Source organism: Klebsiella sp. Lac1 (genome assembly GCF_009825425.1).
GTDB classification, from domain to species: Bacteria; Pseudomonadota; Gammaproteobacteria; order Enterobacterales; family Enterobacteriaceae; genus Klebsiella; species Klebsiella electrica.
On sequence record NZ_VJZJ01000002.1, the window covers coordinates 284,523 to 515,208 of the forward strand.

The 230,686-nt window shown below is 54.8% G+C and carries 211 protein-coding genes, 5 tRNA genes, 3 rRNA genes, 12 pseudogenes and 1 other annotated feature (2 of these 232 only partly in view); of the genes and pseudogenes, 117 read left to right on the plus strand and 114 right to left on the minus strand.

The annotated features are described in order from the left end of the window. Positions 1–383 carry the 3' portion of a YhcH/YjgK/YiaL family protein gene (locus FNY10_RS16770; RefSeq protein ID WP_160702447.1) on the plus strand. 70 nt of this gene lie to the left of the window's left edge, so only the last 383 of its 453 coding nucleotides appear in the window; its start codon lies off the left edge, out of view; the stop codon is at positions 381–383. Positions 384–475: 92 nt separating this feature from the next. Here FNY10_RS16770 and argF read toward each other — a convergent pair whose 3' ends face one another. Next, positions 476–1,480 (minus strand): ornithine carbamoyltransferase, encoded by a 1,005-nt coding sequence (gene argF, locus FNY10_RS16775; RefSeq protein ID WP_100685364.1) that lies wholly within the window; start codon positions 1,478–1,480, stop codon positions 476–478. 163 nt (positions 1,481–1,643) lie between these two features. Here argF and rraB point away from each other — a divergent pair, with 163 nt between their 5' ends. Together rraB and miaE are read left to right on the plus strand one after the other, a co-directional pair. Continuing rightward, positions 1,644–2,069 (plus strand): ribonuclease E inhibitor RraB, encoded by a 426-nt coding sequence (gene rraB, locus FNY10_RS16780; RefSeq protein WP_100685363.1) that lies wholly within the window; start codon positions 1,644–1,646, stop codon positions 2,067–2,069. A gap of 175 nt (positions 2,070–2,244) precedes the next feature. Next, positions 2,245–3,009, plus strand: coding sequence for a tRNA isopentenyl-2-thiomethyl-A-37 hydroxylase MiaE (gene miaE, locus FNY10_RS16785; RefSeq protein WP_131049441.1), 765 nt, complete (start codon positions 2,245–2,247; stop codon positions 3,007–3,009). Positions 3,010–3,129: 120 nt separating this feature from the next. Here the strand turns inward: miaE and FNY10_RS16790 are convergent, their stop codons facing one another. From FNY10_RS16790 to pepA, 4 genes are all read right to left on the minus strand, one after another. Next, positions 3,130–3,633 (minus strand): GNAT family N-acetyltransferase, encoded by a 504-nt coding sequence (locus FNY10_RS16790; RefSeq protein ID WP_100685361.1) that lies wholly within the window; start codon positions 3,631–3,633, stop codon positions 3,130–3,132. 117 nt (positions 3,634–3,750) lie between these two features. Further along, a complete protein-coding gene (locus FNY10_RS16795) occupies positions 3,751–6,606 on the minus strand; it encodes a valine--tRNA ligase (RefSeq protein WP_131049442.1) in 2,856 nt (951 codons plus the stop codon). Further along, entirely contained in the window at positions 6,606–7,049 is a 444-nt protein-coding gene (gene holC / locus FNY10_RS16800) for a DNA polymerase III subunit chi (RefSeq protein ID WP_100685359.1), read from the minus strand. Before holC ends, FNY10_RS16795 begins: the two co-directional genes overlap by 1 nt. 122 nt (positions 7,050–7,171) lie before the next feature. Further along, positions 7,172–8,683 carry a leucyl aminopeptidase gene (gene pepA, locus FNY10_RS16805; protein WP_100685358.1) on the minus strand — a complete coding sequence of 504 codons (1,512 nt, stop codon included), beginning with the start codon at positions 8,681–8,683 and terminating at the stop codon, positions 7,172–7,174. A 391-nt stretch (positions 8,684–9,074) separates the two neighbouring features. On the opposite strand from pepA, the gene lptF reads away from it, so the two are divergent. Both lptF and lptG read left to right on the plus strand, forming a co-directional pair. Continuing rightward, positions 9,075–10,172: an LPS export ABC transporter permease LptF gene (lptF, locus tag FNY10_RS16810; protein WP_131049444.1), complete on the plus strand. Its 1,098-nt coding sequence runs from the start codon at positions 9,075–9,077 to the stop codon at positions 10,170–10,172. Continuing rightward, a complete protein-coding gene (lptG, locus tag FNY10_RS16815; RefSeq protein WP_100685356.1) occupies positions 10,172–11,254 on the plus strand; it encodes an LPS export ABC transporter permease LptG in 1,083 nt (360 codons plus the stop codon). The genes lptF and lptG overlap by 1 nt, the downstream gene beginning before the upstream one ends. 144 nt (positions 11,255–11,398) lie before the next feature. Here lptG and FNY10_RS16820 read toward each other — a convergent pair whose 3' ends face one another. Together FNY10_RS16820 and FNY10_RS16825 are read right to left on the minus strand one after the other, a co-directional pair. Further along, the gene (locus tag FNY10_RS16820; protein WP_100685355.1) at positions 11,399–12,901 is read right to left on the minus strand and encodes a helicase HerA-like C-terminal domain-containing protein; all 1,503 of its coding nucleotides are present in this window, start codon (positions 12,899–12,901) and stop codon (positions 11,399–11,401) included. A gap of 98 nt (positions 12,902–12,999) precedes the next feature. Further along, positions 13,000–13,821 (minus strand): TIM barrel protein, encoded by an 822-nt coding sequence (locus FNY10_RS16825; protein WP_131049446.1) that lies wholly within the window; start codon positions 13,819–13,821, stop codon positions 13,000–13,002. A 351-nt stretch (positions 13,822–14,172) separates the two neighbouring features. Between FNY10_RS16825 and FNY10_RS16830 the strand changes: the two genes are divergently transcribed. Both FNY10_RS16830 and iolB read left to right on the plus strand, forming a co-directional pair. Further along, on the plus strand, positions 14,173–15,678 hold the full coding sequence (locus FNY10_RS16830; RefSeq protein ID WP_131049447.1) for a CoA-acylating methylmalonate-semialdehyde dehydrogenase: 1,506 nt from the start codon (positions 14,173–14,175) through the stop codon (positions 15,676–15,678). 18 nt (positions 15,679–15,696) lie between these two features. Further along, positions 15,697–16,506 (plus strand): 5-deoxy-glucuronate isomerase, encoded by an 810-nt coding sequence (gene iolB / locus FNY10_RS16835; protein WP_160702445.1) that lies wholly within the window; start codon positions 15,697–15,699, stop codon positions 16,504–16,506. Positions 16,507–16,990: 484 nt separating this feature from the next. Here the strand turns inward: iolB and FNY10_RS16840 are convergent, their stop codons facing one another. Continuing rightward, on the minus strand, positions 16,991–17,851 hold the full coding sequence (locus tag FNY10_RS16840; protein ID WP_131049449.1) for a MurR/RpiR family transcriptional regulator: 861 nt from the start codon (positions 17,849–17,851) through the stop codon (positions 16,991–16,993). A 149-nt stretch (positions 17,852–18,000) separates the two neighbouring features. Next, positions 18,001–19,914: a bifunctional 5-dehydro-2-deoxygluconokinase/5-dehydro-2-deoxyphosphogluconate aldolase gene (locus tag FNY10_RS16845; RefSeq protein ID WP_160702443.1), complete on the minus strand. Its 1,914-nt coding sequence runs from the start codon at positions 19,912–19,914 to the stop codon at positions 18,001–18,003. Positions 19,915–20,441: 527 nt separating this feature from the next. Here FNY10_RS16845 and iolD point away from each other — a divergent pair. The 7 genes from iolD (at position 20,442) to FNY10_RS16880 (ending at position 31,354) form a co-directional block, all read left to right on the plus strand. Beyond that, positions 20,442–22,382, plus strand: a complete 1,941-nt coding sequence (gene iolD / locus FNY10_RS16850; protein ID WP_160702441.1) for a 3D-(3,5/4)-trihydroxycyclohexane-1,2-dione acylhydrolase (decyclizing) — start codon at positions 20,442–20,444, stop codon at positions 22,380–22,382. Positions 22,383–22,429: 47 nt separating this feature from the next. Next, positions 22,430–23,443, plus strand: coding sequence for a Gfo/Idh/MocA family protein (locus FNY10_RS16855; RefSeq protein ID WP_100685347.1), 1,014 nt, complete (start codon positions 22,430–22,432; stop codon positions 23,441–23,443). Between the two features lie 126 nt (positions 23,444–23,569). Next, on the plus strand, positions 23,570–24,469 hold the full coding sequence (gene iolE / locus FNY10_RS16860; protein ID WP_141965448.1) for a myo-inosose-2 dehydratase: 900 nt from the start codon (positions 23,570–23,572) through the stop codon (positions 24,467–24,469). Between the two features lie 623 nt (positions 24,470–25,092). Next, positions 25,093–26,001: a dihydrodipicolinate synthase family protein gene (locus tag FNY10_RS16865; protein WP_160702439.1), complete on the plus strand. Its 909-nt coding sequence runs from the start codon at positions 25,093–25,095 to the stop codon at positions 25,999–26,001. A gap of 14 nt (positions 26,002–26,015) precedes the next feature. After that, the gene (locus tag FNY10_RS16870) at positions 26,016–27,983 is read left to right on the plus strand and encodes a YjhG/YagF family D-xylonate dehydratase (RefSeq protein ID WP_160702437.1); all 1,968 of its coding nucleotides are present in this window, start codon (positions 26,016–26,018) and stop codon (positions 27,981–27,983) included. Positions 27,984–28,342: 359 nt separating this feature from the next. Next, positions 28,343–29,722, plus strand: coding sequence for a glycoside-pentoside-hexuronide (GPH):cation symporter (locus FNY10_RS16875; protein ID WP_100685343.1), 1,380 nt, complete (start codon positions 28,343–28,345; stop codon positions 29,720–29,722). Positions 29,723–29,734: 12 nt separating this feature from the next. Then, positions 29,735–31,354, plus strand: a complete 1,620-nt coding sequence (locus tag FNY10_RS16880; protein ID WP_160702435.1) for a glycoside hydrolase family 43 protein — start codon at positions 29,735–29,737, stop codon at positions 31,352–31,354. A 4-nt stretch (positions 31,355–31,358) separates the two neighbouring features. On the opposite strand, the gene FNY10_RS16885 is transcribed toward FNY10_RS16880, so the two are convergent. From FNY10_RS16885 to ahr, 7 genes are all read right to left on the minus strand, one after another. Further along, a complete protein-coding gene (locus tag FNY10_RS16885) occupies positions 31,359–32,117 on the minus strand; it encodes an IclR family transcriptional regulator (protein ID WP_100685341.1) in 759 nt (252 codons plus the stop codon). Positions 32,118–32,964: 847 nt separating this feature from the next. Further along, complete coding sequence (locus tag FNY10_RS16890; RefSeq protein WP_160702433.1) at positions 32,965–34,269, minus strand: ABC transporter substrate-binding protein; 1,305 nt, start codon at positions 34,267–34,269, stop codon at positions 32,965–32,967. Then, complete coding sequence (locus tag FNY10_RS16895) at positions 34,262–35,335, minus strand: ABC transporter ATP-binding protein (RefSeq protein ID WP_131050792.1); 1,074 nt, start codon at positions 35,333–35,335, stop codon at positions 34,262–34,264. Before FNY10_RS16895 ends, FNY10_RS16890 begins: the two co-directional genes overlap by 8 nt. A gap of 5 nt (positions 35,336–35,340) precedes the next feature. After that, the gene (locus FNY10_RS16900) at positions 35,341–36,165 is read right to left on the minus strand and encodes a phosphodiesterase (RefSeq protein WP_160702431.1); all 825 of its coding nucleotides are present in this window, start codon (positions 36,163–36,165) and stop codon (positions 35,341–35,343) included. Between the two features lie 10 nt (positions 36,166–36,175). Continuing rightward, entirely contained in the window at positions 36,176–37,063 is an 888-nt protein-coding gene (locus FNY10_RS16905; RefSeq protein ID WP_160702429.1) for a carbohydrate ABC transporter permease, read from the minus strand. Continuing rightward, on the minus strand, positions 37,053–37,925 hold the full coding sequence (locus FNY10_RS16910; RefSeq protein WP_131050795.1) for a carbohydrate ABC transporter permease: 873 nt from the start codon (positions 37,923–37,925) through the stop codon (positions 37,053–37,055). The genes FNY10_RS16905 and FNY10_RS16910 overlap by 11 nt, the downstream gene beginning before the upstream one ends. Positions 37,926–38,082: 157 nt before the next feature. After that, complete coding sequence (gene ahr / locus FNY10_RS16915) at positions 38,083–39,102, minus strand: NADPH-dependent aldehyde reductase Ahr (RefSeq protein WP_160702427.1); 1,020 nt, start codon at positions 39,100–39,102, stop codon at positions 38,083–38,085. A gap of 278 nt (positions 39,103–39,380) precedes the next feature. On the opposite strand from ahr, the gene FNY10_RS16920 reads away from it, so the two are divergent. The 5 genes from FNY10_RS16920 (at position 39,381) to FNY10_RS16935 (ending at position 43,232) form a co-directional block, all read left to right on the plus strand. Further along, positions 39,381–39,465: transfer RNA gene (locus FNY10_RS16920), tRNA-Leu, on the plus strand. A 658-nt stretch (positions 39,466–40,123) separates the two neighbouring features. Then, a complete protein-coding gene (locus FNY10_RS26640) occupies positions 40,124–40,276 on the plus strand; it encodes a hypothetical protein (protein WP_009652349.1) in 153 nt (50 codons plus the stop codon). 169 nt (positions 40,277–40,445) lie between these two features. Further along, positions 40,446–41,057 carry a hypothetical protein gene (locus FNY10_RS16925; protein WP_042927208.1) on the plus strand — a complete coding sequence of 204 codons (612 nt, stop codon included), beginning with the start codon at positions 40,446–40,448 and terminating at the stop codon, positions 41,055–41,057. Next, on the plus strand, positions 41,054–42,196 hold the full coding sequence (locus FNY10_RS16930; protein WP_047694118.1) for a helix-turn-helix domain-containing protein: 1,143 nt from the start codon (positions 41,054–41,056) through the stop codon (positions 42,194–42,196). The genes FNY10_RS16925 and FNY10_RS16930 overlap by 4 nt, the downstream gene beginning before the upstream one ends. A 91-nt stretch (positions 42,197–42,287) precedes the next feature. After that, positions 42,288–43,232, plus strand: coding sequence for a hypothetical protein (locus FNY10_RS16935; RefSeq protein ID WP_072032778.1), 945 nt, complete (start codon positions 42,288–42,290; stop codon positions 43,230–43,232). Between the two features lie 80 nt (positions 43,233–43,312). On the opposite strand, the gene FNY10_RS16940 is transcribed toward FNY10_RS16935, so the two are convergent. Then, a complete protein-coding gene (locus FNY10_RS16940) occupies positions 43,313–43,864 on the minus strand; it encodes a tyrosine-type recombinase/integrase (protein WP_160702588.1) in 552 nt (183 codons plus the stop codon). Between the two features lie 1,946 nt (positions 43,865–45,810). Between FNY10_RS16940 and FNY10_RS16945 the strand changes: the two genes are divergently transcribed. The 7 genes from FNY10_RS16945 (at position 45,811) to FNY10_RS16975 (ending at position 50,837) form a co-directional block, all read left to right on the plus strand. Next, positions 45,811–46,257: a hypothetical protein gene (locus FNY10_RS16945; protein ID WP_108978842.1), complete on the plus strand. Its 447-nt coding sequence runs from the start codon at positions 45,811–45,813 to the stop codon at positions 46,255–46,257. A gap of 282 nt (positions 46,258–46,539) precedes the next feature. After that, on the plus strand, positions 46,540–47,451 hold the full coding sequence (locus tag FNY10_RS16950) for a hypothetical protein (RefSeq protein WP_160702425.1): 912 nt from the start codon (positions 46,540–46,542) through the stop codon (positions 47,449–47,451). A 250-nt stretch (positions 47,452–47,701) separates the two neighbouring features. Beyond that, entirely contained in the window at positions 47,702–48,058 is a 357-nt protein-coding gene (locus tag FNY10_RS16955; protein WP_108978844.1) for a hypothetical protein, read from the plus strand. A 77-nt stretch (positions 48,059–48,135) separates the two neighbouring features. Continuing rightward, entirely contained in the window at positions 48,136–48,432 is a 297-nt protein-coding gene (locus FNY10_RS16960) for a hypothetical protein (RefSeq protein ID WP_047665926.1), read from the plus strand. Between the two features lie 693 nt (positions 48,433–49,125). Beyond that, positions 49,126–49,470, plus strand: a complete 345-nt coding sequence (locus FNY10_RS16965) for a hypothetical protein (RefSeq protein ID WP_160702423.1) — start codon at positions 49,126–49,128, stop codon at positions 49,468–49,470. A gap of 24 nt (positions 49,471–49,494) precedes the next feature. Then, positions 49,495–50,532 carry a major capsid protein gene (locus FNY10_RS16970; protein WP_160702421.1) on the plus strand — a complete coding sequence of 346 codons (1,038 nt, stop codon included), beginning with the start codon at positions 49,495–49,497 and terminating at the stop codon, positions 50,530–50,532. A 95-nt stretch (positions 50,533–50,627) separates the two neighbouring features. Continuing rightward, entirely contained in the window at positions 50,628–50,837 is a 210-nt protein-coding gene (locus tag FNY10_RS16975; protein ID WP_115660902.1) for a hypothetical protein, read from the plus strand. Between the two features lie 37 nt (positions 50,838–50,874). On the opposite strand, the gene FNY10_RS26645 is transcribed toward FNY10_RS16975, so the two are convergent. Both FNY10_RS26645 and FNY10_RS16980 read right to left on the minus strand, forming a co-directional pair. Then, positions 50,875–51,132, minus strand: a complete 258-nt coding sequence (locus tag FNY10_RS26645) for a hypothetical protein (RefSeq protein ID WP_074416330.1) — start codon at positions 51,130–51,132, stop codon at positions 50,875–50,877. A 100-nt stretch (positions 51,133–51,232) separates the two neighbouring features. Next, positions 51,233–52,483, minus strand: coding sequence for a site-specific integrase (locus FNY10_RS16980; protein ID WP_160702419.1), 1,251 nt, complete (start codon positions 52,481–52,483; stop codon positions 51,233–51,235). A 351-nt stretch (positions 52,484–52,834) separates the two neighbouring features. Between FNY10_RS16980 and FNY10_RS16985 the strand changes: the two genes are divergently transcribed. The 5 genes and pseudogenes from FNY10_RS16985 to FNY10_RS17005 all read left to right on the plus strand — a co-directional run. Continuing rightward, complete coding sequence (locus FNY10_RS16985; protein WP_160702417.1) at positions 52,835–54,088, plus strand: integrase arm-type DNA-binding domain-containing protein; 1,254 nt, start codon at positions 52,835–52,837, stop codon at positions 54,086–54,088. 142 nt (positions 54,089–54,230) lie between these two features. After that, positions 54,231–55,493, plus strand: coding sequence for a hypothetical protein (locus FNY10_RS16990; protein ID WP_202395186.1), 1,263 nt, complete (start codon positions 54,231–54,233; stop codon positions 55,491–55,493). Between the two features lie 3 nt (positions 55,494–55,496). Next, complete coding sequence (locus FNY10_RS16995; RefSeq protein WP_202395183.1) at positions 55,497–56,372, plus strand: hypothetical protein; 876 nt, start codon at positions 55,497–55,499, stop codon at positions 56,370–56,372. A 775-nt stretch (positions 56,373–57,147) separates the two neighbouring features. After that, positions 57,148–57,876: a hypothetical protein gene (locus tag FNY10_RS17000; protein ID WP_160702415.1), complete on the plus strand. Its 729-nt coding sequence runs from the start codon at positions 57,148–57,150 to the stop codon at positions 57,874–57,876. 382 nt (positions 57,877–58,258) lie between these two features. After that, positions 58,259–58,516 (plus strand): annotated as a pseudogene (locus FNY10_RS17005) (transposase); the annotation flags it as partial. A 236-nt stretch (positions 58,517–58,752) separates the two neighbouring features. Here the strand turns inward: FNY10_RS17005 and FNY10_RS17010 are convergent. After that, the gene (locus tag FNY10_RS17010; RefSeq protein ID WP_160702413.1) at positions 58,753–59,799 is read right to left on the minus strand and encodes an IS110 family transposase; all 1,047 of its coding nucleotides are present in this window, start codon (positions 59,797–59,799) and stop codon (positions 58,753–58,755) included. A 73-nt stretch (positions 59,800–59,872) separates the two neighbouring features. Between FNY10_RS17010 and FNY10_RS17015 the strand changes: the two are divergent. From FNY10_RS17015 to FNY10_RS17025, 3 genes and pseudogenes are all read left to right on the plus strand, one after another. Beyond that, positions 59,873–60,724, plus strand: a pseudogene (locus FNY10_RS17015) (IS3 family transposase); the annotation flags it as partial. A 598-nt stretch (positions 60,725–61,322) separates the two neighbouring features. Then, a pseudogene (locus FNY10_RS17020) lies at positions 61,323–61,809 on the plus strand (DUF2778 domain-containing protein). After that, complete coding sequence (locus tag FNY10_RS17025) at positions 61,790–62,059, plus strand: hypothetical protein (protein WP_227699446.1); 270 nt, start codon at positions 61,790–61,792, stop codon at positions 62,057–62,059. Before FNY10_RS17020 ends, FNY10_RS17025 begins: the two are co-directional and overlap by 20 nt. Here the strand turns inward: FNY10_RS17025 and FNY10_RS17030 are convergent. Continuing rightward, positions 62,051–63,249 (minus strand): IS3 family transposase gene (locus tag FNY10_RS17030; protein ID WP_160702411.1). Its coding sequence is split into 2 segments (ribosomal slippage): positions 62,051–62,931 and positions 62,931–63,249, totalling 1,200 coding nucleotides; the frame shifts between segments, so codons are not numbered across the junction. The genes FNY10_RS17025 and FNY10_RS17030 overlap by 9 nt on opposite strands. Positions 63,250–63,364: 115 nt before the next feature. Here FNY10_RS17030 and FNY10_RS17035 point away from each other — a divergent pair. From FNY10_RS17035 to FNY10_RS17050, 4 genes are all read left to right on the plus strand, one after another. Then, entirely contained in the window at positions 63,365–63,661 is a 297-nt protein-coding gene (locus FNY10_RS17035; protein ID WP_202395181.1) for a hypothetical protein, read from the plus strand. 132 nt (positions 63,662–63,793) lie between these two features. Further along, on the plus strand, positions 63,794–64,243 hold the full coding sequence (locus FNY10_RS17040; RefSeq protein ID WP_160702409.1) for an STM2901 family protein: 450 nt from the start codon (positions 63,794–63,796) through the stop codon (positions 64,241–64,243). Further along, positions 64,237–64,563, plus strand: a complete 327-nt coding sequence (locus tag FNY10_RS17045) for a DUF1493 family protein (RefSeq protein ID WP_160702407.1) — start codon at positions 64,237–64,239, stop codon at positions 64,561–64,563. Before FNY10_RS17040 ends, FNY10_RS17045 begins: the two co-directional genes overlap by 7 nt. 17 nt (positions 64,564–64,580) lie before the next feature. After that, entirely contained in the window at positions 64,581–65,066 is a 486-nt protein-coding gene (locus FNY10_RS17050; protein WP_032689686.1) for an Hcp family type VI secretion system effector, read from the plus strand. Positions 65,067–65,267: 201 nt separating this feature from the next. Here FNY10_RS17050 and symE read toward each other — a convergent pair whose 3' ends face one another. The 5 genes and pseudogenes from symE to FNY10_RS17075 all read right to left on the minus strand — a co-directional run bounded on the left by symE (position 65,268) and on the right by FNY10_RS17075 (position 68,933). Further along, positions 65,268–65,600 carry an endoribonuclease SymE gene (gene symE, locus FNY10_RS17055; protein WP_160702405.1) on the minus strand — a complete coding sequence of 111 codons (333 nt, stop codon included), beginning with the start codon at positions 65,598–65,600 and terminating at the stop codon, positions 65,268–65,270. Between the two features lie 421 nt (positions 65,601–66,021). After that, positions 66,022–67,038 (minus strand): annotated as a pseudogene (locus FNY10_RS17060) (Gfo/Idh/MocA family protein). 22 nt (positions 67,039–67,060) lie between these two features. Further along, complete coding sequence (locus FNY10_RS17065; protein WP_160702403.1) at positions 67,061–68,041, minus strand: PTS glucitol/sorbitol transporter subunit IIB; 981 nt, start codon at positions 68,039–68,041, stop codon at positions 67,061–67,063. Further along, positions 68,038–68,409 (minus strand): PTS glucitol/sorbitol transporter subunit IIA, encoded by a 372-nt coding sequence (locus tag FNY10_RS17070; RefSeq protein ID WP_160702401.1) that lies wholly within the window; start codon positions 68,407–68,409, stop codon positions 68,038–68,040. Before FNY10_RS17070 ends, FNY10_RS17065 begins: the two co-directional genes overlap by 4 nt. Further along, the gene (locus FNY10_RS17075; RefSeq protein WP_100684806.1) at positions 68,406–68,933 is read right to left on the minus strand and encodes a PTS glucitol/sorbitol transporter subunit IIC; all 528 of its coding nucleotides are present in this window, start codon (positions 68,931–68,933) and stop codon (positions 68,406–68,408) included. The genes FNY10_RS17070 and FNY10_RS17075 overlap by 4 nt, the downstream gene beginning before the upstream one ends. Positions 68,934–69,298: 365 nt before the next feature. On the opposite strand from FNY10_RS17075, the gene FNY10_RS17080 reads away from it, so the two are divergent. Then, the gene (locus FNY10_RS17080; RefSeq protein WP_160702399.1) at positions 69,299–69,538 is read left to right on the plus strand and encodes a helix-turn-helix domain-containing protein; all 240 of its coding nucleotides are present in this window, start codon (positions 69,299–69,301) and stop codon (positions 69,536–69,538) included. Positions 69,539–69,825: 287 nt separating this feature from the next. On the opposite strand, the gene FNY10_RS17085 is transcribed toward FNY10_RS17080, so the two are convergent. After that, complete coding sequence (locus tag FNY10_RS17085; protein ID WP_160702397.1) at positions 69,826–70,899, minus strand: FUSC family protein; 1,074 nt, start codon at positions 70,897–70,899, stop codon at positions 69,826–69,828. 265 nt (positions 70,900–71,164) lie between these two features. On the opposite strand from FNY10_RS17085, the pseudogene FNY10_RS17090 reads away from it, so the two are divergent. From FNY10_RS17090 to FNY10_RS17105, 4 genes and pseudogenes are all read left to right on the plus strand, one after another. After that, positions 71,165–71,661: pseudogene (locus FNY10_RS17090) on the plus strand (tlde1 domain-containing protein). Further along, positions 71,642–72,178, plus strand: coding sequence for a hypothetical protein (locus FNY10_RS17095; protein WP_160702395.1), 537 nt, complete (start codon positions 71,642–71,644; stop codon positions 72,176–72,178). The pseudogene FNY10_RS17090 and the gene FNY10_RS17095 overlap by 20 nt, the downstream one beginning before the upstream one ends. Before the next feature lie 474 nt (positions 72,179–72,652). Further along, positions 72,653–73,012 (plus strand): type II toxin-antitoxin system RelE/ParE family toxin, encoded by a 360-nt coding sequence (locus FNY10_RS17100; RefSeq protein WP_160702393.1) that lies wholly within the window; start codon positions 72,653–72,655, stop codon positions 73,010–73,012. Continuing rightward, on the plus strand, positions 72,996–73,319 hold the full coding sequence (locus FNY10_RS17105) for a helix-turn-helix domain-containing protein (protein ID WP_160702391.1): 324 nt from the start codon (positions 72,996–72,998) through the stop codon (positions 73,317–73,319). Before FNY10_RS17100 ends, FNY10_RS17105 begins: the two co-directional genes overlap by 17 nt. Positions 73,320–73,533: 214 nt before the next feature. Here FNY10_RS17105 and FNY10_RS17110 read toward each other — a convergent pair. After that, positions 73,534–73,782 (minus strand): annotated as a pseudogene (locus FNY10_RS17110) (SymE family type I addiction module toxin); the annotation flags it as partial. Between the two features lie 549 nt (positions 73,783–74,331). On the opposite strand from FNY10_RS17110, the gene FNY10_RS17115 reads away from it, so the two are divergent. The 7 genes from FNY10_RS17115 to FNY10_RS17145 all read left to right on the plus strand — a co-directional run bounded on the left by FNY10_RS17115 (position 74,332) and on the right by FNY10_RS17145 (position 82,144). Further along, positions 74,332–74,574, plus strand: coding sequence for a hypothetical protein (locus FNY10_RS17115; RefSeq protein ID WP_160702387.1), 243 nt, complete (start codon positions 74,332–74,334; stop codon positions 74,572–74,574). 1,664 nt (positions 74,575–76,238) lie between these two features. Then, positions 76,239–76,655, plus strand: a complete 417-nt coding sequence (locus tag FNY10_RS17120; protein WP_160726289.1) for a hypothetical protein — start codon at positions 76,239–76,241, stop codon at positions 76,653–76,655. Between the two features lie 111 nt (positions 76,656–76,766). After that, positions 76,767–77,399 carry a fimbria/pilus periplasmic chaperone gene (locus FNY10_RS17125; protein WP_227521307.1) on the plus strand — a complete coding sequence of 211 codons (633 nt, stop codon included), beginning with the start codon at positions 76,767–76,769 and terminating at the stop codon, positions 77,397–77,399. Positions 77,400–77,407: 8 nt separating this feature from the next. Continuing rightward, on the plus strand, positions 77,408–79,978 hold the full coding sequence (locus tag FNY10_RS17130; RefSeq protein WP_227699447.1) for a fimbria/pilus outer membrane usher protein: 2,571 nt from the start codon (positions 77,408–77,410) through the stop codon (positions 79,976–79,978). A gap of 64 nt (positions 79,979–80,042) precedes the next feature. Next, positions 80,043–80,594: a fimbrial protein gene (locus FNY10_RS17135; protein WP_131050622.1), complete on the plus strand. Its 552-nt coding sequence runs from the start codon at positions 80,043–80,045 to the stop codon at positions 80,592–80,594. A gap of 146 nt (positions 80,595–80,740) precedes the next feature. Next, complete coding sequence (locus FNY10_RS17140; RefSeq protein WP_160702380.1) at positions 80,741–81,541, plus strand: hypothetical protein; 801 nt, start codon at positions 80,741–80,743, stop codon at positions 81,539–81,541. Positions 81,542–81,757: 216 nt separating this feature from the next. Further along, positions 81,758–82,144: a hypothetical protein gene (locus FNY10_RS17145; protein ID WP_100684790.1), complete on the plus strand. Its 387-nt coding sequence runs from the start codon at positions 81,758–81,760 to the stop codon at positions 82,142–82,144. A gap of 93 nt (positions 82,145–82,237) precedes the next feature. On the opposite strand, the gene FNY10_RS17150 is transcribed toward FNY10_RS17145, so the two are convergent. The 4 genes from FNY10_RS17150 to FNY10_RS17165 form a co-directional block, all read right to left on the minus strand. Next, entirely contained in the window at positions 82,238–82,564 is a 327-nt protein-coding gene (locus tag FNY10_RS17150) for an NIPSNAP family protein (protein WP_160702378.1), read from the minus strand. 169 nt (positions 82,565–82,733) lie between these two features. Next, positions 82,734–83,249: a DUF6622 family protein gene (locus tag FNY10_RS17155; protein ID WP_160702376.1), complete on the minus strand. Its 516-nt coding sequence runs from the start codon at positions 83,247–83,249 to the stop codon at positions 82,734–82,736. A 577-nt stretch (positions 83,250–83,826) separates the two neighbouring features. Further along, on the minus strand, positions 83,827–85,506 hold the full coding sequence (locus FNY10_RS17160; RefSeq protein ID WP_100684786.1) for a glycoside hydrolase family 43 protein: 1,680 nt from the start codon (positions 85,504–85,506) through the stop codon (positions 83,827–83,829). Positions 85,507–85,567: 61 nt separating this feature from the next. Next, positions 85,568–87,007 carry an MFS transporter gene (locus FNY10_RS17165; RefSeq protein ID WP_160702580.1) on the minus strand — a complete coding sequence of 480 codons (1,440 nt, stop codon included), beginning with the start codon at positions 87,005–87,007 and terminating at the stop codon, positions 85,568–85,570. Between the two features lie 444 nt (positions 87,008–87,451). Between FNY10_RS17165 and xylA the strand changes: the two genes are divergently transcribed. Further along, entirely contained in the window at positions 87,452–88,771 is a 1,320-nt protein-coding gene (xylA, locus tag FNY10_RS17170) for a xylose isomerase (protein WP_160702374.1), read from the plus strand. Positions 88,772–89,298: 527 nt separating this feature from the next. Continuing rightward, positions 89,299–90,681 (plus strand): carbohydrate porin, encoded by a 1,383-nt coding sequence (locus FNY10_RS17175; protein ID WP_160702372.1) that lies wholly within the window; start codon positions 89,299–89,301, stop codon positions 90,679–90,681. Positions 90,682–90,791: 110 nt separating this feature from the next. Here FNY10_RS17175 and FNY10_RS27375 read toward each other — a convergent pair. Both FNY10_RS27375 and FNY10_RS17180 read right to left on the minus strand, forming a co-directional pair. After that, positions 90,792–90,944: pseudogene (locus FNY10_RS27375) on the minus strand (hypothetical protein); the annotation flags it as partial. Continuing rightward, the gene (locus FNY10_RS17180; protein WP_032689680.1) at positions 90,941–91,186 is read right to left on the minus strand and encodes a helix-turn-helix transcriptional regulator; all 246 of its coding nucleotides are present in this window, start codon (positions 91,184–91,186) and stop codon (positions 90,941–90,943) included. The pseudogene FNY10_RS27375 and the gene FNY10_RS17180, both read right to left, overlap by 4 nt. Positions 91,187–91,311: 125 nt before the next feature. On the opposite strand from FNY10_RS17180, the gene FNY10_RS17185 reads away from it, so the two are divergent. After that, positions 91,312–91,572 carry a helix-turn-helix domain-containing protein gene (locus tag FNY10_RS17185; protein WP_100684783.1) on the plus strand — a complete coding sequence of 87 codons (261 nt, stop codon included), beginning with the start codon at positions 91,312–91,314 and terminating at the stop codon, positions 91,570–91,572. Positions 91,573–92,047: 475 nt separating this feature from the next. Beyond that, positions 92,048–92,260: an RNA chaperone/antiterminator CspA gene (gene cspA, locus FNY10_RS17190; RefSeq protein ID WP_031520308.1), complete on the plus strand. Its 213-nt coding sequence runs from the start codon at positions 92,048–92,050 to the stop codon at positions 92,258–92,260. A 236-nt stretch (positions 92,261–92,496) separates the two neighbouring features. On the opposite strand, the gene FNY10_RS17195 is transcribed toward cspA, so the two are convergent. Continuing rightward, complete coding sequence (locus FNY10_RS17195) at positions 92,497–92,655, minus strand: YqaE/Pmp3 family membrane protein (RefSeq protein WP_015585265.1); 159 nt, start codon at positions 92,653–92,655, stop codon at positions 92,497–92,499. A gap of 239 nt (positions 92,656–92,894) precedes the next feature. Here FNY10_RS17195 and pspE point away from each other — a divergent pair, with 239 nt between their 5' ends. Then, positions 92,895–93,212: a thiosulfate sulfurtransferase PspE gene (pspE, locus tag FNY10_RS17200; protein ID WP_227699450.1), complete on the plus strand. Its 318-nt coding sequence runs from the start codon at positions 92,895–92,897 to the stop codon at positions 93,210–93,212. 109 nt (positions 93,213–93,321) lie between these two features. On the opposite strand, the gene FNY10_RS17205 is transcribed toward pspE, so the two are convergent. Together FNY10_RS17205 and uxaC are read right to left on the minus strand one after the other, a co-directional pair. Continuing rightward, entirely contained in the window at positions 93,322–94,866 is a 1,545-nt protein-coding gene (locus tag FNY10_RS17205; RefSeq protein ID WP_131050714.1) for an MFS transporter, read from the minus strand. A gap of 23 nt (positions 94,867–94,889) precedes the next feature. Beyond that, the gene (gene uxaC, locus FNY10_RS17210) at positions 94,890–96,296 is read right to left on the minus strand and encodes a glucuronate isomerase (RefSeq protein ID WP_131050715.1); all 1,407 of its coding nucleotides are present in this window, start codon (positions 96,294–96,296) and stop codon (positions 94,890–94,892) included. Positions 96,297–96,760: 464 nt separating this feature from the next. Here uxaC and uxuA point away from each other — a divergent pair, with 464 nt between their 5' ends. Continuing rightward, positions 96,761–97,831, plus strand: coding sequence for a mannonate dehydratase (uxuA, locus tag FNY10_RS17215; RefSeq protein WP_131050716.1), 1,071 nt, complete (start codon positions 96,761–96,763; stop codon positions 97,829–97,831). Positions 97,832–97,944: 113 nt separating this feature from the next. Here uxuA and FNY10_RS17220 read toward each other — a convergent pair whose 3' ends face one another. Beyond that, on the minus strand, positions 97,945–98,838 hold the full coding sequence (locus tag FNY10_RS17220; protein ID WP_160702368.1) for a LysR family transcriptional regulator: 894 nt from the start codon (positions 98,836–98,838) through the stop codon (positions 97,945–97,947). 74 nt (positions 98,839–98,912) lie between these two features. Here FNY10_RS17220 and FNY10_RS17225 point away from each other — a divergent pair, with 74 nt between their 5' ends. Together FNY10_RS17225 and FNY10_RS17230 are read left to right on the plus strand one after the other, a co-directional pair. Beyond that, complete coding sequence (locus FNY10_RS17225) at positions 98,913–99,137, plus strand: 4-oxalocrotonate tautomerase (protein ID WP_304528740.1); 225 nt, start codon at positions 98,913–98,915, stop codon at positions 99,135–99,137. 145 nt (positions 99,138–99,282) lie between these two features. After that, complete coding sequence (locus FNY10_RS17230; RefSeq protein ID WP_131050718.1) at positions 99,283–100,263, plus strand: DMT family transporter; 981 nt, start codon at positions 99,283–99,285, stop codon at positions 100,261–100,263. Positions 100,264–100,312: 49 nt separating this feature from the next. Here FNY10_RS17230 and FNY10_RS17235 read toward each other — a convergent pair whose 3' ends face one another. From FNY10_RS17235 to FNY10_RS17245, 3 genes are all read right to left on the minus strand, one after another. Further along, the gene (locus FNY10_RS17235; protein WP_160702366.1) at positions 100,313–100,834 is read right to left on the minus strand and encodes a DUF2867 domain-containing protein; all 522 of its coding nucleotides are present in this window, start codon (positions 100,832–100,834) and stop codon (positions 100,313–100,315) included. Positions 100,835–101,031: 197 nt separating this feature from the next. Next, the gene (locus FNY10_RS17240; protein ID WP_141965405.1) at positions 101,032–102,360 is read right to left on the minus strand and encodes an OprD family outer membrane porin; all 1,329 of its coding nucleotides are present in this window, start codon (positions 102,358–102,360) and stop codon (positions 101,032–101,034) included. 77 nt (positions 102,361–102,437) lie between these two features. Further along, entirely contained in the window at positions 102,438–103,220 is a 783-nt protein-coding gene (locus tag FNY10_RS17245; protein WP_160702364.1) for a histidine phosphatase family protein, read from the minus strand. Positions 103,221–103,764: 544 nt separating this feature from the next. Here FNY10_RS17245 and surE point away from each other — a divergent pair. Further along, positions 103,765–104,640, plus strand: a complete 876-nt coding sequence (gene surE / locus FNY10_RS17250) for a 5'/3'-nucleotidase SurE (protein ID WP_131050722.1) — start codon at positions 103,765–103,767, stop codon at positions 104,638–104,640. A 50-nt stretch (positions 104,641–104,690) separates the two neighbouring features. Here surE and FNY10_RS17255 read toward each other — a convergent pair whose 3' ends face one another. Genes FNY10_RS17255 through FNY10_RS17270 form a run of 4 tightly spaced genes read right to left on the minus strand, consistent with a single transcriptional unit; the run spans position 104,691 to position 110,927 of the window. Next, positions 104,691–107,849 carry a CusA/CzcA family heavy metal efflux RND transporter gene (locus FNY10_RS17255; RefSeq protein ID WP_160702362.1) on the minus strand — a complete coding sequence of 1,053 codons (3,159 nt, stop codon included), beginning with the start codon at positions 107,847–107,849 and terminating at the stop codon, positions 104,691–104,693. Positions 107,850–107,859: 10 nt separating this feature from the next. Further along, positions 107,860–109,119, minus strand: coding sequence for an efflux RND transporter periplasmic adaptor subunit (locus tag FNY10_RS17260; RefSeq protein WP_160702360.1), 1,260 nt, complete (start codon positions 109,117–109,119; stop codon positions 107,860–107,862). Positions 109,120–109,164: 45 nt separating this feature from the next. Beyond that, the gene (cusF, locus tag FNY10_RS17265; protein WP_100684769.1) at positions 109,165–109,512 is read right to left on the minus strand and encodes a cation efflux system protein CusF; all 348 of its coding nucleotides are present in this window, start codon (positions 109,510–109,512) and stop codon (positions 109,165–109,167) included. A 29-nt stretch (positions 109,513–109,541) separates the two neighbouring features. Next, entirely contained in the window at positions 109,542–110,927 is a 1,386-nt protein-coding gene (locus FNY10_RS17270) for an efflux transporter outer membrane subunit (RefSeq protein WP_160702358.1), read from the minus strand. A 173-nt stretch (positions 110,928–111,100) separates the two neighbouring features. Here FNY10_RS17270 and FNY10_RS17275 point away from each other — a divergent pair, with 173 nt between their 5' ends. Then, entirely contained in the window at positions 111,101–111,784 is a 684-nt protein-coding gene (locus FNY10_RS17275; protein WP_141965399.1) for a copper/silver response regulator transcription factor, read from the plus strand. Next, positions 111,774–113,225, plus strand: coding sequence for a Cu(+)/Ag(+) sensor histidine kinase (locus FNY10_RS17280; protein WP_160702356.1), 1,452 nt, complete (start codon positions 111,774–111,776; stop codon positions 113,223–113,225). Before FNY10_RS17275 ends, FNY10_RS17280 begins: the two co-directional genes overlap by 11 nt. A 56-nt stretch (positions 113,226–113,281) precedes the next feature. On the opposite strand, the gene FNY10_RS17285 is transcribed toward FNY10_RS17280, so the two are convergent. Continuing rightward, positions 113,282–114,403 (minus strand): cupin domain-containing protein, encoded by a 1,122-nt coding sequence (locus FNY10_RS17285; protein WP_160702354.1) that lies wholly within the window; start codon positions 114,401–114,403, stop codon positions 113,282–113,284. Positions 114,404–115,030: 627 nt separating this feature from the next. Between FNY10_RS17285 and FNY10_RS17290 the strand changes: the two genes are divergently transcribed. The 6 genes from FNY10_RS17290 (at position 115,031) to FNY10_RS17315 (ending at position 122,673) form a co-directional block, all read left to right on the plus strand. Continuing rightward, positions 115,031–116,570: ribosomal RNA gene (locus FNY10_RS17290) — 16S ribosomal RNA — on the plus strand. 85 nt (positions 116,571–116,655) lie between these two features. After that, a tRNA-Glu gene (locus FNY10_RS17295) sits at positions 116,656–116,731 on the plus strand. Between the two features lie 216 nt (positions 116,732–116,947). Further along, positions 116,948–119,853 (plus strand): 23S ribosomal RNA (locus tag FNY10_RS17300). Positions 119,854–120,051: 198 nt separating this feature from the next. Further along, positions 120,052–120,167 (plus strand): 5S ribosomal RNA (gene rrf, locus FNY10_RS17305). Together the 16S, 23S and 5S rRNA genes with 1 tRNA gene alongside form the textbook arrangement of a ribosomal RNA operon. A 605-nt stretch (positions 120,168–120,772) precedes the next feature. Further along, positions 120,773–121,090 (plus strand): hypothetical protein, encoded by a 318-nt coding sequence (locus tag FNY10_RS17310; protein ID WP_131049455.1) that lies wholly within the window; start codon positions 120,773–120,775, stop codon positions 121,088–121,090. A gap of 173 nt (positions 121,091–121,263) precedes the next feature. After that, positions 121,264–122,673 carry a diguanylate cyclase gene (locus tag FNY10_RS17315; RefSeq protein WP_160702352.1) on the plus strand — a complete coding sequence of 470 codons (1,410 nt, stop codon included), beginning with the start codon at positions 121,264–121,266 and terminating at the stop codon, positions 122,671–122,673. Between the two features lie 18 nt (positions 122,674–122,691). Here the strand turns inward: FNY10_RS17315 and trpS are convergent, their stop codons facing one another. The 25 genes from trpS to FNY10_RS17440 form a co-directional block, all read right to left on the minus strand. Then, positions 122,692–123,699, minus strand: a complete 1,008-nt coding sequence (gene trpS / locus FNY10_RS17320; RefSeq protein ID WP_131049457.1) for a tryptophan--tRNA ligase — start codon at positions 123,697–123,699, stop codon at positions 122,692–122,694. 273 nt (positions 123,700–123,972) lie between these two features. Then, positions 123,973–124,302, minus strand: coding sequence for a DMT family transporter (locus FNY10_RS17325; protein WP_004857466.1), 330 nt, complete (start codon positions 124,300–124,302; stop codon positions 123,973–123,975). 17 nt (positions 124,303–124,319) lie between these two features. Further along, entirely contained in the window at positions 124,320–124,739 is a 420-nt protein-coding gene (locus FNY10_RS17330) for a DMT family transporter (protein WP_100684704.1), read from the minus strand. 14 nt (positions 124,740–124,753) lie between these two features. Beyond that, positions 124,754–125,446: a hypothetical protein gene (locus FNY10_RS17335; protein WP_160702350.1), complete on the minus strand. Its 693-nt coding sequence runs from the start codon at positions 125,444–125,446 to the stop codon at positions 124,754–124,756. A gap of 11 nt (positions 125,447–125,457) precedes the next feature. Beyond that, positions 125,458–126,078 carry a phosphate propanoyltransferase gene (locus FNY10_RS17340; RefSeq protein ID WP_131049460.1) on the minus strand — a complete coding sequence of 207 codons (621 nt, stop codon included), beginning with the start codon at positions 126,076–126,078 and terminating at the stop codon, positions 125,458–125,460. Next, positions 126,075–126,515: a BMC domain-containing protein gene (locus FNY10_RS17345; RefSeq protein WP_160702348.1), complete on the minus strand. Its 441-nt coding sequence runs from the start codon at positions 126,513–126,515 to the stop codon at positions 126,075–126,077. Before FNY10_RS17345 ends, FNY10_RS17340 begins: the two co-directional genes overlap by 4 nt. 11 nt (positions 126,516–126,526) lie before the next feature. Beyond that, positions 126,527–127,474, minus strand: coding sequence for a choline TMA-lyase-activating enzyme (cutD, locus tag FNY10_RS17350; protein WP_100684700.1), 948 nt, complete (start codon positions 127,472–127,474; stop codon positions 126,527–126,529). Between the two features lie 54 nt (positions 127,475–127,528). Then, positions 127,529–130,921, minus strand: a complete 3,393-nt coding sequence (cutC, locus tag FNY10_RS17355; protein WP_160702346.1) for a choline trimethylamine-lyase — start codon at positions 130,919–130,921, stop codon at positions 127,529–127,531. Positions 130,922–131,044: 123 nt separating this feature from the next. Further along, positions 131,045–132,181 carry a 1-propanol dehydrogenase PduQ gene (locus FNY10_RS17360; protein ID WP_141965392.1) on the minus strand — a complete coding sequence of 379 codons (1,137 nt, stop codon included), beginning with the start codon at positions 132,179–132,181 and terminating at the stop codon, positions 131,045–131,047. Positions 132,182–132,196: 15 nt separating this feature from the next. Further along, positions 132,197–132,454, minus strand: coding sequence for a EutN/CcmL family microcompartment protein (locus tag FNY10_RS17365; protein ID WP_160702344.1), 258 nt, complete (start codon positions 132,452–132,454; stop codon positions 132,197–132,199). A gap of 26 nt (positions 132,455–132,480) precedes the next feature. Next, entirely contained in the window at positions 132,481–134,085 is a 1,605-nt protein-coding gene (locus tag FNY10_RS17370; protein WP_160702342.1) for an acetaldehyde dehydrogenase (acetylating), read from the minus strand. Between the two features lie 53 nt (positions 134,086–134,138). Then, positions 134,139–134,417 carry a BMC domain-containing protein gene (locus tag FNY10_RS17375; RefSeq protein WP_015585230.1) on the minus strand — a complete coding sequence of 93 codons (279 nt, stop codon included), beginning with the start codon at positions 134,415–134,417 and terminating at the stop codon, positions 134,139–134,141. A 14-nt stretch (positions 134,418–134,431) separates the two neighbouring features. After that, complete coding sequence (locus tag FNY10_RS17380; RefSeq protein WP_004857488.1) at positions 134,432–134,716, minus strand: BMC domain-containing protein; 285 nt, start codon at positions 134,714–134,716, stop codon at positions 134,432–134,434. A 16-nt stretch (positions 134,717–134,732) separates the two neighbouring features. Further along, a complete protein-coding gene (locus FNY10_RS17385) occupies positions 134,733–135,011 on the minus strand; it encodes a BMC domain-containing protein (protein ID WP_010634659.1) in 279 nt (92 codons plus the stop codon). A gap of 407 nt (positions 135,012–135,418) precedes the next feature. Further along, positions 135,419–135,937, minus strand: a complete 519-nt coding sequence (locus FNY10_RS17390; protein WP_141965389.1) for a FidL-like protein — start codon at positions 135,935–135,937, stop codon at positions 135,419–135,421. Continuing rightward, positions 135,934–136,746, minus strand: coding sequence for a winged helix-turn-helix domain-containing protein (locus tag FNY10_RS17395; protein ID WP_141965388.1), 813 nt, complete (start codon positions 136,744–136,746; stop codon positions 135,934–135,936). Before FNY10_RS17395 ends, FNY10_RS17390 begins: the two co-directional genes overlap by 4 nt. Positions 136,747–136,878: 132 nt before the next feature. Continuing rightward, positions 136,879–137,463, minus strand: a complete 585-nt coding sequence (locus tag FNY10_RS17400) for a TetR/AcrR family transcriptional regulator (RefSeq protein ID WP_131049465.1) — start codon at positions 137,461–137,463, stop codon at positions 136,879–136,881. A 149-nt stretch (positions 137,464–137,612) separates the two neighbouring features. Then, positions 137,613–138,359, minus strand: coding sequence for a 2-dehydro-3-deoxy-phosphogluconate aldolase (gene dagF, locus FNY10_RS17405; RefSeq protein ID WP_141965387.1), 747 nt, complete (start codon positions 138,357–138,359; stop codon positions 137,613–137,615). Then, the gene (gene dgaE, locus FNY10_RS17410; RefSeq protein ID WP_141965386.1) at positions 138,346–139,455 is read right to left on the minus strand and encodes a D-glucosaminate-6-phosphate ammonia lyase; all 1,110 of its coding nucleotides are present in this window, start codon (positions 139,453–139,455) and stop codon (positions 138,346–138,348) included. The genes dagF and dgaE overlap by 14 nt, the downstream gene beginning before the upstream one ends. Before the next feature lie 3 nt (positions 139,456–139,458). Then, complete coding sequence (locus FNY10_RS17415; protein ID WP_160702579.1) at positions 139,459–140,319, minus strand: PTS system mannose/fructose/sorbose family transporter subunit IID; 861 nt, start codon at positions 140,317–140,319, stop codon at positions 139,459–139,461. Then, positions 140,316–141,065, minus strand: coding sequence for a PTS mannose/fructose/sorbose/N-acetylgalactosamine transporter subunit IIC (locus FNY10_RS17420; protein WP_100684689.1), 750 nt, complete (start codon positions 141,063–141,065; stop codon positions 140,316–140,318). The genes FNY10_RS17415 and FNY10_RS17420 overlap by 4 nt, the downstream gene beginning before the upstream one ends. 24 nt (positions 141,066–141,089) lie before the next feature. Further along, the gene (locus FNY10_RS17425) at positions 141,090–141,575 is read right to left on the minus strand and encodes a PTS system mannose/fructose/N-acetylgalactosamine-transporter subunit IIB (RefSeq protein WP_141965385.1); all 486 of its coding nucleotides are present in this window, start codon (positions 141,573–141,575) and stop codon (positions 141,090–141,092) included. Positions 141,576–141,585: 10 nt separating this feature from the next. Beyond that, the gene (locus FNY10_RS17430; RefSeq protein WP_160702340.1) at positions 141,586–142,014 is read right to left on the minus strand and encodes a PTS sugar transporter subunit IIA; all 429 of its coding nucleotides are present in this window, start codon (positions 142,012–142,014) and stop codon (positions 141,586–141,588) included. A gap of 119 nt (positions 142,015–142,133) precedes the next feature. Beyond that, on the minus strand, positions 142,134–144,935 hold the full coding sequence (dagR, locus tag FNY10_RS17435) for a transcriptional regulator DagR (protein ID WP_160702578.1): 2,802 nt from the start codon (positions 144,933–144,935) through the stop codon (positions 142,134–142,136). A 191-nt stretch (positions 144,936–145,126) separates the two neighbouring features. Beyond that, positions 145,127–145,909, minus strand: coding sequence for an NAD(P)H-dependent oxidoreductase (locus FNY10_RS17440; RefSeq protein ID WP_141965383.1), 783 nt, complete (start codon positions 145,907–145,909; stop codon positions 145,127–145,129). Between the two features lie 87 nt (positions 145,910–145,996). Between FNY10_RS17440 and FNY10_RS17445 the strand changes: the two genes are divergently transcribed. The 4 genes from FNY10_RS17445 (at position 145,997) to FNY10_RS17460 (ending at position 148,253) form a co-directional block, all read left to right on the plus strand. Next, positions 145,997–146,905 (plus strand): LysR family transcriptional regulator, encoded by a 909-nt coding sequence (locus FNY10_RS17445; RefSeq protein ID WP_141965382.1) that lies wholly within the window; start codon positions 145,997–145,999, stop codon positions 146,903–146,905. Further along, positions 146,899–147,342 carry a FosA family fosfomycin resistance glutathione transferase gene (locus FNY10_RS17450; protein WP_141965381.1) on the plus strand — a complete coding sequence of 148 codons (444 nt, stop codon included), beginning with the start codon at positions 146,899–146,901 and terminating at the stop codon, positions 147,340–147,342. Before FNY10_RS17445 ends, FNY10_RS17450 begins: the two co-directional genes overlap by 7 nt. A 334-nt stretch (positions 147,343–147,676) precedes the next feature. Further along, positions 147,677–147,964 carry a BrnT family toxin gene (locus tag FNY10_RS17455; protein ID WP_131049471.1) on the plus strand — a complete coding sequence of 96 codons (288 nt, stop codon included), beginning with the start codon at positions 147,677–147,679 and terminating at the stop codon, positions 147,962–147,964. Then, a complete protein-coding gene (locus FNY10_RS17460) occupies positions 147,951–148,253 on the plus strand; it encodes a BrnA antitoxin family protein (protein WP_141965380.1) in 303 nt (100 codons plus the stop codon). Before FNY10_RS17455 ends, FNY10_RS17460 begins: the two co-directional genes overlap by 14 nt. Before the next feature lie 140 nt (positions 148,254–148,393). Here FNY10_RS17460 and FNY10_RS17465 read toward each other — a convergent pair whose 3' ends face one another. After that, positions 148,394–149,806 (minus strand): PLP-dependent aminotransferase family protein, encoded by a 1,413-nt coding sequence (locus FNY10_RS17465; RefSeq protein ID WP_100684676.1) that lies wholly within the window; start codon positions 149,804–149,806, stop codon positions 148,394–148,396. 177 nt (positions 149,807–149,983) lie between these two features. Here FNY10_RS17465 and FNY10_RS17470 point away from each other — a divergent pair, with 177 nt between their 5' ends. From FNY10_RS17470 to FNY10_RS17485, 4 genes are all read left to right on the plus strand, one after another. After that, on the plus strand, positions 149,984–150,148 hold the full coding sequence (locus FNY10_RS17470; RefSeq protein ID WP_100684675.1) for a DUF1127 domain-containing protein: 165 nt from the start codon (positions 149,984–149,986) through the stop codon (positions 150,146–150,148). A gap of 598 nt (positions 150,149–150,746) precedes the next feature. Further along, the gene (locus FNY10_RS17475) at positions 150,747–151,211 is read left to right on the plus strand and encodes a MarR family transcriptional regulator (protein WP_141965379.1); all 465 of its coding nucleotides are present in this window, start codon (positions 150,747–150,749) and stop codon (positions 151,209–151,211) included. Between the two features lie 3 nt (positions 151,212–151,214). Next, on the plus strand, positions 151,215–152,282 hold the full coding sequence (locus tag FNY10_RS17480; protein ID WP_141965378.1) for an HlyD family secretion protein: 1,068 nt from the start codon (positions 151,215–151,217) through the stop codon (positions 152,280–152,282). Next, positions 152,272–153,336 (plus strand): DUF2955 domain-containing protein, encoded by a 1,065-nt coding sequence (locus FNY10_RS17485; protein ID WP_141965377.1) that lies wholly within the window; start codon positions 152,272–152,274, stop codon positions 153,334–153,336. The genes FNY10_RS17480 and FNY10_RS17485 overlap by 11 nt, the downstream gene beginning before the upstream one ends. A gap of 423 nt (positions 153,337–153,759) precedes the next feature. Here the strand turns inward: FNY10_RS17485 and FNY10_RS17490 are convergent, their stop codons facing one another. The 8 genes and pseudogenes from FNY10_RS17490 to FNY10_RS17520 all read right to left on the minus strand — a co-directional run bounded on the left by FNY10_RS17490 (position 153,760) and on the right by FNY10_RS17520 (position 159,159). After that, positions 153,760–154,014 carry a DUF3343 domain-containing protein gene (locus FNY10_RS17490; protein ID WP_141965376.1) on the minus strand — a complete coding sequence of 85 codons (255 nt, stop codon included), beginning with the start codon at positions 154,012–154,014 and terminating at the stop codon, positions 153,760–153,762. Beyond that, positions 154,011–154,620 (minus strand): annotated as a pseudogene (locus FNY10_RS17495) (acyl-CoA dehydratase activase); the annotation flags it as partial. The pseudogene FNY10_RS17495 and the gene FNY10_RS17490, both read right to left, overlap by 4 nt. After that, positions 154,611–154,676, minus strand: a pseudogene (locus FNY10_RS27050) (hypothetical protein); the annotation flags it as partial. The pseudogenes FNY10_RS17495 and FNY10_RS27050, both read right to left, overlap by 10 nt. Positions 154,677–154,770: 94 nt before the next feature. Continuing rightward, a complete protein-coding gene (locus FNY10_RS17500) occupies positions 154,771–155,010 on the minus strand; it encodes a DUF2164 domain-containing protein (protein WP_141965375.1) in 240 nt (79 codons plus the stop codon). 37 nt (positions 155,011–155,047) lie between these two features. After that, positions 155,048–156,292: a multidrug efflux MFS transporter MdtM gene (mdtM, locus tag FNY10_RS17505; RefSeq protein WP_141965374.1), complete on the minus strand. Its 1,245-nt coding sequence runs from the start codon at positions 156,290–156,292 to the stop codon at positions 155,048–155,050. Between the two features lie 57 nt (positions 156,293–156,349). After that, positions 156,350–157,642 carry a DUF445 domain-containing protein gene (locus FNY10_RS17510; RefSeq protein WP_100684667.1) on the minus strand — a complete coding sequence of 431 codons (1,293 nt, stop codon included), beginning with the start codon at positions 157,640–157,642 and terminating at the stop codon, positions 156,350–156,352. Further along, the gene (locus tag FNY10_RS17515) at positions 157,635–158,297 is read right to left on the minus strand and encodes a LysE family translocator (protein ID WP_131049486.1); all 663 of its coding nucleotides are present in this window, start codon (positions 158,295–158,297) and stop codon (positions 157,635–157,637) included. The genes FNY10_RS17510 and FNY10_RS17515 overlap by 8 nt, the downstream gene beginning before the upstream one ends. A 46-nt stretch (positions 158,298–158,343) precedes the next feature. Continuing rightward, the gene (locus FNY10_RS17520; protein WP_141965373.1) at positions 158,344–159,159 is read right to left on the minus strand and encodes an AraC family transcriptional regulator; all 816 of its coding nucleotides are present in this window, start codon (positions 159,157–159,159) and stop codon (positions 158,344–158,346) included. A 216-nt stretch (positions 159,160–159,375) separates the two neighbouring features. Between FNY10_RS17520 and FNY10_RS17525 the strand changes: the two genes are divergently transcribed. From FNY10_RS17525 to FNY10_RS17545, 6 genes and pseudogenes are all read left to right on the plus strand, one after another. Continuing rightward, positions 159,376–160,293 carry an Rpn family recombination-promoting nuclease/putative transposase gene (locus tag FNY10_RS17525; RefSeq protein WP_160702338.1) on the plus strand — a complete coding sequence of 306 codons (918 nt, stop codon included), beginning with the start codon at positions 159,376–159,378 and terminating at the stop codon, positions 160,291–160,293. Positions 160,294–160,504: 211 nt separating this feature from the next. After that, positions 160,505–160,627: pseudogene (locus FNY10_RS27055) on the plus strand (hypothetical protein); the annotation flags it as partial. A 48-nt stretch (positions 160,628–160,675) separates the two neighbouring features. Beyond that, positions 160,676–160,858, plus strand: a pseudogene (locus FNY10_RS17530) (IS4 family transposase); the annotation flags it as partial. A 702-nt stretch (positions 160,859–161,560) separates the two neighbouring features. Further along, the gene (locus tag FNY10_RS17535; RefSeq protein ID WP_141965371.1) at positions 161,561–162,229 is read left to right on the plus strand and encodes a hypothetical protein; all 669 of its coding nucleotides are present in this window, start codon (positions 161,561–161,563) and stop codon (positions 162,227–162,229) included. Next, a complete protein-coding gene (locus FNY10_RS17540) occupies positions 162,216–162,455 on the plus strand; it encodes a hypothetical protein (RefSeq protein ID WP_141965370.1) in 240 nt (79 codons plus the stop codon). Before FNY10_RS17535 ends, FNY10_RS17540 begins: the two co-directional genes overlap by 14 nt. 9 nt (positions 162,456–162,464) lie before the next feature. After that, positions 162,465–162,944 (plus strand): Hcp family type VI secretion system effector, encoded by a 480-nt coding sequence (locus tag FNY10_RS17545; protein ID WP_131049492.1) that lies wholly within the window; start codon positions 162,465–162,467, stop codon positions 162,942–162,944. Positions 162,945–163,154: 210 nt separating this feature from the next. Here the strand turns inward: FNY10_RS17545 and FNY10_RS17550 are convergent, their stop codons facing one another. Further along, on the minus strand, positions 163,155–163,700 hold the full coding sequence (locus FNY10_RS17550) for a YfaZ family outer membrane protein (protein ID WP_100684660.1): 546 nt from the start codon (positions 163,698–163,700) through the stop codon (positions 163,155–163,157). Positions 163,701–164,269: 569 nt separating this feature from the next. Here FNY10_RS17550 and FNY10_RS17555 point away from each other — a divergent pair. Next, complete coding sequence (locus FNY10_RS17555) at positions 164,270–164,962, plus strand: hypothetical protein (RefSeq protein WP_131049493.1); 693 nt, start codon at positions 164,270–164,272, stop codon at positions 164,960–164,962. Positions 164,963–165,202: 240 nt separating this feature from the next. Next, positions 165,203–165,682 carry an Hcp family type VI secretion system effector gene (locus tag FNY10_RS17560; protein ID WP_141965368.1) on the plus strand — a complete coding sequence of 160 codons (480 nt, stop codon included), beginning with the start codon at positions 165,203–165,205 and terminating at the stop codon, positions 165,680–165,682. 49 nt (positions 165,683–165,731) lie between these two features. Here FNY10_RS17560 and yjiA read toward each other — a convergent pair whose 3' ends face one another. The 5 genes from yjiA to hpaB form a co-directional block, all read right to left on the minus strand. Next, on the minus strand, positions 165,732–166,688 hold the full coding sequence (gene yjiA / locus FNY10_RS17565) for a GTPase (protein WP_131049496.1): 957 nt from the start codon (positions 166,686–166,688) through the stop codon (positions 165,732–165,734). An 11-nt stretch (positions 166,689–166,699) separates the two neighbouring features. Beyond that, entirely contained in the window at positions 166,700–166,903 is a 204-nt protein-coding gene (locus tag FNY10_RS17570; protein WP_004857555.1) for a YbdD/YjiX family protein, read from the minus strand. Between the two features lie 98 nt (positions 166,904–167,001). Beyond that, entirely contained in the window at positions 167,002–169,152 is a 2,151-nt protein-coding gene (locus tag FNY10_RS17575) for a carbon starvation CstA family protein (RefSeq protein WP_131049497.1), read from the minus strand. Positions 169,153–169,485: 333 nt separating this feature from the next. After that, positions 169,486–169,998, minus strand: coding sequence for a 4-hydroxyphenylacetate 3-monooxygenase reductase subunit (locus tag FNY10_RS17580; protein ID WP_131049498.1), 513 nt, complete (start codon positions 169,996–169,998; stop codon positions 169,486–169,488). A 19-nt stretch (positions 169,999–170,017) separates the two neighbouring features. Further along, positions 170,018–171,580 carry a 4-hydroxyphenylacetate 3-monooxygenase, oxygenase component gene (gene hpaB / locus FNY10_RS17585; protein WP_141965367.1) on the minus strand — a complete coding sequence of 521 codons (1,563 nt, stop codon included), beginning with the start codon at positions 171,578–171,580 and terminating at the stop codon, positions 170,018–170,020. Between the two features lie 185 nt (positions 171,581–171,765). Here hpaB and FNY10_RS17590 point away from each other — a divergent pair, with 185 nt between their 5' ends. Further along, positions 171,766–172,581 carry a hypothetical protein gene (locus FNY10_RS17590; RefSeq protein WP_160702336.1) on the plus strand — a complete coding sequence of 272 codons (816 nt, stop codon included), beginning with the start codon at positions 171,766–171,768 and terminating at the stop codon, positions 172,579–172,581. On the opposite strand, the gene hpaA is transcribed toward FNY10_RS17590, so the two are convergent. The 8 genes and pseudogenes from hpaA to FNY10_RS27380 all read right to left on the minus strand — a co-directional run bounded on the left by hpaA (position 172,520) and on the right by FNY10_RS27380 (position 180,807). Further along, positions 172,520–173,410 (minus strand): 4-hydroxyphenylacetate catabolism regulatory protein HpaA, encoded by an 891-nt coding sequence (gene hpaA / locus FNY10_RS17595; RefSeq protein ID WP_100684652.1) that lies wholly within the window; start codon positions 173,408–173,410, stop codon positions 172,520–172,522. The genes FNY10_RS17590 and hpaA overlap by 62 nt on opposite strands. A 9-nt stretch (positions 173,411–173,419) precedes the next feature. After that, on the minus strand, positions 173,420–174,778 hold the full coding sequence (hpaX, locus tag FNY10_RS17600) for a 4-hydroxyphenylacetate permease (protein ID WP_131049501.1): 1,359 nt from the start codon (positions 174,776–174,778) through the stop codon (positions 173,420–173,422). 21 nt (positions 174,779–174,799) lie between these two features. Then, the gene (gene hpaI, locus FNY10_RS17605) at positions 174,800–175,597 is read right to left on the minus strand and encodes a 4-hydroxy-2-oxoheptanedioate aldolase (protein WP_100684650.1); all 798 of its coding nucleotides are present in this window, start codon (positions 175,595–175,597) and stop codon (positions 174,800–174,802) included. 11 nt (positions 175,598–175,608) lie between these two features. Beyond that, complete coding sequence (gene hpaH / locus FNY10_RS17610) at positions 175,609–176,412, minus strand: 2-oxo-hept-4-ene-1,7-dioate hydratase (RefSeq protein WP_100684649.1); 804 nt, start codon at positions 176,410–176,412, stop codon at positions 175,609–175,611. A gap of 219 nt (positions 176,413–176,631) precedes the next feature. Then, entirely contained in the window at positions 176,632–177,012 is a 381-nt protein-coding gene (locus FNY10_RS17615) for a 5-carboxymethyl-2-hydroxymuconate Delta-isomerase (RefSeq protein WP_141965364.1), read from the minus strand. Between the two features lie 9 nt (positions 177,013–177,021). Then, positions 177,022–177,879: a 3,4-dihydroxyphenylacetate 2,3-dioxygenase gene (gene hpaD / locus FNY10_RS17620; RefSeq protein WP_141965363.1), complete on the minus strand. Its 858-nt coding sequence runs from the start codon at positions 177,877–177,879 to the stop codon at positions 177,022–177,024. Between the two features lie 71 nt (positions 177,880–177,950). Continuing rightward, the gene (gene hpaE, locus FNY10_RS17625) at positions 177,951–179,417 is read right to left on the minus strand and encodes a 5-carboxymethyl-2-hydroxymuconate semialdehyde dehydrogenase (RefSeq protein WP_141965362.1); all 1,467 of its coding nucleotides are present in this window, start codon (positions 179,415–179,417) and stop codon (positions 177,951–177,953) included. Continuing rightward, positions 179,414–180,807 (minus strand): annotated as a pseudogene (locus FNY10_RS27380) (fumarylacetoacetate hydrolase family protein). Before FNY10_RS27380 ends, hpaE begins: the two are co-directional and overlap by 4 nt. Positions 180,808–181,096: 289 nt before the next feature. On the opposite strand from FNY10_RS27380, the gene hpaR reads away from it, so the two are divergent. After that, positions 181,097–181,588, plus strand: a complete 492-nt coding sequence (hpaR, locus tag FNY10_RS17640) for a homoprotocatechuate degradation operon regulator HpaR (protein ID WP_131049507.1) — start codon at positions 181,097–181,099, stop codon at positions 181,586–181,588. A 127-nt stretch (positions 181,589–181,715) separates the two neighbouring features. Here the strand turns inward: hpaR and FNY10_RS17645 are convergent, their stop codons facing one another. Continuing rightward, positions 181,716–182,249 (minus strand): GNAT family N-acetyltransferase, encoded by a 534-nt coding sequence (locus FNY10_RS17645; protein ID WP_131049508.1) that lies wholly within the window; start codon positions 182,247–182,249, stop codon positions 181,716–181,718. Positions 182,250–182,281: 32 nt separating this feature from the next. On the opposite strand from FNY10_RS17645, the gene FNY10_RS17650 reads away from it, so the two are divergent. Continuing rightward, positions 182,282–183,115 (plus strand): GNAT family N-acetyltransferase, encoded by an 834-nt coding sequence (locus FNY10_RS17650; protein WP_141965360.1) that lies wholly within the window; start codon positions 182,282–182,284, stop codon positions 183,113–183,115. A 41-nt stretch (positions 183,116–183,156) separates the two neighbouring features. Here the strand turns inward: FNY10_RS17650 and opgB are convergent, their stop codons facing one another. The 6 genes from opgB to FNY10_RS17680 form a co-directional block, all read right to left on the minus strand. Beyond that, positions 183,157–185,448, minus strand: a complete 2,292-nt coding sequence (opgB, locus tag FNY10_RS17655) for a phosphatidylglycerol--membrane-oligosaccharide glycerophosphotransferase (protein WP_141965359.1) — start codon at positions 185,446–185,448, stop codon at positions 183,157–183,159. Positions 185,449–185,704: 256 nt separating this feature from the next. Next, on the minus strand, positions 185,705–186,196 hold the full coding sequence (locus FNY10_RS17660) for a DUF2501 domain-containing protein (RefSeq protein ID WP_131049511.1): 492 nt from the start codon (positions 186,194–186,196) through the stop codon (positions 185,705–185,707). Between the two features lie 65 nt (positions 186,197–186,261). Further along, complete coding sequence (gene dnaC, locus FNY10_RS17665; RefSeq protein ID WP_142255929.1) at positions 186,262–186,999, minus strand: DNA replication protein DnaC; 738 nt, start codon at positions 186,997–186,999, stop codon at positions 186,262–186,264. A 2-nt stretch (positions 187,000–187,001) separates the two neighbouring features. Next, positions 187,002–187,541, minus strand: coding sequence for a primosomal protein DnaT (gene dnaT / locus FNY10_RS17670; RefSeq protein ID WP_160702334.1), 540 nt, complete (start codon positions 187,539–187,541; stop codon positions 187,002–187,004). Between the two features lie 192 nt (positions 187,542–187,733). Beyond that, positions 187,734–188,207 carry a threonine/serine exporter gene (locus FNY10_RS17675; protein WP_100684637.1) on the minus strand — a complete coding sequence of 158 codons (474 nt, stop codon included), beginning with the start codon at positions 188,205–188,207 and terminating at the stop codon, positions 187,734–187,736. Next, on the minus strand, positions 188,198–188,974 hold the full coding sequence (locus tag FNY10_RS17680; RefSeq protein ID WP_100684636.1) for a threonine/serine ThrE exporter family protein: 777 nt from the start codon (positions 188,972–188,974) through the stop codon (positions 188,198–188,200). Before FNY10_RS17680 ends, FNY10_RS17675 begins: the two co-directional genes overlap by 10 nt. A gap of 286 nt (positions 188,975–189,260) precedes the next feature. Here FNY10_RS17680 and pobA point away from each other — a divergent pair, with 286 nt between their 5' ends. From pobA to bglJ, 4 genes are all read left to right on the plus strand, one after another. Beyond that, entirely contained in the window at positions 189,261–190,445 is a 1,185-nt protein-coding gene (gene pobA, locus FNY10_RS17685; protein WP_100684635.1) for a 4-hydroxybenzoate 3-monooxygenase, read from the plus strand. A gap of 22 nt (positions 190,446–190,467) precedes the next feature. Beyond that, the gene (locus FNY10_RS17690; RefSeq protein WP_100684634.1) at positions 190,468–191,337 is read left to right on the plus strand and encodes a helix-turn-helix domain-containing protein; all 870 of its coding nucleotides are present in this window, start codon (positions 190,468–190,470) and stop codon (positions 191,335–191,337) included. Between the two features lie 260 nt (positions 191,338–191,597). Then, on the plus strand, positions 191,598–192,341 hold the full coding sequence (locus FNY10_RS17695; protein ID WP_100684633.1) for a helix-turn-helix transcriptional regulator: 744 nt from the start codon (positions 191,598–191,600) through the stop codon (positions 192,339–192,341). Next, positions 192,290–192,967 (plus strand): DNA-binding transcriptional activator BglJ, encoded by a 678-nt coding sequence (gene bglJ / locus FNY10_RS17700; protein ID WP_165457178.1) that lies wholly within the window; start codon positions 192,290–192,292, stop codon positions 192,965–192,967. Before FNY10_RS17695 ends, bglJ begins: the two co-directional genes overlap by 52 nt. 7 nt (positions 192,968–192,974) lie before the next feature. On the opposite strand, the gene FNY10_RS17705 is transcribed toward bglJ, so the two are convergent. After that, positions 192,975–193,442 carry a YbaK/EbsC family protein gene (locus FNY10_RS17705; RefSeq protein WP_160702332.1) on the minus strand — a complete coding sequence of 156 codons (468 nt, stop codon included), beginning with the start codon at positions 193,440–193,442 and terminating at the stop codon, positions 192,975–192,977. 339 nt (positions 193,443–193,781) lie between these two features. On the opposite strand from FNY10_RS17705, the gene FNY10_RS17710 reads away from it, so the two are divergent. Beyond that, positions 193,782–195,125, plus strand: a complete 1,344-nt coding sequence (locus FNY10_RS17710) for a PTS sugar transporter subunit IIC (protein ID WP_131049516.1) — start codon at positions 193,782–193,784, stop codon at positions 195,123–195,125. A 43-nt stretch (positions 195,126–195,168) separates the two neighbouring features. Here the strand turns inward: FNY10_RS17710 and fhuF are convergent, their stop codons facing one another. Further along, entirely contained in the window at positions 195,169–195,957 is a 789-nt protein-coding gene (fhuF, locus tag FNY10_RS17715) for a siderophore-iron reductase FhuF (protein WP_160702330.1), read from the minus strand. A gap of 112 nt (positions 195,958–196,069) precedes the next feature. Next, the gene (locus FNY10_RS17720; RefSeq protein ID WP_131049518.1) at positions 196,070–197,116 is read right to left on the minus strand and encodes a GGDEF domain-containing protein; all 1,047 of its coding nucleotides are present in this window, start codon (positions 197,114–197,116) and stop codon (positions 196,070–196,072) included. A gap of 264 nt (positions 197,117–197,380) precedes the next feature. Between FNY10_RS17720 and FNY10_RS17725 the strand changes: the two genes are divergently transcribed. After that, entirely contained in the window at positions 197,381–197,620 is a 240-nt protein-coding gene (locus FNY10_RS17725) for a DUF1435 domain-containing protein (RefSeq protein ID WP_160702577.1), read from the plus strand. 21 nt (positions 197,621–197,641) lie between these two features. On the opposite strand, the gene FNY10_RS17730 is transcribed toward FNY10_RS17725, so the two are convergent. From FNY10_RS17730 to rsmC, 4 genes are all read right to left on the minus strand, one after another. Next, positions 197,642–197,727: transfer RNA gene (locus FNY10_RS17730), tRNA-Leu, on the minus strand. Positions 197,728–197,758: 31 nt separating this feature from the next. After that, a tRNA-Leu gene (locus tag FNY10_RS17735) sits at positions 197,759–197,844 on the minus strand. A 28-nt stretch (positions 197,845–197,872) separates the two neighbouring features. Continuing rightward, positions 197,873–197,959: transfer RNA gene (locus FNY10_RS17740), tRNA-Leu, on the minus strand. A 166-nt stretch (positions 197,960–198,125) separates the two neighbouring features. Then, positions 198,126–199,154, minus strand: a complete 1,029-nt coding sequence (gene rsmC / locus FNY10_RS17745; RefSeq protein ID WP_100682654.1) for a 16S rRNA (guanine(1207)-N(2))-methyltransferase RsmC — start codon at positions 199,152–199,154, stop codon at positions 198,126–198,128. Positions 199,155–199,358: 204 nt separating this feature from the next. Here rsmC and FNY10_RS17750 point away from each other — a divergent pair, with 204 nt between their 5' ends. The 12 genes from FNY10_RS17750 (at position 199,359) to deoD (ending at position 210,821) form a co-directional block, all read left to right on the plus strand. Further along, positions 199,359–199,772 carry a DNA polymerase III subunit psi gene (locus FNY10_RS17750; protein WP_100682653.1) on the plus strand — a complete coding sequence of 138 codons (414 nt, stop codon included), beginning with the start codon at positions 199,359–199,361 and terminating at the stop codon, positions 199,770–199,772. Beyond that, complete coding sequence (gene rimI / locus FNY10_RS17755) at positions 199,741–200,187, plus strand: ribosomal protein S18-alanine N-acetyltransferase (protein ID WP_100682652.1); 447 nt, start codon at positions 199,741–199,743, stop codon at positions 200,185–200,187. The genes FNY10_RS17750 and rimI overlap by 32 nt, the downstream gene beginning before the upstream one ends. A 101-nt stretch (positions 200,188–200,288) precedes the next feature. Further along, positions 200,289–200,966: a pyrimidine 5'-nucleotidase gene (yjjG, locus tag FNY10_RS17760; RefSeq protein ID WP_160702329.1), complete on the plus strand. Its 678-nt coding sequence runs from the start codon at positions 200,289–200,291 to the stop codon at positions 200,964–200,966. A 91-nt stretch (positions 200,967–201,057) separates the two neighbouring features. Continuing rightward, positions 201,058–202,647 (plus strand): peptide chain release factor 3, encoded by a 1,590-nt coding sequence (prfC, locus tag FNY10_RS17765; protein WP_100682650.1) that lies wholly within the window; start codon positions 201,058–201,060, stop codon positions 202,645–202,647. Positions 202,648–202,862: 215 nt separating this feature from the next. Then, entirely contained in the window at positions 202,863–203,474 is a 612-nt protein-coding gene (gene osmY, locus FNY10_RS17770; RefSeq protein WP_160702328.1) for a molecular chaperone OsmY, read from the plus strand. A 230-nt stretch (positions 203,475–203,704) separates the two neighbouring features. After that, entirely contained in the window at positions 203,705–203,866 is a 162-nt protein-coding gene (locus FNY10_RS17775) for a DUF1328 domain-containing protein (protein ID WP_100682648.1), read from the plus strand. 251 nt (positions 203,867–204,117) lie between these two features. Beyond that, positions 204,118–205,191, plus strand: a complete 1,074-nt coding sequence (locus tag FNY10_RS17780; RefSeq protein WP_100682647.1) for a patatin-like phospholipase family protein — start codon at positions 204,118–204,120, stop codon at positions 205,189–205,191. After that, entirely contained in the window at positions 205,188–205,967 is a 780-nt protein-coding gene (locus FNY10_RS17785) for a TatD family hydrolase (RefSeq protein ID WP_100682646.1), read from the plus strand. The genes FNY10_RS17780 and FNY10_RS17785 overlap by 4 nt, the downstream gene beginning before the upstream one ends. Positions 205,968–206,461: 494 nt before the next feature. Beyond that, positions 206,462–207,241 (plus strand): deoxyribose-phosphate aldolase, encoded by a 780-nt coding sequence (deoC, locus tag FNY10_RS17790; protein WP_131049520.1) that lies wholly within the window; start codon positions 206,462–206,464, stop codon positions 207,239–207,241. Between the two features lie 156 nt (positions 207,242–207,397). Continuing rightward, complete coding sequence (deoA, locus tag FNY10_RS17795; protein WP_141965353.1) at positions 207,398–208,720, plus strand: thymidine phosphorylase; 1,323 nt, start codon at positions 207,398–207,400, stop codon at positions 208,718–208,720. Between the two features lie 52 nt (positions 208,721–208,772). Continuing rightward, complete coding sequence (gene deoB, locus FNY10_RS17800; RefSeq protein WP_131049522.1) at positions 208,773–209,996, plus strand: phosphopentomutase; 1,224 nt, start codon at positions 208,773–208,775, stop codon at positions 209,994–209,996. Positions 209,997–210,101: 105 nt separating this feature from the next. Further along, positions 210,102–210,821 carry a purine-nucleoside phosphorylase gene (gene deoD / locus FNY10_RS17805; protein ID WP_100682665.1) on the plus strand — a complete coding sequence of 240 codons (720 nt, stop codon included), beginning with the start codon at positions 210,102–210,104 and terminating at the stop codon, positions 210,819–210,821. A gap of 184 nt (positions 210,822–211,005) precedes the next feature. Here deoD and lplA read toward each other — a convergent pair whose 3' ends face one another. Together lplA and FNY10_RS17815 are read right to left on the minus strand one after the other, a co-directional pair. After that, complete coding sequence (gene lplA / locus FNY10_RS17810) at positions 211,006–212,022, minus strand: lipoate--protein ligase LplA (protein ID WP_160702327.1); 1,017 nt, start codon at positions 212,020–212,022, stop codon at positions 211,006–211,008. An 11-nt stretch (positions 212,023–212,033) separates the two neighbouring features. Then, on the minus strand, positions 212,034–212,675 hold the full coding sequence (locus tag FNY10_RS17815; RefSeq protein WP_131049524.1) for a YtjB family periplasmic protein: 642 nt from the start codon (positions 212,673–212,675) through the stop codon (positions 212,034–212,036). 103 nt (positions 212,676–212,778) lie between these two features. On the opposite strand from FNY10_RS17815, the gene serB reads away from it, so the two are divergent. From serB to nadR, 3 genes are all read left to right on the plus strand, one after another. After that, the gene (gene serB, locus FNY10_RS17820; protein ID WP_131049525.1) at positions 212,779–213,750 is read left to right on the plus strand and encodes a phosphoserine phosphatase; all 972 of its coding nucleotides are present in this window, start codon (positions 212,779–212,781) and stop codon (positions 213,748–213,750) included. A 10-nt stretch (positions 213,751–213,760) separates the two neighbouring features. After that, positions 213,761–215,143 carry a DNA repair protein RadA gene (gene radA, locus FNY10_RS17825; protein WP_004857671.1) on the plus strand — a complete coding sequence of 461 codons (1,383 nt, stop codon included), beginning with the start codon at positions 213,761–213,763 and terminating at the stop codon, positions 215,141–215,143. Between the two features lie 140 nt (positions 215,144–215,283). Continuing rightward, positions 215,284–216,516, plus strand: a complete 1,233-nt coding sequence (gene nadR, locus FNY10_RS17830) for a multifunctional transcriptional regulator/nicotinamide-nucleotide adenylyltransferase/ribosylnicotinamide kinase NadR (protein ID WP_100682638.1) — start codon at positions 215,284–215,286, stop codon at positions 216,514–216,516. Positions 216,517–216,617: 101 nt separating this feature from the next. On the opposite strand, the gene ettA is transcribed toward nadR, so the two are convergent. After that, the gene (gene ettA, locus FNY10_RS17835) at positions 216,618–218,285 is read right to left on the minus strand and encodes an energy-dependent translational throttle protein EttA (protein WP_004857675.1); all 1,668 of its coding nucleotides are present in this window, start codon (positions 218,283–218,285) and stop codon (positions 216,618–216,620) included. Between the two features lie 233 nt (positions 218,286–218,518). Between ettA and sltY the strand changes: the two genes are divergently transcribed. After that, on the plus strand, positions 218,519–220,456 hold the full coding sequence (gene sltY, locus FNY10_RS17840; RefSeq protein ID WP_160702326.1) for a murein transglycosylase: 1,938 nt from the start codon (positions 218,519–218,521) through the stop codon (positions 220,454–220,456). A gap of 153 nt (positions 220,457–220,609) precedes the next feature. Continuing rightward, complete coding sequence (gene trpR / locus FNY10_RS17845) at positions 220,610–220,936, plus strand: trp operon repressor (RefSeq protein WP_015585187.1); 327 nt, start codon at positions 220,610–220,612, stop codon at positions 220,934–220,936. Here the strand turns inward: trpR and yjjX are convergent. Next, entirely contained in the window at positions 220,923–221,438 is a 516-nt protein-coding gene (gene yjjX / locus FNY10_RS17850; RefSeq protein ID WP_131049527.1) for an inosine/xanthosine triphosphatase, read from the minus strand. The two genes, trpR and yjjX, sit on opposite strands and share 14 nt — an antisense overlap. 113 nt (positions 221,439–221,551) lie before the next feature. Here yjjX and gpmB point away from each other — a divergent pair, with 113 nt between their 5' ends. Continuing rightward, the gene (gpmB, locus tag FNY10_RS17855) at positions 221,552–222,199 is read left to right on the plus strand and encodes a 2,3-diphosphoglycerate-dependent phosphoglycerate mutase GpmB (RefSeq protein WP_100682634.1); all 648 of its coding nucleotides are present in this window, start codon (positions 221,552–221,554) and stop codon (positions 222,197–222,199) included. On the opposite strand, the gene robA is transcribed toward gpmB, so the two are convergent. Further along, complete coding sequence (robA, locus tag FNY10_RS17860) at positions 222,196–223,065, minus strand: MDR efflux pump AcrAB transcriptional activator RobA (protein WP_131049528.1); 870 nt, start codon at positions 223,063–223,065, stop codon at positions 222,196–222,198. The two genes, gpmB and robA, sit on opposite strands and share 4 nt — an antisense overlap. A 211-nt stretch (positions 223,066–223,276) precedes the next feature. Between robA and creA the strand changes: the two genes are divergently transcribed. Continuing rightward, on the plus strand, positions 223,277–223,750 hold the full coding sequence (creA, locus tag FNY10_RS17865; protein ID WP_004857687.1) for a protein CreA: 474 nt from the start codon (positions 223,277–223,279) through the stop codon (positions 223,748–223,750). 86 nt (positions 223,751–223,836) lie between these two features. Here the strand turns inward: creA and arcA are convergent, their stop codons facing one another. After that, complete coding sequence (arcA, locus tag FNY10_RS17870) at positions 223,837–224,553, minus strand: two-component system response regulator ArcA (RefSeq protein WP_100682632.1); 717 nt, start codon at positions 224,551–224,553, stop codon at positions 223,837–223,839. 95 nt (positions 224,554–224,648) lie between these two features. Between arcA and yjjY the strand changes: the two genes are divergently transcribed. From yjjY to thrC, 6 genes are all read left to right on the plus strand, one after another. Beyond that, the gene (yjjY, locus tag FNY10_RS17875) at positions 224,649–224,789 is read left to right on the plus strand and encodes a protein YjjY (protein ID WP_049268126.1); all 141 of its coding nucleotides are present in this window, start codon (positions 224,649–224,651) and stop codon (positions 224,787–224,789) included. Between the two features lie 395 nt (positions 224,790–225,184). Continuing rightward, positions 225,185–225,871 (plus strand): tRNA/rRNA methyltransferase, encoded by a 687-nt coding sequence (locus FNY10_RS17880; protein ID WP_131049529.1) that lies wholly within the window; start codon positions 225,185–225,187, stop codon positions 225,869–225,871. A 212-nt stretch (positions 225,872–226,083) separates the two neighbouring features. Further along, positions 226,084–226,152 (plus strand): thr operon leader peptide, encoded by a 69-nt coding sequence (gene thrL / locus FNY10_RS17885; protein ID WP_071824685.1) that lies wholly within the window; start codon positions 226,084–226,086, stop codon positions 226,150–226,152. Continuing rightward, positions 226,091–226,208 (plus strand) — a sequence feature (Thr leader region). It overlaps the preceding gene by 62 nt. Positions 226,209–226,233: 25 nt before the next feature. Next, positions 226,234–228,696 (plus strand): bifunctional aspartate kinase/homoserine dehydrogenase I, encoded by a 2,463-nt coding sequence (gene thrA / locus FNY10_RS17890; protein WP_100682630.1) that lies wholly within the window; start codon positions 226,234–226,236, stop codon positions 228,694–228,696. 1 nt (position 228,697) lies between these two features. Next, on the plus strand, positions 228,698–229,627 hold the full coding sequence (gene thrB / locus FNY10_RS17895) for a homoserine kinase (RefSeq protein WP_131049531.1): 930 nt from the start codon (positions 228,698–228,700) through the stop codon (positions 229,625–229,627). 3 nt (positions 229,628–229,630) lie between these two features. Next, a protein-coding gene (gene thrC, locus FNY10_RS17900) for a threonine synthase (RefSeq protein ID WP_160702325.1) crosses the window boundary here: on the plus strand, positions 229,631–230,686 show its 5' portion. Its footprint extends 231 nt past the window's final position; 1,056 of the gene's 1,287 nt are visible here — the first part of the coding sequence; it begins with the start codon at positions 229,631–229,633; the stop codon falls past the right edge of the window.

Sequence of the window (230,686 nt, forward strand, 5' to 3'; positions counted from 1 at the left end):
TTAAAGCGCACGTTAGCGAAGAGACGCCGCCCGGCAAATACGATATTGACGGTAATAACGTGTTTTATATGATTTCGGAAGATACGACCGAACCTCTTGTCGCCCGCCTCGCGGAATACCACGCGCGCTATCTGGATATCCAGATAGTGCTACGCGGTCAGGAAGCCATGACCTTCAGCACCCGACCTGCCGGCGCACCGGACATCGACTGGCTGACGGAGAAAGATATTGCGTTCCTGCCGGCCGGCGAACAGGAGAAAACCGTCATTCTGAACGAGGGTGATTTTGTGGTCTTTTATCCGGGAGAAGTGCATAAGCCGCTGTGTGCCGTGGACGAACCGGCCAAAGTGCGTAAGGCGGTAGTGAAGATGCTGATGGCGTAAAAATCCCCCGGTGGCGCGACGCTTACCGGGGCTACGGGAGAGGTAGCCCGGATAAGCGTCGCGCAATCCGGGAACATACCGCGAAAGAACGACTATTTACTCAGCGTCGCCACCATCACCGCTTTGATGGTGTGCATCCGGTTTTCCGCCTGATCGAAGACGATGCTTGCCGGCGACTCAAAGACCTCGTCAGTCACTTCCATGCCGCCATGCAGGCCGTATTCCGCCGCCATCTGCTGACCAAGGGTCGTTTGATCGTCATGGAAGGCGGGCAGGCAGTGCAGGAACTTCACCTGCGGATTGCCGGTCAGCGCCATCATGTCGCTATTCACCTGATAAGCGCGCAGCAGCGCAATACGCTCCGCCCACTTCTCTTTGGCTTCGCCCATCGACACCCACACATCGGTATAGATAAAGTCTGCCCCTTTCACGCCCGCCGCGATATCTTCGGTCAGCGTGATGTTGCCGCCGTTTTTCTGCGCCAGCGCCCGACATTCCGCCACCAGGTTCTCTTCGGGCCAGCAGGCCTCAGGAGCCACCAGGCGCAGATCCAGCCCGGTCAACGCCGCGGCTTCGAGCATCGAGTTGCCCATGTTGTTGCGGGCGTCGCCTGCATACACCAGGGTCATTTCGTTAAAGGCTTTGCCCGGCAGATGCTCCTGCATGGTCAGCAGGTCCGCCAGCAGCTGGGTGGGATGAAACTCGTTGGTCAGACCGTTCCACACCGGGACACCGGCATAGCTGGCGAGCGTCTCAACAATCTCTTGCCCATGGCCGCGGTATTGAATACCGTCATACATCCGCCCCAGCACGCGGGCGGTATCTTTAATGGATTCTTTATGGCCTATCTGGCTGCCGCTTGGCCCGAGATAGGTGACGCGGGCACCCTGATCAAATGCGGCAACTTCGAAAGAGCATCGTGTACGGGTAGAGTCTTTTTCGAAGATGAGCGCGATGTTTTTGCCAGCCAGATGCTGGATTTCAATACCGTTTTTTTTATCGGTTTTCAGTCTGGCCGCCAGCGTCAGCAGGGCGGTGATTTCTGCAGGGGTAAAATCGAGTAACTTTAAAAAATGCTTCTGATAAAACGCGGACATGATTCCCTCACATGGCTTAAGCCCTATATTGAATTAAAATTCAATTTATATGTATGAATATTCATTTGCAACCCCGTTGCACAAATCTTTCGCGCAAAGGTGGAGGCAATCACGGCGGTATGTGACAATAGAAGTATCTGCCGCACATTATGAGGAACGAGCCATGGCAAACCCGGAACTACTGGAAGAACAGCGTGAAGAAACGCGTCTGATTATCGAAGAGCTGCTCGAAGACGGCAGCGATCCGGACGCGCTGTACACCATTGAACACCATCTCTCTGCCGATGACTTCGAAACGCTGGAGAAAGTGGCTGTCGAGGCCTTCAAGCTGGGTTACGAAGTGACCGAGCCGGAAGAGCTGGAAGTGGAAGAGGGCGAAGTGGTTATCTGCTGTGACATCCTGAGCGAAAGCGCCCTGAAGGTGGAGCTGATTGATGCCCAGGTTGAGCAGCTGATGACTCTGGCGGAAAAATTCGACGTCGAATATGACGGTTGGGGCACTTACTATGAGGACCCGAACGGCGAAGAGGGCGATGAAGAAGATGACGACGATTTCGTTGATGAAGACGATGACGGCGTTCGCCACTAAATAAACCCGCACGTCATCCTTCAGGCCGCGTCTTTGCTGGCTACACACAGAAACCCCGCTGACATCGTTCGCTATGTTGTCGGGGTTTTCGTCTCGTTATACCCTGAACAATAATATTGTGTCTGTCTGGATGCGATAACGGCCGCCAGCCGTTACCGTATAGCAAGGAACCTCAATGGACTACCCGCAAATACTCGCCCCCATACGCGACTTCCTGCACTGCCCAACCCCACAGGCGTGGATTGATGAAGCCCGTAAGCCGGAAAATCTCCCGCTGCTGCTGACTGACCATATGGTCTGCGAGCTAAAAGCGGCGCAAAACGCGTTGCTGCTGGTACGTAAATATGTTGCTGATAAAGAGGGGGCCGACGAGCTGCTGGCCTGCCTGAAGCCGTATGAGGACTTTACCTACCGCTGGGGGCCCGAGCCGGATTTCGTCGCGCTGCATAAACGGATTAATAAAAGCACCATGCCGCAGACCGACGATCCGTGGGGCCGTCAGCTGGTGGACAGCATGGTGCTGCTGATTAAAGAAGAGCTGCACCATTTCTGGCAGGTGCGGGAAATGATGCTGGCCCACGATATCCCGTACGTCAAAATCACCGCCAGTCATTATGCCCGCGGGTTACGCAGAGAAGTGCGCTCCCACGAACCGGTGATGCTGATCGATAAGCTGATTTGCGGAGCCTATATTGAAGCGCGCTCCTGCGAGCGCTTTGCCGCGCTGGCGCCGTGGCTGAATGACGATCTGCAAAAGTTCTATCTGTCGCTGCTGCGCTCGGAAGCGCGGCACTATCAGGATTACCTCGATCTGGCACAGCAGATTGCCGAAGAGGATATCAGTGAACGCATACGCCAGCTTGGCGAGGCGGAAGCGGCGTTAATTAATGCTCCGGAGGCGGAGTTTCGTTTCCACAGCGGCGTGCCGGTTATCGCCTGATGCGTTGTTCCCGGATAGCGGCGCTACGCGCCTTATCCGGGCTACCAAACCGCGCGCCTTGAGCCGTAGCCCCGATAAGCATCGCGCGACCGGGGAACCGCGGCGGGTGGGGACGAGCGCTTACAGCGTTTTCAGCATCCGTACTTCGCAATCGACATGACCAGTGCGGCCAAGCGGCCCGTCGATATGTTCGAAGCCGAGGTGCTCGTATAGCCCGACGGCTTCTTTCAGGAAGGCGGTGGTTTCCAGATAGCAGCGTTTGAAACCCTGCTCGCGGGCATAATCTAACGCCAGCAGCGCCAGCTTTTTCGCCAGCCCCTGGCCACGGGCAGAGGTCATAAAATACATTTTCTGTAGTTCGCAGATATCCGGTTCGCTATGCGCCAGCGGGGCAACGCCGCCGCCACCGACCACCCGGCCATCCTGTTCAACCACCCAATAGGCGGAGCCTGGCTGGCTGTAGAGCTCAAAAAGCTCATCGAGGTTAGGGTCGGCGACCGTATAGCCTTTATCGGCCGTCAGGCCGTATTCCGCAGAAACCTGGCGGATAACGTTGGCGATAGCTGCATTATCTTCAGCGGTGATGCGGCGCAGCGACGCCGTGATGGTCGCGCTCGTATTCATACGATGACTCATAGCAAATGACGGATGGTGTTGTTAATAACATCGCGAGCGGGGGGAGCGCAAGCGGGTATCGCGGATAAAAACGCCCCTTGCCTGAGCCGGCAAGGGGCAGGAGGATTACAGCGCGGCGATGACCGCCTGCTGTTCGATCAGTTTGCTTTTCGCTTCGGCATAACCGTCCAGCTTCTCACGCTCTTTGGCGATCACCGCTTCCGGTGCGCGAGCGACAAAGCCTTCGTTGGCCAGTTTGCTTTCGATGCGGCTGATTTCCCCGTCGATCTTCGCCACTTCTTTCGCCAGACGCGCCAGCTCATCTTCTTTGTTGATGAGACCCGCCATCGGGATCAGCAGCTCGGCGCCGTCGATGATTTTGGTGACGGAAACCGGACCTTTGTCGTCGGCTGGCAGGACGGTGATGCTTTCCAGACGCGCCATGGACTGCAGGAAGCTCTGGTTGTCGGTCACGCGACGCTGAGCGTCGGCGCTGCAACCGCGCAGCAGCAGTTCGAGCGGTTTGCCCGGGGCGATGTTCATTTCCGCACGGATATTACGTACGGCGATAATCGCCTGCTTCAGCCATTCTGTATCGGCCAGCGCCGCTTCATCAACCTGTGCCGCATCGTATGCCGGGAACGGCTGCAGCATGATGGTGTCCGCATCGATACCGACGATGGTTTTCACACGCTGCCAGATGGTTTCGGTGATGAACGGAATGATCGGGTGCGCCAGACGCAGCAGACCTTCCAGCACGCTCACCAGGGTGTGGCGAGTGCCGCGCAGTTCCGCTTCAGAGCCGCCGGTCATCACCGGTTTGGTCAGCTCCAGGTACCAGTCGCAGAACTGGTTCCAGGTGAACTCATACAGGATGCCCGCGGCGATATCGAAGCGGAAATTATCCAGCGCTTCGCGGTACGCTTTGATGGTCTGGTTAAATTCAGCCAGGATCCAGCGATCGGCGAGGGAGAGCACCTGTTCGCCGCCGTTAAAGCCGCAATCCTGATCTTCGGTGTTCATCAGCACGAAACGGCTGGCGTTCCACAGCTTGTTGCAGAAGTTACGGTAACCTTCCAGACGCTTCATGTCCCAGTTGATGTCGCGGCCGGTCGAAGCCAGCGCCGCCAGGGTGAAGCGCAGGGCGTCGGTGCCGTGCGGCTCGATCCCGTTCGGGAACTGTTTCTCGGTGCGTCTGGCGATTTTCTCCGCCAGCTGCGGCTGCATCATGTTGCCGGTACGTTTTTCCAGCAGATCGGCCAAAGAAATACCGTCAACCATATCCAGCGGGTCAATCACGTTGCCCTTGGATTTGGACATCTTCTGGCCTTCGTCGTCACGAATCAGACCGGTCATGTAGACGGTATGGAACGGTACCTGCGGTTTGCCGTTTTCATCTTTGATGAAATGCATGGTCATCATGATCATGCGGGCAATCCAGAAGAAGATGATGTCGAAACCGGAGACCATCACGCTGGTCGGGTGGAACTGACGCAGCGCGTCGGTGTTTTCCGGCCAGCCGAGGGTGGAGAAGGTCCACAGCGCGGAGGAGAACCAGGTGTCGAGCACGTCTTCGTCCTGGCGCAGCGCGACGTCGGCGGAGAGGTTGTTCTCCTGACGCACTTCGTCTTCGGTGCGGCCTACGTAGACGTTGCCTTCGTTGTCATACCACGCCGGGATACGGTGACCCCACCACAGCTGACGGGAGATACACCAGTCCTGAATATCGCGCATCCAGGAGAAGTACATGTTTTCGTACTGCTTCGGCACGAACTGAATGTCGCCGTTTTCCACTGCTTCTACGGCAGGCTTCGCCAGCACGTCGGCACGCACGTACCACTGGTCGGTCAGCATCGGCTCGATCACCACACCGCCACGGTCGCCGTACGGCACGGTCAGATCGTGAGGTTTGATCTCTTCGAGCAGGCCGAGCGCATCGATGGCCGCCACCACGGCTTTACGCGCCGCGAAACGCTCCAGCTTCTGGAATTCAGCCGGGATCTCTGCGGAGTAAACGTCGGACTCTTCGCCTTTGGTGTCGTACACCTGCGCGCTTTCGCGGATGTCGCCGTCAAAGGTCAGGATATTGATCATCGGCAGGGCATGACGTTTCCCGACTTCATAGTCGTTAAAGTCGTGCGCCGGGGTGATTTTCACGCAGCCGGTACCTTTTTCCATGTCAGCGTGTTCGTCGCCGACGACTGGAATGCGGCGGTTAATCAGCGGCAGCACCACGAATTTACCGATCAGATCTTTATAACGCGGATCTTCCGGGTTAACGGCCACGCCGGTATCGCCCAGCAGAGTTTCCGGACGGGTGGTCGCCACCACCAGGTAATCTTTACCGTCGGCGGTTTTTGCGCCGTCGGCCAGCGGGTAGCGGATGTGCCACATGGAGCCTTTAGACTCGCGGTTTTCCACTTCCAGGTCAGAGATGGCGGTGCGCAGTTTCGGGTCCCAGTTGACCAGGCGCTTGCCGCGGTAAATCAGATCTTCTTTGTACAGGCGAACAAAGACTTCTTTCACGGCGTTGGAAAGACCTTCGTCCATGGTGAAGCGCTCGCGCTCCCAGTCCACAGAGTTGCCGAGGCGGCGCATCTGACGGGTAATGGTGCCGCCGGATTCCGCTTTCCACTGCCAGATTTTATCGATAAAGGCGTCGCGACCGTAGTCGTGGCGAGTTTTCCCTTCTTCTGCGGCAATCTTACGTTCAACCACCATCTGGGTCGCGATACCCGCGTGGTCGGTACCGGCCTGCCACAGGGTGTTTTTACCCTGCATGCGCTGGTAGCGAATCATGGTATCCATGATGGTTTGCTGGAAAGCATGACCCATATGCAAACTGCCGGTGACGTTCGGCGGCGGGATCATGATGCAGAAGCTCTCCTGGCTTTCATCACCATTCGGTTTGAAATAGCCCTGCTTTTCCCAGTGCTCGTAGAGCGGCTGTTCGATATCTTGTGGGTTGTATGTCTTTTCCATTATTTCCAGGTTGCCGTATTCAGGTTGAAACCAGCCATGCGATACGCTTTGTAGCGTTCGCGCGCCAGTTGTTTCAGAGAATCTTCGTAAGGGACAAAGTCTATCACTTCTGTGAAAGCGGTGGCAAAATCTGCAAAGTTTAGCCGCAGACTGATCAGAATATCCCGCGGGCTGCTGTTGCGCTTTTGCGGCCAGGCGATTTCCACCGGCGCGCCGCCTCTGGGGCCTTCTCCCGCCAGATTATGCGGGACGAAGCTTTCCGCTGGGCGGGCCCACAGCGCTTCATCCAGACGGATGGCCTGCTGTTCGTCTTCACAGGCGATAAGCACGCGTTTGCCGCTGCGCCAACGTTCTGCGGCGATGTCACACACCAGTTGCTCGACGGCGCTGAGGCCCTCAACGGTGTGGTCATTGTCCAGAAGGTAGAACGTTGCGTTTTTCATATATGGGGCTTCTTGTGGTGACTTTAAATGCTTAAGCCGGGTGGCGCTGCGCTGACCCGGCCTACAAACGGCATCTTTGCGTAGGCCCGGCAAGCGTAGCGCCGCCGGGCATCAGACGGCAATTACTCTTCGCCAGTAAACCCGGCGCGATTGAGCAGGAACTGCGACAGCAGGGCAACCGGACGGCCGGTAGCGCCTTTCGCTTTCCCGGAACGCCATGCGGTACCGGCGATATCCAGGTGCGCCCAGTTGTACTTACGGGTAAAGCGGGACAGGAAGCAGCCGGCGGTGATCGCCCCGCCAGGACGCCCGCCGATATTAGCCATATCCGCGAAGTTAGACTCCAGCTGATCCTGATATTCGTCGCCCAGCGGTAAACGCCATGCGCGGTCGCCCGCCAGTTCGGATGCGCCGATCAGCTCATGAGCCAGCGGATTGTGGTTAGACATCAGGCCGGTGATGTGATGACCGAGGGCAATCACGCACGCGCCGGTCAGCGTGGCGACGTCAATCACCGCTTCCGGTTCGAAACGCTCAACATAGGTCAGCACATCGCACAGCACCAGACGGCCTTCGGCGTCGGTATTCAGCACTTCAACGGTTTGACCGGACATGGTCGTCAGGACATCGCCCGGACGATAGGCGCGGCCGCCAGGCATGTTTTCACAGCCGGCGAGAACGCCAATCACGTTCAGCGGCAGCTGAAGTTCAGCAACCATGCGCATCACGCCGTAGACCGCCGCCGCGCCGCACATGTCGTACTTCATCTCGTCCATGCCTTCGGCAGGCTTGATGGAGATACCGCCGGAGTCAAAGGTCAGCCCTTTGCCGACCAACACAATCGGCCGCGCATCTTCCGCCGGGTTGCCTTTGTATTCAATCACCGACATCAGCGATTCATTCTGCGAACCGTTGCCGACCGCCAGGTACGAGTTCATGCCCAGCTCTTTCATCTGCTGTTCGCCGATGACGCGGGTGATCACATTCTGACTGTAGGTATCGGCCAGCTGACGGGCCTGAGAGGCCAGATAGGCGGCGTTACAGATGTTTGGCGGCATATTGCCGAGATCTTTGGCCGCTTTGATACCGGCGGCAATGGCCAGTCCGTGCTGGATGGCGCGCTCGCCGCTGGTCAGCTCGCGACGGGTTGGGACGTTGAAGACCATTTTACGCAGCGGGCGACGCGGCTCGCTTTTGTTGGTTTTCAACTGATCGAAGCTGTACAGCGTCTCTTTGGCGGTCTCAACGGCCTGGCGAACTTTCCAGTAGTTGTTACGGCCTTTCACATGCAGTTCGGTCAGGAAGCAGACGGCTTCCATTGAACCGGTATCATTCAAAGTATTAATGGTTTTCTGAATGACCTGCTTGTACTGACGCTCGTCCAGCTCACGCTCTTTGCCACAGCCAATCAGCAGAATACGTTCTGACAGAATATTGGGCACATGGTGCAGCAGCAGCGTCTGGCCAGGCTTACCTTCCAGTTCACCGCGACGCAGCAGCGCGCTGATATAGCCGTCACTGATTTTATCGAGTTGTTCGGCAATCGGGGAGAGGCGACGCGGTTCAAAGACGCCGACTACGATACAGGCACTCCGCTGTTTCTCCGGGCTACCGCTTTTTACACTGAACTCCATGCACTACGCTCCTGAATCTTAAAGACAACGACGGTGGCTACGGATAGAATTGAAAGCTTTCGTAACTCATGTCCGCTGTTGCGGTGACTTCGTGTTAATCTTAACGTTATTACGGCTTTGGTTCGTCAGAAAAAACCTGATATGCGGAACCAGTGAGTCATTTAATCTTAGCGATGATTTCGAAGACCAAAGAGAATAAATGACGTTTAAGCCATGAAACAAGCAATTTTCCAGCAACTGTGCTCTAAATTATTCGCGTTGCAGGAAGGCGGCAAGGCCGTGAACCCTCAGGAACATAGCTAACGATGTGACTGAGGTGAGCGGGTGCAGTCAACGCACCTGGAACGTGAAGAATAACGAGCAAAGACAGGTTTTAACGGGCGTATTTATAGTGATAATCATAAGATATCTGGTTCGTGAGACGCTGAAAAGCCAGTTGGCGATCCTGTTCATCCTGTTACTGATTTTCTTTTGCCAGAAACTGGTCAGGATCTTGGGCGCGGCGGTGGATGGCGATATCCCGACAAATCTGGTGCTCTCGCTGTTAGGCCTGGGCGTACCGGAAATGGCGCAGCTCATTCTGCCCCTGAGCTTATTCCTCGGGCTGCTGATGACGCTGGGCAAACTGTATACTGAAAGTGAAATCACGGTGATGCATGCCTGCGGCCTGAGCAAGGCCGTGCTGGTGAAAGCGGCGATGATCCTCGCGCTGTTTACCGGCGCGGTGGCGGCGGTCAACGTGATGTGGGCTGGCCCCTGGTCATCCCGTCATCAGGACGAAGTGCTGGCGGAAGCGAAAGCCAACCCCGGCATGGCTGCGCTGGCCCAGGGCCAGTTTCAGCAGGCCAGCGACGGCAGCGCCGTGCTGTTTATTGAAAACGTTAACGGCAAACACTTCCGTGATGTTTTCCTGGCGCAGCTGAGGCCGAAAGGTAATGCGCGACCTTCCGTCGTGGTGGCCGATTCCGGCGAGCTGACGCAGAAGAGAGACGGCTCGCAGGTGGTGACCATGAACCAGGGCACCCGCTTTGAAGGTACGGCGATGCTGCGCGATTTCCGCATCACCGATTTTAAAAATTACCAGGCCATTATTGGCCATCAGGCGGTGGCCTCGGATCCTGACGACACCGAGCAGATGGGCATGCGCACGCTGTGGCGCACCGATACCGACCGCGCCCGCGCCGAGCTGCACTGGCGCTTCACGCTGGTGGCGACGGTGTTCATTATGGCGCTGATGGTGGTTCCGCTGAGCGTGGTGAACCCGCGTCAGGGCCGCGTGCTGTCGATGCTGCCGGCGATGCTGCTGTATCTGGTCTTCTTCCTGCTGCAAACCTCGATTAAGTCAAACGGCGGTAAAGGTAAAATCGATCCGATGATCTGGATGTGGGGGATTAACCTGCTCTATTTCGCGCTGGCCGTGCTGCTGAACCTGTGGGATACGGTGCCGATGCGCCGCTTCCGTGCCCGTTTTAACAAAGGAGCGGTGTGATGCAGGCGTTTGGCGTACTCGACCGTTATATCGGTAAGACGATTTTCAACACCATCATGATGACGCTGTTCATGCTGGTGTCGCTCTCGGGCATTATCAAGTTTGTCGACCAGTTGAAAAAAGCCGGCCAGGGCAGCTACGACGCGCTGGGCGCCGGGCTGTATACCATCCTCAGCGTGCCAAAAGATGTGCAGATTTTCTTCCCGATGGCGGCGCTGCTTGGCGCCCTGCTTGGTCTGGGGATGCTGGCGCAGCGCAGCGAACTGGTGGTGATGCAGGCTTCCGGCTTCACCCGTTTGCAGGTGGCGCTGGCGGTGATGAAAACCGCGATCCCGCTGGTTCTGCTGACTATGGCGATCGGCGAATGGGTGGCGCCGCAGGGCGAGCAGATGGCGCGTAATTATCGCGCCCAGCAGATGTACGGCGGTTCGCTGCTGTCGACTCAGCAGGGGCTGTGGGCGAAAGACGGGCATAACTTCGTCTATATCGAACGGGTGAAAGGGAACGATGAACTGGGCGGCGTGAGTATTTACACGTTTAACGACCAGCGCCGTTTGCAGACCGTGCGCTACGCCGCAGCGGCGAAATTCGACAACGACAACAAAGTCTGGCGCCTGTCGCAGGTCGATGAGTCTGACCTGACCGATCCGAAACAGATAACCGGTTCGCAGATGGTCAGCGGCACCTGGAAAACCAGGCTGACGCCCGACAAGCTGGGGGTGGTGGCGCTGGACCCGGATGCGTTGTCGATCAGCGGCCTGCATAACTACGTGACCTATCTGAAATCCAGCGGACAGGACCCGGGACGCTACCAGCTCAACATGTGGAGCAAAATCTTCCAGCCGCTGTCGGTGGCGGTGATGATGCTGATGGCGCTGTCGTTTATCTTCGGCCCGCTGCGCAGCGTGGCGATGGGGGTCAGGGTCGTCACCGGGATAAGCTTTGGCTTTATCTTCTACGTGCTGGACCAGATTTTTGGCCCGCTGACGCTGGTCTACGGCATCCCGCCGATTATCGGCGCGCTGCTGCCCAGCGCCAGCTTCTTCCTGATAAGCCTCTGGCTGATGATGAGAAAAGCGTAGTCATACGGATAACCCGGCCAGGCGCAAGCAATGCCGGGTTTTTTGTGTCTGCCGTTTTATTGGATACCCTCAGCGTTTCGCCCTGTTGCCCTGTAGCCTGGGTAAGGCGCTCGCGCCGCAAGCCGGGAGCGTGCAGGGATTGTGCTAACGGCGTCTTCCTCCCAGTAGACTGCCCAGCATTCCCCGCACCAGTTGATTGGTCACCTGGCGAACCGCGCTTTTAGCGGCCGTTTGTACCAGACCATCATGCTTGCCGCCGCGCGGACCGGTGGTGCCGAACAAAATATCTTTTAGCCCGCCGAGCAACCCGTCGTCATCGCCGCTTTGCTGGCCTTTCACCGGCGGCGAAGCCTGCTGTTCCGTAGCGACCTGCACGCCTTTTTGCAACATTTCATAGGCGGACTCGCGATCGACTTCTTCTTCATATTTGCCGTACAGCGCGGAGTGGTTAATCAGGCCATTACGCTCGTCGTCCGTCACCGGCCCCATTCGTGAGCAGGGGGCGATGACCATCGCGCGCTCAACCACCGAAGGGCTGCCTTTCTCATCGAGGAAGGAGATCAGCGCTTCGCCGGTGCCCAGCTCCTGGATGGCCTGTTCGGTGCTGAAAGCCGGGTTGGCGCGCATGGTCTGCGCCGCGGTTTTTACCGCTTTCTGATCTTTCGGCGTAAAGGCGCGCAGGGCGTGCTGAACGCGGTTGCCCAACTGGCCGAGAACCGCATCGGGAATATCCGACGGGTTCTGCGACACGAAGTAAACCCCTACGGCTTTGGAGCGAATCAGGCGGATCACCTGCTCGATTTTGTCCAGCAGCACCTGAGGCGCATCGTTAAACAGCAGATGCGCTTCATCGAAGAAAAAGACCAGCTTCGGCTTCTCGAGATCGCCCGCTTCCGGCAGGCGCTCGTAGAGCTCCGAGAGCATCCACAGCAGGCTGGCGGCGTAGAGTTTCGGCATCTGATACAGCTTTTCGGCGCTGAGGATATTAATCACCCCTTTGCCGTGCTCATCGAGGCGCATCCAGTCCTGAATATCAAGCATTGGCTCGCCGAAAAAGTGTTCCGCGCCTTGCTGCTCGAGGGTCAGCAGGCCGCGCTGGATGGCGCCGACCGAGGCGCTGCTGATGTTGCCATACTGGTTTTGAAAGGTTTTCGCGTTATCGCCGATAAACTGGGTGATGGCGCGCAAATCCTTAAAGTCGAGCAGCAGCAGACCGCGATCGTCGGCGATGCGAAAGATAATATTCAGCACCCCGGACTGGACGTCGTTGAGATTGAGTAATCGCGATAGTAGCAGCGGCCCGAGGTCGGACACCGTCGCCCGGACCGGATGGCCTTTCCCGGCGAAAATATCCCACACCACCACCGGGTTAGCGTGGGGCTGCCAGTCGGTAACGCCGATTTTTTCCAGCCGCGCCTGCAGTTTCTCCGTGTTTTGGCCCGCGGCGGCAATCCCGGTCAGATCGCCTTTCACATCGGCCATAAAGACCGGCACGCCGATTTCTGAAAAGGACTCCGCCAGTTTTTGCAGGGTGACGGTTTTACCGGTGCCGGTCGCGCCGGTAATCAGGCCGTGACGGTTGGCCATTCCCGGCAGTAAATGCAGCTGTTTTTCCCGCGTGCGGGCAATCAGCAGAGGTGAGCTCATGATCGATTCCTCCATTTATCCTGCGTCGATTATAGGCAAACTGGCCGCAAACCGAGGTGAGAAATCGCTGCATTCGCCTGGCGTGGCGCTGATTTCTCTCAGGCGCAATGGTGTTGAATGAGCGCGATGCTCCGTTCCGTTTCGCGGCGGATATCCTCTTCGCTCCAGGATGCCAGCTCCGGCGCAAACGGTTCGAACGCATACACGCCCCGATAACCCCGGGCTTCGAGACGCTGGATTTGCTCACAGGTTTGCAGCCGATCTTTTGTCGTCAGCATGATACGTTCGTCGTCGGTCAGGTTTTCCCGTGGGCGGGCGTCCTCCACGCCGGAGAGGTGCACCAGACCGATGTCAGCGATATCCACCTGGCTAAGCCCGGCATCTGCCTGCGGATAGAGATAGTGGTGGAAGGTATCAATCAGTAGCTTAAACGGTACCTGCGCATCGCGGATAAGCGCCTGCGCCTGGGCGGCAGAGCGCAGTGAGCTTTGCGGGAAACCCAGCGGTTCAACCAGACCCTGCACGCCGTAAAACGAGAACCGCGGCGACAGATCGCGCAGCGCGTTCAGGGTTTCGCTGGCCGGCACCTCGCTACCATCGTTGAGCGGGCACAGGACCAGCGATTTGGCGCCAATAGCCCTGGCCTCTTGCAACAGCGCTTCGGCCAGGCCGCGCACCTGCTCCGTGCGGCGGTTAAACGGGTACACCGCATTGATGGTCAGAATCTCAATATGATAACGGTCGGCCAGCTCACGCACCTGCTGATGGCTCAGATCGTCGGTCACCTTGCCAGTGGGTAAATCATTACGCAGCTCGACCTTATTCAGGCCAAGACTGTTCACCAGACGGAAAAAGGCCTCGATGCTCAGGGATGGGGCGATCTTGCGATTAAGGCAGAAACGTTGCAGTGCGATAGCCATGCGGCTCTCCTGAATGACCATAGGTTGGGTTTATTCGACCGACTGTAAGTCAAAACATTTATTTCATAATTAGCAATGACTGAAATGGTGAATCTTTGAGCTGCTTCGCAAATAATCGTACTTTCGCTGTCGGAGTCGCATCGGGTGCAGGGGCCGTCGTATCTGAATCTTATCGGGCATGATTTCTTGACGAAGGGTGAGCGCCGCAGCCGGGAAATGCGACGGTCATCACCAAAATAGAATTTCATTCCATATCAATATTGAAATATAAGTTTCATTTTACTACGGTTATAGCACAGCAAAATCGGAAAGGGCCGCAGCGTTGGCCTTCCCACACCATGAGGCGAGAAGATGACGATCACAGGAAACTTTATTGGCGGAAAAACCGTCACCAGCAGCAGCAATGAAACGATGCCGGTGTATGACCCGGCGACGGGCAAGGTGGTGCGCGAAGTCACTTTGTCGACCGCTCAGGAAGTCTCTGATGCCATTCAGGTTGCCCGTGATGCGTTTGAAAGCTGGTCGCGCACCACGCCGTTACGCCGCGCCCGCGTCCTGTTTAACTTTAAAATGCTGCTTGAGCAACATGCTGAAGAGCTGGCGGGAATCATCGTTAGCGAGCACGGTAAGGTCTGGTCGGACGCACTGGGTGAACTGACCCGTGGTCTGGAAGTGGTTGAATTTGCTTGCGGTATTCCGCATCTGATTAAAGGCGAATACTCATCTGACGTCGGCACTGGCGTGGACAGCTATTCGCTGATGCAGCCGCTGGGCGTGGTGGCGGGGATTACGCCGTTTAACTTCCCGGCGATGGTCCCGATGTGGATGTTCCCGCTGGCGCTGGCCTGCGGCAACAGCTTCATCCTTAAACCACCGGCGCTGGCTCCGACGGCCGCAGTACGCCTGGCTGAACTGCTGAAGGAAGCGGGCCTGCCGGATGGCGTCTTTAACGTTATCCATTGCAGCAACGACGATGCCGGGCAGCTGTATACCGATCCGCGTATTGCGGCGGTCAGCTTCGTAGGCTCTTCCGGCGTTGCCGAATATATCTACAAAACCGCCAGCGCCCACGGCAAACGCGTGCAGGCTTTTGGCGCGGCGAAAAACCACGCGATTGTGATGCCGGATGCGGATCTGGATGCCACGGTGAATGCGATTATGGGCGGCGCGTTTGGTTCCGCGGGCGAGCGCTGCATGGCGCTGCCGGTGGTGGTCGCGGTGGGCGATGAAACGGCGGATAAGCTGATTGCGCGTCTGAAGCCGCTGGTGGAAGCGCTGAAAGTCGGGCCGGGATGCATGCGCGGCAACGAAGAGAACGAAATGGGGCCGGTGGTTTCCGATACCCATCAGAAAAAGGTGCTGGGCTATATCGATAAAGGCGCCAGCGAAGGGGCGAAACTGGTCGTCGACGGGCGTAAGCTGCGCGTGCCAGGCTATGATGACGGGTACTATGTCGGCGGTACGTTGTTCGACAACGTGACGCCGGATATGACCATCTGGCGGGAAGAGATTTTTGGACCGGTACTGAGCATTGTCCGCGTGGCGGACTATCGCAGTGCGCTGGAGTTGGTGAACAGCCATGAATTTGGCAACGGCAGCGCCGTTTTCACCAGCAATGGGCACACCGCCCGTGAGTTCGTGCATGATGTCCAGGCCGGGATGGTCGGGGTGAACGTGCCGGTTCCGGTACCGATGGCCTTCCACAGCTTCGGCGGCTGGAAACGCTCGGTATTCGGCGCCCTCAACGTCCATGGTCCTGACGGCGTGCGCTTCTACACCCGAATGAAAACCGCCACCGTGCGTTGGCCGGAAGGGCAGCAAACCGTATCTGAATTCAGCATGCCGACATTAGGTTAATCGGCGAAGGAGAACGCCATGTCGTTACTGGCTAAATCGGGAAAAGAGGGGCAGATCCAGCACATCACGCCGCAAAGCGCCGGCTGGCGCTATATCGGTTTTGATGTGTGGATGCTGAAAAAAGGACAGAGCATGACGCTGGAAAGCGGCGAGCGCGAGCTGTGTCTGGTGCTGGTTGCCGGGCTGGCGTCGGTCAAAACGACGAAGGCCGATTTCCCGGGGCTGGGCCAGCGAATGTCGCCGTTTGAACGTACGCCGCCGTGGGCGGTGTACGTCCCGCCGCAGGATAAGGTGCAGGTGACGGCGGATTCTGACCTTGAACTGGCGGTGTGCAGCGCGCCGGGTAAAGGGACGCTGCCGGCGCGGGTGATTCGTCCGCAGGATGTGGGGGTTGAGCATCGTGGCAAAGGGCGTAACCAGCGTCTTGTGCATAATATTCTGCCGGATAATGCGCAGGCCGACTGTCTGCTGGTGGTGGAGGTGTATACCGACGAAGGCGCCACCAGCTCCTGGCCGTCGCATAAACACGATACCCCGCAGCCGGGGAAAGAGACCCAGCTGGAAGAGACCTACTATCACCGTTTCGATCCGCCGCAGGGCTTCGCCCTCCAGCGGGTGTATACCGATGACCGCAGCCTGGATGCCTGCATGGCGCCTTATAACCACGATGTGGTGATGGTGCCGCGCGGCTATCACCCGGTCGCGGCGATTGCCGGATATGACAGCTATTATCTGAACGTGATGGCCGGGCCGGAGCGCAAGTGGTTGTTTACCTGGGAAGAAGACCACGCGTGGATCAATAGTCTTGATTATCCTCGTCACGACTGACGCATCGTAAGCGTTAACAGGGCCGCTAAGCTCGTGCTTAGCGGCCCTTTTTGTCTGCTGCTGTTCCCCGGTGGCCACCCGGTAATATTCCCCGGTGGCGCTGCGCTTACCGGGGCTACATGGGAGGGTAGCCCGGATAAGGCGCAGGCGCCGCCATCCGGGGGGTTACCCGGTGGCGGAAATGTTCCCCCGCGGGCACCGTTAATATTCTCCCGCAGGCAGCGTTAATATTCCCCGGTGGCGCTGCGCTTACCGGGGCTACGTGGGAGAGTAGCCCGGATAAGGCGCTGGCGCCGCCATCCGGGGAGTTACCCGGCGGTGGAAATGTTCCCCCGCGGGCACCGTTAATATTCTCCCGCGGGCACCGTTAATATTCTCTCGCAGGCAGCGTTAATATTCCCCGGTGGCGCTGCGCTTACCGGGGCTACGTGGGACGGTAGCCCGGATAAGGCGCTGGCGCCGCCATCCGGGAGAGGGGGCGGGGTCAGGCGTGGCTCTGCTGGACTTGCGGTTCATTGCTGCTGCTCAGCGCCAGTGAAACGGCCAGCGTCTGGGCCAGGCACAGAGAGGCCACCTGGGAGCGGAAACCGTCAACCTGCGCTTCACGAACCACAAAGCAGACATCGCTGAAGGCCGCGAGTGGACTGACCTGGCTGTCGGTAATCGCAATCTGCCGCGCTTTGCGCTGGGCGCCCAGCTCAACCAGCTCGACAACTTCACGCGCGTAGGGCGAGAAGCTCACGGCGACCACCACATCTTTCGGTCCCACCAGGCTCAGTTGTTCGGTGAACATGCCGCCGAGGCCATCGATCAGAAACGCTTTACGGTCAAGATGACGCAGCGCATAGGTCAAATAGGAGGCGACGCTAAACGAGCGGCGCAGACCAATCACATAGATATTCTCCGCCTCCGCCAGCAGAGCGACCGCGCGCTCGAGCTCATCGCCAGAAGTCTGCATCGCCAGCTGCTGCAGCGCCTGAGTATTCACCATGGTGAACATATTGAGAATTTCAGTCGGTGTTTCCGGCGGCGACGTTTCATCATTGGTGGTCTGGCGGAACAGGCGCGCGCGTTCGGTATAGTTAGCGGTCTCTTCCATCAGATGCTGTCTGAACATCTGTTTCATTTCGTTAAAGCCGCTAAAACCGAACGCATTGGCGAAACGGATCAACGTCGATGGCGGGACATCCGCCTGCTGGGCGATGGAGGCGACGGTGTCGAAAGCGACGCTATTACTGTTATCCAGAATATAGCGAGCCACCTGTTTTAAGCGTTTGCTTAATGTATCGTAGCGACGCCGGATTTCATCCTGCAGGATGGTCAGTTGGGTCGGATTATTGGCCATAGATTGCGCTCTGAGAAAATGAAAGGAATATAACTTCCAGTGTACCAAATGAAGCGAATTTTTCATTTTTTGCGATGAAATACGCGATTCATTTCACGAAGAAACAGAAAAAAACCCGCACCGGGAGATGCGGGCGGGTTTTATCGCGGTTAACCGCGGGCTTCGCGCCAGTAGTCGATGAGCGTCAGGTAGTTGCGTTTCACCTCGCCAATCAGCGCCTCATCGCTCAGCTCGCCCGCCATCCAGCGCCGTGAAGGCTGGCCAAAGATGGTGCGCCCGACGGCGAAGCCTTTGATGATCGGGTGGCTGGCGGCCTCGGCAAACCCGGCGCGCAGCCGATCTGACGGCGCATCGAGGCCGAGGAGCAGGATCCCGCGACACCAGGGATCTTCGCGCGCGATAAGGTCAGCTATCTTTTCCCAACTGGCGCCGGAGAGCGGCGGCAGTTTCCACCAGTCTGGCTGAATGCCGAGCCGGTAAAAATGTTCCAGCATCGTGTGATAGTGGCGCTCGTCTTTATCCGGGCCGTTTTCCGGCAGGATCACCTCCAGCAGCAGCTCGTGCCCGGACTTGTTGCAGGCCTGCCAGACTTCCAGCAGCAATGCATCCTGCTCCGCGCGCAGCGGCGCCGGATCTGCCGGATGATAGAAGACCAGGCATTTCACCACATGCTCCAGCGGCCAGTCGATCAGCTGAGATCCAATGTTGCCGTGCTCCAGACGCAGCGGGCGCGAACCCGGCAGCTCGACCGGACGACCAATCCACCAGCCTTTGCCAGTAATGGCGTTCAGCGCGCTCTGACCGTAGGTGCCGTCGGCGAGAATACCGCTCCGCTGTTCCAGCCCCGCCTCTTTGGCGGCGGCTTCGGCGGCGGCCAGCAGCAACAGCTTAAGGCGGGGAATAGAGGCCGGATCGCACCCGGTTTCATCGGCCAGATCGGCCAGCTGTTTACGATGATCAAAAGCGAAGATGCACAGTTCCGGCCACGGCTGGCGGCGACTGGTGACGCGGTGTAAATGGTTTAAGCGCGCGTCGATATCCGGACGCGGGACGGATTCCGCCCGCAGCAGATAATCATCCAGCTCGACTTTGGTCGGCATCGCCGGCGCACAGCCGTGACGCGAAACCACCAGCGCGCCGCAGGCATTGGCGTAGCGACAGGCCTGCTCCCAGCCTTCGTCATTCAGCCAGCCGCGCAGCAGACCGGACATAAAGGCATCCCCCGCGCCCAGCACGTTGAGTACATCGACCCGCACCCCCTGCTGGAGCGGAATGCCGTCCCAGCTATCGGGAATATCGCCTTCCAGCACCACGCAGCCCATTGGACCCCGTTTGCAGACCAGCGTCGCTTTGGTTGCATGGCGGACATTTTTCAGCGCGGTCAGCGTATCGGTGCTGCCGCCGGCGATATGGAACTCCTCTTCTGTCCCGACCACTAAATCGAACAGATGGAGCACTTCCTGAAGCTGACTGGTGACCGGACCGGATTCGATGAAACGCGTTTCACCGTCTCCCAGCGAGGTCAATCCCCACAGCACCGGGCGATAATCGATATCCAGCGCGGTGCGCAGGCCGTGACGGCGGGCGTACTCCAGCGCCTTCAATACGGCCGCACGGGTGCTGGCATGAGAAAGGTGGGTGCCCGTTACCGCCAGCGCACGGGAAGAGGCGATGTACTCCTCATTAATATCCTCAGGCACCAGCGCCATATCGGCACAATTATCACGGTAAAAAATGAGCGGGAAGGTCTCCTGATCTTTAATTCCCAGCATCACCAGCGCGGTGAGACGTTGTTTATCCGTGATCAGGTATTCGGTATCGACCCCGGCCCGGCTGAGCGTTTCGCGTAAAAAACGGCCATTATGCTCATCGCCGACGCGCGCCAGCATGGCAGATTTTAATCCCTGAATGGCGGTGCCAAAGGCGACGTTGCCGGAAGATCCGCCCAGATATTTAGAGAAACTGGCAACATCTTCTAGCCTTGCGCCAATCTGCTGGGCATAGAGGTCGACAGCCACCCGGCCAATACAGATGACGTCGAGCCGCTTTACTGCTGCATTCATAGCTAGGGTTTCCTTTTACATATCTGCTGTACGGAAGGGTCGGAATGCCGACAAGGTCTCCACACACAGCCTGAGGGTGAACGGTTATTCCTAGTTTGAGAAATAAATATTTCATTTGCAAATGAGATCGAAATTAAAAAACCAAAAGTGTGAGGGATCTACCACTCTGCCGCGCCAGGCCCCGTTCGGCAAAGGATCGGCGGCGCGGGTGACACCTGGTGCGACATGGTCCGGTGAGAGCCTGCTTTATACATGATTTTAAAAGGGATATTTAAGCGGCGATGCGCCCTGAGCGGCCGAGGGCGGGGCGGCTGACGGGCGTGAAACGGGTGAAACAGGGAGAGAGTTTGATCCCTCTCGCAAAATGAAATATTTTTTCTGTATTTATATTTAATGAAAAAAATGTTTGCCTATAATCCAGAGGTATTCCAGTGGACGTTAACGATTTCCCGCAGCTGTGACAAGCGTGTAGCACGGGGAAAACGCGCTAACCCACACACAAATACTGAAAATAAGGATTGTGCAAGATGGGCAAACTGAGACTGACAGTGGCACAGGCGCTGGTGAAGTTCCTTGATAACCAGTTTCTCGAAGTCGATGGCGAAGAGCATAAATTCGTAAAAGGTATTTTCGCCATCTTCGGCCACGGCAACGTGCTGGGGCTGGGCCAAGCGCTGGAACAAGACAGCGGCGAAATGCGGGTCTACCAGGGGCGCAACGAACAAGGTATGGCGCATGTCGCCACCGGTTTTGCCCGCCAGTCTCTGCGCCGCCAGATCATCGCCTGCACCTCCTCCGTCGGTCCGGGCGCGGCCAATATGATTACCGCCGCCGCGACGGCCACCGCCAACCGCATTCCTCTGCTGCTGCTGCCCGGCGACGTGTTTGCTACCCGTCAGCCGGACCCGGTGCTGCAACAGGTTGAACAGAGCTATGACCTGAGCATCAGCACCAACGACGCCTTCCGGGCCGTCAGCAAATACTGGGACCGCATCACGCGCCCGGAACAGCTGATGAGCGCCTGCATTAATGCGATACGCGTGCTGACCGATCCGGCGGAAACCGGCGCCGTGACCCTCTGTCTGCCGCAGGATGTGCAGGGCGAGGCCTGGGATTATCCCGCTTCCTTCTTTGCGCGCCGCGTGCATCGGCTCGATCGCCGCCCGGCCAGCGCCGCCCAGTTGGCGGATGCGGTCGCGGCCATTAAAGCCAGCCGTAAGCCGCTGATTATCTCCGGCGGCGGCGTGAAATATGCCGGTGCCGGCGAGGCGTTGTCCCGCTTCGCCGAACGTTATGGCGTGCCCTTCGCCGAAACCCAGGCCGGGAAAGGGGCGGTGGTCTCCTCGCATCCGCTGAACGTCGGCGGCGTCGGGGAAACCGGCTGCCTGGCCGCCAATCTGCTGGCGAAAGAGGCCGATTTGGTTATCGGTATCGGCACCCGCTTTAGCGATTTCACCACCTCATCAAAATGGCTGTTCCGGCACCCCGGCGTGCGCTTTCTGAACGTGAATGTCAGCAACTTCGACGCCTGGAAACTCGACGGCATCCCGCTGCTGGCCGATGCCCGCGAAGCCCTGACGTCGCTGGACAGCGCGCTGGCCGACGAAGGCTGGCAGGCGGGCTGGGGCGCGCAGATCGACAGCGCTCAGAGCCGCCAGCTGCAAGAGACTCAGCGCGTCTATCAGGCCGTCTGGCAGGAAAAGGCTTTTGTCCCTGAAATCGATGATGCCCTCGATCGCGAGTCGGTGTACCGGGAATTTCGCCAGATAACCGACTCCACGCTGACCCAGAGCAGCGTGCTGGGGGTACTCAATGAGACGCTCGCGGCGGATGCGGTGATTGTGGCGGCGGCGGGCAGCTTGCCTGGGGATCTACAGCGCGTCTGGCGCAACCGGGCGCCCAACACCTATCACGTAGAGTACGGCTACTCCTGCATGGGCTATGAAGTGAATGCCGCGCTGGGCGTGAAGCTGGCGCAGCCGCACAGCGAAGTCTATTCCCTGGTCGGAGACGGCTCTTTCATGATGCTGCACTCTGAGCTGGTGACCTCGTTGCAGGAGCAGGCGAAGATCAACGTTGTACTGCTCGACAATATGGCCAACGGCTGTATCAACAACCTGCAGATTGGTCACGGTATGGGCAGCTTCGGCACCGAGTTTCGCTATCGCTCAGCGGAGAACGGGCAGCTGCGGGGCGGCCTGATGCCGGTCGATTTCGCCACCATTGCGGCGGGCTATGGCTGTAAAACCTGGCGCGTCACTACCCTGAGTGAGCTGCGTCACGCCCTGGAGGCCGCGCGCCGCGAGACGGTCAGCACGCTGATTGATATTAAAGTGCTGCCGAAGACCATGGTGCATTCCTACGGCAGCTGGTGGAACGTCGGCGTCGCCCAAACGGCCTTGTCAGAACGTATTCGTAAAGTTGCTGAAATGATTAATGAAAAACGCGCCGAAGCGCGCGATTACTAAAACAGAATACTCACCTTGAACTCTACAGAATCACGGAGAAAACCACTATGTCACTCAAATTAGGTGTCATCGGCGCTGGCGCCATCGGTAAAGAACATATCCGTCGTTGCACCCAGGTCTTACAGGGCGCCACCGTGGTGGCGGTGTCCGATATCAATGTGGAGAGCGCGCGTGCGGCGGTGGCGCTGCCGGGCGTGCAGGCGGAAATCTACACCGACGGCCACGATGTTATCCAGTCCAGCGATGTCGACGCTATCCTTGTTACTTCGTGGGATCCGACGCACGAAGAGTATACCCTCGCGGCGATCGCCGCCGGCAAACCGGTGTTCTGCGAGAAACCGCTGGCGATGAGCGCGGAAGGCTGCCGTCGCATTGTCGATGCGGAAATGAAAGCAGGCCGTCGGCTGGTGCAGGTCGGCTTTATGCGCCCTTACGATGAAGGCTACCTGGCGCTGAAAAAAGTCATTGATGATGGCGATATCGGCGCGCCGCTGATGCTGCATTGCGCGCACCGTAACCAGTCGGTCGGTGAGAACTACACCACCGACATGGCGATCACCAACACTCTGATCCACGAGCTGGATGTGCTGCGCTGGCTGCTCAACGATGACTATCGCTCGGTACAGGTGCGCTTTCCGCGCTCCACCTCCCACACCCATCCGCGTCTGAGAGATCCGCAGATTGTCTCCTTCGAAACGCGTAAAGGCACCCTGATTGACGTCGAAGTGTTCGTCAACTGCCAGTACGGCTACGACATCCAGTGCGAAGTGGTCGGGGAAACGGGGATTGCCCGTCTGCCGGAGCCGTCGGCTATCCAGATGCGTAAAAGCGCCAACCTGTCGACCGCGATCCTCACCGACTGGAAAGATCGTTTCATCAAAGCCTACGACGTGGAGCTGCAGGCCTTTATCAATGATGTGAAAGCCGGCCAGCTGCAGGGACCGTCGGCGTGGGACGGCTATGCGGCCTCCGTCGCGGCCGATGCCTGCCTGCAGGCGCAGGAGAGCAGCGAACCGGTCGCGGTGACGCTGCCCGAGTGCCCGGCGTTCTACCAGCGCTAATCGACACTCTGCTTACGCAACGGTCAACGCTCGCGCGCCGTCCGGCAAACCGGCCGGTCGCGACGGGCATAAACCTCTCGAAGATAAATCGCCGCGTCACCAGGATGCGGCGGCAGGAGCAATCTTATGAACCAAGATAACGTCAAGCTGGCCATCGCCCCGATTGGCTGGACCAACGATGATATGCCTGAGCTGGGCTGCGAAAATACCTTTCAGCAGATTGTCAGCGAAATGGCGCTGGCGGGGTTTAGCGGCAGCGAAGTGGGCAGCAAATATCCGCGCGATCCGGCGGTGCTGAAGCCGATGCTGGATATTCGCGGCATTCAGATCTGCAATGCCTGGTTCAGCACCTTTTTTGCCAACGGGCAGCGGGAAAAGACCATCGATGAGTTCGTGAATCACATGAATTTCCTGCATGCGATGGGGGCAAAAGTGATTGGCTGCTCCGAGCAAAGCGGCAGTATTCAGGGGCTGGAAAAACCGATTATCGGCGAGGCAAAACCCTGCTTTAGCGAGGAAGAGTGGCAGCGTGTCGCCGAAGGTTACAACACGCTGGGGCGCCTGGCCGCCGGGAAGGGCATGCAGGTGTGCCTGCACCATCATATGGGGACCGGTATCCAGACCACCGCAGAGATCGACAAATTTATGTCGCTGGTCGATGACAACGTCTTCCTGCTGTTTGACACCGGACACGCCTGGTATTCCGAAGGGGGCGAAGCGCCAATGCTGGCGATCCTCCAGAAATACCTGCCGCGTATCAACCACGTGCACCTGAAAGACGTACGTCCGCCGGTGATTGAACAGGTCCGTCGCGAAGGGCTGTCGTTCCTTGATGGCGTGAAAAAGGGCACCTTCACCGTGCCTGGCGATGGCGTGATTGATTTCCGTCCGGTGTTCAAACTGCTGGATGATTTTGGCTACAAAGGCTGGATGGTGGTTGAAGCCGAACAGGATCCCGCGCTGGCTAACCCCTTCGAATATGCCCTCAAAGCGCGAAAATACATTCGGGAAACGGCAGGAATCTAATCGTTGATCCACTTTCAGGCCACACCGCGCTGTGGCCTGTTTTTTTCCGCTTTACGTGCCGCGCCATAAACGCGTCCATACCAGGCTAACACCTCGATCATTCCACTCGCCCAGCCCTTCGCCTGCCATGCGGGCCGCATCGCGAATACAGCGTCTCCTGCAATCCAGAAACCTCCCCCGGTGGCGCTGCGCTGACCGGGGCTACGTGGGAGGGTAGCCCGGATAAGGCGCTGGCGCCGCCATCCGGGGTTCCCGCCACCGGGGGGACTCGGTGGCAGTGGAAATATTTCCCGCGGGCAGCGTTAATATTCCCCGGTGGCGCTACGCTTACCGGGGCTACGTGGGAGGGTAGCCCGGATAAGGCGCTGGCGCCGCCATCCGGGGGGCCGCCATCCGGGGAGGGACCCGCCACGGTCAGTCGGTGCCGGTGCGTAACCCGGGGGAGGTGGGGGCCGGGTTGTCGCGCGGATAGGGTGTTGCAGCATTTTGTGATCCAGTCTGAAAAACGTGCACTTGCGTCCATCGCCCCATTTACCTTCTCTTTGCCGGCGGCATAGTATGGTCATTAAATAAAAGAACACTGTTCTATAATGTAGAACAAGGTAATTCAGCAAGGAGATCTCATGCCGCAAACCGTGCAGTTTTCGGGGATTATTCCGCCCGTCTCCACCATTTTTACCGCCGATGGCCAGTTCGATAAACCGGGCACCGCCGCGCTGATCGACGACATGATCGCTGCGGGCGTCGATGGCCTGTTCTTCCTCGGCAGCGGCGGGGAGTTCTCGCAGCTCAACGCCAGCGAGCGCAAAGCCATTGCCGCCTTCGCCATCGCCCACGTCGACCGCCGGGTGCCGGTGCTGATTGGCACCGGCGGCACCAACGCCCGGGAAACCATCGAACTCAGCCAGCACGCGCAACAGACCGGCGCCGACGGGATCGTGGTGATTAACCCCTATTACTGGAAAGTCTCTGAGCCCAATCTGATTCACTACTTCCAGCAGGTGGCCGACAGCGTCACGCTGCCGGTGATGCTGTATAACTTCCCGGCCTTGACCGGCCAGGATCTCACACCCGCGTTGGTCAAAACTCTCGCCGACTCGCGCAGCAATATTGTCGGCATCAAAGACACCATCGACTCGGTGGCTCATCTGCGTAGCATGATTGAGACGGTGAAACCGGCGCACCCGCGCTTTGCGGTGCTGTGCGGTTTCGATGACCACCTGTTTAACACCCTGCTGCTGGGCGGCGACGGGGCCATCTCGGCCAGCGGTAACTTTGCCCCGCAGATCTCGGTGAAGCTGCTGCAGGCCTTCCGCGACGGCAACCTGGCGGAAGCCGGGCGCTACCATCAGACGCTGCTGCAGATCCCGCAGTTGTACCAGCTGGATACGCCGTTTGTGAATGTGATTAAAGAGGCGATCGTGCTGTGCGGGCGGCCGATCTCCACGTATGTGCTGCCCCCGTCCTCTGCGCTGGATGAGGCGAAAAAGAGACAGCTCAAAACGCTGCTACAGCAGCTCAGACTCTGCTAAACCGGAAAATGAAGATGGCAATAGAGACGATTTTCACTCCCCAGGATGATGCGTTTTATGCGGTCATCACCCATGCAGCCGGTCCGCAGGGGGCGCTGCCGCTGACGCCGCAAATGCTGATGGAATCGCCGAGCGGCAATTTGTTCGGGATGACGCAAAACGCCGGCATGGGCTGGGACGCCAACAAGCTCACCGGTAAAGAGGTGTTGATTATTGGCACCCAGGGCGGGATTCGCGCCGGCGATGGCCGCCCGGTAGCGCTGGGCTACCACACCGGCCACTGGGAAATTGGCCTGCAGATGCAGGCGGCAGCCAAAGAGATTACCCGCAACGGCGGGATTCCTTTCGCCGCCTTCGTCAGCGACCCGTGCGATGGCCGCTCTCAGGGTACGCACGGCATGTTCGACTCGCTGCCGTACCGCAACGATGCGGCGATCGTGTTTCGGCGGCTGATCCGCTCGCTGCCGACGCGCCGGGCGGTGATCGGTGTCGCCACCTGTGATAAAGGCCTGCCGGCCACGATGATCGCCCTGGCGGCGATGCATGATCTGCCGACGATTCTGGTGCCCGGCGGGGCGACGCTGCCGCCGACCTTCGGCGAAGACGCCGGTAAAGTCCAGACCATCGGCGCGCGCTACGCCAACCATGAGCTGTCGTTGCAGGAGGCCGCCGAACTGGGCTGTCGCGCCTGCGCTTCGCCGGGCGGCGGCTGCCAGTTTTTAGGCACGGCGGGCACCTCGCAGGTGGTGGCGGAAGCGCTCGGCCTGGCGCTGCCGCATTCGGCGCTGGCGCCATCGGGACAGGACGTCTGGCTGGAGATCTCTCGCCAGTCGGCGCGGGCGGTGAGCGAACTGGATAATCGCGGCATTACCACGCGCGATATTCTGACCGATAAGGCTATCGAAAATGCGATGGTTATCCACGCGGCGTTCGGCGGTTCGACCAACCTTCTGCTGCACATCCCCGCCATCGCCCATGCGGCGGGGTGCACCATTCCTGATGTCGCACACTGGACGCGAGTCAACCGCAACGTCCCGCGGCTGGTCAGCGTGTTGCCGAACGGGCCGGACTACCACCCGACGGTGCGGGCTTTCCTCGCCGGCGGAGTGCCGGAAGTGATGCTGCACCTGCGCGATCTTGGCCTGCTGCATCTGGATGCGATGACGGTGACTGGGCAGACGGTGGGGGAAAACCTCGACTGGTGGCAGACTTCCGAGCGGCGTGAAAAATTCCGCCAGTGTCTGCGCCAACAGGACGGCGTCGATCCGGATGATGTGATCCTCCCGCCGGCGCGGGCGAAAGCCAAAGGCCTCACTTCCACGGTCGCCTTCCCGGTCGGCAATATTGCGCCGGAAGGATCGGTGATCAAAGCCACGGCGATCGATCCGTCGGTGGTGGGCGACGACGGCGTGTATCGCCATACCGGACGGGCGCGGGTATTTGTCTCTGAGGAGCGGGCGATCAAGGCTATCAAAAACGGCGAGATCGAGCGGGGCGATATTATGGTGGTGATCGGCGGCGGACCGTCCGGCACCGGCATGGAAGAGACCTATCAGCTGACCTCGGCGCTGAAACATGTCTCATGGGGGAAGACGGTGTCGCTGATCACCGATGCCCGTTTCTCCGGCGTGTCGACCGGCGCCTGCTTCGGCCACGTCGCCCCGGAGGCGCTGGCGGGCGGGCCCATCGGCAAGCTGCGCGATAACGATGTCATTGAGATCGTGGTCGACCGTCTGGCTTTAACCGGCAGCGTCAACTTCATCGGCACGCCACAAAAGCGGCTGACGGCGCAAGAGGGGGCGGCGGAGCTGACGGCAAGAGCGCCGCATCCCGATCTGCACGCCCATGATTTTTTACCCGACGATACCCGCCTGTGGGCGGCGCTGCAATCGGTCAGCGGCGGGACCTGGAAAGGCTGTATATACGACACAGATAAAATTATCGAGGTTATTAACGCCGGTAAAAAAGCACTCGGTATTTAATTAATTTCAGGTTCAATGTCGTCTGCGGAAATATTCCGCGGACGGCTTTTTTGTGCCTGCGTTAAATACATTTTTGGCTATGTTATATTTTTTATAACCATTTAAAAATCAAGACGAAAAAATATTATCACCTTCCCTTTTTTATAACGATGGCAATCACAAAAACCAAAAAACATAATTCATAAATTAAAAATGGCCATTGCCGTAAAAATGCACATCTTCTTACACTCTATTAACACGAAAACGTGAACAGTAAGCACACGGATCATGGGTGATTTCCTGACGTTGCAGCGGGTACGTATTCCCTTTTCAGGTCCCTGACCTTTGCGCCATTCCACTCATTGGGGTTGGGGATAAATATGCAATTAACCATGAAAGATAAAATCGGCTACGGGCTGGGCGATACCGCGTGCGGTTTCGTCTGGCAGGCGACGATGTTTCTGCTGGCCTATTTCTACACCGATGTGTTTGGCCTCTCCGCCGGTATTATGGGGACGCTGTTTTTGGTTTCCCGCGTGCTGGATGCCGTCACCGATCCGCTGATGGGGCTGCTGGTGGACCGCACCCGTACCCGCTACGGTCAGTTCCGCCCGTTCCTGCTGTGGGGCGCCATTCCGTTCGGCATCGTCTGTATGCTGACCTTCTACACGCCGGACTTTTCCGCGCAGGGCAAAATTATCTATGCCAGCGTGACCTACATTCTGCTGACGCTGGTCTACACCTTCGTTAACGTCCCCTACTGCGCGATGCCGGGGGTGATTACGGCAGATCCGAAAGAGCGCCATGCGCTGCAATCATGGCGCTTTTTCCTCGCCGCCGCCGGGTCGCTGGCGATTAGCGGGATCGCGCTGCCGCTGGTTGGCTTTATTGGCAAGGGCAACGAACAGACAGGCTATTTTGGCGCGATGTGCGTGCTGGGGCTGATTGGCGTGGTGCTGCTGTACGTGTGCTTCTTCACCACCAAAGAGCGCTACACCTTCGATGTGCAGCCGGGCGCATCGGTAACGAAAGATCTTAAGCTGCTGTTCGGCAATACCCAGTGGCGCATCATGTGTGCTTTCAAAATGATGGCGACCTGCTCCAACGTGGTTCGCGGCGGGGCCACGCTCTACTTCGTGAAATACGTGATGGACCATCCGGAGATGGCGATGCAGTTCCTGCTCTACGGCAGCATCGCCACCATGTTCGGTTCGCTGGCCTCTTCGCGCCTGCTGGGACGCTTCGATCGGGTGAAGGCCTTTAAAGCGATTATCGTGATTTACTCCCTGATTAGCCTGCTGATTTTCGTCACTCCGGCTGACTATATCGCGCTGATTTTCGCGCTCAACATCGTCTTCCTGTTCGTCTTTAACACCACCACGCCGCTGCAATGGCTGATGGCCTCAGACGTGGTGGATTACGAAGAAAGCCGCAGCGGGCGACGTCTCGACGGGCTGGTTTTTTCCACCTATCTGTTCAGCCTGAAGATTGGCCTGGCCATCGGCGGCGCGGTCGTGGGCTGGATTCTGGCCTACGTGAACTACTCCGCCAGCAGCAGCGTGCAGCCGGTTGAGGTATTAACCACCATCAAAATCCTGTTCTGCGTGGTGCCGGTGGTGCTCTATGTCGGCATGTTCATCATGCTCTCACTGTACAAACTGAGCGATGCCCGGGTGGAGGCCATCAGCCAGCAATTACGTCAACATCGCGCGGAGCAGGAAGAGGATGTTTCTGCCGCCGCTGCCGCGACATCCCATTAAGCAGGAGGCAATATGTACACGATTACTAACCCTGTTCTGACCGGGTTTAACCCGGACCCGTCAATGTGCCGCCAGGGCGAGGATTACTACATCGCGACGTCCACCTTCGAGTGGTTTCCGGGGGTGCGCATTTACCACTCGCGGGATTTGAAAAACTGGTCGCTGGTGAGTACGCCGCTGGACCGCGTATCGATGCTGGATATGAAAGGCAACCCCGACTCCGGCGGGATCTGGGCGCCGTGCCTGAGCTACGCCGACGGGCTGTTCTGGCTGCTGTATACCGACGTGAAAATCGTCGATTCGCCGTGGAAAAACGGTCGCAACTATCTGGTCACCGCCCCCTCCATTGAAGGGCCGTGGAGTGAGCCGATAGCGATGGGTAACGGCGGCTTTGACCCGTCGCTGTTTCACGATTCGGACGGACGTAAATACTATATTTACCGGCCGTGGGGGCCGCGTCACCACAGTGACCCGCACTGTACGATCGTCCTGCAGGAGTATTTCCCGCAGACGCAGACCCTGTCGAAGACGCGAAAAACCCTGTTTACCGGCACGGCGCTGCGCTATACCGAAGGGGCCCATCTGTACCATAAAGAGGGCTGGTACTATCTGCTGGTGGCCGAAGGCGGCACCAGTTATGAACATGCGGTGGTGGTACTGAGAGCGAAAAATATCGCCGGGCCGTATGAACTGCACCCGGACGGGACGCTGATGACCAGCTGGCATCTGCCGGAAAATCCGCTGCAGAAAAGCGGCCACGGTTCGCTGCTGGAGACGCACACCGGCGAATGGTATATGGCCTATCTCACCAGCCGCCCGCAGCGCTTACCCGGCGTGCCGCTGCTGGCCTCCGGCGGGCGCGGCTACTGCTCGCTGGGGCGGGAAACCGGCATCGCGCGCATCGCCTGGCACGACGGCTGGCCGTCGGTGGAAGGGGGCAAACACGCGCAACTGAACGTGCCGGGGCCGCAAATGGCCGAAAGCCGTGTCGTGGCTGATGAGCGCTGGCGAGAAGAGTTCAACGGCCCGACGCTCGACCCGGAGCTGCAAACGCTGCGTATCCCCTTCGACGAGACTTTAGGCTCGTTGCATGCCCGGCCAGGTTTTCTGCGCCTGTATGGCAACGATTCGCTCAACTCGACGTTCACCCAGTCCACCGTCGCCCGGCGCTGGCAGCACTTTGCTTTCCGCGCCGAAACGCGGATGGAGTTTGCTCCGGAGAATTTTCAGCAGAGCGCCGGCTTAACCTGCTATTACAACAGCAAAAACTGGAGCTACTGCTTCGTTGACTATGAAGAGGGGCAGGGCAGAACCATTAAGGTATTGCAGCTTGACCACAACGTGCCGTCGTGGCCGCTGCATGAACATCCGATTGCGGTCCCGGATGCCGCGCAGAGCGTGTGGTTACGGGTTGATGTCGACCATCTTGTCTATCGCTACAGCTACTCGTTTGACGGCGAGCAGTGGCACACCGTGCCGGTGGAATATGCCGCCTGGAAGCTGTCGGATGATTACATCGGCGGGCGCGGGTTCTTCACCGGCGCTTTTGTCGGCCTGCACTGCGAGGATATCAGCGGCGACGGCTGCTATGCGGATTTTGACTACTTTAGCTATGAGCCGATAGTCGGCTAAGTCTTCAGGCCGGGTAGCCCAGCGCTTTTGACAGCTGGCGCCCGGCCTCTTCCAGCAAGGCGCGGTAACGCGCGAGCTCGGCTTCATCGACGCGGGAGGTGAGCGTGGACAGGCTCAGTGCGGCAATGACCCGCGATTCATGATTCCACACCGGTACCGCCACGCAGCGCACGCCCTGCTCATTCTCTTCGCTGTCCTGCGCATAGCCCTGGGCGCGGGTTTGCGCCAGCGCCGCCAGCAGCGCCTCGCGTGAGGTCAGCGTCGCGGGGGTAAACGGCGTGTACTGATAGCCCTCCAGCAGGGTATTTTGCTCCGCCTCGCTCAGCCAGGCGATCAGCACCTTACCGATCGCCGTTGCGTGGATGGGGAGCCGGCGGCCGATGCGCGAGTAGGCGATGGCGGCGAGCCTGCCTTCGATTTTCTCGATGTAGACGCCTTCGTGGCCGTCAAGAATGCCGAGGTGGGTGGTCTGCCCGGTGCGCTGCGAGAGATCCGTCAGCCAGATTTTCGCCTGCTGGCGAATATCCATCGTCCCCACCACGAAATGACCGCGTTCGACCAGCTTCATGCCCAGGCGGTATTTATCATTTTCCGGGTTCTGATCGATATAGCCGTGCAGCTGTAAGGTTTTGAGCAGCGAATGGAGGGTGCTTTTACTCAGGCCCATCTGTTTACTGATGTCGGTTATCTTCAGTTCCGTGGCTTGTTCGTTAAACAGGTCGAGGATCGTCAGGGCTCGTTCAACAGACTGAATAATAGGCATAATGCACGACTGCTCACGCTGGGAGGGAAGGTGAAAACGTACCCTTTTTACGCTGAAAAATCAAACGGCTGGCGTGAAAAGGGCGAGCGATATCACCTCAGGGAACACGTTCCCGGATGGTGGGAACCCCGATGGCGGGAACCCCGGATGGCGGCGCGAGCGCCTTATCCGGGCTACCCGTCTCATGTCGCCCCGGTAAGCGCAGCGCGACCGGGGGGGATTTTCGGGTGCGGTGGGCCCCCGGTGGTGGGCCCCCCGGATAGCGGCGCCAGCGCCTTATCCGGGCTACCCTCCATGTAGCCCCGGTAAGCGTAGCGCCACCGGGGGAATTTCCGGGCTCGGTGAGCCCCCCGGATGGTGGGAGCCCCGGATGGCGGCGCGAGCGCCTTATCCGGGCTACCCGTCTCATGTAGCCCCGGTAAGCGCAGCGCGACCGGGGGAATATTTTCGGGTGCGGTGGGAATTCCCCGGTGGCGGGAACCCCCGGATAGCGGCGCGAGCGCCTTATCCGGGCTACCAGTCTCATGTCGCCCCGGTAAGCGCAGCGCGACTGGGGGGATATTTTCGGATGCGGTGGGGCCCCCGGTGGTGGGAGCCCCGGATGGCGGCGCGAGCGCCTTATCCGGGCTACCCGTCTCATGTAGCCCCGGTAAGCGCAGCGCGACCGGGGGATATTTTCGGGCCACGGCGGGCCCCCGATGGCGGGAACCCCCGGATGGCGGCGCGAGCGCCTTATCCGGGCTACCTTCCATGTAGCCCCGGTAAGCGCAGCGCCACCGGGGGAATATTTTCGGGTGCGGTGAGCCCCCCGGTGGCGGGGAATCCCCGGATGGTGGCAAGAGAGGGTTTACTTCACTTCGGCGAGAGCGGTTTTGTCGACGTAGGGTTTCATCAACGCATCGGCTTCCTTCTGCGCGGTTTGCACCGCCGCTTCCGGCGTCACTTTGGCGTCGTTGACTACCGCCGCCAGCTGGTTCTCCATCGCCTTACGCACGGCGACGGTCTCCCAGGTGGAGTACCACGGATGGGCGTACTTCAGCTGCTCCAGGGCAATCGCCGCACGCGGATCTTTTGCCAGATACTCTTTCATCTCCGGCGTATCGTAAGCGGCTTTGCGCGGTGAGAAGTAGCCGGTGAAGCGGCTCCAGGCGCCGTTGACCTGCGGGCTGACCAGATACGTCAGGAACTGATACGCCGCTTTCTTCTGCGCGTCGTTAATGCCTTTAAAGCTCACCAGGCTGGCGCCGCCGATTGGCACCGCGCGCTGTTCTTTCGCCGGCAGCATCGCCACCCCGAGCTCAAAGTCTTTGCTGTTCTCGCGCATAAAGCCCAGCGCTCCGGTGCTGAGCATCGCCATCCCCACCTTGCCGGAGAAGAAGCTGGCGCTGATCTGCTTCGAGTTGAGCACGCCGGAAGGCATCACTTTGTCTTTGTAGATCAGATCCTGCCAGAAACGCAGCGCCCCGATGGTGGTCGGCGTGTTGTAATAAACTTCACCCGGATAATCTTCGTTAAAGTATTTCCCGCCGTTGGCGCGCACCAGCGCCGAGAAGATCCAGCCGCCGTAGTCATCGTTGGTCGACGGCAGCATGATCCCCCACTGACCTTTGCTCTCATCGGTCAGCTTCTTAGCATCCGCCAGCAGCTCGGCCCAGGTCTGCGGCGGCTGTTTGATCCCGGCCTGATCGAACAGCGTTTTGTTGTAATAGAGGATCGGCGTTGAGTTATGGAACGGGATCGCATAGGTGGTGCCCATCACCTGGGCATTTTTCTGCATCGCCGGCCAGAACTCTTTCACCAGGAAATCGCCCGCCTTTTGATCGCCATACTGGAACAGATCGTCCATCGGCAGGATCTCATCCTTCAGCGCCAGATCGGTGGTGAAGTTGGCGGACATGATAACCAATGCCGGCGGCTGTCCGGCCTTCTGCGCCGATTCCGCTTTGATCTTGGTGGTGTCGTAGTTGCCGGTGAAGATCCCGCGCACTTCGACATCCTGCTGCGAATCGTTGAAGGCTTTGATGACGCGGGTCATCTCCATGGTCAGCTTGCCGTCTACCGGCGCCGGAAACATGAAATCGATCTTCTCTTTCGCCAGCGCCGTGCCGCAGAGGGCGAGGGAAAGCCCGACGGCTGTCAGGGTTTTAAGCATGGTCAATCTCCTGGAGTAAATTGTGCTGTTGCTCAGCATGAAAAAGATGAATATCGGCAGGCGAGAAGCCGAGGGTCAGCGTGTCGCCTTTTTCCGGCACCGCGCCGCGATGGCGGCGGCTAAAACGCAGGGTGCCGATGGGGGTGCTGACGTGGAGCAGGTAATCGGCTCCCATCAGTTCTCGTTGCAGGACGGTGGCGGACAGGCGCAGATGGGCCTCCTCCACGCGATCGCTGATATGTTCCGGACGAATGCCGAACCAGACGCGGGACTCGTCGCGGTAGCGCGGCGGCAGCGGATGGCGCAGTTCGCCAAGCTGTACCTCGCCGTCGGCGCAGGGCAGCGACAGCAGATTCATCGACGGCGAGCCGATAAACCCGGCGACAAACAGGTTGGCCGGGTGGGCGTAGAGGTACTCCGGCCGCCCGACCTGCTGGACGTGGCCGCCGTTCATCACCACGATGCGGTCGGCCATCGACATCGCCTCGGTCTGATCGTGGGTGACGTAGACGGTACTGGTTTTCAGCTGCTGGTGGAGGTCCATAATGCTGTCGCGCACTTCGCTGCGCAGGCGCGCGTCGAGGTTGGAGAGCGGTTCATCCATCAGGAACAGGCGCGGGTTGCGCACAATGGCGCGGGCCATCGCCACCCGCTGGCGCTGGCCGCCGGAGAGTTTCGCCGGCTTGCGGTCCAGCAGCGTTTCCAGCTGTAGCATCTGCGCCACTTTATCGACTCGCGGCTGCCAGCTGGCCTTATCTTCTTTTCGCACCTTCATGCCGAAGGTGATGTTGTCCTGCACCGACAGGTGCGGGAACAGGGCGTAGTTCTGGAAGATCATCGCGAAGTTGCGCTCGCGCGGCGACAGGGCGGTGATGTTCTCGTCGTGCAGCCAGATCTCCCCTTCGCTCACCGGCTCCAGCCCGGCCAGCAGGCGCAGCAGGGTGCTTTTGCCGCAGCCGGAGGGGCCGACCAGCACCACGAACTCGCCTTCATGAATATCGAGCGAGAGGGCGTCGAGGGCCGGTTTACCGTCGAAACGTTTACTGATGTTTTGCAAACTAAGCATGAGGATTAACGCTCTTCCGTTGGACAACTGATTTTTTCGTCGTACAGCCACGGCCCGGCATAGTGCGCCAGCGAGTGCTGATAGCTGACCCACTGCTCGCCGACCTGGCGATGCATCAGGCATGACGCCGGCGACAGGTCGTAGTACGGGCGGGTATCTTCGTGGCAATAGGGCACCTGATGGACGGTTCCCGGCACGGTGGAGATGATCGCCTGGCGATACTGGGTCAGGGTCAGGCTGTGGTTATGGCCGCAGAAGATGCGCGTCAGCGACGGGAAACGTTCCACCAGCGCCAGCAGGCGATGGCCGTTTTCACAGGCGATGGGGTCCATTTGCGCGTTGCCCAGCGGCAGCGGCGGGTGGTGCATAAACACCGTCGCCGGCTTGTCGCCGCCGTCGAACAGTTGCGCTTCCAGCCATTTGATGGTCTCGTCCGTCAGCCTGCCGCTGGAGGTACCGGCGCGGCTGGAGTCGATAAACAGCAGGCGGGTGGCGAAGTCGTCCACCGCGTAGTGCATATTCTGCGGGTCGTTGCCGAGCTGCGGGCACAGCGGGTGCAGATATTCGAGAAACAGGGCTTTATCGTCGTGATTGCCGGGGATCAGATACAGCGGATAGTTCAGGTTGCCGAGGATCTGGCGGGCAACCTCGTACTCCTGCGGGCGGCCGCAGTTGACGATATCGCCGCTGACCACCACCGCGTCCGGGCGCTCCTGTAGGGCGTTGAGCTGGGAGACCACGTCGGCATTGGCGGCGTTAACGTCGATAAAACCGTACAGCTTCTGCCCGTGGCTGCGGAAATGGGTATCGGAAATCTGGGCTAACAGCATAGATAACTCCTTATTTGATCCCGGAGAAGCCGAAGCTTCGCAGGAACTGTTTCTGGAAAAGGATGAACGCCAGCATCAGCGGCAGACAGACCATCAGGGTCCCGGCGCCGATGGTGCCCCACTGGCCGCCGGATTCGGCGCCCATGGCGAAGGAGACCAGCCCCACGGTCAGCACCTGTTTATCGGGATCGTTGAGCATCATCAGCGGCCACAGATACTCGTTCCAGTGGTAGGTAATGCTGACGGTGGCGAAGGCCAGCACCGACGGCCACGACATCGGCAGCAGCACGCGGAACAGCACCTGCCACCAGCGGCAGCCCTCCATCAGCGCGGCTTCTTCCAGCTCTTTGGGGATGGCGAGGAACGCCTGACGCATCAGGAACACGCCGAACGCCGAGGTGAAATAGGGCATCATCACCCCGGTGAGGGTGTTGAGCAGGCCAAAGGTCTTCAGGGTCAGCATGTTCGGCACCATCATCACTACCGGCATGATCATCAGCTGAACGAGGAACAGCAGGAACAGCGTCTGCTTGCCGCGGAACTCGTGGCAGGCGAAGACATACCCGGCGGTAGTGATGGTCAACAGCTGCACGAAGAAGGTGCCGAAGGTGAAGATAAGGGTGTTGGCGTACAGGCTCAGCCAGTCGGCGCTGGCCCAGGCGTCGCGGAAGTTATCCAGCGTCAGCGGCAGACGCGGCAGCAGCGAGGCCATATCTTCGCCGAAGGTGGTGGCGCTAAACGAGGCCGCCAGCATCCAGATAAACGGACTGACCCACAGCAGCGCCAGGCAGCACATCAGCACGGTGAGGGTGAACGGCTGCGAACGGCGCAGACGCAGCCACAGCGGATGCGACGTGCTCTGCGAACGAACAACCAGCGGAGTGGCTTCAGCGCTCATAGTGGGCTCCTTTCTCCAGCAGTTTGAGGTTAAGCAGCGAGAAGGCGAACAGCCCGGCCAGCGTCAGGAAGGTGGCGGCGGAGGCTTTGCCGAGGTCGTGGGTATCCCACGCCAGATTCTGGATGTAGTAGAGCAGCACGGTGGTGGCGTTATCCGGCCCGCCGCGGGTCATCACCGCCACGTGGTCAATCTGGGTGATGGAGTAGATCAGCGCCGTGGTGATGACGAAGCTCAGGGTCGGGCGCAGCAGCGGCAGCGTGACCTTAAAGAACACCTGGCTACGGGTGGCCCCTTCCATAATGGCCGCTTCGCGCGTTGAAGCCGGGATACTCTGTAACCCGGCGAGGAAAAACAGCATGTAGTAGCCAGCGAACTTCCACACGCCAATCAGCGCCAGTGCAAGCAGCGCGGTATTGCTGCGTCCCAGCCAGTTGTTGTTCATCGGCCCGAACAGCTTCGCCAGATAGTGGTCGAGCAGGCCGAGACCGGGCATAAAGATAAACAGCCACAGCGCGGCGGCGCTGACCATCGGGATAATCATCGGGAAGAAGAAGGCGGTGCGCAGCCAGCGGTTGACGCGGTGGTTTTCGCTCAGCGCCACCGCCAGCAGCAGGGCCAGCGTCACGCCGGGGACCACCGTCAGCAGGATGTAGAGCAGGTTGTTGAGCAGCGACTGCCAGAAGACGTTATCGGCAAACAGGCGGACGAAGTTATCCAGCCCGACGAACGGCGCGTTGTCGCTGGCCATGCGGGTATCGAACAGGCTGTCGTACACCGAACGGCCCAGCGGGAACCAGGTAAACAGCAGTAAAAACAGCAGGGAGGGTGACAGTATCAGCCAGGGGAGCCAGGTTTTTCTCATGGTGGCAGACGTCTCGTTCAGGTGTTTATGGAAGCCAGGATTGTGGGAACGAATGACTGCAAGGGGATGGCGGGGAGATGACCGTTTAATGAACCTCAGCGGGCGCCGGATGAGGGAACAGGCCGGGCAGACGGGCCGCCCGGCGGAGAAGGTGGCGTTAGAAGTCGGCTTTCAGCACCACGCGATAGCGGGCTTTACCCTCGCGCACGTGTTTCAGCGCGTCGTTAATTTGCGACATCGGGAACAGCTCGGTGGTCGGGGCCACTTTGCTGCGTCCGGCGAACTTCATCAGCTTGCGCAGCTCGGACGGGTTGCCGGTGGCCGAACCGGAGATACTGCGGTCGCCGCCAATCAGGGTAAAGGCGGGGACCTGCAGCGGCTTCATCACCGCGCCGACGGTATGGAAGTTGCCGCCGTAAGCCAGCGCTTCGAAGTACGGCTGCCATTCGAGATCCACCGCCACGGTGTTGATGATCAGATCGAACTGGCCGGCCAGTGCTTTTAAGGCTTCTGGATCGCGGCTGTTCACCACCCGATCGGCGCCCATCGCCAGCACTTCCTGCTCTTTCGCCGGGTTGGAGCTGAAGGCGGTGACTTCGGCGCCCATGGCGCGCAGCAGTTTAATGGCGATATGGCCGAGGCCGCCGATACCGATGACGCCCACGCGGCTGGTGGCGGTGACGTGGTGCATCAGCAGCGGTTTAAAGACGGTGATCCCGCCGCACAGCATCGGGCCAGCGGATTCGATATCGATGCTTTCCGGCAGCGGGATCACCCATTGCCAGTCGGCGCGCAGTTTATCGGCGAAGCCGCCGCGGTTGATGATGGTCGGCACCGAACCTTCGAGGCAGTTGATCTGGTTGCCGCCGATGCAGGCGTCGCAGTGCCCGCAGCTGCGCGCCGTCCAGCCGATGCCGACCTTCTGGCCGACTTTCAGCCCTTTATCCTGCGCCGCGCTGCCCAGCGCCGCTACGCGGCCAATCACTTCGTGGCCGGCAACCAGCGGATAGCTCGACATGCCCCATTCGTTGTCGAGCATCGACAGGTCGGAGTGGCAGATGCCGCAGTATTCGACCTGCACTTCGACATCCTGCGGCAGGAGTTCACCCGCGTCGTACTCCCACAGCGACAGATCGGCGCCCGCTTCTTTGGCGGCGTAGCTTTTAATTGTGCTCATCACGATTTCCTTGGTTTGGCGGAGATAGACAGACAGTGTAGAGCATGAGGCAGGGCGATGCCTGGCAGAATGAGGCAGACAGACGGGCAATGGAAGGGGAGGGGGAGGCGGTCGTGCAGGGAGGTTTGCCGGGCAACAGAGGAGGAAAATGTGACCTGAGACGGTCCAGAGGGGGCCTGGCGCTGTTTTTTTCGACACTTAGCGCGGCGGAGACACGCTGCTGCTTGCATGGCGGCCATCGACAGGTATAATCCACAACGTTTCCGTATCCCTTCAGTGCCGAAGTGGCGAAATCGGTAGACGCAGTTGATTCAAAATCAACCGTAGAAATACGTGCCGGTTCGAGTCCGGCCTTCGGCACCAATCAAGAAAAACCCCTTAGAAACAACGAGTTAATTAAATAACTCTGCCTTTCTTGCCTGTGTTTTTTGCTTGAATAATGTCACCAACGATTGCCGCTGTGTTTGGTAGTGGCTTTTGGGATGTTATCACGCAGCGGCAGGTAGTTTCCAGGCTCAACCCTGTACAAACGTGAACGGTCAGCACTGACGACTTAATTTTATGTCGCTGGTCTATTCGTTGCGCTTTTCCTTTGAAGCCGGAAGACGCCGCCAGCGTCTCTAATCCTTTTCCCATAACCCTTGTCGATGTGGCTCGCGCTTCGTGCGGCGCTCCATGATGCAACACGTCGAGATGACGTTGCAGCGAATAAACAGGCGTAATGTTGGGAAGACTAACCGGATCGGGAAAGAGTCCGGCTCTGCCACGGTTTCAGCCACCGGTTCACAAAGGCTACCTGATAAGAAGCCATGACAAGGCGTCATCATCTCTGTGAAGGGACAAAAGCTATCTGCGGATGTCGCTACGCTCCGCCTTTCGTTATGTGCCCAACACGGCACGTAATGGTCACCTATTGCCTTCGGCACCATTTGGTAGGGTATTTTGGCATCTGGATTTGTCACTGCGATTTTCTGTAGCCTGCCCTTATGGCCCCAGTATGAGGGCCGATCTGGAGGTAATCATGGCGAAGAATGCAGCAGCAACCAAACGCAACAACCGTAAAATTCACGCTCGTAAGTTTCTGGCGACACCAGAGGGCAAAGCATGGCTCGAACGTAAAAAGGCAGAGGAGGCGGAGTTGAAGATGGTGACGGAGGCCAAGAGATTTATCTGACTATAGCTAATTATAAAGCTGCTTATGCACTGACTATGTTTTGGTGCTTGTAGAGGCATATACACGCAGATTTGTATGTACTCATTACGGCTCAATTGATATGTGCTGGTTGACAAAATCAACGTTTTCCGTAAATATGGTTGACAACATTTCACCAGGGTAAGCCGTTATGAGCAATTATCGAACAGTACTAATGAACGCTTTTGATTTAAATCATCGTAGTTCCATGATTCGTTCCATATCTCAGGCTTACTTGATGTCTGCCGAACGTAGCCGCGAATTCGGTGTGTTCTCTCGTGAGGCACAACCCTATCTTCGCTGGTTCTATTGTGAAGCATTACTGGAAAAAGCGGCTATCAATCTTGGGTTGGATTTTCAGGCTGCACCTAATGTAGCCCGCAACTGTCGCCACTTATCGATTAAGTCTAACAACTGGACTCTTACCACTCACCATGTTAACGGGCCAGGACAATTACCGCGTAAGGCTCGCTACCGAGCTGCATATGCACAAAGTATGAATTACGATCTTTTTGAAGGGTTTGAAGACAGCGATAATGTGCTTCCAAGCGTTGGTGGTCACGTTTATCTTTTACACGATGGTGTAGGTGCTTCGCTGGAAGCGATAAGTTTGACCATTCCTACACCAGACTTGCGTGCTGTACTGTATGCTGAATCATTAGAGTTAGTTTCTTCTTATGAAGTTGAGGAAGAAGCTATTGAAGATGAACTTGATGAAAAAATCGCCCTTAGGGTCGATGAAATGCTAAGAAAACAAAAATGAACGTAAGCCCGCTTATTTCGCAAAATCGTGACAAATTAATCAATCCTGAACGTCTTACCGAGGCAAGGGAGGCTAAAGGGTTGACTATGGCTGACCTTGCTCGTTTGCTTGAAATTTCTCGGCAAGCGGTTTCTGCGTTTGAGAAAGGGCTGAAAAATCCATCCCATGAAACATTAAATCAGCTCTCAAGGGTATTGGGTTTCCCTGAGGCTTTCTTTTTAGCTCCCGAATCTTCACCCAACATTAAAGGCGCTGTTCATTTTCGTAGTCGAGCTTCCGCAAGTAAAAAGGAACGCTTAATGGGCACAACGAAGGGAAGATGGGTGACAGGTATACTCACTAATCTGCTCCAATATGCAATTTTGCCTGAATTGAAGCTACCGCCTATTGATATTGATGATTTTGAAATGCTGACGCCAGGCGATCTCGAAGATATCGCAACGCAAACCCGTAGATATTGGGGACTGGGTGATGGTCCGATTAAGAATCTAACTCAACTGCTTGAAAATAATGGTGTTGTTGTATCGAATATTCATGCGGGTGATAGGGTCGATGCCTTTTCATTTTGGTCTAATTCCGGTCCAGTCATTGTTGCTGATAAAAATTGCACGGCGGTTCGGTTGAGATTTACTATTGCACATGAATTGGGGCATCTGATACTGCACCGTTCGGTTCAAGATGATTATCTTGACGATAAAGAGCTTTTTAAGAAAGTTGAAAAACAAGCGGATTACTTTGCTTCTTGCTTCTTGCTTCCTGCTTCTACTTTTGGCAATGAGTTTTTCTCACCAAGTTTGCAGGGGCTGATAAAGCTGAAAGAACGTTGGGGTGTTTCGATTGGAGCGCTCACCATGCGAGCGTCGAGCTTGCATCTGATAAATGATAATCAGAAAGAATATGTTTTCAGGCAATTGGCCCCTTATCGGAAAAGAGAGCCATTGGACGACGTAATAAAAAGTGAAGAGCCTAAGTTAATAAATAAGCTTGCTCATTTGCTTGATGAGCATAACATAATCACTAAAAGTGAGCTTTTTGAAAGCTCTGCTTTGCCTGATGCTGATTTTATTGCTATCACCAAAATAAAAAAATCGGAAATATATTCCGAAAAAGAAAATGTTATTTCACTAAAATTGAAGTAATTGAAGCTATTTCTTCATCAGAGTAACAGAAATCGAATAGTAAGTAGAGTTGGATGTTTTTTATTCATTGATACTACACACGGAGTTCAAGATGGCTGTTAGAAGAATTATATATGCATATTATGATCCTGCTTGGGATAAAACTACGATGTCTCTTGCAGCTCTGACTCGTACTGAGGTTGGACCTTTAGAATATACCTCTGAAATGAGGGGCCACCTTCATTGCCCATCATGCTATGAGTCATTGATACGTGTCCCTAGCGATCCGTCAATCAGTATCATGGCTGACCTAAAAGAGGCCTTATTTAGACATCTACCTGATACAGATCATACAGCACCTCAATGCCTGTTAAGAAGCGGCATCATGGTTGGTAAAAAATACAATTCTGAGGAAGAAGCACTTCAAGCCGTTGAAGATGAAGATATTATAATCATTAGTGGGTTCATGCAGGAACGAGCGAATAATAATGCCAGAGATCCTGCCGAGGGTGAAGGTGAACAAGTTGAGACTGACTATGAGAGTGAAGATGGACCTGCATTGGATGTCCCAATATCTCGGCATGAGGGACAAACCTTTAATGTGCCCAGTAAAATAACCAGTGTAATGTCTCTTTGTTCCAATTTTCGGCGTAATTTCTATCGTGACATTCATATATTAGTCGATGGGGAAGTGAAACATTACGTGTTGAGTGAATGTTTAACTGACGCAGCAGAGATAGCAGAAGAAAATGACACTCCAAACTTTTATTTTGGAGAAATTGTATCAATTAGAAGATTTGATCATACCAGTCATGTATTTTTGAGACACCCACGATTAGCAGGTAATGTTGATTTCAAAATTTCAGCAAGCAATGAAGACTTGGATGCAAGAGGGATCACCGCAGCTAATGCTCAACGTAGAATCTTGGTTTTTTTTGGTAAAATAAATTCTGTTGGTGCTGGTTATTGGTCTCAAAATAAAAAATGGGGAGAAATTTCACTCCTACCAGAAAAATATGAAGATTTTTTACGTGCCAATTATGAGCGTGAAGAATAAATAATTAACGGGTGATACTATTTTGTATTACCCATCATGAATTTTAAACTGTACATTTTTATCTGCGCGCCCGCGTGTTGTTAAATGTTCAGATCGTAGGTCTGATTCACTTCGTCTTGCGTAATATCGAGGTATGTCATGGTGACCGATGGGCTGCTGTGGTTCAGCATTTTGGATATTGTCTCGATAGGTACACCACGTTCCCACAACGCACGCCCGCGACACTTGCGGGCGCTGTGTGTCCCGATGTTTTTATCCGTGACCATTTCCCCCGCCTCACTGAATGCCCTGCTGGCTGACTCTCTGGTGACTGGCCTCGCAGCCTGACTCTTCACCCGGTTTGATCGGGACTGAAACATGAAGATATCTTCGGGATATGCCGCACGGCGGCGGTTGATAATCTCCCGTGCCTTTTCGTTAATCGGGATAACCCGCGCTTTTTTCGTCTTGCCCTCTGTGATGCGGATCTCCGTCCCGGTAACGTCTTTATAGGTCAGTGCCAACAGATCGCTAATGCGCAACGCTAGGTTGAGATTGAGCGCCCAGGCGTCTGCGTAGGTCTCATTGCGATACCTCAATACCTTCTCAATTGCCGACGCTTCTTCCAGCGTGGGTGCGTTAGTTTTTGCCATGATTCGTGTCTCCGTCATCGTTTCATTGAGTGAATTATTGATCATAACATGATCATTTTGAAAGGTTTTTTTGATCATTTTTATTAGGTCACAATAAGTAGAGGATATACCCACTCCCGCCGGAGAGACACACCAACAAGGCCATGCCGAAGACTGGCAGGCTGGAAAATATCCTGCGGACTCTCAGCAGGGTTAGCATCTTTGGACTCGAAGAACGGTTAAGTGCCTGTCTGGCTGGCTTAATAAAAATGAAGCGTTATTTCAAAATATCTTGGCGGTTGAGTTATCGAGTCCTCGCCCGGTTCCTGGTCGCTTGGCTGAACTGGGTCAATCTATGCGGATTTTTGCATTTAAATTAATATTTACTGCATATATATTCACATGATGATTGCATAAAACCACGGTACTGCGGTGGCAGAGACGGCAATGCAATAAAATTACTTATAATTCAGTAAGTTGATTGTATTCTTCCTTGCTTAGGTCACAGTTTATAATAGTGTGACCTAACTCAGGGCGTCGCTTTTCCCTCTACCTGATAAGCAAGGTTTCCCCACCCATATGATGCCAAGCGCTGGCGATGTGTCCCGGTTCCGGGCCCTGGTCTTTGTCTTATCCCACAACATTTCCGGCCTCAACCCTTCCACCATCCGGCAACCCTTACCACGCTTCATCAGAAGCCCTTAGCGGCGTTTGCCGCCGCGATATGAATCTTGATTACCACAATCATAGCGCCTTCCAGAACGCGTCCTATATGCCTGAAAATCGGGCTGAAAGCTGCGCGATTCTCAACTTCTCTGGTTTTTGGTGAAGGAATTTTTATTTCAGCGAAATGGGGCGTAGTGGGCGGATTTGGTTTAGCACCGCGATGCACAGGTAAGCCACGATATTGGCAGACAGAATTGACGAACCCGCGCCACGGCTGGCGCTCAGGTTATACCGTTGTATAAATCCCACCATAGAGAAGGTCGATACTTGACCTCATCCGCACGCGGATAGCCACCTGAACGGGGCGAAATAGGGCAGGTTACGGCGAATTTAGTTCTACTTGATCATTATTAATAGGCTATTTAATGGCATTTGTTTTGAGAAAAGATCGCCGGGTGGCGTGGGTATATGGCAGGCGTAACCTAGGTGATTTTCACCGGAGTTCATCGTTGACCACTGAGGAAAGTTCAGTGGTAAATCCATATTAACCACTGAGGAAAGTTCAGCGGTGACCACTGAGGAAAGTTCAGTATACTAAGATCATTAACTAGATCAGTAAAACCTTTGACTAGATCAGTAAAACCCTATGCGGTCTTCCCTGGCCGTGAAGACCTTACGCAAGGTCAACATCCACACCTTTTTAGATCGCCATCACAATGGCTATCTGTTTGTTGGTCTCTGTTCAGTCGCCATGCTCCGCGCTACGCGCTGATCCTCCTCCTTCCGTGGCTCACCACTCGTTCACCGATCACGGTAAACGGTTCGCCTCTTTAGGAGGATGCTACGCATCCGAACTTTTTTGTGGGAAGCGATACGACAGTATCGCAATTTGTGGAACTGTGCGATGCACAGGCCGAGAGTGTAACTCGCAGGCGAACGATGGGCGCGAGGGTGGCGGGGGGGGGACAAGCAAAGATATAACAAGCAAACTTCATGCCAACCCTAGACAGACTTCACAGGAAGCCCGTGGGGCGATTTAAACGCTATTGGTAATACGATGGTAGCGGGTGTGGGGCAGAGGCCCGCAGAATCGCTTACGGCGCGTTTAAAAGACCTTGACATTGAATCCTCAATCATGTCATAGTAAGATTAGGAAAGTAATGTTATCTTGACAAATGCTTGCATTACTGATAACATGGCTCTCAACAATTAAGGTCATCACCGCCCGGTGAGAGTCCTGACTAAATGGGTTACACGATAGAACCTCCGAGAAAAATTTTAATAACTCAACGGAGAACCCAATGAACAAACCAAAATCCCAACGCATCACCCCAGCCGCCATGTCTGGCGAGCAGATCGCAGACGCGATCCTTTACGGCACGTACACCAAAACCGCGCTCTGGTCTTTCATCTCCAGAAATGGTGGTGCTGACGCTGCACACGCTAAATACCCGCAGCTAGCGGTTGCACTTCATATCCTGAAACAGGAACGGAGGAAAGCGAAAAGCGCTCGTGCGGTCAAGGCGATCCTCAAGCCGTTATCCCGCCAGTACGCTGACGGTCAGTCCCTGACTGAGATATTAGCCCCGGTACTCCAGGGTTACCGCCGCCTGTACCGTGAAAAACTCAATCTGGACATGACGCCGGAGCAGGTGATTATGTTCCTGGTCGCCACTGATGGTGTGGAGAACCTGGAACAACACGGTTACAGCGTCGCGGGAGACTTCCTGACAGCTACGACAGCGTGATCCCATCCGGCGCAACGCCGGGCCAATCAAATTGCCTAAAACAGGGCAAACCAACCAAAAATCAAGACCATGCAGGCCGATAGAGTCCTGATCGCACAACCGTGATCGCAGGAGCGAACCTGTATGCCTCAACGGAGGGGGAAAATTGAATGATTAATCTGCGATTCACACCTGAGCTGTTCGCCATCATCCGCACCAACGCTGCGGCTGAGGGGATCGGAGTCGGCCTGTACCTGGTTCGGCTAATTGAAAATACGTTAATTCCAAAAACTGGGAGAGAAAATGAGTGCAGCAGCAAAAACTAAAAATTACGACGTGGTTCCTACCAGCGTCCGCCGGATGACGAAGTTACATACCCCGGCAGGGGATATTAAATTCACGCCTCTGATGAAACTGATCTACTCGTACATATGGACATTCCAGGGGAATGAGAACAGGGGCAATGATGATCCGATTCATACCAATACTAACGTCATCGCCTGGGAAATGGGAATACCCGAAAGGGCGCTGATCGACGCGCTCAATGCGCTGGATGCTGCGAGAGTGGTGATAAAGGGAACCGTCAAGGTTCGCGGTAACGTCAACTCCAGCAATTACGTAGCGATCCCGCCTGCTTCCGTTGTTACATTGGGTGTCACTCCGCCCTCACCTGGCAAACGGAAGGTGATCAAAAAGGACAAAAATACCGATGAAAAGGCCGCAGAGGCTGCAACGCAGGCAGAACCGCAGGCAGAACAGGCACCATCAACTGCTACACCGTCCACTGATGCGCCCGCAGGCACGCCTGCTGATCAGAGTCCTGACCTGGCCTCTGAGTCTGCCACGCCTGCTGTTGGACAGCGCGATAGCGTGGCATTTGACGGCGATGCTGACACTGCTGGCACTGATGGTAATAATGCAGTGAAGCAGCCAGAGATCTTTGATGATCGCGGCGTCATCACTGAGGCGTTTATCAACAACCTAAACAGCCTGACAGGATACGACGAACCACGCCGCAACGATGACGGCACATTGCAGAGTTTCCGTTACGTCTATGGGATAGCACAGCAAACACAGGATAAGCGGGACGGTGTTACCGTTCGCCCTCTTGATGGGTACATGTCAGAGGCCCAGCCTTGGCACATTCCGCCGCATCTGTTATCGACACCGATACCGATACCAGAGACGGAATATGAAGAAGATCCAAATTTTTAACGTGAGGAATAATGACGAATGATGATCGCAACGGCGTAAGCGCCGAACCAGAAAAGATTGACCCAGAAGAACAACTCCCAGACCAACCCGACCCAGAATTACCTGACCTCACCCGCCTATATAAACGGCGTTGCCGCGATGGCGACGTTATGCAGAGGTGCAAGCACATGTTTATCGCGGGATATTCTCCAGGACGCGTGGCATTACTGCTGCGTCTGGGATGGGCTGGCCCTGTACAGGAACCATAAGAATGAAAACAACATTGCAAAAAGTAAAAGACGGAATCGCGGCCATGTTGCTGGGCAAAACTCCAGAAGAATTAGCGGATGAACAGCGCCAGACGGCTGTAAAAAATGCCGTCGATGACTACCTGACCCGCAATCCTGATTGGCAGCCATTAACGAAGCCAGCGCCGAAAGCTGCGCAAGTGACCAATTCCAAACAGAAAGCAGCCCGGATCAAAAAGAGTCTGGGTGCTGGGGCTGGTGTCTTTACACCTCATGTTATGGATGAGGAAGCGCTCCGCCGTGCGCGTGAAGCAGCACGAGCATTCCAAGCGGCTGACCCAGACCGCTACGGTGACATCATCCATCAGTTACAAAAGTAAACTTTATTATTGATCTTGTTATCATCTTATCACATTATCATCTAATCAATTTATTATGTTATCAGTGTGGTGGGATTATGATCGAGAAAACAATGACAGTAGCTGCAAGCATGACTGAGCATGCTGCTATGTTGAGGTTGAAAAGGTTTTTAAAAAAACAAGGGAAATCAATCAGGCGGAACAAAGCTAACACCGAGGCCGCTAAAAGCTCTGGACGGTTTTATATCGTTGATGAACTTAAAGGCCAGGTGGTTGCAACCGCTGAGGAGATTACCCCTTGGATGCGTGAATATGGAGCAATGGAGGATTGGGAATATGTGATCGGAGAAGAGACAATCCGGGACATCATCAGGAAACAAAATTCCAGCCTATAACACGCTGAGGTCTATCTCTTTCTGGGGCTTTCTGCCCCTCCGTCAATTCTGCTGACTGTTACGGCGATCACTGAACTAAGTACCGTCAAATCTAACGGCAAATTTGATTGCTAAAGTTATAGTTTCATGGTAAAATTATATACAAGGTGATTATTTGTCTGGCAGCAGACTGCGAACTACAGCCGATTGAACGTAATTTAATCTCCTCTCAGGCGCTGGCTCCTTGATACCTTGCACGGGCCATCTTTGCTTTCCAGCGCCGCTTATTCGCCTGCCGTGGTATTAGCCTTCCGCGATGGGGTTTGCCAGCGGTCTAACAACCGCAATAAGTCCCGGCTCTCCTCCGGGCCATCTTGCCATGATGATAACTGGCACGAGCGCACGGCGTAGGGATTCAGAGGTCTCCCGCCGTTGTCGCTCCCTTATTCCAGCCCGGTAAAGCCGGGTTAGCAGAGCTAACGCCCGTAGAGGGCGCTGCACATTCCCATCTCTCAGAAAAATAACGATAAAGATCCTCGTTGCTCCTCAGGGGCGGTATCTCCGCCGCCCGCCTTTTTTCTGATGCAGAAACAAATAAATGAAGGTCGCCACTGGGCGACCTCTTTTGTACTCGCACACCGTCAATTCTGACGATACGGCCCGAAAGGCCAAAGCCTACAGGCCAGCAAACAACAACTTTATGGAGTGACCTTTATGAAAATGGGCGAATCCCAACGCACCCTTAATGATGTCGTGACCTACCAGGCCGACGCTAATTTTGCAGTGAAAACAATCAACATCCCAAACCTGGCCGTCGAAGTGCAGCCCGGTTCGGTTATTAAGGCCGATGGCACTGCATTTACCTCCGGCAATGATGCATTACTGGTTCTAAGTCATCACCGCGCTGGTACAGATGCAAACATCATCGTTGCTGACCGTGGCGTCTACATCCGCCCGGAAACCGTCATCGCCGTTATGGGCGCGACTGTAGGCGCAGTTGCAATTGCTGCTCTGACTACATCCGGCAACATCCGCGTAGCTCAGGCTGACGCTCAATAATTTTACCGATAAGGACATCACAACATGGCTCTTACAAAAGATTTTTCATACGTCGATTACAGTTCGACCTTTGCGAACGTTCCGGCTCGAAACCGTATCTTAACCAACCTGAACATTTTCCAGCGTGACGTTACTGACCAGTTTAAAACCAGTCTGGACATTCTGAACGCTCAGGCTGACACCATCGCCCCGGCAGCGAATCGCTTTTCCAGCGAATGGGGAAGCACACCGAAGTCAAAAGCAGCTAACCATCTGATCGAGCTTCCTCTCTTCCCTACGCAGGATGTGATCACGGCGGCAGACGTCCAACCGTTTCGTAAAATCGGCTCTTCGCTACAGGCCAACGTCCTGGACGCTGTGACTGCTAAAAGCCTGGCTCACTATGAACGCTTCGCTGCTCCTCGTGAACGCATGTTTGCTGAAAGCCTGTTCCGTCATCGTGTCACCGATATGGAATACACCGCTGATGGCCCGATCCTGGATTGGTCAGAGGAATTTGGTTACGACCAGAGCACCGGAACCATCTACACGGGGGTTGCTGCTGATCCGTTAGAATCCCTGTCCGATGAGGTCAGCGCCATGAAGCGCCGCATGGGTGGTCTTGCTTCCCTGCTGAAAGGCATCTACCTGTTCGCGGGTTCCAACCTGTTCAAGAAGCTGCGTTTTAACCCATCGGTTCGCCAGCTTGTGCAGTATGGTGTGCTTGATCCTGATGGTCTGGTATTCAATAAAGAGATCAACCCGGCATTCAGCTATTACGTCCTGGATAACGTGACCGTGGTCGAGATGTCCGATACCGATTTCTACGGCATCGGGGCAGATCAGGGCTTCATGGTTCCGGTCTTCGAGAAGCCGTTAAGCGCTGATCAGGCATCACCATTTACTAACCTGGTCGGCCCAACGAGCCGCAACCTTGAGCTTGCCTTTGCTGACGTAGTGGATTTCCGCATCTATAGCAGCACCGATGCGTATAAGAACATCACTCTTTCCAGTGAGTTCAGCCTGTTGCCGATTTGCTACCGCCCGGATCTGGTAACAGCCATCACTAACGATGCTTCGTAATCAGGCAAGGTAACAGCCCAACGGGATAAAACCCCAGGGGCTAACGGTTTTGGGGCGGTGATTGCCGCCCTCCGCTATTATGGAGAGGTAAATATATGCAATTGAAGATTCTGGGCGTTGGAAACTCGCCGCTGCTGTCGATCAAGGTTAAGACGTTGGACGATGCCAACTTGCTGAACGTGTCAGAGCTTGCCAGAAAGTTGGACGTACCTCGAAGCACCTTTTTATCCCGTGTGGCGACGCATGGCCTTGAAGCCGCGATCTTGTACTACGCGACTGAACAGAAATTGAAAGACGTAAGCTAACCGGATGGGAAACCATCCGGTTTTTTTTTGGGCTGCGTTACCTTGCCCATTCCTGAGGGATACTGTTACGGTACTCAGGGTATTGTTCATAAATAGCGTGTTGCAACATTGTCACTCGATCCGTGAGTCTTCCAACTTTAGACATATGTCGCCATTCTCCCCAGATAGTTTTTTTATCACCATCAGGGAGGTTCAATGTAATCCCCATCTGGTTATCCGAGAATCTGGCTCCGTTTGTGAAAACACCTAGGCGGGATTTTACCAATTGGTGCAACTGGATTTCTTCACGAGTCATACACAACGCCCTCTATTATGAACTGGATGTATGATCATACCATCGGGTCGGTGGTGATGTCTTGAGCGTTTACCTGATTCAACAAATCCGTAATGCTCAATTACTGCACTAAAAATTCGTAGCTCACCAACTCGACATACCTTGATAGTTCCACTGGTGATGCAGCATTTTTTGAGTACGTCTTGAACGCCTCTGTTTTCCCGCGCTCATGGCCCATCAATAACGCGATCCTGTCTTCTGGAACCTGGTTCCGATCAAGCTGCTGGGCCACTTCATGACGTAGCGAGTGATAAACCTTCCGTTCCGTTTCAACTTCACCCAGAGCCTGCCGTTTAGCCCGTGTAAAACGCTGTGTATGCCACGTTGAGCGCTTGCCGTCTGCACGGTCAATGATTGACGCACGGTAGAAAAGAAAGCCGTTATGGGGCTTCTGGAGAAGGGACTCCACCAGATCGATAATGCGGCTATGAACCGGGATGATACGCGCCGCTGATTTGGTCTTGCCTTCTGTGACCTCGAAGCAAAGCACCCCCTCAATCTCGCGGATGTTCCCAACTTGCAAGGAGCAAATCTCATTCAATCTCATGCCGCTGTACATCCCGATCAGCGTCACCGCCTGCATCTCTTCATCACCCCCCAGGGCAGCGAAGACCTTCGCTAACTCGGCATGGGTGAAAACTTCGTAGCTTATCTTGCTGCTTTTAGCTTCTAGGCCATGACCACGCCAGGGGTTATCCTGTGGTGCGTCGTGATATCGGTTACGGGCTAAGTCCCAGATTTGAGCAAGGGCGCTGATGTAGTTTTGAATCGTCTGGGGCGCTCTCTCGCATTTCAGTTTATCCAGCCAGCCAGTAACTATGGTTCGGTTGATATCTTTCAATGGAATATCGCGCTTGCGAAGGTGGGACAATAAGACCTCGACGGCCTTGTTCGTCTTTGACAGGGTGGTCAGTTTACGTTTCTCACTGAATTGCAGAATGTACTGATCCCGCATCGCCAGAAGAGAAGGGCAAGCCTGCACTTGAGCGGGGAAGTTCAATTGTGTGGGCGGTGTGTCCTTTGCTTGTTTGCCAATACCTCGAAGTTCATCAAGGATCTGCTCAACCCGTGAACCTGAACGTACAGGTTTAAGCTGATCGCGCAGCTTGTACCATTCCAATGCGATGGCATCCCGGAATAGACGTGCCTGACGAATGTCGCGAGTCGCTGTTGACCTCATGAAGTATGTTTTATTGCCGAAGTATGCCGCCATGTATGCCGGGACAGCTATGCGTACCATGTACACACCACACGGATCGAGAATCAGATAACGATCGCGTTTGTCCTTCGGCTTTGCCCTCTTGTGATCCATGTAAACCCCTGCTATTTTGCTGGGGCAATCTGTTGGCGAAATTGGCTGTACGAACCGTAGGTGCGTAACAAGTTAGTGATGATAATCAATGACTTGTTAGACGCAGTTGATTCAAAATCAACCGTAGAAATACGTGCCGGTTCGAGTCCGGCCTTCGGCACCAATCAAGTCCTTTTTTTCGTCTACTAAAGTCTATTTACGTATACAAAATCAATAAGTTAGATAGTCCTTCTCTTGTTTCAAGTCTACTAAAGTCTAGTGATGTATATCAACATCTACCAACAAATGATGGTATAACTGTTGGTAGCTTTGGTTCGATTGCAATTGATACCAACACAGGGAGGGCGATCTATGGCTCTTACTGATACTAAAGTCAGAACAGTTAAGCCTGCAGACAAACCTTTCAAACTTACCGATGGTGAGGGGATGCACCTGTTGGTTAACCCCAATGGCTCAAAATACTGGCGTCTTCAATATCGTTTTAGTGGCAAACAGAAGATGCTGGCGTTAGGTGTTTATCCAATGGTTTCATTGGCAGAGGCTCGTAAGAGGCGCGATGCCGCAAAGAAACTGGTATCTAATGGTATCGATCCCTCTCAGAAGAAAAAAGAGGACAAGATTGAAGAAAGCGGAGCACTAACCTTTGAGGCTGTAGCAAGAGATTGGCATGCATCTTGTAGCAAAAAATGGTCGGAGTCCCATAGTGAGAGGGTGCTTAAAAGCTTAGTGGATAATCTTTTCTCTGCGTTAGGTAAACGTAAGATTTCGGAACTGAAGACTCGGGATCTACTCGCTCCAATTAAGGTAGTAGAGGCGAGTGGGCGATATGAAGTTGCTTCGCGTCTTCAACAGCGAACGACCGCAATCCTACGTTTTGCCGTACAAAATGGTCTACTTGATTATAATCCAGCTCAAGATATGGCTGGCGCAATAGCTGTAGCTAAACGAGAGCACCGCCCAGCGCTTGATTTCGAACGCCTTCCCGAATTGCTTGATCGTATCGAATGCTTTAAAGGTCGAAAGTTGACTAAATTGGCAGTGAAACTAACACTGTTGGTATCCATTCGTTCAAGTGAACTGCGTTTTGCAAGATGGGAAGAAATCGATTTTAAAAATACTCTTTGGACGATACCTGCAGAACGAAAACCTTTGAAGGGCGTAAAGCACTCACATCGTGGTTCTAAAATGCGTAGCCCTCATCTTGTACCTCTAAGCCGTCAGGCACTGAAAATATTAGAAGAGATAAAACAAATCAGTGGGGATTACGAGTTGGTCTTCATTGGTGATCACCAACCGGATAGACCGATGAGTGAGAACACTGTTAACAAGGCCCTGCGCTCAATGCGCTACGACACTAAAACGGAAGTTTGTGGATACGGGTTTAGGGCGATGGCCTGTAGTGCGTTGATCGAATCAGGTTTATGGTCAAGGGATGCTGTTGAGAGACAAATGAGCCATCAGGAACGCAATACCGTTCGTGCGGCTTACATCCACCTTGCTGAACATTTCGATGAGCGTAGGTTAATGCTACAGTGGTGGGCTGATTATCTAGATGCGAATTGCAATAACATGGTTAGGCCGTTTGAGTTTATCTATCGAGAATAGAAACTTAGATAAGAGTAGTAACTTAACTCTTGTAAAAACGTAACACTATGTTTTTAATATATTTTAATACTTCATTAAAAACCAAGTGCTTTAGGGTACAATCAGAGGCACTTGATAGATTGGTTTAGATTGGTAAATTACTATGCTCAAAAAAACAGCTCGTTCTGGAACATTTGCAGACAATATGAAACTGCCTGTTCATCGTTGGTTTCGATACTCAGCAGGGTTTTCTGCTGAGTGGGTCAATTCTGAGATTTTAAAATACCAAGAAGAAACCGGTAATAAAGCTATAGTACTTGAACCGTTCACAGGTTCAGGAACAACAAATATATCTTCTGACTCATTAAAAGTTAAGTCTTATGGATTTGAAGGACATCCTTTTATTGTAAGAATTGCTAAAGCAAAACAGTTATGGGATACAAATATATCAGATTTTAATGAGGCAGGAAAAGCGACCCTTAATTATGCAATGTCCATTAAATCGGACGCTAAAATTGATAGATATGAAAATGACAACCTTCTTGGAAAATGTTATTCGTTTGAATCATTCGAAAAACTGGATCGGTTGAAAAGAGCCTATGAAAAATTATCAACAACAGAACCCGTTTGGGAGCTAATTCGATTAAATATTACATCGATCCTTCGAGCTTGTAGTCATGTAGGTACTGCACAGTGGCAATATGTATTGCCAAATAAGTCTAAATCTAAGGTTCTTGATCCCTTTGAGGCTTTCTCAGGAAAACTTGAACTAATGAAGTCTGATATGTTGCATGCCGTTTCTTCTGGATGGGAAAGCTGTTCTAAAATAGAACATCAAGATGTAAGACGTCCGTTTAAAACTGAAAAATGTAATTTGCTCATATCATCACCACCATATCCAAATAATTACGATTATGCTGATGCTACGCGATTAGAAATGATGTTTTGGGGAGAGATCAATGGCTGGGGTGATCTAAAGGATGTTGTAAGGCCGTCTCTTATGAGGTCTTGTTCTCAACACTCCGCTGCTGATAAAATTGACTTAGATGAATACATTTGCAATCCATTATTATCCCCAATCAAAGATGAAATAGCTGATATTACAAAGCAATTAGATATTATTCGTCACACAAAAGGCGGAAAAAAAACATACCACACCATGATTGCTGCATATTTTTTGGACTTGGCACAAACATGGGTAAATTTACGAAAAAATATGGATAAAGGGTCAAAGGTCTGCTTCGTTATTGGTGATTCAGCACCTTACGGAATTCATGTTCCAGCAGAACGATGGCTGGGAGATTTAGCTCTTTCCGCTGGTTTCTCTGAGTATAGTTTTGAGAAATTAAGGGATAGAAACGTTAAGTGGAAAAACAGGACACATACAGTACCTTTACATGAAGGTAGACTTTGGATAAAAGGATAAAAAATGGCTACATCCCCATCACATAAATTAGGTCAGCTTTTAGGTAATATGCTTGAAAGCATTTTCATCCCTCTACTTCAGGGAGTTGCAGATAGACATGGCATGTATCTGGATGTTGTTGGGCAACCACGGGAAGGAAGAAAGGGCAAAAAAATAACTTGGGCCGATTCTTACGGAAGCACTCATGACTTGGATTTTGTGTTTGAATATGGTGGATCATCTACACAATTAGGAAGACCCGTCGCATTCATTGAATCGGCGTGGAGAAGATACACTAAACACTCCAAAAATAAAGCTCAGGAAATTCAAGGGGCTATTCTACCAATTGCAGATAAATATTATATCGAATGTCCTTTTAAAGGGGCTATACTTGCTGGAGAATTCACTGAACCTTCACTAAAGCAACTAGCAAACTGTGGGTTTCATGTGTTATATATCCCTTATTCAAATATAGTTTCGGCTTTTTCTCAATCTGGCATAGACATGTCTTTTGATGAGAGCACTTCTGAAGTTCTTCTTAGCCAAAAGGTTTCTGCGATTGAAAATATAAGCCAAGAGCAGCTTCTTTCCATTAAAAAAATTATCATTGATTCAAATAGGGATGATATAACTACTTTTATTAATATACTGGAAGGAAAAATAAGTAAGTCTTTAAAAAAGGTAGTTATAACTCCACTTTATGGAAATAACTATGAATTTAATAGTTTAAGTGATGCGAAGAATTTTATTAGTGGTTATAATATACAACATTCTGCAACAGAGAATTATGTATTCAATAATTTTTTAATATATGTTGTTTACATGAATGATGATCATATAAAAGCTGAGTTTTCATCAAGCACAGCTGCAATTAATTTTCTAAATGCAGTAATAGTATGAGAATAGGGTGTTTGTTTTTTACTCAATCATAACGCTGTCAATATTTTAGGGCCTGTTGGCCCTATGCCATCCAATTATGAGAACTAATTACATCTTTCCCCAGATGTGGGGCAACTAAATCAGTTTAATAGGCCGTAGATAACTATTCACATATTGATAAATTCGAATACTTCATTGAAGCGAGTATTTCCATTGAAAAGTTATTTAACATAGCATGGATCATTAAATATATTGATGTATTAAGTGATTCATTGCCGAATGATATTTTCATAAAATACAATCCTTAAAAAATTTAAAGAAAATATCCATTGAATATAATACATACCCCCACACTTGGGACAACCAAATCAACCCATTAAGCTGTAAACAACTCCCCATATGTTGGGCAATCAGATATTTCATGAAGTAAATCTGTATATTGTCTTGTTCATAAATAGGAATATCTTTTATTAGTGATTTTTAAATATACGGCACGGTTTCTAGCTCCCATATCTGCGCAATATGATAAATTAAGTGTCGTTGATTTATTTTACTGAAGAATATAACACCACTATATCCGTGTGATGTATGTACACCCCTAAATATTTTTTCAATCTACCTTAGTCTAGAAACAATGCTAATGAAACACTAGTGAATCTGGACTCTTATATTTAATGGAAATAATAAATTCATTATATATCAATGTTTATGTTGGGGAACAATTCATTGATAGATGTTTAATGAAAAATATTGTATAATGTAAAATATATTTCATGAAAAAATGCGTAGGTGTTGAATGTATATTAAAAATAATAAGGCTGAATATAAAAAAATAGATTTTTCCTATTTGATATTGAAATTTAAGTACGAAATAAAATATCTTGAAGGTTATTTGTCTTTTACGAAAGATTTAGTAAATGACAAAGGTACTCAATTATCTGAGGAAATGTACAATGATACTAAACTGGCTCCAGAAAATGAAAGTTTGATATTGGATATTTTTGAGAACGAGGGTAAGTCTTTATTGTGCTACTATCACCACTCTGCTGTAGTTTTGATTTATTCAGTTCTTGAGACGGTGCTGTCTGAAATCTGCTATGAAATTTTTACAAACACTAGTGCGAAATTTTCTCATGACGATTTATCAAGTGGAAGTCTAATAGGTAAAGCAAAAGACTATCTTGTCATTACTTCTGGTTTGGATTTTTCATTAATTAGTGGGGAATGGGCTGAAATAGGAAAGTATCAGAATTTACGTAATATTATTGTTCATCAGAACTCTTTTTTTACAAAAGGTAAAAAAGGGTTAAAACAAAAAACGAGTATTAAAAATAACTTCCCAGAAATTGAAATCTCTAATCTTGGAGACAAGTTTTATATAGTTAAAAGTAGCACTTTATTGAGGTTTATAAGAACAATAGAGATATTCATCTATAAAATATTAAGCTATGTGGAACAGGTTGATTTCCTCACTAAATATAATGATCATCCTATTAACTTGTTAAATGAAGATATGCCATTCTAAATTAATTTGAAAGTAATGTCCATCTCAGATTTTTTTTAGAATATCATTATCTACCAATCATCTCTGCAAGAAATATCTTTCCAAAAATCTGAAATTTTATCTTATCTTCAGCACTTACATTTTTAAAATATAATAATAGCCCAAGCGCAAACTCCTTATCGACATCTTCGAGACTGTAATTTAAATTGTGTAATTGCCTGTTTTTGATATGTTCACTCCAACAACGGAGACAGGCAAAGTATGGACGAAAAGAAACTCAAGGCCCTTGCGGCTGAACTGGCCAAAGGCCTCAAAACGGAAGCTTGTAAGCATCCCGGTAAAGCGGACCATTCACATTTAGAGATCTTCCTGCATACTGATTATGTTCCTGGAGGAGATCGTCATGCGCAAAGCCCGATTCACCGAACACCAGATCATTGCCGTTTTGAAGTCCGTCGAAGCCGGACGCACCGTCAAAGATGTCTGCCGCGAAGCAGGGATTTCTGAGGCCTCGTACTACAACTGGAAAGCGAAGTTCGGCGGTATGGAAGCCTCTGATATCAAAAAGATGAAAGACCTGGAGGATGAAAACCGCCGACTGAAGCAGATGTTTGCGGACCTGAGTCTCGAGTGCCGCGCACTGAAAGACGTTATTGAAAAAATGTATGGTTCGCCCCCGTTTTGCAAGCACACGATGATAAAAGCTGTTTGCGTTAATGTATCCGGCCTCTTGCAAGTCAGCTGCTTTTGGCAGCAAGGCCATGATGGAATAAGCGCGTCAGGTTCCCAATAAGCTTCTTCGGCTGTTAAAGCCGTTTTTTTGTCCCGGGTTTACAAGACGCCATTGCACAGTTTTGTCATCACATACCCTGCAAACTGGTAAGATTTTAAGCGAGTTCAGATTTCTCGTTGCTGTAAATAAAAAGCGCCCGGTCGTGTCATGACAGCCCAGATAATTCGGGCAATTTTGTTCGCCAGTGCGACAACAACCTTATTGCGGTGTACACCGCGCTCTTCCATAAGTTGTACCCACTGTCCCAGAAAATTTGTTGTCCTGTTCAAATGCAGAACACAGGTTCGGGCTCCATGGATAAGCAGTTTTCTCAGGTAAGCATTGCCACGTTTACTCATACCTAATAAACGTTGCTTGCCTCCTGTTGAGTATTCTCGTGGTACAAGCCCCAGCCAGGCAGCTAAATTGCGCCCTGATTTAAATTGTTGGCCATTACCTACAAACGCCGTCATTGCCGTCGCTGTCAATTTCCCTACACCGGGAATAGACGTCAGCCTTTTAGCTATTCCATCTGCATCAGCGATAGACTCAATCTGGCGACGTAAGTGCAACAGTTTTTCCTCAAGAGACCGATATTCCTCCCAGAGATCAATGAGTATATCCCTCATTGATGGACTCAGTTCGTTTTGCTCGTCAGATAACAGAGAAGGCATATCATGTGTAAATTTGGCAATTCCACTGTGGATAGTTAATCCGTATTCCAGGAGAAATGCCCTGGCCTGATTCACCACCGCTGTTTTATGAGAGACCACGCGTTCTCTGATCCTATGTAATGCCTGTAGATCGAGCTGTGCCGTTGTTTTTGGTATCACTGTCCGCATAGTAGGACGAGAAATGGCTTCGGCTATTGCTTCAGCATCAATCAGGTCATTCTTGTTTGATTTAACGAAAGGTTTTACAAATTGTGCCGGGACGATGCAGGGCGTATGTCCAAATGATTTAGCTTTTCTGGCCAGCCAATGGCAATCCGGACAGGCTTCCATTCCAATCGTTGTTTGGGGTAAGCGGGCTAGATATTCAATCAATTTAACGCGGGTAAAACATCGCCTAATCAGGATATTTCCTTTATCGTCCATTCCTACTACATGGAACGTATTTTTACCGATATCAATACCCATTCGGCTAAGGGACTGTGCTTTTGTTCGTGACATAACACACCTCCAATATAAGGGCTGACAGCAAGTGCAATTTTAGCAAGTTGAGTGGGGGCGAACCATTCCATTAGCTTTAAAACCAGCGATAAAGCGTGAGCTGGTCAGCTATCTGACCGCGCAGTTTGCCATGAGCTTACGTCAGGCATGCAGGCTATTATCGCTGAGCAGGACGGTATTTCGTTATCAGCCGGATACGCAACGTGATGAGCCAGTCATTATGGCGCTGACCGTGGCGGCTGAACGCTATCCGCGATACGGATTTAAAAAGCTTTTCCAGGTGCTGCGCAGGCAAGGCAACTGCTGGAACCATAAGCGCGTTCACCGGATTTACTACCTGCTGAAACTGAATTTTCGCCGTAAGGGAAAACAGCGCCTGCCGGTGCGTAATCCGGCTCCGCTGTCGACGCCAGAGGCGATGAACCAGAGCTGGTCCATCGATTTTATGCACGATGCGCTGGTGTGCGGCAGACGCTTCCGGACCTTCAACGTGGTGGATGATTTTAACCGCGAAGCACTGGCGATCGAAATTGACCTGAATATCCCGGCGCAGCGGGTCGTGAGAGTGCAGGACAGGATCGTGGCAAACCGCGGATATCCGCTAAAGATGCGGATGGATAACGGTCCGGAACTGGTCTCGCTGACGCTGGCACAATGGGCAGAAGAGCATGGTGTGATGCTGGAGTTTATCAGGCCCGGCAAGCCAATGCAGAATGCCTTTATCGAACGGTTCAACCGGACATACAGAACAGAAATACTGGATTTTTATCTGTTCAGAACACTGAATGAAGCACGGGAAATTACAGAGCGCTGGGTGGCTGAATATAACGGCGAGCGCCCCCACGAATCCCTGAATAATCTGACACCGGAAGAGTACCGACTGATGGCTGAAACCCCGGAAATCTCAAAAAGTGCGTGGAACTAAAACGGGTCTGCTTACACGACCACCTTTAATCGGATGGCAATTACACAGAATTATTTACAGGGTCATGCTACGGGTATAATCATTGCACCATCTTTGGGTTGGTTCATGTGTTGCATCACTCGTTGATGTTGAAAGAAAACATTTGAGTATACAACTGAGTATACATAACCAATGCAATATCTATTAATCATTTAAAATTCAGTTGATTAAACTTGAAATTCGAGTCCGGCCTTCGCACTTCTTTCATTTTTTGATTAAAAAACAATTTAACTGAAATATCTCATCTTTATTATATGCCCAATCTTCCCTGATTTTTTCTTGCACAAAAGCCGCTCTGATGGCTAGTGGCGCTGGTATGTGACTTTCCGTTGTGAGCCGTAACCAGGCTCAAACTCTGTCTGAATATCAGCCACGCTCCCGAAGGATATCTGCATATCCCGCTAAATTTCACCGTTTGCCATAATCCATATGTCACAGCCAGGCTCATACCCCAACATAAAATAAGATTATTTTAAATAAAATCATGTTTTTAATATGGCTTGTCTACTAAGCAACCTGTACCTTAATCCACATATCACAAAAGGATATTGGGTGGTTTATGGACTTATATGGAAAGTTTGTAATCAACGATGCGCACTACTCTCCGTTATCGTTTCCTGGGGCAGGAACATTTTTAGCGTTCTCTGGCGATGGTATTTATCGCAATCGGGGAGCTTGTGGCATGAAGCCAACAGTAGGCCCGGTTCCGGCGGGTAAATACTGGATTGTTGAGCGTCCTAAAGGTGGACTCCGATCGCAAGTTAATGCAGGCATTCGGGATCTTTACAACCATGTAGTGAATGGTGCGACGTTCAGGCATAACGAATGGTTTGCTCTGTGGCGGGATGATTGTTACACATGGATTGAGGGGTTAAACGCGGTAACTTGCGTTTGCATTCCGGCGCGCCATCGGAAGGCAGTATCACTCTGCCACATGATTCAGATTTTGCCATGATGCGCAATAGCTGGTAGGCGTCCCTTGTATGAGTAAACTCAAGGCATACGGCACAATTGAGGTGATCGCCAATGGCAAAACATGCCCTTAGCTTGTTCCTTAAGATAGTGCTGTTTTCTGTGGTTATGCTGATCGTCGCTAAGGTGATTCCCTACGACGGTTTAGTCAGTTCCATCATCGGTCTTTTTGATTTCCACAGCGCCAGTCGTTTTACTCGTTTCATACTGGGTGAACCCGATCTAGAAGTGTGGGAATCGTTACATTTTTACTTCGCTATTCTGATCATTATTGGATTTGACCCTTTATATCCAGACGCTTTTTCTCTCTTATGGTTACGATAACTTTCTGCGTATATATTCCCGTGGTGAGCGGTATCCCAGCGCACTGTGCGGATGATGTTCATTGTAATGGCTGAACGCCACTGCCAGATTTATCAACGCCGTCCCGCTGTCCGGTTTGGGCATGATGCTGATGTAGTCCCGCTTTATCGTCTTCACGAAGCTTTCTGCGATGCCGTTACTTTCCGGGCTACGCACTCTTGTCGTGCACGGTTCAAGCCCCAGCATCCGGGCGAACGCCCGCGTTTCATGTGCCCTGTAGGCTGAACCGTTATCCGTCAGCCATTCCAGCGGCTCTGACGGCAGATGTTGCCCAAAGCGTTTTTCCACTGCACCCAGCATCACATCCTGCACTGTTTCTTTGTCATAGCCACCTGTGCCCGCTGCCCAGTCGATGATCTCCCGGTCACAGCAGTCCTGGGCGAAGGTTACCCGCAACTTTTCGCCATTGTCACAGCGGAACTCGAAGCCGTCTGAGCACCAGCGCCGGTTGCTTTCAGCCACCGCCACGCGTCCTTTATGGGCCCGCTTCCGGTGGTGCTCAGCTGGCTTACGCTCAAGAAGAAGATGGTGAGTGCTCATAATGCGGTACACCCGCTTCGCATTCACAACAGGCTGCCCGTCCTGCTCAGACTCCCGTCGCAACAGCGCCCATACCCGGCGATAACCGTATGTGGGCAGTTCAGCCACCGCCGTATTTATCCGGGACAACACCGCGGTGTCGTCGAAGCTGGATTGTCTTCTGCGATCCTGCCAGCCAGATGGCCGGTTAACCCTGATATTCAGCTGCGCACGCGACACACCGATACTCCGGCAGACGTCAGTTATTCGTCGTCCCCGGGCAACAAGGGTGCATGCGCAATCCATTTTTTTGCCCGACCGAACTCCACAGCCTCTTTAAGTATTTCAGCTTCCATCGTCTTTTTGCCCAGAAGGCGCTGAAGCTCGCGGATTTGCTTATTGGCAGCAGCAAGTTCAGATGCGGGAACGACCTCTTCGCCTGATGCCACGGCGGTCAGAGAGCCGTCTTCATACTGCCTGCGCCATTTGAAGATCTGGTTAGCATTGATGCCATGAAGACGGGCAACATGAGACACGGTCATGCCGGGCTCCATAGTCTGCTGAATAATGGCAATTTTTTCCTGCGGTGTTCGGCGTCGTCGCCGCTCGGGTCCTGATAACACTTCAACCATCTTATTATTCTGACTGGTGTTAAACATAGGTCTAAGACTACCTCTTATTTTAAGAGAGGCGAAGTGTCCGGTGATCTATGGGGCCAGTCTAATTATCCTGATCAGTGTTTCTGTCATGAGCGCGATGATCACCACTTACAACGGCATGATGCGCAAAGTTAATCCAGCCAACCTCTTTGATGACTGGATTTTATCCACCCTGCGATGTCTTGTTAAGGTATTCGCGTTCACGTTCCTGTTCTGGACACTGTTCCGCTTCCTGCCTTACTCGTCTGTTTTTACTGATGGAGAAACATATCCGGCTTTCATTATTCCGGCTGCTGTGGCTTGCAATCTGCTGATAACGATGGTTTGTTATTGGCATATGATGAATAAAATTACCAAAGTTTATTCTTTATTTCATGCTATATGACAGTGTTGGCTGCATTATTTTTAATGCAAATTTTATGGGGGTTCTGTCATAAAAATCATACTATTACTATATTTCGGCTGAAAAATAATCGCTATAATTGTCATTTCCACATTAATCATAATGGATTGTGATATGGATTCAGTAGAAGAGCTCAATGGAACATACTTTTATAAGGCTGTCTGTAATATTTCGTCAGGAGAGCTATTTTTCTGGGTTTTCCTCGACAAAATTGATGAACAATTTGGCGGGATTACCGATCTATTAGGGATGGCTTGTATCGTTCTTGGGTTGCCGGTATTGAAAACCAGAGGTAAACCTTACGGAGCGACACCTGGTACGTCCATCGCCTCTAAATATTCTCGGGAATTCCTCAACGTGCATCTATCCGTAAGGCTCCCGACTCTGACAAATGCCAGCATCCGAACGCTAAAACCGATGATGACAAACAATTTAGGCGCATTCGTTGGACGCACGATTCCTGTTATCGGTTGGGTATTATTGGCAAGCGATGTCGCTCAGATTACTTATAAAACGGTGAATACCTACAACACCATAGCCAGAAAAGAGGATCGTGTATGGTGACAGATAGCGAAATATTAGAGTTTTTCAGGGCAGAGTTATCTCTTGCAGTGACGTTTACTTTTAAGCCTATCCCGATTGAGTTTGATACGCCATTGCAAGGCTATGCCGAATGGGATGAATTACCTTATGCCATTGATGATTTCGGGAAGAAATTTAATGTCGATGTATCAGCGATCAATTTTGATACCTACTACCCGTGGGAAAGAGAGTCTGTATATCGCAAATGGTTTAACAAAGAGCCGATCAAGCAAGTATCAAAGCCGCTAACTGTACGAATGTTCGCAGAGTCAGCTAAAGCTGGTCTCTGGTTATATGACTAATTAAAAGGAGTTTAAGAATGGCTGTTCCCGTTCACCTGTTTTTGAAAGATGATGGCGGCGCGATGATCCGCGGCGGTTCCGATGTTCAGGACCGTGAGGGGAGTGTAGAACTTCGCGGCCTGACGCATAATCTCAGCATTCCTACCGACGGCGCTACAGGGAAATTAACCGGCACACGTAAACATGCACCGTTTCTGTTCGATAAAGAGATTGATTCCTCGAGCCCATACCTTTACAAAGCCGTTGCCACTGGTCAGACGTTGCAAAGTGCTGAATTCAAGTTCTACCATATTAATAACGCTGGCCAGGAAGTGGAATACTTCAATATTCTGCTGGAAGGTGTGAAGGTTGTTTCTGTGACGCCAATTGTCCACGATACGCGAACGATAACCGGTACGGGCCATCTGGAAAGTGTGCAGCTACGCTATGAAAAAATCACCTGGCGTATTGTAGATGGAAATATCCAATATACAGATGCCTGGAACGAGCGTGCTACGGCATAAATGATGGTCCCTCGTTATACTGAACTCTATTCACTATCAGGTTCCTCTGTCGACGACCAAAGAGGATGATCGGGTGGCTCTTAAAACTGATCTGATTCAGGTTACCCTAATGAACATACGATGTTGCACAGGAAAAACCGTTATTTACCCCCGCTTGCACCTGAAAAATAACCGCTCCTGACGCATCAGGAGCGGTATTTATTAGCTTCGTACACGTTTCCCCGCAATCACCCCAATAAGCTCTCTTACCTGCTTCTGCTTCCTTGCCGACAGCTTCTCAACCCGACGCATCGCTTCTTCCAGCTCCGGTACCGGCTCTACCGCCGTCAGCACGATACAGCCTGCCATTACCCGTACTTCCACCTTTGTACCCGTCGCAAACCCTGCGGCCTCCAGCCACTGACCCTTCATCGTTAACGCCGGAATACGACTATAATCCGGAAAACGGCTCACATAGCTCACGGTTAACTGACGCTTATTTTTCGGCGACACTTCTGCAACGCATAAATCTGCAATACAATCGACTTCAGTCATAATTGCTATTCCGTATAAATAGTGATTGTGATGAGCGATGTGGACGTGCGTCAACACGTTCACATCGCGTTAAATAACAGCTGTAAATCTAACCAGTAATAAAAACAAAGTCCAGTTGATAATAAAACATAATCGGCACTTTCTGATGTATATTAAGAACTGAAGAAGAATATTTAATCTTGATTTTTATGGCGTATAAATAGAATCGATGAATGAGTTTATTTTCTTATAAACCATTAAATGACTTAACGTCATATATTATTGTCAACTATCGGAAACACACTTATTCCATCCTGCGAATAAGTTCACGGACTATAGTGCTGGCAGCTACCCGCATAGCAGGACATCCGGCCATCGGCTAACACCCGTAACCGGATGTATAACGTGACAAGGGAAGGGAACATCCTTGTTCCCGGAACCCTTAAACCAGCAGCTCTGCCTGGCCGCTCAGCAGGCTTTTATGCGCCGTTTCGCAAATCCGGCTGGCCTGTAGCCCGTCATCTGCGCTGGCGGCATACGGGGTATTGCTCTTCACCGCTTTAATAAAGTCATTAATCGGATCAATACCAAACCCGCTGGCGACGCCGTCGCGGTAGGTAATGAAGTAGCTGTTCGGGGTCTTAACCGTTTGCTGGCCGAAGATCTCCAGCCCGCGGTTTTGTGAATCGGAGCGGATCCAGGCGTTATCGCACAGCACCGCCATGCGCCCGTCGTTGTCTTTCGGGAAAGCGGCGGGCAGGACCCAGCTGTTTTCAATCACCCACGAACTGCCGTCCTCCATCAGCAGGGTGCTCTGCACGCTGTCCCACGTGTCCAGCCCTTTACTCGCCAGCAGGCGTTTCTGCCCGACCGCGTAAACCGATTTCACCTCCTGCCCGCTGATATAGCGCACCATGTCGAAGCAGTGCGAGCCGAGGAACCACACCGGCGAACTGTGCGCCGACCAGGCCAGCCATTAGCTGGGAACGGCGATCACATCATCCATATTGATATAGCCGCGCAGGATCCTGCCACTTTCCGCCTTCTGCACCTCCATGCGTACGCGGATCGCCGCCGGGTCCCAGCGCTTGTGAAAATCGACGCCGACGATTACCTCATGCTCCCTGGCGGCGGCAATAATCGCCTCGCAGTCGGCCACCGAGGTCGCCAGCGGTTTTTCAATCAGCACATGCTTACCGTGGGCAATGGCCTGCAGAGCCGGTTCCTTATGAAATGGATCGGACGTCGCCACAGAAATGATATCCACCTGCTGTTCATCCAGCAGGGTGGACAGGCTGACGTACCCGGCGATGCCCAGCTCATCCGCCGCGGCATGGCAGCGCTCGATGTTATTGTCGCAGACCGCGACCAGCTCCACGTCCGGGTTATGCAGATAGGCGTTGATATGGTGCTTCCCATAAATCCCCGCGCCGACAACGGCCACTTTTAACTTGTTCATCATGACGTTCCTTATATGTCTGTTAAAACAGTCCCAGGGAGAATGCCCAGCCAATCATCACGGCCAGCGGGCCGGTCAACTGGCGGGAAAGCAGGAAGGCCGGTACGCCGCTGGCGATAGTCTCCGGTTTGGCCTCCTGCATCGAGAGGCCGACGGGCACGAAGTCGCAGCCCACCTGTACGTTAATGGCGAACAGAGCGGGCAGGGCGAAGGCTGGTGAGATATTCCCCAGCCCAATCTGGGTGCCAATCATCACCCCTACCACCTGGGTAATCGCCGCGCCGGGCCCGAGAATAGGCGACAGAAAGGGGATGCCGCAGATCACCGACAGCAGCAGCAAGCCCCACAGCGAGTTCGCCATCGGCGTCAGGGCGTGGGCGATCACGTTACCCAACGACGTGGCCTGGACGATGGCGATCAGCACGGAGACAAAAGCCATAAACGGGATCACCGTTCGCACCGATACGTCCACCGCCTCACGGCTGGCGGCAAACAGCAGGGCGATCACGTGGCCGGTCTTATTACCCAGCGTTTCCACCGCCAGAATCAGCTGATTGCCGAAAGTGGCGGGCGGCGGCGTCTGTGCGACCGGTGAGGCAGGCTCCACAACGATCGCCTGCGGCTCATCCTGCATCGCGTCTGTCGCCACGCGGGTGATCTGCCCTTCATGCACGTCCGACACGTAGTTGCTGGCGTTAATAAACTGCGCCAGCGGCCCGGCTTGCCCGGTAGGCATCACGTTAATCGTCTTGATGCCTTTTTTCGGATACAGCCCGCAGCGCAGCGAGCCGCCACAGTTGATCACCACGCACAGCGTCTCTTCATCCGGCGGAACGGCCTGAAAGCCGTTGATCACCTCCGATTGCGTGAGTTCGCCCAGCCGACGGGCGACGGGATGGATCTCCCGCCCGGTCAGCGACACCACCTTCAGCCCGCTGCCGATCGGCAGCCTCAGCCCGGTACCGAACCCTTCGGCGCCGGGAGCAACGTTGATCAGGTTCATTGCGCACTCTCCTTAACGATCAGATAGCCCTGCAACAGCGCAAGCGCAGGGACTTTGCCGGCAAGATGTAGCGTGCCCTGATGGCGCGGCGTGCTGGCGCTATCGAACACCAGCGTCAGGTGTCCGAGCTCCAGCAGCGCCTGCAGGGCGCGGCTGCCAACGGCGGTGATGAGGTAGTCCTCGCCCCCGAGCGTGAATCGATCGCCCGCTAGTAGTCGGGCATGCTCGTGCTGAAAAACGGGCCGCAGGGCCAGGGCGTAATCCAGGCAGTCCGCCGGGACGTCGGCGCGAAAGGTAATCAGCAGGTTATCCGCCAGACCGTCCGCCACATGGGGGCCGACGCGTTCGATATGGGCCTGATAGATCATGCCGCACCTCCCGTTGCCTTATGGCGCAGGCGCAGGAACAGATATTCGGTGATCATGCCGCGCAGCAGGCCAATCACGATGGCGGCGGCGATATAGCGCAGGGCCAGTTCGGTCACCGGCAGGCCGAGGGTTTTGATCCCGGCGGCGACGCCCAGCCAGATGAACAACTCCGAGGGCACCACGTGGGGGAACAGGCTGGTCAGCGGGTGGGCGGTGGTGCCCAGTGCGTCCTCATATCCGGGTTTGCTCTTTTCCGGCAGCAGCTTGCCGAGCGTCAGTGCGCCGGGGCTGCTCATAAAGAACCAGCCGAGGATCGGCAGCAGGCCATAGGTCAGGATCCGCGAGCGACCAAACAGCGTCGCTACCCGTTCCATGCGCTGCTGGCCGACCAGCTTCATCAGAAAGTTGATGGCGAGCAGCAGGCAAATCAGCATCGGAATGATCCCGCTCATCATGTCGAGAAAGACCTTCCCGGCGAGCTGGAAAATATTGATAAAGCTTTCAGCAAGGGTAACCAGAAACATGGCGACCTCCTTGCATGGGGCGGGTTGGCAGTGCGACAGCGGTGGTGATTTTCATAAGTAAAGTTCCCTGTGTTGGTTAAGGTTACAAACGAAATTCATTGCTTTTAGTAAGGTTTTATTTGTCTGCTTCTGGAAACGAAAGGTGGTTGTCTTTGCTATATCCCTGAGGCACGAAACGACCAGAACCCCGAGGTTTCACACTAAGCAAATGACCTGGTGGCTATTTCTCTTCGGTTATGGGGCGTGAGCTATCGTGATGTGTTCTGTTTTTTCCTGGATAGCATTGGCTAATTGATTATCCTGTTTTGGGATATTTATGGAAGCGATCGATATTCGATTTTGGGATATAGATCGAGAAAAATGACATGCCTTCTATTTATTCTGATGAATATCAAATGGTTATAAAACTATTGCGTACAGCAAGGAAGGAGAAGGGGTTAACTCAGGTAACGCTGGCCCAGGCGCTGGGGCGTCCACAGTCATTTGTCGCCAAAATGGAGAGTGGTGAGAGGAGGCTAGATATCGTGGAATTCGCGCATATTGCTGCCTTGCTATCTATTGATCCGGTCAATGTATTAAATGTCATTATGTCAAAATACAAATAATAAGGTCTGCAGCGCTTTTTTAGGCTTGAATTCATGCGGGCTACATAAATTGCATACATCAGGTTTATATTCGAATTGATCCCCTTATGCGATGGGTTATCCGCGGCCTGACAGTTTATAAAGCTTATATGAATGGCTCCCTCAGATTCAGGCTCTCTTTGGGACCCATATTAAAAAGCTCAGGTTGCAATCTGGCCTCTCCCTGGAGGCAAGTGCGGACTCGTTCGCGCTGACATCAGCGGCATCGAACGCGGGGTCACAAATCCAACCTTTACGGTGCGTGTCAATTATGCGTCGCGTGAGCCTAGCAGTGCCTGTAAGGCATGCTCCAGCTGCCGTGCATTATCTTCTACCGTGAGCCATTCTGGCGGTAGTTCATGGCGCTGGTCAGCGGTGGACTGAGGTTGTGTTCCCATACAAGCCTGCGGGTCACTTTCCTTGAGCGCAACAACGGCGGATTGACGGGCGAGTACCATGCAGCTATCCGACAACCACTGGCAATACGTCATCACGACAGTTGGCGGTGGAGTATGGGTGTGTGACATGGCCCGGCTGAGACTTTCCGCTAATAAAAGGGAAGTCGCGTATACCCGGATTGCATGGCGGTCGTAACGCTGTGTGACGGTGGCAAGCCGCCCGGCGTTTAGCCGACCCCGTAGTGACCAGCGTTTACTGACCTGTGCTTCAGCTACAGCGGCGCGAAGAGCGGCCAGAGCGGCCTGAGCCTCTGAAAGCTGACTCAAAGCGGCTTCTGCTCCCTTACTGCTTTGCACCTCACAGGCTCGTAGCATTCGATCCAGTCCATTACCAATCTGACGCAGGAAGTCAGAGGTTGAACGCCCAATGTCGCTGAATGGATTAGATGTAAAGAGCACCTGGCTGAATAATAATCCGACAGAGGCTCCCAGCAGAACGTCCACTAAACGCGTACCGCCCGCGCTTTCAGGCCCCATGGCAAGAACCAGAGCCACCGATACTCCAGCCTGGATGGGGACCACCGGAGCCGGGCCGATGGCGGCGCCCAACAAAATAGCGAAGAACATACCAATGCTCATCCGCACCAGTGGATGAGTATCGGGGAGCTGCCACATCAGCTCCCCCATCACGATACCGAACGTACAGCCAATAACCAGATTTCTTGCTTGTTTCAGGTGACTGGGTACTCCCGGAGCAAGACATACCACGGCGCTGACGATGGCAAACGTAGGATGCTCATGCCCTAACAGCCATACCGCCAGTAACCATGCCAGCAGGCAGGCCAGTGCCGTAGCAAGCGCATCGCGTGCTGCCAGCCTTGCACGTGAAGGAAATCCAGTGGTGATTTGGCGCCAGGACAGGCGTAGACGAACTAACCAATGCAACAGAAAACTCCTCAGCGATGATGCGCATGATGATTCACGGTTCTGGACGACCCGCACAGATGCCCGAAATAGTAGATCACATTGCGGGAAAAGGGGGCAGGATTATGCGTTCTGATGCTTCTCTGGGCATTGAAATACCGCCGCCAGGCGCTGACTACCAACATAAAATAAGATTATTTCAAATAAAATCATATTATTAACATGGATTGTCTACTAAGCAGCCTGTACCTTAATCCACAGTTCAAAAAAGGATATTGGGTGGTGTATGACTCTGCATGGAAAGTTTGTCATCAACGATGCGCATGACTCGCCGTTATCGTTTGCTGGGGCCGGAACATTTTTAGCGTTTTCTGGCGATGGTATTTATCGCAATCGAGGGGCTTGTGACATGAAGCCGACCGCAGGCCCGGTTTCGGCGGGTAAATACTGGATTGTTAAGCGTCCTGAAGGTGGAGCCCGATCGCACGTTAATGCCGGTGTTCGGGATCGTTACAACCATGTCATGAATGGTGCGACGTTCAGGCACAGGCGAGATGATTGGGGAACCGATGATGACACATGGAATGAGGGGGTAAACGCGGTAACTTCCGTTTGCATCCTGCCGCGCTATCAGCAGGGGGGATCACTCTGCTACATGGTTCAGATTTTGCCATGTTGCACAATGCGTTACTGAAAACACCGCAGGTAGATGTTCCTTGTATGAGTAAACTCAAGGCATACGGCACAATTGAGGTGATCGCCAATGGCAAAACATGCCCTTAGCTTGTTGCTTAAAATAATGCTGTTTTATGTGGTTATGCTGATCGTCGCTAAGGCCATTCCTTCCGACGGTTTCGTCAGTTCAATCATCGGTCTTTTCGATTTCCAGAGCGCCAGTCGTGTTACTCGTTTCATACTGGGTGAACCGGATTTAGACGTGTGGGAATCGTTACATTTTTACTGCGATATCCTGATTAATACCCTGATCGGTATTCCTGTCATGAGCGCGATGATTACCGCTTACAACGGTGTGACACGCAAAGTTAATCCAACCGGCCTCTTTGGTAACTGGATTTTATCCACACTGCGACGTCTGGCTAAGGTATTTGCGTTCACGTTTCTGTTCTGGGCACTGTTCCGCTTTCTGCCTTACTCGTCTTTTTTTCCTGACGGAGAAACATATTCAGCTTTCATTACTGCGTCTGCCCTGGCTTTCAATCTGCTGCTAACCATGGCTTGTTATTGGCTCATCATGAATGAAATCACCAGCAAAATTTATTCTTTATTTAATGCGATATGACCGCGCTATCTGCTGATTTTTACTGCGAATTTTATGGGTGTTTTGTTTTAAAAATAATAATATGACTATATTGCGGCTGAAAAATAACCGCTATGATTGTCATTGCCACATTAATCATAACGGATTGTGATATGGATCCAGTAGAAGAGCTAAATTGTCCATCAGGTTCCCCACACTGACAAATGCCAGCATCCGAACACTAAAACCAATGATGACAAACAAGATAGTCAGGAAAGAGAAGCGAATATGGTGACGGATAACGACGTGTTGGCGTTTTTCAGGGGCGAGTTGACGTTTACTTTTAAGCCTGTCCCGATTGAGTTTGATGCGCCGTTGCAAGGCTACGCCGAATAGGATGATATGCGTGGTTAAAAATACGGCCAAATTATGTTGGCTTCAGGCACTTTGCATCAGTGAAAAAAAGGATTAATCTAGCACCAGGTGCTATAGTCAAGGTAACAGGATGTCAGCCTGATGCGCGTATTCAAAACCAAATGGTTCAGCAAGGCAGCCAAATCTCACGCCATCAAAGATAGTGAGTTATGTCGGGCTATAGAGGCGGTAGTGCAGGGGAAGGCTGACGATCTTGGCGGGGGAGTATACAAGAAACGGCTGAACCAGAATCGCGATCGCGCCATTATCCTGGCGAAAGGCGGGGAGCACTGGTTTTACACGTTCCTTTATGCCAAACAGGATATGACAAACATTGATAATCGCGAACTGGCCGGATTCCGCGAGTTAGCAAAGCACTACGCTGCTCTTAGCGATGAAAAGATCACGGCACTGATTAAGAGTAAAGAACTGGTGGAGATTTGCCATGACTGCAAAAAGTAAATTTAAGAGTCCTGCATTTGAGGCCATCCACAGCGCGGCTGCTGGATTATTCAGCGTCGATGCTATCCCGCAGGAAACGATGCGCAACTTTGATAAAGCGTGCCTTAATAACGTGGACGATCTGCAACCTTTTGAGATTAAAGCATTACGCGAGAAGCTGAACGTCAGCCAACCCGTTTTTGCCAGCTACCTGAATACCAGTGTGTCAACGGTGCAGAAATGGGAAAGTGGCGTAAAACGCCCCAGTGGGTTATCGCTGAAACTGCTTACCGTGGTGCAGAAGCATGGGTTGAAGGTACTGGTTTGATTTAGTTGTACTGGCTTATTTTGGATTTGGTCATTTTATGCGATAAATTTCGAGCTAATTTGATGGGGCACTTAGTGCCAAAAGCGGAAATTATTTCTGATGGCTAACGTCTGATACATTTAGCATTTGTATCTGGATAGTGACCAAACTAGCTTTTCTGATGTCAGGCGGATAGGCGAAGAACGTATTGATGTTTTCCCCGTGCGCACGCCAGCTTTTGCTTCCTCGCCGACAGCTTCTCAAACCGGCGCATCGCTTCTTCCAGCTCCGCTACCGGCTCTGCCGCCGTCAACACAATACAACCCGCCATGACCCGCACTTCCACCTTTGTACCCGTCGCAAACCCCGCCGCCTCCAGCCACTGACCCTTCATCGTTAACGCCGGAATACGACTATAATCCGGAAAACGGCTCACATAGCTCACGGTTAACTGACGCTTATTCCATCCGGCGAATACACTCACCGCCCTTAGTGCTGACGCTCATTCGCAGGGCAGTACATCCCCAGTAACCGGATGAATAACCTGAGCGACCAGAGCAGGGGAATATCCCTGTTCCCGGAACCCTTAAACCAACCGCTCTGCCTGCGATATAGCGCACCATGTCGAAGCGCTGGCGGCAGGACGATAATGAATGCCGGCCTCACTGAGCGCTGAGTTACCTGACCTGACTGGAGGTACAGGTACAGCAGGATGGCGAAATGAAAATTTCGGAGGTGGGAAAACGAAATGAATAATTCACTGTGGCATTTAATTCTGCGCCAGGTCAATATTACAAAGAAATATGACTTATAATATATTTTTATCAAGGGTGAGGTTTTTCACTTATTCCTGGTAAAATATTCGCTGCATTATCATCCTTCTGTTCGGTTTATCCTTGTGTCTTTTTATAATAAAATATAAGTAATTATAAGGACTATTTCTATGGGATTTCATTGTAACGTGTAAAAAATGGCTTATGCTTAAAAATCGACATTGTGTCGAATGGGAAAAACAAACAACAAAGGAGGTTATATGTTTGATTTTTGCCCCAAGTCCATGAAGACTAACGTAGATTTTATTGCATTTACTGTTGCAAAAATGGAGCATGAACAGCGAGGGTTGTGTGTGCATGCTGTCTCTGGAAATATGCCTTTAGAAATGTCTGAGTTATTTCATCAGCGTTTAAGATTTTACCGCGAAAAAATAAAGTATTTGGCCTCACGGCGTAGTCCGTTCCATTCCTGCGAAAAAAATGATGTTCTTGATTATAGTTGATATTTTATCTTACGCCCCAGATACATCGTTGGGGCGAATCGTCATTGACCGGCAGGAGTATGAATTATCAGGACGGTGAAAGGGATCCACTTCTGTGTACAGGATGGGGTACCGAACGCGATAATCATGCGGCTGCTCGCCATTCTCCACTCCCCCCAGCGGTATCGTTCATTGTTGTGATGCCGCTTTGCTTACCAGCCAGATTTGCGCAGAAATTTGTGGCCGCAGAGGCTGTAGCGGCTCAATGCCTGTTTGCGGTTCATTATCGTTTTCAAACCTGTATCCCCGGACAACGACTCACTTTTCCGGATAAGGCGTTTTCTATGGCTATGCCTGACGCCGGGAGACGTTGGCGACGGTTATTTCCTGATAGCGACTGTATCGCCGATGTGCTGCGCTTCTTTGCGCAGCACAAGTCACGCTTTATCAGGGATGGCTCTTATGGGCGACATCACTCGGTCCGGCTGGTGAGGATGATTTGGTGATTGAGCCGATCGCACTATCCAGACGGAATATCATTCACGAGAATTATGATTGTGACCGAAGCGCCGGGTTTAAGACCGGCCGGGTCTGGCGATTCAACACCATGTCACCATACATCCGGGGTGAAAAACAGAGTGATAAGTTCTGCTGTGAATGCTGTCGATAACCTCGATATTCAGATTTTTACCATTAATAGTGTTGTTGTCAGGGGGAAATGAATTTTCTTTTACCGATCTGAAGGCCATCAAGTAAAGAGACGACATGTAAATGGCATATTGCATGACGGAAGCAAAGAAGTGACTGAATGAGGCTAAAGAAGTGAAATTTAAGTAATGGTCGAAAGTTTTTATGAGTTCCGTATTGTTAATATTTACAACTGGTCGTTCCATGACTCATAGTTAGTTACATCAATCTTCTTCGGATTGGCTGGAGAATTATTTTCCAGGGTGATATGTGGATTGATGGCAGATCGTGTGGCAATAATCTTCAGGGAATGCAATCAAATGCCTGTATTCATAACTTGTCATCGCTGAGTCATTAGTTCACAAAAAATGATTAAGTTCTCTTTTGTGAAGTAAATATGCCCTTTGCGGCAGGTGAAATTATTCTGATGACAATGGGATGATACGTTAATCCGGGGGCTTATTTTTTTAGAAAAGCCTTTCTGTCAATCAATAAAATCTAACGGAAAATTCCTACGTAAAAATAGTGAGTAATTTAAATTTGTTTTTATTTTAATTTTTCAATTTTATTTTTTTATTTGTTTTTCATGTGGTTATGTGTTTTTTATGATTGCTTTTGTTTTGTGATGAAACAAAAGATATCTGTTTTTAATTAATGTTTCTTATGCATTTTGAATTACTATTGCCGATCAATTTTGTTGTGTTTGATAGTCAATAGCTATCATTGTTGGTGTATCAAACGTTCTAAACAATTATGAAAAAATATTTCCATGAGTTACAAATTAAAAGGTGAATAACTGACAGAGAAATCCGTTTGTCCTAAAAATAGATCTTTAATCGAATGAGTCCTTAATGCATTGTTATTTTATTTCAGACAATAAATTTATCCTGTCGGCTGTACAGGAACTGCCAAGGTATACAGAGGGTGAATATATATTTCTCTGTGCTACCAATCCGATATACAGAGAAATCCAACCGCTTTGCGAGGACATCGTTGTTGTGGCTGTTCAGGACAGGGAGCTGCGCCGCAGAATACTTCATGTCCCGGCAATGAATAGCTGCCGTGTTATTATTCTCGTGAATATAAGACGCGTATCACTGCGTGGCCTTTCCCGGACATTCCCGTGGGTGTTCAGCGAAAAAATGTCCCTGAATACATTGAGCCGCATTTTGAGGCTGGCGACACGTTTACCGGTTATCAGGAACAAAGTCACAGAACGGGAATCACTCCTTTTCGATTATCTCTGCAGGGGATATTCATTCACCAAAATGGGCCGCAAGATGAATTTGAGTGCGAAATATCTTTACTCACTTAAACGAACCACTTTAGTGAAATATGGCCTTCCGGAGTACGGCTGCACGGGCATTCAGGTCTGTCGGGATATTATCGGTATGCGTCCGGGAAAAAATCAGTAAATAACCCAACCTGCAGTATTTGACTGAAAGGAAATAGTTATGTCGTCCGTCGTCTTTTTTTTACGAAAAAGCCTCGTTATTGTCTTTATGCTCATGTTGCCCGCCGTTGCCATGGCTGAGGGCGGGATTTCAATTCAGGGAACCCGCATTATTTATCCACTGAATTCCCGGCAGGAAAGCCTCTCCATTCGGAATTCTTCCGCGGCAGACTCATTCCTTGTGCAGTCGTGGGTTGAAAATGCTGACGGAAGTAAAAGTCGGGATTTTGTGGTGACGCCTCCCCTTTATCTGAGCGGGCCGGGGAATGAAAATATTCTTCGCCTGATACGGGTTGCAGGCTCGCCTTATCAGGACAGGGAATCGCTTTATTATTTTATTGCGAAAGCGATTCCCTCCGTGACCGAGGGTGATAACAGCGGTAAAGCCGTGCTGCGCATTGCTGCGGCCAGCCGTATCAAACTGTTCATCCGTCCTGCCGGACTGAGGCCTGCGGTGGATAAAGCGCCTGCTGAAATGCGTTTTCGTCGTGCCGGTAACCGGCTGGAAATTATTAACCCGACCCCTTACTACATCACACTGACTGAGATTAAGGCCGGCGACATCTCCCTCGATGGCGTCATGGTGGCCCCCGTAAGCACCGCCACCGTCAGTCTGCCTGCGGCCTCCGGCAGCCGGATTACGTTCCGGACCATTAATGATTACGGCGCTGTTTCAGCACCTGTTATTGCCCGTTTTTCATCATAGGACCGGGTATGCTGAAATATTTACTTCGCCAGCCGCTACTGAATGCTTCAGTCATGTGCGCGGTTTCTCTGCCGGCAAACGCCAGACTGCATTTTGACCCCTCTATGCTTTCAGGCGACCCGGTTGCGGTGGCTGACTTGTCACTTTTTTCATCCGGTGGCTCACAACTCCCGGGAGTCTATCTGGTTGACGCTTATCTCAACGGTAGCCGCGTGGCAACCCGTTCGGTCCGTTTTGTTGCCGTTCAGGCGGGGGAGGCACAATCCGCGGTGCGAGATAATACAGGGCTGCAGGCTTGTCTGAGCCGTGAAGAACTGTCGGATATGGGGGTGAATGTCCCGGCATTTGCGGAATTAGCCGCCCAGCCGGATGAGCAGTGTGTGACCCCGGGGTTGTTTATTCCCCAGGCCTGGACGGCGTTTGACTTCCAGAAAATGCGCCTCGATATCAGCATTCCCCAGGCAGCCATGCGCAAACAGCCGGATGGTTGGATAGCGCCGGAACGATGGAATGAGGGCATTAATGCCGCCCTGGCGAGCTGGCGGTTCAGCGGCAGCGAAAGCCGGGGAAAATACGGTAACAGCCGCAGCCAGTTTCTCAATCTGACCAGCGGCGTCAATCTGGGGGCGTGGCGGCTGCGGGATAACAGTACGTGGAGCTATCAGGAAAATGACTATGGCCGTCGGCAACACTGGCAGCATCTGAACACCTGGTTACAGCGTGCGATCATTCCGTTGCGTAGCGAACTGACGCTCGGTGATGGCACGACCAGCGGCGATGTGTTTGATACGGTCTCTTTTCGCGGCGTACACCTTGCGACCGACGACAGTATGTATCCCGCCAGCATGCGGGGATATGCGCCGGTGATTCGCGGCACCGCAGGCAGCAGCGCTGAGGTCAGCATTCGACAGAATGGTCACGAGATATACCGGATCAATGTCGCTCCCGGCGCTTTCGTCATTGACGATTTACCGCTCCTTTCATCCGGTGGCGACCTTGAGGTCATGATAACGGAAGCGGATGGTCAGGGACGTATGTTTACCGTCCCTTACTCTTCGGTTCCTGTACTCCAGCGCGAGGGGCATCTGCGTTATGGCATTACCGCCGCTCGCTATCGCAATGTCAGCGCCAGCTATGACGACCCGCTGTTTATGCAGGCCACTCTCCTGTGGGGAATGCCGCATAACGTGACGGCATACGGCGGTACCCGACTTGCGGAGAACTACCGCGCCGCCACGCTGGGGATGGGATTCAACACCGGCGTATGGGGGGCCGTGTCGGCAGACATAACGCATGCCGACAGCATCCTGGCCGACGGTTCCCGTCACCGGGGGAAGTCCCTGCGCTTCCTCTATGGACGCTCGCTGGTATCTACCGGAACCACACTGCAACTGGCGGGATACCGCTACTCAACCCGCGGTTTCCATACGCTGGATGACACCGCGCTGAAAAGTATGGCCGGCTGGACCGGGGATTCGGAAGGGGCCGTCGATGCCGCTGGCCGCCCGGTAAAACGTGACTGGATAAATTATTACAGCCTGAACAACAACAAGCGCGAGCGTCTGCAGGTCAGTCTTTCCCAGCAGCTGGGAAACGTCGGTTCCCTCTCCCTGACGGGGAGCCGCCAGACATACTGGGACGAAGTGGCGGCCACCTCTTCATTGCAGGCGGCTTTCAGCAGCTCGCTGGGACGGGCCAGTTACAACATTTCATATGCCCATACCCGCTACAACGGACAACCCAGGGCAGATAACGTGCTGTGGTTCTCCCTGTCTCTCCCCCTCGACGGCTGGCTGAGTCAGAACGTATGGGCCACATACAGCACTCATCGGGGGACTGACGGCCAGCTCTCACATCGGGCGGGGATCAGCGGTTCACTACCCGATAGGGAAAATGTGAACTGGAGCGCGTCGCAGGGGTACGGCCGGCAGGACGGAAACAGCGGCGACGCCGCCGTGGACTACCGGGGAACCTATGGTAACGCTTTGGCGGAGTACAGCTACAGCCGTAACTACAGACAGTGGCGCTACGGCACATCGGGCAGCGTGGTGCTTCACCGGGAAGGGGCAACCTTCGGACAACCGCTGGGGACCACAAACATTCTGGTGGCAGCCCCCGGCGCCGCGGGCCTTCCCGTCGATAACGCCACCGGCGTACAGACCGACTGGCGCGGCTATACCGTGGTGCCGTGGGCCAGCCAGTACCGGGAAAGCCGGGTGGCGCTGGATGTCAGTAAGCTGGATAGCCATGCGGACATCGACAACGCCGTATCGCGCGTCGTCCCCACCCAGGGGGCGCTGGTGAGAGCTGATTTCCGGGTACGAACAGGAGTCCGGGCCCTGATAACGCTCACTCATAACGGAAAACCCGTGCCGTTCGGGACCACGGTCAGCGTGGCGGACGGCGGCGGCGGCCTGGTGGGCGATGACGGGCAGGTTTTCCTCTCCGGGTTGAAGCTGAAGGGAGAAATTAACGCGCAGTGGGGAAGTCGGCCCGACCAGCGTTGCTCCGCCCGCTACACCCTGCCGGAAGCGGCCCTGAAATCCCCTGTGACATGGAGCCAGGTTATCTGCAACTGATTAGCGGAAGTGATTATTCCGCACCCACAAGTTTTATACACACAACATAACAGGAGTTGTAAACATGACGTTGATGATTAAGAAAACTTTATTAACCGCAGCAACCGTATCCCTGCTGGCGCTTTCTCCGGGCATTCAGGCCGCATCGGATTCCGCCACCGTGAATATCACGGCGACCGTGGTGGATAATACCTGTACCCCTCAGTGGAGTACGAACGGTGTGGATGTTGCAATGGGCCGGGTTTCCCTGAAAGATTTTGGCAGCGATAAAATCGGGGCAACCGAGGCATTCACCCTTAACCTGGCTGGCTGCGGCAGCGGCGCAACCAGCGTGAAGGTCACGGCAAGCGGGGAGCCAGATACTACCGATTCCTCTTTATTTAAAAACACCGAGACAACAGAAGGAGTCGCCGCGACAGGCGTCGGTGTGGAGATCTGGGGAGACAGCGCTCAGGCCACTAAGATGGCGCCTGATGGTAGCAACAGTGTGATGTATCCCATTGCAAACAGTAAGGCTGACATGACCTTTCTGGCCAAACTGAAGCAGAGCGGAGCCACGGCCCCGGGAGCGGGGGCCGTCAAGAGTGTGGTGACGATGATCTTTGATTATCAGTAACGCCATCGCGTTGTTCCGCAGACAAAGCCGATAAAACCAGCGAACATCGATTCCGTCTGCGGTTAATATTCGCCTGGCGCTTCATGCCATAAGTCGGCTGGCGCCAGGCTCATTATTGATACTGAGATTAATTCAGGAATGAATATATGAAAGCCTCCTGGGGATATTTGGGGATTCTGGCGTTTTTTTCCGCAAACACGCTGGCGGCATCCACCATCAGTTGCAGCGCCGTACCCTATGCAACAATAAGTCTGAGCGACAGTGATTACAGCGATCGTGGATGGGCCCCTGGCGCGGTCATATTTCATTATCAGATTTATGTCAGGGACTGGCCGGCAGATTTAATATCCGCGGAGATAACCTCCTGCCGGTTTGATAATGGTGCGCCATGCTACGTCAGGCTCGATATCGGTTCTAAACTGGATGCTTACGGTACCGCGGTGAACCTTATCTGGAATGGCACCACGCACGACTGGGGAAGGGTGAACTGGAGCGGAAACTTTACCTTCCGGCTGAAGGAAGGGTTGGACAGGAATACGGTGCTTACCTACAGCTTAGAGAAACTGGGAAACAACGGTATCGTCTATGACACGCACACATCAGCCACTCCCTATCAGTCTGGTCATGTGAATATTACCAGTGAAGCCCCGTTCGGAAAGGTGTATCCAGGCAAACAGGATAAACAGCTGAGCATTACCTCTGATGCCAGCGGTGACGCGTTATTAACATTCACGCCAGGCTCCGCTAATGGTCAGTCGGGAACGCTCAAAAATTCGACCGGCGATGAGATTGGCTATTCTGTCCTCAACGCCGAGTGGAATAATGGCAAATGGACGAGCAGGCTGACAACCGGGCAGAATTATATGTTGCAACTCAATGATATTGCTAAAGGGACGACGGCCGGGAAATATGAGGGGAATCTTACCGTAACGCTGACATGTGAATAATAAAAAAGGCAATCAGAATAATTAAAACTCCTGGCGTTGATAAAATCATTCTTGATAACGGGGGATTTTCGTCGCGCGGCCTTTCTTTTTATTTCACTGGACGATGGTGTCAGGCGTATGGTAAACCAACGAATCATTAAGAATAGAAGGAGGGCTGATGGATACCGTCGAAGAACTAAACGGAACAGACTTCTATATGAGAAAGGAAAAGAGAAGATGAAACCGTCCGTCAAGTATGAATTCCATCACTTGGGTATACCGCTGCAGGATGAAAAATTCGAAGGCATTTTCAGCGAAAAAGCGGGGATGTATACCACGGATAACCCGGGAAAATTCAGAATACAGTGGCACCGCTTTACCCACGATTCCCCCTTACATCCTTTGTTGAAAACCATCCCCCATGTTGCGTTCAAAGTTGATAATCTTGAGCAGGCTATCGCGGGGGAAGAGGTCATTCTTGGCCCTTATGAACCAATAGATGATTACTTCGTGGCTGTTATCAATGATGCCGGGGCGCCTGTCGAGTTGATCCAAACCACGTTATCAGATGAAGAACTCTGGCAGCGTGCAAGGTCTGGCAAAGGCAGTTTATACCGCAAGTAGGATATCCTGGCCTTCAGCGCGAGTCCGCCGCGTTTTATTGCCGATGAGTGTGGAATCCGCAGGCCATCGCCAGGCGAATCCCGATGGCGACCCTTACCTGCGCAGGCCATCCACGCTTTCCGCCGGCAGGTTGATCACGGTTTTCATGCTGGTCTCGATGCTGCCAATGATCTCCCCGCGCGGCCCGCTGCGCCAGTCGGCGCTGGCATAAAAGGCATCAAGAGCCGTCGCCATACTCTCGGGGCTGTCGAAGGCGCGAATCAGGTAGTAGCAATCCGGGTCATGCAGCGAGTGACCAAACGAAACAACATCGATCTCGTGGCGTTGGTGCAGGGGAACGCTGATTTCCCGCATGATGGTATGAAAAGCGGTGCCGCTGCCTTTGCGTAAGGTGTATTGCAGTATCTCGACGGTTCTCACAGCGTTATCTCCGTTAATCGCCTCTGGGGGCATCCTTGGTGGTGATGATAAAGTAAACCGGATAGATTCGTGAAGCCACGAAATACCGCTGTACCTGCCGTTTACGGGAGAGGGTGCGTAAGGGCAACAGGTCACGCGGCTTGAAAGGGCAAACCGCCCCGGAGCCTCCTCAATAGTGAAGCGATATTGTTTTCTTTTTCTCTTTTATTTTATAGATGACATATAATAAGCCACCCCATGATAAACCGGTGGCAATACCTGAGCCTGCGCCCCACAGACATTGAAATGATAAGTTCATTAATAATCTCGGGTCATTTTCCGTAAGGCAGGTCATGATAAATTTAAAAATAAAAGATCCAATAATCAACGTGAGAATAAATGGGCTGCCAGGACGCGTCACTACTCCAGTGGCGGCATTATATTCAACTGGGGAGCGCCATAAAAATGCCATTCTGACAATACAAAATATTACTAATGTGGTGATATAGAGCGGGATGGCGGGGAAAAAACTAAATCCAGCTAAATGATAGATGCTCGCCGCTAAGAATAATACCGGTATGATGAAGATGTTTTTTACGGACGTTTCCCGGCAATGCAGTGCAGATATCCCTCTTTTTATTAAAAAAAGTAAAAGGATCCACACCCAGACCGGGGTGTTTGAAAATATAGCTATAGTCGTCGTCATGTGCTGCCTCTTTTTTGCCGTTCGTCGTGCTTTACGGGTAAGTGAATATGGCCCGGCTGAAGAGCTTCAACCACGCCATATTAACGACAGCAGGCAGACAACCTGGCGACAATCACCTGACGCGTTATTGCAACGTATCCATGTTATTATTTGTAAACAGAGTATAGTGCTGCGGGTAGCCAATAAATAAGGGAGATATGCATCATGGGGAGACACGTTCTGGTCTGTATTTTCGTGCTGTTTGCTTGTTCTGCCAGTGCCGGACATGGTGGCGCTGGAGGGAAAGGCGGGGATGGCGGATATATGGGCCAGCCTGGTAAACCCGGTGCCGATGGCGGGAATGGCTCGGACGGAGGCAGTTCAGATAATTCATCGGGGCGGGCAGGGTGTCCGGGAGGAACGGATCCCGATGAGAACGGCAATTTTTATCTTCCGGGAACAAAAGAACAGTGCAATCCAGGTCCGCAGGACTCAGTGAAAAAGGGGCGCGCTCTGTAGAGCATAAGAGGCTAAGCGGTCATGGCCTGTCCCGGCAAAAACCTACGTTATCGTTAAGATAACGTAGGTTCGCCATGACTTAATTAAAACGTGATTCGCTGGCTTGCCAGCTATATGTGCCGTCGGCCATTAACGCATCGCCCAGCTCCTGATAATGGAAATCATAAAACTCTGCGCTGGCGTCATAACCTGAGTAGTCGACAGCCGCAAGGCCAACGAACGCCCCGGTAAAGAACCCGCCATAGCTTTGCAGCACATAATCGTCAGAAAGAATGGCGGCATCTAATTGAACGGGGATTTCAGTAAAGCTGACCCCATCAAAGCTGTATTCATAGCTATACGTTTGTTTGCGCACTTTGCTGCGGAACCAGACATATTCGGTCCCTTCCGGGATCTTGATGGCATCATCTTTCAAATATGACGTGTATTTCCCACGGTTATTTTCGCCGATCTCAATGACTGCGCCATTAATTTCGTTCCAGGTGATGAACACAAAACTCCAGTGGCGATCGTTATAGTAATTCGTTAATCCGGCCATCTGCTGATAATTGAACGGATCAAATTTCACTTTGACCTGGGCATCAAAGTAGAAGGCTTGCCAGCGTCGGGCGATAAGCGACAGGTTATGCGTATTCGCTAATGAACCTTGCCCGATTAAAGTCAGCTTGCCATCGCCGGTGGTCCCCATTTTTTCTGTGAACGGGACACGCAGCGTATTCCAGTCAGGATCGAGGGTTGATGTTTTAAACTCATCGTACTGGCTATGGTCTTTGGCGCTTTCGGTGTAAATGGCATCGCCTGGCCCTTCGACAAAGGTTTTTCCGCCATGACCTCCTGCGATACGCGGCCAGCCATCCGCATCCCAATACACTTTCTGGATTGAGGTTTCTCTGCCCAGGGTTGACCAGCCACGAGGATCATAGGCCGACTCACCTGGACGATTCCACGGACGGGCGCAGAGCGAGGCATAATACCATTCACCTTTGGGGGTGGAGACCAAAGCGCCATGCCCTTGCTTCTGGATGTAGCTGTCTGGTGTGTCGACGTTCGTTAAGAAGACTTCCCCAGGCTCGGTTTCAAAGCTGTTGGCATCCAGGGTTTTAGAACGCGCAACAACTTCCTGGTGGGTGAAAACGGTCCCCCCCTGGGCGGCGAAAAGATAATAATAGCCGTTCAGTTTGTAGAGGTGTGGCCCCTCAACGAGGGCGACGGCGGTGCCCCGATAAATGGTCCGCGCTGTCGCCGGTTTTAATTTCAGGGTCTTCGTATCAAGCTCAGTTAACGTGATGCCATCGAAGGGGTGATGATATTCCCGATGGTCCCAGGTTTGCTGAACGATATATTTACGCCCGTCATCGTCATGGAAAAGCGAGGCATCAAAACCGACGCCGTTCAGTTTGATGGGGTCTGACCACGGACCACGGATATCGGTCGCGGTGGTCAGATAGTTGGTCATGTCTTTAAACGCGCCTTCGGTGATTTTCACATCGGTATACACTAACCAGAATTTGCCATCGGCATACGAAAGCGCCGGCGCCCAAATACCACCGGATGAAGGGTTGCCTTTCATATCTAAAAGGGTGGTGGTAGACAAGGGACTGGGGAGCAGATTCCAGTGCTGTAGATCCTTTGACTCATGTAAACGAACGCCAGGGAACCACTCAAATGTAGAGTTTGCGATATAGTAGGTGTCCCCTACACGGATAATACTAGGGTCCGCATTAAATCCAGGTAATACAGGGTTTTGAATAAGTGACATATCATTCTACCTTTTTAAAATTTATCATTCAGAACTGCGTAATTTTTAATTTATTTTTTCACTATGCCCGTATCTCATCAAGCTGACGGTTGATCTCGATGACATTTTTGTCTGAGACAGGATAGAGTTGAATAATGATCATCGAAATCGCGGCTAACACGATTGGCATCCACACCGCGGTCATAATGATTCCGTCGATCGCGCTTGCGCTTTGTTGCGCGCCGGTTTCGTTAAAGCCATAAGCGGCCAGTAACCACAATGGAATCGCGCCGCCAATCGTAAAACCAATCTTAAAGAAGAGCCCCATAATCGCATTAATGATTGCGGCATTACGCTTGCCTGATTTTAATTCGCCATAGGCAATGACTTCTGGCACCAGCGCCCACATGAAACCGGTCGCCGAGGTTAAACCCCATTGTTTAATGAATGTTGCGATATAAGCAAGCCACAGAGCATCATGCATGCTTTCGCGTGACCATACGTAGGTCAGCAATTCACCCACAATAAACATGCCAAGGAAAAGATGGAAGAAGCCTTTTTTACCAAAAATTTTCTTCAGTTTTGGCCAAAAGACAGGGAAGACAATGCCGGGAATTGAGGCAATAAGACCAATAGCCCCCATCCATTCAGAATGGCCGACAACAAACTGATTGAAAAAGCCATTAACCGTGTTCATGAAAAACATGAAGGTAAAGGCTAACATGAAAAATAACCCGAGAATGACCAGCGGGCGGTTATTCTTGAGTTCAAGGAATAAATCGGTTGTTTTTACGTTAGCCGTCTGTTCGGCCGTCGCGACAACGCGTTCTTTGGTGAATTTATAGCAGAGGTAAAGGGCTACCGCGCCGATCAACATATAAATTGAGTAAACGCCAAACCACGCATAGTTAGCTGAGGGATCGGTATAGTTACCCATATTGAGCTTAAGGCCAAAGAAACCCGTATCTTTGAGGCTGCGATCTTTGGGGGAGGCCATCTGTACAAACATAGGGAACAGGGTATAGACCAGCAGGTTGGCGCTGTTTGCCAGCATCATGCGCGTACTTGTCAGCTTATCAATCGATTCAGGATCCCGGGTCAATGAGGCATTCAGAGAGCCATAGGGAATATTCACCAGTGAATAAACTAAATCCAGTGCCAGATAAATGATAAACGCGAAAGGAACCGAGCCCCTTATTCCAGGAATGGGCGCGAAAAGTAACGCGGAAAGAATCACGAGCGGAATGCCGGCTCTTAAAAGCCAGGGGCGGTATTTCCCGGCGCTTGAACTTCTTTTGTCAACGTAGGTACCGACCATCGGGTCCCAGAAAACATTCACGATGCGGACAAACAGGAATATAAATCCTGCGGTGGCGGTGCTGATTGTATTTACCGTCAACATGTGAAGAGCAAGAAAACCACCTATGGTACCAAAAACAAGGTTTTGCGCAAAATCACCCATCCCATAACCAATACGTTCTCCGCGAGTTAATTTATGATATTCATCATGCCGACTTTGCAGTATGTTTTTGCTCATTCTAATCAAGTCTCCGGTTTCTTACGTGAATGTGAAATACTTTGTTACACGGATGGGCTGGGAGAATCCATTACGTTTTTACATTAATTTGTTATGTTTTTTTACTTCTGTGATCATCGAAACTAAGGCTCTCCACAGGCTGCGTATCTGGCATGTTGAGCGGTCGTCCATAAACATTATCCACAGTATACGAGTACCACTAAAAAACAGGGTTTTATTTTTGTGAGTCATCAGATAAATTCCGTAGAAAAAGACGGGTTAATATGACTATAAATGGCCTGAATATATGGCAATGTTATTTGCGAGATGGTTCACAGTTGTGCATTTTCTTAATTGCTGAGTGAAATAACGTAATTGAGCAACCTCCCAGGAAAATACAGGATAGGTCCAAATTATTTATTTTTCGCTTCCTGAATTATGGAGTTCATTATGCCCGTTTATTTCGATCAACTTGACAGAGTACGTTTTGAAGGTCCAAAAACAGCCAACCCGCTGGCTTTTCGCCATTATAATCCGGATGAAATCGTGCTGGGAAAAAGGATGGCAGAGCACCTGCGCTTTGCCGCCTGCTACTGGCACAACTTCTGCTGGAATGGCGCAGATATGTTTGGCAGCGGGTCTTTTGAACGGTCATGGCAACAGGCCGGGGATGCGCTTAGCCAGGCAAAATTTAAAGCTGACGTCGCTTTTGAATTCTTCCATAAGCTCAATGTGCCGTATTACTGCTTCCATGATGTGGACGTTTCGCCAGAAGGCGCATCGTTGAAAGAATATCGCAATAACCTGGCAAAAATGACCGAAGTACTGGCGCAAAAGCAGCAAGAAACCGGCGTGAAATTGCTGTGGGGGACGGCCAACTGCTTTACTCACCCGCGCTACGCTGCCGGGGCGGCAACCAACCCTGATCCGGAGGTCTTTTCCTGGGCGGCGGCGCAGGTCGTTGCCGCCATGAACGCCACCCAGCAGTTGGGCGGCGAAAGCTATGTTCTGTGGGGCGGGCGTGAAGGTTACGAATCCCTGCTGAATACCGATTTGCGTCATGAGCGCGAACAAATTGGCCGCTTCCTGCAGATGGTGGTTGAGCACAAACATAAAACGGGTTTCCGTGGCACGTTGCTTATCGAACCTAAACCGCAAGAACCGACTAAGCATCAGTACGATTACGATGTTGCTACGGTATATGGATTCCTGAAGCAGTTTGGTCTGGAAAAAGAGATCAAGGTGAACATTGAGGCCAACCACGCAACGCTTGCCGGGCATTCTTTCCACCATGAAATCGCCAGCGCCATTGCCCTGGATATTTTCGGCTCCGTTGATGCCAACCGCGGCGATGCTCAGCTCGGCTGGGATACCGATCAGTTCCCGAACAGCGTCGAAGAAAACACGCTTGTTATGTATGAGATCCTCAAAGCCGGCGGTTTTACCACCGGTGGCCTGAACTTTGATGCCAAAGTACGCCGTCAAAGCACCGATAAATATGATCTGTTCCATGGTCATATTGGCGCAATGGATGTGATGGCGCTGTCACTCAAAAAGGCCGCTCGCATGATTGAAGACGGTAAACTGGAACAACGCGTGGCAAAACGCTATGCCGGCTGGAGTGGTGAAGTGGGGCAGCAAATTCTGCAAGGGAAAATGTCGCTGGCGCAAACCGCTCAATACGCTGAACAGCATAACCTTAATCCTCAGCATCAAAGCGGGCATCAGGAATTACTCGAAAACCTCGTCAACGCTTATCTCTTCGACTGAATTTGGCGTAAGTGCCCCTGCGGGGGCACTGATTGAACATGCCATTAATCGTTACGGCAATTGATTTCGGCACATTCGGTGAACCCGATACGCTACAGATAGATTGACGATTCCTGCGTACTGAGCCATGCGCTTTAAGCAATATCAAAGCGCCGCCGCGACAGCGAGTTATTGGGGGCACACAAATCGCGGGTAAGGAAGTTAACGAGGACGATATTATGCAATATGCCTTTGCCAAAAAACGCTGCCGGGGCAGCACCTGTTCTGCACTGCCAGCCAGGGAGGAGGGCCAAAGACTGCGGTAACGCAAACCATCGATAATGCTGGCTTATGAATTAAGCGAAATGATTCATCTGCCCGGCGCGCATACGTAAATATCACTCATGGAGATACTGTCACGATAATAGCGCAAAGCCTCTGAGACCGTAAAAATAACAATTATATTGTTCTTATGATAGCGACATATTCTGTCACCCCAGAATGGGATTGTTATTATCTGAATAAAATTAAACTATATTGAGATAAACATGAATATGATAAAAAAACTTCCATTAGCTATGGCGGTTATCGCCACTCTTTGCCCTTTTACCTCCGTTATGGCGCAAGAATTTACTCAGGAACAAATTGACGCCATTGTGGCGAAAGCCGTCGATAAGGCACTGGCGGATCGCCAGGCGAAAATGGACGCCGCCGCCGCGAAGAAGGTGGATCTGGAGACCAATCCCCAAACCGCCGCGCAGTCACCGGATATGGCGATTCCGTTCGGCCTGAAGTTTAGCGGCTACGCGCGCTACGGCGCCCATTTCCAGACCGGCGATCAGAAATATATCGGCGTCGATGGCTCTTATAACGGCGCCTCGGCCATCGGCCGTCTGGGCAACGAGGGCAACGGCGGCGAATTCCAGATAACCAAAGCCTTTAAGAGCAGCCAGGGCGCTATCTGGGATCTCAACGTCATGTTCGACCACTGGAGCGACGAAGTTAACCTGAAAAAAGCCTACGTTGGCGTCACCAACGTGCTGGAATCCAATCCGAACGCCTACATCTGGGCCGGTCGTGACTTCCATCAACGTCCGCAACAGGGCATCAACGACTACTTCTGGATGAACCACGATGGCCAGGGCGCCGGGGTGAAAAACTTCGATATCGGCGGCGTGCAGTTCGACGTGGCGGGGGTGTCGCAGGTGAAATCCTGTAGCCCGGAAGTGATGGGGGATGAATCTAACCCCTCGCGCATTACCTGTACCGGCGGGTCTGATACCGGCGACAGCGGTCATTACGCGCTGACGACCAAAACCCACAATATCAAGGCGGGTCCCATCGACGTTGAAGTCTATGCCAACTACGGCTTTGACTCTAAAGCGGTGGATAACGACGCGCAGATTGATGCCTGGCAGGGCGGCCTGCTGTTGAGCCACACCAACGACAGCGGCGTGAACAAAGTGATTCTGCGCTATTCCGATAATGCCGATAACAGCGTGTACGACAAAACGGACGGGTTGACGACGGTTTACGCCAGCTTCGAGGGGCTATACAAGTTCACTCAGCAGGCGCAGGTCGAGTATCTGCTGGCCTTCCACAACTATGACAACAGCAAGGACAACACCGACAACCGGAAGAATTACGGCGCCATCGTGCGTCCGATGTACTTCTGGAACGACGTGCATTCGACCTGGCTGGAAGCGGGCTATCAGCGCGTTGACTACGATCGGGGCGGGGATAACCACGGCTGGAAACTGACGCTGTCGCAGAACATCGCCATCGGCATGGGGCCGGAGTTCCGTCCGATGCTGCGCTTCTACGTCACCGGCGGTCAGGTCGACAACAAACGCACGGCGAAGGTGAACGGCACCAAAGACGATCAGCTGGATTCACTGAACGTCGGCGGGATGTTTGAGGCATGGTTCTGATGTAACGGCAAGACCCTTTTCTGGTGTGTCGCCCGGCTTAGCCGTTCGGCGCACCAGAATATGCCCTTAGCCTGCATCACGAATGCGGGGCGGCGACAGGGTATATACGCTTAAATGCTATCCATACGATGACGGATTGTCCGTGTGCGCGAATATCGCCGTGGGCTACCGCCAGCTTCAGGCCATCGGGCGATTAAGGCAAACACGCCCCAGCCCAGGTCTTCCCGGAACCAGGTCACGTGGCGTCCGGGAGCCATCGTCAGCGCTGATACCAGCCCGCCACCACTTCCGCCAGATCGTCTTCAACCGTATAGAAATAACAGGCCGGGATCTTCAGCACTTCTGCCAGCCGACAGGCCAGCGCGAAGTCAGGAGTGTGGATGCCGCGTTCATACTGGTTCATCCGCGCGCTCGCCGTCGCCTCATCAATACCCGCGAGGATACCCAGTTTTTGTTGGGAAAGTCCCGTTCTGAGGCGCGCTTCTTTTAAACGGTGCGGCAGCATGATGATCCTGAAAGACTGGAAACAGAATCACGATTCTGGTAGCTGTTAGTTGAAAATGTACTAAGTATTACTTAGTGTGGTGGTGAGAATATGTACGACTTCACTAACGCAAAGGAATGAATGAGATGAACAGAACTGATATGCATCCGGCTGATATCATTGCGCAATTAAAAAAGCGCAACCTGTCGCTGGCGGCGGTGTCGCGCCAGGCGGGGCTGAGCTCGTCGACATTGGCCAACACGCTGTCCCGCCCGTGGCCGAAGGGGGAGTTTTTAATCGCGCAGGCGCTGGGTATCGACCCTGCGGAAATATGGCCGAGTCGCTACTTCGATCGGGAGGGCAACCCAATCGACAGAAAGAAACTGATTCGGGACAGGCGTGAATAATCCGTTTTGACGGCAGGCCGGATGCCTGTCCGTAAGGCAGTACATCCGGCCTGCCCGCAGAGCCGGTATTTATTCAGGTTTTCTCTCGGGATATCTATGCCGGTGGCACAGGTATTATTTATACGTTGCAAAAGACGCGCGCGAATACCGCGAAATATCAGGCGTATCGCGATTCGGCAAAACTGAGATGGCGATTGATGTTATCGCTGGCATTTTACGGACATATAGCCATCCAGGTGTTTAAGTGGGTAAAATAAAAAACATAAATCTTGCTATAATAATTTCGCTATGTCTTAATGGCACCATCGGTTTGGAATACAGACCTTATGAAAGCAGTTTTAGTCAAGCAGTCCTCAGTTCAAGTGCTATCCACAGATACTCTTCTTCATGAGCCTCCTCCTAAGTGCCAAATAAGTCACTCTAAATACAGGCCATCATCGCCGCGCTTAGTGGCTCATTAATTAAGGAAGTATCTATGTCTAATAAAATGACTGGTTTAGTAAAATGGTTTAACGCAGATAAAGGTTTTGGCTTTATCACTCCGAACGACGGCAGCAAAGATGTATTCGTACATTTCTCTGCTATCCAGAGTGACAGCTTCAAAACCCTTGATGAAGGCCAGCAGGTTTCCTTCACCATTGAAAATGGCGCTAAAGGCCCGGCAGCTGGCAACGTTACTCCGCTGTAAGCCCTTATCAGCGACGCTTACAATAGCGATGAAGGCGATGGCCTGAGCAGTTAAGTTCTGCTGATAATGAAATGAACCCGCCCCGTGCGGGTTTTTTGTTGCCTTCCGTTCGCCGAATCTAACTCCGTTCTCCACCCACTACCGGCCAGTGATGGCGTAAATGTGAAATATAAGACTCCGATGGAAAATACCTGGCGAAAATAAACGGCGCCGATGCGCCGTCATGATGATGCGGGTTAATCGCGCGTTTGCACCCAGAATGCGTGAATCAGACCCGGGATATAGCCCAGCAATGTCAGTACAATATTCAGAATAAATGCCCAGCCGAATCCTTTACCCAGTAATACGCCAAGTGGCGGCAAAATAATCGTTAAAACAATTCTCCAGAATCCCATATATACTCCCTATAAAAATCAACGTTGTAACAGGTGACGTTAACTTTAAGCATAGTAATTTTAACGGAGACTGCCAGTTTGCCTGCGGCGTGGACTCTGCGCTCATATCACCGATTATCGCTTTGTCCCCATTTTCCAGATCAGGTCAAAGATCGCCCGGGATACCTTCGTTAGTATGATTTCGGGTGACTAAGAAAAATAAAAGGAGAACTGTCGTTATGTTTAATCTGCCACAGGTCATGAAAAAAACGCTCCTGATCGGCGCCATGCTGATGGCGTCGGCCTCATTGTGGGCGGCTGAGCACTGGATTGATGTCCGTACCCCTGACCAGTTTCAGGCAACGCACGTTGAAGGGGCGGTGAATATTCCGCTGAAAGAGCTGGATGCGCGCATCGGCGAAGTAGCAAAAGAGAAGAATGACACGCTGCACCTGTACTGCAATACAGGGAACCAGTCCGGCAAAGCAGAAAAAATGCTGCGCAGCATGGGGTATCAGAATGCCGTCAACGAAGGCGGGCTGCAGGATGTCGAAAAAACGCAGAAGATGGTGAAGTGATCCGCTTGCCCATCGTGAGGGCGCGTCTTAAATCGGCTGGCCCTGAAAGGGTCAGCCGGGCAGGGCAACCGCACGGCAGCAGGCATTATGCTGCTGCCGGCGGCAGCGGTTAACTCAGTACCGAGGTTGCTTTCCCCGCTTTTGCTCGCTCGGGCGGGGTGTTACGCCAGAGCGTGTCATAGCTATAACCCGTCAGGTCTTCAACCACATGGCGCGCTTCAGGCGTGACGTCCTGCTGAAGACCGTTCGCCTTCAGGCGTTCAACTTCATCGACAAAAATCTTGTGCGTACGTTTGTTCAGATGGAAGGTCAGCGCCTGCCATAGCGCAATCAGCAGCAGGACGGCGGTGCCGGCAAACAGCAGCGTCGCGATGGTGTTAATCGCTTCCTGAGGCTGAGTCTGGCTCCCTTTCACGAAGCCACCGCTTTGCAACAGCAGGCCCACGGCAAAGGTGGCGATGGCGACCGTCGTTTTACGCGAGAACGTCATTACCGCGGCAAACAGACCTTCGCGACGCTGACGGGTAATCATTTCGTCAATATCGGGAATAAACGGGAAGACGTTCCACGGCGTAAATTCCAGCACGCAGCGACCAACCTGGTAGATACCGGCGATGATCACCAGCAGCATGACCTTGTTGTCGGTCGGGAACTGATACACGAGGAAGAACCCGCCAAGACACAGCAGCATCAGGCTATAGGCGAAGACATAGAGGCGAGAAGGGCCATACTTAATGATAGCCACCCCCGCCGCCAGCGTAACCGGCAGCCCGACGATACTCATCGACAGCAGCGTGCCCGCCAGCGAGGATGAGACGTTCAGACAGTAGACGCAGAAAAAGACGAACACGGTGTTGTAGACGTCCTTCGCCGTAAAGGAAAAGAGATAAATCGCCAGGTGCTTACGGAACGCCCGTACCTTGAGGGTCGAGGCATATTCCTTAAACAGGTTGCCAAAGGCGGCAAGCTTCTCGGCTGCCGTTGTGGATTTGCGCTCTTTTTCCATTTCCGCCAGCATTTCCGGCGTCAGCTCGCGCTCCCATGTCACTTTCCACGAGATAAAGACGCAGACCATGAACATCACGGCAAACACCACGCCGTTCACCAGATAGGCATCGGCATTATTTTCACCCAGCGCGCCAATCAGCAGGCCGGGGATAAAGGTGGCAAGAAAGGTCCCGGATGCCGACAGGAACATACGGCATGTAGAAAGTTTGGTCCGGCTATTAAAATCTTTGGTCATCTCGGAAGGCAGCGTTTCCCACGGGATCAGCACCATGGCGGCAATGATCTCAAAGGCCAGATACACCGCGAGATAGAACCAGTAGTTCATGCCGTTTAGCCACAGCAGGGTGTAAACCAGCATGAGCGGCGCGCCGATCAGCAGGAAAAACCGGCGTCGGCCAAATTTCTTACCCAGATAGTTTTTATAAAAATGGTCGGTGAAGCTGCCCATAAACAGGCTGACGACGGCATCAACGATACGGGCGATCGCGACAATCGACGCCGCTTCAATCGGCGACAGGCCAACAAAGGTGGTATAGAAGAAAAGCAGCCACGCGCCAATTACGGTAAATGCGCCGCCGCCCATGATATCCGTCAGACCGTAGCCGATACTGACGGGGATGGTCACTTTTCTGTTCTTACGAGTCATGGTTTATCCCTGTATCCGACGGTTCAAAAACGAAAATAACGACGGGCATTGTCCACGCAAATACCGCGGATCATGGCGTCGAGGATGGCGCGATCTTCCGGCACTTCACCTTTCTCTACCCAACTGCCAACCAGGTCACAGAGGATCCGGCGGAAATAATCATGTCGGGTGTAGGAGACGAAGCTGCGGGAATCGGTCAGCATGCCGATAAAGTTGGCCAGCAGCCCCTGATCGGCCAGGGTATTGAGCTGGTTAACCATGCCGCGTCGGGTATCGTTAAACCACCACCCGGAACCGAACTGCAGCGGTGATTTCATGCCATCCTCGCCGCTCTGGAAGTTGGCGAGGGTCGAGGCGACCACGTCGTTATAGCTGGCGTTGAGGTTATAAAGAATGGTTTTCGGCAGACCGTCATTTTCCACCATGGCGTTCAGCAACGCGTTCAGGTTCTGCGCAAGGTGCATTTGATCGCCAATAGAGTCAAAGCCGCAGTTGATGCCGACCTTGTTGAACATGGTCACGTTGTTGTTACGAATGGCGCCAAAGTGAATCTGCATTGCCCAGTCGCGCTGTTTGTACATTTTGGCCAGCGCGACAAAAATCATACTTTCCCAGGCCTGGAGCGCGCGCTCATCCAGCGCTTCTCCCGCCAGCCGGCGCTGAAACAGCGTGCTCTGTCCGGCCTCATCAAGCGGGCAAAAACCGATTGCCAGCGGGCCGTGGTCCGACACGCGACAGCCCGTGCTGTGGAAAAAATCAATACGCGCTTCGAGAGCGGCCAGGAACTGATCCAGCGAGCTTATCGTCCGCTGGGTTTTCTGCGCCAATCGCGAGACAAACGTCAGGAAGCGCTCGGGGCTGGTGTCGAACAGCTCGTCAGGACGAAATGTCGGCAAAACAGCAGTGGAAAAATCACTTTTTGCCGCCAGCAACTGATGGTATTGCAGATCGTCGAGCGGCCCGTCGGTCGTGCACAACGCTTCAACGTTTGAACGGCGGATGAGCGACTGGGGTAAAAAGTCGTCGTGGCGTAATTGCGCATTACACCGCGCCATAATATCGCGCCAGTTTTTGCTATTAAGCGTTTCGTCGATAGCAAAATAATGTTTCAGTTCAAGGTGGGTCCAGTGATAAAGGGGGTTGCCAAAACTGGCTTCGACCGTTTGCGCCCAGGCTTCAAATTTTTCTTCGGCGCAAGCCTGGCCGGTAATTTTGTGCTCAGATATTCCATTCGCCCGCATGGCCCGCCATTTGTAATGATCGCCCTCCAGCCATAGCTGAGTAATATCCGTGAACGGTTTATTTTCCCAAATGGCTCTGGCATCAAGGTGACAGTGGTAATCAATAATCGGTAACGCTTGTGCTACCTCAGAATACAGCCGCTGACCTGGCGCATTGTTTATCATGAAGCTATTATTTATCAGTGACATACCTACTCCGTACACGATATTACTTTTACGACGAATCCCCAGCGTTAAGCCGGGGTCGGTGTATGACGGGAACATAATGGCGTTGAGGGTAAGCTTCCTCTTCACTCATTGTCTACTACCATACAAGATATGATGATAAAATTGTGACTTAAATCATATTATTTTTTCAGTGATATTCGGGACGTAAAATAAATGCCTGTTATGAATTTAGTGGATAAAAATCAAGTCGTGTTATAGATGGTGATGAATTTAAAGTAAATTCGTTATTATTTTTTACAAAATAAAAACAATTAACCCTGGCAGAAATAATAAAACCCATGCTCAGGCCATGCCTCTTTTTATCGCGCCGTCACGCTTTTTTAACGCGGTGGTTGATCAAACGATAATTACTGCATATGCTAGTCAATACTAGTATGGTACATCTTGTAAACATGCACAGATGCAACGATTAAGGCGGATACAAAATGCAGATGACAATGCGCTGGTTTGGGCCACAGGAAGACAAAATCCCACTGGAGTATATCCGGCAGGTGCCGGGTGTGGAGGGGGTTGTCGGGGCACTGTATGACGTTGCTCCCGGAGAAGTCTGGCCAGTCGAAAAGATTAAGGCTCTGGTTGACCAGGCCCATGCCGCGGGCCTGACAATGGAAGTGATTGAAAGCGTCAACATTCACGATGACATCAAAATAGGCACCCCGGCACGCGATCGCTACATTGAAAACTATAAACAGACGATCCGTAATCTGGCGGGCTTTGGCGTCAAGGTCATCTGTTATAACTTCATGCCGGTCTTCGACTGGATGAAGACCGACATGAACTACGTCCTGCCAGATGGCTCGCTGACGATGGCTTTCGAAAAGAGCGGCATCGATAAGAGTCTGGAAGAGGTCGTCAAAGAGGTACTCGATAACGCCAACGGTTTTGCGTTACCGGGATGGGAGCCCGAGCGGCTGGCTAAAGTGCAGGAGCTGTTCGCCCGCTATAGCGGCGTCGATGATAATAAACTGCGGGAAAACCTGTTTTATTTCCTCAGAGAAATTATTCCGGTGTGCGAGGAAGTCGGGGTGAAAATGGCGATTCATCCGGACGATCCGCCGTACTCTATTTTTGGCCTCCCGCGGGTGGTGAAAAATCAGGATGACCTGACGAAGATTTGCGATGCCGTGGATTCACCGGCAAATGGCATCACGCTGTGTACCGGCTCAATTGCGGAAGATCCGGATAATAACGTCTATGAAATTCTTGCCGAATTTACGCGTCGCAAGCGTCTCCATTTTGCCCATGTGCGCAACATTAAGCTGATTAAGGATAAAGACTTCTACGAATCCGCGCATCCGTCGCAGTATGGCTCGCTGGATATGTATCGCGTCATGCAGGCCCTCCATGATAACGGCTTTGACGGCTATATTCGCCCGGATCACGGCCGCTTTATCTGGGGCGAAACCGGCCGTCCCGGATACGGTCTTTACGATCGCGCGCTGGGGGTAACCTACCTGCTGGGCCTGTGGGAAGCGCTGGAGAAGAAGTCGCAATAAATCCGCTTGCCGGAGGCCACTTGGTCTCCGGCTGCGTGTTTTTTGCCGTTGTGAAAACAGGCACATTGCTCCGACGGGGCGGCGCAGAATCAGGTCTGCTGGCGTTTTTTCCGTTATTGCTGCGCGCCAAAGCGCTGTATCAGAAAATCGATCACGCTGCGCAGCTTGGCTGATGGGCGTGTATCCTGTTGATAAATAAGATACATCGGCGTTGGCTTATACGACCACTCGGGCAGCACCGGCACCAGGCGTCCCTCGGCGATATCGTCCTGCAGCAGCGATTCCGGTTGCAGCACGATACCGCAGCCATTCAGGGCGGCAATCCTCAGCGCCTGACCCTGGTTAGACATAAACCGGCCTTTCACCACCGCTTTAAATATCTCGCCGTCGGGGCCCATCAGCTCCCAGCGATCCTGATGTATCCAGTAGGAGATCCCCAGACAGCTAAAGCGACTCAGCTGATCCGGATGCGTCGGCGTCCCGTGCTGGCAGAGGTAGTCGGGAGAGGCGGCAAGGATTCGGCGATAGGCGTGCAGCGGCCGGGCAACGATATCTGGCTGGTGAATTTCACCGATATGAATAGCTAACTCAGCATCCCCGCTACTCAAGCTGGGCGTCTGATTATCCAGCGTCAGCATGACGTTGACCTCCGGGTTTTGCGCCATGTAGACGCTCAACGCCGGGACCAGTATCTGACAACCGAAGCTGACCGGCGCCACCATATGGACCAGCCCTTTGGCCGTCGATTGCAGCTCCATGGCGCTATGCTCGGCGAGTGAAAACTCTGCCAGCACCCGGCGACAGCGCTCATAGTAGAGCTGCCCGACTTCGGTCAACTGTTGGCGACGGGTGGTTCGATGCAGCAAACGTGCGCCAAGCCGCTGCTCAATCGCCCGAATCTGTTTGGCCACCATCGTGGCCGATACGTCGCTGACATTGGCCGCGGCGGCAAAGCTGCCGCACTCGACAACCCTGACAAACATCTCCATTCCGGCAAGTTTATCCATGATTAACAACCTGTAGGTTCTGATTCACTCAACCTGATGCACATTTATTGCTCCTCGCCTTTCGGTAAAGATGAATTTATCGACCCCAGACGGGGTCCCAAACGGAGAGGAAAAATATGCCTGTTTTACGTTTAGAATTACAGCCGGGTCGCACGCCGGAACAAAAGCGCGATTTTGCCCGTGAAGTGACCCGGGTCGCGGTTGAAACGCTGAAATGCAAAGCGGAGAGCGTGGATGTGATCATTGTCGAAATCCCCAAAACGCACTGGGCCAAAGCGGGCGTCTTGCCCACGGAATAGCTGTCGGGCCACGTGACGCGTCGCCGGCGCGGAATCACCGTGCCGGCTAAACGTCGCACCATCCAGATAAATTATCTCCCCCCACCGTGGTTTCTCTGCAACCGGCAATCTCTGCCGTTGCAGGGATATGATTGGATATATCGCGATGAAAAATACCTATACGACCGGCGTGATGTGTTGCCTGTTAGCCACCTTATCCTGGGGGGCGACGTTCCCCATTATGACCAGCGCCTTGACGCGATGCGATCCTTATACTTTTACCACGCTGCGCTATGGCTTTGCCGGACTGGCATTAGTGGTGGCGCTCGGTTTGCGTGAGGGCAGGCAGGGGCTGAGCCTGAAGGGGCAGCGCGTCGGACTGGCCTGGCTCCTGGGCTCGGCGGGATTTGTCGGTTTTGGCTTTTTGGTCTTCTCAGGGCAGCAGATGGCCGGGAAAGACGGGGCGTTGACAGCCTCTATCATGATGGCCACGATGCCGATGCTCGGGATTCTCGTTAACGGGATCGTGCGTCGGATTGCGCCGCCCGCGCTCTCCGTTGGCCTGGTCATGCTGTCATTTTTTGGCGTCATTACCGTTATTACCAAAGGGCAGTATGGCAGCCTGCTGAACAGCCCTTCCAGTTATGTCGCCAATGCGCTGATGATTATGGGAGCGCTATGCTGGGTGATTTATACGCTGGGAGCAGGCTTGTTCCCGCACTGGTCGCCGTTAAAATATACGGCAATGACCACCGGGCTTGGCATGACGAGCATCCTCACGCTCAATGCCGCGCTGTATCTCAGCGGCAAGGTGTCAGTCCCCGCGCCTGCTGATTTTGTCTTTATCATTCCTCATGTTTTTTATACGGCGGTGATTGCCGGTTTTATCGGCATTCTGTGCTGGAATATGGGAAACAAAATTTTGACGCCGATGAATGGCGTGCTGTTTATGGATGTGGTGCCCCTGACCGCCTTCTCTATTTCGGCGATGACAGGCGTGACGCCCACCGCGGCGGAAATAACCGGCGCTGGTATGACTGGCGCGGCGTTGATCCTCAATAACCTCTATTTACGCTATCGCGGCGCGAAAACGGCGATGCTCGCCCGACCGATGCAGGAGGAGAGGCTGCCGTCGCGATGTGACTGACCGCCTCCGTCACGAGCTGATAGCCGCGCGGCGGAGGTTCTGGGCGCGGTTATCGCCAGCCCCTTGCCGTCGCTCGCTTGAGCATGGTGCGCACCACCAGGCGATGGAACGGGGCAATCAACGTGATGTAAAGCTTCCCGGTTCGGTTGTGGCAGTGCACTACGGAGGCCAGCACCACCTCTTGTTCATTCGCCTGCGCCTCGCGGCGCTGGCGAACCAACACAGCGATTCTGAAATCGAGATGGCTGTCATTGGCCCCGACGATAATCTCGTTGGCCTCTACCGCGAGCACCGGGAAAAAATCGATGTGGGGCGTGCCGTCTGCGACCAGTTTTGCGCGCATCTGAGCGGAGGACTGAATGCCGAAGGGCTTGACCATCAGATCCCGGCAGGCCAGCAGCCATCTGAACCAGCACGGTGGCCTCGCCAGCACCTGATGAGCCAGAGTCTTGATATCAGCAGGGGCATCAGGAGGCAGGGTGACGGCGAAAGCGTCCGCAAGTTCGGAGGAAGGAAAGAGGTTCACGATCCGGCTTTCACCGGGTAACGGCACGGTACGAATGGTTGACAAGGCAATCCCTCGGCAGTCGGTGGGCAGAATAGCGGCGCGCCATCATCGAGTATCCTGGCGCGCCGCTGTTCTATTGTTTCACGAAAAAGAGACGCGATGACAGTGTCCCGCCAGTTTACCGACGTAAAACTATTTTACGCGCGCCGATTTTGCTGTATCGCGTGATTGCCGGTATCACTGCGTACGGCGGCGAAGGCTCAGAACAGCGTAAACCGATACTCGATGATGACCTCGGAAGAGAGTGAATTGGCCCGGATGTAGTGACCATCGTTCAGCACCGGCGTTTTTCCGTTCATGCGATAGGACCATCCCGGCCCGAACATCGCCCAGACGGTCAGATTTTTCAGCTGCGGATGCGTTGGCGCCCAGCGGCTAAACGCGTTGATTTCCCCGGTACGCACGCGGTTGCCCTTGTAGTTGAACTGCGCAATGTTGCCCGCCAGACCGACCGCCAGCTCTGGCGTCAGGTTGTAGTCTGACATATTCGCCAGCACCAGCTCCCCGTCGCGCAGGTAGTCGCTACCGGCGTAGGCCATCGAAATAAAGGTACCGCGCGAGTTTTTGCTCATATGTCGGGGGAAAAAGCCGATTTCGTCGGCTTTTTCGGCATCGGTATAGCCCAGCCCCCACTTCGTGCTCCAGTTGTCCGCCTGCCATTTCACATCAATGGCAAAATGCCGGGCATCGCTGTCGAAATCACGCTTGCTGGCCGGCATCGCTTTATATTCATCCAAAGCATGAGTGGCATAAATCTGCGTGCCGATATTCAGCTGCTTCAGCGGTTTGAGTTGTGTGAACAGCACGTGGCGGCGTAGGTAATTATCGCTTTCGCCATAGCCGTACTGTACATTCAGCCGCTCGCCCTGCCACAGGATATCGCCGCTGGCGATGTGGTTGAGGTACCGTCCGGTATTGGTCTGGAAGCGCTTCTTATCCGGCGAGTTACGTTCCATCGAACTTTCGATATAGGCGCCGCGCAGAGTCACGTCATCGTAGTTGACGCTGCCGCTCCAGCCGAGATAAGTCGTCGGCGACAGACGGGTAGAGGTAGAGATGACGCCCGTGTTTTTAATCATCTGCCAACCCCAGCGGGCGTTCAGATTGAGATCGGCGAGTTGATATTTCAGTTTTATGTTGCGCTGACCAAATTTGGAAAAACCTTGGGCATTGCTCTTTTTATTACCGTTCCCCTCGTTGTAGAGCACGCCGCGCGAGTTAAAATAATCGCTGGCACCTAGCTTGATGGCGCCATAATAAATTGCATCGAAGCCAATGATATCGGCGAAATAGCCTGACTGGTAATCCACGGCAACGCCCTGACCCCAGGCGTTGTGCACTTTCTTTGGTTCTGTCTCCTCTTCCTTAAGATATTTCCAGTAGTTTTTAAGCGACAGCGTCATATGTGACTGGCTAAAAAGAGGATCGGCAAATACCGTATCCATCATATCCGGTTGCGGAACGCTATTTGCTGACCAGGCGCTGACAGGAAGGGTCAGAAGCAGCATCGTCATGATATTATTTTTCATTATAAACCCCGAGGCGAGACACCGCGAGCCAACTGGGGCTGGCGGCAACAGTTATCTGTAATAATATAATTAAGCGATCAGTTATTTTTATTGAGAGCCTGCTTTCCGGCTGCGATATATTTCATTGTGCCGATTTCTGCAACGGAATATGTGCCATCTTTATAGACAATTTTTACCACCGCCGCGTTGGCCAGCGGTTTATTTTTTGCCGCATCGTCGGTCAGATCGGAAATCATAATTTGCATCGAGGTGCCGGACGAAATGGCGAGAATATTTTTGTCGCCATGGGTTATGGCATTTTCAACGATGGTATGTAGCGCCGCCTGAGTCCGACGTTTTACCTGCTGATAGTTTTCCGCCATGCCCTGCGGGTCGGCAGCGGCCAGTGCGTTCTGGCTTTCATCTACCGGCAGGGTGCCCGCTTTCATTTTGCTGAACAGGGCGGCGCTGTCTTTTAAGCCCAACTGTTGTGCGCCGGCCGCTGCCATATCCTTGTTGAAGCCGCCTTCAAAGCTGCCAAAGAAGGCTTCGCGCAGGCCTGGCAACTCGATCAGGCGATAATCGTTGATCCCGGCCTGTTTCAGAATCACCGCCATAGTTTCTCGCTGTCGTCCGGCATCGCTGGAATAAAAACGGTCGAACTTCACCTCTTTTAAACCTTCTCCGAGATAACGGGCGACGCGGATACCGTCTTCCGTCAGCGGAGAATCGGCCCATCCCTGCACGCGGTCGAAGGTATTTAATAGCGTTTTCCCGTGTCGGGCAAAATAGATATTAATGCTGCCATCGTCTTTCATTTCCGCGGCTGAACAGGTTGCTGCGCTGGCGAACATGATGATTGCGGTTAGCCATTTTTTCATATTGTTCTCCTGTTTATTATGTTAAAGCCAAAAAAAAACCTACGTCAGTGACTCGGGATGGGCATAGTGTATGATGCCGCCGGAGTCTCTGACGTAGGTTTTGCCTGTGTTGAAAACAGTAACAATCCACTACCACCGACCTTATCATGTCAGGGAGGGAAAAACAGGTGGAATTTTTTTTGATATTAATAAATGTGATCGTTCGCATGCCCTGTGATTTGTTACCAATAACATTTTAACTCTCCGGGTATTGTCAGGGAATAACAGGGAAGACTCTTAATAATTAGATGTCGGGATTCCGGGGGGAATATCATTTGATACACTTTGCTTTTGGTGGAATAGTTTTTTGTTATTGATCGTAGTCACATAATAAACCTGTTGCCTGTGGATTATTCTGTCGATACGGGGTATTTTCCCCTTGTCCTGGGATTGTAACGGAATAACGGCAAAACCTAAGAGACCTGGCGCAAGTCAATTTGCGTGCAGGTTTCTTAGGTTTTTTTTTGCGCCAGACAAATATCTTGATACTGACTAAGGAGTCATCGTGAAAATCAACATTCTCGCCGCTGCGCTGCTCACCGTACTGACCGCCTCGACCCAGGCGGCGGAAAAACCGCTCAGAATTCTGCTGGTTAACGACGATGGCTGCCAGTCGGTTGGCACCACGTCGTTGCAGGAAAAGCTGGCCGCCAAAGGGTATGACGTGTGGATGGTGGCGCCCGACACCAACCAGAGCGGCATCGGCTCAGCGATAACCTTCAAACCGGGTAAAACGTTCGACGTTAAGAAAGTCGCCGACAAGCGCTACTGCTTCCCGGGCACGCCGGCGGATGCCGTGGATTTTGGCCTGTGGGGGGTGATGAAAGAGGCGGCGCCGGACCTGGTCATTTCAGGGGTGAATGACGGGCCGAATACCGGCATGGCGCAGGTAAACTCCGGCACCGTCAGCGCGGCGGCCCGCGCGCTGCGTTACGGTTTCCCGGCTATCGCCGCCAGCATTGGCTATCGCTTCACGCAAGAGGAGATGAAAAACAAATGGCCGAGCACGCATAAATACTGGCCTGACTCCGTGGATTACGTGGTGACGGTGGTGGATAAACTGAACGCTACGCGCCAGCCCGGCGTAGCGCTGCTGCCGAAAGGCTCCGGGCTGAGTATCAACTATCCGCCGCTGCCGACCGCTGAAATTAAAGGCGTCCACTATATCGACAATCAGCAGTTTCCAACGCCGCAGATCGGTTATGAACTGCAGGCGGACGGTACGGCGAAGCAGACGATGAACCCGGCATCGCTGGAACCCACGACAGCAGATAACGACAGCGGCTGGTTGAACAAGGGCTATATCACTTACACCTTGTTCGATGGTTCGTGGAATGCGCCGCAGTTCCAGGCGCAGTATGAGAAATTACTGGGCCGGTAATCCGGCGCTGAAATCGTAAAAGCGGGTGCCGTTCTGGCCCCCGCTTGATATCAGGCCGCCATCGATTTCCGCCTTTGCCGATGGCGGTACAACCACATCAGCTTATATGCCGCCGGAATAATAAACAGCGACAGCAGCGGGGCGGTGATCATCCCGCCAATCATCGGGGCGGCGATGCGGCTCATCACCTCCGAGCCCGCGCCAGTCCCCCATAAAATCGGCAGCAGACCGGCGATAATCACCGCCACGGTCATCGCCTTTGGCCGCACGCGCAGCACCGCCCCCTGATACAGCGCCTCGTCGAGTTTTTCGACGCTGAAGGTGTGCGGGTTTTCCAGCGACGGGTCGGCCTCGATGGCGTGGCGCAGATACATCAGCATCACCACGCCAAACTCTGCCGCCACCCCGGCCAGCGCAATAAACCCGGTGCCGGTGGCCACCGACAGATGGAACCCCATCCCATACAGGAACCAGATACCGCCAACGAGGGCGAACGGTACGCTGGTAATGATCAGCAGTGCCTCGCCAAAACGGCGGAACGCCAGGTAGAGCAGGACGAAGATGATCATCAGCGTCATCGGCACCATTAGCTTCAGCTTCTGATTGGCGCGTTCGAACAGCTCAAACTGCCCGGAGTACGACACGCTGATCCCCGGTTTCAGCTGCACCTGTTCGGCGATGGTTTTTTGCAGATCGTGAACCACGGAGACCATGTCGCGATCGCGGGCGTCGATGTAGATCCAACTGGCCGGGCGGGCGTTCTCGGTTTTCAGCATCGAAGGACCGGTCACCACCTTCACCTCGGCGACGTCGCCGAGGGTGATTTGCTGCTTCATCGGGGTCAGAACTGGCAGCTGGCGCAGGGCTTCCGGGCTATCGCGATAGCTTTGCGGGTAGCGGATGTTGATCGGATAGCGCTCGACGCCTTCTACCGTTTCACCCACCATGGCGCCGCCGATGGCCGACGACACAAACAGCTGAACGTCGCCCACGGTCATGCCATAGCGGGCCGCTTTTTCGCGGTTGATATCGATATTAAGGTAGCGCCCGCCCACCAGACGTTCTGCCAGCGCCGAGGTGACGCCCGGCACGGTTCGGGCGACCACTTCGATCCGTTCGGCAACCTCGTCGATATCGGAGAGGACCGTGCCGGAAACCTTAATGCCGATCGGGCTTTTGATCCCGGTAGAGAGCATATCGATGCGGTTACGAATCGGCGGTACCCACAGGTTGGCCAGTCCCGGCAGACGCACGGTTTTATCCAGCTCGGCGATAATCTTCTCCATGGTCATCCCCGGTCGCCACTGCGCCTGGGGCTTGAGCTGAATGGTGGTTTCGACCATTTCCAGCGGCGCGGAGTCGGTGGCGGTCTCCGCCTTACCGGTCTTGCCAAACACGCGGGCCACTTCCGGCACGGTCATGATCAGTTTATCGGTTTTTTGCAGCATATCCGCCGCCTGCGCGGCTGAGATCCCCGGCAGCGTCGAGGGCATATACAGCAGATCGCCTTCGTTGATCTGCGGTAAGAACTCGCCGCCTGTTCGGTTCAGCGGCCAGATAATGGTCAGGATCGACAGCAGCGCAACCAGCAGCGTGGTTTTCGGCCAGTGCAGAACTTTCAGCAACAGCGGATGATAAATGCGGATCAGAAAACGGTTGAGTGGGTTGCTGGCTTCCGCCGGGATCTTGCCGCGGATCCAGAAGCCCATCAGGATCGGGATCACCACGATCGCCAGCAGCGCCGCACCCGCCATCGACCAGGTTTTGGTAAAAGCGAGGGGGCCAAACAGCTTCCCTTCCTGACCTTCGAGGGTAAAAATCGGGATAAACGACAGGGTGATAATCAGCAGGCTGATAAACAGCGCCGGACCGACCTCCACCGAGGCATCGGTGATAATTTTCCAGTGCGTGTCGTTGGCCAGTTTCTGCCCCGGGTTGTGGTGCTCCCACTCTTCCAGCCGCTTATGGGCGTTTTCGATCATCACGATGGCGGCGTCAACCATCGCCCCCACGGCGATGGCGATACCGCCCAGCGACATGATGTTGGCGTTCAGCCCCTGAAAATGCATGATAATAAAGGCGATACACAGACCAAGCGGCAGGGAGATAATCGCCACCAGGGCGGAGCGGATGTGCCACAGGAACAGCGCGCAGACCAGCGCCACGACGATGAACTCCTCCAGCAGTTTGTGGCTGAGATTGTCGATCGCCCGGTCGATCAGCTGGCTGCGATCGTAGGTGGTGACGATTTCCACCCCTTCCGGCAGGCTGCTTTTCAGGGTCTCAAGCTTGTCTTTAACGGCGGAAATCACGTCGCGGGCGTTTTTGCCGGAACGTAGGATCACCACGCCGCCGGCCACTTCGCCTTCGCCGTTGAGTTCGGCGATGCCGCGGCGCATTTCCGGGCCGATTTGCACTCGCGCCACATCGCGTAAAAAGACCGGCACGCCGTTCTCGCCGGTTTTCAGTACGATATTATTGAAGTCATCCAGCGTCTGCAGGTAGCCGCTGGCGCGCACCATATATTCGGCTTCCGCCAGCTCGACGGACGAACCGCCAGCCTCCTGGTTGGAGACATTCAGCGCGGATTTTACCGCTGACAGGCTGATGCCATACTGGGTCAGTTTCTGCGGGTCGACGACAATCTGATACTCTTTGACCACGCCGCCGACCGACGCCACTTCCGAGACATTGGGGATGGTTTTCAGCTCGTATTTTAAAAACCAGTCCTGCAGCGAGCGCAGTTCGGCGAGGTCGTGTTTACCGCTGCGATCGACCAGCGCATATTCGAAGACCCAGCCCACGCCGGTCGCATCTGGTCCCATTTCGGCGCTGACGCCCGCCGGCAGTTTGCCCTGCACCTGGTTGAGATATTCCAGGACCCGGGAGCGCGCCCAGTAGGGGTCGGTGCCATCCTCAAAAATGACGTAGACATAGGAGTCGCCAAACTGCGAGAAGCCGCGTACCGTTTTGGCTCCCGGCACCGACAGCATGGTGGTGGTCAGCGGCCAGGTGACTTGATTTTCGACGATTTGTGGTGCCTGCCCCGGATAGCTGGTTTTCACGATAACCTGCACATCCGAGAGATCCGGCAGCGCATCGACCGGCGTATGGACTATCGTCCACGCCCCCCAGAGGCTGAGAAACAGCGCGCCCATCATCACCAGAAAGCGGTTAGCTACCGAGCGACGGATTATCCATTCAATCATGTGTCATCTCCTAGTGGGCGTGCGCGGCAGGCGTCTGCGCGCGCATCCTGTCGAGAGCGCCGGAAATATTGGCTTCTGAATCAATCAGGAACAGGCCGCTGGAGACCACCTTTTCGCCTTCGCTGAGACCGGCGCTGACCGCCGTGACGCCGCCGGATTGCTGGAACACGTCGATACGTTTAGGGACAAAGCGCCCGTCGTTATCCACCGTAATCACCCGCTGCTCCGTGCCGGTATCGATCAGCGCTTTTGACGGAATCAAGAGCATCGGCTGGCTTTGAGTGTTCAGCCGCAGCCAGGCGTTCATCCCCGGTTTGAGCATCTCATCGGCGTTATCTACCTGCAGGCGTAGCTGTAGCGTGCGGGTCGTGGCATCTGCGCTGGGCAAAATCGTCCATTTGCGGATGGTGAAGGTTTTCCCCGGCCAGGCCGGTACGGAAATCGTAAACTGCGCGCTGTCTTTAAGCAGCCAGGCAACCGATTCTGGCACTGCGGCGCTGATCCACACCGGATCCATGCCCTGAATTTTCGCCACCACGTTATCTTTGGTGATGTTCATCCCGCTGCGTAAATCAAAGGCGGTGATAACGCCGTCGATCGGCGCTTTGAGGGTGAAACGGGTCTGAATTTTGCGCGTCGCTGTTAAGCGGCGAATATCCTCTTCCGGCATGCCGGCGAGGCGCAGACGCTCCAGAATCCCCTCCACCTGGGTAGCGGTGCCGCCGGTATCCCGCAGCAGCAGATATTCGCTCTGGGCTTCGACCCAGTCCGCAATGGTCAGATCGACCAGCGGCGTGCCCTGGCGAATTTTATCGCCAACGGTGAGGGGATAGACCTTTTCGATAAACCCCGCCGAGCGCGCCTGCACAATCACAAACTGATATTCGTTAAAGCTGACGCTCGCCGGGAGCAACTGCTCGAAATGCAGCGGGCCACGGCGAACGGGTTCAGTTTTTAGCCCCAGGTTTTGGGTCTGGGTGGGATCGATGCGCACGCCGGGCGTGGAAGCGGGGGCTCCCTCTTCGTCGGCATACTTCGCCACCAGGTCCATATCCATAAACGGTGATTTCCCCGGTTTATCAAAGCGCGTATTGGGGTACATCGGGTCATACCAGAACAGCACTTTACGGGCCTCTGTTGTACCGGTTGGCGCCGCGCTGTCCGCGGCGGTGGGCGGCGAGAACCAGGCGTACAGGCTTGCGGAGATCATGCCGCCAATAAGCATACTGCCGATAATCAGCGCGCTGTTTTTGAGGGGAAACGAGGCCATATCTGTGTCCATTCCGGTGTGATTGGGAAGCTATCTCCGCGGGCGTTACTGTGCGAGATGGATATCCTGTAATAAGGAGAGATTGCCCTGCTGAATAAAGGTAAAGGCGACTTTGCTGCCGGCTTTAATGTTGTTGAGCGGCGTTTGCGGGGTAAAGGTGAAACGCATGGTCATCGGCGGCCAGTTCACCGCCGGAATCGCATCATGGGCGATGGTGACCTTTTTGCTCTCCGTATCAATGGATTTAACCTCGCCGGTGGCGCTGATGGCCTGTGTCTGCTGCGCGGCTGGCTGGGCATTCATCATGTCGCCATGCTGGTGTTCGTTGGCCTGCGCGCTGAACATGAGCGCAGAAAGAAGGCTGAAAATGAAGGTTTTAGTAAGGTGATTCATGCTGCATACTCCTGAAAGTAAATGATGATTTATTCCACCCAGCCGCCACCCAGGGCGGTGAATAGCTTGATTTCGTTGACCTGACGGGCGTAGTTGAGGTCCAGCAGGGTTTGTCGCGTGGTGAACAGCGAACGCTCGGCATCGAGCACTTCGATATAGCTCACCGCGCCATGCTGATAGAGCGCCCTGGCGCGTTGCCGTGTCGTTTGCAGTGAGGCGAGGTAGCGTTGCTGAGCGCTGATCTGGTCAGCCAGGCTCTGGCGCAGGGCCAGCGCGTCGGCGACCTCTTTGAAGGCGGCCTGGATTTTTTGCTCGTAGTTCACCACCGCCTGCTGCTGGCGGATTTTCGCTAAATCGAGGTTGGCCTGATTGCGCCCGGCATTAAAAATCGGCAGTTCGATTTTGGGGACGAAATTCCACATTCCGCTGGCGGGGTTAAACAAGCGGGACAAATCCGCGCTGCTGCCGGAGAGCGAACTGGTTAAGGTTATCGACGGGAAAAAGGCCGCGCGGGCGGCGCCGATATTGGCGTTCGCGGCACGTAAACCGTGCTCGGCTTGTAAAATATCCGGCCGCTGTAGCAGGATCTGCGAGGACAGCGTTGGCGGCAAGGCGACGCCGTTGATATCAAGGAGGCTGCTGGCCGCGTCATCAGGCAGATGCTGATAGCTGCCCAGTAGCAGCTGCAGGGCGTTGTTGGCCTGCGCCAGTTCGCCTTCACGTCTGGCGATATCGGCACGGGTACTTTCGATGACCCCGCGTGCCTGCTCCAGCGCCAGGACCGTGGTGCTGCCGGTCAGCAGCTGTTTCTCGACAAAGGCGTAGGAACGCTGGTAGTTCTGCAACGTCTCCTTCGCCACCTGCAGCTGAGCCCAGGCCAGGCGCTGGTTGAAATAGCTCTGCGAGACATTCGAGACTAATAAAATATGAACCGCCCGGCGGGCTTCCTCGCTGGCGAAATAGTTTTGCCTGTCCGCCTCGCTTAAGTTTTTCAGACGGCCGAAGAAATCGAGGTCAAAGCTGAGGTTAAGCCCGGCCTGATAGTCGCTGGCGGTGGTGGTGTCACCTTTGAGCTTGCCGCTCCAGGTGGTGCTGGCGGCGCTATTCAACTGCGGGTAGCGATCGGCATCGGTGACGCCATATTGCGCTCTTGCCTCCTGGACTTTGAGCGTCGCCATGCGCAAATCCCGGTTGTTCAGCAGCGCTTCGCCAATCAGCGACTTCACCTGTGGGTCGACGAAAAACGTCCGCCAGCCGCTCTCCTGATAAGGCGCGGGTATGGCGACCAGCTTGTTCTGGCTGCGCGAGAACTGCTGCGGCACCGGCGAGGCCGGCTGCTGGTACTCCGGAGCGAAAGAGAGGCAGCCGGTCAGAACAAAAATCACGCTGAGCGTGATGAGCTTTAATTTGCGCATAGGGCAGGACGTTTTTCGGCGGCGAATGAATGACGGGTACTGTACAAAACGGCCGCTGTTCGATGCGTGACAGGAAAATGACAAATCTGTCATTTTCCTGAGAATTCATTGCTATCCGGTTTGGCTCCTCTAAAATTGGAAACCCGCACTCAAAGCGCGTGAAGGAGCATGTCATGAAGATTTTGATCGTCGAAGATGAGAAGAAAACTGGGGAGTACCTGACCAAAGGGCTGACGGAATCCGGTTTTGTCGTTGATCTCGCCGATAACGGTCTGAACGGCTATCACCTGGCGATGACCGGCGATTATGACCTGCTGATTCTCGATATTATGCTGCCTGACGTGAACGGCTGGGATATTGTCAGAATGCTGCGCGCCGCCAGTAAAGGCATGCCCGTCCTGCTGCTGACGGCCCTCGGCACCGTTGAGCATCGGGTGAAGGGGCTGGAGCTGGGCGCGGACGACTATCTGGTGAAGCCCTTTGCCTTTGCCGAGCTGTTGGCGCGGGTCAGAACCTTGCTGCGCCGCGGCGCATCAACAATAGCGGAAAGCCAGTTTCAGGCGGCGGATCTGTTCGTCGATCTGGTGAGTCGTAAAGTGACTCGCGGCGGAACGCGTATCACCCTGACCAGCAAAGAGTTCACGCTGCTGGAGTTCTTTCTGCGTCACCAGGGGGAAGTGCTGCCCCGGTCGCTGATTGCCTCCCAGGTCTGGGATATGAACTTTGACAGCGATACCAATGCCATCGACGTGGCGGTCAAGCGGCTGCGGGCCAAAATCGATAATGACTTTGAACCGAAGCTTATCCAGACCGTGCGCGGCGTGGGCTATATGCTTGAGGTTCCGGATGTTGAGTAAGTGGTTCCCGCGGCCTTTTTCGCTGGCTTCGCGACTGACTTTTTTTATCAGCCTGGCCACGATCGTGGCGTTCTTTGCTTTTACCTGGATAATGATCCATTCGGTCAAAGCGCACTTTGAGGAGCGTGACGTTCACGACTTAAAGCAGCTCGCGACAACGCTTGAAACGGTACTTAATCATGACGACTATCCGCAGGCGCAGCGGCTGGATATCTTAAAAAACGTGATTGCGGGTTACGCCAATGTCTTTATCTGCCTCGATGATGCCAACGGGAATATTCTGTTCCAGTCGCCGAATGGCCCGGATCTGAGCCATATCATGAGCACCCCCGGGCTGGCGGCCCGTCTGCAGGACGGGCGTGTTACCTCGTGGAGCGATCCGTATCCGCAGGCGGTGACGCATGATAACCACCCGATGCAAAGCCGCGCCTGGCGGTTGATTATGCTGCCGCTCGGCAACACGGCGGAGGGCAAACCGGCTTATCATCTGCTGATGGCGTTATCGATCGATTTCCACCTGCACTATATTAATGAGCTGAAGGCGAAGCTGATTTCAGCCGCCTCGGTGATCAGCATTCTTATCATCTTGATTGTGCTGCTCGTGGTCTATCAGGGGCACAAACCGATCCGCCAGGTCAGCCGGCAGATTCAAAACATCACATCCAGAGATCTCGACGTCCGCTTAAATCCCGGGAGTGTGCCGGTGGAGCTGGAACGGCTGGTGATTTCGTTTAACCATATGCTGGAACGTATTGAAGATGTTTTTACCCGCCAGTCCAACTTTTCTGCCGATATCGCCCATGAGATCCGTACGCCGATTACCAACCTGGTGACGCAAACGGAAATAGCCCTCAGTCAGACCCGCAGCCAGAAAGAGCTGGAGGATGTGCTGTACTCCAGCCTGGAAGAGTTTTCGCGGATGTCGCGGATGGTGAGCGACATGCTGTTTCTGGCGCAGGCGGACAACAATCAGCTGATCCCCGAGCAGAAAACCCTGAACCTGGCCGATGAGGTCAACAAAGTGTTCGACTTCTTTGAAGCCTGGGCAGAAGAGAAAGAGGTGACGCTGCGTTTTACCGGCAATGCATGCTGGGTCACCGGCGACCCGCTGATGCTGCGGCGGGCCATCAGCAACCTGTTGTCGAACGCGATTCGCTATACGCCGGGTCAGCAGGCGGTGACGATTCAGGTCAGTGAAATCGCCGGGCAGGCGAAGCTGGTGGTGGAAAATCCGGGGACACCGATTGCGGCTGAGCACTTACCGCGGCTATTCGACCGTTTTTATCGCGTCGATCCTTCCCGGCAGCGTAAAGGGGAGGGGAGCGGTATCGGCCTCGCGATCGTGAAGTCTATTGTCACCGCGCATCACGGCAGCGTGGTGGTGGAGTCCGATAGTCGCTCAACGCGCTTTATTCTGATCTTGCCCAAACAGATGCCGTAAATGCCGAAAGCCGGGTAGAACCAGGCTTTCGGGGGACCTCCGTGCGGGGCGGTGGATTACTTTTCGAAGTACCAGTAGCCCTGATTGATCAGACGCGTCAGTTCACTCACGAACGCCGGATTCTGTAGACCGCTGCCGAGCTCTTCTTTACCGAGTGAGGTATAGCGGCACAGGGCATCCAGCGCTTCAGCATCGGTGGTGTCCAGCTGTTCGCTATGCGCGAAGAAGCTGTCGCCGATATGCAGAACGCGCAGGCCGCTGAGGCGAGAAAGCTTTTCGCCGCCCATTAGCGCATCGACCACTTCCTCTTCTGCATACGCCGGTTCCGCCGGAGCAATATCCAGCTCGTGGCGCGGGGTGGTCACGAAGCTGCCGAACCACTGTTTAAAATCTTCCGGCTGGCGAATCATATCGATCATCATCGACCGCAAGCGCTCAAGCTCATACTCTTCAACCCGGCCAGGATGCTCACGACAGGTGAGGTCCGGATCGCTGTAGTGCTCGCCGCCAAGATCGTTTTCCAGCACATAGTCGGCAAAGCTGCTGATCAGATCGCGACCGTTCGGGCCACGGAAGCCGACGGAGTAGTTCAGCGCGGTTTCGTGGGTAATGCCATCGTGCGGGAATCCTGGCGGGATATAGAGGATATCGCCCGGTTCGAGGTCTTCATCAATAATCGGCGGGAATGGGTCGACATGCAGCAGCGCCGGGTGCGGACAGAACTGGCGCATCGGCAGTTTGTCACCCACGCGCCAGCGACGGCTGCCCATGCCCTGAATAATAAAGACGTCGTACTGGTCGATATGCGGACCCACGCCGCCGCCGGGGACGGAGAAGGAGATCATCAGATCGTCAAGGCGCCAGTCCGGCAGAACGCGGAAAGGGCGTACCAACTCGGCAGCTGGCATATGCCAGTGGTTCACCGCCTGCGCCAGCAGAGACCAGCCGGTCTCGCCCAGACCGTCAAAATGTTCAAACGGCCCGTTGCTGGCCTGCCAACGATCGTTAACCAGGCTCACCAGGCGACTGTCGACTTCGGGTTCCATGGCCAGACCGGCCAGCTCATCCGGCGTAATCGGATCGACGAAGTCCGGGAAAGCATTCTTTAATACCACCGGCTGCTTTTGCCAGTACTTCTCTAAAAACTCGGGCCAGTTGATGTTCAGTTGATAAGCCATAGGTTCACACCAGTAATGTAGAAACGGGCCTGATTATAGAAAGGAGTCGACCAGCGGCGCTTTGTCATGAGTCAAGACAGCCGCTTAATTCGCCATCCGCGATGGTGCGCCGTAAGGGGATTAAAGAAAGAAAGGGGGAAAAATGCCGATAGTGAATACCGCGCGCGCTTTTTTACTCTTTGCGGGATTTGGCCTTGTTGCGGCTGTAAGCTGCGTGGATACTGGGTTTCTGCGCTTTATGGCCACGGGGTGAAATACGGGAAAGTTCAAATAATGAGCGTTTGATAAGTTTTTTGTATTTTAAGGCTTGCCATGGAAACAAAACTCCCTATAATGCGCTCCCACTGACACGGCGAATGTGAACGAGTTCACAGATTAAGTCGGGTCGGCAGAGAAAAAATTCTGAAATTCAGGGTTGACTCTGGAAGAGGAAAGCGTAATATACGCCACCTCGCGACAGAGCGCTAAAGCGCGTCGCAACTGCTCTTTAACAATTTATCAGACAATCTGTGTGGGCACTCAAAGTGACATGGATTCTTAACGTCCTCGGACGAAAAATGAATACCAAGTCTCAGTGAGTGAACATACGTAATTCATTACGAAGTTTAATTCATGAGCATCAAACTTAAATTGAAGAGTTTGATCATGGCTCAGATTGAACGCTGGCGGCAGGCCTAACACATGCAAGTCGAACGGTAGCACAGAGAGCTTGCTCTCGGGTGACGAGTGGCGGACGGGTGAGTAATGTCTGGGAAACTGCCTGATGGAGGGGGATAACTACTGGAAACGGTAGCTAATACCGCATAACGTCGCAAGACCAAAGTGGGGGACCTTCGGGCCTCATGCCATCAGATGTGCCCAGATGGGATTAGCTAGTAGGTGGGGTAACGGCTCACCTAGGCGACGATCCCTAGCTGGTCTGAGAGGATGACCAGCCACACTGGAACTGAGACACGGTCCAGACTCCTACGGGAGGCAGCAGTGGGGAATATTGCACAATGGGCGCAAGCCTGATGCAGCCATGCCGCGTGTATGAAGAAGGCCTTCGGGTTGTAAAGTACTTTCAGCGAGGAGGAAGGCGGTGAGGTTAATAACCTCATCGATTGACGTTACTCGCAGAAGAAGCACCGGCTAACTCCGTGCCAGCAGCCGCGGTAATACGGAGGGTGCAAGCGTTAATCGGAATTACTGGGCGTAAAGCGCACGCAGGCGGTCTGTTAAGTCAGATGTGAAATCCCCGGGCTCAACCTGGGAACTGCATTTGAAACTGGCAGGCTTGAGTCTTGTAGAGGGGGGTAGAATTCCAGGTGTAGCGGTGAAATGCGTAGAGATCTGGAGGAATACCGGTGGCGAAGGCGGCCCCCTGGACAAAGACTGACGCTCAGGTGCGAAAGCGTGGGGAGCAAACAGGATTAGATACCCTGGTAGTCCACGCTGTAAACGATGTCGACTTGGAGGTTGTTCCCTTGAGGAGTGGCTTCCGGAGCTAACGCGTTAAGTCGACCGCCTGGGGAGTACGGCCGCAAGGTTAAAACTCAAATGAATTGACGGGGGCCCGCACAAGCGGTGGAGCATGTGGTTTAATTCGATGCAACGCGAAGAACCTTACCTACTCTTGACATCCAGAGAACTTAGCAGAGATGCTTTGGTGCCTTCGGGAACTCTGAGACAGGTGCTGCATGGCTGTCGTCAGCTCGTGTTGTGAAATGTTGGGTTAAGTCCCGCAACGAGCGCAACCCTTATCCTTTGTTGCCAGCGGTTAGGCCGGGAACTCAAAGGAGACTGCCAGTGATAAACTGGAGGAAGGTGGGGATGACGTCAAGTCATCATGGCCCTTACGAGTAGGGCTACACACGTGCTACAATGGCATATACAAAGAGAAGCGACCTCGCGAGAGCAAGCGGACCTCATAAAGTATGTCGTAGTCCGGATTGGAGTCTGCAACTCGACTCCATGAAGTCGGAATCGCTAGTAATCGTAGATCAGAATGCTACGGTGAATACGTTCCCGGGCCTTGTACACACCGCCCGTCACACCATGGGAGTGGGTTGCAAAAGAAGTAGGTAGCTTAACCTTCGGGAGGGCGCTTACCACTTTGTGATTCATGACTGGGGTGAAGTCGTAACAAGGTAACCGTAGGGGAACCTGCGGTTGGATCACCTCCTTACCTGAAAGAACCTGCCTTTGTAGTGCTCACACAGATTGTCTGATGAAAAGTAAATAGCAAGGCGTCTTGCGATTGAGACTTCAGTGTCCCCTTCGTCTAGAGGCCCAGGACACCGCCCTTTCACGGCGGTAACAGGGGTTCGAATCCCCTAGGGGACGCCACTTGCTGGTTTGTGAGTGAAAGTCGCCGACCTCAGTATCTCAAAACTCATCTTCGGGTGACGTTTGAGATATTTGCTCTTTAAAAATCTGGATCAAGCTGAAAATTGAAACGACACACTGTTTCCTTTCTCCGTAATAAGAAAGGAAAAGCGGTGTGTCTGAGTCTCTCAAATTTTCGCAACACGAACCGTTTTACGAAACAGTTTCGGGTTGTGAGGTTAAGCGACTAAGCGTACACGGTGGATGCCCTGGCAGTCAGAGGCGATGAAGGACGTGCTAATCTGCGATAAGCGTCGGTAAGGTGATATGAACCGTTATAGCCGGCGATTTCCGAATGGGGAAACCCAGTGTGATTCGTCACACTATCGTTAAGTGAATACATAGTTTAACGAAGCGAACCGGGGGAACTGAAACATCTAAGTACCCCGAGGAAAAGAAATCAACCGAGATTCCCCCAGTAGCGGCGAGCGAACGGGGAGCAGCCCAGAACCTGAATCAGTTTGTGTGTTAGTGGAAGCGTCTGGAAAGTCGCAGGGTACAGGGTGATACTCCCGTACACTAAAATGCACAGGCTGTGAGTTCGAAGAGTAGGGCGGGACACGTGGTATCCTGTCTGAATATGGGGGGACCATCCTCCAAGGCTAAATACTCCTGACTGACCGATAGTGAACCAGTACCGTGAGGGAAAGGCGAAAAGAACCCCGGCGAGGGGAGTGAAAAAGAACCTGAAACCGTGTACGTACAAGCAGTGGGAGCCTACTTGTTAGGTGACTGCGTACCTTTTGTATAATGGGTCAGCGACTTATATTCTGTAGCAAGGTTAACCGAATAGGGGAGCCGCAGGGAAACCGAGTCTTAACTGGGCGTTAAGTTGCAGGGTATAGACCCGAAACCCGGTGATCTAGCCATGGGCAGGTTGAAGGTTGGGTAACACTAACTGGAGGACCGAACCGACTAATGTTGAAAAATTAGCGGATGACTTGTGGCTGGGGGTGAAAGGCCAATCAAACCGGGAGATAGCTGGTTCTCCCCGAAAGCTATTTAGGTAGCGCCTCGTGAACTCATCTTCGGGGGTAGAGCACTGTTTCGGCTAGGGGGTCATCCCGACTTACCAACCCGATGCAAACTACGAATACCGAAGAATGTTATCACGGGAGACACACGGCGGGTGCTAACGTCCGTCGTGAAGAGGGAAACAACCCAGACCGCCAGCTAAGGTCCCAAAGTCATGGTTAAGTGGGAAACGATGTGGGAAGGCACAGACAGCCAGGATGTTGGCTTAGAAGCAGCCATCATTTAAAGAAAGCGTAATAGCTCACTGGTCGAGTCGGCCTGCGCGGAAGATGTAACGGGGCTAAACCATGCACCGAAGCTGCGGCAGCGACACGATGTGTTGTTGGGTAGGGGAGCGTTCTGTAAGCCGTTGAAGGTGGCCTGTGAGGGTTGCTGGAGGTATCAGAAGTGCGAATGCTGACATAAGTAACGATAAAGCGGGTGAAAAGCCCGCTCGCCGGAAGACCAAGGGTTCCTGTCCAACGTTAATCGGGGCAGGGTGAGTCGACCCCTAAGGCGAGGCCGAAAGGCGTAGTCGATGGGAAACAGGTTAATATTCCTGTACTCGGTGTTACTGCGAAGGGGGGACGGAGAAGGCTATGTCGGCCGGGCGACGGTTGTCCCGGTTTAAGCATGTAGGCGGAGGTTCCAGGTAAATCCGGTACCTTATTAACGCTGAGGTGTGATGACGAGGCACTACGGTGCTGAAGTGACAAATGCCCTGCTTCCAGGAAAAGCCTCTAAGCATCAGGTAACATCAAATCGTACCCCAAACCGACACAGGTGGTCAGGTAGAGAATACCAAGGCGCTTGAGAGAACTCGGGTGAAGGAACTAGGCAAAATGGTGCCGTAACTTCGGGAGAAGGCACGCTGATGGTAAGTGAAGCGACTTGCTCGTGGAGCTGAACTCAGTCGAAGATACCAGCTGGCTGCAACTGTTTATTAAAAACACAGCACTGTGCAAACACGAAAGTGGACGTATACGGTGTGACGCCTGCCCGGTGCCGGAAGGTTAATTGATGGGGTTATCCGTAAGGAGAAGCTCTTGATCGAAGCCCCGGTAAACGGCGGCCGTAACTATAACGGTCCTAAGGTAGCGAAATTCCTTGTCGGGTAAGTTCCGACCTGCACGAATGGCGTAATGATGGCCAGGCTGTCTCCACCCGAGACTCAGTGAAATTGAACTCGCTGTGAAGATGCAGTGTACCCGCGGCAAGACGGAAAGACCCCGTGAACCTTTACTATAGCTTGACACTGAACACTGGTCCTTGATGTGTAGGATAGGTGGGAGGCTTTGAAGTGTGGACGCCAGTCTGCATGGAGCCAACCTTGAAATACCACCCTTTAATGGCTGGTGTTCTAACGTAGACCCGTCATCCGGGTTGCGGACAGTGTCTGGTGGGTAGTTTGACTGGGGCGGTCTCCTCCCAAAGAGTAACGGAGGAGCACGAAGGTTAGCTAATCCTGGTCGGACATCAGGAGGTTAGTGCAATGGCATAAGCTAGCTTGACTGCGAGCGTGACGGCGCGAGCAGGTGCGAAAGCAGGTCATAGTGATCCGGTGGTTCTGAATGGAAGGGCCATCGCTCAACGGATAAAAGGTACTCCGGGGATAACAGGCTGATACCGCCCAAGAGTTCATATCGACGGCGGTGTTTGGCACCTCGATGTCGGCTCATCACATCCTGGGGCTGAAGTAGGTCCCAAGGGTATGGCTGTTCGCCATTTAAAGTGGTACGCGAGCTGGGTTTAGAACGTCGTGAGACAGTTCGGTCCCTATCTGCCGTGGGCGCTGGAGAATTGAGGGGGGCTGCTCCTAGTACGAGAGGACCGGAGTGGACGCATCACTGGTGTTCGGGTTGTCATGCCAATGGCATTGCCCGGTAGCTAAATGCGGAAGAGATAAGTGCTGAAAGCATCTAAGCACGAAACTTGCCCCGAGATGAGTTCTCCCTGACTCTTTAAGAGTCCTGAAGGAACGTTGAAGACGACGACGTTGATAGGTCGGGTGTGTAAGCGTAGCGATACGTTGAGCTAACCGATACTAATGAACCGTGAGGCTTAACCTTACAACGCCGAAGCTGTTTTGGCGGATTTGAGAGAAGATTTTCAGCTTAGATTCAGGGTTGAGTACGCAATAATTTGCGCAGCAGCAAGGCGACAAGCGAAGTAAAGGAAGGAGCATACTGAAGTATGTGACTGACTTTACGAGCGCAGGCAACGCGGCTGATGCGATAAAGAATTGCGTACTGAGCACAAAGAATTTGCCTGGCGGCACTAGCGCGGTGGTCCCACCTGACCCCATGCCGAACTCAGAAGTGAAACGCCGTAGCGCCGATGGTAGTGTGGGGTCTCCCCATGTGAGAGTAGGGAACTGCCAGGCATCAAATAAAGCAGAAGGCCCGGTCGAAAGACCGGGCCTTTTGTTTTGTCTGCGGTTTATGGCGAAAGCAGCCCGCCCTCACGGACGGGCTTTTTGCGTTTTTGTCCCGATAATCCGTCAGTCAGGCGTCTGGCAGCAATCTGTTTGTTCAGACGACATAAAAGCCTGCCATGACCACCTCCCCACCATATTTCACTTTATTCCTGTTCAATATCTCCCTTCTTTTTTGCCACTGTATCGATTAATGGAAAATATTATTCCCGGGACTTATTAATGACGGCAGAATATAAAATCAAAAATCCATTTTTATATCCATAAGTGTTTATTTGATTTATATTTTAAATTTAATTCATTATTTATCAATATGTTAGATTGATTTTCTCATATTTGACGATACGTGCTGTTGTAACTGGACTTTAGTGGGTAAATGTTTTAGTGTCATTAACAGTTTGTTAACTCGATCGAGTTCGTGTCACGGTAATATCGATATAATGTAGCGCGTACGATCTATATTAATGCTATCCCGATGTCGCTGAGATCCCTTCACCCGACGCAGTCCGATGGGGGTGGCATCAAGGTTATCGAGCGGCACGATGAGAATATCAATGAAGATCCTTTTAAAATGGTCGCCTTTGCGCCAGTTCATCCGTTACCTGCAGGAACGCTTCACCTTTTTGGTTCTGCTATGCTGGCCGGCGATTATCTGGGTTGCTTGTCGGGTGTGCGTCTGGGCCGTTGACAGCGTAATGCTGTTGATGGGTAAACCGCTAAGTGAATCCTTTACCGTCTACCTGCAACCGCTGATGACGTTCAGCGCGTTAGTGCGGATTTCTCTGAGCTGGGTGGTTCTGCTCTTTATCCTGTTTGGCATGGCGATGGGTTTTACCTGGCTGCTACGTCGCGTGATCAACCGCAAGCACTAACCACGTCCTTATCGCCGGTGGCCGCCACTGACGCCACCGCGCCCATTGCCGCAAATGCCCGGACGGGAGAAGGTTAAGCCCGGTTGCTGCATTTTTAATCTGGTTGACCAGAGCGAACTGTTGTATTATTTGCGGCCTTGAAAATAGACCTGTATCGACGAGTGCTTTATTCAATGAGCGATGAAAGCAAGAAATATATCTCCGTTATTTTTAAGGAATGGTTACCGTTGTATGACGGTCTGACGCCGGAAGTGAAGGCGATTCTTAAAAATATTGCCGCTGAGCAGTCTGAAGCTCTGGCCACTCGTTTTTATGACTTCATTTTTCAGGATCCCGATATCGCCCGCCACCTGACTTACGATCTGGTTCAGGAACGTCTTAGTCGTTCTCTGGCCGTGTGGGTCAACGATATTTTGACCAGCGAGAAAGAGCAGCTGCAGGCGCTGGCAGAAAGGCAATACCATATCGGCAGTATTCATGCGCGCATCGGTATCCCCGCCGAGGCTGTACTGCGCGGCGCCCGCCAGCTTAAGGCCGGGCTGATTGAGTATGTGCGGGATAACGATAAGATTGACTACCAGAACGGTCTTGCAACCATCCGCTACGCGGTGATGGCGATTACTATGGCGATCGAGATGATGTGCCATGCCTACACTTTGTCGCACTATCGGGCGACGAAAAATGAAGAAGCCTATCGTCTGTATAGCCTGATGGATAATGTGCCAATGGAATATGGCAAACAGCAGGCCTCGCTCTCCGGTTGGGAGAATAGCGCGATTTATAATATCGTCAGTGAAAACCGGGCCGATATTAACGGGACGTTATTATCTGAATCAGAGTTTGGCCTGTGGTTCCGTCATAAATGCGTTCGTTATTTTAATAAGAATGCGCAGATGGAAGAGATAGCCGACTTGATTGCGCAGGTAGACAATTATATCACCGGCTGGAAATCCTCAGACAGTGGCGCAGAATATAAAAATACGCAAGCTTTGCTCCAGAGTATCCACATCCATTGCCAGAAAATCAGCAGTCAGCTCGGGGTTATCTTCAGCAGTCTGTCGCAGATGCAAAACGGCAAAGACTCCCTGACCAGCCTGCTCAACCGCCGCTATCTGCCGGTGGTCCTCAAGCATGAGGTCACGCTCGCCATGGAACATGAACTGCCGATGACGGTGGCGATTGTGGATATCGACCATTTTAAAGAGATTAATGATAGCTGGGGTCACATGGTGGGCGACCGGGCAATCAAGCACGTTGCCGACCTGCTCAGCAATAACATCCGCTCCAGCGATTATATCTTTCGCTATGGCGGCGAAGAGTTTCTGCTGGTTCTGGTGGAAACCGGCGCGGCTGAAGCCTTTGCGCTCCTTGAACGCTTACGTAAAAGCATCAGCCAGCTGCCGTTTAACGTCGGGGGCGAGACGAATATCGCCATTACCACCAGTACGGGCTATGCCGTGCATACCGGTCACCCGGATTACAACCGGCTGCTGCGCAATGCTGACAGCGCGCTGTACGTGGCCAAGCGCAGCGGGCGCGATTGCGTGAAGATGCATCAGGATGAGCAGGGCCCGCAGCATTAAAGCGTCGCCCCCCGGCGCTCAGAACAGGACCGGCAATCCTAATCCACGCATCACCTCATGCAATGTTTGCTGCGTGAGGCGATGCGCCCGCTCACTACCCTGACGCAGCAGCTCCAGCAACATGCCTTTATCCGCAATATACGTCGCCCGGCGTTGGCGAATGGGCGCCAGCAGCGTCTGCAGACACTCCTCCAGCGCGTTTTTACACTGTCGGTCACCCAGCCCGCCGCGTTGATAATGCGCCTTCATCCCGGCGACGAAGGCTGGATCCGGATGAAAAGCATCAAGGTAAGTAAAGACAACGTTGCCTTCGATTCGGCCAGGATCGCTGACCCGCAGATGGTTCGGGTCGGTATACATAGCGCCGACCGCGCGGTGAATCTGCTCTTCGCTGGCCGAAAGCGTGAGCGTATTACCCAGCGATTTTGACATCTTGGCGCCGCCGTCAATGCCCGGCAGGCGGCTGACATCGCTGAGCAGCGCCCGGCAGTGCTGCAGCACCGGCGTCGTGGTCAGGCTATTCATTTTGTGGACGATCTCATTGGTCTGTTCGATCATCGGCAGCTGATCGTCGCCAACCGGTACCAGGCCGGCCTTAAACGCGGTGATATCGGCCGCCTGGCTGATAGGGTAGGCCAGAAAGCCGACCGGTAGCGAACGGGAGAAGCCCTTCTGGGCGATTTCATTTTTGACCGTCGGGTTACGCTCGACGCGGGCGACGGTGACGATATTCATATACAGCGCGCTCAGCTCCGCCAGGGCGGGAAGCGCCGATTGCAGGCAAATCGTGGTTTTGTGCGGATCGATACCTACCGCCAGATAATCGGCCATCACCTCAAAGATATTGCTGCTGATTTTCTGCGGGTCGCTGCCGTTATCGGTTAACCCCTGCAGATCGGCGATGAGGATAAACTGTTGATGGTCGTGCTGCAGCTGCACGCGCTGGCGTAGCGATCCGACGTAGTGACCGAGATGCAGCTGGCCGGTGGGGCGATCGCCGGTAAGAATGGTCGGGTGGGTGTTCATCAGAGACTCCTTACGTTGCTGTTAAGCCGAAAGACGTCGCTGAGAAACAATAAAGCCGCCTTCCGGCGGCTTTAAAAATGGAAATGTGAATCGTGCCGCCTGTTATGCAGGCAGCCACCAACGATACGGGCGGGCAATGACGACGATTCTGTTCATCGGACTATCCTGCCACGAAAAGCGGCGAAAGTGAAAGCGGTTTTTTATTGCGGCAATATGGCTTATCGAGTGAGGTTTTTGCGCCCTCATGGAACTCAATGAAGGCGCAGGCCGGGTTTACATGCTGGAGAAGACGTTCATGATGATGCCGCCGGAAATAATCAGCACCATGGCGAGGATCGCCGGCAGATCCGGTTTTTGTTTGTAGAGGATCATCGAGCAGATGGTGACGCCGACGATGCCAAAGCCGCACCACAGCGAGTAGGCGACGCCCACCGGGATCGTGCTCATCGCGCGAGTGAGAGCGAAGTAGCACAGGCCGTAGGCGCAGACCACCAGCACCGATGGCGCCAGTTTGCTAAAGCCGTTGGTCTTTTTGATCATCGAGGTACCGGTGATTTCGGAGCCGATAGACAGCGCCAGCCATAAAAATCCGAGGTTAAACATATGCGATTCCTTTTTTGTTAGTTGGCGACTTTTTTATTCAGGGATGAGGCTGAATCAGCCGGTTCAGCAGGCGTTTCTTCGCTCTCTTCGCTACCCATTTTGGAAAACAGATTCATGATAACGATACCGGCGGCAATAATGGCCATACCGATAATCGCCGCGGTATCCGGATGCTGGCCGTAAAACGCCATCCCTAGCGTTGAAACCACCAGAATCCCGGTACCGGACCAGGTGGCGTACGCCAGGCCAACGGGAATATCTTTCACCGCGCGGGATAGCGAGTAGTAGCAGGTGCAATAGAGGACGATCAGCAGCCCGAGCAGCAGCATTTTGGTGGTCCCTTCGCTGCTACCGAACATTTTCAGGGTCGAAGTGGCCGAGGTTTCCGAAAGGATAACCAACAGCATCCATAGCCAGCATTTTGTTTTGGAAGACATAATAAACTCCGGATCTATTTATTAAGGTAGGGTTCTTTTTTTCTGTTTTTCAAAAAATCGATAGCGGCATCGGTTAACTGCGCGTCAGGTGCGCAGACCAGCGCCGGATTATTCACGATGTCTGTGACAGTGAGATAACGCCGCGCGCCGAGGGCCGGGGCCTGAGCGGGCGCCTTGGTTCCCGCAGCCAGCTGCGCCAGCAGCTCATTCATGGTGCACAGCGTAACACCGCATGCCGTCAGCCGCGTCAACGTGGACTGCATATGTCCGGCATAGGGCGTCGTGCTCACCGCCCCGCGCAGCTGGTTTAGCTCGCTGGCCGGGTCGCAGTGATAGCGCAGCGCCAGCACCGGCAGGCCGGCAAGCAGAACGTCATGCAATCGTCTGGCCTGCGGGTTTTGCAAGGTGCCGTTAAGCAGATCGGCCGCCAGCGGATAGTCGAGAAACGGTACCACCACGGCGCGCCAGCTCTCTGAAGACAGCGCTTCTTGCCAGGCGTTGCACGGCAGCGTTTCACCGATCGCCTGCCACTGCGCGGCATCCTGCACGTTTTCGTCCAGTGCCAGCTGCAGACGCTGCCCGCATCCCGCCAGACGGCTGCGGATGGCCTGGCGATAGCCCGCGGCCGGGCCAACCATCACCAGCACCGGCGGCCGCAACCTGTGGATCATTCGCGTGACCAGACGGTCGATCTCTTCATCGGTCATGGCGGCCTCCGTTAAGCGATGAGCGTGACCTGCGCGCCGTTTTTCAGTCCGGCGGCGTTGGCCTCTTCGGTATCAATATGGAACTCCAGCACGAAGTCTTCGCGCACCCGCACCACCACTTCATCGAAGGTCAGCTGGCGTTCGCCGTGACTGCGGACGCTCACCTTCTGGCCGTTGGCGACGTTCAACTGCCGCGCATCCTGCGGCGACATATGGATATGCCGCCAGGCGCAGATCACCTGAGAGCGCAGTTCAACGTGGCCTGCCGGGCCGATCAGCAGCGCGTTGCCCGCATTATCCAGCTGGCCGGATTCGCGCACCGGCGCTTTAATGCCGAGAGTAAAGCAGTCGGCGCGCGAGATTTCCAGTTGAGTGACCGGCCGGGTCGGCCCAAGGACGCGAACCTGGGCGAGTGAGCCCTTCGGACCGACGACGGTCACGCACTCCTGGGCGGCAAACTGCCCCGGCTGGCGCAGGGGTTTAAACGGCGTCAGCGCATAACCCTGGCCAAACAGCGCCTCGACATCCTGCTGTGACAGATGGACGTGGCGGTTAGAGATACCGACCGGGATATCGGGCGCGGAGCGCGTCAGCCGGGTGGCGATTTTTTCATGGAGCAGGGTGTCGATCATGCCTTTTTCCCTTTCTTCATCGCGGCATTTTTATCTTCAGGCTCGCCCGACGCCGGCGGAGAGGGCGGCGTTTGCGGTCCGACTTTTTCGGCGGGCGCCGACACACCGTGTTGCGCCTCAGCATTTTTCACATCGGTGTGGCTGGCGAGCGGTTTTGCCTGCGGGCGGCCTTTCAGATGGCTCAGCGCTACCACCACGCTGGGTTCCGGACGGGCGATGACCAGCGACTTGACGCATTGCGCCGCGCCCGCCACCTCGACGCCGCGCTCAATGGCGGTGTGGATGGCGCTGATCTCGCCTTCGAAGCAGACGCTGACCAGCCCCGATCCGATTTTGCGATAGCCAATGCAGGTCACGCCCGCAGCTTTACAGGCGGCGTCTACGGCCTGAATGGCGGCGACCAGCCCTCGCGTTTCAATTACGCCTAAACTTTTCATGTCGGCTCCTGTTAATGGCGGACTAAGCGAATATCAAAATCAAACTGTGTAAAGAACGTCTCCAGCTGGTTCAGCTCTTCGGGCGAATAAGACGGGTCCTGGGTAATGGGGTAGGGCATATCCAGGCGCTCGTATTTTTTGCGGCCCAGCTGGTGGTACGGCAGCATATCGATGCGGCGGATATTTCCGCGCTTCGCCAGTTTCTGCACGTAATCAATAGCCCCGGTAATGGCATCGAATGAGTCGTTATAGCCGCGAACCAGCGGCATACGAATAATCACGTTGGCGCCGGAATCCACCAGCCATTCCAGATTGCGGCGAATACCTTCGTTGCCAATGCCAAATAACGCTTTATGGTGCTCGCTGTTAATTTGCTTAATATCGAATAAGAAGGTGTCGGTCACCGGCGCCAGCTTTTGATAATTAGCCAGCGGCGTGGTGCCCTGGGTTTCGATAGCGGTATTGAGCATCATCTTTTTGCATTCGCTGAACAGCGCCACGGCGAAATCGGTTTGCAGGCTCATTTCGCCGCCGCCGATGGTCACGCCGCCGCCGGAAGCGATGTAGAAGTCATAATCTTGCATGATGATGTCCATCAGCTCGCTGACGGTGACGTCTTTACCCATAATATCCAGCGCGTTCTGGGTGCAAATCTCTTCGCATTTGCGGCAGCCAATACAGTCTTTATGACGGTCGACAAAATGCTTCATCTCGCCGTTTTCTGCTGCCCGATAGTGAATACCGGCCGGGCAGACGTTGACGCAGTCGCCGCAGTTAATGCATTTATCCTGCGAGAACATCACCTGGAACTGACTGTTCAGCCCTTCCGGGTTGGCGCACCACGGGCAGCGTATATTGCAGCCTTTGAAAAAAACCAGCGTGCGAATCCCGTCGCCGTCGTAGATTGAATATTTCTGAATATTGAAGATTCGCCCGGTTAATTCTTGTTTTGCGCTCACACATACCTCCAGTAAAACGATCGGGACATCCGTGTCCAAAAACGTCCGTGTTTATCAGAACTTCTCAATCACCGTACGGCTGATAATCTCGTCCTGAACTTCCTTGCACAGCTCAACGAAGTAGGCGCTGTAGCCCGCCACGCGGACGATCAGGTCGCGATATTTTTCCGGCTCCTGCTGGGCTTTTTTCAGGACTTCGTTATCGACGTAGCTGAACTGCATCTGGCCGTTGCCGAGAATCGATGCCGTGCGCAGCAGGGTAATCAGGCCATGGCGCCCTTCCGGCGTGTCCAGCAACCCTTTGAGGAACTTGAAGTTATGCACCATGCCGATATTCATGGTCTCCACGTTCATCTTGCTGACTGACTTGATAATGGCGGTTGGCCCCTGCTTATCCGCCCCCTGCGTCGGGCTGATTCCGTCGGAGAGTGGCATCCACGCCAGACGGCCGTTCGGCGTGGCGTTGGTCAGCTCGCCAATCGGCGTGTTGTTGGAGATAGAGAGGGTGCCGTGGCTCAGCGTGGAGTAGAGCATTTTGTATTTGCGGCACTCGCGCTCGGTCCACTCGGTGATATCCAGCGCGTACTGGTCAACGTAGTTATCGTCGTTACCGTATTTCGGCGCGTTCAGGCAGTCGCGGCGCAGGGCCTCAAAGCCTTCAAAGTTCGCCAGCATCGCATCGCGCATCTGTTCGAGGGTGTACTTCTTATCTTCGAACACCAGCTTACGGATCGCTGCCATGGAGTCGACGTAGGTCGCCAGGCCGGAGAAGATCAGCCCCGGACCGTGGTTGATCACTGCGCCGCCAGCGGCGACGTCTTTGCCGCTCTCCATACAGCCTTCCACCAGCAGCGACATCAGCGGTTTCGGCGCCACGTCGCGGTGTACGCGCTGGCTGATCACCGTGCCAATCGCCGACAGACGAACGATATGGGCAATCTGCTGTTTCACCGCTGCGTCAAACTCTTCGAAGGTGCGCAGGTCGCGCAGATCGCCGGTATCCAGCCCCTGATAGCTATCAAACAGCACCATCCGGCCACGGTTTAAGACGAATTCGATGGCGATAGGCCACTGGGTATAGCCGGTAGAGGTCCACTGGTAGATACGGCCGGATTTCTGCGGCTCGACGCAGCCCATCAGGCAGTAGTCGCGGGCATCTTCGAAATCGAAGCCCTTGCGCAGCATCATCTTGATATGGGAGTCATCGAAGTGGCAGGCCGGGAAACCCATCCCCGCCTTGACGACGTCGACGATTTTTTCCATGTACTTCTGCGGCGACTGGTTGTGAATACGGCAGGCCAGCGACGGCTGGTAAACCTTCACAAAGCGCACGGCGTCCATAATCAGGTAAGTCAGGTCGTTACAGGCATCGCCGCCGGAGCGCTTCTGGCCGCCAACGGTCAGGTTGATAAACGGCTGATAACCGGCGAAGTATTTCGCCCCCAGCTCGCTCGACATCCACATCAGCTCGGCACATTTGATGATAAACGCCTGCAGCAGCTCCAGCGCGGTGTCGTGAGTCAGGCGGCCTTCGCGAATATCGGCTGCAAACATCGGGTAGCAGTACTGGTCCACGCGGCCCAGCGACAGGCCGGTCTGGTTCTCTTCGATTTCAAACAGTGATTCGACGGTCCAGATACTTTGCAGCGCTTCCTGCAGGGTCTTCGGCGGATTCGCCGGGACGTTCTGGTTCACTTCGGCAATGGTCAGCAGCTCGGCGCGCCGCTGGGCGTTTTGCTCAATAGCGGCCAGCTCGCGGGCGCGCGCGGCGATGCGATGCGCATAGTTAATCACCCCTTCGCAGGTTTCAATCGCCGCCTTGTAGTAGTAGATGCGGTCGATATCTTGCGGGTTTTCCATACTCAGGCTGGCAAGATGCGTCTCGGCATCGGCTTTAATGCCGTTCATCCCTTTGGTGAACAGCAGCACGTCATAGCCCGGACAGGTATCGCCGCCGCCGTTGATCTGATGGTAGGAGAGGTCGCTGACGAAGGTTTCGCCGCTGAATGCCCACACCCCCGCTTCGCGGTACTGGGCTTCGCAGATCTCATCCAGCGAGCGGCCTTCCCAGAACGGGACGATCTCTTCGCGGATGGTTTTCTTATCTTCTTCGCTGATCTCAAACGGATCCTGCGGACGGGTGCTCATGGTATCGAGTTCGTCACGCACCCAGCGCCAGGCGATATCCGGCGAGAAGGCCCCGGCGCGCGGCTTGCCGCACGGATGGCCGACGATCAGCTCATCGTCCTGAATCAGAATCGGCGCGGTTTCGCAGGCGTGACGGAAAGCTTTGGCGCGCAGCAGAATGGTCGGCATGCCCGGATTGGCTTTCACCACCTCGGTAAAGGCCAGCGCGCGATAGATAGAGACGCTCGGGCGTACCGTCAGGTAGTGGTTGCGCAGACGCTGCATGCGCGGAGTCAGCCCTTCTGCTGTTGTCGTTTCGCTACAGGCGGCAAACGGCGCGGCGGAGACCTTTTGTTCGCCGTGGAACAGACGCACCGGCAGATTGAGCGCGCTCAGATTCCGCTGTGCGCAGAGGAACAGCACGGAAAGTTCGTTGATGATTGTGCTGGGGTCATCGAGGCTGGCGCCGTGGCGCAGGGCGTCGAACATCGGGTAGCCGTCGATAGCGCAGGCGGCGCGGACTTCGCTCAGTTGCGCCAGTTTGAACCACAGGCACTCCACGATTTCGTAGGCCTGCTGCGGCGTCAGGGTGCCGTTGGCGATGTCGCGCTGATACCACGGCAGCAGAGCCTTATCGGCACCTTCCGGGTTTACCGCATAGCTGCCGTTGTCCAGCTGCAGCGCCAGCTGAAACAGATAAAATGCCTGGCAGGCCTCTTTGAAGCTACGCGCCGGGTGGGCCGGAACGTGATGCAGAATCGCCGCGCTCTCCAGCAGCTCGGCCTGGCGATACGGGTTGCTTTCCGCCGCCGCGAGCGTTTCGGCGCTGGTGGCCAGATTCTGCGCCAGGGCGAGGAGGGCGTCGCAGGCGTAAATGGCGGCCCGGCAGCCGTTGACTTCATCCATACCGCTGCGGCTGACGGCGCTACCCAGGCTGCGGGTTTTCTCTTCCAGCTGGTGTTTAATCGCCAGCACGCCTTTTTCAACAATCAGCCGGTAATCCGGGGAGTCCAGCTCGCTGCTGAGATTCAGGAAACGGAACGCCGACGGACGCTGCGCGGCGCTTTCATCGTGGAAAATCGCCCCGTGCGGTTTGCGGGTCTGATCGCCGACAATAAGCTCATCGGGGCTGATGCACAGCGGCAGCTGGCGCATCAACTCATAGAAACGGCGCGCCGGCTTGACGGCGGCGGGAATGCCCGCGATATCGCCATCAAGGGTGTTCAACGTGGCGGCATGCTCGGTGCACAGGGTGCTTTTTTGTGAGAGTAAACGGTCTGCCAACACGTTGACGCGCGGCGTTAAGCTGTAGTGTGCCATGAAGTATTCTCCAGATGTTCTTGTTAGTTGCCCGCATTGTTGCCGGGTGGCGCTGCGCTGACCCGGCCTACTAGCGCGTTATCCGTAGGCCCGTGCAAGCGGAGCGCCGCCGGGCGATTCCAGTCAACCGGACCAGGCCCGGCGATAAAGCCCGGTTAACGCGTTGGCGTCCGGCGTGCGTGGATTGGTCGGCGTACAGCTGTCGCGTAGCGCCTGGCCAACCATCTCCGCCAGGCGCTGTTCAAACTCGCCTGCCTCGACGCCGGTATCGCGAATGCCGGCCGGCATCGTCATTTCGTCTTTTAACGTCTGAATGGCGACCAGCAGGCTGGCGACGCCCTGGCGGGGATTGGCCGCCGGCAGATCCAGCAGATGGGCTAAGCGCGCATATTTGTGGGCGGCCTCGGTCGCGCACTGCCCGTGATAATCGGCGTTCCAGGCCACCACTTCGGCCATTAACAGCGCGTTCGCGCGGCCGTGGGGGACGCGAAAGACGCCGCCAAGCGCATGGGCCAGGCTATGGGTGATGCCCAGGGAGGCGTTGGTGAACGCCATGCCCGCCATGCAGGAGGCGTTGTGCATCTTCTCGCGAGCCAGCAGGTTGTCGCCGCTGCGCCAGCAGGTGGGCAGATAGCGGAAAACCTGCTGCACCACTTTTTCCGCCAGCGCATCGGAAAAGTCGCTGGCGGCACGGGAGACGTAGGCTTCCAGCGCGTGGCACAGCACGTCCATCCCGGTGTCGGCGGTGATTGCGGGTGGTACTGAGGCCACCAGCGCCGGGTCGAGAATGGCGATATCCGGCAGCAGTGTCGGGTCCACCAGCACCAGTTTTTCAGCATGCGCCTTGACGACCGAAAAGGCGGTCACTTCTGAGCCGGTACCGCTGGTGGTCGGGATCGCCACGAAGCAGGGACGCTGGCGCCCGGCCTGCGGACGGGTCTGCGCGAGGGCGAAAATAACCGCTTTGGCCGCGTCAATCACCGACCCGCCGCCCAGCGCCACCACCAGGTCCGGATAGCGGGCATCCATTACCTTCATCCCGCGTACGATGGTGGCGATATCCGGATCCGCCACCACGTCATCCCAGACCTGGAAAGCGATGCCGCGCTGGCGCCAGGGGCCAGTCACGCGTTCGGCGAGGCCAAATTTGACCATCGCCTTGTCGGTCACCAGCAGCACGTTGCGGGCGGGCAGCTCGTTCAGGATGGCAAGCGCATCCTGACCAAAGCGGATCCGGGGTTTCAGCAAAAATTCACTCATTGGGTTATTCACTCCTTAAGCGTCCCGAAACACGTTCTCGACAATGGCGACCACCGACATGGCTTTGTAGCGTTCGGTGTTGAGCGCGAAATACTCTTCAGCCAGGACGATGTCGTGCATGCCGGCGCCGACGCTATCGACGGCGACCCAGGTCTGGTCCTTCATGGGCTGCTGGTTATCGTCGAGTTTGACGATCAGCAGCAGGTTACTGCCGCGTAGCTCATCGCACTTCTGCGTGGCGACGACATGTCCGACTACCTTTGCGAGAATCATTGTTTTTATCGCCTTATTTCAATGCATTACTGGCCCAGACGCTCAAGCACCTGGCGGATGACGCGTTCCACGTTTTGCTCATTAATCTCGCTGTCCGCGCCGATGGCGGCGGCAGACGCAAAGCGATCGTCGGCGCTGGCCGGGTGGGCTGCGGTGGAAGCGGTCGCCGGGGCGTTAAAACGCTCATCGTCGAAGATGCTGCGGTTCGGGCCGGTCGCCGGGCTGACGATGGTCGGCTGCGGTTCAGGGCGGCTGCCCGGAGCGCGCAGTTCATCAATGGAGCGCACGCCGTAGCCGACCCGGCGGATGTTGAGCAGGTTCATCGGGCCAACGTTATCGGAGCTGGAACCGCCGCCGACTGCGCCGCAGCCGAGGGTCAGCGCCGGGGTGATATTGGTGGTCGCGCCGATGCCACCCAGCGCCGCCGGGGTGTTAATCAAAATGCGGTTAACCGGTTTTTCGAGGCAGAACTGGCGAATTACGTCCTGATTGCGGGTATGGATAACCAGCGTATGGCCGAGCCCTTCGTTGGTCAGCAGCTCCATCACCCGGTGGCAGGCCGCTTTCCAGTCCTCTTCCACGTACAGGCCGAGAATGGGACACAGTTTTTCGCGGGAGTAAGGGTTCTGGTGAGAGACGGTGGTCTGTTCGGCGATCAGCACTTTGGTGCTGGCCGGAACGCTGAAACCGGCAAGCTGGCTGAGATACAGCGCGGTTTTACCCACCACTTTCGGGTTGATGGTGCCGTTCGGGCGCAGCAGCAGAGCCGCCATTTTGGCCGCTTCACCTTCATTCATGAAGTAGGCGCCCTGGGCTTCGAGTTCACGATGCACATCGTGATAAATGCAGCGTTCGACGATGATTGACTGCTCGGAGGCGCAGATCACGCCATTATCGAAGGTTTTGCTGGTGATAATATCTTTCACCGCGTGATGAATATCGGCGCTGCGCTCGATAAAGGCCGGTCCGTTTCCCGGGCCGCCGCTAATGGTCGGGGTGCCGGAAGCGTAGGCCGCGCGAACCATGCCTTCGCCGCCGGTCGCCAGAATCAGCGACACGTCTTTGCTGTGCATCAGTTCTGAAGTGGCTTCGAGGGTCAACTGGCTAATGGCGTCGACGCTGCCCGCCGGCGCGCCTGCCGCTTCAGCCGCGCGTTTGACTATCTCAATCGCCTTCCAGCTACACTGACGGGCGCCCGGATGCGGGGAGAAGATAATCGCGTTGCCGGCTTTCAGGGCAATCAGCGTTTTGTAGATCACGGTAGAGGTGGGGTTGGTTGACGGGACCAGCGCACAAATCACCCCCAGCGGCACGCCCACGTCCATCACTTTTTTTAGCGGATCGTCATGAATGATGCCGACGGTCTTCATATCTTTGATGGCGTCGTAAACGCGCAGCGAAGCGAAACGGTTCTTCAGCACTTTATCCTGCCAGTTGCCAAATCCGGTCTCTTCCGCAGCCATTTTCGCCAGCGCTTCGGCGTGGTGCGCGGCTTCCTGGGCCACGTTTTTCACGATGGCGTCGATTTGTTGCTGCGAAAAGGTGGCCAGAATCGCCTGAGCCTTTTTGGCGCTGCGCACCAGTTCCCGCGCGTTCTGGCGGGACTGCAAATCGTTATCCAGTTCAATCATGAGTCTATCCTTCATCAGACTAAAAGAGTGGAGACGGGGCGCGCCCTGTCAGGTCATGCTTTGTGCTGCGACGCGATTTTTTCGATGTCGTTATGCGGACGCGCGATGACGCGAGAGGTGACGACTTCGCCGATGCGTTTCGCCGCTTCCACGCCGGAGTCAACGGCGGCGTTAACGGCGCCGACATCGCCTTTCACCATCGCGGTGACCAGCCCGGAGCCGACGTTTTCATAGCCAATCAGCTCGACGTTGGCGGCTTTACACATCGCATCGGCGGCTTCAATACAGGCCACCAGACCTTTGGTTTCGATAAGCCCTAGCGCTTCTTTCATCATGTTGTCTCCCGTTATTCCGTCACTTTGTAATGTGCGACGATCTTGTTGATGTCGTTATGTGGACGGGCGATAACCAGCGAGGTCACCACTTCCCCAATGCGCTGCGCCGATTCGACGCCGGAATCCACCGCCGCTTTCACCGCGCCGACGTCGCCTTTCACCATCGCGGTGACCAGCCCGGAACCGACGTTTTCATAGCCAATCAGTTCCACGTTGGCGGCTTTACACATCGCATCCGCGGCTTCGATACAGGCCACCAGCCCTTTGGTTTCAATCAGACCTAATGCATCACCCATTTGCGTTCTCCTGGCCTTAAGCCTTGTGTTTAATGACGATTTTGTTGATGTCGTTATGCGGACGAGCGATAACCAGCGAGGTCACCACTTCCCCGATGCGCTGCGCCGATTCCACGCCGGAATCCACCGCCGCTTTCACCGCGCCGACGTCGCCCTTCACCATGACGGTGACCAGCCCGGAGCCGATGTTTTCATAGCTAATCAGCTCGACGTTGGCGGATTTGCACATCGCGTCCGCTGCTTCAATGCAGGCCACCAGACCTTTGGTTTCAATAAGCCCCAATGCATCACCCATTGTTTCTCCTCCAGAGCAGGTTTTGTGATTCGGGAAAACCGTCCGCGTAACGGCGTCAACACGCGGCAGCGGCGTTCGAAATCCACTATAGGGAAATGGAAAAGGAGTGAAATTTAAATCCGTGAGGGGTTTGTTTTTAGTTTTTTACTCTGTGATTTAGCCTTTTTTAGCCATTGATTTATCTGTTTATGCTGATCGGTCGTGCGAGATTTGGCGTTGCCGCAGGCGGTTTTTGGCGCGTTGAGACGCGCGGCGGGGAATGTTAACGGGGTGCTAATTTATTGCGCACGCGGGGTAATATATCCCTCCATTAAATGTGGGTATGATCATGTTTTTGCCCGCCAGATAAATGCAAAAAGTGCGCTTTCGCGGCGAGGGCGAAACCAGGAAGGCGGGGGGGAGCGGGGTCAATCGAACTGGCTGCCGGATTTCAGGGTGCAGACATAGAGAGGAGAGTTGATGGAGCTCAGCAGAATCGCTTTCTCGTTGAGCTTCTGGGCGTTGAGAAACAGGCCATCGTGGCTGTCGGACATTTCACGCATAAAGTAGGCAAAGATAACGTCCGGGGACTCATCGATTGACGAGGCGCTGGATTCCCACTTACTGATGTGGTAGTGGCGTTCGGTCGATGAGATGCGTTGGCTGGTCCAGTTAAACTGGACGTAGCGCTGCAGATAGAGCCAGCCGGCCGCGGAGTCGGTATAGCCCTCGACGACCATCGATCCCTTGCCGTTGGCGGCAAAATTAAAATGAATATTGCCGTTGACGTTCTCTTTCTCCATGTTTTCAAAACGCATGATCGCTTTGCTTGAGCAGCTCATCATGCCATTTTTTTCAACGGGCAGCAGTTTCCAGGCGCTGACTCCGGCCGCGACGATCAATACCAGCGTAGAGAGGGCGAAAAAGGGGCGAGGAGCGAGTCTCATTGCGGCTTCCAGGAGTAGTAGAAATAGTTATCGCAGTAGCTGAACGGGTTATCTTCATGCATCGCGCAGTGGGCGAGAAACACCCGGCCCAGGCCGTTAGTTTCCAGCCTGTCGCCATAGAAGAAGACGAAGCGTTCGCCGGGTTTACACTCCAGCTTCAGCCGCTGGCGCACCTCATCAAAATTTTTGCCGTAGGCGGTGGCGGAGACCGATCGCAGCATCTCGTCGCTGGCCAGCAGTTCGCACTGGCTGTGGCGCATTTGCGTCAGGGTGATGGGGTGCGATGTGCTGCCGCCGAGAAAACTGCAGACCACCAGCAGCAGGGCGATGGTGAGCAGGCAGCCGCCGGCGAGATACCAGCAGGTGCCTCGCGCATGCCGGGAGGGGGCGGAGGTTTCCTCGGCGCGGGTGAAGGGGGGCCTGGAATCCTGCATCGGCGCGACTTCCGCCGCGGGCTCAGACGGCGCCTCCGCTATGTCGTCAATGATGGCGATGGTTAATTCGGGGTTGAGCTGCAGCATGCCGCGCGACACCGTGACGATGATGTTCTCGATATCATAATGGCGGAAGGTTTTGCGCAGCATGCTCAGATACTGGTTAAGGTTGCTGTTGGATGAGGTTAACCCGTTGTCGTCCCAGACTTTTTTCAGTACCTCATCGCGGCTGATAACATCGGTATGGCGCAGGAAATAGTAGAGCAGCGCGCTGGCGGTGATAGACAGCTGGCTGTCCGGTTCGCTGCTTCCCGGTAGGGTGAGTGTGCCGTCCGTTGCATCATAAATGAGACGGGCATTGATGTTGTAGCGCATCGCGGCCTCGATCTAAGAGCCTTCATGAGGCGATTTTATTTGTCTGTCTGGTCCCGGGTACTCACGTATGTCCGGGTGCTCCAGACGGCCTGCAACCCTGCATAACGCCTGACCGGGCAGGTTTTTCCGGCATCATGCCGGCAGCGTCATTTGCGTCAGATCGCGCACCAGCGATCGCCGGTGGTCGGCGCCCATGGTGCGCCCCTCCGTCAGTTCCGACAGCCAGATACCGTCCGCCGCATAGCGCACCAGGGTACCGGTATGGCTATTATCCAGCGCATCGCCCTGCGCCAGATGCCCCAGCATCCAGTCGCGCCAGCATTTTCTCAGCACCGGCTCATCCGGCATCGCCAGCGACAGCACCATCAGCTGGCGGCTTTCGTGGGTATCCGTCAGTTCCGGGTTGGACAGATAGTGCAAATAGGCGCGGGTAAAGCGTCCGTAGGCGATATTATCGGCGGCCATCAGCTCGCTTATCGCCTTTTCCATAATCGCCAGCAGCCGGGCGAACAGAGCGAAGATCAGCGCCTGTTTATTGGGAAAGTGGTGCAGGAGTCCGCCTTTACTGACTCCCGCCTCGCGCGCGACGGCGTTCAGCGAGAGTGCGGCGATACCATCCCGACCGGCAATCATCGCCGCTGACTCAAGCAACTGGCGGTGCAGACGGACGGGATCTTTTTTTCGGTGCTGGGCTTCTGTATTCATGGCCCGAATCATACCGACCAGACGGTATGATTATTTTTGATCGCTATCAATGTGAGGGGGCGTGTGCGGCGGTGGAATGTCGTTATTGCGCGGAGGCTCACAATTTGTCATAGAAATCAGCGCGTGGCGTGCGGCAGTCGCTGCCGCACGCGGCCGAGTCTTTAATCGACAAGATCCTTCACGATACTCATCAGCTGGCGAATATCTTCCGGGCGGGTATTCCCGCTCTGCGGGTCGATGATTGAGCTGTAGATATGCGGCATCACCTGCGCAACGCCGGCCTGCAGGCAGGCCTGCAGAATGGCGGCGAAGTTATTCAGGTCGATACCGCCGGTGGGTTCAATCAGCGTCATGCCGTTTTGCGCGGCGCTTTGGGCGAGGAGCTTTAGCTCGTCCAGGGAGCGTTCGCCGTCCATAGGAAAGAATTTTGCAGCGTGCGCGCCCATATCCTGAATCATCCTCACCGCCGCATCGGCGGAGACCTTGGCCGGCGTTCCCTGCGCGCTGCTGACTCCAGTCGAGATAAGTACCTCTCCGGGCCTGCCGGTGGGGCTTATCAACGCATTGATCCGCGTGTTTTGCCCGCCGGTGGCGGCCAGCGCGCCTGCGGCAAAGCCGCAGCCGGTAAAGGTCTGATTAACATGGGCGGGATGAAGCTTCGCCGAAATCATCGCCGCTTTATAGAACTGTGCCGGATCGCCTGCCCCCAGGCCGACGGAAATAGCGGGAATTTCTGTCATCCAACGGCGCACTTCTGCCACACCTTCATCCACGGTAGAAAATTGTGCGGATAAAACGCCGATCACCGCATGGCCTTCGGCGGCGTCGTAAATCTCACGGGCGTTGGCGATATCTTTTGCCAGAACGTTAATCGCGACCCGTCGGCGGTAAAAGTTAATCTGCTGCATGTTCGGTAATCTCCTTGAGTCGCGCGATAATAAGCGGCATCTCACCTTCGGCAATGGTCCGCGGATCAAGGCTAAACACGCCCTGATGCAAAGCGTAGCGGCGGGCATAAATGGCAATTTCGCCACCGCGTAGCCTGGCTTCGACTTCGTTGGCGTTGAGGCCCAGGGCTTCTTTATCGACCCTGACCCGAATGCGCCAGATGGCCCGTCCTGCCTCATCCTGTTCGATATCCGCCTTCAGCCCGCGTAGGGCGGATATCGCCTCGGCGAAGGGACGCAGGGTGGTCGCATCGGGCGCTGGAGCGGCCGACTGATAGCGGTTGAGGGCGTACACCAGGCCCACCATATTTTCTTTGCCAACCTTCATCGCTCTGGCGATGCCGTTATGCTGCGCTTTGCAGGCCGCGATCCAGTTTCTTTTTCCGCTAACAAAGCCGGAGGTTGGGGCATTGAAGGCTTTGGCGCCACTGTAAATCACCATATCTGCGCCGGTCGCAACCCACTGCCGAAGATCCTCTTCGGCGGCGGCATCGATAATCAGCGGCAGGTTATGCTGGCGGGCAACCTGCAGAAAGTCGTCAATGCCCAGCATCCCTTTTTGCACGCAGTGGTGCGATTTGACAAATAGTAGCGCCGCCGTACGCTCGCTGACGGCACTCTCCAGTTGCCAGCGTGCGGCGAGATTGCTGGACCCGACCTCGACAATCCGTCCTCCGCCGAGTCGAATCGCGCTGGTAATCGGCGCGCCGTAATCGACGTTGTGACCGCGCAGGATAATGATTTCGTTTGCCAGACCGCTGCTGTCCGGCATCTGCGCGACCTTATCCGGCTCGCCGCGGGTGATCGCCGCCGCTACCGCGATAGCAATTCCCGCCGAGGCGCACGACGTCAGGTAGCTATCCTCGGCGCCGGTGTGGGTGGAGATAAGTTCCCCGGCTCGGTCGGTGAGCTTATCGATTTCAACGAATGCTCTGGCGGCTTCGGTGGCGGCCTGCATCACCTCCGGGTCAACGGACGATACGCCGAGGATCGTCATTTTGCCGCAGGCGTTAATTACCCGCTTTAGTCCGAGCTGTTGATAAATATTACCGTTCATGGCCTACAGCACTCCCGTCAGTGAACAAACGATGCTGATTGCGACAATAGACAGTAAAATCGTGGTGTAGCGCGGACCCTTTTTCAGCAGATAGAAGTAGACGGCAAAGACCGCCGCCAGCGGCAGCAGACCCGGAGCAATAGAGTCGAGGATCTGCTGCACCACCACATCAGAGCCTTTCAGCGCGCTGATTTTCAGCGGCGTGGTGATTTTGACATAGCTTGCCGAAAGCGCGCCCATCATGATCAGACCCAACACGTTGGCGCCGTAGATGAGCTCCTTAATGCGCCCCCCTTGCAGCAGGCCAATTATCGAATCACGCCCGAGGGTGTAGCCTTTATGCACCAGCCCGTAGCTTATCGCCATGGTGATTGCCGGATAGAGGATCAGCGGCGCAATACCGCCGAAGGCGCTGCCGTTGGCGGCAAAGGGGATAAAGATCGCAATTAGCAGCGGCATAACTGCGGCCCAGATTATTGAGTCGCCCATTCCGGCCAGCGGCCCCATCAGGCCGGTTTTGATGCCGGTAATGGAGGCGTCGCTAATCGGTTCGCCGCGGGTTTTCTGCTCTTCCATGGCGATAGATATACCCTGGATAACCGAGCCGAAAGTTTGCTCGGAGTTAAAGAAGTTCAGGTGGCGTTTCAGGGCCTCGGCCTGTTCTTCTTTCTCCGGATACAGCTTTTTGATAATCGGCGTCATCGAGGCGCAGAACACCAGGCTTTGCAGACGCTCGTAGGAGCTGGAGACTTCCGCCCCCAGCCAGTAAATCAGCCAGGCCCTGGTGATATCGGCCTTGCTCAGCGCCCGGCTTTCGCGGGCCCGTTCAACCAGCTCATGTTGCATGACATCGCTACTCATTATGCCGCCCCTTCATTTTTGGCGAGGCCTTTAATCAGGAAGGCCACGCAGGTACCGAAAATCGCCATCGCCATGATGTCCACCTTCAGGTAGAGCACCGCAAAGAATCCGCCGATAAACCAGGGCAGCAGGCTCTTCTTACCAATCACCATGATGGTGATGGCGAAGCCCAGCGCGGGCAGGATGCCGCCCATAATTTCAAACGAGTGGGTCAGCCAATGCGGCATTAGCTTGAGGAACTTCTCGACCACGTTTTGTCCGAAGTAGTTGGCGGCAAAGACCACCGGGAAGCGCAGCAGCAACCCAAGCAGGGCTGGGTAGATAAAGGCGCAGCGCATGATCCCCGCCATATTGGCGCTTTCGGCATGTTTATCAGCCATATGGACCCATGCTGCGTTCAGCGTCCGACGTAGCTGATCGAGGAATACCCCGATCACGCCAAACGGAATCGCCAGCGCGATCGCCAGGTTCGGCTCCATCCCCGCCTTTACGGCAATAGGTATGGCGATACAGGCGGCCAGCGCCGGATCAGACGGGACGTTACCGCCCGGCGTCGAGGTGACGCCCAGATACACCAACTGCATACCTGCGCCGATGATCATCGCGGTCTTCATATCGCCCAGCAGCAGGCCGACGAAAACGGCAACCACGACGGGCTGCAGCAGCATGGCGGAGAAGGTATAGCCTAAACGTAATCGAGCGAACCAGTAATAGAGTCCCATCAGGCTCGCAAAAAGCAATGTGTCCATAGTTTTTACCTGCTTATCAACTGGTTAGAATTTTTTCAGGATGTCGTCCAGTGACTGTGGCTTATCTTCCGGGATCGTCTGGAAGAACACCTGAATTCCGCTGTTTTTCAGCTCACCCAGGATCCCGACGTCTTTTTCATCGAGGGTGATGTTCTGAAATACGGCTTTCCGGTTTGGCCCGCCGCCAAGTCCGCCGACCTGGATCGTGGTGATGTCGAAACCCTGCTGCACGGCCTGCTGGATTGCGCTGAGGGACGGAAACAGCACCAGCACGTTTCCTTCGCCAAGCTGGTTCTCCCGCCAGGCTGCGGTAAAGCCGGCATTGCTGAAACAGTCGACTTTGATATTCGGCGGCGCCGCCATCAGGTAGATATTTTTCATAAACGGATCGGCGTCGAGCTCGTCGCTGACCACGGCGATACGGTTCGCCTGCGACTGGCCGACCCACTTGGTGACAACCTGGCCGTGAATCAGACGGCTATCGATACGACATAAAACGATTTTTGCCATGAAGGGCTCCTTAATGATTTAACTGGTTCGCGTGGGCGACGACGTCGCGACAGCTGCTGCGTCCAGCTTCCACCAGCTCGTTGACGCAGCCGGTCAGCGGCCCCTGTTCGCGTTTATCCAGCGCTTCCAGCAGCAGCGAAGCGTTGAGGCCGCAAATCACGGCGATCGGATAATCGGCGCTCAGGCGGGCGGCGACGTTAGAGGTGGTGCCGCCAATAAAGTCGGTGAGGATCAGCGAGCCTTCCGGCATGGACTTCACCATCGCTTCAACGCGCTGGTAATACTCGCCGAGGGTATCGACGGGCATCAGGGCGATTTCCGTCACGCCTTCGATTTCGCCCGTGACCATGCGCAGGCTGTTGCAAAGCGGCGTACCCCAGCCGCCGTGCGTCAGCAGCAGAATTTGCGGTAATGGGTGTGCAGGTACAGTAGATGACAAGGTGGCCTCCTGGCGCCGTTTTATAGACGCTATGGATAGAGCAAAGGCCGTGCCAGCATTAGTGTCATCTGCGGGGGAGGAGGGGACTGGCGGGCCGATGGGCCGCGCCAGTAAAGGGATCAGCTATACAATAATTCGTAGATATAAATATATTCCGCATCCGATAAGCGGATGGCGTAGGCCTCCTCCACCGGGTGAAAGGCGGATTTAATGACACTAAACGCGTGAGTATCCATATCGGGCTTCATTTCCAGCGCCATCTGTAACGGTTTGCGGTTAATCACGATACGCTCGACCATACAGCAGCAGTGGATCAGAAAGCGTAGTGTCACCTGGCGGCTGGGGGCGATCGCCAGGGTCGCGCGCAGCTGGCTGAGGACGCCCTCCATCTCTTTGAGGATGCGCTGCGGGTTGAGCACCGAAATATGGTTGATGATGCTCTCCATGGTCAGGGCGCTGATAAATCGGGACGCGCTGCGCTCCATCTCCAGCCGCCTCTCGGCGCTGGAGAGATCGGGAGTCAGCAGGCTTAACACCAGCTCCGGGCCCTGCTCGGAAAACAGCTCCTCCAGCGAGATAAACGGAATATCCGGCAGCCCGGGCTGGAAGGTCCCGACAATCCCCGCCAGCCGCTCGTGGGCGTTAATGGCCTGCTGCACGCGCTCCGGGCTGCGCACTTCGTTATAGTCGAGGATCACCATGCGGGTATCCTGCGACATTAGCTCGCCGAAGCTCTCCTCCAGCACCGTTTTGATTTTCTCCGCCGTGCCCATGCCGGTAATGCAGGAGATGACCAGCACCTTGCCGACGTTTTCCTGCTGCGGGGTGCACAGCTGGCTGGGGATGCCTTTTTCCTGCATAAGCGCCGCCAGCCGCGGCAGCTCGCTGGTCTCGTAGCTCAGATCGAGGCCAATCTCCAGCAGGCTGGTCAGGGTGATGTCCGGCATCAGCAGGACGTCTATCTGGAATAGCTTGCTGATGGTGCTGCCGAAATGCACCAGCGAGCCGATATCGACGATCAGGATCAGCCGCTGCCAGCGCTGCGCCTGCATAAGCCGGATTAATGCATCCAGGGTGTCGTGTACCGACTGTTCGAACGGCATATCGATGGCGTTGAACAGCTCGCGTTCCAGCACCCGATTGACGTACTGCGCCATGCTGGTGGCGGTGGTGGCGCCGTGGGCGATCAGTATCACGCCGCAGTCGGGGCTGACGCCGATCCGCTGGCGGTAATGGCGGCACTCTTTGAGGAACAGGCACAGCCAGACCACCTCCGTCGCCGGGCACTGAATATTCAGCAGATCGTTGATTTTCCTGCATAGCTGGGTGGCGTTCTCATATTCATCTTTACAGCGATCGAGAATTAAACTGGAGGAGTAGAGCTGCGGGATCAGCCCCCGCTGGACGTAGCCGATCAGCGCCAGCAGGTGCTTGCGCAGCGGATTGACCAGATTTTCCGGCAGGGAAAAGCCCAGGATCTGCTCGACATAGCTAATCAGCAGGGCGACGCGCTCTTCAATCTGGTCGCCATAGCGCGGTGATCGCGTACCGCTGTCGCGGCTGTAGAGGCCATATTCGAAAATGGAGCTGAGCTTGTTTTTGAGAATGGCCAGCGTCTCTGCAGGCGGAACGTTACTGTTGCGTAGATTGACGTATTCGCGGGTCAGGAAGCTATAAAACAGATCGCTCTCTTCGATGCCGCCATCGCCGCCCGCCGGGCTTTTAAGCTGGGGCAGCGTGCGGGCGTCAATACTGAGCAGGGTTTTACCATTGAACAGCGCGTCGACCAGTATCCGCTGCTCCTGGGTGGGGTTAGTGGAACCGTCCGCCAGCTTGCCATCCAGCAGTAGAACATCGTGCTGCGCCGCCATCCCTGACGCCCAGGCCTGGGCGCATAAAAACTGGATATCGCTTTTTAGCTGGCCGATATTGCCTTCCAGCGGCTTATTCAGCAGCCACAGCAGCAGCGTTTTATCGATGCTTACCGAGCGCTCAATCTTGCGGCTCTCCCGCTGCAGGAAGCCGATAATCAGTTCGATCTGCTCCTCCAGCGAACGCTGGCGGATGCCGGGAAGATCGATGGTGACCTGAATGCGGCGTTGAAAAGTCCGCAGCAGCGACGAGCTCACCGGCTCGGTGGTGGCGCAGATAAGGCGTACGGTGATGCTTCGCGCCGGGCCGCTGGCGCCCAGCGGGCGATACTCGCCTTTATCCAGCAGCGAGAAGAGCTTTTCCTGGCCTTCATAGGGCAGGCGATGGACTTCGTCGAGTAGCAGATAGCCGCCGTCGGCCTGTTCAATCAGCCCCGTCTTGCTCTCCGTTGCACCGGTAAACGCCCCCTGTCGATGACCAAAGAGATGGGAAGAGAGTAGCTCCGGGTTGTTGGCATACTCGGCGCAGTTAAAGTAGACGAGAGGCGGAGGGCTATCACCGCTATGCTCGCAGGCATAGCGGTGCATCAGTTCGGCGAAAAAAGTCTTTCCGACGCCCGAAGGGCCGGTCAGCAAAACGTGTAGCCCATGCGGATAGAGCACCGCCGCTTTACCTTTTTCCACCGCATCCCGCAGGCTGCGATCGTGGCCGATCAACAGCGCGAACGGATCGCTAATCGACGGTAGATTCCTGTCAGGCAGCAAATCGCTAATGGCGCCGATCTCACGCTCCGACTCTGCTAGCGGCCGTTCGAGCAGGGTTTGCGTCGCCTGCAGATGCAGAAAGAATACCGGGCGTCCGCGGGTTTTGATAACCAGCCCGTCGCTCCACAGCTGGTTTAAATCCTTGCTGACAGAGTTGCGCGCCAGGCCGAGGTTAAAACCGATTTGCTCTGCGGTGAAAGCGCTGGAGCCAAGGGCCAGATCGTCCCGGCTGATGGTCTTCGTCAGCCGCTCCAGTTCACGCAGTACTACCTCAATACGTCTCATCTCGTTACCGGATTGCTTAAAGGTGATGCTTGAGAACATACACCATCCTGGCCGATGAGAAAGAGACGGGAAACCAAGTTGCGGGCGTCTGACTACAACAAATAGCCGTTTCGGGATAAATAAGCGTGTCAGGGACTAAATCAGCATTTTTGAATGGCGACGCCGGGTGGCCGGGCATCGCCTTGCTGCGCTTAATCCACCCGGCGATGGATGGCCAGCCCGCTTTCCCCGACCGCCAGCTCCGGGCGCAGCGTCAGGGACGGGATCAGATAGTCGCCGTGGTTTTGTCGGCGGAACGGGATGGGGGACGTTTCCGCCAGCGTATCCAGCCGCTGCGTCAGTTCGCGGCACTGCTGCGCAAAGCGCTGCTCGTCCGTTTTCTCCGTGCGGTAGAACACCAGCGGCGGCAGCACCTCAAAGCCGGGATAAAACAGCATTCCGTGCTGGATCGGAAACAGGATATCGTTAATCGGCCCGTTAATGCCGCGCGGGGCGTAGTGCTCCTCCCAGCCGCCGGTGGTGACAACCAGCATCGCCCGTTTACCCGCCAGGGTGCCTTCGCCGTAGCGGTCGCCCCAGTGGCGGTCGCTGTGCTCGCCGACGCCGTAGGCGAAACCATAGGCATAAACCCGGTCGATCCAGCCTTTCATAATGGCGGGCATGGAGAACCACCACAGCGGAAACTGGAAAATTACCGTATCCGCCCACAGGAGCTTCTCTTGTTCCGCAACGATATCCGCGCTTTGAGTACCTTGTTCAAAGGCCTGTTTTGAATCGAGCGTCGAACGCCAGAACTCGCCGACCGGCGGGGCGCTGCTGTCGTCGGCATCAAAACCGGCTTTCCAGCGCATGGCGTAGAGATCGGAAACCTGCACTTCATGGCCGGCGTTTTGCAGATGCCGGACGGCAAAATCTTTTAGCGCACCGTTCAACGAGCGTGGTTCCGGATGGGCGTAAATCAGCAGTACTTTCATGGCAATCACCTCTGAGCTATTGAGAGCTGCAGAGTAAGTAAGCTGAAGCTATAGTAGAAATTAATTACTTAAATCTCAGGTATAGCCGTGATTAATTTACAGCGTCTGGATCTCAATCTGCTGCGCACTCTCAATGTGCTGTTGAGCGAGCACAACGTCACGCGGGCGGCGCAGCGGCTTAACTTGTCGCAGCCATCGGTCAGCATCCAGCTGGCGCGCCTGCGGGACATTTTTGCTGACCCACTGCTGTTGCCCGGACCGCGCGGGATGCTGCCTACTGCCCGCGCCGATGAACTGCGCGGACCGCTGCGCGATGCCCTGCAGGCGCTGGAGCTGGCGGTCGCCCCCGCCGACAGTTTCGACCCGCTGACGGCGGCGCAGACCTGGCGCATAGCGGCGACGGACTATATGGCCTCGGCGATCCTGCTCCCGGCGCTGCACACGCTGCGTCGGGCCTCCCCGGGCAGCCGCCTGGCGGTCTTCGATCTCCAGCCTTCCCGCCTGGTGCAGCAGGCGGAGAGGGACGAGGTCGATCTGTTCTTTCATACCCGCGACGGCGCTCCGCCGGAGCTGCATCAGCGGCTGCTGTTCAGCGAGCGCTACGTGTTGGCGGGCCGGGCGGGGCATCCGGCGCTGCAGGCGTCGTTGAGTCTGGCGCAGTTTTGCCAGCTGGATCAGGTTATGGTCTCCCCGGACGGCGGCGGTTTCAGCGCCGCAACCGATACTGCGCTGGCCAACCTTGGGCTTTCGCGGCGGGTTGTCCTTTCGGTGCCACATTTCCTGTTTATGCTGGAGACGCTGCGCAATAGCGATCTGGTGGCGGTGCTACCGGAGCGGCTGGTGCGTGGGGTCAGCGGCCTGATGGTCGTCGAGCCGCCGCTGGCGGTGGCCGGGTTTGATATGTTGATGCTGTGGCACGAGCGCTGGCATCGTGACCCGGCCCATCAATGGCTGCGTCAGCAAATCGAGATGTCATTAGAGGAAAAGTCATGTTAAGCGGATTGAATCACCTGACCCTGGCGGTCAGCAGCCTGGCGCCGAGCGTGGCGTTTTATCAGCAGCTGCTGGGGATGAGGCTGCACGCGCGCTGGGATAGCGGCGCCTATCTCTCCTGCGGCGACCTGTGGCTGTGCCTGTCACTCGACCCGCAGCGGCGCGTCACTCCGCCGGAAGAGAGCGACTACACCCACTACGCCTTTAGCATTGCCGAAGCCGATTTCGCCGGGTTCAGCGCGCGGCTGGAAACGGCCGGGGTGGCGGTGTGGAAGGTGAACCGCAGCGAAGGGGCATCGTATTACTTCCTCGACCCCGACGGTCACAAGCTGGAGCTGCATGTCGGTAGCCTCGCCCGGCGACTGGCCGCCTGCCGCGAGCAGCCGTATAAAGGGATGGTGTTTTATGACGAGGATCCACAGGCGGCCGGAAACCCGTAGCCCCGGTCAGCAAAGCGCCACCGGGGGAAATAGCCTGAATCGCCCTGCGGTTTCTCCCCGGAGGCGGCGCCTGGCGCGCCTTATCCGGGCTACTGGCTCCATCGGCTGCAAACCCGTAGCCCCAGTAAGCGTAGCGCCACCGGGGGCGCCTGGCGTGCCTTATCCGGGCTACTGGCTCCATCGGCTGCGAACCTGTAGCCCCGGTAAGCGTAGCGCCACCGGGGGAAATCTTTACAAACTCTACTCTGAAAATGTGAGGTTTTTTCCAACGCGGTTAGTATAATCTTCAGATAATTGTCTATACTTTTTTGTATATACAATCAGGATGAATGCTATGCCAATGGAGTTTGAATGGGATGCAAACAAGGCAGCAAGCAATCTGAGAAAACATGGGATTCGGTTTGAAGAGGCGGTACTAGTCTTTGACGATCCGCAGCATCTTTCCCGACAAGATCGCTATCAAAATGGTGAATATCGATGGCAAACCCTCGGCCTTGTACACGGAATTATCGTTATTCTTGTTGCGCATTCGGTTCGTTTTGAAAGTGGAACGGAGGTCATTCGTATTATCAGCGCCCGGAAGGCAGATAAGAAAGAGAGGAGTCGTTATGAACATGGTTAAACATAAACGCGATAACCCGGCCGCGCTTACCGCCCAGCGTGAAGACGAACTCAAAGCGCTGGCGAAAAAATCAGATGATGACATTGATTACAGCGACATCCCCTCTTCGGACGATGAGCAGTGGTCAGAGGCGGTTCGCGGTAAATTTTATCGGCCGCTAAAAACGCAGGCCTCTGTGCGCATCGATGCTGATGTTATGGCGTGGCTTAAACGCCCGGGAAAAGGTTATCAAACCCGGCTGAACGCGATTCTGCGGGAAGCCATGCTGCGCGAGCAGAATAAGAAATAAGTCTATAGGCTGGTCTATGCCTTCTCTGAGGCGGCGCTTGCCGCGCCTGGCCCGCTCACCATCCCGCAGACGGTTGCGAACCGTAGCCCCGGTAAGCAAAGCGCCACCGGGGGACAAGCCAGTTTGCCACGGCGAAAAACTCACTCCATCGCCACCTTCACCGCCTCGCCCAGCTTCACCATCACCTCCCGGTGCTTCTCGATCGGCGGCAGGGCGCAGTTGATCCTGACGCAATTGCGATATTTCCCGGACGCCGAGAACAGCGAACCCGGCGCGACCTGGATTTTCATGCGGCACAGTTGCTTCGCGACGCAGACCATATCGACATGCTCCGGTAGCTCAACCCACAGCATATAGCCGCCTTTTGGCCGGGTGACGCAGATCCCACACGGAAAATACTCCCGCAGCCAGCAGGTATAGATTTCCATATTGCGCTGGTAGATCTGCCGCATCCGCCGCACGTGTCGGTGGTAGTGGCCTTCGCGAATAAAAATGGATGCCGCCAGTTGCGTCGAGGGAACGTTGGTGCCGCTGGCGGCGTATTTCATCTGCAATAGCCGGTCGTAATAGCGGCCGGGCGCGATCCAGCCGATGCGCAGGCCCGGCGCGATAGTTTTAGTAAAAGAACTACACAACATTACCCGTCCGTCGATATCCCATGAATGGATGGTGCGCGGACGCGGGTAGTCGGTGGCCAGCTCGCCGTAGATATCATCTTCAAAAATAACGATATCGTGACGTTGGGCGAGGGTGAGTATCGCGCGTTTGCGGGCGTCCGGCATGATAAAACCCTGCGGATTATTGCAGTTCGGCACCAGGATAACGCCTTTGATCGGCCACTGATCTAATGCCAGCTCCAGCGCTTCCAGGCTGATCCCGCTATCCGGATCGGTCGGGATCTCAATGGCCTTCAGCCCCAAACCGCGCAGCAGCTGCATGGTGCCGTAATAGGTCGGGGACTCCACGGCGACGATGTCGCCAGGCTGGCACACCGACAGCAGGGCCAGCGACAGGGCGCTATGGCAGCCGCTGGTGATCACTAAATCATCGACGGTGACCACGGAACCGCCGTCGAGCATCAGGCGGGCGATTTGTTCGCGCAGCTCTCGGCGCCCGGCCAGTTCGTCGTAGTTCAGCACTTCGTTGATATTGTGCTGGATAACCCGACTCAGCTCACGCCACAGCGGCTTCAGGCTGGGTTGAGTGACGTCCGGCGAGCCGCCGCCGAAGGGAATAATGCTTTTGTCATTGCGGGCGTCGAGCATGGTCAGCACCTGATCCCACTGGGTGATCTCCACCGGGCGCTGAACCGGGCGCGACATCGGCGGCACCGGCGGCTGCGCTTTACGCGGGGCGACAAAATAGCCGGAACGCGGCTGCGGGGTGATTAGCCGCTGCTGTTCCAGCATTTGATAGGCCTGCTGGACGGTGCTGATGCTGACACCGTGCTCCTGACTCAGGCTGCGTACCGACGGCAGTTTTTCGCCGTCGCGATACAGCCCTTGCTCAATACGTTCTGCCAGCAGGCTGGCCAGATGTTGGTAACGCGTCATGCTGTATCCCTTATTGCCGCCATACAGATAGATAAACCAGTACAGATGAATGAAAAAAAAGCCACGCAGATACCGTTTTAGCCAATCTGTATGTTAAAGAAAAGAGTTTTGTGCATCTGTATTGTCTGGCCTCCGATCCGCGAAGATAAAGACTCTGGCAAGGTGAGGAGGTGGAGTATGGAATTTCATGAGAACCGGGCAAGACAGCCGTTTATCGGCTTCATATTACTGGGCAGAATGATAAGAAAATGGTGGCTTCGGCAGCAAACGCGACGGATTTTGCAGCGAATGAGCGATGAACAGCTGAAAGATGTCGGCCTGCGGCGCGATCAGCTCAATTAAAAAGTCCGGTCTTTCACCCTGCGCTTGTCCGTAGCCCCGGTAATCGGCAGCGCGGGCGGGGTTTTCCCGGAGGCGGTGCTACGCACCTGTCCGGGTGACAAAACCCACGGTGTGTGGCTCCGGTAAGCGACAGCGCGGGCGGGGTTTTCCCGGAGACGGTGCTACGCAGCTGTCCGGGCGACAAAACCCACGGTGTCGTGGCTCCGGTAAGCGACAGCGCGAGCGGGGTTTTCCTGGAGGCGGTGCTACGCAGCTGTCCGGGTGACAAAACCCACGGTGTGTGGCCCCGGTAAGCGACAGTGCGAGCGGGGTTTTCCCGGAGACGGTGCTACGCACCTGTCCGGGCGACAAAACCCACGGTGTGTGGCTCCGGTAAGCGACAGTGCGAGCGGGGTTTTCCCGGAGGCGGTGCTACGCACCTGTCCGGGTGACAAAACCCACGAGGCCATAGCCCCGGCAAGCGGTAGCGCGACCGGGGAAATGTCCGCCAGGGTTATTACATTCACAATATTTATCAATTAATGCTTCTGCGTCCACCGTTTCTTGATACTTATCCTGATAAGTATTATTTTCTTCTCAGCTAACTGAGGAAAGAAACATGACCGAAGACGAACTGTTCGCCCGCCGCCCGATGGGAATGCGGATGGCGATGGTGGTACGCCAGTGGCGCGCGACCATCGACTCTGCTATCACCGATACCGGCCTGACCCAGTCAAGCTGGACGGTGCTGATGCAGCTGCATCAACTGGGGGATAACGTCTCGGTCAGCGAACTGGCGGAAGTGCAGGGTATTGAACTGCCGCCGCTGATGCGCACCCTCACGCAGCTCGAAAGTCAGGGCTATCTGCTGCGTTCAACATCGCCCTATGACAAACGCATACGCCTGCTGACGCTGACGGCGGAAGGCCGGTCGATACTGGAAGATCTGAACCGTGTGATTGAGACCTATCAATCCCGGGTCACCCGGACCATTCCTGCGGACGATCTCGCCACCTTCAGCGCCACCTTAAATCACATCGCCTGCAATTTGCGGACAATCCGCGAAGAAGATAACAAGATCTAAACTATGATGACCCCTGAACAAAAATTTGCCCGCTGGGTAAGGGTGAGTATTGCCGCTTTCCTGGCGATATTCGCCTGGTTTATCGTTGCCGATATCTGGATCCCGCTGACGCCGGACTCGACCGTCATGCGGGTGGTGACGCCCGTTGCACCGCGGGTCTCCGGCTATGTGTCGCAGGTTTATGTGCACAACAATAGCCAGGTGAAGAAGGGAGACCTGCTCTATGAGCTGGATCCGACGCCGTTTATCAATAAAGTCCAGGCGGCACAGATTGCGCTTGCCCAGGCGAAGCTGAGCAACCAGCAACTCGATGCGCAGATCGCCGCCGCGCGCGCCAACCTCCGCACCGCGCAGTACACCGCCCGCAACGATAAGGTCACCCTCGATCGCTACCAGCGCCTGAGCACCATGCAAAACGTTTCGCAAGCGGATCTCGATAAGGTACGCACCACCTGGCAGACCAGCGAACAGGCGGTAAGCGCGCTGAATGCCAGCATTCAGAATCTGCTCATTCAACGCGGGGAGCGCGACGACAGCCGTAACGTGACGCTGCAAAAATACCGTAACGCGCTGGAAGAGGCGCAGCTCAACCTTGGCTGGAGCAAAGTCTACGCCGAAACGGACGGGATGGTGAGCAACCTGCAGCTCAACCCCGGCCTGTATGCCACCGCCGCCACGCCGCTGCTGGCGCTGGTCAGCAACCATACCGATATCGTCGCTGATTTTCGTGAGAAGAGTCTGCGCCACACCGGGGTGAATACCGATGCTGCGGTGGTTTTCGATGCGCTACCGGGCAAAGTCTTTCCGGCGCACGTCACCAGCAGCGATGCCGGGATTTTAGCCGGCCAGGAAGAGGTCAACGGCCAGCTGTCGCAGCCGGAGCAGTCTACCCGCTGGGTGCGCGATGCCCAACGCATGCGGATCCACGTCGCCCTCGATGAACCGCTGGACAAACCGTTGCCGACCGGCGCCCGCGCTACGGTTCAGCTCTATAACAGCGACGGTCCGTTCGCCCGCACCTTCGCCGGTCTGCAGATCCATCTGGTGAGCCTGCTGCACTATGTCTATTAATACGCTGGCTCGCGTTTTCACCCCGCACGGTAATATCGTTTACACGGCGAATGACTTTCGTCAGACGCTGCGGATCGCCTTCGCCGGGATGATAGCGCTGAGTATCTCGACCTTCTACGACGTGCAGTACGGCGTCTTCTTTGTCGTCTATCCGCTGATGCTGCTGTCGCTGGTGCCGGTCTTTAATCGTCACGTCGCCAGGCAGTTTATGTTCAGTGCAGCGGTAAACTGCGTCGAAATGGTGCTGATCGTCGGATATTTATCGCAATGGCCGATTGTGATGACGCTGGTGGTTTTTGGCCTCTATGTGATGCGTTTTCGCTTTATGAGCCAGGGACCGCTGTTTCTGCTGGGGTCGATGGGGGTGGTCTGTCAGAGCACGATGCTCAACTTTATGAGCTATCCCGCCAGCAACTGGCACACGCTGCTGTTCTCTAATATGGAAGCCTGCGTGATGGCGGTGGCGCTCAGCGCATTAATGAATTACCTGATTCCGGATGTCGAACCGCGTAAGCCGCCGCCGCGAATCGAGAAAGACGCCGCCCGGGTGCGCCATGAATCGCTGCTCTCCGGCACCGTCGCCACCCTGATTTTCGTGGTCTTCCAGATCTGCGATCTCAGCGATTCTCTTTCGGCGCTGATGGCGGGGATCCTGATCCTGTTCCCGATGCACTATCGCGGCGCGGTAATAAGCTCGCTGTGGCGCGTTGTGGGCGTGGTGTTGTCCTGCCTGTATATTCTGGTGGTACAATTGCTTATCTATGATTTCAGCAATCATATGATATTGATGATGCCGCTGATTGGCCTGGGGCTGGCCTTTAGCGCCCGCCTGCATGTTATGGAAAAGGTTGGCGCCGGGGTCGGTTTCGCCAGCATCACCACCATCGGGATTATGTTCGGCCAGAACCTGCATCCGGACCAGGATCTGATCTTCAGCGACCTCTATCGCATTACCTCGGTAACCACCTCGCTTATCGTCACGCTGACGCTGGTTTTCCTCGTGCACCGGATTCTGAACTGCTTTGCGCCGACGCGGTTTGTCATCACGGAATAACCTCAGGCTGCCAACGCGCGCTGCTGGCGATCGGGTGATTGACGGGGGATCGCAATGGCCACTGTGCTCGCTTTACGCCGGGTGGCGGCTGGCGCCTTACCCGGCCTACAAAATTGCCGCTGTGCTTGCGTTATGCCGGGTGGCGGCTGGTGCCTGACCCGGCCTACAAAATTGCCGCTGTGCCTGCTTTACGCCGGGTGGTGGCTGGCGCCTTACCCGGCCTACAAAACTGCCGCTGTGCCTGCTTTACGCCGGGTGGCGGCTGGCGCCTTACCCGGCCTACAAAATTGCCGCTGTGCGCGCTTTATGCGGGGAGCGGCTCGGCCTACAAACAGACCGGGGCAGGGCAATCCACGATCGACTGTAGGCCCGCGCAAGCGAAGCGCCGCCGGGCGATAATTGACGCCCTGGCAGGGACAGCCCTTACGCCTGCTGCGGAAAGTTAGCCAGCAGCTGGTAATCATCCCCGGCAACGTGAAATATGGCTTCCGTTTGGCCGGGGATAACCCACTGCTGCTCTTCTCCCGGCAGACAGCGCAGATAAATGCACAGCCCGCAACCGCCGCGCAGCTGGCGTGGGATATCCTTGACCTGAAAGGATAATCCCGCCGCCTGCGGGGCTTTGCGCATCCGTACCATCCCTGCCGTCGAATGAAATAAAAACAGATATACCGTCATCCTTGTCGCCTCTGGCGTTGGCCGATCAGTGCCGCGCCGATGGCTCCGGCAAACTGGGCGTCCGGGTGTCTGTGCACCGTCATGCCGAGGTGGCGCTCCAGCATCGCGGCGAACGTCGCGCAGCGGCTGACGCCGCCGGTAAACAGCAGCGGCCCCTGTGCCGGCAGTCGACCGATGAAGTGAGCGCTGCGCCGGGCCATGGCGTTAATCACCCTGGCCAGAATGGCCTCTGGCGGTACCCCCGCCGATCGCAGGCTGATCGCCTCGGACTCGGCGAAGACCGTGCACATGCTGGTGATGGCGTGCGGCGCAACGCCCTCGGTGAGGGTATCCATCCGCTCGACGCTGGCGCCGAGCGTGCGCGAAATCACCTCGAGAAAGCGCCCGGTACCCGCCGCGCATTTATCGTTCATCAGGAAGTCGCTGAGATTGCCGTGCTCATCAAGCTGGATAACCTTACTGTCCTGGCCGCCGATATCAATCACCGTGCGGGCTGCGGGAGCCAGGCCCGTGGCAGGCAATCTCCGTCACCTGCTTATCGGCGAAATCCACCAGTTGGCGGTCATAGCCGGTTAAGGTCAAAAACGGTCGGGATGCCAGCCCTGCTGGCGGGCTTCGGAGAACTGATCGAAAATAGCGGGTAGATCGGTGATAAGGGACATGGTTTTCCTTCCCCGTACACGGGAGATGATGAAAGAACCTGTATTATAACCCTGTTAATCGTATGTTTATTGATCTCCGCAGGCGTTGACCGGGCTAATAGACCTTTTTCAGATCCATCTCCTCCTGAATCCGCTCGCTCCAGGCGAGATGGGTCCGGATGGCCTCCTCGATACCGGCGTTGTAAAACAGCGGCCCCAGCTCTTTGGCGATAAAGTCGACAAAAAACTCGGCGTCGAACTGCTCCAGTTCGAGGTCGAAATGGGTTTCGCAGTATTTTCTTAGCTTTTCGCATAACAGGTCGCGCTGCGGCAGGCTGAGTTCAATATCGCTCATCTTTGCTCTTTCTCCGTGTGGTTATGTGCCGGGGTCATCAGGATTGCCGGGCTTCGATGGCCGCTTCCGAACGTTGGCGCAGGTTGTGCAATAACCCGACCAGGCAGCAGGAGGCCGCGATCCCGGCGACCACCGCCAGCATGTGGAACGGCAATCTGCCGCCGTGAAACCATAGCCAGCGTGCCCCCTCAATGGAAAGTGCGCTGACGCTGAGGATCACGATATTCAGCGACGCGGAGACGGTGCCCTTCGGCAGATCGTTGGAAAACAGGGTAAAGCGGAACAGCGTCGGGAAAATCAGCCCGATGCCGAAAGAGTAGAAGCAGGTCCCCAGCACCGACCAGAGCCAGACGTGCGGCCATGCCAGGTTGCCGAAAATCAGCAGCGCCAGTCCGATGGCCTGGATGGGGACCGCGCTCAGCACAAAGCGCGGGCGCGTGGGGTCCCGCACCCAGCGCGCTACCGACAGGTTGGCGATAATCACCGCGCTAAAGACCGGCACCTGCACCCAGGCGAATTCGCCGCTGCTGAGCCCGCCGTCATCCATTAAAATAACCGGCGAGACGGCGACCCAGCTCATCAGCGGGATATAGCTCAAGGAGAGCGTGGCGGCGCCGGATAAAAAGATCCGATTGCGGAAGACGTCGCGGAAGTCACGAACCACGCTACCGGCGCTGAAGGGCACGTCGCCGCGACGCACCGTTTCCGGCATGTTCAGCAGCAGCCCCAGCCAGGCGATAAATCCCATCGCGGCGATAATGCCGAACAGGACTTTCCAGTGGACGAAGTGCATCAGCGCCGCGCCGGAAAGCGGGCCGACGATCGGCGCTATCAGCACGATCGAGGTGATCACCGCCATCAGCTTAATCGATCTTTTCTCGTCAAAGGCCTCCTGCACGGTGACGTAGCCGACCGTGGCGATAAAACAGATGCTGGTGCCCTGAACGAAGCGCGCGACGAGGAACTGCGTCATGGAGGTGGTCAACATCGTCGCGAGGCAGGCAAGAGTGAAGATCAGCGCCCCGGCGAGCAGCACCGGTCGACGGCCGATACGGTCTGAGAGCGGTCCCAGCAACCACTGCAGGGCCATGCCGCCGGCCATATACACGCTGACCGAAGCCGGCGCCAGCGCCACGTCGGCGTTGAAATCACGCACCACGTGGATGATCCCCGGCTGGATAAGGTCGGTGGTCAGATAGGCGGAAAAATCATAGAGAATCAACGCGATGGGAAAGACAAGCGTCGCGGAATGACGAGCAAATAGTCGCGATATCCATAACATAGCCTGCTCCCTCCTTATCGGGTCGTTATCGCCGGAAGCGTTGTGATGCTACCATTTTCAACCAATCTTAAGATGTAGCAGCGTCGGGATCTGCGAGAACAGCCACAGCAGCAGGCCGATAGAGCCGCCGACCAGGGTGCCGTTGATACGGATAAACTGCAGGTCTTTGCCGATATTGAGCTCAATTTGCCGCGACATATCCCGCGCATCCCAGCTTTTGACCGTATCGCTGATGTGCCGGGTCAGGAAGGCGGCAAACTCCGGCGCCACCCGATGTGCCGCCTGCTCCAGGTGTTCGTTCAGCGACTCGCGCAGCGCGTCATCGTGGAGCAGCGTTTCGCCAAACCACTGCCCGGCATCGGCAATCCGCTGTTGAATCTGTGAGTCGTCGCGGGTGACATCATTTTTAATCCACGTCCGCAGGTCGGCCCATACCTCGCCAAGGTAGCGGTTGAAAGTCTCATCGTTTTTCAGATATGCCTTCATATTCTCCGCTTTTTCCGCCAGCAGCGGATCGGTTTTCAGGTTATCGATCAGTTTTAAGGTGGCGCGATCGAACGCCTGGCGGATCTGATGGCTGCGATCCTGGGTGACTTCGTCGAGCAGGGTATTGACCGCGTCGGTCACCATGTCGGCGCTGTGTTCGCCCAGCCATTCGGTGGGCAGAATTTTGGCCTTCAGCGGGTGCTCGGTCTCCAGCCAGTGGACAATACCGCGAGCAATAAACGCGCGCGAGCTGTCGCGCTGCAGTAACGCAATGAGCTGGCTAATGAGCGAATCCAGCAGCTTCTGATGGCGATGGTTGCGGGTTAATCCCTCCAGCATCATGGCGCTGGTCTGCGTCAGATCGACCTTATCAATCGCTTTATGTACCGCCCGGCGCAGCAGGCGCTGGATGCGGGCATCGTCGGTCAGTTCCAGAAAACCGCTCATCACCTGCAGCAGATGGTGACCCACTCGCCGGGCGTTTTCCGGCTGGCTGAACCAGTTGCCAAGCATCAGGGCCGGTTCATAGCGACGGATGAGCGCCACCAGTGAAGGGGTATCGAGGAATTTTTCCTGCACGAAATAGCCAAGATTATCGGCGATTCTGTCCTTATTGCGGGGAATAATCGCCGTATGCCGGGAGATAAACGGCAGCGGGATACGGCGAAACAGAGCCACCACCGCGAACCAGTCGGCCAGCGCCCCGACCATCGCCGCTTCGGAGATGGCTTTTAGCGCGCTGACCCACGGCGTTGGCGGCAGTAGCAGCGTGGTGATAAAAATGGCGACCGCAATCAGCAGTAGCGACAGCGCCAGCAGTTTGGCGCGTTTTAGTTCAGCGATTTTTTCCATAGGCTTAAGCATATAGCCTGACGGCGGACTCGTGCAAAAACTGCCACACAATCCAGCCGCCAAAAGCCATCAGTATACCGCCCGCCGCCCGCTCAACGCGCCAGACGACGGCGGAAAGGCGACGCTGCACCGCTGGCAGGGCAATCATCGTCACCAGCAAGAGATCCCACAGTAGCACGATACTGGTCATCCAGACTCCGCTGACGGCCTGTTGCGTCAGGGTGACGTCCGGCCCCAGCAGCGAAGTCATCAGCGCCAGATAAAACAGGGCGTTTTTGGGATTGAGCAGCGAAGAACCCAGCCCCAGCAGAAGCTGTTTTGCCAGCGACGGGCATGAAGCCGAGGCACCGTCGGGAGCCAGCGCCGATGGGCGACTTTGCAGCAGCCGACTGCCAATCCACAGCAGATATGCCGCCCCCAGCAGCTCGACAACGGTAAACAGCAGCGGCGCCTGACGCAGCACGCCCCAGCCGATAATCGCCAGCACGATGTACAGACCGTTTCCGGCGGCGATACCGACGCACAGGCCGGCGCTGCCGCGCAGGCGATAGCGGATGGCGTAGCCCATCAGTAAAAAGAAATCCGGCCCCGGACTCAGCAGAGCAACGAAGTGGGAGAGTGCCAGCGCCGGAAACGCGGGCGGGAAAAACGACGTAAACATGTCCATAGCGACCTCAGAAAGAACCTGAGATCAGCCTATGGCAAGCGGAGCGCTAATTATTGTCTGATATTGATCGACCCAGCGCGTACTGGCGCGGCGTGGCGGCGGTGTAGCTGACAAAGGTTTTGTGGAAATGGCTCTGGTCGGCAAACCCGGCCTGGTAGCCGACGTCGGCGATCTCATCCCCGGCGCGCAGGCGCGTTTTGGCAAATTCGATACGCGCCATATTCATAAAGCTGGCGGGGGTCAGGCCGGTGTCCTGCTTAAAGGTGCGGATCAGCGTCTCTTTGCGCAGGGCGAACTCGTGGGCCAGCGCATCAAGAGAGGGCGGCTGCTGTAGATCGGCCGCCAGGCGACTGAAAAGCTGTGAACTGGTCGCGCGCAGCGGTAGTGGCGGGGCGGCATAGAGCGGGAGCGCCCGGAGCAATTGCGCGATCTGTTCGGGGAGCGCTGCCGTTTGCTGCCGATCCATCAGCGCCACAATCTGCTGATATCGTGCGAAAAGCTCAGGATCGCGGATCACCGGATGCGGCGCGTTCATCTGCGCCTGGCTCGGGAGAAGCGGCAGCTGTTGCCGGCACCACGTCATGTCGAGGTACAGCATATGGTAGCTGCGCGGCCGGCCGTCGCGCGGGTTACAGCTGTGCGGCGCTTGAGCGGGGATAATGATCAGATCGCCGGGACGCAGCAGATATTCCTGCCCGTTGCACAGACAGCACGTTTCCCCTTCGATAATCGCCCCCAGAGAGAGCTGCGAATGGCGGTGCCGTTTATAGGCCTGGCGGCTTTGCCGGGTGCTGCGCAGTTCCAGCCAGGGCAGCTGTTCGTCGCGCCAGAAGGTTTGCAGGATATCGCGCGTATGGCTCACGAAAGACTCCTTAGCGAAGGGGATAGGGGGTTATAGCATGTCCTCCGGGGCCTGTCTGCGGGGGCGTTCTGAGAGCGGGCAGGCAAAAAATTGTCGTTATTACCGCCGGATAAAAATATCTTCCGTCCCGGCGCGCAAAGAGATAAGCGGCGGCGTGTGTGCTGGGCTACCGGCGGGTAGAGTCGTTTTCGTGTCCCTCCGCGCAGGCCATTTACCATGCAAAAAGGCTCAACGTCGACGCCGCATGATGCGGTTTTCAAAAAGTTTCTCCGGCATACGGAGACCGCGCGAGATTTTTTGGATATCCATCTGCCGTCCTCGCTACGCCAGCTTTGCGATCTGCAGACGCTACGGCTTGAATCCGCAAGTTTTATTGAGGAGGACCTGCGTGCTTGCTACTCCGATGTGCTTTGGTCGTTAAAAACCACCGCCGGAGAGGGCTATATTTACGTCGTTATTGAGCACCAAAGCTCGCCGGATGCCCATATGGCCTTCAGGCTGATGCGCTATGCCATTGCGGCAATGCAGCGTCATCTGGATGCCGGACATAAACACCTGCCGCTGGTAGTACCCATGCTGTTCTATCACGGTATTGCCACGCCTTATCCGTATTCGTTGTGCTGGCTGGATAGCTTTACCCACCCGGTTCATGCCCGCGGATTATATACGACCGCTTTTCCGCTGGTGGATATTACGGTGATCCCGGATGACGAGATCGTCCAGCACCGACGCGTAGCGCTGCTGGAGTTCATGCAAAAGCATATCCGCCAGCGCGATTTGACGGGGCTGGTTGAGCAGCTAATTGTCATTTTGGTTAAGGAATATACTAATGACGGCCAGCTAAAAACGTTGTTTAATTACCTGGTATATTCCGGCGATGCCCCCCGTTTTGGCAGGTTTATTCGTGAGCTTGCCCGGCGGGCGCCGCAACATCATAAGGAGGGGCTGATGACTATTGCGGAAAGACTCAAGGAAGTTGGGCGTAGAAAAGGGCGCCGCGAAGGCCAGATTGTGGGCCAGAGAATTGAAGGGCTGCGTATTGCCCGTATGATGCTGGCGAATGGCATCGCTCTGGAGACGGTGCTGCGCGTCACCGGTCTGTCAGAAGAGGAGATTACCGCTGCTAAGCGTTGATTGCGTCGCCACATGGCCTTATCAGGCGGCCTGGCCGCCATTACTACTTCCTCGTTAAGCCTGTTCCTCGCCGGATATCGTCTGACGATCTCCGGCCGGAATCCTCCGTAAATACCTGACTTTACCTTCATGTCTGGCCATCTCTACTAATTTTAATACTCTGAGTGGTTTTTATGACTACGTAAATAGAGATAAAAAGGAGACATACGATATGGCTTATCAGACGGTGAATCCTGCTAATAATCAGCGGATTAAACAGTACGCTGCGCACAGCGATGCGGATGTCGAAGCGGCGCTGCAGAAGGCGGATGCGCTCTATCATTGCGCGTGGGCGTAGGGGGATATCGACCAGCGTTTACCCGTTCTGCACAGGCTAGCGAATCTTATCCAGGATGAACCGATCTGGTGCTCACTGGGTAAACCGGGGACGATCCCGACGAAGCTGAAGAAAATGCGGGAGAATGTGAAGCAATTTATCCTGCCGGAAAAGAGAAAACGGCCCAAAAAGTGGACCGTTCGAATCTCAAAAAACCAGTCCCCCGTTCTCTCAAAACATCTTAAGTGAACGGTGTGAGCCGGATGGCAGGTTTTTTTACGCTGACAGGTGGGTCAGAAGGTGATGCTCCATTGCCTGTAGTTTTTCACGCTGTTATTCAGACCTTCCGGTGCGGCATAACCTTCGCATTCTTATGTCATGCACGCCTCGGCAGGTTTAACGTCTGGTCTGTTTTTTTATATTTTCATTGGCATCCGGGTAATTGATTTACATCAAATGAGGTCTTGTTTAATACGTCTTGTGTACTTTTAGTACTATCGACTAAAAGCGATGCAATATAAAGGTTTTTATCTGGTGTGTAATATTTTAATTGTCAATATTGAGCTGGTTAAATGAGCTTTGTAAGCATTGGTGTTTATTGCATAAATTGGCAGGGTGAGATTTTTATCTTAAAACAAGAAACTCTGGCAATATATAAAAGAACAGTTGATGTTATAGTGTATGCTCATTCAAAAGAAAGTGCCCTCGGCTTCACTTTATTATTCATGGTATGTATTACATCTCCGCCAGTAACCGGGATATCTATAGCTGAGGAGAATAAAACAGATAATTTTGTGACATGTAATCAATGCCAAATCACCTATGCAACGAAGTGAAGAGTGTACCATTTTAAATAATCCAGCATTAAATAATGGGGCTGATGTGTAGAATCTATTATTGTCGCCACGTGGGAAAGGTATGCTATTGATATGGTGAATATATTAGGGAGATATGATGACAGCAGGAAGTCTTGGAAAAATAGCCGGCAGGATTGCAGATATTATTTTATCGCCAGAGACCATTCCGGGATTGATAAATGGCACTTTAACTATACCTCTCGACCTCGGATATCTTGCTCGTGGTTTTTTTGACACCGATAATCGATTTGCTCACCAGACACAACGAATCAGAATGGCACAAGCTATTCATAATGACATTCTTAACTATAACCACATCATCAATGCTGTAGAGCTTATCTTCGAAAAATTCAATAAATACCTGACTATTCATCAACAAGACGCCGTGTATCGTGCCGTTGTTTCATCCGTTGCAGGCCGCTTCCTGGCAGCGAAAATCTCCGCCACTATTGCTGGTGCCGTTCTCGCACGTCTTTCATTCATCAGCGCTAAAAGCGGAGCAAGAGCCACCAGTCAAATAGCTATGCTTATGCTTATTGGTGGAATGAGCGAGCGTTCCATAAGGACTTCTGAAAGTCTTGCCAATGAAGATCCAGAAGTGTACGAGATCCTACGTCCACATGATTATGATTTGACATATTTCCTCATTGAGCCTGCGGTCAAACCGTTCGTGGATGCTATCCACATTGCCGTCACCCGCGGGCAGTCCGCATTTGACAATATAATGAATATCGTTGGGGAGAAGCTCAGTGTCTTTCAATAAGATCTCACGCGGCTTGTTAGATATGCTGCTGTTTGCCATCGTAAATATCTGGGATATTTTCCAGTCGGTGATTTTTGTCGGTGGTTTTATTGTTTGCATCATGCTGCCAGTTGTATGGCCGATGAAATTTTTCTATATGGTAGTATGGTTCATTACAGCCTATGCCATATCTAAACTCGTTGATCGTTTAGACGAGTATCGTAAAAAAGGTAAAAATATAAATTAAGGAAATGGCATGTCAAATCCAGCCTGTTTGTGGTTTACCGATGAGAATGGATCTCCGATTGTCGGCGGTTCCATGGTGCTCGGGCGCGAAGGTTCAATTGAGATAAAATCACTCTCTCATCACCTGGCTATTCCGACTGACCGCAACACGGGGAAATTAACCGGTACGCGGATTCATACCCCAATTCTGATACAAAAAGAATTCGACCGCACCACGCCTTTGCTGGCTCGCGCTATCTGCAAAGGGATTACGCTCAGGTCTGCAGAGATAAAAATGTATCGTATTAACGAGGCAGGGTTTGAGGTCGAGTATTTCAACATTCTTTTAGAAAATGTAAAGGTAACAGGCGTCACTCCCAGTCTACATCCAGGAGCTGTATCGGGAACACATCTGGAAAATATTGAACTGCGTTATGAAACCATCCAGTGGAAGTATACGGACGGGAACATCATCTTTAAAGATGGCTGGAACGAACGAGCGACTGCGTAGCTGGAGGCTGCCTGTCAAAGGCCCGAATTTTTGGGACTAGCCTTGAACGAAATATCTTAGCCGGGCGCACGGCAGGTACAGCATTAATCACTGGCGGGTCTGGGAATTAGGGTGTTTGTGAACCAGAAGCTGGTGGTGAGTTGCCGGTAAGCCATAGATACTAAAGAAAAAACCTGCCGGATGGCAGGTTTTTTTACGCTTACAGGTGGGTCAGAAGGTGATGCCGCCGCCAACATAGGCGCCATCAATCAGGGTATGGTTCGGACGACCGTCTTTCCCGTCAACGCTTACATGGCGGTAACCCACTTTCAGCGTTACCGGGGTAATGGGCGTCCAGCTCACGCCGCCGTTGGCTTCAACGTAGTTTTTCACGCTGTTGTTCAGGCCTTCCGGTGCGGCATAACCTTCGCCAAATACGTGGATGCTGTCGGTCAGCGCAACGTTAACGCCGCCCCCGATAGGGAACGCCACGCCGTTATCGCCTTTTTTCGGGCCCATGTAGATGGCCTTCGCGCCGGCATTGAGCATCACCGGGCCAACTTCCAGGTTATAACCTGCGCCAACGCCGCCGGTCTGGGTACCGTCATCGGTATTTTTCAGCCAGTTGCTTTCGGCATAAAGACCGGAGGAGGATTTACCCAGTTCCATATTAAGGTTGGTAAAGTTTTTACCCTGCTCGACGGTAAAGCCCATCGCCATGGCAGATCCGGAAACAGCGGTCAGCGCGGAAAGAATAAGGATATTGAGCTTTTTCATGGTAGATGCCTCGTCGTAAAACTAATCTGCGGATACCCTATCAAACGATTTTTAAAACTGCAAACATGATTATTTTCGATGCTTTATTCTGATCTTGTTATTTAAATGCTTTACAGATGTTGTAAATTGGTTTCTTTGTCGCAGCGTCAATCATTAACGTTTTGCTGTTTAGGGTCAGTTTAGCTGTTTGGCTAAACCTGAATTGAACAAACGGGGAAAATGAGTTGCCGATAAAATAGTCTACCTCTGTTATTATTCTTGAAAATATTTCAATCGTAACTAATAAAAATTTTAATTTACATTTTTGCTGATAAATTGAGCGGAAGTCGTTCATGCCCAACGCGATATCGCTGAGTCGGGTGAAAGATTATGCCCCGACTGCCATCAGCGTATTACCGTGTGATGGGCAGAAAAGCGGGGCGATAGTGGTGTACTATTTCATGAATTTAACTTATTTTTTTTGAATTAAGATAAAATTGTTGAGAACGAATATATCTTCCGGCGCGCATTTCTTGTCAATATAGCCTTCCGATGTCCTTTCGCGGAATCCATAATGGCCAGGAGCGGCTATGTACTACAGAAATGAAGTCATCAGTTATTTACAATCCAATAATATTCTCGCATTGAAACTTGACCATGCGCTGGCGGGCGTTGAAAACGCGCTGGCAGATCAGATTGCATTGACCGGTGCTGGCGCAAAACGCGCGTTGTATTACGCATCCTGTTTTACTGATGAATATCAGGATGTTTGTCAGCGGCAAAAGACAGAGGATGTACGATTTACTCTCGCAGTCATTCACCTTTTTCAGCATGGCGATGTTGTTTATGAAATGCTCAAAGTATATTTTGAGGAAATATTTAAATACAAAACATCCGCTCAAATAGAGTACATCAAGAAAATGCTCATGGCGGTAAATGTACACATTGCGGCGAGTTCCCTAACCAACGCAGGGGTCGCTTTAGCGGTTGCGACATCGGTTGCTGTTGGCCTGAACCTAAGTCTTAACATGAGCAAATGGGCTGGCCGTCAGTTGGGAACCGTTGTAGGTGGTATCCGACTTTATGGCATTGTACAGAAGGCCGCTGATAGCGCCTGGCGTCTGCATATTACCTGTCCTGCGTATTACGATGCATTGTATGTGCGTGAGCTTGAAATGATGTTTTTCCTGGTTGAGCCTCTTTTTGAACAGGCTGGTGCCTTTAGCGCTAATCGGATTTCTGATTCAGGAATAGCGGATATCATAACTAAAATGATTCGATAGCAATGATTAAATTTCTCAAAAGGTTTTTATGGTGGCAATGTCGGTTCTTATTTTCCATGTATGCTCCCGGCGTACTAACACTGATGTTTGCAATGGCTGAGCAATATTTTTTTCCTGGCAGCCCGATTTGGCCTGTCGGCGTATTCGCTATATTCATGATAGTGATAGTAGGTTGCTACGTGAAATGGTAAACACCCAGAAATAACCGGTTTGTTACATTTATTGATAAGGAAATTATATATGTCTACTCCCGCACACCTCTGGCTTGAGGATGAAAACGGTTCGCCGATTGTTGGCGGCTGTTTAATGCCCCTGCGTGCAGGCTCTATCGAATTAAAATCATTCTCGCACGGCATCACCATTCCCGTTGATCCGCACTGGGGTAAACTTACCGGTACGCGCGTTCATCGGCCGATCGCCATTGTGAAAGAGTTCGACCAGACGACGCCTGTTCTGTATCGCGCGGTGTGCGAAGGCCGTACCCTGAAAAAAGCGACGATCAAGATGTACCGTATTATGGCATCAGGCCTTGAAGCCGAGTATTTCAATATCGTCCTCGACAACGTCAAAATCACCACGGTTGCACCGTACCTTTCTCCCACCGGTCTGAGCAGCACGCACCTTGAAACACTCGAATTGCGTTATGAGGCCATCGTCTGGAAGTACACCGAAGGGAACATTATTTATCGTGATACCTGGAATGAATTCTGTACCGCCTGACGCCTTCACGTTGACCTCCTCCCTCCGGGAGAGGGAGAAGTCCGAACCGTTACTTGCGCAATCCGGCAAACGCCGCGCGAATCTCCTCTTCCGGCAAATTAATGCCGATAAACACCAGCGTGCTGTGGGGCGCTTCATCACCCCATGGACGATCCCAGTCGGCGCTGTATAAGCGCTGGACGCCCTGGAACAGCAGGCGATTTGGCTCGCCGTCAATCCACAGCATCCCTTTGTAGCGCATCAGCTGTTCGGCGAAAGAGAGCAGCAGGTTTTCCATCACCCGCGACACTTCGCTGATATCGACCGGGTAATCCAGCTCGACCACGATAGACGCGACGTCGTTTTGCTTATCGGCGATAAAGTGGAAGCGCGGCGCGCTGCTCACAACGTTCTCTTCCAGCATAAAGCCGCTGGTATTAAACAGCGGGCTCAGATCGATATTACCGTGGGTCACAGTATAAACCGGCGCCCGGGCGTTGATGCGCGCCAGCCGTTCGCGCAGCTTGTCGCTGTCGCCCGCCACGTCCGTTTTCGTCAGCAGGATCCGATCCGCATAGCCCACCTGCGACTGGGCGATGGTGAACTGGTTCATCTGCTGGTCGGCATGGACCGCATCCACCAGCGCAATCACGCCGTCGAGCAGATAGCGTTCGCAGAGAACCTCATGGGAGAAGAAGGTCTGAATTATCGGACCGGGGTCGGCCATGCCGGTGCACTCGATCACCAGCCGGTCAAAATCAATGTCGCCGCGATCGCGGCTGTCGAGCAGGTCGAGCAGCGCATCTTCCAGCTCGTTGGAACGGGTGCAGCAGATGCAGCCGTTGGTCAGGGTTTTGATCTGCGTGGCGCGGTCGCCAATCAGCTGATCGTCAACGGAGACTTCGCCAAATTCGTTTTCGATGACGGCAATTTTAAAGCCGTGCTGCGCATTGAGAATATGGCGCAGCAGGGTGGTTTTACCTGCGCCGAGAAAACCGGTCAGCAGGGTGACTGCAATCGGTGCCATGTTTGCCTCCATTAACAGCAGCGTACGCCGCCTTTGCCATCGCCGCCGTAGCGAGCCTGCTGGCGTTCGCGGAAAAATTCGTTATAGGTCATGTAAGGCTTATCCGGATGGTTGGCTTTCATATGTTCGACGTAGTTGTCGTAGTCCGGAATGCCAATCAGCATTTTGGCTGCCTGACCCAGGTATTTTTTTGCTTCGCCTAAGTTACCAAACATCGTGAGTTCCAGATAGAAAAAGCCCGGTGGCGCTACGCTGACCGGGCCTACAGGACCTTTACAGACCGGATAAACGTAGCGCTATCCGGCCTTAAGGCTTAGTGATGGGAGGAGGTTTTTACGCCGCCTTCCGGTACCGGCACATACGGGGTCTCTTTGTCGGTGCGGACTTTGTTGTTACGCACGTTGAGCCACGTTTTGATGCCGTAGAAGATGATGCTGTAAACCACCACCAGGAACAGAATACTCAGACCGGCGTTAGTGTAGTTGTTCACCACGATATGGTTCATGTTAGCAATCTGCTGCGCGGTCAGTTCGCCGCCGGAAGCAATCTTCTCTTTATACTGCTGAGCCATGAAGAAGAAGCCTTCCATCTGCGGGTTGGTGCTGAACAGTTTCAGACCCAGCGCCCAGGTGGTGCACAGCAGCAGCCATGCGGCCGGGATCACGGTAACCCAGATGTATTTAGTACGCTGCATTTTGACCAGTACCACGGTACCAAGCACCAGCGCCACGGCGGCCAGCATCTGGTTAGAGATACCGAACAGCGGCCACAGGCTCTTCACGCCGCCCAGCGGGTCGACCACGCCCTGATACAGCAGGTAGCCCCACAGCCCGACGCAGCCCGCGGTGCCAATCACGCCCGCGACCAACGAATCGGTTTTCTTCAGGAACGGCACGAAGTTGCCCAGCAGATCCTGCAGCATAAAGCGGCCTGCGCGGGTACCGGCATCCAGCGCGGTAAGGATAAACAGCGCTTCAAACAGAATACCGAAGTGGTACCAGAAGCCCATATCCGCCATCGGCATGATTTTGTGGAACACGTGAGCGATACCGACGGCCAGCGTTGGCGCGCCGCCCGCGCGGTTCAGTACCGACGGTTCGCCGATATCTTTCGCCGTCTGCAGGATTTGCTCAGGTGAGATCACAAAGCCCCAGGAGCTGACGGTCGCCGCTGCGTGCGCGGTCACATCCTTCAACTGCGCGGCAATCAGCGCGGCATTTTCACCGCCCATTTCGTGCAGGTTTGGCATCACAATGCCCAGACCGGCCGGCGGCGTGTTCATGGCGAAGTAGAGGCCTGGCTCAATGATCGACGCCGCAACCAGCGCCATCACCGCCACGAAGGACTCCATCAGCATCGCGCCGTAGCCGATAAAGCGGGCGTCGGTTTCGTTAGCCAGCAGCTTCGGCGTGGTGCCGGAGGCGATCAGCGCGTGGAAGCCGGACACCGCGCCACAGGCGATAGTAATAAACAGGAACGGGAACAGCGCACCTTTCCACAGCGGACCGGTACCATCGATGTACTGGGTGACCGCCGGCATTTTCAGATCCGGGTTGAGGATCACGATGCCCAGCGCCAGGCCAACGATAACGCCGATTTTCAGGAAGGTCGCGAGGTAATCACGCGGCGCCAGAATCAGCCACACCGGCAGCAGCGCGGAGATAAACGCGTAGCCGATCAGGGTAAAGGTGATAGTGGTGTCTTTAAAGGTCAGCGCCGGGCCCCAGTACGGGTCGTGGGCAATGATGCCGCCGAAGTAAATGGAAGCCACCAGCAGGACGATACCAATCACCGACACTTCACCCACGCGACCCGGGCGCAGGAAGCGCATATAGATCCCCATAAACAGGGCAATCGGTACAGTCGAGCAGACGGTGAAGACGCCCCACGGACTTTCCGCCAGCGCTTTCACCACGATCAGCGCCAGCACCGCGAGGATGATTATCATAATCAGGAAGCAGCCGAACAGCGCAATGGAGCCCGGAATTGGCCCCATCTCTTGCTTGATCATCTCACCCAGCGAGGCGCCGTTACGGCGCGAGGAGATAAACAGCACCATAAAGTCCTGTACCGCCCCGGCCAGCACTACCCCTGCCAGCAGCCACAGGGTACCCGGCAGGTAGCCCATCTGCGCGGCGAGAACCGGGCCCACCAGCGGACCGGCACCGGCGATAGCGGCAAAGTGGTGGCCGAACAGCACGTAGCGGTTGGTCGGGACGTAGTTCAGACCATCGTTGTTAATGACCGCCGGCGTAGAACGCGTAGGATCGAGCCTCATCACCTTTTGCGCGATATACAGGCTGTAATAGCGATAGGCGACGAGGTAGACGGAAACCGACGCCACCACGATCCACAGCGCACTGACGTGCTCGCCGCGGCGCAGAGCGACGACTGAGAGGCAAAATGCCCCGATGATTCCAAGAATCACCCAGGGTATGTGCTTGAATAACTTTTTAGTATCCATAGTAAACCTGGCGTTAATTAGATGAATAATGGGCCGAAGCCGTCTGGGTTTAAGTTAGGGTTTGAGGAGGTATTGGTTAGCTATGCTGGAGACGATCTTGCCAGAACTCCGCGCGCGTAAAGTTGGGTAAATCTGCGAGTGGTTATATGTGGGGTTAAGCGGTTGCCAGGCGGGATAAGCGGTTGGGCAGGAAATGAGCAGCGGGTAAACATGTGATTGAGATCACAAGATTTTTTCCACCTCTTTTTCCTCCCCGCAGGGGAGAGGAAAAAGAGAGGAGAACAGAGAACAGGGCACAGAAAAGAGAATGTCAGAAGCGAAGGTGGCAGAACGTTATACCGCGACCTCGATTTCCATCATCACCGGATGGAAACGGCGCTTAAAGTAAATCAGCCCATGGCCTTCCTGGCTCAGGGTGATGTTCTTGATCTCGACCAGATAGACCAGGTGGCTACCGATGGTCTGCACCTGGCTTATCTCCCCTTCAAGGCTGGCCAGCGCCCCTTGCAAAACCGGCTGTCCCAGGGCCCCTTTTTGCCAGCAGGAGAGGCTAAAGCGCTCTTCCATGGCCATGCCGGTCATGCCGGCGAAATGGCGGGCCATCACTTCCTGTTCATGATTCAGCACGTTAATGCACAGTTTGCCGTTCCCCTGGAATACCGGGTTCATCGCGCTGTTGGCATTGATGCACACCATGACCGACGGTGGCGTATCGGTCACCGAGCACACGGCGGTCGCGGTGATGCCGCAGCGGCCGGCGTCGCCCTCGGTGGTTATGACGTTGACCGCAGCCGACAGGCTGGACATGGCATCGCGAAAACGCAGACGTTGTTCATCTAATTGCATTGTGACCTCCCGCTGTGAATTACTTCAGCAGCTTATCCAACATATTGATATCAGCGTTATTGTGCAGGTGTGGCACCGTCCAGCCGTTCTGGTCGTACTCGGACAGGCAGCGGTCGACCATCGCCATCATTTTGTCCATGTTGCCGGAGCTTTGCGCCTGACGCAGACACTGCAGGCGGATTTCATCCTGGCTCCCGGAATAGTTGATTTCATACAGCTCGTGGCGGCCGCCGAATTCGCTGCCGATGGCATCCCACATCAGTTTGAGGATCTTGATACGCTCAACGTGATCCATGCCGTTGGAGCCGCGAACGTATTTCGCCAGATACTGGTCGATCTGCGGGTTATTCAAATCGCGGGCGCTGGACGGCAGGTAGATCAGACCGCTGGTGACGCTGCGCTCGATAATGTTTTTGATTTTGGCGTAGGCCATCGGCGCCATCACGCGATAGGTTTGCAGCGCGGCGTGATCCGGCAGGTATGCGCCGTTTACCCACGGGGTGGCTTCGGCGCACATGGAGTCGCTCAGCGCCCAGAACATATTGCGCCAGGCGACCACTTCGCCGAGATCTGCCTGCACGCCGCGGAACTCCAGGGTGCCGGTACATTCCAGCGAGCGCTTGAGCAGGGCGGTGATAAAATCGAGTTTGACCGCCAGGCGTACGCAGGCCTGCAGCGGATACATGCGCGCAAAGCCGCCTTCCATCGTCCAGCGACGGCAGCGATCGAAATCGCGATAGATCAGCACGTTTTCCCATGGAATCAGAACTTTATCCATCACCAGGATCGCATCGTTTTCGTCGAAGCGGCTGGAGAGCGGGTAGTCGTACGGCGATCCGGTGACCCCAGCAACCATCTCATAGGAGGCGCGGGAGATCAGTTTGACGCCTTCGGCATCCATTGGCGCGACGAACATCAGGGCGAAGTCCGGGTTTTCCCCCATCACCTGCGCAGAACCAAAACCAATCATGTTGTAGTGGGTCAGCGCCGAGTTGGTGGCGACCACTTTCGCCCCGCTGACGATGATCCCGGCGTCGGTCTCTTTTTCCAGCTTGATGTAGACGTCTTTCACTTCGTCGGCCGGTTTATGGCGGTCAATCGGCGGGTTGACGATGGCATGGTTAAAGTACAGGCCGGTTTCCTGAATGCGGGTGTACCAGTTGCGGGCGTTCTGTTCGAACTGGCCGTAGAAGCCCGGGTTCGCGCCCAGTGCGCAGCCAAAGGCGGCTTTGTAATCCGGGGTGCGGCCCATCCAGCCGTAGCTCAGGCGTGACCACTCGGCAATCGCATCGCGCTGCTGGCGCAGGTCGTCGGCGCTTTTCGCCACGCGAAAGAATTTATGCGTATAGCCGCCGCTGCCGGTATCGGTGTTCCAGCACAGGGAGTCCTGCATTTCTGGTTTGTGCAGCGCATCGTACAGCTGGGCGACGGAGGCGGCGGCGTTGCGGAAGGCGGGATGCGTGGTGACGTCTTTGACGCGCTCGCCGTAGATGTAAATTTCGCGGCCATCCTGCAGGCTTTTCAGGTACTCTTCACCGGTTAACGGGCGTTTCGCGTCTGCGCGGAAATTTTCAGGTTTCATAGGGGCCTCTTCAGTATTTATCGGAATATCCCGTCCTGCTTCGGGCTGCCTGTCGGGTGGCTGCCGGCGCATGATTTCGGATATTAATGTTAAATTTATGTTTTGTTTTTGTTGTTCAATTGAAGCGGTTATTGCGCTATTCGTGAAGGGACGTTTGCGACAACGACAGGTACTTTTCAGGGGGAGTGTGGTTCTGTGATCGAGGTGGTGTTTTCGCTGCCGAGGCTCGTCTTTTTCCCGGCGCGGCTACGCTGGGCGGGCTCGACTGCCGGTTTTTCGGCGGGTGGCGCTGCGCTTACCCGCCCTACGGACCGTACCCGCTGGCGCTGTGCTTACCCGCCCTGCGGGCTGTACCCGCTGGCGCTGCGCTTATCCGCCCTGCGGGCTGTACCCGCTGGCGCTGTCGCTTACCCGCCCTGCGGGCTGTACCCGCTGGCGCTGCGCTTATCCGCCCTGCGGACCGTACCCGCTGGCGCTGTGCTTACCTGCCCTGCGGACCGTGCCCGTTGGCGCTGCGCTTACCCGCCCTGCGGGCCGTACCCGCTGGCGCTGCGCTTATCCGCCCTGCGGACTGTAGCCGCTGGCGCTGCGCTTATCCGCCCTGCGGACTGTACCCGTTGGCGCTGCGCTTACCCGCCCTGCGGACCGTACCCGCTGGCGCTGTGCTTACCCGCCCTGCGGACCGTACCCGCTGGCGCTGCGCTTACCCGCCCTGCGGACCGTACCCGCTGGCGCTGCGCTTACCCGCCCTGCGAAGCGTGCCCGTTGACGCCGGGTTTACCCGCCCTGCGGGCTGTACCCGCTGGCGCTGCGCTTACCCGCCCTGCGGGCCGTACCCGCTGGCGCTGTGCTTATCCGCTCTGCGGGCTGTACCCGCTGGCGCTGCGCTTATCCGCCCTGCGGACTGTAGCCCCGCTAAGCGCAGCGCCAGCGGGGGAATTAAGACACCGGTACTTTTTGCGCACGGTAGCTGCTCGGCGAGCAGCCGACCAGGCGACTAAAAAATCGCGCAAAATAGGCCGGATCTTTAAACCCTAATTGCCAGGCTATCTCATTGACCGCGCTGTCGGAAAACAGCAGCAGCCGTTTGGCCTCGCGCAGCTGGCGGTCGAAGATCAGCCGCTTCGGCGGCCGGTTGGCAAAGCGGCGGCAGATGTCGGTCAGCCGTGATTCGGTAACGTGTAACTCGCTGGCATAGTCCGGTACCGCCCAGTGCTGGTGGTAGTGGCTGTCGATCATCTGGTTAAAGCGCTGAAACAGCTTTAGCTCGCCGCGCATCCCGCTGGCGGCCTGGTCGTCGAGCCTGGCATTACGCAAAAGCAGAGTGAACACCGCCTGCGCCAGTAGCACCAGGGTATGCTCGCGCCCCGGCAGTCGGGCGGTCGATTCGCGAGTGATCAGCTGCCAGTAGTGCGCCAGCGCCGCCAGCTCATCGGGTTTATCCGCCAGCGACAGACAGATCCCCGGCAGCCCGAACGCTTCTCGTGTCCCGGGATAGAGGACCTCCAGCAGCGGCCAGATCAGCTCTTCGCGTACGGTCAGTACGTGCCCGTCGCTGTCGGACTCGGTGATAAAAGCGTGCGGCACCGACGGCGGCGTCAGGACAAACAGCGGCGCCTGCACCGAGTAGCGGTGATCGTCGAGCTGCAGTTCAATCTGTCCGGTATCGAGAAAGTGCATCTGAAAATACTGGTCGTGTCGATGCGCCTGCATGTCGCGGCCAAAAAAGGCCGCCATGCGGGCAAACGACTGATAGTGCACATCCTCGGTCCCCAGACTCTCATCGTAATCTTTGTTGATATCGATATTGGTGATTGAGGGCTGACACATGGGCACTCCTTAATGGCTCTTCTGGGCGGCGAGTCCTGCCTCTGCGGCGGCGTCTTCCCGCGCACTCATCGGAATTCGGGTCAGCACCAGCGCGCCGACGATCAGCAGTCCGGCGACAAACCACAGCCCGGAGCTAAAGCTGCCGGTGGTATCACGCAGAATACCGATCAGCAGTGGGCTGACGGCGGATCCGATGTTGCCGATAGCGTTGATCACCGCCAGCGCCACCGCCCGCGATTGCAGACTGATCACCCGATCCGGGGTGGTCCAGAAAATCGCCATCGCGGTAAAAGAGCCCACGGAAGCCATGATGATGCCGAGCAACTGGATCAGCGCATGGTGGGTGGCGGAGGCCAGCAACCACCCGGCGGCGGCGAACAGATAGGGCAGGATGGTATGCATCTTGCGTTCTTTTCGTCGGTCGGATCGCCGGCTCCACCAGATCATGCCGAAAATCGTACAGAACTGCGGAATCGCCGCCAGCATCCCAATCACAATGTTGCTACTGCCGGTGTTGAAGCTTTGCAGGATCTGCGGAGTCCAGATATTAATCGCGCTCAGGGTATTGGTCAGACAGAAGTAGGCGAGCGTGTACATCAGCACCGCCGGCGTCAGCACTTCCCGCAGGGTAGAGCGTCCGGAGGTCGGGAGGACGGTGGCGTTTTCGCGCTCGCGTTCAATCATCGTTTTCAGCGCCTGCTTCTCCTCCTTGTCCAGCCAGCTGGCCTGATCCGGGGTATCGTTGAGGAAGAACCAGGTGACCACGCCGAGCACCACCGACGGCAGCCCTTCCAGCAGGAACAGCCACTGCCAGCCCTTCAGGTTCCACAGGCCATCAAGCGCCAGAATATAGCCGGAGAGGAGGGAGCCAAGCATCATGGTCACCGGCATCGCTATCATAAACAGGGCGTTGGCGCGGGCGCGGTGATAGGCCGGGAACCACCAGGTCAGGTAGACCAGGATCCCGGGCAGGAAGCCGGCTTCAGCGATACCGACCAGCATGCGCAGGATATACAGCGTATGCGGGTTGGTGGCAAACATCGTACAGGTTGACGCGATCCCCCACACCACCATGATCCCGGCGATCCAGCGGCGGGCGCCGACCTTCGCCAGCATGATATTGCTGGGGATCCCGCACATCACGTAGGTGACGTAAAACAGCGTCGCCGCCAGACCAAACATGGTGGAGGTCAGACCGAGATCTTTACCCATCGTCAGCCCGGCGAAACCGATATTAATGCGATCCAGAAACGAGAAAACGAACAGCACGAACAGGAAGGTGATGAGGCGGCGGAACAGCTTTTTGATCACCCGGTTTTCTACTTCAACGACTTTATTTTCATTATGTTGCAGGGTAGAGGTCGTCATGATGCGCTCCACATTCTCCGTTCAGTAGACGGATTTATTGTTATCAGTTGTGGTGGGGATTGCGTCGGTAAAGCGTGCCGCCAGCGCTTCTGCGCTGCGGGCCAGCAGGGTGGTGTCGACGCCGACGGCGACAAACAGCGCACCCAGTTCGAGGTAGCGTTTCGCCAGTTGTTCATTGGCCATCAGAATGCCCGGGGCTTTACCCGCCTCGCGAATCAGGACGATGGCGCTTTCAATAGCCGCCTGCACCTCAGGATGCTGCGGATTACCGCCGAAGCCCATATCCGCGCTCAGATCCGCCGGGCCGATAAACACGCCATCGACGCCTTCTACCGCGAGGATCTGCGGCAGATTTTTCAACGCCTCGCGGGTTTCAATCTGCACCAGCACGCACATGGCATCGTTGGCCTGATGGATATAATCCGCAACGCGGTTCCAGCGAGAAGCGCGCGCCAGGGCGCTGCCGACGCCGCGAATACCGGCTGGCGGATAGCGGGTGGCTTTCACCGCCAGCCGCGCTTCATCGGCGTTTTGCACCATCGGCACCAGTAACGTCTGTGCGCCGATATCCAGCAGTTGCTTAATCTGCACCGGATCATTCCACGACGGGCGAACCACCGGTTGGCTGGGGTAGGGGGCGATCGCCTGCAGTTGGGTCAGCACCGTTTGTACATTATTCGGCGCGTGTTCGCCGTCGATCAGCAGCCAGTCAAACCCGGCGCCGGCCAGCAGTTCGGCGCTGTAGCTGCTGCACAGCCCCAGCCACAGGCCGATTTGCGGGCGCCCGGCCCGCAGCGCCTCTTTAAACGTGTTATGCATTATCTTTCCCCTTATACAAAGCGGCAGCTGATTGCGCCCATGTTGCCGTAATCGACGTGGAAGGTGTCACCCTTACGCGCCGCGACCGGGCGGGTAAACGAGCCGCCGAGGATTATTTGCCCGGCTTCCAGCTGGACGTCGTATGGCGCCAGCTTATTCGCCAGCCAGGCGACGCCGTTCGCCGGATGGTTGAGCACTCCGGCGGCAACGCCGGTCTCTTCGATCACCCCGTTGCGGTACAGCAGGGCGGAGATCCAACGCAGATCCAGCTCGTCGGGTTTAATCGGCCGCCCGCCGAGGATCACCCCGGCATTGGCGGCGTTATCGGAGATGGTGTCGAAGACTTTGCGCGGGCGCTGGGTTTGCGGATCGATGTTGTGGCAGCGGGCGTCGATCAGCTCCAGCGCCGGGATCACATAGTCGGTGGCGTTATAGACGTCGAACAAAGTGCAGTTCGGGCCACGCAGCGGTTTCGCCAGCACGAAAGCCAGCTCGACTTCAATGCGCGGCACGATAAAACGGTCGGTCGGAATGTCGCTGCCATCGTGAAAAAACATATCATCGAGCAGCGCGCCGTAGTCCGGCTCGCTGATTTGCGAACTGGCCTGCATCGCTTTTGACGTCAGGCCGATCTTATGGCCTTTCAGCACCCGCCCTTCGGCGATCTTCATCGCGACCCATTCGCGCTGGACGGCGTAGGCGTCCTCAATGGTGATCGACGGATAGTCCAGCGAGATCGCGCGGATCTGTTCACGTTGTTTTTCGGCCTGATTCAGTCGCTGGGCGATCTGGGTGCGGGTTTGTTTATCGAGCATAGTGGCTTCCTGTTACCTTGTTCGGTGTCGCGTTGTCGCGGCGCCGGGTGGCGCTGCGCTTACCCGGCCTACGGTTGGTGCATTGTGCTGGGCGTTATCGGGCTTACCCGGCCTACGGTTAGTGCGTTGTGCTGGTCGTTGTCGGCCCGGCAGGTGGTTCGGCATCGGTTTGCCTTTTGTAGGCCCGGTAAGCGCAGCGCCACCGGGCGAAAAGGCGCGCTATTTAAACAAGGCGTGGACGTTGTTTTGTTTGTAGTTCAGCGTCGGGTGCAGTTCTTCAATCTCAAATGACAGCGCCAGATAGCGGCTCTCCATCAGCGCGGCGAAGTGGCTTTTAATCAGCCCGAACAGCATTTCGCCCACCTCTTCACGGCTCGCCAGACTCCGCCCGCTGCCGATTTTCAGCGTCATATGCACGAAGGCGTAATCCTGCTTGCCGTCGGCCATCTGCCAGGTGTCCAGCCAGATGGCGCGGCTGCGGATGCCACCCAGCGGGAAGATGCCGGTGGCGGCCAGCGCCTGATTGACCTGGGCGAACAGGGCGGGTAAATCAGCCTGTTCGCGGATGTTTTCGGTACACTCAGCGATAAAATGCGGCATAGTGGCTCCTTACGCCTGTGCCGGAAGCGGGAACACGGCGTTCACCTGGCCGGTGCCGGAACTGGCGAACAGGTCGGTAATAAACTCCACCTTGCCGTCGTATTTATCCCAGCCGAGCACGCCGAGCAGCATCACCGTGTCGTGCATATTGCCTTCGCCGTAGCAGTAGTCGGCGTATTCCGGCAGCATGGTGCAGAACTCTTTGAATTTGCCTTCACGCCACAGCTTCACCACGCGTTCATCCATTTGATGGTCAAACTCGCGGGTGTAGCTGTTCATCCCCTCTTCGGCGCGCTGGTCGTCGATAAAGCGGTGCGACAGCGAGCCGCTGGCGAAGACCGCCACGGTACCGTCATATTTTTCAATGGCTTTGACGATGGCTTCGCCCAGCTTGCGGCTGTCGGCAAAATCGTGAACGGTGCAGAACGCGGAAATCGACACCACTTTGAAATGCTTGTCGCTGTTCATGTAGCGCATCGGCACCAGCGTACCGTACTCCAGCTTCAGGCTGGGGATGTTGTGCGCTTTCGCCCGCACGCCCAGTTTGACCGCTTCGTCGGCAATCAGCTGACCCAGCTCCGGGTTGCCGTCGTAGTCGTAGGTCATGTCGCGGATAAAGTGCGGCAGTTCGTTGCTGGTATAGACGCCTTTAAAATGGTCGGCGCAGTTAATGTGGTAGGCGCTGTTGACCAGCCAGTGGGTATCGAAAACGATAATGGTATCAACGCCCATTTCACGGCAGCGCCGGCCAATTTCTTTATGGCCGTCGATGGCAGACTGACGGCAGCCATGATTTTTCCCCGGTAGTTCAGAGAGATACATTGACGGCACGTGAGTGATTTTGGCGGCTAACGCTAATTTGCCCATGCGGTGTTCTCCTTACATAACCTGAATAGTGTGAGCCGCAGCCCGCCAGGGCGCGGCTCGACGGATGACGGTTATACGCCCCATTTCGGGATCGGATGGTCACCCATGGAAATACAGACGTTTTTCATTTCGGCGAACACTTCAAAGCTGTACTCGCCGCCTTCACGGCCGGTGCCGGAGGCTTTCACGCCGCCAAACGGCTGGCGCAGGTCGCGGACGTTCTGGGTATTGACGAACACCATGCCAGCTTCGATACCGCGCGCCAGACGCAGCACTTTGCTGATGTCCTGGGTCCAGATGTAAGACGCAAGGCCATACTCGATGTCGTTCGCCAGGCGCAGCCCTTCCGCTTCGTCTTTAAACGGCAGCAGGCAGGCCACCGGGCCAAAAATCTCTTCCTGTGCGACGCGCATGCGGTTATCGACGTCCGCCAGCACCGTCGGACGCAGGAAGTTGCCGCCTTGCAGATGCGCAGGCAGATCGGACGGCTTGTCCGGGCCGCCGGCCAGCAGGGTGGCGCCTTCTTCGATCCCGAGGCGAATATAGCCGGAGACTTTTTCCCAGTGCTGTTGGCTAATCAGCGCCCCGACCTGGGTAGTCGGATCGGTCGGATCGCCGACGCGCAGGCGGTTGGCGCGTTCGGCAAAGCGTTTTACGAATTCCGCATAGATGCTCTGCTGAATGAAGATGCGCGACCCGGCGGTGCAGCGTTCGCCGTTGATTGAGAAGATGGTGAACAGGGCGGCATCCAGCGCGCGCTCGATATCGGCATCTTCAAAAATCAGCACCGGCGATTTGCCGCCCAGCTCCATGGAATACTTCTTCAGGCCGGCATTTTTCATGATGTTGCGCCCGGTGGCAGTACCGCCGGTAAACGACACCGCGCGGACGTCGTGATGACGCACCAGGGCATCGCCGGCGCTGGCGCCGTAGCCCTGCACCACGTTGAGTACACCAGCCGGAATACCCGCTTCCAGCGCCAGCTCGCCCAGACGATCGGCGGTCAGCGGCGACAGCTCAGACATCTTCAGCACCGCGGTGTTACCCAGCGCCAGGCACGGCGCGACCTTCCAGGTGGCGGTCATGAACGGTACGTTCCACGGCGACACCAGCGCGCACACGCCGACCGGCTGCACGAGGGTGTAGTTGAGCATCTTGTCGTCAACCGGATAGGTCTTGCCGTTCATCTGCTGGCACACTTCGGCGAAAAACTCGAAGTTGTGCGAAGCGCGCGGGATCAGCACATTTTTGGTCTGATGAATAGGCAGGCCGGTATCGGCGGTTTCCATCGCCGCGATCTCCGGGACGTTTCGATCGATCAGATCGCCCAGCCGACGCATCAGGCGCGCGCGCTCTTTCATCGGCAGGTTAGCCCATTTCGGGAACGCCTCTTTCGCCGCGGCAACGGCCTGATTCACTTCGGCTTCGCCGCCGGAGGCGACTTCCGCCAGCACTTCGCCGCTGGCCGGATTGGTGGTATGGAAATACTCGGTGCCTGCGACGTTTTTGCCGTTGATCCAATGGTTAATTTTTTTCATGACAGCTTCTCCTCATACGCTTGCTGGCTGATGATGCGGTTGACCAGGCGACCGACGCCTTCGACTTCGACGATCGCTTCATCGCCCGGCACCACGTCCGACAGCCCCTTCGGCGTGCCGGTGGCGATCATGTCGCCCGGCTGCAGGGTCATAAATTCGCTGAGGTAAGCGATCAGGAACGGAATGCTGAAGATCAGATCGGCGGTGGTGCCCTGCTGGCGCAGTTCGCCGTTGACCCAGGTGCGCAGCGCCAGGTTGTGCGGATCCGGGATCGTCTCTTTAGCGACGATCCACGGGCCGATCGGCGTCAGCGTGTCGCGGCTTTTGACCCGCAGGTTGGGGCGATAGTAGTTTTCCAGATAGTCGCGGATGGCGTAGTCGTTGCAGACGGTGTAGCCGGCAACATAGTCCATGGCATCGGCTTCGGCGACGCGGCGCGCGGTTTTGCCGATCACCACCACCAGTTCGGCTTCGTAATGCATGTACTCCACGTTGTCCGGGCGTACCGACTCTTGTTCATGACCGATAAAGGTGTTCGGCGCTTTGATAAAGACCAGCGGCTCTTCCGGCGGCTTAAATTCCAGCTCGCTGGCGTGGTCGGCATAGTTCAGACCCAGCGCGAACAGGGTGCCGTCGGCGGGAGGCAGCCAGCGAAAGTCACCGGCTTTAAGCAGGGTGCCATCGGTGAGGCGAACCTGGTCGCGTTCGTCGACCTGTACGTCGTAGCGGACGCCTTGCCATTCAATACGTGCCTGTTTCATGCCAGCTCTCCTTCTGCAACAACCGGGTTTTCCAGCGCCGGGAAACCTTCGGCGAGGATCCGCACGCGATCGCCGGGTTGCAGCGTGACGCGAGCGTGAGGGGTGCCGATCAGAATGGCATCGCCGGGATTCAGGGTGGCAAATTCGCTCAGCGCGCTTAACAGTTCGGCGGCATTGCGCTGGAGATCGCCGGTATTCCAGCTGTCGGCTTCGCGGCCGTTGATTTCAGTGATGATGGTCAGATTGTCCACGCTATGCACCGGGGCGAGAGCGCCGACGGGGCAGAAGCCATCGCGGCATTTGGCCTTAATCGCCGGGCGGTAGAAGCTCTCTTCCGGCAGGCTGACGTCATTGGCCAGCGCATAGCCGGCGATAAAAGAGGCGGCGTTGTCAGCGGAAACCTTACGTGCGGTTTTGCCGACAATCAGCGCGACGGTTGCGCCGCTTTGTACGCTTTCGCCCTGCGGGTAGGGAATCGCCTCGCCCGCACCGATAACGGTATTGCGGGGTTTGATAAACCAGACCGCGGTCTTCGGCGGCGTTTTGTAAGGGGCCTGTTGGAACGCGTCGCGCCAGGCGTCAAGCTGGCTGCGATGGTTGAGCGCAACGGCGAAGATGGTACCTTTCATTCACCACTCCTCTGGTACTGATGTCGGATGCTAAGGGATATTCATTAATATGTTAATGATCATCTTTTATTCTTTGTGGCGGGGTTTGGCAAACAGAAGTGAATGTTTTGTGATCTGATTAACAATAAATTTACAGTGTAAATATTTATGTGTTATTAATCAGTGTATTAATGTTTTTTATTGTTCCGGCTGGTACTTTTCAGGTGCAGAAACCGGTTGCGTCATGGCAGGATAGGCGCTAATTATTAACTTATTAATAAACATAAGAGTGCGATGTCGAGGGTATGTGATGCATGATTCGTTAACCATTGCGTTGTTACAGGCGCGGGAAGTGGCGATGGGCCATTTCCGGCCGATCGTTAAACGCCATAATCTCACCGAGCAGCAGTGGCGCATTGTGCGCATTCTCGCGGAAAATCCGTCGATGGATTTTCACGATCTGGCGTTCCGCGCCTGCATCCTGCGCCCCAGTCTGACCGGTATTTTGACCCGTATGGAGCGCGATGGTCTGGTGTTGCGCCTCAAGCCGGTCAACGATCAGCGCAAGCTGTATATTTCGCTGACGTCGGCGGGCTATACGCTGTATCAAAGCGCGCAGGCGCAGGTGGAAGAGGCGTATCGCCTGATTGAAGCGCAGTTCACCAGCGAAAAGATGCAGCAGTTGACCGCGCTGCTGGAAGAGTTTATCGCGCTCGGCAACCGTCAGGACGCCGGGCGCAGTAATGACAGTGATGAGGAAGAGTCGATCGGCGCGTCGTCCGGGTATGGGCCGGCGCGATAAGCGTTACGGTTCTGGCGGGAGGTAGGCCCCCGGTGGCGCTACGCTTAGCGGGGCTACGGGAGAGCGGGTTTTCGTCGATAAGGCGTCAGCCGCTATCCTGCTTATCGCAGCCCTGACAGGAGACGGTTTACAGCGTCAGGCGCATGGCGCAGCGCGTTTCTGGCGCCAGTCCGTGGGCAGTTTCCTGCTGTCGCTTCGCCGCCAGACCTGCTGGCAGCGCTTGTTCATTGAGCATACGAAACCCCAGGCGGCTGTAAAACGGCGCATTCCAGGGGACATCGCGGAAGGTGGTGAGGGTCACCGCCGGATACGCCGCACGGCGGGCATGGTCAATGATCTTCGCCATCATCGCCCGGCCGATGCCCTGGCCTTGCCACGTCTGGTGAACGGAAATCTCGACGATAAACAGCGCGTCATCCAGCGCTTCGGTCAGCAGGAAGCCGGCGAGCTGTCCGTCGGCGACGGCGACCAGACTGTGGCCATCCTCAACAGAGAGGCGATGTTGCCGGAGGTCGATCGTCGGACTTTCTGCCAGCCAGGCGAGGTGCGGAATGAGGCGAAACGCCTGGGCCGCCGAGCGTTCGATTGCGGGCAAACCGGGGATATCGCTCTGCGTGGCCAGGCGAAAAGTCGTTGCGGCGGTTATAGTGTTATTTTTCATCGCTTCAGCATAGCAATCTTCGGGAGAAATGCATGGCATTGATAGCCGTCTCCGCCATCAGTTTTAGCAGCGAGCAGTTAAGCTCGATTCTCAACGACTGTTTTGAAGATTATCTGGTGCCGGTTTCGCTGCCGGTGGCGGCGTTCGTTCAGCGCTTTGGCTCTGAAGGACTGAGCCTGCTCGACTCCTGCGTCTGGCTTGACGGCGAGACGCCAGCGGCCATCGCCATCGTGGCCCGGCGTGGCGATGAGGCGAGGCTGGCGGCCTTTGCGGTGCGTCCGGCCTGGCGTGGAAAAGGCACCGGCCGTCGGCTGATGATCCCGCTCATGGCCTCGTTACGGGAACAGGGCGTGCGGCGGATGTGGCTGGAGGTGATCCGCGAAAACTATGCCGCGGTGGCGTTGTACCAGTCTTTAGGCTTTGTAGTACATCATGGGCTGTGCGGATTTGTCAGTAGCCGGGCAGAGGATGCCGCGGCGGCGTTGGAAGAGAGCGATGTGCTGCCTCTGTTGCGCAGGTCCGCAGCGGAGGTAAACGGTCGTCTGCCGTGGCTGATGGACCCGCTCACCTTCGCCACTCTGCCCTGCCGGGCGCTTACGCTGAACCAGCAGGTTTTTGCGGTGCTGGCAACCTTAACCTCCACGCCGCAGCTACAGTTTTTGTGGGTTGAGCCCTCCGTCCGCGGCCGCGGGCTGGCGCATGAGATGCTGAGGGCGCTGGCCCGCCAGTTCCCTGGCCTGAGTACTTCGGTGATCATTCCCGAATCATTTACGCCGCTGTTTAGCGCGGCGGGGTATGCGACCCTGATGCTGAAACAGTATGAGATGTGCGTGGAGTTCAGCCGCTTACCACCTGCCGAATGCTAGCGGATACGCCCCGGCTCAGGCCATGCGCCGGGGCAGCAGCGTTAACCGTCGCTTTTTACCACTTTCAGATCCACCATGCCGATGCCCAGCTGGCGCGGCGCGTGGCCAAGGATATTCCCTTCGTTGGTGGACTGCGGATCCGGCGGAACGATAATCAACGTATCGCTGCGCGCCGGGTTATCGAAATGCAGCGTGGTGGTGGAGACCTCGTTGGCCAGGGTGAGAATGTGCTCACTGTCGCCCACGCGAACCGGGATCGGTTTATTGGCGTTCGGCCCGTAGGCTTTGGCGGTAATCACCAGATCGAATTTTTCCGGTAGCGGTTCTTTATATTCAATCTTCACCTCGCTGCCGAGCTGGGCGTTGGACCAGCGGCCCCACGATTCCGGGCGCGAGATCCCGCTGAACTGCCTGACCTCTTCCGGCGCACCGGCAACGTTGAAGACGAAGCTGTCGGCTTTGTAACGAATATCGTTATCGACGATCTTCAGGGTATCGACGTTGCCTTTGTAGCGCTGCATATCGATAACGGTATCTTTAAACGCCGTTTTTCCCTGCCACCTGGGCTTATCAACATGTTGCACCTTTTGTTCGCCGCCGAGCTGGCCCTGGGAAACGCACCAGTCGGTGGAGAGCGCCAGCTCAGTGGACCACAGCTGGCCCATTTTGTAGCAGCGATCGATCCACACGAAGTTGTCCCGTGGGGCAAAATCGGCCAGCTGGAAGCGCAGCGGGGCGGAATATTCGCTCTCCGGCAGCGGCTCAACGCGTTTATCGGATACCCGCAGCAGCAGGGGTAAGCGGAAATGGCTGCCGGAGAAGGCGATGGTGTTCTTCTGGCTGTCGATGGTGAAGTTTTTCATCTCTTTCGGGAAGTTCCACAGGCGGATGATATCCGGTTTCCACGCCAGCACTTTCTCTTTCATATTCATGAAAATACCGGACAGCGATTGCCCGGAGAGGCTGCTGCGTCCCAGACCGATAAAGTTATCGCCGCCAAGGATGTCCAGCACCGTGGCGCCGTTGTCCATGGTATTGCGCTTCACGGCCAGCGTCTCCTGCTGCGGCTGGTCGCCGCGCAGGATAAAGAACAGGTTGCTGCGATCCTGCTTGTTGAGATAATCCCAGGCGGTGTTTTTCATCGCCAGATGGTCGGAAGAGACCACGATGACCGTATTTTTGAAATACGGCGATGCTTTGATTTTCTCAATTAATGCCGCGATATGCTCCTGACTACAGGTGACCGCGCTAAAAGAGAGGTTCTTTTTCCCGTCGATATCATAGCTTTTACGCTGGCAGGTACGGGAGATAAAGCCGTCAGGATGGTGGGTGTCGACCGTCAGCGCAAAGAGCGAAAAGCGTTTACCGGATTGAGAAAGCGCTACGAATTTTTTCCAGGTTTCATCCAGAACCGTGTCGTCGTAGAAGCCCCAGTCATTGCGGTAAGCGGGGTCGGCGACCGTGGTTTTCAGCTCTTCAGCGCCGTACAGGTAGTCAAAACCGTGTGATTTCAGAAACACATCTTTGCCAGCGAAACGCAGGTTGGCGCCCTGCACGAAATAGTTTTCATAGCCGGAATTTTTCAGAATATCGCCGAGACAGATATTCTGCGGGAAGAAACTGGAGACCGAGGCGGAGGCGTTGCCTTCAAACGGCGCAAACAGCGGAATGCCGCACTGGGAAGCCACCATGCCGGCGATGGTGTAATCGGTACCCGGCAGCTGGGCGGTATGGCTGAAATCGAGGCCTTCGTTTTTCAGTTTGCCGAGTTCAGGCGTCAGGTCGGGAAAGGCATTGTTATCGAACCAGGTGCGTTCAAGGCTTTCCCCGTAGATATAGACCAGGTTCAGCTTCGGGTGCGGAATGCTCTTCGCCGGTTCTTTGTAGTAGGCGATAAAATCGGGATCGCCATCGCGGGACTGCGATTTGACCAGCTCGCTGATTTGACGAAACGCCGGGCTGGCATCGACGGAGGCCAGCGCCAGAACCAGCGCCAGCAGGCTGTAGCCGAAGTGATGAGGATGGTGGCGACGACGGCGCAGCACCCATCCCAGCGCGCTGAATACGGTCGCCAGCGCTGCCACCAGCCCGATGCCGGGAAGAATATATTTACTGACGCCAGCCCCGGTCAGGCTGTTGGTCAGCGTGTAGAGGACCGCGTCGTTAATTCCGTCCCCGGTGAAGTAGTCGCTGGCATAGAGGGTAATATTAAGAACCACAAACAGCCCCAGTACCGTTAACGTGGCGGCAAACCACCAGGTATTACGACCGGCTTTTAAGGCATAAATCACCACCGAGGTGAGGAACAAGGCGATGGATAACAACTCTGACACAATTCATCCTCATTAGCGCCAGTTGACCGCTGGCAGGATAGACTATTTTTCACGCTACACTGTAATTGCAGTGTCATATAGCTGCAATTGTAGAGTCATTAAACTGTGCAGTAGTTCAGAATTGGTTTAGAAATCGTCATTTTTGAGTAGTATCACATCGCTGAACAACGCGGATCGTGCGGTGAAAAATGACGAAAATCATGGCTGGAACCGCGTTGAACGCGCTAAGGCGTTAAACGCGGCATCAGTGAGAGAATCAGGAGAGGAAGTTAAGGCCCTGTTTTAAGACCAGATCGCAGGCTTTGGTTTTCACTTTCTCCGCCAGCGGGCTGCTGCCGAGGGTGTTGAGGTTCAGCTGCTGACCGCTATTATTGCTCAGAAGGCCCTGCAACCCTTCCAGATAGCTGGTGTCCTCTTTTTGTTTTTCCGGGGTGCTGAGGCCGAGTTTATCCAGAACCTGATTTTTGACGTTTTCCGTGTTGGTGACCGAGGCCAGCTTTTGTTTGGCGCAGTAGGACATAATCCCGGCGGCATTGTTCATGCTGCTGGCGCTCAGGGACTGAGTGCCGCCGTTCAGCAGGCCGGTCAGTGAAGACATCGACAGGGCGCCGCTTTCATGAGAGCCGCTCTGGCTAAGCTGGCTGGCGGCGCTGGACAGGGAGTCCTGCCAGGAGGCAGCGTGGGCGCCGGCGGCAAAAAAAATGCCGGCAATCAAGGTGGTACGGAATAAGCGTTTTGCAGATTTCATCGGTGTACTCATCATGGTTACTTACGCATTTCTGCAGTATAACCCCGGCTGGGTTCGGAAATATCTCAATACTCTTTGCCGGTGACCCGATGACGATAGCTATCCCAGTTGAAGATAACCCACAGGCTGTTGCCAAGACGCATACGATCCATGACGCGCTCGCCGAGCAGCTTGTTCATCTCGTCCATGTTGCTGTTAGTCAGCATCCCGGTCGGGCGCTTTGAGGAGGAGCGGCGATCGACTATCTGGTTGATGATCACTTTCTCGTAGCGTGACTCCGTCTGCATCCCGATCTCATCGATCACCAGCAGATCGACCTTGCTCAGATCGTTAATGAGCTGTTCTTCGCTGGTTTCCCGATTGCCAAAGGTCTCTTTCATCGCCGACATAATATCGGCGACGGTGATGATCAATACCGATTTCCCGCGGAGCAGCAGCTCGTTGCAAATGGCGGCAGCCAGGTGGTTTTTGCCGGTGCCGGGTTTGCCGGAAAAGATAAAACTGGCGATGTTGCCATCAAACTCTTCAACGTACTGGCGCGCCCTGGACAGCGCGTTCATCTGGCCTTCACACTCGACCCGGTAATTTTCAAATGAACAGTTCTGATGCAGCGGACGGATGCCGGAGCGGTTAAACGTTCGCTGCATTTTCATGGCGCGGTTTTCGCGCTCCAGCGCTTCAGAACGCAATTTGCCCTGCTCTTTTTGCCAGGCCAGCAGCTCTTCGCCGGTTTTAAACGCCGGTTCGACATGGGCTGGCATCATTTTTTGCAGACGCTTCATCAGGTCGCCAACGTTTTTCATGCTCATCCTCTGAAACCTCGTGGAATATGGCTATCCGGTTCGCTGACCGTATTCACATCGCGCCGCGGCTGGCCGCCGTTGCTGGCCCGGCCGATCTGTACGCTGCGCGCCAGCTTTTGCTGCCATTGCACATGATGAAAGACTTTGCCTTCCGCCTGCCAGTAGGCGACAAATGCCGCCAGCTCTTCCGGCGTCACCGGCTGGCTGAGGGCGATGCCCCACAGCGCGGCCATGCGCTGGAAATCAGCGTCCGGCTGCCAGTCGGCATACATGGCGAATTTCCCCACGGGGATAGCGGTTGGCGCTGCGCTGGGTTCGTCGAAAAACTGCGTATCGAGCGCAACATCGCTGCCGGGGCGAGCCAGTTTTGCTTCCAGTTCAAGCAACTGCGCCAGACGTTCCGGCGTGAGCGCGTAGAACGCTGGGGCGTTGTTGGCAAAAACGGCAACCGCGCCGCCGGCCGATTTGGCGAGAACGGCCGCGTGGTCCTGAATAAAATCATCCAGGCCGCTAAAATCGGTGGTTAATATTCGCGAAGACATAACACTATCTCAATTCTGAACAACTATAGAGAGGGGTCACCGCCCCCGGATACCTGTCGTCTTTCAGGCGCTTTTGTGCTGACTGAGGGCGTTCATCCGACCCGCTGGCATCAGCGCAGCGTCTCGGGCTGTCGCAGTCAAGCAAACTGAAATCCATTGGCTATAGTAGCACAGCGTCCGGCCAAATCCCTGCTATACCCGCGGGCGCTTACGGTACAGCCAGAGACCCGGAATGGAAAGACCGATAGAGAGGGCGCCAACGATGGAGGAGGCCTTGAGAAAATTACTCAGCAGCATGATCATCATCTCTTCCGAGTAGCCGAAATGGCTGATTTTTACCGCCGAGATCATCGCCGTATAGGCAGAAATACCGGGGAACATCGGGATCACGGCCGCGACGGTGAAAATTTTGGGATGCGCCAGATACCAGCGGGACCATTGAATACCAATACAGCCAACCAGCAGAGCGGCGAGGAACGTCGCCCATTCAATATTGAACCCTGCGCTCATCATCACCATACGCGAACCGTGGCCGATTGCGCCCAGCAGCGCACACCAGCGCAGCGCGCGCTGCGGTACGTTAAACACCATGGCGAACCCGGCGGCCGGAATGGCCGACAGCGCCATATCCTGAAGCAGAGCGAACAGATACGAGATTATGCCCATCCGCGTAGCCCCCACATGGTCATTGCCATCACCACGCCAATGCAGGTGGCCAGCGTCAGCAGGCTGGCCAGCGCCCAGCGCGCGAGACCGGTATTGATATGCCCCTTGAACATATCCGCAACGGCGTTAATCAGAGGGAAGCCGGGAACCAGCAGCAGCACGCTGGCGGCCATCGCCACCGTTGAGGTATGGGTAAAGGCGGGAAGGCGCAGCATCAGCCCGGAGATGGTGGTGGCGACAAAGGCGGTGAGACAGAAGTTAATCTGCGGATGCATCGAGCGATGGGTCAGGAGCTGGCGAATATACATGGCGATAGTGCTGGCGCAGAAGGTGACCAGCGCCCCGTCCCAGCCGCCCTGGTTGAGCTTGCAGAAACAGGCGCAGGAGAGTCCTACCATCAGAACGACCAGCCAGCGCGGATAGCGCAGCGGCTTAATCTGCGTAAAGCGCTTCTCCACATCTTTATAATCCAGCAGCTTATGCTCGGCCATAATCACAATATGCTGCACTTCCGTCACCACGTGCATGTTGATGCCGCGATCGACGTTTTTACGCGTAGAAGTCAGGCATTCGCCGTCTTTAATCGTCGTGAGCACGATCGCATTCGAGGAGATAGCGCTTTCAACGCTGTCCATGCCGAGCGCCCGCCCAAGACGCGTCGAGAGCTCCTCAACCAGCGCGCTCTCTGCGCCATGCTGTAACAAGAAAAGTCCACACTGAATACATAGTCGCGTAATTGTGCGCTGCACTGCCCGATCTGCTTGCATAAGTACCCGCTGTTCGTTACATCCGATGCCGTCGTGTCTGTTGCTACTTTAACCTGAACTCGCGCTTTCTCTGAGGGGGAGCGGATCAAACAATATGCAAAAAGTCGCCGCGGGCGGCCGGAACAGAATTTGAACTCCGCCACACTTTCTAAAAACTGTTGGAAAGTGCATTTTTTATACGGATTTTTGCCTTCTTTTTCCCGTCCGGGTTATCAAAAATGCAGGAGAGTACTTTTATTAAACAAAAAATAAACAAATAATTAACCATCGAGCGTGAGGCAATCCTATGAAAACACAGGTCGCGATTATCGGGGCTGGCCCTTCCGGGCTGCTGCTGGGGCAACTGTTGCATCGTGCCGGGATCAACACCGTTATTCTCGAACGGCAAACGCCGGAATATGTGCTGGGGCGCATTCGGGCGGGGATTCTGGAAAGCGGTACCGTCGAACTACTGCGGGAAGCGGGAGCTGCGCAGCGCATGGATGCGGAGGGGCTGGTGCATCATGGGGTTGAGTTTTTATTTGAGGGGCAGCGGGTACCGGTTGCGCTGACGGAGTTGACCGGCGGAAAAAGCGTGATGGTATACGGTCAGACCGAGGTCACCCGGGATTTAATGGCGGCCCGTGCTGAATGCGGAGCGCCGGCTATTTATGGCGTCAGCGACGTGATGATTCATGATGCGAAGAGCGACCGGCCGTCAGTCTCCTTTGTCAGCGGTGGGGAAACCTGCCGTCTGGAATGTGATTTTATCGCCGGTTGCGATGGTTTTCATGGTGTCTCGCGACAAAGCATCCCGCGCGACATTCTTAAAGAGTATGAAAGCGTCTGGCCGTTTGGCTGGCTGGGGCTGTTGTCGGACACGCCGCCGGTCAACCCGGAGCTGATTTATGCTCACCATGAGCGGGGATTTGTTTTATGTAGTCAGCGCTCACTAACAAGGAGCCGCTACTATTTGCAGGTCCCGCTGAGCGAAAAGGTTGAGGCATGGTCGGACGAACGCTTCTGGGATGAGCTGAAGCGCCGCCTGCCGGATGAGCTGTCTGGCAAGTTAGTGACTGGTCACTCACTTGAGAAAAGCATTGCGCCGCTGCGCAGCTACGTGGTGGAACCGATGCAGTACGGGCGGCTGTTTCTGGTGGGCGATGCGGCGCATATCGTGCCGCCGACCGGAGCCAAAGGGCTGAACCTGGCCGCTTCCGATGTGAACTATTTGTGGCGCATTCTGCGGGAATATTATCACCGCGGCCGCACCGATCTGCTGGCGAGCTACTCTCGTTTTGCCCTGGATCGGGTGTGGAAAGGGGAGCGGTTTAGTTGGTTCATGACCCGCCTGTTGCATGATTTTCCGCAGCAGAGCGAGTTCGATAAAAAAATGCAGGCGGCGGACCGCCGCTATTACCTCGGATCGCGCGCCGGGCTGACCACCATAGCGGAAAACTATGTGGGCTTGCCCATGGAGCGCGTGGCGTAGGGGATCAACAGCCGGAGTTGTTATGCAGGCCACCAATACCGTTCCCGTATTTAAATTGTATGGCGAAGAGCGCGACTGGCCGACGCCCGATCTTCTGCACTGCGAGTCGATTTTGCAGCGCAGCAGCCTGTATGAGTGGCATATCCGTATGCATCAGCATGCGGAGCTGGTGCAACTGCTCTATTTACATAAAGGCAGGGCGGAGATCGAAATTGAAGGGACAACCACCGTGATGACGGAATCCTGTATTCAGGTGGTGCCGGCGTTGTGCATTCATGGGTTTCGTTTTTCACCCGGTACGCAGGGTTATGTTTTGTCGCTGGCGCTGCCGCTGCTCAGCCATTTTGAACGCCAGTTTGGCCGCCAGCTTGATGTCCTCGGCCAGCCGCGGTGCGTGCCCGTTAAGCGCTCCCGCGGGCATATCCGCGCGCTGTTTACGGCATTACGGGAAGAGTATTGCGAAGAGCTGGACGCCCGGGAGATGATGCTGCACTCGCTCTTAGGCGCGCTGTTGGTTTGGCTAAACCGCCAGTGCCTCCCGGCGCCGATCGCCGAAGGAAAAGCGGAACGAAAGCGCAGCGTCATGCGACATTTTTCTCGTCTTATTGAAAGCCATTACCGCGAACATTTGCCGCTGGCGGAATACGCCCGCCAGGTTGGGCTGTCGCCGACGCACCTCAATTATTTGTGCCGTGAATTTCATGGCTGCAGTGCCTTAGGGGTTTTGCACCAAAGATTGATGCTGGAGGCGCGGCGTAATTTGCAATATACCGCCATGACTGTGACTCAACTTTCTGATTATTTAGGGTTTTCAGATGCGACTTATTTTTCGCGGTTTTTTCGCCGCTATAGCGGCGTGTCGCCAAAAACATTCAGGAATGAAATTAAATAAAACCGGTGTGATACATTTGCATAATTGTTTCTAAAGTCTGCTTTCATTTTTTCTAATTTATTGTTGGTCTTTATGTATGCTACTGTCGTTTATTGCTAAGGCCAGCAATGCTATTCCCCACACTAAGATTTGGTACAGAGCGTAGGGCCGAAACGTTCGCCAGGGGTGACACAGATTCACCTGGCAAAATAATATTATGGTTGCCAGGGGGCCATCTGTTTTATGCCAGACGTGAATCTTCTACAGAAAACGGAGGATTTATGTTACCAGGACATGATCAGCACGGCATCATCGTCAGTAAAATTCCGGTTATGCAGGCCGGCTTAAAAACAATCACCAGTGAATGTCTCCCCGACTATACATTCAGCTGCTGCCGTTCATCGGAGGCGCTCACGCGAACCGAACTGAGTCGAGCCCGGCTGGTCATTGTCGATCTGTCCGGTGATATCAGCCAGCCTCAGGCAGTTTGTGAATATTATTGTTTTTTAATGGCTCAGTATAAAGACATTCATTGGGTTTATATTGTCGGGCGTGTCAGCGATCGTGAGGCCCAGATCTTTTTAGCCCGCGATGACAGCACATTAGTTTCCGACGGGGCGCCGGTGGCGCGTTTAAGTGAAGCGATATGCGCGAGGCGCCCGGATGATTTGTCTGCCGCGCATGCGAAAGTGACTTCTCTCAATATGAACGCCGATCGTGTGTCGATAAGCCCGGAGATGATAAGCATTCTGACTTTATCTGAGCGCAAAGTTTTACGGCTTCTGGCGAAGGGTTGGGAAATTAATCAAATCGCCTCTTTATTGAAAAAAAGCAATAAGACAATTAGTGCGCAAAAGAATAGCGCCATGCGCCGTTTATCTTTGAATGGCAATGCGCAGATGTATGCGTGGATTAATAGCGAACAAGGGATGAAAGAGTTGAATATATACTCAGAACACGGAGAGCTGCAGGAATGGATAAGCGCAACGAAGCGCAACGTATTGCTGTCGTCGAACAGTGCGTAATGACGGAGACGGCGCTTCGTTTTATCTTAAACGATCGTGATAACGAAAATACGTGTGTTCATTTTTTTAAAGATGTGCAGTCGCTGGCGCAAGCATTGAATATCAGACATGTTACTGCGATTATTTTTTCACTTTCCGGTCACCGCCAACCACGACTGGAAAGTTTACTTTTCTTTCAGGAGATTGCTTATACCCATCCGGATGTTTTGCGAATTATTATGGCGAACAGTCGAGGGGAGCGCGACTTAATTACTCAGCTGGTACCATTTCATTTGCACGGCGTTTTAAATAAAGCCAGCGGTCGTGAAACGTTGCAGGAACAGTTATTTCGACTACTTGCCCAACAAATGCCGCCGATTGACGAACCCTGCCGTCGGAAGGTGCTCCACGGGCATCGCCTCAGTTCAATAGAGCAAGCGATTCTTCGCTATATAGCCTGCGGTTATTCATTGTCAGAGATAGCGGTTCAGCTGGACCGGGATATCAAAACCATTCGTGCGCACAAGTACAATGCGATGCTCAGGCTGGGTATCAGCTCGGCTCTCGGGCTGCTGAGCGCAGCCGATATTCTTATCCATCTCCCGCCACCGTGCGGCAAAGATGCTGCGGGGGCAGGGATAGCGTAGCGGTGCTTCAGGAATGTGACTGGCAAACATCAATCCAGGTGGCTTCGGTCAACTGGGCTATTCTGTCGGGTGAAATGCGTACTGCGCTATGGACAGCGCCTGCCGCCGGTAAGACTTCCGGGTACTGTTTTAACGAAATATCACAGTAGATAGCCAGCGGGTTTTCCAGCCCGAACGGGCACACGCCGCCCACCGGATGCCCGGTCAACATCACGACCTCGTCGCTGCTGAGCATGCGCGCTTTCGCGCCAAATGCATCCTTTAGTTTTTTATTATCCAGCCGGGCGTTGCCGCTGGCGACGACAAGGACGACCCGTTCTTTTACTTTTAACGAAAGGGTTTTGGCGATTTGACCGGGTTCGACATGATGCGCGGCGGCTGCGAGGGCAACGGTGGCCGTACTTTGATTTAACTCGATGATGTCGATATCGGGGGCATGTTCGGCAAAAAACTGCCGCACGGACTGCAGGCTCATTGGGATCTCCTGATGAATGACCGATTTAATCTGTCACAAGCCTGGCGGAGTGTAAATATTGCCGATGGTGAATCAGGAATTATTCCAATTTCTGGATCTTCTTCACAATCACCGTAACCGGTTACTGTAACCGGTTGCTGTTCTGCTCGCTCAGATGAATACTGGATGAGTAACTTCCCTGTATCACATATAACAAAGAGCCGCGTATGAATCGTGCTGACTTGAACGGTATAGAGAGTGGAATAGCCAGCGTGGTTGTCCGTTCACAGAACATCTTTCATCACAACGGCAGAATAATCGTTGTTGGGCCAGTATCTAAAGCCTGTCAGGAGGGCTGCTATGTCTGCTAACCATGCCGCGTTTAATCTGATATTTCGCTTTGTAGAAAATTATATAAGCCCTGTCGCCGGGCGAATCTCGTCGCAGCGCCACGTGATGGCTATCCGTGACGGTTTCATTTCGGCGATGCCGTTTATGATTGTCGGGTCATTCCTGCTGGTCTTTGCCTACCCGCCGTTTTCGCCAGATACTACCTGGGGGTTTGCGCGCGCCTGGCTGAATTTGGCGAAAGAGTTTGAAGGGCGCATTCTGACGCCGTTCGATATGACGATGGGCATTATGTCTATCTACATTTGTGCCGCGATCTCTTATAACCTCGGCAAGCATTATGAGAAGAGCAACCAGCTCGATCCCTTCATGTGCAGCATGTTGTCCATTATGGCTTTTCTGCTGGTGGCGGCGCCAAAAACGAACGGCACCCTGCCGGTCGATAGCCTTGGCGGCACGGGGATTTTTACGGCGATTCTGGTGGCAGTGTACTGCGTTGAAATGATGCGTTTCCTGAAGGCGCACAATATCGGTATTCGACTGCCGGATCAGGTGCCGCCGATGATCAAAAACTCCTTTGATCTGCTCATTCCGGTGCTGGTGGTGGTGGTGACGCTGTATCCGCTCAGCCTGTTTATTCAGCACCATTTTGACATGCTTATTCCGCAGGCCATCATGGCCATCTTTAAACCCCTGGTATCGGCGGCGGACTCGCTGCCGGCGATTTTACTGGCGGTGCTGATCGGCCATCTGCTGTGGTTCGCCGGGATCCACGGCGCGGCGATTGTGTCTGGCATGCTGCAAATGTTCTGGCTGACCAACCTGGGGATGAACCAGCAGGCGCTGGCTCAGGGCGCGCCGCTGCCGCATATCTTTATGGAGGCGTTCTGGACCTTCTTTATTGTTATCGGGGGATCTGGCGCCACAATGGGCCTGGTCTTCTGCTACCTGCGTAGCCGGTCGGCGCATCTGCGTTCAATCGGTCGACTGAGCGTGGTGCCAAGCCTGTTTAACATTAACGAGCCGGTTATTTTCGGCACGCCTATCGTCATGAACCCGGTGTTCTTTATTCCGTTCCTGCTGGCGCCGATGGTTAACGCAGTACTGGCCTGGGCGGCGATGAAGATGGATCTGATTGGGCGAGTGATTTCAGTGGTACCGTGGACGGCTCCGGCGCCCATTGGCGGCGCGTGGGCGTTGGGCTGGGATTTCCGGGCGGCCATCCTGGTGGTTATTCTGGCCTGTGTCTCTGCGATTATCTACTTCCCGTTCTTTAAGGTGTACGAGAAACAGCTGCTGGCGCAGGAGGCTGAAGAGGCGGAGCGCATGGCGGAAGAGAACCGACAGACGGCATAAGATAACCGGCGGGCGGCCCGAATGCCGCCCGCGGTGAACGGCGCTATTTCAGCGTGCAGTCCCCGCACTGATGAACGTCGGGCAGGCGATGACGTTGACAGCAGGTGCGCCGCACCAGCAATCCTTCACGTAAAATGACCGTTCGCCACAGCGGATTGTCCTGGCCATCAGCAAACTGCTTTTCAAAGAAGCAGTGTTGGCGCAGGGCGGCAACCTGTTCGTCACCCAGCAGCGCTTTCATTTCCCCCAGATACCAGTTGATCAGATTGCCGGTATTGCTCCAGATAAGCTTGCTATTGATATCGCCGGTGGTTTCCAGCGCCTGCACTACCGGCTGCAGCGCGTTGGTCACTAGCGTTTCCATACGGGTTTGCGGCAAATGGGTTCTGGCGCAATCGTCCGCGCTGACCTCGATCCAGAAGCAGGCCGCGCGACCCGTTTCGTGAAATTCAACGCGAAAACGCTCCGGCGCGACGCTGATGGCGGTCTCTTCGCTGAGCAGTGCCAGCATCAGCGGGGGTACCAGCAGGCCGATATACCATTGTGCCCAGAGTGAAAGCAGCGGCTTTTGTTCACGCGGCATCGTTGGCTGGTGGCGATAGATATGATCGGACCAGGTTGCCAGCAGGGATCTGAGTACCGTGGGCGCTGACCATTCAGCGAGCGTCAAGGCACAGGGCGGAGCCTCTTCATCCAGGCGAAGAAAATCCAGCAGATGGGGGCGAAGGGCGGTGATTTTTTCCCGAATCGCCTTCGCCAACGCATCTTCGGCTGGCGGCAACGGAGCCTGCCAGATGATGTCATTGCTGAATGAAGGAGAACGGTAAGCCATCAAATCGCCAGATATGAATCTAAATGATAATGATTAGTGATACTAGTTATTTACCCGGGCGATGGCAAGAAATTTGTCTGCGCCGTGGGCTCAGCAGCACACGGCGGCGAGATTAACTGGCGAGGATAATGTTGCGTCCCTGGCCTTTTGCTTCGTAGAGCGCCGTATCGGCTCTTTTCAGGGCGCCATCGATATCGGTCTCCAGCAGGGGGGTCATGCCAATACTGATAGTGACATTGGTGGCGACGCTTTCATTAAACATATGGGGAATTTTCAAATCGTAGACCTGCTGGCGGATACGCTCTGCGGCCAGCAAAGCCGCTTCCGGCGTACAGTTTGTTAACAGCACCATAAACTCTTCACCACCAAAGCGCGCGACGATATCGCGCGATCGCACGGCATTGCGAATGGCTGCGGAGACCTGAATCAATGCCTGATCGCCCATCATATGGCCGTAGTGATCGTTGTAGGCTTTAAAGTGGTCAATATCCAGCAGCAGCACATGATGCCCGCTGTCACTCACCGACAGAAGGGTATCCAGACGGTTCTGCAGGCCGCGCCGGTTATATAAGCCGGTGAGCGGGTCCAGCATACTCAGATCGTTCAGGGTGTTACGTTCGCGCAGGAGTTTATCCATCAGCCCCTGGGTGAAAGCATCGTTGCGTTTTTGCATGATGCCCTGCAACGTAATGCCGGCAATGGGGAGCGTGAGGCAATACAGCATCCGTAACCACTGTTCGCTTTCGGCAAGGAACAGACAGGCGATAAACGTGGGGACAGAATGCAGGGTAAAGGCAATGATATTATTGGGGAATGCGATAGCGCCAATAAACAATATGCTTAATAACGCAATGACCAGAAAGTTAAAATGGGGCTCTGGCAGTGACAAGGCTTTTTCTGTTATATGCGACGCCCACAGTACGCCAAATATCAGAGAAATAAAAAAAATATTTATTTTGTGCTGTGAAAACTTCCAGTGCCATAGCGTCAGGGTAGCGCTGAGAATAACGATCAGCATGCAGGGAAGGGTGTAGCTGACGGGGGTATAGAGCGGACTGACTAGTGATAAAACCGCTGAAATAAAATTCAGCAGCAAGAAGAGCCGTAATGAATATTGATATTTTTTGTCATAATGCTTTTGCCAGGATTGCGCAGTCATATTGGGCTTGTCGTTATTAGTCATTAAATTTCAAAATGATGGCTGCCAAAAATGAACGATAAAAAGCACTGCACGCAGTGCGCTTTTTGCGAAATAGTCAAATATTTTAATGCATTAGTATGCCTCGCTTAATTTATCACCTTCACCAATCTATGTCATCAGGCCGAACGTAAAGAACGGAATATCCTGACGGGCAAAAGCATGACAAATGATAAAAGCTATCATATGATATTGGTTATCATTATCGATTGGATAGGTGGAAACATGTTGCAGCGAGCTTTGGGCAGTGGATGGGCAGTGCTGCTTCCAGGCATACTGGTGGCTGTACTGGGAGGGGCTGGTCTGTCGGTAGAAGCCTGGCGTGGGCTGGTCACGGTCGGGCTATTGACGTCGGCATTGATGATCTGGCATCGGCGCTTGCGGCATTTTGTCCTGTTACCGTCATGTGTGGCGTTAATTAGTGGGATTATGCTAATGGCGTTGAATTTGAAGCTGACAGGATAATACAGAGAAGGGTAAGAATATTGGTGCGAGGGGGGGGACTCGAACCCCCACATCCTAAGGACACTAACACCTGAAGCTAGCGCGTCTACCAATTCCGCCACCTTCGCACAGTATTCTTTATTTTTGATATCGCCTCGTTGGTGCGAGGGGGGGGACTCGAACCCCCACATCCTAAGGACACTAACACCTGAAGCTAGCGCGTCTACCAATTCCGCCACCTTCGCACAGTGCGAGCGATATCTGCGTGGTTTATGGTGCGAGGGGGGGGACTTGAACCCCCACGTCCGTAAGGACACTAACACCTGAAGCTAGCGCGTCTACCAATTCCGCCACCTTCGCATTCCATCGATACTCAGAAAGTATCGTTACCACGGAGGCGCATTCTAGTGGTTTTCAGCTATTCGTCAATAGTTAATTGTGTGGCCTGGATTGATTGTTGCAAAAATGGTCGGATGTGAGGGAGGGAACCGGCGGCGGGGTGGCGGCCGCCGGAGAAGCGGAAAAATTATTTTTTCGCCTGACGGGTCATGACGGTACGGTAAACCTTAAAGCGGCCGGTCTGGGCAATCACTTCATGGAAGCCGAAGACTTCATCCAGCACATCCGGATACGGCAGGAAGGCGTTGGCGACAATACGCAGCTCCCCGCCGCTGTTCAGATGACGGACCGCGCCGCGAATCAACGTTTGCGCGGCTTCCTGGCTGGTCTGCAGGCCATCGTGGAACGGCGGGTTGGAGATAATCATGTCGAAACGACCGTTCACTTCGGAGAACACATTGCTGGCGAACACGTCACCTTCAATGCCGTTAGCGGCGAGCGTGGCGCGGCTCGCTTCAACCGCCGGTGCGCTGACGTCACAGAGCGTCAGGCGGACCTTCGGCGAGTGGCTGGCCAGTACGGTCGCCAGCACGCCTGCGCCGCAGCCGACATCGAGGACTTTACCCTTGGTGTGCGGCGTCAGCGTTGACAGCAGCAGCTGGCTGCCAATGTCCAGTCCGTCACGGCTGAATACGCCGGGCAGCGTTTTAATGGTCAGATTTTCCAGCGGGTATTCGCCCCAGTACTGTTGCGCATCGAACGTCGGCTGTTTTTCCAGACGCCCGTGATACAGCCCGCAGCGACGTGCGCTGTCCACTTTCGTCAGGGGGACATATTCGGCCAGCATCTGTTCGGCGCTGCGAACGCCGCTGCGGTTTTCACCGACGACGAAGACGTCAATCCCGACCGGCAGCAGCGACAACAGATTCATCAACTGAAACTGCGCTTCCGGTTTGTTCTTTGGCCAGTAGTAAATCAGCGTATCGCAACCGGCAACATCGCCGGCTTCGGCGACCAGGCTAAAACGAACGTTTTCGCCCATCTGGCCGTTCAGCGCTTGCCAGTGGTGAAACTGCTGGGTGTGGGCGCGACTGGCCGCGGTGTCCAGACGTGCGGGCAGGTCATCCTGCAGGTCACCGGCAAACAGAACGCGTGCGGGTTCGAAATCATCACTGTGGCGCAGCAAGACTTCACTTGCCGGGGTAAAAGCAGACATGAAACACTCCTTCATTAAGACTGGCGCCGATTATACACGTTATCCAAAATGCTGCCTCTTTGTTGGCGCTGCTGGCGCCGCCCGCGCGCGGATAACGTTACGCCGGTCATCTCCGGGCGAACGGCAGGCGCGTCTACGTAGTTTGTTGGCGCAGATAAGCGGGATTTGCTATATTGCGCGCTTAATTCACAGGAGTGTTGCGCTATGACTTCCCGACGAGAGTGGCAATTACAGCAACTGGGTATCACCCGGTGGTCGCTGCGTCGCCCCGGGGCGTTACAGGGTGAAATTGCTATCTCGCTTGCCGGGCATATTCGGTTGGTGATGGTGGCGGAAAACCCGCCGTCGCTGACTGAACCGCTCATCAGCGATATTCTCCGTGCTCTGGCGCTGTCGCCGGATCAGGTACTGCAGCTCACGCCGGATCGCGTGGCTATGTTGCCGCAGGATAGCCGCTGCAACAGCTGGCGGCTGGGTACTGACGCGCCGTTACTGCTGGCGGGCGCACAGGTTTCGACGCCCGCTTTTGATGAACTCCAGACCAGCGCGCCTGCCCGTATGGCGCTCTGGCAACAAATCTGCGCTCATGAACACGATTTCTACCCTCAACACGGCTGATTTGCCCCGTGCCTGGCAAATAGAACAACGCGCCCACGCTTTTCCGTGGAGCGAGCAAACCTTTGCCAGTAATCAGGGTGAGCGCTATCTGAACCTTCAACTGACGGTTGATGGCGAGATGGCGGCCTTCGCGATTACGCAAATTGTCCTGGATGAGGCGACGCTGTTTAACATCGCCGTCGACCCGGCTTTTCAGCGGCGTGGCCTTGGGCGAGCGCTGCTGGAACAGGTGATTGATGAGGTCGAGAAACGCGGGATCGTGACGCTATGGCTGGAGGTGCGCGCGTCGAACGCCGCCGCTATCGCCCTTTACGAGAGCTTAGGTTTTAACGAGGCAACCATTCGTCGTGGCTATTATCCCACGGCCGACGGGCGTGAGGATGCGATCATAATGGCGTTGCCAGTCAGTATGTAACAGCCTGTACGCCAGGCTTTTTTAAGGGCAGGTCTGACGCTGTGATGTTCAGATCTGCTGTAACAAGACGCCTGTGGGGCGGGCAATGACAGGGTGATACGATGAAGTGGGACTGGATTTTCTTTGATGCCGACGAAACGCTGTTTACGTTTGATTCTTTTACCGGTCTGCAGCGAATGTTTCTCGACTATAGCGTGACCTTTAGCGCCGAAGATTTTCAGGACTATCAGGCCGTGAATAAACCCCTGTGGGTGGATTATCAAAACGGCACGATCACTGCGCTGCAGCTGCAACATCAGCGTTTTAATAGCTGGGCGGAGCGCCTCAGCGTGCCGCCGGGCGAACTCAACGACGCCTTTATGAATGCGATGGCCGAGATCTGCTCGCCGCTGCCGGGAGCGGTATCGCTGCTGAATGCGCTGCAGGGCAAGGTGAAGATGGGGATCATCACCAACGGGTTTACCTCCCTGCAGCAGATCCGTCTGGAACGTACCGGCTTGCGCGATCACTTTGATTTATTGATTATTTCTGAAGAGGTTGGCGTAGCGAAGCCGGACGCGCGCATTTTCGAATACGCGCTGGCGCAGGCGGGTCATCCCGATCGTTCCCGCGTACTGATGGTCGGCGATACGGCGGAGTCCGATATTCGCGGCGGGGTGAATGCCGGCCTGGCCACCTGCTGGCTGAACGCCCATCAGGGGGAATTGCCTGCCGATCTTCACCCCGACTGGGCGGTGACCTCTTTAAGCGACCTGGAGCAGCTCCTGTGTAAACACTGATTGCCTCCCCCCCATTGATGGGTAAAATAGCCGCAATTTTTCGTATTCCACATGCGTGGCCGGTTGCCGCGTTTACTAAGAAGAATCAATTATGACGTTGTCTCCTTATCTGCAAGAGGTGGCTAAACGCCGCACTTTTGCCATTATCTCTCACCCGGATGCCGGTAAAACGACCATCACCGAGAAGGTATTACTGTTCGGACAGGCGATTCAGACCGCCGGTACCGTTAAAGGCCGTGGTTCCAGCCAGCATGCCAAATCAGACTGGATGGAGATGGAAAAGCAGCGTGGTATCTCCATTACCACCTCGGTGATGCAGTTCCCGTATCACAACAGCCTGGTTAACCTGCTGGATACCCCGGGTCACGAAGACTTCTCCGAAGATACCTACCGTACTCTGACGGCGGTGGACTGCTGTCTGATGGTCATCGATGCGGCGAAAGGCGTTGAAGACAGGACCCGTAAGCTGATGGAAGTTACCCGTCTGCGCGATACGCCGATCCTGACGTTCATGAACAAACTCGACCGTGATATCCGCGACCCGATGGAGCTGCTGGATGAGGTGGAGAACGAGCTGCGTATCGCCTGCGCGCCGATCACCTGGCCGATTGGCTGCGGTAAGCTGTTTAAGGGCGTATACCATCTCTACAAAGATGAGACCTATCTCTATCAGACCGGTAAGGGCCACACGATTCAGGAAGTGCGGATCGTGAAAGGGTTGAATAACCCGGATCTCGATCAGGCGGTCGGCGAAGATCTGGCGCAGCAGTTGCGCGATGAGCTGGAGCTGGTGCAGGGCGCTTCAAACGAGTTTGATAAAGATCTGTTCCTCGCAGGCGAAATCACCCCGGTCTTCTTTGGTACGGCCTTAGGTAACTTCGGCGTGGATCATATGCTGGATGGCCTGGTGGAGTGGGCGCCGGCGCCGATGCCGCGTAAAACCGATACCCGTGAAGTGACGGCGGAAGAAGAGAAATTTACCGGTTTCGTCTTTAAAATTCAGGCCAACATGGATCCGAAACACCGTGACCGCGTGGCCTTTATGCGCGTGGTGTCCGGTCAGTATGAGAAGGGCATGAAGCTGCGTCAGGTGCGTACGGGTAAAGACGTGGTGATTTCCGATGCGCTGACCTTTATGGCCGGCGACCGTTCTCATGTGGAAGAGGCCTGGCCGGGCGATATCATCGGTCTGCACAACCACGGCACGATTCAGATCGGCGATACCTTCACTCAGGGCGAGATGATGAAGTTCACCGGTATCCCGAACTTTGCACCGGAGCTGTTCCGTCGCATTCGCCTGAAGGATCCGCTGAAACAGAAACAGCTGCTGAAAGGGCTGGTACAGCTTTCTGAAGAGGGCGCGGTACAGGTCTTCCGTCCGATCGCCAATAACGACCTTATTGTCGGCGCGGTCGGTGTGCTGCAGTTTGATGTGGTCGTGGCTCGCCTGAAGAGTGAATACAACGTTGAAGCGATTTACGAATCGGTGAACGTGGCGACCGCGCGTTGGGTAGAGTCCACCGACGTGAAAAAATTTGAGGAATTTAAGCGCAAAAACGAAATTCAGCTGGCCCTCGATGGCGGTGATAACCTGACATATATTGCGCCAACCATGGTTAACCTGAATCTGACGCAGGAACGCTATCCTGACGTGATGTTCCGTAAAACTCGCGAGCACTAATCCCTTCCGGAGCGCGGTTCTCCCCGCGCTCCACGCTATTTTTTCGTCGTTTCCCGCGCTATAGAAAGTTCTTAAAGATGCCGTCAGCGTAACTTTTTGTACATATTTTCCGTCTCTTTGATGACCTTCTACTATATTTAATAAGTAATTTTTAAGATTCTGGCTTAATTAACTACTTATTTTGCTTTAGCGGTAGAAATAACGAGGACAGAGAGATGACAAGACTAAAGAATGCCGGGACGTTGCTGGCTCTCTTCTTAGGCTCAGCCATGATAAGCGCCTCGGCATATGCAGAAAATCCGCCGGCGGGCAGCGCACAATCGGTTGCCACCAGTGCGGGCAAGGCCGTCGACAGCTCGCTGAATAAAGTCGGCGATTTTATGGATGACAGCACGATCACCGCCAGGGTGAAAGCGGCGTTGATTGACGATAAAAATATTCGCAGCAGCGATATCTCCGTGAAAACAGAGAATAAAGTGGTGACGCTAAGCGGTTCGGTTGACGGTGCGGGGCAAAAAGATCTGGCGGTGAACGCCGCGAAAACGGTCAAAGGCGTGACCAGCGTGAATGACCAGCTGCGCGTGGTTGCAGAGCCATCTGCTAGCCTGAAGGGGTATGCAGGCGATACGGCTATTACCAGTCAAATCAAAGCCAAACTGTTGGCGGATGACATTGTGCCGTCGCGAAAAGTCACGGTTGAAACCCGCGGCGGAACCGTCCATTTATCCGGGACCGTTGATTCTCGTCAGCAGGCGGACCGTGCGGCAGACATTGCCAAAGCCGTTTCTGGCGTAAAAAACGTAGAAAATAATCTCAGCGTTAAATAATCCCATTCATTTAATAACGTTATTTCCCGCGAACTATTTCACCTGCGGGAGGTAAATAAATGAATCCTCTGGCGCTTATTCAGGTCATTTTATCGAGGAACACGGGCATCGCCCAACCACCAGTAATTCGACGTATGACGAGTTAAGAAAAAGAGCATGACAGGGTTGATTTATGCGCGGCCTGAGCGCGCAGAAACGCGACCGTTATCCACTATGGTAAGGAGCACATTATGTTTCGATGGGGTATTATTTTTCTGGTCATTGCACTGATTGCCGCCGCGTTAGGATTTGGTAGCCTGGCGGGTACGGCTGCCTGGGCTGCAAAAATCGTCTTTGTCGTCGGTATTATTCTGTTCCTGATTAGCCTGTTTACCGGGCGCCGGCGCCCATAGAAAGCGATCTTTCCCTGTCGCGCAAGATGCGAAAGGCGTTTCACTGACATAGCGTTTTACATAAAGCCAGTCCTCAGGACTGGCTTTCGTGGTTTCTGGGGGGTAATAATTGCAGGACGGCGCGGCGCTGGACGTCAGGATTCCTAAACGCGTGCGGGCGGCGGGCATCGTCCGACGGGCCGGGTGCGCTGGGGGGAGACCCCAGCGGATCTTTTTGGGCTGGTACAATAAAAACATAACAGGAAAGCAGGGTGGGACATCGAATTCCCGTAACGCTTGGCAATATTGCACCGTTGTCTGTCAAACCATTTATTCCGGGCAAGCTTGGCCTGGTGTGTGAGGGCGGCGGTCAGCGAGGTATTTTTACCGCCGGAGTACTCGATGAGTTCATGCGCGCGGGATTCAACCCCTTTGACATTATGTTGGGGACATCCGCCGGAGCGCAGAACCTGTCGGCCTACATGTGCAACCAGCAGGGCTATGCCCGCAAGGTCATCACCCGTTACACCACGGCCCGGGAATTTTTCGATCCTATGCGTTTTGTCCGCGGCGGCAATCTTATCGATCTTGACTGGCTGGTGGAGACCGCGGCGCAAAAAATGCCGCTGGCGATGAGCTATGCGGAAGAGCAGTTCGCTCAGGGGAAAGAGCTGTGGATGTGCGCCTGCCGGGGCGATGATTATACGCCAGACTATTTTGCTCCCACCCAGGCCACGTGGCTCGATCTGATCCGCGCCTCCAGCGCGATCCCTGGTTTTTATCGCAGCGGCGTCATGCTGGACGGCATCAGCTATCTGGATGGCGGCGTCAGTGATGCGATTCCTGTGCAGGAGGCGGCCCGACGCGGGGCGCAAACCATCGTGGTTATCCGCACGGTGCCTTCGCAGATGTTCTATACTCCCCAGTGGTTTAAGCGAATGGAGCGTTGGCTGGGGGAAAGCAGTCTGCAGCCGTTTGTGAACCTGGTCCAGCACCATGAGGCCACCTATCGCACGACCCAACAGTTTATTGAGAAGCCGCCGGGTAAGCTGCGAATCCTGGAAATCTATCCGCAGAAACCGCTGAAAAGCATGGCGCTGGGAAGCCGTTTACCGGCGCTGCTGGAGGACTACAAGACCGGGCGGCAGTGCGGGCGCTATTTCCTCGCGACGGTCGGCAAGCTGCTGGCCGACCGTCCGCCGCTGGTGCGTCATTTGCCGCGTGTCGCGCAGCCCGCCTCGGTCGTGGTGCCGGCGGCTTCCGTCGCCAACGATTCTCACCCGGCGACCTTTGTGACCGCCCCGCAGGCCAATGACGCCCACTTTGATAACGAGGATCTGGCATGACGTGGCCGTTTATCGATACGCATTGTCATTTTGATTTTCCGCCCTTCGCCGACCATGCGGCCGACAGTCTTGCCCGGGCGGCGCAAGCCGGCGTCACGCAGATAATTGTTCCGGCCATTGAAGCGGAAAATTTCCCCCGCGTATTAGCGCTGGCGGAGCAGCATGCGGCGCTTTATGCCGCCGTGGGACTGCATCCCATTGTGATTGAACGGCATGATGAGCGCAGCCTTGAGCTGCTGGAAGCGTGCCTGCGCCAACGCCACCGGAAGCTGGTCGCCGTGGGGGAGACGGGGCTCGATCTGTATCGTGACGATCCGCAGTTTGAGCGCCAGCAGGTCATGCTGGAGGCACAGCTGCGGCTGGCGAAGCGTTACGATCTGCCGGTGATTCTGCACTCCCGACGCACTCACGATACGCTGGCGATGCTGTTGAAAAAACATGCGCTGCCGAGAACCGGCGTGGTGCATGGTTTTGCGGGAAGCCTGCAGCAGGCGGAACGCTTTGTGCAGTCAGGATATAAAATTGGCGTCGGCGGGACCATAACCTACCCGCGAGCCAGCAAAACGCGTGATGTGATGGCGCGTCTGCCGCTATCGGCCCTGCTGCTGGAAACGGATGCGCCGGATATGCCGCTCAATGGTTTTCAGGGGCAACCAAATCGGCCAGAACAGGTGGCCCGTGTCTTTGCCTCGTTATGTGAACTGCGGCAGGAACCTGCGGATGTTATTGCGAATGCGTTGATACACAATACGAAAGCGTTGTTCTATACCCTGTGACGCGGCTGGCGTAGCGCACTCTCAGCGATGTCGCTCGGGCGTCAGCCGCGACTAAGACGTTGCGGCATCATCGTGGGCTGACTGCCTTATGACCTGGATATCCTCTCTTCTGAACCCCTTCCTGTCAAAATGTTATAATTCCATCATTTTTAATTTTCATTAAATTTGTTATTTTTCAATTTTTTATGTTTGAAATTTTATTTTTAGCACAAAATGCACCCGCTTTGATCGAGAGGTTTTGTGGTTTTATGTTATTATTATAACACTCTCTCGCATCTGAGGATTCTGATTATGCTTAAAGTAAACCCGGCGTTCTGAAGCGTAATATTGCACCTTGAAAGGTGATGTGGATCACATTACAGCTATGCAAATTCCAGGTGAGTTTTCATTAACTGTGATGAATGTCGAAGTGTAACGGCGAGGTGATGTTACAATAGTAACAGACTCGCAAGGTGAGAAACTATTGAACCGGCAATAAGCCGTCGGAGTGAGAAATGACTGATTTATCTACAAGCAGCCTGCGCGCGTTGAAACTGATGGACCTGACTACGCTGAACGACGATGACACCAATGAAAAGGTGATCGCTCTGTGCCATCAGGCAAAAACGCCGGTAGGCAATACCGCGGCCATCTGCATCTATCCGCGTTTTATCCCGATCGCTCGTAAGACGCTGAACGCGCAAGGCACCCCGGATATCCGTATCGCCACGGTGACCAACTTCCCGCATGGTAACGATGATATCGCTATCGCGCTGGCGGAAACCCGTGCGGCCATCGCTTACGGCGCGGATGACGTTGACGTGGTATTCCCGTACCGCGCGCTGATCGCAGGTAACGAGCAGGTCGGATTCGATCTGGTGAAAGCCTGTAAAGAGGCCTGCGCGGCGGCTAACGTGCTGTTGAAAGTGATAATCGAAACCGGTGAGCTGAAAGAAGAAGCGTTAATTCGTAAAGCTTCTGAAATTTCTATTAAAGCCGGGGCGGATTTTATCAAAACCTCGACCGGTAAAGTCCCGGTAAACGCGACGCCGGAAAGCGCACGCATCATGCTGGAAGTGATCCGCGATATGGGCGTGCAGAATACCGTTGGCTTTAAGCCTGCGGGCGGCGTTCGCAGCGCTGAAGATGCACAGCAGTTCCTCGCCATTGCCGACGAAATGTTCGGCGCCGACTGGGCGGATTCTCGCCACTATCGTTTTGGCGCCTCCAGCCTGCTGGCAAGTCTGCTGAAAGCGCTGGGTCACGGCGACGGTAAGAGCGCCAGCAGCTACTAAGGCGTAACGGCGACAAAACCGTAGCCCGGATGAGGCGCAGCTGCGCCGATTCCGGGAAATCCCCGGCGTCGCGACGCCCGGCCGGGCTACAGGATCTTAGCGCGGGCGCAGGTTGCGCCGCCCGCCGAATTTGACCTTATTCCTCAGGAGGTTACCTTGTTTCTCGCCCAGGAAATTATTCGTAAAAAACGTGATGGCCATGCGCTGAGCGATGACGAAATTCGCTTTTTCATCAACGGGATCCGCGATAACACCGTTTCTGAAGGGCAGATCGCGGCGCTGGCGATGACCATCTTTTTCCACGATATGTCTATGCCAGAACGCGTCTCGCTAACTATGGCAATGCGGGATTCAGGAACCGTTCTGGACTGGAAAAGCCTCAATTTGAACGGCCCGATTGTCGATAAACACTCTACCGGCGGCGTGGGCGATGTGACTTCGCTGATGCTTGGCCCGATGGTTGCCGCCTGCGGCGGCTATGTGCCGATGATCTCCGGGCGCGGTCTCGGTCATACCGGCGGCACCCTCGACAAACTGGAAGCCATTCCAGGTTTCGATATCTTCCCGGATGACACCCGTTTCCGCGACATTATTAAAGATGTTGGCGTCGCCATCATTGGGCAGACTAGTTCGCTGGCCCCTGCCGACAAACGTTTCTATGCCACCCGCGATATTACCGCGACGGTGGATTCCATCCCGCTCATCACCGCCTCGATTCTGGCGAAAAAACTGGCCGAAGGCCTGGATGCGCTGGTGATGGACGTCAAAGTAGGCAGCGGCGCCTTTATGCCGACCTACGAACTCTCCGCAGCGCTTGCCGAAGCGATCGTTGGCGTTTCCAACGGCGCCGGCGTGCGGACTACCGCGCTGCTGACCGATATGAACCAGGTGCTGGCATCCAGCGCCGGTAATGCCGTCGAAGTCCGTGAAGCGGTCCGCTTCCTGACCGGCGAATACCGTAATCCGCGTCTGTTTGATGTGACCATGGCGCTGTGCGCCGAAATGCTGATTTCCGGCAAGCTGGCCGAGGATGACGCCGACGCGCGGGCGAAACTGCAGGCGGTGCTGGACAACGGCAAAGCGGCGGAACTCTTTGGCCGGATGGTCGCCGCGCAAAAAGGGCCGACCGATTTCGTCGAGAACTACGATAACTATCTGCCCACGGCCATGCTGAGCAAAGCGGTCTTCGCTGATGGCGAAGGATTTGTCGCGGAAATGGACACTCGTGCGCTGGGGATGGCGGTGGTGTCGATGGGCGGCGGTCGTCGCCAGGCATCCGACCCGATTGACTACAGCGTCGGCTTTACCGACATGGCGCGCCTGGGCGACAGCGTTGACGGGCAGCGTCCGCTCGCGGTTATCCACGCCAAAGACGAAACCAGCTGGCAGGAAGCGGCGAAAGCCGTCAAAGCGGCAATTAAACTGAACGATAAGGCGCCGAAAGAAACCCCGACGGTCTATCGCCGAATCACCGAATAACGGTATACTGATCTGATCGCTTTTTTGCAGCGCAAAAGGTACGGAGAATAATATGAAACGTGCATTTATTATGGTGCTGGACTCTTTCGGCATCGGTGCGACTGAAGATGCCGCTCGCTTTGGCGACGTCGGCTCAGACACGATGGGCCACATTGCTGAAGCCTGCGCTAAGGGCGAGGCTGACCACGGCCGCAAAGGCCCGCTGAATTTGCCTAACCTGACCCGTCTGGGTCTGGTGAAAGCGCATGAAGGCTCTACCGGTAAAATTGCCGCCGGTATGGACGGTAATGCGGAAGTCATTGGCGCCTATGCCTGGGCGCATGAGCTCTCTTCCGGTAAAGATACGCCGTCCGGCCACTGGGAAATCGCCGGGGTGCCAGTTCTGTTCGAATGGGGCTACTTCAGTGACCATCAGAACAGCTTCCCGCAGGAGCTGCTGGATAAACTGGTTAAACGCGCGAATCTGCCGGGCTATCTCGGCAACTGCCACTCCTCCGGGACGGTGATTCTGGATGAGCTTGGCGAAGAGCATATGAAAACCGGCAAGCCGATTTTCTATACTTCCGCTGACTCCGTGTTCCAGATTGCCTGCCACGAAGAGACCTTTGGTCTGGATAAACTCTACGCGCTGTGCGAAATCGCGCGTGAAGAACTGACTGAAGGGGGTTATAACATTGGCCGCGTTATCGCGCGTCCGTTTGTGGGTGATAAACCGGGTCACTTCCAGCGTACCGGCAACCGTCACGATCTGGCCGTTGAACCGCCAGCGCCGACCGTATTGCAAAAGCTGGTTGACGAAAAAGATGGCCACGTGGTTTCCGTCGGGAAAATCGCCGATATCTATGCCAACTGCGGGATCACGAAAAAAGTGAAAGCGACCGGCCTGGATGCGCTGTTTGACGCGACCATCAAAGAGATGAAAGAAGCGGGTGATAAGACCATCGTTTTCACTAACTTCGTGGACTTCGACTCTTCCTGGGGCCACCGTCGCGATATCGCCGGTTATGCTGCGGGTCTGGAACTGTTCGACCGTCGTCTGCCGGAGCTGATGGCGCTGGTGGGTGAAGATGACATTCTGATCCTGACCGCTGACCACGGCTGTGACCCGAGCTGGCAGGGCACTGACCACACGCGTGAGCACATCCCGGTCCTGGTCTACGGCCCGAAAGTTAAACCGGGTTCGCTGGGCCACCGTGAAACCTTCGCCGATATCGGCCAGACGCTGGCGAAATATTTTGGTACGTCCGACATGGAATATGGCAAGGCCATGTTCTGATGTCATTGCCGGGTGGCGGCTGCGCCTTACCCGGCCTACAAAACCGTAGGCGCGGATTGCTGCGCGCCACCGGGCAAAAAAAATTCAAATGAAAAGGAACTGAAGATGGCAACTCCTCACATTAATGCAGAAATGGGTGATTTCGCTGACGTCGTGTTGATGCCGGGCGACCCGCTGCGCGCGAAGCACATCGCGGAAACTTTCCTTGAAGACGTGCGCGAAGTGAACAACGTGCGCGGTATGCTGGGCTTTACCGGCACCTATAAAGGCCGCCAGATCTCCGTCATGGGTCACGGCATGGGTATCCCGTCCTGCTCCATCTACACCAAAGAGCTGATCACCGATTTCGGCGTGAAGAAGATTATCCGCGTGGGTTCCTGCGGTGCGGTACGTGCGGATGTGAAACTGCGTGATGTGGTGATTGGCATGGGCGCGTGCACCGACTCCAAAGTCAACCGTCTGCGTTTTAAAGATCACGATTTTGCTGCGATCGCTGACTTCGATATGGTGCGTAACGCGGTGGATGCCGCGAAAGCGCTGGGCGTTGATGCCCGCGTTGGTAACATCTTCTCCGCAGACCTGTTCTATACGCCGGATCCGTCCATGTTCGACGTGATGGAAAAATACGGTATCCTGGGCGTGGAAATGGAAGCCGCCGGTATCTACGGCGTAGCGGCGGAGTTCGGGGCGAAAGCGCTGACTATCTGCACCGTATCCGATCATATTCGTACGCATGAGCAGACGACTGCGGCTGAGCGTCAGACGACGTTCAACGATATGATCAAAATCGCGCTGGAATCCGTTCTGCTGGGCGATAAAGCGTAAACGTTGCATTGCCCGGTGGCGCTGCGCTTACCGGGCCTACTAAACTGAGCGGAATCTGTACACATTCACGCGTTGAGCGGGTGCAGAATTTGTAGGCCGGACAGGGCGTAGCCGCCATTCGCGTGCTGAGCGGGTGCAGAATTTGTAGGCCGGATAAGGCGTAGCCGCCATCCGGCTTTTTTCATCAGCGCACCGCGCCGGCAATCCACGCCGACAGCTCCCTCAGCTCTCTCTCCTGCTCCGGGAAATCGACTAATAATCCTTCACAGATCTGCTGCAGCACGTCAGCCCGATACGGGCAGCCCTGCAATCGCGTAGCCAGCGCCTCCAGCGGTGCCGGATTCAGGCTATCGGTAAAGACCTGCGTACGGGTGATATGCCCTTTCTCAACGTCGAAGTGCAGCTCCACGCCGCCCCAGACAAAGCGCTCATCCAGCAGGTGGGAGAAGGCCGGCGCCTGACCAAAATTCCATGCCCAGCTGCTCTGGCGGGCGAAGGTTTCGGCAAAGTTCGGCAGATCCGGCATCTTATCGGGTGAAATCACTTCCGCGGCGACGCGCTCGCCGTAGTAGGCGAAAAAGGCTTCTTCAATCGCTGAGCAGACCTGCTGGTGCGTAATACCCGGCAGCAGCTCAACCAGGTTGGCCACACGGCCGCGTACCGAGGTGATGCCTTTCGCCTGCAGCTTCTTTTTATCCGGATTGAGATAGTTTGCCAGACGACTTAAATCGGCATTCAACAGCAGCGTGCCGTGGTGAAAACCGCGGTCAAGGGTTTCGCGATAGGCCGAACCGGAGATTTTACGATCGCCTTCGGCAGTGTTAACGACCAGGTCATTGCGCCCGGATGCTTCCGCGGTGACGCCCAGCGCCGCCAGCGCCGCCAGCACAATCCGCGTGGAGACGGTCTTATCGTACTCGGGTTTCCCCGCCATGAAGGTAAAACAGGTGTTCCCGAGGTCGTGAAATACCGCGCCTCCGCCGCTGCTGCGGCGGGCCAGGCGGACGTTATCCTCTTCCATCCGGCGGGTGTTGCACTCTTTCCACGGGTTTTGCGCCCGGCCAATGACCACCGTGTCGGCATTGCGCCACAGGAACAGCACGCGCTGGGTGGCGGGCATCTGGCGGAAAATACACTCTTCAACCGCGAGGTTGAACCACGGGTCCGTGGAGTCTGAGAGCAGCAGGCGTAGCGTCGACATCAGCGATTTCCTTATTCTGATTCATCTTTATCTTCGTCCTGCACCGGCTTATTGGCGGTGAGCAGGAAGGGCGATTGCTGCCAGCGGGTGCGCTTGCCCTGCAGCAGCGTGCGGGTCAGCACCACGCCGATAGCCAGCGACAGCAGCAGCATCAGACGTAAAATATTGGTGGTATTATCCACCTGTTGCGCCTCGGTGGCTAACGTATGGGTATCCAGCGTCAGGCGCAGGTAGCCAAGCGGCCCGTTTTTACCCTGAATCGGCTCCACGATTTGCTGATTGAAGTAGCCGCCCGCTTTTTTGCCGTCCAGCGCCAGCCTGTCGCGCACATTGACCCCTTCGCCCGAGCGGGCGACCAGATCGCCCTGGTCGTCATAGACTCCGGCATCGAGGACCCGGCTCTGGCGGGTGAGCCGCTCCAGCAGCTCACCGATCCGTTTTTCATCGGGCGTCTCGCTGCGCATCATTGGCGCCAGATTCAGCGTAACCTGCTGCGCAAGGGTGCGAGCCAGTTCTTCTAACTGTGGATTACGTTGCTTTTGGCTGTTCTGGCTGAACCACGACGCTCCCTGCATCAGGGCAACGAGAAGTGCGAGGCAGATAAGAACAATGACGGCGCGATGCAGTCGGAATTTCAGTTTTGCGCGTACCATATTCCACCTTTAATATTTACAGCTTAATGTTGCCAGAAGCGCTGGTTACAAGGTAGCCTCATGCGTTATTTTCCTGGCCTGAATAAAGAAATGTGGAGCCGTAATGCCAAACAGTTTGACCTGGTGCGATCTGCCCGAAGATGTTTCCCTGTGGCCTGGATTACCGCTTTCGTTGAGCGGTGATGAGGTCATGCCGCTGGATTATCATGCCGGACGCAGCGGCTGGCTGCTCTACGGGCGCGGCCTTGATAAACGCCGGCTGACGGACTGGCAGCGTGAGCTGGGGGCGGCGCTGGTTATCGTTGCCGCCTGGGTTGTCGAAGATTATCAGGTTATTCGTCTGGCGGGCTCTCTGACGCTGCGGGCAACCCGACTGGCGCACGAAGCGGGGCTGGATGTCGCTCCGCTGGGGAAAATTCCGCATCTGCGCACGCCCGGGCTGCTGGTGATGGATATGGATTCTACGGCGATTCAAATCGAGTGCATTGACGAAATCGCCAAACTGGCCGGCACCGGCGAAATGGTGTCGGAAGTGACTGAACGCGCGATGCGCGGCGAGCTGGATTTCACCGCCAGCCTGCGTCAGCGGGTGGCGACGTTGAAAGATGCCGATGCCAGTATTCTGCTGCAGGTGCGTGAATCGCTGCCGCTGATGCCGGGGCTGGCGCAGCTGGTGCTGAAGCTGGAGACGCTGGGCTGGAAAGTCGCGATTGCCTCCGGCGGGTTTACCTTCTTCGCCGAATACCTGCGCGACAAGCTGCATCTTGACGCCGTGGTCGCCAATGAGCTGGAGATTATGGACGGCAAGCTGACCGGGAACGTCATCGGCGATATTGTCGATGCCAAATATAAAGCCGCCACGCTGAGAAAACTGGCGGAAAAATATGCAATCCCGCCGGCACAGACCGTGGCAATCGGCGATGGCGCCAACGATCTACCGATGATCAAAGCGGCGGGACTGGGGATCGCGTATCATGCTAAGCCAAAAGTGAATGAGCAGGCGGAAGTCACCATCCGTCACGCTGACCTGATGGGGGTCTTCTGTATTCTCTCCGGCAGCATGAATCAAAAGTAAGAGGTAACACGTGGCGAAAGCTCCAAAACGCGCATTTGTCTGTAATGAATGTGGTGCGGATTACCCGCGCTGGCAGGGGCAGTGCAGCGCCTGTCATGCCTGGAATACCATCACCGAGGTGCGTATTGCCGCTTCGCCGCAGGTGGCGAGAAACGAGCGTCTGACGGGCTACGCCGGGAATGCCGGCGCGTCGAAGGTGCAAAAATTGTCGGAGATCAGCCTTGAGGCGCTACCGCGTTTCTCCACCGGTTTTAAAGAGTTTGACCGCGTGCTCGGCGGTGGCGTGGTGCCGGGCAGCGCCATTCTGATTGGCGGCAGTCCGGGGGCAGGTAAATCGACGCTGCTGCTGCAGACCCTGTGCCGACTGTCGGAAAACATGAAAACGCTGTACGTTACCGGGGAAGAGTCGTTGCAGCAGGTAGCGATGCGCGCGCACCGGCTGGGGCTGCCGACCGCTAACCTCAATATGCTCTCCGAAACCAGCATTGAGCAAATTTGCCAGATAGCCGATGACGAAAAACCGCAGCTGATGGTTATCGACTCGATCCAGGTGATGCATATGGCCGATGTGCAGTCGTCGCCGGGCAGCGTCGCTCAGGTACGCGAAACGGCGGCTTATCTGACGCGCTTTGCCAAAACGCGCGACGTGGCGATCATTATGGTCGGTCATGTGACCAAAGATGGCTCGCTGGCCGGACCGAAGGTGCTGGAGCACTGTATCGACTGTTCGGTGCTGCTGGATGGCGACGCCGATTCTCGCTTTCGGACCCTGCGCAGCCATAAAAACCGCTTTGGCGCGGTGAATGAGCTGGGGGTATTCGCGATGACCGAGCAGGGGCTGCGTGAAATCAGCAACCCTTCGGCGATTTTTCTCAGCCGCGGCGATGAAGTGACTTCCGGCAGCTCGGTGATGGTGGTCTGGGAAGGCACCCGTCCTCTGCTGGTGGAGATTCAGGCGCTGGTCGATCATTCCATGATGTCTAACCCGCGTCGCGTTGCGGTCGGGCTGGAGCAGAACCGTCTGGCGATTCTGCTGGCGGTGCTGCATCGTCACGGCGGCCTGCAGATGGCCGATCAGGATGTCTTTGTTAATGTCGTGGGCGGGGTGAAGGTGGCGGAAACCAGCGCCGACCTGGCGCTGCTGCTGGCGATGGTTTCCAGCCTGCGCGATCGTCCGCTGCCGCACGATCTGGTGGTATTTGGTGAAGTGGGGCTGTCCGGCGAAATCCGCCCGGTGCCCAGCGGCCAGGAGCGTATCTCCGAGGCGGCGAAACATGGCTTTCGTCGCGCCATCGTCCCGGCGGCCAACGTGCCGAAAAAAGCACCGGAAGGGATGCAAATCTTTGGTGTGAAAAAGCTTTCCGACGCGTTAAGCGTGTTTGACGACTTATAATTAAATACCCGCCGCCTGTCCGGCGGCAGAGGGCTGGCGGCGCAGGGCCGTATGAACGGCTGAATTGTCCCGGTTTATCGCCGTCTGCCGCCCGCAACCAACAGGGTATTTCTTCAGTTTTGCTAAAGCAGGAGGCTCTCGTGTCATCTTTCGACTATCTCAAAACCGCGATTAAGCAAAAGGGCTGTACGCTGCAACAGGTCGCGGAAGCCAGCGGAATGACCAAAGGCTATTTGAGCCAGCTGCTGAATGCCAAAATCAAAAGCCCAAGCGCGCAGAAGCTGGAAGCCCTGCACCGTTTTCTTGGCCTGGAATTCCCGCGTCGGCAAAAGAGCGTCGGCGTGGTATTTGGTAAGTTTTATCCGCTGCATACCGGGCATATCTATTTGATTCAGCGCGCCTGTAGCCAGGTGGACGAGCTGCATATCATTATGGGCTATGACGATCCCCGGGATCGCCAGCTGTTTGAAGACAGCGCGATGTCGCAGCAGCCGACGGTGCCAGATCGCCTGCGCTGGCTGCTACAAACCTTCAAATATCAGAAAAACATCCGCATTCATGCGTTTAATGAAGAGGGGATGGAACCTTATCCCCACGGCTGGGACGTGTGGAGCCGAGGGATCCGCGCATTTATGAGCGATAAAGGGATTCAGCCGAACTGGATCTACACCTCGGAAGAGGCCGATGCACAGCAATATCTGCAGCATCTGGGGATCGAAACCGTGCTTATCGATCCGAAACGGACATTTATGAGCATCAGCGGCGGGCAGATTCGTGAAAACCCGTTCCGCTACTGGGAGTACATCCCGACGGAAGTGAAACCGTTTTTCGTTCGTACGGTGGCCATTCTGGGCGGCGAATCGAGCGGGAAATCGACGCTGGTCAATAAGCTCGCGAACATCTTTAACACCACCAGCGCCTGGGAGTATGGTCGTGATTACGTCTTCTCGCACCTCGGCGGCGATGAGATGGCGCTGCAGTATTCCGATTATGACAAAATTGCGCTCGGCCACGCGCAGTATATTGATTTCGCGGTTAAATATGCCAATAAGGTGGCGTTTATCGACACCGATTTCGTCAGCACCCAGGCATTTTGCCTGAAGTATGAAGGGCGCGAACATCCCTTTGTTCAGGCGCTGATCGACGAGTACCGTTTTGACCTGGTGATTCTGCTGGAGAACAATACCCCGTGGGTCGCCGATGGCTTACGGAGTCTCGGGAGCTCGGTGGATCGCAAGGAGTTCCAGACGCTGCTGGTGTCGCTGCTCAAAGCCAATGAGATTGATTTTGTGCATGTGAAAGAGTCGGATTACGACATGCGCTTCCTGCGCTGCGTTGAGCTGGTCAAACAGCTGATGGGTGAACCGGGCTAAGCACATTCAGGGGCGTTCTGGCGCTCAGCATAAAAAAACGGATGGCCTGGGCCATCCGTTTTTCGTCATCCCGAAACCACCTCCTGGGAGGTGGCGATGGATTACTTCGCAATACGCTTGTACTTGATACGTTTTGGCTCCAGCGCATCGGCGCCGAGGGTGCGTTTCTTGTACTCTTCGTACTCGGTGAAGTTACCTTCGAAGAATTCGACTTTACCTTCATCCTGGTAATCCAGAATATGGGTCGCGATACGGTCGAGGAACCAACGGTCGTGCGAGATAACCATCGCGCAGCCCGGGAACTCCAGCAGGGCGTTTTCTAACGCGCGCAGGGTTTCGATATCCAGGTCGTTGGTCGGTTCATCGAGCAGCAGCACGTTACCGCCAACTTGCAGCAGCTTCGCGAGGTGCAGACGACCGCGTTCACCGCCGGAGAGTTCGCCCACGCGTTTACCCTGGTCGACGCCTTTAAAGTTAAAGCGACCGACGTAGGCGCGGCTAGGCATTTCGGTGTTGCCGATCTTCATGATATCCAGCCCGCCGGAGACTTCTTCCCAGACGGTTTTGCTGTTATCCATCGCGTCGCGGAACTGATCGACGGAAGCCAGCTTCACGGTTTCACCCAGGGTGATGGAACCGGCATCAGGCTGTTCCTGACCGGACATCATGCGGAACAGGGTCGATTTACCGGCGCCGTTAGGGCCGATAATCCCGACGATGGCCCCTTTCGGTACCGAGAAGGTCAGATCGTCAATCAGCACGCGGTCGCCGTAAGACTTACGCAGGTTGCTGACTTCAACAACTTTATCTCCCAGACGGGCTCCAGGCGGAATAAACAGTTCGTTGGTTTCGTTACGCTTCTGGTATTCGACGTTGTTAAGCTCTTCAAAGCGCGCCAGACGGGCTTTGCCCTTCGACTGACGGCCTTTCGCCCCCTGACGTACCCACTCCAGCTCTTTCTCAATGGATTTACGGCGCGCCGCTTCCTGAGAGGCTTCCTGCGCCAGACGCTGATCTTTCTGCTCCAGCCAGGAGGAGTAGTTGCCTTCCCACGGAATCCCTTCGCCGCGGTCCAGTTCGAGGATCCAGCCGGCCACGTTATCAAGGAAGTAACGGTCGTGGGTAATCGCCACCACGGTCCCTTCGAAGTCATGCAGGAAGCGCTCCAGCCAGGCCACGGATTCAGCATCCAGGTGGTTGGTCGGTTCGTCGAGCAGCAGCATGTCTGGTTTTTCCAGCAGCAGGCGGCACAGCGCCACGCGGCGGCGTTCCCCCCCGGACAGGTTGGCGATTTTCGCCTCCCAGTCCGGCAGACGCAGGGCATCGGCCGCACGTTCCAGCTGCACGTTCAGGTTATGGCCGTCGTGAGCCTGAATGATCTCTTCGAACTTGCCCTGCTGCGCCGCGAGTTTATCGAAGTCGGCATCTGGCTCAGCGTATTTGGCATACACCTCATCCAGGCCTTTCAGCGCGTTAACCACTTCGGCTACCGCTTCTTCTACCGACTCACGTACGGTCTGCTCCGGGTTCAGCTGTGGCTCCTGCGGCAGATAGCCAATTTTCAGGCCAGGCTGCGGGCGGGCTTCACCTTCGATGTCGGTATCAATGCCGGCCATAATACGTAACAGGGTAGATTTACCGGCGCCGTTCAGACCGAGAACGCCGATCTTCGCGCCAGGGAAGAAGCTCAGGGAGATATTTTTCAAAATATGACGTTTCGGCGGAACCACTTTGCCGACACGATGCATGGTATAAACGAATTGAGCCACGGTGGACTTCGCCTCTTTTATTTTGATGAATAGTTTTCAAAGGCGAAGTGTAGCCTTTTTCACGCGTTAAGCCCAGCGAGGCGATGGGATTCACAAAAGAGTAAAAAAATGTCCAGGACGTGGCACGTTTGGCGTTGTCTGGTTAGCATATCTATAGCGACACCGGGACATTTAAAAAGCGGCATGATGCTGCTCAGATGTAGTGAGATGTACTTTTAACAGAGGAAGAGCTTGTGGAAAAAGCCAAAACGATGGCATGGCGTCTTCTGGCGGCCAGCGTGAGTTTGCTGACGCTCAGCCAGCTGGCGCATGCGGATTCACTGGATGAACAGCGCAGTCGCTACGCTCAAATTAAGCAGGCATGGGATAGCCGGCAGATGTCCGTTGTCGAACAGCTCATGCCTACGCTGACTACCTATCCGCTGTACCCCTATCTGCAGTACCGGCAGATCACTGACGATCTGATGAACCAGCCGGCGCTGGTGGTGAAAAACTTCATTGAAGCGAATCCGACGCTGCCGCCGGCGCGTACCCTGAAATCGCGCTTTGTTAACGAGCTGGCGCGCCGTACCGACTGGAGCGGACTGCTGGCGTTCAGCCCGGAAAAACCCGCCACCACCGAAGCGCAATGTAATTACTACTACGCGAAGCTGAGCGTGGGCCAGGCGCAAGAGGCCTGGGACGGCGCGAAAACACTGTGGCTGACCGGCAAGAGCCAGCCAAATGCCTGTGACGTGCTGTTTAGCGCCTGGCGCGATTCCGGTAAGCAGGATCCGCTGGCCTGGCTTGAGCGTATTCGCCTGGCCATGAAGGCGGGCAACACCGCACTGGTCAGCGTGCTGGCCCAGCAGATGCCGCCTGAATATCAGACGATTTCGTCAGCGGTTGTGGCGCTGGCTAACGATCCGAACACCGTCATGACCTTTGCCCGCACCACCGGCGCGACGGATTTTACCCGCCAGATGGCGGCGGTGGCCTTCGCCAGCGTGGCGCGCCAGGATGTCGAAAACGCCCGGCTGATGATTCCGTCGCTGGTGCAGGCGCAGAAGCTCAATGAAGACCAAACCCAGGAGCTGCGGGATATTGTTGCCTGGCGCCTGATGGGCAACGATGTGACCGAAGAGCAGGCTATCTGGCGCGATGACGCGATTATGCGTTCGCAATCCACCGCGTTAGTGGAGCGCCGGGTGCGGATGGCGCTGGGAGCGGGGGATCGCCACGGGCTGAATACCTGGCTGGCCCGTCTGCCGATGGAAGCGAAAGAGAAAGATGAGTGGCGCTACTGGCAGGCGGATCTGCTGCTGGAGCGCGGGCGCGATGACGAAGCGAAAGCGATTCTCCGTTCGTTGATGCAGCAGCGTGGTTTCTACCCGATGATTGCCGCCCAGCGTCTGGGAGAGGATTTCACCTTCCGGATCGATAAGGCGCCAGCGAATCTCGATCCTGCGCTGACCTCCGGGCCGGAAATGGCACGGGTACGCGAGCTGATGTACTGGAATATGGACAATACCGCTCGCAGCGAATGGGCAAATCTGGTGACCAGCCGGACGAAAGATCAGCAGGCGCAGCTGGCGCGCTATGCATTCAACCAGCACTGGTGGGATCTCAGCGTCCAGGCGACCATCGCCGGGAAGCTGTGGGACCAGCTGGAGGAACGTTTCCCGCTGGCCTACAACGATCTCTTCGCGCGCTATATCAGCGGTAAAGCTATCCCGCAGAGCTATGCGATGGCGATTGCTCGCCAGGAGAGCGCATGGAACCCGAAAGTTCGCTCTCCGGTTGGCGCCAGCGGCCTGATGCAAATCATGCCGGGGACGGCGACCCATACGGTGAGTATGTTCAGTATCCCAGGCTACAGCAGTCCGTCGCAGCTGCTGGATCCCGAGACCAATATCAATATCGGCACCAGCTATCTGCAGTATGTTTATCAGCAGTTTGGCAATAACCGCATCTATGCTTCCGCGGCCTACAATGCAGGCCCTGGGCGGGTTCGAACCTGGCAGGGCAATAGCGCAGGGCGAATTGATGCGGTGGCGTTTATCGAGAGTATTCCGTTCTCGGAAACGCGGGGTTACGTGAAGAACGTGCTCTCCTACGATGCCTATTATCGTTACTTTATGGGGCAGAAAGCAGCACTGCTCAGCGATGCGGAGTGGCAGCAGCGGTACTAATCTCCGGCGGATTACGCGTGACAAAACGGGCCAGCCACTGCGCTGTTGCGCGAAATCCATAGAGTATTGCCCGGAGTATGTTATGCTTTGTACTCGTTAATGAGTACATCAGACAGGCGGCCCTGGTCGCCTGTCGCAACATGGCGGCGTAACATGACCCAACAATCCCCTTATTCAGCGGCTGTAGCCGAACAGCGTCATCAGGAATGGCTTCGCTTTGTGGCGTTACTCCAGCAGGCGTACGCCGACGATCTGCATCTGCCATTGCTGCAATTAATGCTGACGCCCGACGAGCGCGAGGCGCTGGGCACGCGCGTGCGGATCATTGAAGAGTTGCTGCGTGGCGAGATGAGCCAGCGCGAGCTGAAAAGTGAACTCGGCGCCGGGATTGCCACCATTACCCGTGGCTCTAACAGTCTGAAATCCGCGCCGCCCGAGCTGCGACAGTGGCTGGAACAGGCGTTGCTTAACGGTAAATAAGGTTATGGAACGGGCTTAATGCCAGTACCACCGCCTGGTGGTAGACGCTGCTGCGCGTGAGCTTCCCGGCGGTAAAGACGCCGATAGCCCCTTCTTTACGACCAATTTCATCAATGCCGGTATGCTGCGACATCACCGGCCCTAATGCTTCGCCGGCACGTACTTTTTCCAGAATCACCGCCGGTAGCGGCAGCGTCGCCGAGCGCGCTTCGCCGCGCTGATGACGATCCTCAATCACTATCCAGCTAAAGGTGCTGTCGTCGTCGATCCCGGCCTCAATGGCGACCCAGAAGTCGGCATTTGGCTGCACGGCGCGCGCATTGGCGACCCTGTTTCGTGCGCCAGCGCGCGTTTCCTCGTTTCCAAACGGCTGTTCCGGCACACCACTCTCGACGGCGACGGACTCAATGTGGCAGGATCCTTCGCCGAAGATCTCGTTAAAAGCCTGTAGAATTGCCTGAATTTTGGCGGGATTAGTGGTAGCTGAGACAACATGGTGCATAATCAAACAACTCAGAATAAATTTACGTCATCGCAGTATACTCCAAATCGTTTTCGTTGCCGCGCGCGACGCCGGCAGCCGAAATTGTGAAGAGCACAGAACGGAAAAATAGCATGTTACAGGTACACCTTGTTCGCCATGGCGAAACGCAGTGGAACGCCGAGCGGCGCATTCAGGGCCAGTCAGACAGCCCGTTAACGCCTCACGGCGAGCGCCAGGCCTGGCAGGTCGGCGAACGCGCCAGAACGCTGGGCATTACGCATATCATTGCCAGCGATTTGGGGCGTACGCGCCGGACGGCAGAGATTATCGCGGAAGCCTGCGCCTGCGATGTCATCCTTGATTCACGGCTGCGTGAGCTGGATATGGGGATTCTTGAGAAACGCCATATCGACTCGCTGAGCGAGGAAGAAGAAGAGTGGCGTCGTCGGTTGGTTGATGGCACCCCGGATGGCCGTATCCCGCAGGGAGAGTCGATGCTGGAGCTGAGCGAGCGTATGCACGCGGCGCTGGCGTCCTGCCTGGAACTGCCTGCCGGAAGCCGGCCGCTGCTGGTGAGCCACGGTATTGCGCTGGGCTGTCTGGTCAGTACGATTCTGGGGCTGCCGGCACATGCGGAACGCCGCCTGCGTCTGCGTAACTGCTCGATTTCACGCGTTGATTATCAGCAGAGTCTGTGGCTGGCATCGGGCTGGGTGGTGGAAACCGCGGGAGATGTGTCGCATCTTGACGCCCCCGCTCTGGATGAACTGCAGCGTTAACGACGAATCGGGATCAGGTATTCGCAACGCAGCTGAATCGGCGTGGCTTGATCCCGGCTATTATCCTCAGGGAAGAAGCGTTCGATATCCAGACCTTTGCGGCGGGTCAGGTTCAGCATTGGCATGCAGGTGCCATACACCGTCAGGATAAACTCCTGCAGCCCGCTTGCTAAGCCTTCATAAGCGAACATCACGTACTCGCCACCTTCCAGAGTGATCGGCTGGGAGTTGTGCAGGTGGCCGTTAGCCATCTCCGGCGTCAGCGCAGTGGTGTAGAAGACCTCTTGCTCGTCATCTTTCTCGAGGCTTGGACGCGGTTCGTGCAGACCGTACAGCGTGGGCGGAATCGACGGCGAATTGCCGAGGAAATCACGCCAGAACTGAACGCGCATCTGGTTACGAAAGTCGGAGATTTCCTCCAGCTTACAGGTGTAGCTTTGGGTGATGCCGATCAGTTGGGTATTGCTCAGGGTGACGAACTCATACTGCGGCATCGTGAATTCGCCGAGGCGCAGCGGGGGACGCATCCCGTAAGAGCTCCAGTCAGGAGAGCGGCGATACAGCGCCGGCGTTAACGAAAACTGCTTTTTAAACGCGCGGGTGAAGGTCTGCTGCGAGTCAAAACGATACTGGAGCGCGATGTCGAGAATCGGGCGGGCGGTCAGGCGCAGGGCGACCGCTGATTTTGATAAACGGCGAGCGCGAATATAGGCACCGATGGCTTGGCCGGTTACGTCTTTAAACATTCTTTGCAAATGCCACTTGGAATAACCCGCCTTGGCTGCCACATTATCTAGTGAGAGCGGTTGATCCAGGTGACCTTCCAGCCAGCTAAGGAGATCGCGAATAATCCCTGCTTGATCCATAAAATGTCCTCATCCTTAAACTCAGGTGCCTGCTTACTAAGGTAGCGGATAATAGCATTTTTTGATGTTTTAGCATTCAGTGTTTTTTTTGCCTGTAAATGCGATTTGTCAGCAGGCGTTTTAGCTGTTTTGGTAACGCGTTGATCTATAAACCTTTTTCCGCTGAGTCTGGAATCATCACTTAGCTAAATTTTAATAAAATGGTAATAATATGAAATACAAGAGGTTAGTTGCGGGGCTGCTTTTACTGGCGGGATGTCAGGTTGCGCAGGCGGAACAAATTGGTTCCGTAGATACCGTATTCAAATTCTTTGGCCCGGATCATAAAATCGTCGTTGAGGCCTTTGACGATCCGGATGTTCAGAACGTGACGTGCTATATCAGCCGGGCGAAAACCGGTGGGATTAAGGGCGGTCTGGGCCTTGCGGAAGATACGTCAGATGCGGCGATTTCTTGCCAGCAGGTGGGGCCTATCGAACTGAACGATAAAATCAAAAACGGTAAGTCACAGGGCGACGTGGTTTTCCAGAAACGTACCTCGCTGGTGTTTAAAAAGCTGCAGGTGGTCCGTTTTTACGATAGCAAACGTAATGCGCTGATCTATCTGAGCTATTCGGATAAAGTCGTCGACGGTTCACCGAAGAATGCGCTCAGCGCCGTGCCAATCATGCCGTGGAATAAATAACGCGGCGCCTCGTGGCATCTGATTTGCACATAAAAAAACGGCGCATTAAGCGCCGTTTTTACGTTGCGGGAGCAGGAAAACGACTGTTATTCCTGCAGGTCGCCGCAGAAGCGATAACCTTCGCCGTGAATCGTGGCGATGATTTCCGGTGTATCCGGAGTCGACTCAAAATGCTTACGAATGCGACGGATGGTCACGTCAACGGTACGGTCGTGCGGCTTAAGCTCACGGCCGGTCATTTTCTTCAGCAGTTCAGCACGTGACTGGATCTTGCCCGGGTTCTCGCAGAAGTGCAGCATCGCGCGGAATTCACTGCGCGGCAGCTTGTACTGCTCACCGTTTGGGCTGACCAGCGAACGGCTATTGATATCCAGTTCCCAGCCGTTGAACTTATAGCTTTCTACGCTGCGACGCTCTTCGCTTATGGTACCCAGATTCATGGTACGGGAGAGGAGGTTGCGTGCGCGAATGGTCAGTTCACGGGGGTTAAACGGTTTAGTGATATAGTCATCAGCGCCGATTTCGAGGCCCAGAATCTTATCAACTTCGTTATCGCGGCCGGTAAGGAACATCAGCGCGACGTCAGCCTGTTCGCGCAGTTCACGCGCTAACAGAAGACCATTTTTACCTGGCAGGTTGATATCCATGATCACCAGGTTGATATCATTTTCAGACAGGATCTGATGCATTTCCGCGCCATCGGTCGCTTCGAACACATCATAACCTTCTGCTTCGAAAATACTTTTTAACGTGTTGCGTGTTACCAACTCGTCTTCAACGATAAGAATGTGCGGGGTCTGCATGTTTGCTACCTAAATTGCCAACTAAATCGAAACAGGAAGTACCAAAGTCCCTGACCTGCCTGGTACATGTCGCAAATTAACATGTCCGGCGTAACATGACTAAAGTACGTAATTGCGTTCTTGATGCACTTTCCATCAACGTCAACAACATCATTAGCTTGGTCGTGGGTACTTTCCCTCTGGACCCGACGGTGTCAAAAACGGCTGTCATCCTAACCATTTTAACAGCAATATAACAGGCTAAGAGAGGCTGAACACCCCATAAAACTACGCTTCGTTGACATATATCAAATTCAATTGTAGCACGTTAACAGTCTTGTGAAATCATTGTATTGAAATGCTATTTATCGTCACAAATCTTACACCGCTCAAATGGTTGCGCTGGTAAATTGATAAACACGTTGAATCCAACGATCGTTCAGCGCGGTTTCGATAAATATCATTGGCAAACATATGGATAAATGCGTTCTGTTAACATACTCCGCCCCATGGTCCGTTGGAAACAGTTTAGGCTTTTTTATGGGGAATAATGCGCAATTTTAGTGATTTTTGTTGCAAATTTGTAAATTTTCGCCGCGTAAAATGGGGATAGTTTCATTTTCGCCGCGTGAGAGAGTAGAAGAGAGCTACCATGCATGTATCGATTGTATTAGTTGCCCCGGCGAGGGCAGAAAACGTTGGCGCGGCGGCACGCGCGATGAAAACCATGGGTTTTCGCGATCTGCGTATCGTTGACAGCGATGCCCATCTTCAGCCTGCGGCTCGATGGGTTGCGCATGGTTCCGGAGATATTCTCGATAATATAAACACTTATCCAACGCTGGAACAGGCGCTGCATGACGTCGACTTTACCGTCGCCACAACGGCCCGCAGCCGGGCGCGTTTCCATTACTACGCCACGCCGCAGCAACTGCTGCCGCTGATGGCGGAGAAAGCCGCGTGGATGAACCACGCGGCGCTGGTCTTTGGGCGGGAAGATTCCGGGCTGACTAACGAAGAGCTGGCTCTTGCCGATGTGCTGACAGGTGTGCCGATGGTGGCCGACTATCCTTCGCTTAACTTAGGGCAGTCGGTGATGGTCTACTGCTATCAATTGAGCGCTTTGGTTCAGCAGACGCCGGCAGTTTCTGCCAGCGTCGATGAAAATCAGCTGCAGGCATTGCGTCTGCGGACGCTCGATTTATTGACCCGCCTGGGCGTGTCTGAAGACGTCAAACTGACCGACTGGCTCCAGCAGCGAATTGGGCTTTTAGAGCAGCGAGACACGGCAATGTTGCACCGGTTGCTGCACGATATTGAAAAAAACCTGCCAGATTAAAGTTCTGCTATAAGTTTTAAATATGGTTATATCTGCCAGTATCAAGCGCTACATATCGCAAATTCAGGTGAATTGTCAGATCATTGTGGCGCATTGACCCGATGCGGCGAAGTGGGTGAAATGTAAAAATTCGTTGACTTAAACCGGCAGATACTTTAACCAATATAGGCACAGGACACAGACAGATAAAAATTACAGAGTACACAACATCCATGAAACGCATCAGCATGATGACAACCATTATCACCATCACCATTACCACAGGTAACGGTGCGGGCTGACGCGTACAGGAAACACAGAAAAAAGCCCGCACCTGAACAGTGCGGGCTTTTTTTTCGACAAAAAATCTAGGGGTAACAACCATGCGCGTGTTGAAGTTCGGCGGTACATCAGTGGCAAATGCAGAACGTTTTCTGCGGGTTGCCGATATTCTGGAGAGCAATGCCAGGCAGGGGCAGGTAGCAACCGTCCTGTCTGCCCCGGCGAAAATTACCAACCATCTGGTCGCGATGATTGAAAAAACCATCGGCGGCCAGGACGCGCTCACCAATATCTCCGACGCTGAACGCATTTTTGCTGAACTGCTGCAGGGCCTCGCCGACGCGCAACCGGGGTTCCCGCTGGCGCGGCTGAAAGCCTTCGTCGCGCAAGAGTTTGCCCAGATTAAACATGTGCTGCATGGTATCAGCCTGCTTGGTCAGTGCCCCGATAGCGTCAACGCCGCGTTGATTTGCCGCGGCGAGAAGCTGTCTATCGCCGTGATGGCGGGCCTGCTGGAAGCTCGCGGCCACAAAGTTAGTGTGATTAACCCCGTCGAAAAACTGCTGGCCGTTGGCCATTATCTCGAATCCACCGTCGATATCGCTGAATCGACCCGCCGCATTGCCGCCAGCCAGATTCCGGCCGACCATATGGTGCTGATGGCCGGGTTTACCGCCGGTAACGAAAAAGGGGAGCTGGTGGTGCTGGGGCGCAATGGCTCAGACTACTCTGCCGCCGTGCTGGCCGCCTGCCTGCGCGCCGACTGTTGTGAAATCTGGACCGACGTCGATGGGGTATATACCTGCGACCCGCGTCAGGTTCCCGATGCGCGTCTGCTGAAGTCGATGTCATATCAGGAAGCGATGGAGCTCTCCTACTTCGGGGCTAAAGTTCTGCATCCGCGCACCATTGCCCCTATCGCTCAGTTCCAGATTCCCTGCCTGATTAAAAATACCGGTAATCCGCAGGCACCAGGTACGCTGATCGGCGCCAGCCTTGATGAAGATGGTCTGCCGGTCAAAGGCATTTCTAACCTCAATAATATGGCGATGTTTAACGTCTCTGGTCCGGGGATGAAAGGCATGGTCGGTATGGCCGCCCGCGTGTTTGCCACCATGTCCCGCGCCGGGATTTCAGTGGTCCTGATCACCCAGTCCTCTTCTGAATACAGCATCAGCTTCTGCGTACCGCAAAGCGACTGCGCGCGCGCAAAACGGGTGATGGAAGAAGAGTTCTACCTGGAGCTGAAAGAGGGCCAGCTGGAGCCGCTGTCGATCATGGATCGTCTGGCGATTATCTCCGTGGTGGGCGACGGTATGCGCACGCTGCGCGGGATCTCGGCGAAGTTCTTCGCCGCGCTGGCTCGCGCGAATATCAATATTGTGGCGATTGCCCAGGGCTCTTCCGAGCGTTCTATTTCCGTGGTGGTCAGCAATGATGATGCGACCACCGGGGTGCGCGTGACCCACCAGATGCTGTTCAACACCGATCAGGTGATTGAAGTCTTTGTTATCGGCGTCGGCGGCGTCGGCGGCGCGCTGATTGAACAGATTAAGCGTCAGCAGGGCTGGCTGAAGAACAAACATATCGACCTGCGCGTCTGCGGCGTGGCGAATTCACAGGCCCTGCTGACTAACGTGCACGGGCTGAATCTCGAAAACTGGCGCGCGGAACTGGCCGAAGCGAAAGAGTCGCTGAATCTGGGCCGCCTGATTCGCCTGGTCAAAGAGTACCATCTGCTGAACCCGGTTATCGTCGACTGTACTTCCAGTCAGGCGGTCGCCGATCAGTACGCCGATTTCCTGCGCGAAGGTTTCCACGTGGTGACGCCGAACAAAAAGGCCAATACCTCCTCGCTGGATTACTACCATCAGCTGCGTCATGCCGCCAGCAGCTCGCGCCGCAAATTTCTCTACGACACCAACGTTGGCGCCGGTCTGCCGGTGATTGAAAACCTGCAAAACCTGCTGAATGCCGGCGATGAGCTGCTGCACTTCTCCGGTATTCTTTCTGGCTCTCTGTCGTTTATTTTCGGTAAGCTGGATGAGGGCATGAATCTCTCCGAAGCAACAACCCTGGCGCGCGAGATGGGGTATACCGAACCGGATCCGCGCGACGATCTTTCTGGCGTCGATGTTGCGCGTAAGCTGCTGATTCTGGCCCGTGAAACCGGCCGTGAGCTGGAGCTGTCCGATATTGTCGTCGAACCGGTATTGCCTGCACAATTTGATGCCAGCGGCGACGTTGAGAGCTTTATGGCGCGCTTGCCTTCGCTGGATGACGAGTTTGCTTCCCGGGTTGCTCAGGCGCGTGATGAAGGTAAAGTCTTGCGTTACGTCGGTAACATCGAAGAGGATGGGACCTGTCGCGTGAAAATTGCCGCTGTTGACGGTAACGATCCGCTGTTCAAAGTGAAAAATGGCGAAAACGCCCTGGCCTTTTACAGCCATTATTATCAGCCGCTGCCGCTGGTGCTGCGCGGCTATGGTGCAGGTAACGACGTCACGGCGGCCGGTGTGTTTGCTGACCTGTTGCGCACCCTGTCATGGAAGTTAGGAGTTTAAGATGGTCAAAGTATATGCCCCGGCTTCCAGTGCCAATATGAGCGTCGGGTTTGATGTGCTGGGCGCGGCGGTGACGCCGGTTGATGGCACGCTGCTGGGGGACAACGTTTCGGTTGCGGCGGCAGACAGCTTCAGCCTGCAAAACGTCGGCCGCTTTGCCAGCAAGCTGCCCTCCGCGCCGCAGGAGAACATTGTTTACCAGTGCTGGGAGCGTTTTTGCCAGGAGATCGGCAAAAAAGTTCCGGTGTCGATGGTGCTGGAAAAAAACATGCCGATTGGTTCTGGCCTCGGCTCCAGCGCCTGCTCTGTCGTCGCCGCGCTGGTGGCGATGAATGAATTCTGCGGTAAGCCGCTGAATGAGACGCGTATGCTGGCGCTGATGGGGGAGATGGAAGGGCGTATTTCCGGCAGTATCCACTATGACAACGTCGCGCCTTGTTACCTGGGCGGCATGCAGCTGATGATTGAAGAGAATGGCATTATCAGCCAGCAGGTACCGGGGTTTGACGAATGGCTGTGGGTGCTGGCTTATCCGGGCATTAAAGTGTCGACGGCGGAAGCGCGTGCCATCCTCCCGGCGCAGTATCGCCGCCAGGACTGTATCGCTCACGGTCGTCACCTGGCGGGCTTTATTCATGCCTGCTACACCCGCCAGCCGCAGCTGGCAGCGAAATTGATGAAAGATGTGATTGCCGAACCGTATCGCACTAAACTGCTGCCGGGCTTCAGTGAAGCGCGTCAGGCGACGATGGAGATCGGTGCGCAGGCGTGCGGTATCTCTGGCTCCGGCCCGACGCTGTTTGCGCTGTGCGATAAGCCGGAAACTGCGCAGCGCGTTGCGGACTGGCTGGGCACGCATTATCTGCAGAATCAGGAAGGCTTCGTTCATATTTGCCGGCTGGATACGGCGGGCGCACGAGTAGTGGGATAACCAATGAAACTCTATAATTTAAAAGATCATAACGAACAGGTCAGCTTTGCGCAGGCCGTTACGCAGGGGCTTGGCAAGCAACAGGGGCTGTTCTTTCCGCACGATCTGCCGGAATTTAGCCTGACTGAAATTGACGACATGCTGGAGATGGATTTGGCCTCCCGCAGCGCCAGAATTCTGTCGGCTTTTATTGGCGACGAGATCCCGCAGGAGATCCTCAAAGAGCGTATCGCCGCCGCTTTCACCTTCCCGGCTCCGGTCAGTAAGGTGCAGGATGATGTCGGCTGTCTGGAGCTGTTCCACGGCCCGACGCTGGCGTTTAAGGATTTCGGCGGTCGCTTTATGGCGCAGATGCTGACCCACATTGCCGGCGATAAACCGGTGACGATTCTGACCGCTACCTCCGGTGATACCGGCGCGGCGGTTGCACATGCGTTTTACGGCCTGCCGAATGTCAAAGTCGTTATTCTGTATCCGCGCGGCAAGATCAGCCCGCTGCAGGAAAAACTGTTCTGCACCCTGGGCGGCAACATTGAAACCGTGGCGATAGATGGCGATTTCGATGCCTGCCAGGCGCTGGTGAAACAGGCCTTTGACGATGAAGAGCTGAAGGTCGCTCTGGGCCTGAACTCCGCGAACTCCATCAATATCAGCCGTCTGCTGGCGCAGATTTGCTACTACTTCGAAGCGGTGGCCCAGCTGCCGCAGGAAGCCCGCAACCAGCTGGTCATTTCCGTGCCGAGCGGTAACTTTGGCGATCTGACCGCTGGTCTGCTGGCGAAGTCTTTAGGTCTGCCGATTAAGCGCTTTATTGCCGCCACCAACGCCAATGACACCGTGCCGCGCTTCCTGCAGGACGGCAACTGGGCGCCGAAAGCGACTCAGGCGACGCTGTCTAACGCCATGGACGTCAGCCAGCCGAACAACTGGCCGCGCGTGGAAGAGCTGTTCCGTCGCAAAGTCAGGCGCCTGAACGAGCTGGGCTATGCGGCCGTCGACGATGAAACCACCAAACAGGCGATGCGTGAGCTGAAAGCCATTGGCTACACCTCAGAGCCG

Coding starts and splice junctions, on each gene's coding strand:
- FNY10_RS16955 (WP_108978844.1), top strand. CDS start 47,702: ATGAAAACAACATTGCAAAAAGTAAAAGACGGAATCGCGGCCATGTTG.
- iolE (WP_141965448.1), top strand. CDS start 23,570: ATGAACCAAGATAACGTCAAGCTGGCCATCGCCCCGATTGGCTGGACC.
- hpaE (WP_141965362.1), bottom strand. CDS start 179,417: ATGAAAAAAATTAACCATTGGATCAACGGCAAAAACGTCGCAGGCACC.
- pepA (WP_100685358.1), bottom strand. CDS start 8,683: ATGGAGTTCAGTGTAAAAAGCGGTAGCCCGGAGAAACAGCGGAGTGCC.
- FNY10_RS17550 (WP_100684660.1), bottom strand. CDS start 163,700: ATGAAAAAGCTCAATATCCTTATTCTTTCCGCGCTGACCGCTGTTTCC.
- pobA (WP_100684635.1), top strand. CDS start 189,261: ATGAAAACACAGGTCGCGATTATCGGGGCTGGCCCTTCCGGGCTGCTG.
- FNY10_RS17390 (WP_141965389.1), bottom strand. CDS start 135,937: ATGAGACTCGCTCCTCGCCCCTTTTTCGCCCTCTCTACGCTGGTATTG.
- FNY10_RS17115 (WP_160702387.1), top strand. CDS start 74,332: ATGTTTGATTTTTGCCCCAAGTCCATGAAGACTAACGTAGATTTTATT.
- FNY10_RS17400 (WP_131049465.1), bottom strand. CDS start 137,463: ATGATTCGGGCCATGAATACAGAAGCCCAGCACCGAAAAAAAGATCCC.
- FNY10_RS16840 (WP_131049449.1), bottom strand. CDS start 17,851: ATGGCCAATAATCCGACCCAACTGACCATCCTGCAGGATGAAATCCGG.
- uxaC (WP_131050715.1), bottom strand. CDS start 96,296: ATGTCACTGATAAATAATAGCTTCATGATAAACAATGCGCCAGGTCAG.
- FNY10_RS17710 (WP_131049516.1), top strand. CDS start 193,782: ATGTCTGCTAACCATGCCGCGTTTAATCTGATATTTCGCTTTGTAGAA.
- FNY10_RS17645 (WP_131049508.1), bottom strand. CDS start 182,249: ATGAAAAATAACACTATAACCGCCGCAACGACTTTTCGCCTGGCCACG.
- cutC (WP_160702346.1), bottom strand. CDS start 130,921: ATGGCACACTACAGCTTAACGCCGCGCGTCAACGTGTTGGCAGACCGT.
- FNY10_RS16795 (WP_131049442.1), bottom strand. CDS start 6,606: ATGGAAAAGACATACAACCCACAAGATATCGAACAGCCGCTCTACGAG.
- argF (WP_100685364.1), bottom strand. CDS start 1,480: ATGTCCGCGTTTTATCAGAAGCATTTTTTAAAGTTACTCGATTTTACC.
- FNY10_RS16830 (WP_131049447.1), top strand. CDS start 14,173: ATGACGATCACAGGAAACTTTATTGGCGGAAAAACCGTCACCAGCAGC.
- FNY10_RS17145 (WP_100684790.1), top strand. CDS start 81,758: ATGAAACCGTCCGTCAAGTATGAATTCCATCACTTGGGTATACCGCTG.
- FNY10_RS17555 (WP_131049493.1), top strand. CDS start 164,270: ATGTACTACAGAAATGAAGTCATCAGTTATTTACAATCCAATAATATT.
- FNY10_RS17340 (WP_131049460.1), bottom strand. CDS start 126,078: ATGATCGACACCCTGCTCCATGAAAAAATCGCCACCCGGCTGACGCGC.
- FNY10_RS17510 (WP_100684667.1), bottom strand. CDS start 157,642: ATGCTTAAGCCTATGGAAAAAATCGCTGAACTAAAACGCGCCAAACTG.
- FNY10_RS17315 (WP_160702352.1), top strand. CDS start 121,264: ATGAGCGATGAAAGCAAGAAATATATCTCCGTTATTTTTAAGGAATGG.
- FNY10_RS16865 (WP_160702439.1), top strand. CDS start 25,093: ATGCCGCAAACCGTGCAGTTTTCGGGGATTATTCCGCCCGTCTCCACC.
- creA (WP_004857687.1), top strand. CDS start 223,277: ATGAAATACAAGAGGTTAGTTGCGGGGCTGCTTTTACTGGCGGGATGT.
- FNY10_RS26645 (WP_074416330.1), bottom strand. CDS start 51,132: ATGACTCGTGAAGAAATCCAGTTGCACCAATTGGTAAAATCCCGCCTA.
- dgaE (WP_141965386.1), bottom strand. CDS start 139,455: ATGAACGGTAATATTTATCAACAGCTCGGACTAAAGCGGGTAATTAAC.
- FNY10_RS16855 (WP_100685347.1), top strand. CDS start 22,430: ATGTCACTCAAATTAGGTGTCATCGGCGCTGGCGCCATCGGTAAAGAA.
- FNY10_RS17175 (WP_160702372.1), top strand. CDS start 89,299: ATGAATATGATAAAAAAACTTCCATTAGCTATGGCGGTTATCGCCACT.
- FNY10_RS17360 (WP_141965392.1), bottom strand. CDS start 132,181: ATGAGTGAATTTTTGCTGAAACCCCGGATCCGCTTTGGTCAGGATGCG.
- FNY10_RS17285 (WP_160702354.1), bottom strand. CDS start 114,403: ATGGCTTATCAACTGAACATCAACTGGCCCGAGTTTTTAGAGAAGTAC.
- FNY10_RS16845 (WP_160702443.1), bottom strand. CDS start 19,914: ATGAATGCAGCAGTAAAGCGGCTCGACGTCATCTGTATTGGCCGGGTG.
- FNY10_RS17515 (WP_131049486.1), bottom strand. CDS start 158,297: ATGGACATGTTTACGTCGTTTTTCCCGCCCGCGTTTCCGGCGCTGGCA.
- mdtM (WP_141965374.1), bottom strand. CDS start 156,292: ATGTTATGGATATCGCGACTATTTGCTCGTCATTCCGCGACGCTTGTC.
- deoB (WP_131049522.1), top strand. CDS start 208,773: ATGAAACGTGCATTTATTATGGTGCTGGACTCTTTCGGCATCGGTGCG.
- FNY10_RS17135 (WP_131050622.1), top strand. CDS start 80,043: ATGACGTTGATGATTAAGAAAACTTTATTAACCGCAGCAACCGTATCC.
- FNY10_RS17720 (WP_131049518.1), bottom strand. CDS start 197,116: ATGACTGCGCAATCCTGGCAAAAGCATTATGACAAAAAATATCAATAT.
- FNY10_RS17490 (WP_141965376.1), bottom strand. CDS start 154,014: ATGACGGTATATCTGTTTTTATTTCATTCGACGGCAGGGATGGTACGG.
- FNY10_RS17690 (WP_100684634.1), top strand. CDS start 190,468: ATGCAGGCCACCAATACCGTTCCCGTATTTAAATTGTATGGCGAAGAG.
- FNY10_RS16880 (WP_160702435.1), top strand. CDS start 29,735: ATGTACACGATTACTAACCCTGTTCTGACCGGGTTTAACCCGGACCCG.
- ahr (WP_160702427.1), bottom strand. CDS start 39,102: ATGAGCACAATTAAAAGCTACGCCGCCAAAGAAGCGGGCGCCGATCTG.
- FNY10_RS16870 (WP_160702437.1), top strand. CDS start 26,016: ATGGCAATAGAGACGATTTTCACTCCCCAGGATGATGCGTTTTATGCG.
- FNY10_RS17205 (WP_131050714.1), bottom strand. CDS start 94,866: ATGACTCGTAAGAACAGAAAAGTGACCATCCCCGTCAGTATCGGCTAC.
- arcA (WP_100682632.1), bottom strand. CDS start 224,553: ATGCAGACCCCGCACATTCTTATCGTTGAAGACGAGTTGGTAACACGC.
- FNY10_RS17420 (WP_100684689.1), bottom strand. CDS start 141,065: ATGGACACATTGCTTTTTGCGAGCCTGATGGGACTCTATTACTGGTTC.
- FNY10_RS17675 (WP_100684637.1), bottom strand. CDS start 188,207: ATGGGCATAATCTCGTATCTGTTCGCTCTGCTTCAGGATATGGCGCTG.
- FNY10_RS17425 (WP_141965385.1), bottom strand. CDS start 141,575: ATGGCAAAAATCGTTTTATGTCGTATCGATAGCCGTCTGATTCACGGC.
- FNY10_RS17345 (WP_160702348.1), bottom strand. CDS start 126,515: ATGAAAAGTTTAGGCGTAATTGAAACGCGAGGGCTGGTCGCCGCCATT.
- FNY10_RS17365 (WP_160702344.1), bottom strand. CDS start 132,454: ATGATTCTCGCAAAGGTAGTCGGACATGTCGTCGCCACGCAGAAGTGC.
- FNY10_RS17280 (WP_160702356.1), top strand. CDS start 111,774: ATGTTGAGTAAGTGGTTCCCGCGGCCTTTTTCGCTGGCTTCGCGACTG.
- gpmB (WP_100682634.1), top strand. CDS start 221,552: ATGTTACAGGTACACCTTGTTCGCCATGGCGAAACGCAGTGGAACGCC.
- FNY10_RS17650 (WP_141965360.1), top strand. CDS start 182,282: ATGGCATTGATAGCCGTCTCCGCCATCAGTTTTAGCAGCGAGCAGTTA.
- lplA (WP_160702327.1), bottom strand. CDS start 212,022: ATGTCGACGCTACGCCTGCTGCTCTCAGACTCCACGGACCCGTGGTTC.
- FNY10_RS17575 (WP_131049497.1), bottom strand. CDS start 169,152: ATGGATACTAAAAAGTTATTCAAGCACATACCCTGGGTGATTCTTGGA.
- osmY (WP_160702328.1), top strand. CDS start 202,863: ATGACAAGACTAAAGAATGCCGGGACGTTGCTGGCTCTCTTCTTAGGC.
- FNY10_RS16825 (WP_131049446.1), bottom strand. CDS start 13,821: ATGGCTATCGCACTGCAACGTTTCTGCCTTAATCGCAAGATCGCCCCA.
- FNY10_RS16935 (WP_072032778.1), top strand. CDS start 42,288: ATGGCTGTTAGAAGAATTATATATGCATATTATGATCCTGCTTGGGAT.
- FNY10_RS17025 (WP_227699446.1), top strand. CDS start 61,790: ATGGCAAAACATGCCCTTAGCTTGTTCCTTAAGATAGTGCTGTTTTCT.
- xylA (WP_160702374.1), top strand. CDS start 87,452: ATGCCCGTTTATTTCGATCAACTTGACAGAGTACGTTTTGAAGGTCCA.
- deoD (WP_100682665.1), top strand. CDS start 210,102: ATGGCAACTCCTCACATTAATGCAGAAATGGGTGATTTCGCTGACGTC.
- FNY10_RS17220 (WP_160702368.1), bottom strand. CDS start 98,838: ATGGATAAACTTGCCGGAATGGAGATGTTTGTCAGGGTTGTCGAGTGC.
- hpaX (WP_131049501.1), bottom strand. CDS start 174,778: ATGACGACCTCTACCCTGCAACATAATGAAAATAAAGTCGTTGAAGTA.
- thrA (WP_100682630.1), top strand. CDS start 226,234: ATGCGCGTGTTGAAGTTCGGCGGTACATCAGTGGCAAATGCAGAACGT.
- hpaH (WP_100684649.1), bottom strand. CDS start 176,412: ATGCTCGATAAACAAACCCGCACCCAGATCGCCCAGCGACTGAATCAG.
- FNY10_RS17465 (WP_100684676.1), bottom strand. CDS start 149,806: ATGACGCGTTACCAACATCTGGCCAGCCTGCTGGCAGAACGTATTGAG.
- FNY10_RS16905 (WP_160702429.1), bottom strand. CDS start 37,063: ATGAGCGCTGAAGCCACTCCGCTGGTTGTTCGTTCGCAGAGCACGTCG.
- FNY10_RS17705 (WP_160702332.1), bottom strand. CDS start 193,442: ATGAGCCTGCAGTCCGTGCGGCAGTTTTTTGCCGAACATGCCCCCGAT.
- FNY10_RS26640 (WP_009652349.1), top strand. CDS start 40,124: ATGGCGAAGAATGCAGCAGCAACCAAACGCAACAACCGTAAAATTCAC.
- rsmC (WP_100682654.1), bottom strand. CDS start 199,154: ATGTCTGCTTTTACCCCGGCAAGTGAAGTCTTGCTGCGCCACAGTGAT.
- FNY10_RS17660 (WP_131049511.1), bottom strand. CDS start 186,196: ATGAAATCTGCAAAACGCTTATTCCGTACCACCTTGATTGCCGGCATT.
- FNY10_RS17370 (WP_160702342.1), bottom strand. CDS start 134,085: ATGATTGAACTGGATAACGATTTGCAGTCCCGCCAGAACGCGCGGGAA.
- dagF (WP_141965387.1), bottom strand. CDS start 138,359: ATGCAGCAGATTAACTTTTACCGCCGACGGGTCGCGATTAACGTTCTG.
- thrB (WP_131049531.1), top strand. CDS start 228,698: ATGGTCAAAGTATATGCCCCGGCTTCCAGTGCCAATATGAGCGTCGGG.
- FNY10_RS17080 (WP_160702399.1), top strand. CDS start 69,299: ATGCCTTCTATTTATTCTGATGAATATCAAATGGTTATAAAACTATTG.
- FNY10_RS17255 (WP_160702362.1), bottom strand. CDS start 107,849: ATGATTGAATGGATAATCCGTCGCTCGGTAGCTAACCGCTTTCTGGTG.
- FNY10_RS17125 (WP_227521307.1), top strand. CDS start 76,767: ATGGCTGAGGGCGGGATTTCAATTCAGGGAACCCGCATTATTTATCCA.
- FNY10_RS17040 (WP_160702409.1), top strand. CDS start 63,794: ATGGATTCAGTAGAAGAGCTCAATGGAACATACTTTTATAAGGCTGTC.
- FNY10_RS17275 (WP_141965399.1), top strand. CDS start 111,101: ATGAAGATTTTGATCGTCGAAGATGAGAAGAAAACTGGGGAGTACCTG.
- FNY10_RS16965 (WP_160702423.1), top strand. CDS start 49,126: ATGAAAATGGGCGAATCCCAACGCACCCTTAATGATGTCGTGACCTAC.
- FNY10_RS17525 (WP_160702338.1), top strand. CDS start 159,376: ATGCAAAAAGGCTCAACGTCGACGCCGCATGATGCGGTTTTCAAAAAG.
- FNY10_RS16895 (WP_131050792.1), bottom strand. CDS start 35,335: ATGCTTAGTTTGCAAAACATCAGTAAACGTTTCGACGGTAAACCGGCC.
- FNY10_RS17010 (WP_160702413.1), bottom strand. CDS start 59,799: ATGTCACGAACAAAAGCACAGTCCCTTAGCCGAATGGGTATTGATATC.
- FNY10_RS17570 (WP_004857555.1), bottom strand. CDS start 166,903: ATGTTTGGTAACTTAGGCGAAGCAAAAAAATACCTGGGTCAGGCAGCC.
- FNY10_RS17535 (WP_141965371.1), top strand. CDS start 161,561: ATGATGACAGCAGGAAGTCTTGGAAAAATAGCCGGCAGGATTGCAGAT.
- FNY10_RS17460 (WP_141965380.1), top strand. CDS start 147,951: ATGAACATGGTTAAACATAAACGCGATAACCCGGCCGCGCTTACCGCC.
- FNY10_RS17105 (WP_160702391.1), top strand. CDS start 72,996: ATGACTGCAAAAAGTAAATTTAAGAGTCCTGCATTTGAGGCCATCCAC.
- FNY10_RS16975 (WP_115660902.1), top strand. CDS start 50,628: ATGCAATTGAAGATTCTGGGCGTTGGAAACTCGCCGCTGCTGTCGATC.
- hpaA (WP_100684652.1), bottom strand. CDS start 173,410: ATGTGTCAGCCCTCAATCACCAATATCGATATCAACAAAGATTACGAT.
- uxuA (WP_131050716.1), top strand. CDS start 96,761: ATGCAGATGACAATGCGCTGGTTTGGGCCACAGGAAGACAAAATCCCA.
- bglJ (WP_165457178.1), top strand. CDS start 192,290: ATGGATAAGCGCAACGAAGCGCAACGTATTGCTGTCGTCGAACAGTGC.
- miaE (WP_131049441.1), top strand. CDS start 2,245: ATGGACTACCCGCAAATACTCGCCCCCATACGCGACTTCCTGCACTGC.
- FNY10_RS17815 (WP_131049524.1), bottom strand. CDS start 212,675: ATGGTACGCGCAAAACTGAAATTCCGACTGCATCGCGCCGTCATTGTT.
- FNY10_RS16790 (WP_100685361.1), bottom strand. CDS start 3,633: ATGAATACGAGCGCGACCATCACGGCGTCGCTGCGCCGCATCACCGCT.
- FNY10_RS16950 (WP_160702425.1), top strand. CDS start 46,540: ATGAGTGCAGCAGCAAAAACTAAAAATTACGACGTGGTTCCTACCAGC.
- FNY10_RS17230 (WP_131050718.1), top strand. CDS start 99,283: ATGAAAAATACCTATACGACCGGCGTGATGTGTTGCCTGTTAGCCACC.
- FNY10_RS16990 (WP_202395186.1), top strand. CDS start 54,231: ATGCTCAAAAAAACAGCTCGTTCTGGAACATTTGCAGACAATATGAAA.
- rraB (WP_100685363.1), top strand. CDS start 1,644: ATGGCAAACCCGGAACTACTGGAAGAACAGCGTGAAGAAACGCGTCTG.
- FNY10_RS17500 (WP_141965375.1), bottom strand. CDS start 155,010: ATGAGCGATATTGAACTCAGCCTGCCGCAGCGCGACCTGTTATGCGAA.
- FNY10_RS17775 (WP_100682648.1), top strand. CDS start 203,705: ATGTTTCGATGGGGTATTATTTTTCTGGTCATTGCACTGATTGCCGCC.
- FNY10_RS17455 (WP_131049471.1), top strand. CDS start 147,677: ATGCCAATGGAGTTTGAATGGGATGCAAACAAGGCAGCAAGCAATCTG.
- FNY10_RS17035 (WP_202395181.1), top strand. CDS start 63,365: ATGAGCGCGATGATCACCACTTACAACGGCATGATGCGCAAAGTTAAT.
- FNY10_RS17880 (WP_131049529.1), top strand. CDS start 225,185: ATGCATGTATCGATTGTATTAGTTGCCCCGGCGAGGGCAGAAAACGTT.
- FNY10_RS16900 (WP_160702431.1), bottom strand. CDS start 36,165: ATGCTGTTAGCCCAGATTTCCGATACCCATTTCCGCAGCCACGGGCAG.
- deoC (WP_131049520.1), top strand. CDS start 206,462: ATGACTGATTTATCTACAAGCAGCCTGCGCGCGTTGAAACTGATGGAC.
- FNY10_RS17160 (WP_100684786.1), bottom strand. CDS start 85,506: ATGTCACTTATTCAAAACCCTGTATTACCTGGATTTAATGCGGACCCT.
- FNY10_RS16925 (WP_042927208.1), top strand. CDS start 40,446: ATGAGCAATTATCGAACAGTACTAATGAACGCTTTTGATTTAAATCAT.
- FNY10_RS17380 (WP_004857488.1), bottom strand. CDS start 134,716: ATGGGTGATGCATTAGGTCTGATTGAAACCAAAGGGCTGGTGGCCTGT.
- FNY10_RS16820 (WP_100685355.1), bottom strand. CDS start 12,901: ATGAGCTCACCTCTGCTGATTGCCCGCACGCGGGAAAAACAGCTGCAT.
- dagR (WP_160702578.1), bottom strand. CDS start 144,935: ATGAGACGTATTGAGGTAGTACTGCGTGAACTGGAGCGGCTGACGAAG.
- FNY10_RS17100 (WP_160702393.1), top strand. CDS start 72,653: ATGCGCGTATTCAAAACCAAATGGTTCAGCAAGGCAGCCAAATCTCAC.
- FNY10_RS17310 (WP_131049455.1), top strand. CDS start 120,773: ATGAAGATCCTTTTAAAATGGTCGCCTTTGCGCCAGTTCATCCGTTAC.
- FNY10_RS17325 (WP_004857466.1), bottom strand. CDS start 124,302: ATGTTTAACCTCGGATTTTTATGGCTGGCGCTGTCTATCGGCTCCGAA.
- trpR (WP_015585187.1), top strand. CDS start 220,610: ATGACCCAACAATCCCCTTATTCAGCGGCTGTAGCCGAACAGCGTCAT.
- yjiA (WP_131049496.1), bottom strand. CDS start 166,688: ATGGCACCGATTGCAGTCACCCTGCTGACCGGTTTTCTCGGCGCAGGT.
- FNY10_RS17480 (WP_141965378.1), top strand. CDS start 151,215: ATGATGACCCCTGAACAAAAATTTGCCCGCTGGGTAAGGGTGAGTATT.
- fhuF (WP_160702330.1), bottom strand. CDS start 195,957: ATGGCTTACCGTTCTCCTTCATTCAGCAATGACATCATCTGGCAGGCT.
- FNY10_RS16885 (WP_100685341.1), bottom strand. CDS start 32,117: ATGCCTATTATTCAGTCTGTTGAACGAGCCCTGACGATCCTCGACCTG.
- holC (WP_100685359.1), bottom strand. CDS start 7,049: ATGAAAAACGCAACGTTCTACCTTCTGGACAATGACCACACCGTTGAG.
- trpS (WP_131049457.1), bottom strand. CDS start 123,699: ATGAACACCCACCCGACCATTCTTACCGGCGATCGCCCCACCGGCCAG.
- rimI (WP_100682652.1), top strand. CDS start 199,741: ATGAACACGATTTCTACCCTCAACACGGCTGATTTGCCCCGTGCCTGG.
- FNY10_RS17075 (WP_100684806.1), bottom strand. CDS start 68,933: ATGTTTCTGGTTACCCTTGCTGAAAGCTTTATCAATATTTTCCAGCTC.
- FNY10_RS16875 (WP_100685343.1), top strand. CDS start 28,343: ATGCAATTAACCATGAAAGATAAAATCGGCTACGGGCTGGGCGATACC.
- hpaI (WP_100684650.1), bottom strand. CDS start 175,597: ATGCATAACACGTTTAAAGAGGCGCTGCGGGCCGGGCGCCCGCAAATC.
- FNY10_RS17750 (WP_100682653.1), top strand. CDS start 199,359: ATGACTTCCCGACGAGAGTGGCAATTACAGCAACTGGGTATCACCCGG.
- FNY10_RS17725 (WP_160702577.1), top strand. CDS start 197,381: ATGTTGCAGCGAGCTTTGGGCAGTGGATGGGCAGTGCTGCTTCCAGGC.
- FNY10_RS17395 (WP_141965388.1), bottom strand. CDS start 136,746: ATGCGCTACAACATCAATGCCCGTCTCATTTATGATGCAACGGACGGC.
- FNY10_RS17050 (WP_032689686.1), top strand. CDS start 64,581: ATGGCTGTTCCCGTTCACCTGTTTTTGAAAGATGATGGCGGCGCGATG.
- iolD (WP_160702441.1), top strand. CDS start 20,442: ATGGGCAAACTGAGACTGACAGTGGCACAGGCGCTGGTGAAGTTCCTT.
- FNY10_RS17270 (WP_160702358.1), bottom strand. CDS start 110,927: ATGCGCAAATTAAAGCTCATCACGCTCAGCGTGATTTTTGTTCTGACC.
- FNY10_RS16960 (WP_047665926.1), top strand. CDS start 48,136: ATGATCGAGAAAACAATGACAGTAGCTGCAAGCATGACTGAGCATGCT.
- FNY10_RS17385 (WP_010634659.1), bottom strand. CDS start 135,011: ATGGGTGATGCATTGGGGCTTATTGAAACCAAAGGTCTGGTGGCCTGC.
- hpaR (WP_131049507.1), top strand. CDS start 181,097: ATGCATGATTCGTTAACCATTGCGTTGTTACAGGCGCGGGAAGTGGCG.
- hpaB (WP_141965367.1), bottom strand. CDS start 171,580: ATGAAACCTGAAAATTTCCGCGCAGACGCGAAACGCCCGTTAACCGGT.
- FNY10_RS17260 (WP_160702360.1), bottom strand. CDS start 109,119: ATGGCCTCGTTTCCCCTCAAAAACAGCGCGCTGATTATCGGCAGTATG.
- pspE (WP_227699450.1), top strand. CDS start 92,895: ATGAAAAAAACGCTCCTGATCGGCGCCATGCTGATGGCGTCGGCCTCA.
- FNY10_RS16995 (WP_202395183.1), top strand. CDS start 55,497: ATGGCTACATCCCCATCACATAAATTAGGTCAGCTTTTAGGTAATATG.
- FNY10_RS17450 (WP_141965381.1), top strand. CDS start 146,899: ATGTTAAGCGGATTGAATCACCTGACCCTGGCGGTCAGCAGCCTGGCG.
- FNY10_RS17485 (WP_141965377.1), top strand. CDS start 152,272: ATGTCTATTAATACGCTGGCTCGCGTTTTCACCCCGCACGGTAATATC.
- FNY10_RS17000 (WP_160702415.1), top strand. CDS start 57,148: ATGTATATTAAAAATAATAAGGCTGAATATAAAAAAATAGATTTTTCC.
- FNY10_RS17560 (WP_141965368.1), top strand. CDS start 165,203: ATGTCTACTCCCGCACACCTCTGGCTTGAGGATGAAAACGGTTCGCCG.
- FNY10_RS17045 (WP_160702407.1), top strand. CDS start 64,237: ATGGTGACAGATAGCGAAATATTAGAGTTTTTCAGGGCAGAGTTATCT.
- FNY10_RS17475 (WP_141965379.1), top strand. CDS start 150,747: ATGACCGAAGACGAACTGTTCGCCCGCCGCCCGATGGGAATGCGGATG.
- FNY10_RS17330 (WP_100684704.1), bottom strand. CDS start 124,739: ATGTCTTCCAAAACAAAATGCTGGCTATGGATGCTGTTGGTTATCCTT.
- FNY10_RS17545 (WP_131049492.1), top strand. CDS start 162,465: ATGTCAAATCCAGCCTGTTTGTGGTTTACCGATGAGAATGGATCTCCG.
- FNY10_RS17185 (WP_100684783.1), top strand. CDS start 91,312: ATGAACAGAACTGATATGCATCCGGCTGATATCATTGCGCAATTAAAA.
- FNY10_RS17440 (WP_141965383.1), bottom strand. CDS start 145,909: ATGAAAGTACTGCTGATTTACGCCCATCCGGAACCACGCTCGTTGAAC.
- FNY10_RS16930 (WP_047694118.1), top strand. CDS start 41,054: ATGAACGTAAGCCCGCTTATTTCGCAAAATCGTGACAAATTAATCAAT.
- FNY10_RS16985 (WP_160702417.1), top strand. CDS start 52,835: ATGGCTCTTACTGATACTAAAGTCAGAACAGTTAAGCCTGCAGACAAA.
- FNY10_RS17335 (WP_160702350.1), bottom strand. CDS start 125,446: ATGACCGATGAAGAGATCGACCGTCTGGTCACGCGAATGATCCACAGG.
- FNY10_RS16910 (WP_131050795.1), bottom strand. CDS start 37,925: ATGAGAAAAACCTGGCTCCCCTGGCTGATACTGTCACCCTCCCTGCTG.
- FNY10_RS16890 (WP_160702433.1), bottom strand. CDS start 34,269: ATGCTTAAAACCCTGACAGCCGTCGGGCTTTCCCTCGCCCTCTGCGGC.
- FNY10_RS17095 (WP_160702395.1), top strand. CDS start 71,642: ATGGCAAAACATGCCCTTAGCTTGTTGCTTAAAATAATGCTGTTTTAT.
- FNY10_RS17695 (WP_100684633.1), top strand. CDS start 191,598: ATGTTACCAGGACATGATCAGCACGGCATCATCGTCAGTAAAATTCCG.
- FNY10_RS17785 (WP_100682646.1), top strand. CDS start 205,188: ATGACGTGGCCGTTTATCGATACGCATTGTCATTTTGATTTTCCGCCC.
- FNY10_RS17140 (WP_160702380.1), top strand. CDS start 80,741: ATGAAAGCCTCCTGGGGATATTTGGGGATTCTGGCGTTTTTTTCCGCA.
- symE (WP_160702405.1), bottom strand. CDS start 65,600: ATGACTGAAGTCGATTGTATTGCAGATTTATGCGTTGCAGAAGTGTCG.
- prfC (WP_100682650.1), top strand. CDS start 201,058: ATGACGTTGTCTCCTTATCTGCAAGAGGTGGCTAAACGCCGCACTTTT.
- serB (WP_131049525.1), top strand. CDS start 212,779: ATGCCAAACAGTTTGACCTGGTGCGATCTGCCCGAAGATGTTTCCCTG.
- FNY10_RS17680 (WP_100684636.1), bottom strand. CDS start 188,974: ATGCAAGCAGATCGGGCAGTGCAGCGCACAATTACGCGACTATGTATT.
- FNY10_RS16945 (WP_108978842.1), top strand. CDS start 45,811: ATGAACAAACCAAAATCCCAACGCATCACCCCAGCCGCCATGTCTGGC.
- robA (WP_131049528.1), bottom strand. CDS start 223,065: ATGGATCAAGCAGGGATTATTCGCGATCTCCTTAGCTGGCTGGAAGGT.
- FNY10_RS17375 (WP_015585230.1), bottom strand. CDS start 134,417: ATGAAAGAAGCGCTAGGGCTTATCGAAACCAAAGGTCTGGTGGCCTGT.
- yjjX (WP_131049527.1), bottom strand. CDS start 221,438: ATGCACCATGTTGTCTCAGCTACCACTAATCCCGCCAAAATTCAGGCA.
- FNY10_RS17070 (WP_160702401.1), bottom strand. CDS start 68,409: ATGATCTATCAGGCCCATATCGAACGCGTCGGCCCCCATGTGGCGGAC.
- cspA (WP_031520308.1), top strand. CDS start 92,048: ATGTCTAATAAAATGACTGGTTTAGTAAAATGGTTTAACGCAGATAAA.
- yjjY (WP_049268126.1), top strand. CDS start 224,649: ATGACTAAAGTACGTAATTGCGTTCTTGATGCACTTTCCATCAACGTC.
- iolB (WP_160702445.1), top strand. CDS start 15,697: ATGTCGTTACTGGCTAAATCGGGAAAAGAGGGGCAGATCCAGCACATC.
- FNY10_RS17470 (WP_100684675.1), top strand. CDS start 149,984: ATGGAATTTCATGAGAACCGGGCAAGACAGCCGTTTATCGGCTTCATA.
- dnaT (WP_160702334.1), bottom strand. CDS start 187,541: ATGTCTTCGCGAATATTAACCACCGATTTTAGCGGCCTGGATGATTTT.
- FNY10_RS17615 (WP_141965364.1), bottom strand. CDS start 177,012: ATGCCGCATTTTATCGCTGAGTGTACCGAAAACATCCGCGAACAGGCT.
- FNY10_RS17130 (WP_227699447.1), top strand. CDS start 77,408: ATGCTGAAATATTTACTTCGCCAGCCGCTACTGAATGCTTCAGTCATG.
- FNY10_RS17180 (WP_032689680.1), bottom strand. CDS start 91,186: ATGCTGCCGCACCGTTTAAAAGAAGCGCGCCTCAGAACGGGACTTTCC.
- FNY10_RS17195 (WP_015585265.1), bottom strand. CDS start 92,655: ATGGGATTCTGGAGAATTGTTTTAACGATTATTTTGCCGCCACTTGGC.
- FNY10_RS17155 (WP_160702376.1), bottom strand. CDS start 83,249: ATGACGACGACTATAGCTATATTTTCAAACACCCCGGTCTGGGTGTGG.
- FNY10_RS17065 (WP_160702403.1), bottom strand. CDS start 68,041: ATGAACCTGATCAACGTTGCTCCCGGCGCCGAAGGGTTCGGTACCGGG.
- lptG (WP_100685356.1), top strand. CDS start 10,172: ATGCAGGCGTTTGGCGTACTCGACCGTTATATCGGTAAGACGATTTTC.
- cusF (WP_100684769.1), bottom strand. CDS start 109,512: ATGAATCACCTTACTAAAACCTTCATTTTCAGCCTTCTTTCTGCGCTC.
- dnaC (WP_142255929.1), bottom strand. CDS start 186,999: ATGAAAAACGTTGGCGACCTGATGAAGCGTCTGCAAAAAATGATGCCA.
- yjjG (WP_160702329.1), top strand. CDS start 200,289: ATGAAGTGGGACTGGATTTTCTTTGATGCCGACGAAACGCTGTTTACG.
- hpaD (WP_141965363.1), bottom strand. CDS start 177,879: ATGGGCAAATTAGCGTTAGCCGCCAAAATCACTCACGTGCCGTCAATG.
- FNY10_RS16980 (WP_160702419.1), bottom strand. CDS start 52,483: ATGGATCACAAGAGGGCAAAGCCGAAGGACAAACGCGATCGTTATCTG.
- FNY10_RS17245 (WP_160702364.1), bottom strand. CDS start 103,220: ATGAAAAAATGGCTAACCGCAATCATCATGTTCGCCAGCGCAGCAACC.
- FNY10_RS16970 (WP_160702421.1), top strand. CDS start 49,495: ATGGCTCTTACAAAAGATTTTTCATACGTCGATTACAGTTCGACCTTT.
- FNY10_RS16940 (WP_160702588.1), bottom strand. CDS start 43,864: ATGGCAAAAACTAACGCACCCACGCTGGAAGAAGCGTCGGCAATTGAG.
- FNY10_RS17580 (WP_131049498.1), bottom strand. CDS start 169,998: ATGCAATTAGATGAACAACGTCTGCGTTTTCGCGATGCCATGTCCAGC.
- FNY10_RS17240 (WP_141965405.1), bottom strand. CDS start 102,360: ATGAAAAATAATATCATGACGATGCTGCTTCTGACCCTTCCTGTCAGC.